The sequence below is a fragment of the Gaetbulibacter sp. M240 genome (genome assembly GCF_043876815.1).
Classification (GTDB): Bacteria; Bacteroidota; Bacteroidia; order Flavobacteriales; family Flavobacteriaceae; genus Gaetbulibacter_A.
The window spans coordinates 1,038,086-1,268,771 of record NZ_JBAWKA010000001.1 but is presented as its reverse complement, the minus strand read 5'-3'; the positions used below and the strand labels follow the sequence as shown (position 1 = coordinate 1,268,771).

At 36.6% G+C, this 230,686-nt stretch carries 179 protein-coding genes and 2 tRNA genes (2 of these 181 cut by a window edge); 69 read left to right on the top strand and 112 right to left on the bottom strand.

Annotated features, from left to right (window positions below):
- The 3 genes from V8G61_RS05470 to V8G61_RS05460 form a co-directional block, all read right to left on the bottom strand.
- On the bottom strand, nucleotides 1-1,304 hold the 5' portion of the coding sequence (locus V8G61_RS05470; RefSeq protein ID WP_394874462.1) for a gliding motility-associated C-terminal domain-containing protein. The gene continues 139 nt to the left of window position 1, outside the view; 1,304 of the gene's 1,443 nt are visible here — the first part of the coding sequence; the start codon lies at nucleotides 1,302-1,304; the stop codon falls past the left edge of the window.
- A gap of 156 nt (nucleotides 1,305-1,460) precedes the next feature.
- Nucleotides 1,461-2,798 carry a hypothetical protein gene (locus tag V8G61_RS05465; protein WP_394874461.1) on the bottom strand — a complete coding sequence of 446 codons (1,338 nt, stop codon included), beginning with the start codon at nucleotides 2,796-2,798 and terminating at the stop codon, nucleotides 1,461-1,463.
- Between the two features lie 292 nt (nucleotides 2,799-3,090).
- The gene (locus V8G61_RS05460; protein WP_394874460.1) at nucleotides 3,091-3,537 is read right to left on the bottom strand and encodes a hypothetical protein; all 447 of its coding nucleotides are present in this window, start codon (nucleotides 3,535-3,537) and stop codon (nucleotides 3,091-3,093) included.
- A gap of 286 nt (nucleotides 3,538-3,823) precedes the next feature.
- Here V8G61_RS05460 and V8G61_RS05455 point away from each other — a divergent pair, with 286 nt between their 5' ends.
- Nucleotides 3,824-4,261: a hypothetical protein gene (locus tag V8G61_RS05455; RefSeq protein ID WP_394874459.1), complete on the top strand. Its 438-nt coding sequence runs from the start codon at nucleotides 3,824-3,826 to the stop codon at nucleotides 4,259-4,261.
- Here V8G61_RS05455 and V8G61_RS05450 read toward each other — a convergent pair.
- The 6 genes from V8G61_RS05450 to tgt form a co-directional block, all read right to left on the bottom strand.
- The gene (locus tag V8G61_RS05450) at nucleotides 4,258-5,517 is read right to left on the bottom strand and encodes an asparagine synthetase B (RefSeq protein ID WP_394874458.1); all 1,260 of its coding nucleotides are present in this window, start codon (nucleotides 5,515-5,517) and stop codon (nucleotides 4,258-4,260) included. The two genes, V8G61_RS05455 and V8G61_RS05450, sit on opposite strands and share 4 nt — an antisense overlap.
- 59 nt (nucleotides 5,518-5,576) lie before the next feature.
- A complete protein-coding gene (dnaB, locus tag V8G61_RS05445) occupies nucleotides 5,577-7,118 on the bottom strand; it encodes a replicative DNA helicase (protein WP_394874457.1) in 1,542 nt (513 codons plus the stop codon).
- Nucleotides 7,119-7,286: 168 nt separating this feature from the next.
- A complete protein-coding gene (locus tag V8G61_RS05440; RefSeq protein WP_394874456.1) occupies nucleotides 7,287-8,240 on the bottom strand; it encodes an acetyl-CoA carboxylase carboxyltransferase subunit alpha in 954 nt (317 codons plus the stop codon).
- A gap of 69 nt (nucleotides 8,241-8,309) precedes the next feature.
- Complete coding sequence (locus V8G61_RS05435; RefSeq protein WP_394874455.1) at nucleotides 8,310-9,209, bottom strand: DMT family transporter; 900 nt, start codon at nucleotides 9,207-9,209, stop codon at nucleotides 8,310-8,312.
- Nucleotides 9,196-10,272, bottom strand: a complete 1,077-nt coding sequence (locus V8G61_RS05430) for an LptF/LptG family permease (RefSeq protein ID WP_394874454.1) — start codon at nucleotides 10,270-10,272, stop codon at nucleotides 9,196-9,198. Before V8G61_RS05430 ends, V8G61_RS05435 begins: the two co-directional genes overlap by 14 nt.
- A 33-nt stretch (nucleotides 10,273-10,305) precedes the next feature.
- A complete protein-coding gene (gene tgt / locus V8G61_RS05425) occupies nucleotides 10,306-11,436 on the bottom strand; it encodes a tRNA guanosine(34) transglycosylase Tgt (protein ID WP_394874453.1) in 1,131 nt (376 codons plus the stop codon).
- A gap of 189 nt (nucleotides 11,437-11,625) precedes the next feature.
- Between tgt and V8G61_RS05420 the strand changes: the two genes are divergently transcribed.
- A complete protein-coding gene (locus V8G61_RS05420) occupies nucleotides 11,626-12,261 on the top strand; it encodes a porin family protein (protein ID WP_394874452.1) in 636 nt (211 codons plus the stop codon).
- A gap of 72 nt (nucleotides 12,262-12,333) precedes the next feature.
- On the opposite strand, the gene V8G61_RS05415 is transcribed toward V8G61_RS05420, so the two are convergent.
- Nucleotides 12,334-13,305 carry an FKBP-type peptidyl-prolyl cis-trans isomerase gene (locus V8G61_RS05415; protein WP_394874451.1) on the bottom strand — a complete coding sequence of 324 codons (972 nt, stop codon included), beginning with the start codon at nucleotides 13,303-13,305 and terminating at the stop codon, nucleotides 12,334-12,336.
- Nucleotides 13,306-13,408: 103 nt separating this feature from the next.
- Between V8G61_RS05415 and V8G61_RS05410 the strand changes: the two genes are divergently transcribed.
- Both V8G61_RS05410 and V8G61_RS05405 read left to right on the top strand, forming a co-directional pair.
- The gene (locus V8G61_RS05410) at nucleotides 13,409-13,792 is read left to right on the top strand and encodes an RNA-binding S4 domain-containing protein (RefSeq protein WP_394874449.1); all 384 of its coding nucleotides are present in this window, start codon (nucleotides 13,409-13,411) and stop codon (nucleotides 13,790-13,792) included.
- A gap of 96 nt (nucleotides 13,793-13,888) precedes the next feature.
- On the top strand, nucleotides 13,889-14,392 hold the full coding sequence (locus V8G61_RS05405; RefSeq protein WP_394874448.1) for a phosphoribosyltransferase family protein: 504 nt from the start codon (nucleotides 13,889-13,891) through the stop codon (nucleotides 14,390-14,392).
- Here V8G61_RS05405 and V8G61_RS05400 read toward each other — a convergent pair.
- On the bottom strand, nucleotides 14,381-14,905 hold the full coding sequence (locus V8G61_RS05400) for a shikimate kinase (RefSeq protein ID WP_394874446.1): 525 nt from the start codon (nucleotides 14,903-14,905) through the stop codon (nucleotides 14,381-14,383). The genes V8G61_RS05405 and V8G61_RS05400 overlap by 12 nt on opposite strands.
- A gap of 134 nt (nucleotides 14,906-15,039) precedes the next feature.
- Between V8G61_RS05400 and V8G61_RS05395 the strand changes: the two genes are divergently transcribed.
- The 7 genes from V8G61_RS05395 to V8G61_RS05365 all read left to right on the top strand — a co-directional run bounded on the left by V8G61_RS05395 (nucleotide 15,040) and on the right by V8G61_RS05365 (nucleotide 20,307).
- Nucleotides 15,040-15,112: transfer RNA gene (locus tag V8G61_RS05395), tRNA-Lys, on the top strand.
- A gap of 58 nt (nucleotides 15,113-15,170) precedes the next feature.
- Nucleotides 15,171-15,256 (top strand) — tRNA-Leu (locus V8G61_RS05390).
- 181 nt (nucleotides 15,257-15,437) lie between these two features.
- Nucleotides 15,438-16,337 carry a MerR family transcriptional regulator gene (locus V8G61_RS05385; protein ID WP_394874445.1) on the top strand — a complete coding sequence of 300 codons (900 nt, stop codon included), beginning with the start codon at nucleotides 15,438-15,440 and terminating at the stop codon, nucleotides 16,335-16,337.
- 36 nt (nucleotides 16,338-16,373) lie between these two features.
- Entirely contained in the window at nucleotides 16,374-17,837 is a 1,464-nt protein-coding gene (locus V8G61_RS05380; protein ID WP_394874444.1) for a phytoene desaturase family protein, read from the top strand.
- Nucleotides 17,838-17,841: 4 nt separating this feature from the next.
- Entirely contained in the window at nucleotides 17,842-18,681 is an 840-nt protein-coding gene (locus V8G61_RS05375) for a phytoene/squalene synthase family protein (RefSeq protein ID WP_394874442.1), read from the top strand.
- Between the two features lie 9 nt (nucleotides 18,682-18,690).
- Entirely contained in the window at nucleotides 18,691-19,140 is a 450-nt protein-coding gene (locus tag V8G61_RS05370) for a sterol desaturase family protein (RefSeq protein ID WP_394874441.1), read from the top strand.
- A 15-nt stretch (nucleotides 19,141-19,155) separates the two neighbouring features.
- Nucleotides 19,156-20,307: a lycopene cyclase family protein gene (locus V8G61_RS05365; protein WP_394874440.1), complete on the top strand. Its 1,152-nt coding sequence runs from the start codon at nucleotides 19,156-19,158 to the stop codon at nucleotides 20,305-20,307.
- A 46-nt stretch (nucleotides 20,308-20,353) separates the two neighbouring features.
- Here the strand turns inward: V8G61_RS05365 and V8G61_RS05360 are convergent, their stop codons facing one another.
- The 4 genes from V8G61_RS05360 to V8G61_RS05345 all read right to left on the bottom strand — a co-directional run bounded on the left by V8G61_RS05360 (nucleotide 20,354) and on the right by V8G61_RS05345 (nucleotide 22,306).
- Nucleotides 20,354-20,782: a DUF5606 domain-containing protein gene (locus tag V8G61_RS05360; protein ID WP_394874439.1), complete on the bottom strand. Its 429-nt coding sequence runs from the start codon at nucleotides 20,780-20,782 to the stop codon at nucleotides 20,354-20,356.
- A 53-nt stretch (nucleotides 20,783-20,835) separates the two neighbouring features.
- Entirely contained in the window at nucleotides 20,836-21,426 is a 591-nt protein-coding gene (def, locus tag V8G61_RS05355; protein ID WP_394874438.1) for a peptide deformylase, read from the bottom strand.
- Between the two features lie 46 nt (nucleotides 21,427-21,472).
- The gene (gene ruvX, locus V8G61_RS05350; protein WP_394874437.1) at nucleotides 21,473-21,883 is read right to left on the bottom strand and encodes a Holliday junction resolvase RuvX; all 411 of its coding nucleotides are present in this window, start codon (nucleotides 21,881-21,883) and stop codon (nucleotides 21,473-21,475) included.
- Between the two features lie 87 nt (nucleotides 21,884-21,970).
- Nucleotides 21,971-22,306: a hypothetical protein gene (locus V8G61_RS05345; protein ID WP_394874436.1), complete on the bottom strand. Its 336-nt coding sequence runs from the start codon at nucleotides 22,304-22,306 to the stop codon at nucleotides 21,971-21,973.
- A 280-nt stretch (nucleotides 22,307-22,586) separates the two neighbouring features.
- On the opposite strand from V8G61_RS05345, the gene V8G61_RS05340 reads away from it, so the two are divergent.
- Genes V8G61_RS05340 through V8G61_RS05330 form a run of 3 tightly spaced genes read left to right on the top strand, consistent with a single transcriptional unit; the run spans nucleotide 22,587 to nucleotide 25,203 of the window.
- Complete coding sequence (locus tag V8G61_RS05340) at nucleotides 22,587-23,402, top strand: 2,3,4,5-tetrahydropyridine-2,6-dicarboxylate N-succinyltransferase (protein WP_394874435.1); 816 nt, start codon at nucleotides 22,587-22,589, stop codon at nucleotides 23,400-23,402.
- 27 nt (nucleotides 23,403-23,429) lie between these two features.
- A complete protein-coding gene (locus V8G61_RS05335) occupies nucleotides 23,430-24,455 on the top strand; it encodes a glycosyltransferase family 9 protein (RefSeq protein ID WP_394874434.1) in 1,026 nt (341 codons plus the stop codon).
- Complete coding sequence (locus V8G61_RS05330) at nucleotides 24,448-25,203, top strand: glycosyltransferase family 2 protein (RefSeq protein WP_394874433.1); 756 nt, start codon at nucleotides 24,448-24,450, stop codon at nucleotides 25,201-25,203. The genes V8G61_RS05335 and V8G61_RS05330 overlap by 8 nt, the downstream gene beginning before the upstream one ends.
- On the opposite strand, the gene V8G61_RS05325 is transcribed toward V8G61_RS05330, so the two are convergent.
- Both V8G61_RS05325 and V8G61_RS05320 read right to left on the bottom strand, forming a co-directional pair.
- Nucleotides 25,200-25,970, bottom strand: a complete 771-nt coding sequence (locus tag V8G61_RS05325) for a Kdo domain containing protein (protein ID WP_394874432.1) — start codon at nucleotides 25,968-25,970, stop codon at nucleotides 25,200-25,202. The two genes, V8G61_RS05330 and V8G61_RS05325, sit on opposite strands and share 4 nt — an antisense overlap.
- The gene (locus V8G61_RS05320) at nucleotides 25,963-26,613 is read right to left on the bottom strand and encodes a class I SAM-dependent methyltransferase (protein ID WP_394874431.1); all 651 of its coding nucleotides are present in this window, start codon (nucleotides 26,611-26,613) and stop codon (nucleotides 25,963-25,965) included. The genes V8G61_RS05325 and V8G61_RS05320 overlap by 8 nt, the downstream gene beginning before the upstream one ends.
- Nucleotides 26,614-26,701: 88 nt before the next feature.
- Here V8G61_RS05320 and V8G61_RS05315 point away from each other — a divergent pair, with 88 nt between their 5' ends.
- The 5 genes from V8G61_RS05315 (at nucleotide 26,702) to V8G61_RS05295 (ending at nucleotide 31,624) form a co-directional block, all read left to right on the top strand.
- Complete coding sequence (locus V8G61_RS05315; protein WP_394874430.1) at nucleotides 26,702-27,499, top strand: glycosyltransferase family 2 protein; 798 nt, start codon at nucleotides 26,702-26,704, stop codon at nucleotides 27,497-27,499.
- 2 nt (nucleotides 27,500-27,501) lie between these two features.
- Complete coding sequence (locus V8G61_RS05310) at nucleotides 27,502-28,455, top strand: glycosyltransferase family 2 protein (RefSeq protein ID WP_394874429.1); 954 nt, start codon at nucleotides 27,502-27,504, stop codon at nucleotides 28,453-28,455.
- Between the two features lie 179 nt (nucleotides 28,456-28,634).
- The gene (locus V8G61_RS05305) at nucleotides 28,635-30,053 is read left to right on the top strand and encodes a CCA tRNA nucleotidyltransferase (protein WP_394874428.1); all 1,419 of its coding nucleotides are present in this window, start codon (nucleotides 28,635-28,637) and stop codon (nucleotides 30,051-30,053) included.
- Between the two features lies 1 nt (nucleotide 30,054).
- Nucleotides 30,055-31,080: a heme A synthase gene (locus tag V8G61_RS05300; protein WP_394874427.1), complete on the top strand. Its 1,026-nt coding sequence runs from the start codon at nucleotides 30,055-30,057 to the stop codon at nucleotides 31,078-31,080.
- A 31-nt stretch (nucleotides 31,081-31,111) separates the two neighbouring features.
- Nucleotides 31,112-31,624 carry a hypothetical protein gene (locus V8G61_RS05295; protein ID WP_394874426.1) on the top strand — a complete coding sequence of 171 codons (513 nt, stop codon included), beginning with the start codon at nucleotides 31,112-31,114 and terminating at the stop codon, nucleotides 31,622-31,624.
- Between the two features lie 6 nt (nucleotides 31,625-31,630).
- Here the strand turns inward: V8G61_RS05295 and V8G61_RS05290 are convergent, their stop codons facing one another.
- Nucleotides 31,631-32,692 carry a hypothetical protein gene (locus tag V8G61_RS05290; RefSeq protein ID WP_394874425.1) on the bottom strand — a complete coding sequence of 354 codons (1,062 nt, stop codon included), beginning with the start codon at nucleotides 32,690-32,692 and terminating at the stop codon, nucleotides 31,631-31,633.
- Nucleotides 32,693-32,978: 286 nt separating this feature from the next.
- Here V8G61_RS05290 and V8G61_RS05285 point away from each other — a divergent pair, with 286 nt between their 5' ends.
- The 6 genes from V8G61_RS05285 to uvrB all read left to right on the top strand — a co-directional run bounded on the left by V8G61_RS05285 (nucleotide 32,979) and on the right by uvrB (nucleotide 49,829).
- Nucleotides 32,979-33,875 (top strand): ABC transporter ATP-binding protein, encoded by an 897-nt coding sequence (locus V8G61_RS05285; protein ID WP_394874424.1) that lies wholly within the window; start codon nucleotides 32,979-32,981, stop codon nucleotides 33,873-33,875.
- A gap of 20 nt (nucleotides 33,876-33,895) precedes the next feature.
- Nucleotides 33,896-34,720 (top strand): ABC transporter permease subunit, encoded by an 825-nt coding sequence (locus V8G61_RS05280; protein ID WP_394874423.1) that lies wholly within the window; start codon nucleotides 33,896-33,898, stop codon nucleotides 34,718-34,720.
- Nucleotides 34,721-34,749: 29 nt separating this feature from the next.
- Nucleotides 34,750-37,476 carry a T9SS type B sorting domain-containing protein gene (locus tag V8G61_RS05275; protein WP_394874422.1) on the top strand — a complete coding sequence of 909 codons (2,727 nt, stop codon included), beginning with the start codon at nucleotides 34,750-34,752 and terminating at the stop codon, nucleotides 37,474-37,476.
- Between the two features lie 138 nt (nucleotides 37,477-37,614).
- Complete coding sequence (locus tag V8G61_RS05270; protein WP_394874420.1) at nucleotides 37,615-42,522, top strand: choice-of-anchor L domain-containing protein; 4,908 nt, start codon at nucleotides 37,615-37,617, stop codon at nucleotides 42,520-42,522.
- A gap of 118 nt (nucleotides 42,523-42,640) precedes the next feature.
- Nucleotides 42,641-47,800: a T9SS type B sorting domain-containing protein gene (locus tag V8G61_RS05265; protein ID WP_394874419.1), complete on the top strand. Its 5,160-nt coding sequence runs from the start codon at nucleotides 42,641-42,643 to the stop codon at nucleotides 47,798-47,800.
- Between the two features lie 25 nt (nucleotides 47,801-47,825).
- Nucleotides 47,826-49,829 (top strand): excinuclease ABC subunit UvrB, encoded by a 2,004-nt coding sequence (gene uvrB / locus V8G61_RS05260; protein ID WP_394874418.1) that lies wholly within the window; start codon nucleotides 47,826-47,828, stop codon nucleotides 49,827-49,829.
- 67 nt (nucleotides 49,830-49,896) lie between these two features.
- Here uvrB and V8G61_RS05255 read toward each other — a convergent pair whose 3' ends face one another.
- Nucleotides 49,897-50,307, bottom strand: a complete 411-nt coding sequence (locus tag V8G61_RS05255; protein WP_394874417.1) for a TerB family tellurite resistance protein — start codon at nucleotides 50,305-50,307, stop codon at nucleotides 49,897-49,899.
- Between the two features lie 365 nt (nucleotides 50,308-50,672).
- On the opposite strand from V8G61_RS05255, the gene V8G61_RS05250 reads away from it, so the two are divergent.
- Nucleotides 50,673-50,939, top strand: coding sequence for a DUF1456 family protein (locus tag V8G61_RS05250; protein WP_394874415.1), 267 nt, complete (start codon nucleotides 50,673-50,675; stop codon nucleotides 50,937-50,939).
- 34 nt (nucleotides 50,940-50,973) lie between these two features.
- Here V8G61_RS05250 and sucC read toward each other — a convergent pair whose 3' ends face one another.
- Nucleotides 50,974-52,164 (bottom strand): ADP-forming succinate--CoA ligase subunit beta, encoded by a 1,191-nt coding sequence (gene sucC, locus V8G61_RS05245; RefSeq protein ID WP_394874414.1) that lies wholly within the window; start codon nucleotides 52,162-52,164, stop codon nucleotides 50,974-50,976.
- A 200-nt stretch (nucleotides 52,165-52,364) separates the two neighbouring features.
- Here sucC and lysA point away from each other — a divergent pair, with 200 nt between their 5' ends.
- The 7 genes from lysA to V8G61_RS05210 all read left to right on the top strand — a co-directional run bounded on the left by lysA (nucleotide 52,365) and on the right by V8G61_RS05210 (nucleotide 62,292).
- Complete coding sequence (lysA, locus tag V8G61_RS05240; RefSeq protein ID WP_394874412.1) at nucleotides 52,365-53,600, top strand: diaminopimelate decarboxylase; 1,236 nt, start codon at nucleotides 52,365-52,367, stop codon at nucleotides 53,598-53,600.
- Between the two features lie 319 nt (nucleotides 53,601-53,919).
- Nucleotides 53,920-54,642 carry a hypothetical protein gene (locus V8G61_RS05235; protein ID WP_394874411.1) on the top strand — a complete coding sequence of 241 codons (723 nt, stop codon included), beginning with the start codon at nucleotides 53,920-53,922 and terminating at the stop codon, nucleotides 54,640-54,642.
- A gap of 270 nt (nucleotides 54,643-54,912) precedes the next feature.
- Nucleotides 54,913-56,253, top strand: coding sequence for an MFS transporter (locus V8G61_RS05230; RefSeq protein ID WP_394874410.1), 1,341 nt, complete (start codon nucleotides 54,913-54,915; stop codon nucleotides 56,251-56,253).
- A gap of 5 nt (nucleotides 56,254-56,258) precedes the next feature.
- Nucleotides 56,259-57,302 (top strand): hypothetical protein, encoded by a 1,044-nt coding sequence (locus tag V8G61_RS05225; RefSeq protein WP_394874409.1) that lies wholly within the window; start codon nucleotides 56,259-56,261, stop codon nucleotides 57,300-57,302.
- A gap of 14 nt (nucleotides 57,303-57,316) precedes the next feature.
- Nucleotides 57,317-58,366 (top strand): hypothetical protein, encoded by a 1,050-nt coding sequence (locus V8G61_RS05220; protein WP_394874408.1) that lies wholly within the window; start codon nucleotides 57,317-57,319, stop codon nucleotides 58,364-58,366.
- Between the two features lie 52 nt (nucleotides 58,367-58,418).
- Complete coding sequence (locus tag V8G61_RS05215) at nucleotides 58,419-59,834, top strand: MBOAT family O-acyltransferase (RefSeq protein ID WP_394874407.1); 1,416 nt, start codon at nucleotides 58,419-58,421, stop codon at nucleotides 59,832-59,834.
- 16 nt (nucleotides 59,835-59,850) lie between these two features.
- Nucleotides 59,851-62,292 (top strand): TonB-dependent receptor domain-containing protein, encoded by a 2,442-nt coding sequence (locus V8G61_RS05210; protein WP_394874406.1) that lies wholly within the window; start codon nucleotides 59,851-59,853, stop codon nucleotides 62,290-62,292.
- A gap of 4 nt (nucleotides 62,293-62,296) precedes the next feature.
- Here V8G61_RS05210 and V8G61_RS05205 read toward each other — a convergent pair whose 3' ends face one another.
- The 3 genes from V8G61_RS05205 to V8G61_RS05195 are packed head-to-tail and all read right to left on the bottom strand — an operon-like array spanning nucleotide 62,297 to nucleotide 65,103.
- Entirely contained in the window at nucleotides 62,297-62,821 is a 525-nt protein-coding gene (locus V8G61_RS05205; RefSeq protein WP_394874405.1) for a hypothetical protein, read from the bottom strand.
- A 40-nt stretch (nucleotides 62,822-62,861) separates the two neighbouring features.
- Nucleotides 62,862-64,244, bottom strand: a complete 1,383-nt coding sequence (locus tag V8G61_RS05200; RefSeq protein WP_394874404.1) for a M28 family peptidase — start codon at nucleotides 64,242-64,244, stop codon at nucleotides 62,862-62,864.
- A 7-nt stretch (nucleotides 64,245-64,251) separates the two neighbouring features.
- Nucleotides 64,252-65,103: a PPK2 family polyphosphate kinase gene (locus V8G61_RS05195; protein ID WP_394874403.1), complete on the bottom strand. Its 852-nt coding sequence runs from the start codon at nucleotides 65,101-65,103 to the stop codon at nucleotides 64,252-64,254.
- Between the two features lie 274 nt (nucleotides 65,104-65,377).
- Here V8G61_RS05195 and V8G61_RS05190 point away from each other — a divergent pair, with 274 nt between their 5' ends.
- Entirely contained in the window at nucleotides 65,378-66,148 is a 771-nt protein-coding gene (locus V8G61_RS05190) for a hypothetical protein (protein WP_394874402.1), read from the top strand.
- A 53-nt stretch (nucleotides 66,149-66,201) separates the two neighbouring features.
- Here the strand turns inward: V8G61_RS05190 and V8G61_RS05185 are convergent, their stop codons facing one another.
- From V8G61_RS05185 to mnmD, 8 genes are all read right to left on the bottom strand, one after another.
- Nucleotides 66,202-67,365 carry a sigma-54-dependent transcriptional regulator gene (locus V8G61_RS05185; RefSeq protein WP_394874401.1) on the bottom strand — a complete coding sequence of 388 codons (1,164 nt, stop codon included), beginning with the start codon at nucleotides 67,363-67,365 and terminating at the stop codon, nucleotides 66,202-66,204.
- 75 nt (nucleotides 67,366-67,440) lie between these two features.
- The gene (locus V8G61_RS05180) at nucleotides 67,441-68,352 is read right to left on the bottom strand and encodes a mechanosensitive ion channel family protein (RefSeq protein ID WP_394874400.1); all 912 of its coding nucleotides are present in this window, start codon (nucleotides 68,350-68,352) and stop codon (nucleotides 67,441-67,443) included.
- 14 nt (nucleotides 68,353-68,366) lie between these two features.
- Entirely contained in the window at nucleotides 68,367-69,680 is a 1,314-nt protein-coding gene (locus V8G61_RS05175) for an ABC transporter permease (RefSeq protein ID WP_394874399.1), read from the bottom strand.
- Between the two features lie 4 nt (nucleotides 69,681-69,684).
- A complete protein-coding gene (locus V8G61_RS05170) occupies nucleotides 69,685-70,611 on the bottom strand; it encodes an ABC transporter ATP-binding protein (RefSeq protein ID WP_394874398.1) in 927 nt (308 codons plus the stop codon).
- 327 nt (nucleotides 70,612-70,938) lie between these two features.
- Entirely contained in the window at nucleotides 70,939-72,054 is a 1,116-nt protein-coding gene (dnaJ, locus tag V8G61_RS05165) for a molecular chaperone DnaJ (RefSeq protein WP_394874397.1), read from the bottom strand.
- A 9-nt stretch (nucleotides 72,055-72,063) separates the two neighbouring features.
- The gene (locus tag V8G61_RS05160) at nucleotides 72,064-72,645 is read right to left on the bottom strand and encodes a nucleotide exchange factor GrpE (protein WP_394874396.1); all 582 of its coding nucleotides are present in this window, start codon (nucleotides 72,643-72,645) and stop codon (nucleotides 72,064-72,066) included.
- Between the two features lie 300 nt (nucleotides 72,646-72,945).
- Nucleotides 72,946-73,860, bottom strand: coding sequence for a TIGR01777 family oxidoreductase (locus V8G61_RS05155; protein WP_394874395.1), 915 nt, complete (start codon nucleotides 73,858-73,860; stop codon nucleotides 72,946-72,948).
- An 88-nt stretch (nucleotides 73,861-73,948) separates the two neighbouring features.
- Nucleotides 73,949-74,635, bottom strand: a complete 687-nt coding sequence (gene mnmD / locus V8G61_RS05150) for a tRNA (5-methylaminomethyl-2-thiouridine)(34)-methyltransferase MnmD (protein ID WP_394874394.1) — start codon at nucleotides 74,633-74,635, stop codon at nucleotides 73,949-73,951.
- Between the two features lie 252 nt (nucleotides 74,636-74,887).
- Here mnmD and V8G61_RS05145 point away from each other — a divergent pair, with 252 nt between their 5' ends.
- Entirely contained in the window at nucleotides 74,888-75,955 is a 1,068-nt protein-coding gene (locus V8G61_RS05145) for a branched-chain amino acid aminotransferase (protein ID WP_394874393.1), read from the top strand.
- A 48-nt stretch (nucleotides 75,956-76,003) separates the two neighbouring features.
- Here V8G61_RS05145 and V8G61_RS05140 read toward each other — a convergent pair whose 3' ends face one another.
- A complete protein-coding gene (locus V8G61_RS05140) occupies nucleotides 76,004-76,390 on the bottom strand; it encodes a hypothetical protein (protein WP_394874392.1) in 387 nt (128 codons plus the stop codon).
- 692 nt (nucleotides 76,391-77,082) lie between these two features.
- On the opposite strand from V8G61_RS05140, the gene V8G61_RS05135 reads away from it, so the two are divergent.
- The gene (locus V8G61_RS05135; RefSeq protein ID WP_394874391.1) at nucleotides 77,083-78,099 is read left to right on the top strand and encodes a GyrI-like domain-containing protein; all 1,017 of its coding nucleotides are present in this window, start codon (nucleotides 77,083-77,085) and stop codon (nucleotides 78,097-78,099) included.
- Between the two features lies 1 nt (nucleotide 78,100).
- On the top strand, nucleotides 78,101-78,466 hold the full coding sequence (gene crcB, locus V8G61_RS05130) for a fluoride efflux transporter CrcB (RefSeq protein WP_394874390.1): 366 nt from the start codon (nucleotides 78,101-78,103) through the stop codon (nucleotides 78,464-78,466).
- Between the two features lie 18 nt (nucleotides 78,467-78,484).
- On the opposite strand, the gene V8G61_RS05125 is transcribed toward crcB, so the two are convergent.
- Entirely contained in the window at nucleotides 78,485-79,090 is a 606-nt protein-coding gene (locus tag V8G61_RS05125) for a DUF1684 domain-containing protein (RefSeq protein ID WP_394874388.1), read from the bottom strand.
- Between the two features lie 227 nt (nucleotides 79,091-79,317).
- On the opposite strand from V8G61_RS05125, the gene V8G61_RS05120 reads away from it, so the two are divergent.
- Together V8G61_RS05120 and V8G61_RS05115 are read left to right on the top strand one after the other, a co-directional pair.
- Entirely contained in the window at nucleotides 79,318-80,547 is a 1,230-nt protein-coding gene (locus V8G61_RS05120; protein ID WP_394874387.1) for an MDR family MFS transporter, read from the top strand.
- A complete protein-coding gene (locus V8G61_RS05115; protein WP_394874386.1) occupies nucleotides 80,544-81,527 on the top strand; it encodes a YpdA family putative bacillithiol disulfide reductase in 984 nt (327 codons plus the stop codon). The genes V8G61_RS05120 and V8G61_RS05115 overlap by 4 nt, the downstream gene beginning before the upstream one ends.
- Before the next feature lie 28 nt (nucleotides 81,528-81,555).
- Here V8G61_RS05115 and V8G61_RS05110 read toward each other — a convergent pair whose 3' ends face one another.
- A complete protein-coding gene (locus tag V8G61_RS05110) occupies nucleotides 81,556-81,999 on the bottom strand; it encodes an Lrp/AsnC family transcriptional regulator (protein WP_394874385.1) in 444 nt (147 codons plus the stop codon).
- 120 nt (nucleotides 82,000-82,119) lie between these two features.
- Between V8G61_RS05110 and V8G61_RS05105 the strand changes: the two genes are divergently transcribed.
- On the top strand, nucleotides 82,120-82,515 hold the full coding sequence (locus V8G61_RS05105; RefSeq protein WP_394874384.1) for a hypothetical protein: 396 nt from the start codon (nucleotides 82,120-82,122) through the stop codon (nucleotides 82,513-82,515).
- A gap of 16 nt (nucleotides 82,516-82,531) precedes the next feature.
- Here the strand turns inward: V8G61_RS05105 and V8G61_RS05100 are convergent, their stop codons facing one another.
- On the bottom strand, nucleotides 82,532-85,969 hold the full coding sequence (locus tag V8G61_RS05100; protein ID WP_394874383.1) for a methylmalonyl-CoA mutase family protein: 3,438 nt from the start codon (nucleotides 85,967-85,969) through the stop codon (nucleotides 82,532-82,534).
- Nucleotides 85,970-86,113: 144 nt separating this feature from the next.
- Between V8G61_RS05100 and purU the strand changes: the two genes are divergently transcribed.
- Both purU and V8G61_RS05090 read left to right on the top strand, forming a co-directional pair.
- Nucleotides 86,114-86,968, top strand: a complete 855-nt coding sequence (gene purU, locus V8G61_RS05095) for a formyltetrahydrofolate deformylase (RefSeq protein ID WP_394874382.1) — start codon at nucleotides 86,114-86,116, stop codon at nucleotides 86,966-86,968.
- 72 nt (nucleotides 86,969-87,040) lie between these two features.
- Nucleotides 87,041-87,745: a DUF4197 domain-containing protein gene (locus V8G61_RS05090; RefSeq protein WP_394874381.1), complete on the top strand. Its 705-nt coding sequence runs from the start codon at nucleotides 87,041-87,043 to the stop codon at nucleotides 87,743-87,745.
- 3 nt (nucleotides 87,746-87,748) lie between these two features.
- Here the strand turns inward: V8G61_RS05090 and V8G61_RS05085 are convergent, their stop codons facing one another.
- The 7 genes from V8G61_RS05085 to V8G61_RS05055 form a co-directional block, all read right to left on the bottom strand.
- The gene (locus V8G61_RS05085) at nucleotides 87,749-88,249 is read right to left on the bottom strand and encodes a hypothetical protein (protein ID WP_394874380.1); all 501 of its coding nucleotides are present in this window, start codon (nucleotides 88,247-88,249) and stop codon (nucleotides 87,749-87,751) included.
- Between the two features lie 326 nt (nucleotides 88,250-88,575).
- Nucleotides 88,576-89,406, bottom strand: a complete 831-nt coding sequence (gene pyrF, locus V8G61_RS05080) for an orotidine-5'-phosphate decarboxylase (RefSeq protein ID WP_394874379.1) — start codon at nucleotides 89,404-89,406, stop codon at nucleotides 88,576-88,578.
- Nucleotides 89,407-89,428: 22 nt separating this feature from the next.
- The gene (gene prfA, locus V8G61_RS05075; protein ID WP_394874378.1) at nucleotides 89,429-90,505 is read right to left on the bottom strand and encodes a peptide chain release factor 1; all 1,077 of its coding nucleotides are present in this window, start codon (nucleotides 90,503-90,505) and stop codon (nucleotides 89,429-89,431) included.
- Nucleotides 90,506-90,649: 144 nt separating this feature from the next.
- Complete coding sequence (locus V8G61_RS05070; RefSeq protein ID WP_394874377.1) at nucleotides 90,650-93,205, bottom strand: adenosylcobalamin-dependent ribonucleoside-diphosphate reductase; 2,556 nt, start codon at nucleotides 93,203-93,205, stop codon at nucleotides 90,650-90,652.
- A gap of 192 nt (nucleotides 93,206-93,397) precedes the next feature.
- A complete protein-coding gene (locus tag V8G61_RS05065) occupies nucleotides 93,398-94,357 on the bottom strand; it encodes a DUF3078 domain-containing protein (RefSeq protein WP_394874376.1) in 960 nt (319 codons plus the stop codon).
- A 75-nt stretch (nucleotides 94,358-94,432) separates the two neighbouring features.
- The gene (locus V8G61_RS05060; protein WP_394874374.1) at nucleotides 94,433-95,611 is read right to left on the bottom strand and encodes an AIR synthase related protein; all 1,179 of its coding nucleotides are present in this window, start codon (nucleotides 95,609-95,611) and stop codon (nucleotides 94,433-94,435) included.
- Between the two features lie 183 nt (nucleotides 95,612-95,794).
- Nucleotides 95,795-97,981 (bottom strand): glutamine synthetase III, encoded by a 2,187-nt coding sequence (locus V8G61_RS05055; protein WP_394874373.1) that lies wholly within the window; start codon nucleotides 97,979-97,981, stop codon nucleotides 95,795-95,797.
- A 267-nt stretch (nucleotides 97,982-98,248) separates the two neighbouring features.
- Here V8G61_RS05055 and V8G61_RS05050 point away from each other — a divergent pair, with 267 nt between their 5' ends.
- The gene (locus V8G61_RS05050) at nucleotides 98,249-99,271 is read left to right on the top strand and encodes a glutamine synthetase beta-grasp domain-containing protein (RefSeq protein ID WP_394874372.1); all 1,023 of its coding nucleotides are present in this window, start codon (nucleotides 98,249-98,251) and stop codon (nucleotides 99,269-99,271) included.
- 65 nt (nucleotides 99,272-99,336) lie between these two features.
- Here the strand turns inward: V8G61_RS05050 and V8G61_RS05045 are convergent, their stop codons facing one another.
- Complete coding sequence (locus V8G61_RS05045; RefSeq protein WP_394874371.1) at nucleotides 99,337-100,293, bottom strand: calcium/sodium antiporter; 957 nt, start codon at nucleotides 100,291-100,293, stop codon at nucleotides 99,337-99,339.
- A 272-nt stretch (nucleotides 100,294-100,565) separates the two neighbouring features.
- Between V8G61_RS05045 and V8G61_RS05040 the strand changes: the two genes are divergently transcribed.
- From V8G61_RS05040 to mgrA, 4 genes are all read left to right on the top strand, one after another.
- Nucleotides 100,566-100,928: a BlaI/MecI/CopY family transcriptional regulator gene (locus tag V8G61_RS05040; RefSeq protein WP_394874370.1), complete on the top strand. Its 363-nt coding sequence runs from the start codon at nucleotides 100,566-100,568 to the stop codon at nucleotides 100,926-100,928.
- On the top strand, nucleotides 100,928-102,637 hold the full coding sequence (locus V8G61_RS05035; RefSeq protein WP_394874369.1) for a M56 family metallopeptidase: 1,710 nt from the start codon (nucleotides 100,928-100,930) through the stop codon (nucleotides 102,635-102,637). The genes V8G61_RS05040 and V8G61_RS05035 overlap by 1 nt, the downstream gene beginning before the upstream one ends.
- Nucleotides 102,638-103,122: 485 nt before the next feature.
- Complete coding sequence (locus V8G61_RS05030; protein WP_394874368.1) at nucleotides 103,123-103,275, top strand: SsrA-binding protein; 153 nt, start codon at nucleotides 103,123-103,125, stop codon at nucleotides 103,273-103,275.
- A gap of 35 nt (nucleotides 103,276-103,310) precedes the next feature.
- The gene (gene mgrA, locus V8G61_RS05025) at nucleotides 103,311-104,303 is read left to right on the top strand and encodes an L-glyceraldehyde 3-phosphate reductase (RefSeq protein ID WP_394874367.1); all 993 of its coding nucleotides are present in this window, start codon (nucleotides 103,311-103,313) and stop codon (nucleotides 104,301-104,303) included.
- A 21-nt stretch (nucleotides 104,304-104,324) separates the two neighbouring features.
- On the opposite strand, the gene V8G61_RS05020 is transcribed toward mgrA, so the two are convergent.
- The 15 genes from V8G61_RS05020 to V8G61_RS04950 form a co-directional block, all read right to left on the bottom strand.
- A complete protein-coding gene (locus V8G61_RS05020; protein ID WP_394874366.1) occupies nucleotides 104,325-104,492 on the bottom strand; it encodes an adenylosuccinate synthetase in 168 nt (55 codons plus the stop codon).
- 227 nt (nucleotides 104,493-104,719) lie between these two features.
- Nucleotides 104,720-106,285, bottom strand: a complete 1,566-nt coding sequence (locus tag V8G61_RS05015; protein WP_394874365.1) for a T9SS type A sorting domain-containing protein — start codon at nucleotides 106,283-106,285, stop codon at nucleotides 104,720-104,722.
- 31 nt (nucleotides 106,286-106,316) lie between these two features.
- A complete protein-coding gene (locus V8G61_RS05010) occupies nucleotides 106,317-106,649 on the bottom strand; it encodes a hypothetical protein (protein ID WP_394874364.1) in 333 nt (110 codons plus the stop codon).
- Nucleotides 106,650-106,864: 215 nt separating this feature from the next.
- A complete protein-coding gene (locus tag V8G61_RS05005) occupies nucleotides 106,865-107,701 on the bottom strand; it encodes an alpha/beta hydrolase (protein ID WP_394874362.1) in 837 nt (278 codons plus the stop codon).
- A 68-nt stretch (nucleotides 107,702-107,769) separates the two neighbouring features.
- On the bottom strand, nucleotides 107,770-109,062 hold the full coding sequence (locus V8G61_RS05000; RefSeq protein WP_394874361.1) for a sulfatase-like hydrolase/transferase: 1,293 nt from the start codon (nucleotides 109,060-109,062) through the stop codon (nucleotides 107,770-107,772).
- A 68-nt stretch (nucleotides 109,063-109,130) separates the two neighbouring features.
- Nucleotides 109,131-110,966, bottom strand: coding sequence for a sulfatase (locus tag V8G61_RS04995; protein WP_394874360.1), 1,836 nt, complete (start codon nucleotides 110,964-110,966; stop codon nucleotides 109,131-109,133).
- Nucleotides 110,967-110,969: 3 nt separating this feature from the next.
- The gene (locus tag V8G61_RS04990; protein WP_394874359.1) at nucleotides 110,970-112,559 is read right to left on the bottom strand and encodes a RagB/SusD family nutrient uptake outer membrane protein; all 1,590 of its coding nucleotides are present in this window, start codon (nucleotides 112,557-112,559) and stop codon (nucleotides 110,970-110,972) included.
- A 12-nt stretch (nucleotides 112,560-112,571) separates the two neighbouring features.
- Nucleotides 112,572-115,784 carry a SusC/RagA family TonB-linked outer membrane protein gene (locus V8G61_RS04985; RefSeq protein WP_394874357.1) on the bottom strand — a complete coding sequence of 1,071 codons (3,213 nt, stop codon included), beginning with the start codon at nucleotides 115,782-115,784 and terminating at the stop codon, nucleotides 112,572-112,574.
- A gap of 11 nt (nucleotides 115,785-115,795) precedes the next feature.
- Complete coding sequence (locus tag V8G61_RS04980) at nucleotides 115,796-118,258, bottom strand: T9SS type A sorting domain-containing protein (RefSeq protein ID WP_394874356.1); 2,463 nt, start codon at nucleotides 118,256-118,258, stop codon at nucleotides 115,796-115,798.
- Nucleotides 118,259-118,263: 5 nt separating this feature from the next.
- A complete protein-coding gene (locus tag V8G61_RS04975; RefSeq protein ID WP_394874355.1) occupies nucleotides 118,264-119,463 on the bottom strand; it encodes a hypothetical protein in 1,200 nt (399 codons plus the stop codon).
- Nucleotides 119,464-119,472: 9 nt separating this feature from the next.
- On the bottom strand, nucleotides 119,473-120,687 hold the full coding sequence (locus V8G61_RS04970) for a hypothetical protein (protein WP_394874354.1): 1,215 nt from the start codon (nucleotides 120,685-120,687) through the stop codon (nucleotides 119,473-119,475).
- Nucleotides 120,688-120,901: 214 nt separating this feature from the next.
- Nucleotides 120,902-124,726, bottom strand: coding sequence for an ATP-binding protein (locus V8G61_RS04965; RefSeq protein WP_394874353.1), 3,825 nt, complete (start codon nucleotides 124,724-124,726; stop codon nucleotides 120,902-120,904).
- Nucleotides 124,727-124,774: 48 nt separating this feature from the next.
- On the bottom strand, nucleotides 124,775-126,280 hold the full coding sequence (locus tag V8G61_RS04960) for a sulfatase (protein ID WP_394874352.1): 1,506 nt from the start codon (nucleotides 126,278-126,280) through the stop codon (nucleotides 124,775-124,777).
- A 13-nt stretch (nucleotides 126,281-126,293) separates the two neighbouring features.
- Nucleotides 126,294-127,925, bottom strand: coding sequence for a sodium:solute symporter (locus tag V8G61_RS04955; RefSeq protein ID WP_394874351.1), 1,632 nt, complete (start codon nucleotides 127,923-127,925; stop codon nucleotides 126,294-126,296).
- Between the two features lie 17 nt (nucleotides 127,926-127,942).
- Complete coding sequence (locus V8G61_RS04950) at nucleotides 127,943-128,956, bottom strand: glycosidase (protein WP_394874350.1); 1,014 nt, start codon at nucleotides 128,954-128,956, stop codon at nucleotides 127,943-127,945.
- Between the two features lie 298 nt (nucleotides 128,957-129,254).
- Between V8G61_RS04950 and V8G61_RS04945 the strand changes: the two genes are divergently transcribed.
- Nucleotides 129,255-130,826: a sulfatase gene (locus tag V8G61_RS04945; RefSeq protein WP_394874349.1), complete on the top strand. Its 1,572-nt coding sequence runs from the start codon at nucleotides 129,255-129,257 to the stop codon at nucleotides 130,824-130,826.
- 181 nt (nucleotides 130,827-131,007) lie between these two features.
- The gene (locus V8G61_RS04940) at nucleotides 131,008-131,706 is read left to right on the top strand and encodes a hypothetical protein (protein WP_394874348.1); all 699 of its coding nucleotides are present in this window, start codon (nucleotides 131,008-131,010) and stop codon (nucleotides 131,704-131,706) included.
- Nucleotides 131,707-131,842: 136 nt separating this feature from the next.
- On the opposite strand, the gene V8G61_RS04935 is transcribed toward V8G61_RS04940, so the two are convergent.
- The 9 genes from V8G61_RS04935 to V8G61_RS04895 form a co-directional block, all read right to left on the bottom strand.
- Nucleotides 131,843-132,643, bottom strand: coding sequence for a gluconate 5-dehydrogenase (locus V8G61_RS04935; RefSeq protein ID WP_394874347.1), 801 nt, complete (start codon nucleotides 132,641-132,643; stop codon nucleotides 131,843-131,845).
- Nucleotides 132,644-132,646: 3 nt separating this feature from the next.
- On the bottom strand, nucleotides 132,647-133,486 hold the full coding sequence (kduI, locus tag V8G61_RS04930; RefSeq protein ID WP_394874346.1) for a 5-dehydro-4-deoxy-D-glucuronate isomerase: 840 nt from the start codon (nucleotides 133,484-133,486) through the stop codon (nucleotides 132,647-132,649).
- A 32-nt stretch (nucleotides 133,487-133,518) separates the two neighbouring features.
- A complete protein-coding gene (locus V8G61_RS04925) occupies nucleotides 133,519-134,664 on the bottom strand; it encodes a DUF4861 family protein (protein WP_394874345.1) in 1,146 nt (381 codons plus the stop codon).
- 38 nt (nucleotides 134,665-134,702) lie between these two features.
- Nucleotides 134,703-135,371 carry a bifunctional 4-hydroxy-2-oxoglutarate aldolase/2-dehydro-3-deoxy-phosphogluconate aldolase gene (locus tag V8G61_RS04920; RefSeq protein ID WP_394874344.1) on the bottom strand — a complete coding sequence of 223 codons (669 nt, stop codon included), beginning with the start codon at nucleotides 135,369-135,371 and terminating at the stop codon, nucleotides 134,703-134,705.
- Nucleotides 135,372-135,481: 110 nt separating this feature from the next.
- A complete protein-coding gene (locus V8G61_RS04915; RefSeq protein WP_394874343.1) occupies nucleotides 135,482-136,522 on the bottom strand; it encodes a PfkB family carbohydrate kinase in 1,041 nt (346 codons plus the stop codon).
- A gap of 38 nt (nucleotides 136,523-136,560) precedes the next feature.
- Nucleotides 136,561-137,871, bottom strand: coding sequence for an MFS transporter (locus V8G61_RS04910; protein ID WP_394874342.1), 1,311 nt, complete (start codon nucleotides 137,869-137,871; stop codon nucleotides 136,561-136,563).
- Between the two features lie 46 nt (nucleotides 137,872-137,917).
- Nucleotides 137,918-139,324: a glucuronate isomerase gene (gene uxaC / locus V8G61_RS04905; RefSeq protein WP_394874341.1), complete on the bottom strand. Its 1,407-nt coding sequence runs from the start codon at nucleotides 139,322-139,324 to the stop codon at nucleotides 137,918-137,920.
- A gap of 1 nt (nucleotide 139,325) precedes the next feature.
- Nucleotides 139,326-140,507: a mannonate dehydratase gene (gene uxuA, locus V8G61_RS04900; RefSeq protein ID WP_394874340.1), complete on the bottom strand. Its 1,182-nt coding sequence runs from the start codon at nucleotides 140,505-140,507 to the stop codon at nucleotides 139,326-139,328.
- A 21-nt stretch (nucleotides 140,508-140,528) separates the two neighbouring features.
- Nucleotides 140,529-141,356 carry an SDR family oxidoreductase gene (locus V8G61_RS04895; protein ID WP_394874339.1) on the bottom strand — a complete coding sequence of 276 codons (828 nt, stop codon included), beginning with the start codon at nucleotides 141,354-141,356 and terminating at the stop codon, nucleotides 140,529-140,531.
- Nucleotides 141,357-141,535: 179 nt separating this feature from the next.
- Between V8G61_RS04895 and V8G61_RS04890 the strand changes: the two genes are divergently transcribed.
- Nucleotides 141,536-142,621: a substrate-binding domain-containing protein gene (locus V8G61_RS04890; RefSeq protein WP_394874338.1), complete on the top strand. Its 1,086-nt coding sequence runs from the start codon at nucleotides 141,536-141,538 to the stop codon at nucleotides 142,619-142,621.
- Between the two features lie 16 nt (nucleotides 142,622-142,637).
- Here the strand turns inward: V8G61_RS04890 and V8G61_RS04885 are convergent, their stop codons facing one another.
- The 7 genes from V8G61_RS04885 to V8G61_RS04855 form a co-directional block, all read right to left on the bottom strand.
- A complete protein-coding gene (locus V8G61_RS04885; protein ID WP_394874336.1) occupies nucleotides 142,638-144,053 on the bottom strand; it encodes a sulfatase in 1,416 nt (471 codons plus the stop codon).
- Between the two features lie 75 nt (nucleotides 144,054-144,128).
- Nucleotides 144,129-144,971, bottom strand: a complete 843-nt coding sequence (locus tag V8G61_RS04880; RefSeq protein WP_394874335.1) for an alpha/beta hydrolase — start codon at nucleotides 144,969-144,971, stop codon at nucleotides 144,129-144,131.
- 72 nt (nucleotides 144,972-145,043) lie between these two features.
- Nucleotides 145,044-146,258: a Gfo/Idh/MocA family protein gene (locus V8G61_RS04875; RefSeq protein ID WP_394874334.1), complete on the bottom strand. Its 1,215-nt coding sequence runs from the start codon at nucleotides 146,256-146,258 to the stop codon at nucleotides 145,044-145,046.
- A 38-nt stretch (nucleotides 146,259-146,296) separates the two neighbouring features.
- Nucleotides 146,297-147,631 carry a Gfo/Idh/MocA family protein gene (locus V8G61_RS04870; protein WP_394874333.1) on the bottom strand — a complete coding sequence of 445 codons (1,335 nt, stop codon included), beginning with the start codon at nucleotides 147,629-147,631 and terminating at the stop codon, nucleotides 146,297-146,299.
- A gap of 2 nt (nucleotides 147,632-147,633) precedes the next feature.
- Nucleotides 147,634-149,025 carry a DUF1080 domain-containing protein gene (locus tag V8G61_RS04865; RefSeq protein ID WP_394874332.1) on the bottom strand — a complete coding sequence of 464 codons (1,392 nt, stop codon included), beginning with the start codon at nucleotides 149,023-149,025 and terminating at the stop codon, nucleotides 147,634-147,636.
- A 603-nt stretch (nucleotides 149,026-149,628) separates the two neighbouring features.
- Nucleotides 149,629-159,468: a SpvB/TcaC N-terminal domain-containing protein gene (locus V8G61_RS04860; protein WP_394874331.1), complete on the bottom strand. Its 9,840-nt coding sequence runs from the start codon at nucleotides 159,466-159,468 to the stop codon at nucleotides 149,629-149,631.
- Nucleotides 159,469-159,508: 40 nt separating this feature from the next.
- The gene (locus V8G61_RS04855) at nucleotides 159,509-161,443 is read right to left on the bottom strand and encodes a T9SS type A sorting domain-containing protein (protein ID WP_394874330.1); all 1,935 of its coding nucleotides are present in this window, start codon (nucleotides 161,441-161,443) and stop codon (nucleotides 159,509-159,511) included.
- A gap of 826 nt (nucleotides 161,444-162,269) precedes the next feature.
- Between V8G61_RS04855 and V8G61_RS04850 the strand changes: the two genes are divergently transcribed.
- Entirely contained in the window at nucleotides 162,270-162,674 is a 405-nt protein-coding gene (locus V8G61_RS04850) for a CHRD domain-containing protein (protein WP_394874329.1), read from the top strand.
- A 132-nt stretch (nucleotides 162,675-162,806) separates the two neighbouring features.
- On the opposite strand, the gene V8G61_RS04845 is transcribed toward V8G61_RS04850, so the two are convergent.
- From V8G61_RS04845 to V8G61_RS04775, 15 genes are all read right to left on the bottom strand, one after another.
- Nucleotides 162,807-164,216, bottom strand: coding sequence for a glycoside hydrolase family 27 protein (locus V8G61_RS04845; protein ID WP_394874328.1), 1,410 nt, complete (start codon nucleotides 164,214-164,216; stop codon nucleotides 162,807-162,809).
- 11 nt (nucleotides 164,217-164,227) lie between these two features.
- Nucleotides 164,228-165,847, bottom strand: a complete 1,620-nt coding sequence (locus tag V8G61_RS04840; protein ID WP_394874327.1) for a sodium:solute symporter — start codon at nucleotides 165,845-165,847, stop codon at nucleotides 164,228-164,230.
- 12 nt (nucleotides 165,848-165,859) lie between these two features.
- The gene (locus tag V8G61_RS04835; protein ID WP_394874326.1) at nucleotides 165,860-167,041 is read right to left on the bottom strand and encodes an aldose epimerase family protein; all 1,182 of its coding nucleotides are present in this window, start codon (nucleotides 167,039-167,041) and stop codon (nucleotides 165,860-165,862) included.
- 40 nt (nucleotides 167,042-167,081) lie between these two features.
- The gene (araA, locus tag V8G61_RS04830) at nucleotides 167,082-168,572 is read right to left on the bottom strand and encodes an L-arabinose isomerase (protein ID WP_394874484.1); all 1,491 of its coding nucleotides are present in this window, start codon (nucleotides 168,570-168,572) and stop codon (nucleotides 167,082-167,084) included.
- A 19-nt stretch (nucleotides 168,573-168,591) separates the two neighbouring features.
- Nucleotides 168,592-169,293 carry an L-ribulose-5-phosphate 4-epimerase gene (locus V8G61_RS04825; protein ID WP_394874325.1) on the bottom strand — a complete coding sequence of 234 codons (702 nt, stop codon included), beginning with the start codon at nucleotides 169,291-169,293 and terminating at the stop codon, nucleotides 168,592-168,594.
- On the bottom strand, nucleotides 169,277-170,968 hold the full coding sequence (locus V8G61_RS04820) for a ribulokinase (protein ID WP_394874324.1): 1,692 nt from the start codon (nucleotides 170,966-170,968) through the stop codon (nucleotides 169,277-169,279). The genes V8G61_RS04825 and V8G61_RS04820 overlap by 17 nt, the downstream gene beginning before the upstream one ends.
- A 72-nt stretch (nucleotides 170,969-171,040) precedes the next feature.
- Nucleotides 171,041-173,071 carry an alpha-L-arabinofuranosidase C-terminal domain-containing protein gene (locus tag V8G61_RS04815; RefSeq protein ID WP_394874323.1) on the bottom strand — a complete coding sequence of 677 codons (2,031 nt, stop codon included), beginning with the start codon at nucleotides 173,069-173,071 and terminating at the stop codon, nucleotides 171,041-171,043.
- Nucleotides 173,072-173,088: 17 nt separating this feature from the next.
- Nucleotides 173,089-175,053: a glycoside hydrolase family 127 protein gene (locus tag V8G61_RS04810; RefSeq protein ID WP_394874322.1), complete on the bottom strand. Its 1,965-nt coding sequence runs from the start codon at nucleotides 175,051-175,053 to the stop codon at nucleotides 173,089-173,091.
- A 3-nt stretch (nucleotides 175,054-175,056) separates the two neighbouring features.
- Nucleotides 175,057-176,043, bottom strand: a complete 987-nt coding sequence (locus V8G61_RS04805; RefSeq protein WP_394874321.1) for an arabinan endo-1,5-alpha-L-arabinosidase — start codon at nucleotides 176,041-176,043, stop codon at nucleotides 175,057-175,059.
- Nucleotides 176,044-176,048: 5 nt separating this feature from the next.
- Nucleotides 176,049-177,044 (bottom strand): glycoside hydrolase family 43 protein, encoded by a 996-nt coding sequence (locus tag V8G61_RS04800; protein WP_394874320.1) that lies wholly within the window; start codon nucleotides 177,042-177,044, stop codon nucleotides 176,049-176,051.
- A 1-nt stretch (nucleotide 177,045) separates the two neighbouring features.
- Complete coding sequence (locus tag V8G61_RS04795; protein WP_394874319.1) at nucleotides 177,046-178,584, bottom strand: arabinan endo-1,5-alpha-L-arabinosidase; 1,539 nt, start codon at nucleotides 178,582-178,584, stop codon at nucleotides 177,046-177,048.
- A gap of 12 nt (nucleotides 178,585-178,596) precedes the next feature.
- Entirely contained in the window at nucleotides 178,597-180,162 is a 1,566-nt protein-coding gene (locus V8G61_RS04790) for an alpha-N-arabinofuranosidase (protein WP_394874318.1), read from the bottom strand.
- 180 nt (nucleotides 180,163-180,342) lie between these two features.
- Nucleotides 180,343-183,843, bottom strand: a complete 3,501-nt coding sequence (locus tag V8G61_RS04785; protein ID WP_394874317.1) for a VCBS repeat-containing protein — start codon at nucleotides 183,841-183,843, stop codon at nucleotides 180,343-180,345.
- Between the two features lie 40 nt (nucleotides 183,844-183,883).
- Complete coding sequence (locus V8G61_RS04780; protein ID WP_394874316.1) at nucleotides 183,884-185,434, bottom strand: RagB/SusD family nutrient uptake outer membrane protein; 1,551 nt, start codon at nucleotides 185,432-185,434, stop codon at nucleotides 183,884-183,886.
- Between the two features lie 12 nt (nucleotides 185,435-185,446).
- Nucleotides 185,447-188,497, bottom strand: coding sequence for a SusC/RagA family TonB-linked outer membrane protein (locus tag V8G61_RS04775; RefSeq protein WP_394874315.1), 3,051 nt, complete (start codon nucleotides 188,495-188,497; stop codon nucleotides 185,447-185,449).
- A 215-nt stretch (nucleotides 188,498-188,712) separates the two neighbouring features.
- Between V8G61_RS04775 and V8G61_RS04770 the strand changes: the two genes are divergently transcribed.
- Together V8G61_RS04770 and V8G61_RS04765 are read left to right on the top strand one after the other, a co-directional pair.
- On the top strand, nucleotides 188,713-189,402 hold the full coding sequence (locus tag V8G61_RS04770) for an NUDIX domain-containing protein (RefSeq protein WP_394874313.1): 690 nt from the start codon (nucleotides 188,713-188,715) through the stop codon (nucleotides 189,400-189,402).
- A gap of 434 nt (nucleotides 189,403-189,836) precedes the next feature.
- Nucleotides 189,837-191,549 (top strand): beta-xylosidase, encoded by a 1,713-nt coding sequence (locus V8G61_RS04765; RefSeq protein ID WP_394874312.1) that lies wholly within the window; start codon nucleotides 189,837-189,839, stop codon nucleotides 191,547-191,549.
- Between the two features lie 312 nt (nucleotides 191,550-191,861).
- On the opposite strand, the gene V8G61_RS04760 is transcribed toward V8G61_RS04765, so the two are convergent.
- Complete coding sequence (locus V8G61_RS04760) at nucleotides 191,862-192,053, bottom strand: hypothetical protein (protein ID WP_394874311.1); 192 nt, start codon at nucleotides 192,051-192,053, stop codon at nucleotides 191,862-191,864.
- Between the two features lie 155 nt (nucleotides 192,054-192,208).
- On the opposite strand from V8G61_RS04760, the gene V8G61_RS04755 reads away from it, so the two are divergent.
- The 4 genes from V8G61_RS04755 to V8G61_RS04740 are packed head-to-tail and all read left to right on the top strand — an operon-like array spanning nucleotide 192,209 to nucleotide 193,825.
- Nucleotides 192,209-192,964 carry a hypothetical protein gene (locus V8G61_RS04755; RefSeq protein ID WP_394874310.1) on the top strand — a complete coding sequence of 252 codons (756 nt, stop codon included), beginning with the start codon at nucleotides 192,209-192,211 and terminating at the stop codon, nucleotides 192,962-192,964.
- A gap of 1 nt (nucleotide 192,965) precedes the next feature.
- Nucleotides 192,966-193,361, top strand: coding sequence for a DUF5675 family protein (locus V8G61_RS04750; protein ID WP_394874309.1), 396 nt, complete (start codon nucleotides 192,966-192,968; stop codon nucleotides 193,359-193,361).
- Between the two features lie 4 nt (nucleotides 193,362-193,365).
- Entirely contained in the window at nucleotides 193,366-193,614 is a 249-nt protein-coding gene (locus V8G61_RS04745) for a hypothetical protein (RefSeq protein ID WP_394874307.1), read from the top strand.
- A gap of 7 nt (nucleotides 193,615-193,621) precedes the next feature.
- Entirely contained in the window at nucleotides 193,622-193,825 is a 204-nt protein-coding gene (locus tag V8G61_RS04740) for a hypothetical protein (protein ID WP_394874306.1), read from the top strand.
- A gap of 1,135 nt (nucleotides 193,826-194,960) precedes the next feature.
- Here the strand turns inward: V8G61_RS04740 and V8G61_RS04735 are convergent.
- The 7 genes from V8G61_RS04735 to V8G61_RS04705 form a co-directional block, all read right to left on the bottom strand.
- Nucleotides 194,961-195,752 carry a nucleotidyl transferase AbiEii/AbiGii toxin family protein gene (locus tag V8G61_RS04735; RefSeq protein ID WP_394874305.1) on the bottom strand — a complete coding sequence of 264 codons (792 nt, stop codon included), beginning with the start codon at nucleotides 195,750-195,752 and terminating at the stop codon, nucleotides 194,961-194,963.
- On the bottom strand, nucleotides 195,749-196,540 hold the full coding sequence (locus V8G61_RS04730) for a type IV toxin-antitoxin system AbiEi family antitoxin (protein ID WP_394874304.1): 792 nt from the start codon (nucleotides 196,538-196,540) through the stop codon (nucleotides 195,749-195,751). Before V8G61_RS04730 ends, V8G61_RS04735 begins: the two co-directional genes overlap by 4 nt.
- 294 nt (nucleotides 196,541-196,834) lie before the next feature.
- Entirely contained in the window at nucleotides 196,835-197,143 is a 309-nt protein-coding gene (locus V8G61_RS04725; protein ID WP_394874303.1) for a hypothetical protein, read from the bottom strand.
- Nucleotide 197,144: 1 nt separating this feature from the next.
- The gene (locus V8G61_RS04720) at nucleotides 197,145-197,831 is read right to left on the bottom strand and encodes a potassium channel family protein (RefSeq protein ID WP_394874302.1); all 687 of its coding nucleotides are present in this window, start codon (nucleotides 197,829-197,831) and stop codon (nucleotides 197,145-197,147) included.
- Between the two features lie 12 nt (nucleotides 197,832-197,843).
- Entirely contained in the window at nucleotides 197,844-199,631 is a 1,788-nt protein-coding gene (locus V8G61_RS04715; RefSeq protein ID WP_394874301.1) for a TrkH family potassium uptake protein, read from the bottom strand.
- Between the two features lie 63 nt (nucleotides 199,632-199,694).
- Complete coding sequence (locus tag V8G61_RS04710; protein WP_394874300.1) at nucleotides 199,695-200,381, bottom strand: response regulator; 687 nt, start codon at nucleotides 200,379-200,381, stop codon at nucleotides 199,695-199,697.
- Entirely contained in the window at nucleotides 200,368-201,447 is a 1,080-nt protein-coding gene (locus V8G61_RS04705; protein WP_394874299.1) for an ATP-binding protein, read from the bottom strand. Before V8G61_RS04705 ends, V8G61_RS04710 begins: the two co-directional genes overlap by 14 nt.
- A gap of 161 nt (nucleotides 201,448-201,608) precedes the next feature.
- Between V8G61_RS04705 and V8G61_RS04700 the strand changes: the two genes are divergently transcribed.
- Nucleotides 201,609-202,553, top strand: coding sequence for a TerC family protein (locus tag V8G61_RS04700; RefSeq protein ID WP_394874298.1), 945 nt, complete (start codon nucleotides 201,609-201,611; stop codon nucleotides 202,551-202,553).
- A gap of 262 nt (nucleotides 202,554-202,815) precedes the next feature.
- Here the strand turns inward: V8G61_RS04700 and V8G61_RS04695 are convergent, their stop codons facing one another.
- The 7 genes from V8G61_RS04695 to V8G61_RS04665 all read right to left on the bottom strand — a co-directional run bounded on the left by V8G61_RS04695 (nucleotide 202,816) and on the right by V8G61_RS04665 (nucleotide 210,377).
- On the bottom strand, nucleotides 202,816-202,947 hold the full coding sequence (locus tag V8G61_RS04695; RefSeq protein WP_394874297.1) for a hypothetical protein: 132 nt from the start codon (nucleotides 202,945-202,947) through the stop codon (nucleotides 202,816-202,818).
- Between the two features lie 12 nt (nucleotides 202,948-202,959).
- Nucleotides 202,960-203,760, bottom strand: coding sequence for a hypothetical protein (locus V8G61_RS04690; RefSeq protein WP_394874296.1), 801 nt, complete (start codon nucleotides 203,758-203,760; stop codon nucleotides 202,960-202,962).
- 100 nt (nucleotides 203,761-203,860) lie between these two features.
- Complete coding sequence (locus V8G61_RS04685; RefSeq protein ID WP_394874295.1) at nucleotides 203,861-204,937, bottom strand: nuclease-related domain-containing protein; 1,077 nt, start codon at nucleotides 204,935-204,937, stop codon at nucleotides 203,861-203,863.
- Between the two features lie 85 nt (nucleotides 204,938-205,022).
- The gene (locus tag V8G61_RS04680; RefSeq protein ID WP_394874294.1) at nucleotides 205,023-205,202 is read right to left on the bottom strand and encodes a hypothetical protein; all 180 of its coding nucleotides are present in this window, start codon (nucleotides 205,200-205,202) and stop codon (nucleotides 205,023-205,025) included.
- Between the two features lie 93 nt (nucleotides 205,203-205,295).
- Nucleotides 205,296-206,522 (bottom strand): hypothetical protein, encoded by a 1,227-nt coding sequence (locus tag V8G61_RS04675; protein ID WP_394874293.1) that lies wholly within the window; start codon nucleotides 206,520-206,522, stop codon nucleotides 205,296-205,298.
- 8 nt (nucleotides 206,523-206,530) lie between these two features.
- Nucleotides 206,531-209,674, bottom strand: a complete 3,144-nt coding sequence (locus tag V8G61_RS04670) for an Eco57I restriction-modification methylase domain-containing protein (RefSeq protein WP_394874292.1) — start codon at nucleotides 209,672-209,674, stop codon at nucleotides 206,531-206,533.
- A gap of 85 nt (nucleotides 209,675-209,759) precedes the next feature.
- On the bottom strand, nucleotides 209,760-210,377 hold the full coding sequence (locus V8G61_RS04665; protein WP_394874291.1) for a hypothetical protein: 618 nt from the start codon (nucleotides 210,375-210,377) through the stop codon (nucleotides 209,760-209,762).
- 549 nt (nucleotides 210,378-210,926) lie between these two features.
- Here V8G61_RS04665 and V8G61_RS04660 point away from each other — a divergent pair.
- A complete protein-coding gene (locus V8G61_RS04660; protein WP_394874290.1) occupies nucleotides 210,927-211,868 on the top strand; it encodes an endonuclease/exonuclease/phosphatase family protein in 942 nt (313 codons plus the stop codon).
- A 240-nt stretch (nucleotides 211,869-212,108) separates the two neighbouring features.
- Here V8G61_RS04660 and V8G61_RS04655 read toward each other — a convergent pair whose 3' ends face one another.
- The 5 genes from V8G61_RS04655 to V8G61_RS04635 form a co-directional block, all read right to left on the bottom strand.
- A complete protein-coding gene (locus tag V8G61_RS04655; RefSeq protein WP_394874289.1) occupies nucleotides 212,109-212,828 on the bottom strand; it encodes a hypothetical protein in 720 nt (239 codons plus the stop codon).
- A gap of 118 nt (nucleotides 212,829-212,946) precedes the next feature.
- Nucleotides 212,947-213,645, bottom strand: a complete 699-nt coding sequence (locus tag V8G61_RS04650) for an ATPase (RefSeq protein WP_394874287.1) — start codon at nucleotides 213,643-213,645, stop codon at nucleotides 212,947-212,949.
- Nucleotides 213,642-214,313 (bottom strand): hypothetical protein, encoded by a 672-nt coding sequence (locus tag V8G61_RS04645; protein ID WP_394874286.1) that lies wholly within the window; start codon nucleotides 214,311-214,313, stop codon nucleotides 213,642-213,644. The genes V8G61_RS04650 and V8G61_RS04645 overlap by 4 nt, the downstream gene beginning before the upstream one ends.
- A 35-nt stretch (nucleotides 214,314-214,348) precedes the next feature.
- Complete coding sequence (locus tag V8G61_RS04640) at nucleotides 214,349-214,657, bottom strand: helix-turn-helix domain-containing protein (protein WP_394874285.1); 309 nt, start codon at nucleotides 214,655-214,657, stop codon at nucleotides 214,349-214,351.
- Nucleotides 214,658-215,034: 377 nt separating this feature from the next.
- A complete protein-coding gene (locus V8G61_RS04635; RefSeq protein WP_394874284.1) occupies nucleotides 215,035-215,874 on the bottom strand; it encodes an RteC domain-containing protein in 840 nt (279 codons plus the stop codon).
- Nucleotides 215,875-216,433: 559 nt separating this feature from the next.
- Between V8G61_RS04635 and V8G61_RS04630 the strand changes: the two genes are divergently transcribed.
- The 10 genes from V8G61_RS04630 (at nucleotide 216,434) to V8G61_RS04585 (ending at nucleotide 228,724) form a co-directional block, all read left to right on the top strand.
- Nucleotides 216,434-217,201: an AraC family transcriptional regulator gene (locus V8G61_RS04630; protein WP_394874283.1), complete on the top strand. Its 768-nt coding sequence runs from the start codon at nucleotides 216,434-216,436 to the stop codon at nucleotides 217,199-217,201.
- 27 nt (nucleotides 217,202-217,228) lie between these two features.
- Complete coding sequence (locus V8G61_RS04625; protein WP_394874282.1) at nucleotides 217,229-218,167, top strand: MBL fold metallo-hydrolase; 939 nt, start codon at nucleotides 217,229-217,231, stop codon at nucleotides 218,165-218,167.
- 17 nt (nucleotides 218,168-218,184) lie between these two features.
- Entirely contained in the window at nucleotides 218,185-218,706 is a 522-nt protein-coding gene (locus V8G61_RS04620) for a GNAT family N-acetyltransferase (protein WP_394874281.1), read from the top strand.
- A gap of 2 nt (nucleotides 218,707-218,708) precedes the next feature.
- Nucleotides 218,709-219,599 carry an alpha/beta hydrolase gene (locus tag V8G61_RS04615; protein WP_394874280.1) on the top strand — a complete coding sequence of 297 codons (891 nt, stop codon included), beginning with the start codon at nucleotides 218,709-218,711 and terminating at the stop codon, nucleotides 219,597-219,599.
- Between the two features lie 6 nt (nucleotides 219,600-219,605).
- Entirely contained in the window at nucleotides 219,606-220,907 is a 1,302-nt protein-coding gene (locus V8G61_RS04610) for an amidohydrolase family protein (RefSeq protein WP_394874279.1), read from the top strand.
- Between the two features lie 323 nt (nucleotides 220,908-221,230).
- Nucleotides 221,231-221,950, top strand: coding sequence for a hypothetical protein (locus V8G61_RS04605; RefSeq protein WP_394874278.1), 720 nt, complete (start codon nucleotides 221,231-221,233; stop codon nucleotides 221,948-221,950).
- Between the two features lie 169 nt (nucleotides 221,951-222,119).
- Nucleotides 222,120-225,602, top strand: coding sequence for an SMEK domain-containing protein (locus V8G61_RS04600; RefSeq protein WP_394874276.1), 3,483 nt, complete (start codon nucleotides 222,120-222,122; stop codon nucleotides 225,600-225,602).
- A gap of 266 nt (nucleotides 225,603-225,868) precedes the next feature.
- Nucleotides 225,869-226,558 carry an alpha/beta hydrolase gene (locus V8G61_RS04595; protein WP_394874275.1) on the top strand — a complete coding sequence of 230 codons (690 nt, stop codon included), beginning with the start codon at nucleotides 225,869-225,871 and terminating at the stop codon, nucleotides 226,556-226,558.
- A gap of 172 nt (nucleotides 226,559-226,730) precedes the next feature.
- Entirely contained in the window at nucleotides 226,731-227,669 is a 939-nt protein-coding gene (locus V8G61_RS04590; RefSeq protein WP_394874274.1) for a hypothetical protein, read from the top strand.
- A gap of 149 nt (nucleotides 227,670-227,818) precedes the next feature.
- Nucleotides 227,819-228,724 (top strand): hypothetical protein, encoded by a 906-nt coding sequence (locus V8G61_RS04585; RefSeq protein WP_394874273.1) that lies wholly within the window; start codon nucleotides 227,819-227,821, stop codon nucleotides 228,722-228,724.
- A gap of 242 nt (nucleotides 228,725-228,966) precedes the next feature.
- On the opposite strand, the gene V8G61_RS04580 is transcribed toward V8G61_RS04585, so the two are convergent.
- The 3 genes in view from V8G61_RS04580 to V8G61_RS04570 are tightly spaced (at most 32 nt apart) and all read right to left on the bottom strand, a layout consistent with a single transcriptional unit that may run on beyond the window.
- Nucleotides 228,967-229,296, bottom strand: a complete 330-nt coding sequence (locus tag V8G61_RS04580; RefSeq protein ID WP_394874272.1) for an L-rhamnose mutarotase — start codon at nucleotides 229,294-229,296, stop codon at nucleotides 228,967-228,969.
- 2 nt (nucleotides 229,297-229,298) lie between these two features.
- A complete protein-coding gene (gene fucP, locus V8G61_RS04575; RefSeq protein WP_394874270.1) occupies nucleotides 229,299-230,633 on the bottom strand; it encodes an L-fucose:H+ symporter permease in 1,335 nt (444 codons plus the stop codon).
- Between the two features lie 32 nt (nucleotides 230,634-230,665).
- A protein-coding gene (locus V8G61_RS04570; protein ID WP_394874269.1) for an SDR family oxidoreductase crosses the window boundary here: on the bottom strand, nucleotides 230,666-230,686 show its final stretch. The gene runs 762 nt beyond the window's last position; the window shows 21 of its 783 coding nt (coding positions 763-783); the start codon falls outside the window, past its right edge — the gene reads right to left on this strand; the stop codon is at nucleotides 230,666-230,668.

Here is a 230,686-nt window from a genome sequence, read left to right as displayed (position 1 = left end):
TTTCCTCTAGAATCCAAAATGGTTACCATCGTATTAGTACCACTGGTGTATATCTGGGGAATAATCCACGTATCGTTTATACCATCGCCGTTAGGACTTATAAGATTTGGAATGTCGGGAACATTAGGAAATGCTTCAATTACAGTAAAAGTAAATTCATTTGAGGCATTACATCCAGAGGTTTGGTTAATTACAACACGGTAATTACCTGTCTGCCCTATGGTAATACTATTGGAAGTTTGACCTGTAATGATGGTACCATTGCGGTACCAGGTAAATTGCGGACTCACAGCATCCGTAGTTACTGTGGCTGTGATGGTTTGCCCCTCATCCAACATATTTACATCCTGCACATTGATACTACTTGTAAAACCAGTATTCTCAAGATTAATAGAGGCACTTACAGAGCAATCTCCTAAATCGACAGTTACAGAATAACTACCTGATTCGTTGGTTTGATACATTTGATTTGTGGCACCAGAAATTGCAGCCCCATCCAAAAACCATTGGTAACTAATCCCGTTTAGGGCACTCAAGGTGGTAGGGCCATCCCCTGAACAATATGGGTTTCCGAGACTAGAACTTATTTCAAAAGATCCATTTGTGGTCGATTCACTTACAGCAACCCGATTTGAATAGGAATTAGAACTACAGGACCCATAGTCGGTTTCACAAAAATAGGTGCCTGGTTGGGATACCGAAAGGCTTTCACCTGAAGCCACAAAAACAAAGTTCGTATTACTGCTATCTAAATACCTGTACCAGTTAAAACTCAAGGATTCGTATTGAAGCGGTGAGTCGTTCCCATCAGCTCCGGGATTATCAATCGTTAGCAAATAACTACCACCAGCGCAATACACAGCTGTAGCAATTAAATTATTGATCGTAAATGGTGTATCCTGAATTTTATAATAAGCCGGAAAAGGTACTGAACCCGTGCTTGTTGCAGCCGGTGCGGTACTTTTAATCCTTATTCTGTAACCCTCTCCCGAAATAGTCTGTGGAAAGGAGAAGGAAATAGTTGTCGGGGAAGTTGTAATTGCGCCCTCTGCAGAGGTATAAATAATTTCTGCATTCGTAAAATCTCCCGTAGGATCAGAAAGCTCAATTATGAATTGGTTGTTCGCTTGAACCGAAGTACTCGGCGAGAATGAAAACGTCGCATTATAAGAGTTAAAAGACGTTCCGGCACAAGCTTGTGTAAAACCCAGAGCTGGTGTACTTATAACAATTTGAGACTGCGCTTTGTAAATTGAAAACACAACAAAGCAAAGTACTGTTAAAAGATGTTTTAAATTCCTCATGAGTAATTGTTTTCAACAACAATACGATTCATCGTTAATAGCATTCTTTGAAATAAAACCTGTTCACTGAATTAAAAGTTCAGTAAAAAGTTATATTACAAAACGATAGATTGAAGTATTTGGTTATTTGAAATTGATCCTATTTGGGTTTTTTGATTAATCGTTGTTAACACCAAGGTCTTCAGAGGCAAAGTTATCTTTTTCAGATGCAATAATTTTATTAATTCTCAATCTGAAATCAGGACGTTTTTTATTATTGATATCAATAAACGTTTCGTCATTATTACTTTTAGAATAAACATTTAAAAACGAACTATTTCCATACCAATTCTCCAGATCTTCATTGTTTGAATTATATTCTACGAATATATTCCCATTGCAGTTATTGAAATACATATCCGTAAATTTGATTCGTTCAAGATTTTCCTGATTTACAACAATACTTTCTTCGAATAAAACAGCTGGATTAAATCCTGAAATCACACTTTGATTCATATCTAACGAGGCGGTTTTTCCAACATACACTGCTTCATTCACTAAACCTCTGCTGATATCACTTTTTAGATCGTTACTATCGTTAAGTAGAGTTATGTTCTTTGCAACCACGTGAGTTAATTTTTTAGAGAAATCCACTTCTCGTTGTTCATCGTAAGAGGATACTACCAAACAACGTGCTTTATAACTACTAGATACAAAAGGAGATCTTATGGCCAAGGAATTATTTAGAACAACCTGTGAACCAAAATTAAATTTAAAGTCATTACCACTAGATTTATAGGAAACTAGCTTGTCCATATTGAGGTCACCTCCCCAAACTTGAAATGAATTTCCACCAGAGTAGCTAACCATAATGTTTTCTAGAACTGTTTTATTTCCAACACCTGCTAGCATTAAGCTACTAAAATAGCCATCCCGCATGCGCTTTCCAGCATATTCAATTCGCACATAGCGAAGAGTTCCAGAGTTACTTTTTATATTATTACCTCCAAAATTGGTTTTAGGGTAATCCATCGGGTTTAATTCGGGAAAATATGAGGCTACTGATCCGTTACCAAATTTATTGGAAGGTGCTTCTCCTAATATAATAAGTCCGCCCCAGTCACCAGCACGTTTTACATCTCTGTTGGAGGTAAATACAATGGGATCAGTAACCGTACCCTCGGCGACCAACTTTGCTCCTTTAGCTATAGTTAATGAAGCCTTTGTTTTGAAGTCACCTAGTATAACGGTTCCCGGGTCTATAGTTAAGGTCACGCTGTCAACAACGAAAACATTTCCTAATAATAAATAAACTTCTCCTTTATTAAGCCTAGTATCTTTACTGATCTTTCCGGTAAGAATTTGGGTGGGTTCGCCAGGATCCTCCTGGTTGGGGTTAAATTCCGTCCAATTCTTAAGCCAATTGTCGGTTCCTATTATACCTTTTTCCTGTTGTGCAAATGAGATTCCAAATACAAATAGAAAAAGCCATATCATTTGGGTTAAGTTTTTCATCTTGATAAAATTTGTAATTAAGGGCAAATGTTTTTTTAATTTAAGGTCAAATCTAATAAAAATAATCTATGAAATGCAATTTTTTTCGTTTAAATGCACGTTAATGACCTTTTTATGTCAAAAAATTCGATGAAATGCATCGTTACGAATTTTTATTTTAGACCTTTATTATATGTTTACGAATATTTTAAAAAGTTGGTTTTTAAAATAAATCAAAAAAGTAACATAAAATCAGATCAACTTTATGGATCAATTATATGTTACTTTTGGGTTTTAAGATTTTATTAAATTCTTAATGAAATTCACTAAACTCGTGAAGCGACTTCATCATATCTTCATAAAACAAGATGGCTGCTATGAGCTTAGAGGTATCCGAATACGGTAATATCGTTTGGTGAAATTCCCGAGTGGATTCCAAAAAATCATCAGTTGCTTCGAACTGATTTTCAAGTACTTTGTTATTTTCCTTATCGTCAGGAATTCCCAAGCTAACTAAGGTAACACCAGGTTTTGTTGCAAAAGCGATATAAGGTAATAATTTTACCAAGCTTTCAATACGTTCGGTATATAATCCTAATAACGCCCCTTTAGGTAGACGTTCTAGTTCTTCTTTATTATGGTATTTTTTAATACCTACATTTTCACGTATGATACTTTTAGGACCTTTGTTCTTTTGAGCATGGGTAATACCAAACATTAAAATGAAGCAGAAACTAAGTAAAAATATTCTTTTGTTCATGATACAGACTTTAGGGTTTATGAGGCAAATTTATGCAATTAATCGAATAAAACAAGCGTTTTATCGATTTTTTTCACTTATATAGATAATTATTTTCGCTAAATTTAAACCTCGTGGTTAACATTTTTTATGATTTTTCACTTTTTATACCTGTAAAATTCAGGTTTTAACTTTAACGCACCATTTAAGAAATTGATTTTGTGCTTGTTAGAAATTTTACCGAATTTTACGCAACTAATTGAAGTTTCACTCATCTATAATAATGATCATCTAAATTAAATTTCAAATGAAAACATACAAAACTATACTTCTTATTAGTTTAATCTTATTCCTAAATTGTTCCTTAGGAAACGACACAAGTGCAAATGATGTGCCAAAAACAAATACCACTTGGCATTTAGTACAAACAACTGGAGGTATTGAAGGGGTTAACGATCAATTTGAACTTGGTACAATAGTTTGGACTTTTTACGATAATACCGGAAATTTGATTATTGACAATCAAAATACAGATGCTAACAAAGAGGATTTTTTAGATTCCGGAACTTATACTTTTAGCCTAGCGACGATTGAAGGACAAAATTTTATCACAATTGATGGTACAGAATATGGCGAAATAACAATTGGAGCTATTGAATTCATAATTGATGAAAACACAAAGAGTACCGGAGATGGTGCTGATGGTTTTATATACACTTTTGAAAAGGTTGTAGAGGAAATCTAAGTTTTTTGCTTTTTCTTCCGTGCTGCAGGGAAAAGTACATTATTCAAAATTAATCGGTATCCCGGAGAATTGGGGTGCAATTCAAGTTCAGTTTTTGGATCGCCTACCTTGTGCTGATAATCCTCTGGATCATGACCACCGTAAAAAGTAAAAAATCCTTTCCCCTTAATACCATGAATGTATTTTGCTTCACCATTTAACTTGGTTTCACCTAAAATTAAAACATTGGCTTTTATATTGTCCGGATTAAAAGAAGTGGTTTGTCCCATAAAACCTTTAATAATTGCCGTATGATCCTGGCAAAGCATTGTTGGTACAGGATCCCATTTAGCCGAAAAATCCATTAAAGTAAAATAATCGGACGTTTTTGGGATATTTCGCTTTGTGGTCATATCAATAGACGAAAACTCATAAACTAAAGGATTTCGTTCTAAATTAAAATTACTAAATGCGAAAGCTTTGGAGTCGTCTAACTTATTTTGATAACCGGGATCACTTCCGTCACCGTCAAACATAGGCTCACAAATATCAATGCCTTCCGCAGCAAGCGCGATATCAAAACTATCTGTCGCACTACACATGGCGAACATAAAACCGCCCCCAACAACATAGTCTCTAATTTTAAGAGCTACGTCTCGCTTTTCTTCAGAAACTTTGGAATATCCTAATCGTTTTGCCAATGCCTCAGCTTCCATTTTCTCCTCAATATACCAGGAAGCTGCGCGATAAGCACCGTAAAACTTGCCGTACTGTCCTGTAAAATCTTCATGATGTAAGTGTAACCAATCGAATACTAAAAGACCATCATTTAATACCTCCTCATCATAAATAACCTCATAAGGAATTTCAGCATAAGATAATACCATCGTTACTGCGTCATCCCATGGATGGTTTCCTTTTGGTGTGTAAACGGCTATTTTTGGTGCCTTCTCAAGAACAACGGCCTCCATGTTCTGACTTGGGCTACTAATAAGTGATAATATCTCCTCGGCTTCAGTATTTGAAATCACCTCAAAACTAACCCCACGAATTAAGCATTCTCTGCGAATGTTCTCTGTATCGGGTAACAAAAACGAGCCCCCTCTATAGTTTAACAACCACTTAGCTTTTAATTGTTTATTTAAAGTCCAATAAGTTATCCCATAGGCCTTTAAATGATTTTTTTGACTCTCAGCATCCATAGGAATAAGAATATACGATGCAAAAGACTGTATGGATAGACCAAATAATAGGATAAGGAGCAGCAACTTTTTCATAACACCAAGGTAATGAAAATTTAAAGTTCTGAGATAAACATTAACAATGCTTTGAAGAATTAAAAGGGAACTTCATTCTCATCGTCGTCATTAAATGAGCTACCAAAAGCCTGATCAGGATTTGCTCTATGATCATCCGGCTTAAAGGTGTCGTCATTTGCAGCGGCATTCATTTTAGAATGAAATTCGTAAGGATAATCGAAATCATCTAAATTATCGAACTTACCGAGATGACCAATAAATTTCAAGCGGATATTATCCAAGCCACCGTTACGATGTTTGGCTACAATAAATTCAGCTTGTCCTTCTGTAGGTGAACGCTCTTCATCGTCCCATTCATCAATTTTATAATATTCCGGACGATAAATAAAACTTACAATATCGGCATCCTGCTCAATAGCACCAGATTCCCGTAAGTCTGAAAGTAATGGTCGCTTACTTCCTCCTCTGGTCTCTACGGCTCTTGATAGCTGAGATAAGGCAATAACGGGAACATTTAATTCTTTAGCTAAAGCTTTAAGGTTTCTGGAGATCATGGAGATCTCCTGCTCACGATTCCCGGTGTTACTATTCCCTCCTGTCATCAATTGTAAATAATCAATCATGATCAATTTAATCCCGTGCTGAGAAGACAATCGCCGCGCTTTAGCACGCAAGTCAAAAATGGATAACGACGGGGTATCATCAATAAAAAGCGGTGCCTTTTCAAGGCCTTTTACTTTAACATTAAGTTGTTCCCATTCGTGTTTTTCTAACTTCCCAGTACGCAATTTTTCTGACGACAAACCAGTTTCACTCGAAATTAATCTGGTGATCAACTGAACGGAGGCCATCTCTAATGAGAAAAAAGCCACCGGAATATTTTGATCTACAGCAATATTTCGCGCCATAGATAAGGTTAGGGCCGTTTTACCCATCCCCGGACGAGCAGCTACAATAATGAGATCTGAAGGTTGCCAACCGGAGGTTAATTTGTCTAGCTTATGAAATCCGGTAGGGATACCACTTAACCCTTCTTTATTTGAAATTTCTTCAATTTTCTTTTTGGCCTGAATCACCAAATCCTGAGCAGTTTCGCTGGATTTCTTAATGTTACCTTGGGTTACTTCATATAATTTAGCCTCTGCTTTGTCTAAAAGATCAAAAACATCCTTGGTTTCATCATAAGAATCTTCAATAATTTCACTGGAAATTTTAATCAAACTACGCTGTATAAATTTTTGAAGAATAATTCGCGCGTGAAACTCAATATGTGCCGAAGAGGATACTTTTTGAGTTAAAGAAATGAGATAAAAATCGCCCCCTACCATTTCAAGTTTTGCGTTTTTCTTTAGCTGCGAAGAAACGGTTAATAAGTCAACTGGCTCACTATTTTCAAACAACTGAAAAATAGCCGCAAAAATATATTGATGCGCTTCTTTGTAAAAAGCATCAGGACTTAAAATATCGATCACTTCATCGACACCCTTTTTATCGATCATCATCGCCCCTAACACAACTTCCTCTAAATCAATAGCTTGCGGAGGTATTTTACCTTTCTCTAGACTGATCAAGGTGCTTTTATCTACTTTATAGCCTTGAATTTGGTTTGGTTGTTTCATGACGACGAAAATAATTAAAAAGAAAGTTTTCTGGTCCTAAATTGGACCTCCTATTGTTAACCGGTAATTAACAATTTAACTGTTAATAACTTAATAATATTGTGAATAAGCGCAAAAAAAACTGAAGAAAAAAACTCCAGTTTTTAATTCCATATTAAAATGCTAGGATTAATCCTTAAAAACACCCATTTGCGCATATTTATCCCAGCGCTGAGCAACCAAATCTTTTGGTGATAAGTTTTTTAGATTGTCAAAAGCCTTTACAATAGCATTGCTCACTTTTGTAAATGTTTTTTCGCGATCACGATGAGCACCACCGAGTGGTTCCTTTATAATTTCATCAACCAATTTTAACTTTTTCATATCCTTAGCCGTAAGCTTTAAGGCTTCGGCAGCCTGCTCCTTGAATTCCCAGCTTCTCCAAAGAATTGAAGAACACGACTCAGGAGAAATTACGGAGTACCAAGTGTTTTCTAGCATTAATACCGTATCTCCCACACCAATTCCTAAGGCTCCACCAGAGGCACCTTCACCAATAATTACGGTTATAATAGGTACTTTTAAACGTGTCATTTCCAAAATATTTCTGGCAATCGCTTCACCTTGTCCACGTTCTTCTGCCTCTAGACCCGGATAAGCCCCTGGCGTATCTAAAATAGTCACCACAGGAATGCCGAATTTTTCAGCTGATTTCATTAGGCGTAAAGCTTTTCGATACCCTTCCGGATTAGCCATGCCAAAATTTCTATATTGTCTGGTTTTGGTATTATATCCTTTTTGTTGTCCTATAAACATAAAGCTTTGGTCGCCAATTTTCCCTAAACCACCAATCATCGCTTTGTCGTCTTTGAAATTTCGATCTCCGTGAAGTTCTAAAAAACTATCGCCACAAATGGCCTTAATATAATCTAAAGTATAAGGGCGATCCGGATGTCTTGACAATTGAACCCGTTGCCAGGGCGTTAAGTTTTTATATATCTCTTTTTGAGCAACTTGAAGCTTTTTTTCAATTTGCTCACAGGTCTCGGTAACATCAACATCACTTTCTTCGCCAATTAGCTGACATTTTTTTAGTTGTTCTTCTAAATCTTTTATTGGGAGTTCAAATTCTAAATATTCCATAAGAATTCAATGTTTTGATTCGTTAGTTTTGTTAGCTTACAAATATAAAACTTTAATTGTTTTAAGCCCTTAAGCAGGTTTCCTTTTTTTAATACGAATATTTTTTAGCATTGCATTTAATAGCACTGTTGAAATGATAATAATGGCGCCATAGTAGAATGAGGGCGACATAGCTTCTTTTTCCGGAAATAAAATCACGGCTAAAATAATACCATAAACTGGTTCTAGATTATAAGTGAGCACGACTGTATATGGACTGATCACATGCATAACATGCACAGCCGCAATAAAAGCATAAGCTGTACAAACCGAAGCGAGAATAATGAGATACCAAAAATCTGAACTGCTCAAATTGAAAAATGATGCTTGCGTGAATTCTTTCGAGAACAACAACAAATAAATAGTAATCGCTATAACGCCACTTATAAACTCATAAAATGAAATGACCGTTGAAGTATATGACTTTATAAAGCGTCCATTTAATACCGCAAATAAAGAGGATAAAAAGGCAGATAGTACCCCGAGAACGATCCCATAGATGTATTCTATTTCGCTTTTGGTAATGATAAAAACACCAAAAATAACAATGATCCCAAAAAGGATCTCGTACCAAATAATACGTCTTTTAAAAATCAATGGTTCTATTAAAGAGGCAAAAAAAGCACCGGTAGAGAACATAGCTAAAGCAATGGATACATTCGATTCTTTTATCGAACCAAAAAAAGTGATCCAGTGAAGCGCAATAATTATTCCCGCCAAACCAAGTTTTAAAACCGACCCATATCTGAGTTTTAATTTTACGCCCGCTATTTTGATATAAATGAACATAAAAATGCACGCAAAAACCATTCTAAACCACACCAAATCAACCGCGTTTATGGAAATTAATTGCCCTAAAATTGCTGTGAATCCCGCTATAAAAACGAGAACATGTAGATGAAGGTAATTTTTGAGCTTAGCGTTTTGCATGATATAACATGTAACCCGCCAGAATACCGAAAATTATATTTGGAAACCAGGTAGCGATAATCGGGTTAAAATTGGATTGCTCAGTCATTACACCAAAAATCTTATCAAAGAACACAAACACCATAGCAATACAAATACCTATAGCCAAATTTACACCCATTCCACCACGTCTTTTGATGGACGACACCGCAACAGCGATAATGGTAAGTATAAAAACAGAAACCGGTAAACTCCACTTTCGGTAAAGCACTAATTTAAATCGGCCAACATTTGAGGAGCCTCGCGCCTCCTCCTTGGCAATAAACTGTCTTAGATCCCCATACATTTTAGTCTCGGCCGCATAGATAACAGGGATGAGATCGTCTACATCAAATGAAAACAATGTATCCTTTAAAACAGAATGTTCAATTTCATCCTCATTTTCAAGAATCGTCCGCTTCGTATAATTGGTAAGGCGATAAGTAGTGTCTGTAGGATTGAATTTAATCGTAGAAGCTGTAATTTTATATTTCAATTTGTTATCCTCGATATGTTCCAAAGTAAAATTATGGCCTGTACTATTTTTTACATCGAACCTACTTACATATATAATGTCGTTATCATTAATTTGCCTAAACACATTGGTGTCATCTACAGATTTAACACCTTTCTTTAAATACTTATAGGTAAAATCATTAAATCCCTCACTAGCCTTTGGAGCCAGATATAATCCTAGTACAATAGATAAAACCGCCACAATAGTTGCTCCGATAAGATAAGGCCTTAAAAAACGGGTAAAAGAAACCCCCGAACTCAAAAAAGCAATAATTTCTGTGTTATTGGCCAATTTTGAAGTAAACCAGATCACAGACAGAAATAAGAATAAGGGGAATAGAATATGTGCAAAATAAATTGTAAAATCGTAGAAATACCATAAAACCTCAGTTAATGGCACTTCATTTTCAAGAATTTTTCCAATTTTTTCAGCTAGATGCACTGTGATTCCTATTGGAATAAACAGCAATAACATCATGAAAAATGTGAACAAGTAACGCTTTAAAATGTACCAATCGAGAATTTTCATATCATAATTTACTTCAAAAAGAAAACTTTCCTTTTACAGACGCTTATCCATTTGTTTCACCATTTTATTTTTCCAGGATCTAAAATCACCTGCTAAGATATGCTTTCTAGCTTCTCTTACCAACCATAAATAAAATCCGAGATTATGTATTGTGGCGATCTGTTTCCCCAACATTTCGTTAACCGTAAATAAGTGGCGCACATAAGCCTTAGTATATTCGGTATCAACATAAGTCATTCCCATAGGATCCAGCGGCGACAAATCCTCAGCCCACTTTAGATTTTTGATATTTATAGTTCCATGAGCCGTAAATAGCATACCATTTCTTGCATTCCTGGTAGGCATGACACAATCAAACATATCTACACCTAACGCTATATTTTCCAATATATTGATCGGTGTACCTACACCCATCAAATACCTAGGTTTTTCTTCCGGTAAAATAGAACAAACCACATCCGTCATGGCATACATTTCCTCTGCAGGTTCCCCTACCGATAAACCACCAATAGCGTTTCCAAGAGCTCCTGCATTCGCAATATATTCTGCCGATTGTTGCCTGAGATCTTTATAGGTGCTCCCCTGCACTATCGGAAAAAATGTTTGATTATAACCGTATTTCGGCGGAACTTTTTCTAGGTGAGTTTTGCAACGTTCTAACCAACGATGCGTCATGTGCATTGACCGTTTTGCATAATGATAATCGCAAGGGTAAGGTGTACATTCATCAAAAGCCATAATGATATCGGCTCCAATACTACGCTGAATTTCCATCACGTTTTCAGGTGTGAATGTGTGGTAGCTTCCATCGATATGCGATTTAAATTTCACTCCCTCCTCTTTGATCTTTCTATTGGCTGAAAGAGAATATACTTGATACCCACCCGAATCGGTCAAAATGTTACGATCCCAGTTCATGAATTTATGAAGCCCTCCTGCTTTTTCTAATATTGGAGTCTGTGGTCTTAAATATAAATGATACGTATTCCCTAGGATAATATCGGGATTAATATCGTTTTTTAATTCGCGCTGGTGCACCCCTTTAACCGATGCGACAGTACCAACAGGCATAAAAATAGGTGTTTCAATAGTACCATGATCTGTTGTAATGGTACCCGCCCGGGCTTTTGTTTGAAGATCTTTAGCTTTTAAATCGAATGTCATTTGTATCTACAATGCGTTCGCAAACCTACATATTTTTTTACTCTTAATTACGATATTTGTATATTATATGTGTTATATTTAATCGATTTCCTGAATACGAAATTCAAAAAAATAAATAAGATTTAGAAATAAATAAGATTTGGCAACGTTTTTGATTCAGTTAGTTAAACACCTTAAAAAACGAAGATTATGAGAATTTTAAAAAATCGAACAAAAACATCAAAAAACAAAACATGGTTAGTGGGTTCATTTCTGTTCGCCCTCTTTTTGGCTTTAGCCATACCAACGAACTTAAATGCACAGGCGGCTACTGGTCTTGGTATTAGAGGGGGATTAAATTATAACGGAAATGGCAAGTATTTTTCATCTATTAGCGCAAATGCAGAAAATCCTGATAAGAATGTAGGGTACCACATTGGACTTTTTGGAAAAATTGGAAATCAAATTTACTTAAAACCCGAGTTGGTATACACCAGTACCAAAAGTGATTATAACAGTGATGATTTTAAAATGCAAAAACTTGACCTACCGGTATTGGTCGGAATTAAAGTTCTTGGTCCCGTAAGTGTTTTTGGCGGACCTGCATTTCAATACATTTTAAATAGTAAATTTGGAGATGTCACTGTTAATGATGTTGAAAATGATTTTACAGTTGGATTAAATTTCGGTATTGGTTTAAATATCAACAAACTTGGCATTGACCTAAGATATGAACGTGGTTTTAGCAATAATGAAGCAACGTTTATTCAGAGTAATAATGTTGAGGTGAGTCGTTTAGACACCCGTCCGGATCAGCTAATCCTAAGTTTTTCTCTGATCTTATAAGATCTAATAATAACAAATAAAAAAACCTCGTACTAAACGAGGTTTTTTTTATGTTAATACTTCAAGCTTTAATTACTTGGAAGCAGTTTCTGTTGGGTCAAGATATTTAGGAATCCCATTTGCTCCAATATCATTGGTAGGATCTCCATCGTTGTTTGTGTCTTCATTTATTGTTAAAACGCCATCACCATCATCATCTTGATCAAAAAAGTTCGGCCTGAAGTCACCGTCTGTATCATCGTCGTCAGGATCTTCAGAATCTTCAAAATTGACAATAAACTCGCCATCACCATTTAAATCCTCTAAATAGGAAAAAACGCCATCATTATCGTGGTCCATTACAGAGGTTTCGAGTAATTCGAATTTAAAAGCTATAGGTGAATATGACGGAATTTGTCCCTGACTGGCAGAAAAATAACCCAAGCCAGATGGAAGAAACATAACACCCACTCCGGCATTCGTGTAAGACACGGTTCCGTCACCATTATCTGTAAAGGAAGCGGCCATATTGAACAAAGGCAGTACTTTACGCCAACCCGGTATCACGCCAAAAGTATTTTGACCATCACCAACTAAATAGAAGTCCGTAGGTGTAGGGGTTTCATCAAAAATTTTGTTGTCGTCAAGTGGTAAGAAACCCTCATATAAAACGCGTACTTCGTCACAGAAGTGAGGTGATTTTTCACCTCCACCTTGGTTTAAAATTAACACATAAAATTTATATTCTGTTTCGGCAAAGGTTACAGTATACGTCTCAACGGCATTGATGAGCAGGGTGTTTTGATCAGGATTAGGTAATTCACCGTTTTCCGGTAAAGCCGTAATAACCAAATCTTTTGAACTTGGATTAGGGTTCGATTCAAAATCTGAAGAATTATAGTAATAGCTACCAAGATAATCCAACAACAACGCATCATCTTCAATTTGTTGTTCCGCTCTATCACGTTCCGGTATCGGTTGTATTCTATTGTTTTCGTTTTTACTACAAGAAAGAACAATGGATGACAAGGTTAAAAAAAGTATACTGAATTTCCCTATTTTCATATAGCACTAGTAATTCTTAGTTATTGCTTATTTTTGAGGTCGCAAGATACAATATTAAAGTATTCCTGCACAAAAACATTAACGTAGTTTTTAGAATAAATATATGCGAATTGATAAATTTTTATGGTGTGTGCGGTATTATAAAACAAGGTCTTTGGCAACAACAGCTTGTAAAAAGGGACATGTTAAATTGAATAGCGACACGGTAAAACCGAGTCGCGAGGTCTATCCTCAAGACATCATTGAAGTGAGAAAAAGCCAAATCAATTACAAGTTGGTCGTGAACGACATTCCGGAAAACCGGGTTGGAGCTAAATTAGTGGATATTTACCTTACCGATAAAACACCAAAAGAACAGTTTGATGCTCAAGAAATGCTAAAATATTCCAAAGATTATTACCGAAAAAAAGGAACCGGCCGCCCCACGAAAAAGGACCGACGTGATATTGATGAATACAAAAACGACCCTCTAGAACCAGATCTTTAGAAATCCTGTTTGTGTATTTTTGATTATTCAAACAACTTCTATTTTTGAAATAAATAAATTGACTAATTTTACAAAGAAAACTAAACCCTTAATACGATGCTTGTAAAGAACAATGTGATTTTAAATGAAAAAGAAATCACCTATAAAATAAGACGCATCGCCTTTCAAATTTACGAAAGCAATGTTGAAGAAAATGAGATTATACTGGCAGGTATCGACAAGAACGGATATATTTTAGCTCAGAAACTCAAAGCTGTACTTCAAAAGATATCTCACATAAAACCAATTCTTTGCAAAGTTGTGATTGATAAAAAAAATCCGCAAGGCCCTGTGAAGACCTCCATACCTGAAACAGATTATGCCGATAAATCATTAGTACTAATTGACGACGTTTTGAATTCCGGGACTACACTTATCTATGGGGTAAAGCATTTCTTAAATGTGCCTCTGAAACAATTCAAAACAGCTGTTTTAGTGAATCGAAATCATAAAAAATATCCCATAAAAGCAGATTTTAAAGGCCTGTCTTTATCGACCTCATTACACGAGCACATTGAAATTAAGTTGGATAAAAAACCTTACGAAGCCTTATTGGTTTAGGTTTTCAAGCAAATCTTCAATTATAGTGTCAACTGTTTTAGCATCTGTTGATACCGTTATCTCTGCTTGTTCATAAAACGTTCGTCTTTCAAAAAGGTGTTTCGCAATAAATTCGGTTAATTCAGCTTCTGTAATTAAATGTGAGATCAAAGGACGTTTTTCTTTTTCATGTATCAAACGCCCCACCAAAGCTTTCAAGGATGCTCTAAGGTATACCGTTTTTACTTTTTTATGAGATAATAAAGTGGCCATATTATTTCCATAGCAAGGTGTTCCTCCTCCAAGGGATAAAACAAGACCATCCTTTTCTAATAAAAGCTCTGAAAGATATTCCGATTCTAATTTTCGAAAATAAATTTCTCCTTTCAACGCAAAGATATCTGTAATAGATTTTCCCTCCTTTTCTTCAATAAAATCATCAAGATCCTGAAAATCATAGCCCATTATTTTGGCCAACAACTTACCTGCGGTAGACTTTCCGGAAGCCATATAACCTATTAAAACTACTATCATTAAACGTTATATTTTGATAATTAAAAGCATACGAAATAGTGCTGCAAAAAAACGAAAAAATCTTTTAAAAAAGCATTGTTTTATTAATTAAACATTATATATTTGCACCCGCAAACGGCAAGTTGTCTAGCATTGACCGGGTAGCTCAGTTGGTAGAGCATCTCCCTTTTAAGGAGAGGGTCCTGGGTTCGAGCCCCAGCCCGGTCACTTAAAAGTTAAGCGTTATTGCTTAACTTTTTTTATTTTTACACTTCTTTTTATTTTAGCGCACGTGGCGGAATTGGTAGACGCGCTGGCTTGAGGGGCCAGTATCCGTTTTAGGATGTGGAAGTTCGAGTCTTCTCGTGCGCACTTTTTCATTATTTTTTTATACTTTGTTTAACGCTATTAATTCGCCCACTATTTAGGGCCAATTCCACCTGATAACAGGGCTGCAAAGGCCTCGCGAAAAAAATAAAATTATTATTGTTTCAAATTAATGTTGTTATATCAATAAATATTAGTATTTTTGTTTAAGAAAAAATGAAAATAGATGAACAATATTCAGGTTAATTTCAGTATCAAAGACCTTGAGAATTTAACAGGAATCAAGGCTCACACTATCAGGATCTGGGAGAAACGCTACAACTTATTAAGCCCTAATAGAACAGATACGAATATTCGGAATTACAATTTAGCTAGTTTTCAAAAGCTTTTAAATATTTCTTTTCTCAATAATAACGGGTTAAAGATTTCTAAAATTGCCGAATTAGGTGAAGAAGAAATTCCCATTAAAGTTCGGGAAATAGCTTCTAGAGCTAAAGTTGAAGACCACGCTATCAATGCTTTAAAAATGGCTATGATCAATTTTGATCAGGTTTTATTTTATAATACATACAAAAATTTAATAGAGACTAAAACATTTAGTGACATCTTTTACTCGGTCTTTTTGCCCTTGTTAAATGAGATTGGGCTGCTGTGGCAAACCGATACCATAACACCAGCTCATGAACACTTTTTATCTGTACACATTAAACAAAAGATCTTATTAAATATTGAGCGCATTCAAACGCTGGAACCTAAACCTAATGGCAGAACATGTATTTTGTTTTTACCGGATCATGAAATTCACGATATTGGATTACTCTTCATAAATTATCAATTGCGAAGTAAAGGCTATCACACCATTTTCCTTGGTGAAAGTATGCCTATGGAAAGCTTAACTGATTTACATGAATTTTTTGAAGATATCACGTTTATATCCTATTTTACTGTATATCCTGAAGTAGAGAAAATTCCAGAATACATCGAGGATTTTAGTAAAACTTTGATGATCAAAGACAGTACAAGATTTATGTTATTGGGGCCTAAATTAGCTGAAGTAAAAGACCTAAAACTTCCTAGTAACATTAAAACTTTCGATTCTATTGAAAAATTAGTGAAGACATTTTAATCCCCTTTTCTAATAATCCCTTTTATATTCTCCCAAATGAGTACTACTGTTAATATTATAGGTTCCGGATTTTCATCTCTTGCCGCTGCATGCTACCTCGCAAAAGCAGGTAATAAGGTGCGTGTTTTTGAAAAAAACAGCACTATTGGTGGTCGTGCAAGACAGTTTAAAAAAGATGGTTTTACCTTCGATATTGGCCCTACCTGGTATTGGATGCCCGATGTTTTTGAACGATTTTTTGGTGATTTCAATAAAAAACCTTCGGATTATTACACACTTGAAAAACTAAATCCAGCATACAGTGTATATTTTGGAAAAGAAGATTACATAACCATAGAAGATACACTCGAGAAAATTAAAAGTGCTTTCGAGAAAGAAGAAATCGGAAGTTCTGAAAAACTTCAAAAATTTATAGATGAAGCGAAAAGCAACTACGATATCGCTATAAAAGATCTGGTTTACAATCCAGGACTATCTCCATTAGAACTGGTGACCCCAGCGACCATTAAAAAACTCAATCAGTTTTTTAGTACCATAAAAAAAGATGTCAGAAAGGCTTTTAATAATGAGCGACTCGTAAAAATCCTTGAATTTCCCGTGTTATTTTTGGGAGCAAAACCCAGTGACACACCTTCTTTTTACAGTTTTATGAATTATGCTGATTTTGGTTTAGGGACGTTTCATCCAAAAAAAGGAATGTATCAGGTAATTCTAGGTATGGAAAATCTAGCAAAAGAATTGGGTGTAGAGATCGAAACAAATTCACCTATTGATCGCATCCTTGTTGAAAAAGGAAAAGCCATAGGTATTGAAATTAATGGTAAAGCCCACTTTTCAGATGTTGTATTGAGCGGTGCTGATTATCATCATACAGAAACGCTGCTCGACGCCTCGGATCGCCAATATTCAGAGCGGTATTGGAACAATAAAACTTTCGCCCCCTCTTCCCTACTCTTTTATGTAGGTTTCGATAAAACGTTAAAAAACGTTAACCATCATACTTTGTTTTTTGATGTGGATTTTGATACCCACGCTGAAGCTATTTATGACGATCCGAAGTGGCCAGAGGAACCCTTATTTTACGCAAGTTTTCCTAGTAAAACAGATCCATATTCAGCTCCTGAAGGTAAAGAAGCCGGTATTTTTTTAATACCTCTGGCCCCGGGAGTCGAGGATACTCAAGCTTTAAGAGATACCTATTTTGATAAAATAATGATGCGTTTTGAAGATTTAACATCCCAAAATGTCAAAAATCATGTTATATTTAGAGAATCATTTTGTGTGAACGACTTTATTAAAGATTATAATTCATACAAGGGAAATGCCTATGGTATGGCAAATACATTATTACAAACAGCCTTTTTACGACCAAAATTAAAAAGTAAAAAGGTGAAAAATTTGTTTTTCACTGGTCAATTAACTGTTCCTGGTCCTGGTGTACCACCGTCGTTAATTTCAGGGAAACTGGTAGCAGAATTAGTAACCAAATACCACAGTTAATTTTATGAAAGCACTTTTCGATACCGTTTCATACCAATGCAGCAAAACTGTTACAAAAAGTTACAGCACCTCATTTTCATTGGCAACCAAAATGCTTTATAAATCCATTAGAAACGATATTTATAATATATACGGTTTCGTAAGGTTCGCAGATGAGATCGTTGATTCATTTCACGGTTACGACAAAGAAGATCTTTTTAAACGTTTTACTGACGACCTGGAATTTGCTTTGAGAGACCGTATTAGCTTAAACCCTATTTTAAATTCATTTCAGCATACCTATCACAAATATAATATAGACAAACATCTGGTGGATGCCTTTATGAATAGTATGCGAATGGATTTGCATAAAACTGATTATTTAACCGAAGAAGAGTTCAAGAATTATATTTATGGCTCTGCCGATGTTGTAGGCTTAATGTGCCTTAAGGTTTTTGTGCACGGTGATAAAGAGAAATATGATGAATTGAAGTATACCGCTATGGCCCTTGGTTCGGCATTTCAGAAAGTTAATTTTCTGAGAGATTTAAAAGCTGATTTTGAAGGTTTGAACCGCACCTATTTTCCAAATACAGATCTAAGTAATTTAGATGAAAAATCTAAAGAAGAGATTATAACCGATATTGAACATGATTTTGAAATAGGTTTAAGTGGTATCAGAAAATTACCGAATGAAGCTAAGTTTGGTGTTTTTATGGCATATAGGTACTACAGTCAACTTTTGAAAAAATTAAAAAAAACACCGGCTTTCAAAATAAAAAATTCGCGCATTAGAGTTTCTAATCCCAAAAAAGTAGAACTTTTGATGCGCAGTTATGTAAAATATCAACTAAATTTAATGTAAAAGAATACTATGGATACTTTATATTGGATTCTTATTTTTTTAGGCACCTATTGCGCAATGGAATTTATGGCTTGGTTTACACATAAATACATCATGCATGGAATTTTATGGAGCTTACACAAGGATCACCATCATAAAGATCACGACAGTTGGTTTGAGCGTAATGATGCCTTTTTTATTTTTTATGCTGTGGTGAGTATAGGTTGCTTTTTGCTTTGGAAATACGAAGGTTTTTGGGCCGGTTTACCTATTGGTCTTGGTATTTTTGCATATGGCTTATCTTACTTTTTAGTGCATGACATTTTTATTCATCAGCGTTTTAAACTCTTTAGAAACGCAAATAATTGGTATGCCCGCGGGGTAAGACGAGCGCATAAAATACACCATAAACATTTGGGTAAAGATGATGGGGAATGCTTTGGAATGTTGTTTGTACCCTTCAAGTATTTTAAAAAATAGAACGTTACTTCTAACATGGCAAACTTACCCCATTTCGATTTTGCGATTATAGGAAATGGTCTTGCCGGATTACAACTTGCACTCGCCTTTTCAAAAGATCCCTTTTTTTCAGAAAAGACTATCACCCTTATTGATCCTTCGGAAAAGAACACCAACGATAAAACCTGGAGTTTTTGGGAAACCGGTTCTTCTTACTGGGGTAAAATTGCCCAACAATCCTGGAGTAAAGCAATCATTTATGCTTGTGAGGAAACCATTTCTTTAGATCTTCAGCCTTACAATTATAAATCTATTCGTTCTATTGATTTTTACAAACATTGCAAAGCAGAACTGGGAAAACATCAAAACATTCGCTTTGTTTTAGATGAAGTCACGGAAGTTATAGAAGATGCGACATCAGTAAGCATTACAGGTAAAAAAAAAATATATAGAGCCTCTCAGGTTTTTGACAGTCGACTACCGGAGGAATTTTTTCAACCGAAGAAAAACATTCCGGAAATTATTCAACATTTTAAAGGTTATATCATCAAAACGGAAACGCAACTTTTTGATGAAAATATTATGACCATGATGGATTATAGGGTAAAAGACGGCGACCAAACCACATTTACCTATGTGTTACCTTATAGTAAAACGGAGGCTTTGGTAGAATTCACTTATTTCACCAAAGACCTAGTAGAAAACGACGTTTATGACGAATTTTTAAAGCGTTATATTAAAGAATATCTACACCCTGAAAGTTATACCATCGTGGAAACCGAAACCGGTCGTATCCCAATGAGCGCCTTTCCTTTTGATCATTTCAATTCAGAAAAGATAACAAAAATAGGTACTGCGGGAGGTTGGGTAAAAGCCTCAACAGGCTACTCCTTTAAAAACACCGAAAATAAGGTGAACCAAATAATTTCCAACCTCAAACAAGGGAAACGGGCCTCTGAAAGTTTATTTAAAAGCAAATATAAATTTTACGACAAAGTTTTTTTACACGTTTTAAAAGATAACAATGAAAAAGGCGAATGGATTTTTAAACAATTTTATGGCAAGAATAAAACGAGCCATATGTTTCGTTTTTTAGATGAGGAATCTTCAATTCTTGAGGATATTCGTATCATGATATCCTTAATATCCTGGCCATTTATAAAGGCCTTTTTTAAGACCTTAAGGTAGGGAGATTCAAAAAAAAAAGCCTCTCAAGATTGAGAGGCTTACTTTTTTATTCTTCTTCGTCTGACACGGCTTCTTTTGTAACACCGACTTCTGGTTCTAGTAGTTTATGCTCAACTAGTAAATTATACCACTGAATAACCTTTTTAATATCACTGGCATACACGCGATCTTCATCGTATTCCGGCAACACGTCAAAAAAGTATTCTTCAAGTTTCAGTTTACCGTCTTTCGGATTTACTGAAGCTTTTCTTCCGTTTTCTTTCGACTGAATTTTTTTGAACACCTCTGCCAAAGGCACTTCTTCCGTTAAGGTATAAATAGCAATATCACTTAGAATACTTACATTTTGCTGGATTCCTACAGACATCCGTTTTTTGTCCACTAAAGATTCCGCTATAAAACCACCGCGTGTTTGGGTGATCAATTTATATAATCCGGGTTTTCCGGAAATCGATAACACTTTTTCTAAACTCATAAATTATTTTTTTGCCGGACAAATATCTTTTGAATATGGCGTTATTGCAAATATTATCGTTTCTTTTTTTGATTCGGAAAACGCATTTTATAATCGACGTTAATTTTACCTTTAGAAATATTATTAAGTCTACTTTTTATAAGTCGTTTTTTAAAACTCGAAAGTTTATCTGTAAATAAAACCCCTTCGATGTGATCGTACTCATGCTGTATAACTCGAGCTATAAGGCCTTCAAAAGTTTCTGTATGCGTTTCAAAATTTTGATCCTTATAAGTTATGGTAATTTTAGGTTGACGATAAACATCCTCACGAACATCAGGAATACTTAAACAACCTTCATTGAATGCCCATTCATCACCCGATTCTTCTGTAATCTGAGCATTGATAAAAACTCTTTTAAAACCTTTCAATGATTCCTTTTCTTCTTCAGTAAGTTCGTCATCTTCCGCAAAAGGCGTGGTATCTACCAAAAAAATCCGAATTGGCAATCCTATTTGAGGCGCTGCCAAACCAACCCCAAAGGCATTATACATAGTTTCGAACATATTCACGATCAAGGCGTCTAAATTCGGGTAATCCTCTGTAATATCTTTGGCCTTAACTTTTAATACAGGATCGCCATAGGCCACTATAGGTAAAATCATGGTATTACTATTTTTTGCAAAAATACAATTCTTAAAGTGATTTCTTTTATTTTGAATATAAATAACTTTGAAGGATCAAGGTTGCTGAGATCTCATCGATCAACGCTTTGTTTTTACGTTGCTTTTTTTTAAGTCCACTATCTATCATCGATTGAAATGCCATTTTTGAGGTGAACCGTTCATCCACTCGTTTTACCGGAATATTTGGAAACTTCAAATTTAGCTTTTTCAAAAATGAAGCAATATAAACTTCACTCTCTGAGGCCGTGTTGTCCATTTGCTTCGGTTCGCCTACTAAAAACATTGACACTTTTTCTTTGGCTGTATAGTCTGAAAGAAAAACCAAAAGATCTTTGGTATCTACGGTAGTCAAACCAGATGCAATCATCTGAAGTTCATCTGTTATGGCAATTCCAGTACGTTTGGTTCCGTAATCTATGGCTAATATTCGTGACATACATGGTATTTAATACAAAAATACGAATAAAAAAAGAGGCTATCGTAATGACAGCCTCAGTAAAATTATAACTTTATTGTGATTGGTTTAAGCTTTCTCGGCTTTATGGATCTTAGGAAATAACAATTTGATATTCTCAACGCGCTTAACACGAACTCTATTATAATAAACACGAATATCACTGTTAGTTCTTGCTATAGATTCCTTTAGTTCGGCAGGACTGATCAAGTCATTGCTTACAGCAGGTGCCGGATTAATTTCATTCGAAGTTAATACGATATTAGTTTCGCTTTCCGGATTTGTATTATCGTTAGATTGTGCCTGAGCGAAAGAAACACTCAGTATTAAAACGATTACGATGTAAAATTTTGTTTTCACTGCTTTAGTAATTTGAAACAAATATATATTCAAGATGATCTTCATACCTAAAAAATTAGTTATAATTAGCAAAAACCACGATAACCTGTAATCGTAGGAATAATAGGCGTTTAGAGCGTTTTTTAAAAAATTTTATCGATGAAATGCACACCGTTTAAGCCTAAATGTGATCTTCGGACAAATCGGTTTTAATAATCTCTTTAATCCGTTTAATAATTTCGATGAACAGAAACCTAAAAAAGTTGATTTTAGTACAGAATTCGTTCCACATTACTTAAATGTTTCAAGGATAGCTATTATATTTGCTCACAAAACAATATAAGCAATGACGAATTTGAAAAACACTATAGAAGAAGCTTGGGACAACCGGGAATTATTACAACAGGAAGACACCAAAAAAGCCATAAGAGAGGTGATCAACCTTCTCGATGAAGGATCCTTGCGGGTAGCTGAGCCAACCAATGACGGATGGCAGGTAAACGAATGGGTGAAAAAAGCGGTTGTTTTATATTTTCCTATTCAAAAAATGGAGACTATTGAATGTGGTCCCTTGGAATTTCATGATAAAATCCCTTTAAAAACAGGTTACGCAGCAAAAGGTATCCGGGTGGTGCCTCATGCGGTAGCCAGACATGGAGCCTATATATCATCGGGAACTATTTTAATGCCTAGTTATGTGAATATAGGTGCTTATGTAGACGAAGGAACGATGGTTGATACCTGGGCTACAGTTGGAAGTTGTGCGCAAATAGGCAAGAATGTACATTTATCAGGTGGTGTAGGTATTGGAGGTGTTCTAGAACCGCTGCAAGCCGCACCGGTTATTATTGAAGACAATGTTTTTGTTGGATCACGTTGTATCGTGGTTGAAGGCGTTCGTGTTGAAACCGAAGCTGTGTTGGGCGCAGGCGTGGTTTTAACTATGAGCACCAAGATTATTGATGTCACGGGAGACGAACCTGTTGAAATGAAAGGTATTGTTCCTGCTCGTTCAGTAGTCATCCCTGGAAGTTATTCCAAAAAATTCCCAGCCGGAGATTATAACGTACCTTGTGCCTTAATTATAGGAAAACGAAAAGAAAGTACTAACAAAAAAACATCACTAAACGAAGCGCTTCGTGAGCATGATGTAGCGGTGTAAGTGAAAATTCTAGTAATACAACAAAAAATGATTGGCGACGTGCTTACGAGCAGTATTCTGTTCGAAGTGCTTCGCCAAAAATATCCCCAAGCGGAACTTCATTACCTAATCAATTCGAATACCTATCCTGTAGTTGAAAATAATCCATTTATAGACGATTATATTTTCTTTACGGAAAAAGAGCGCCGTATTACCGCACTTTTTAAATTAGGATACGCCGTTAGAAAACAAAAATATGACATTGTTATTGATGTATACTGCAAACTCTCGAGCAATATTATTACAGCACTGTCGAAGGCAAAAACCCGGATTTCCTATTATAAGCACTACGCTACTCTATTTTATACACATAATATAAAACGAAAAACAAGCGGTACACAATTAGCTATTGTGAACCGATTACAGTTACTATCAGTTTTAGGTATTGAAGCTGAAGTCATAAAGCCTAAAATATATTTAGAATCTGAAGAAATTGAAATACAAAAAGCCTACTTAGAATCGCATAATATCGATTTAAAAAAGCCCTTGTATATGATTAGTGTTTTAGGAAGTGGTGAAAATAAAACCTATCCATTAAAATACATGGCCGAGGTAATCGATCAGGTTGTTAAAGAAACTCAGGGACAGATCCTGTTCAATTATATGCCGCATCAAAAAGAAGCAGCTAAAACCGTTTACGACTTATGTGAAAGCGCAACAAAAGCCAAGATTTATCTCGATGTTTTTGGAAAAACACTTCGGGAATTTCTGGCCATAACCAAGCATTGCAAAGCGGTAATTGGCAATGAAGGCGGGGCAATTAACATGGCAAAAGCTCTGAATATTAATACTTTTGCTATTTTTTCACCATGGATTACTAAAGAAACCTGGGGGGTTTTTGAAGATGAAACGTCCCATATTTCAGTACATTTAAAAGATTACAAGCGGGAATTATTTGAAAAAGGAGAAGGAAAAAAAAGGAAAAGTGAAGTTGATCCTTTATATGATCTTTTTAAACCTTCGAAATTTATTAACGCCCTAAAACAGTTTTTAAACGCTACCCGAAATGACTAAACTTACAGCACTGATTCCTACTGGAAATGAAATTCACAATATCGAGGCTGTTATCGATTCAGTAGCTTTCGCTGATGAGATTTTGGTTGTGGATAGTTTCAGTACGGATGGAACTTATGAAAAAGCCATGAAAAAGGCGACTCGTGTTTTACGGCGAGAATTCGATTACTTTTCAGCACAAAAAAACTGGGCGATACCACAAGCAAAATATGAATGGATCTTACTTGTTGATGCCGATGAACGCATAACACCTGAACTAAAGGCAGAAATTCAGGCCATTTTGAAAGATCCGAATCCGGATCTCGTGGCCTACTGGATTGGCAGAACCAATCATTTCATGGGGCAACAGGTGCACCATAGCGGTTGGAAAAATGATAAGGTCATTCGTTTGTTCAAGCGGGATTATTGTTCTTATGAAGATAAAAAAGTACATGAGGAAATTATTGCTGATGGTGAAATAGGGTCTTTAAAGCAAAAGCTTAATCACAACACATATTCAACCTTTGACGCCTATGTAGAAAAAATGAATCGATATGCCTGGTTACAAGCTCAGGACTATGATAAAAAAACCAAAGTTATTACACCGTATCATTTCATGATTAAACCATTTTGGGGATTTTTTAAACACTTCATCATTCAAGGAGGTTTTCGTGATGGTTTTGTGGGCTTTACTATAGGTTACATGCAGGCATACGTTGTTTTTATGCGTTACGTGAAACTATGGCTAATACGAAAAGGAAGAGCTTAGTCCAGGTTTTTCCAGAATTTTAAACGTTTCTTCAACCGCCTTTTTCTATGGTAGCGCTCTTGAAAAGCCTGGGTTTCCTGCCACATTAAGTTAAAAACCTTTTCAAAAGGTATTCCTATACATCTCGCATATTCATCACTCATAACTTCAACCATCGATTTATGAATCGTTAACTTAGCGAAGTTTTTTATTCGTGTTTCAAAATCAAGAATGCCAAAATGCATGCGATTGAGATCCACTAAAAAAAAGGCGTATTGATCTCCATTTATCTTGATCAGAGTATTTCCGGGAGAATGATCTAAAAAATGAATTTGCTTTTCATGCAATTCAAAAGTAAACCTTGTAAATGCTCTTAAAATAGCTTCGTGATTCGGGTAGTTTATGTCTTTCGTTAATTCTCTGTATGTGATATCAGCCTTTTCAAGAACACTAATATAGTAGCTATTTTTGAATAAAAACGGACTGGCAAACTCGTAAAAAGCAATGGGCTTAGGTGTTCCTACGTCTAATTCAATGAGTTTATTGGCATAAGTAAACGAACGTTCGGCTTTACTTTTCCTAAAGAATCTATATGCGATCTGATTAATGATATTAGGAACACGAAACGATTTAACAATAACAGATTCATTATTAAGTTGAAATTCCTTCAAGGTGTTTCGGTCCTGATTACCAAAGGGCTTTCCCCCCGTGGCGAAAGTTTGAATAATTTGGTCTATTTCGACTTCCAGACTTAAATACTCCTTATGAATCGTCTTAGACTTAGTCATTATTTTTTTTTACAACCGTAGCAAATTGTACAAACCGCATGTCCAGTTGGGTAAAAAGTGTTAATAAATAGAATAGGTAAGGTTTAATAGATTTACTCCTGTTGATACCTTTATGAATAAGAACTTTATAACCCAATTCTTCATACATTCGCCGGATACTCTTTTTAGTGAAAAAACGCAAATGTGTACGATCCATTACGCCGTAGTCTTCATAACGCCAGTCCTTTTGGAACAGAACACGTTTAAACGTATTGTAATGTCGCACGTTTGGTAATGAGCTAATAATCACCCCTTCTTTTTGCAGTTTTGGTTTCATCTGTTTTAAAACCTCATAGGGATCAACCAAATGTTCTAGAACATCATTAAAATATATCGCATCAAAATATCCGTCTGGGAGATCACCTATAAAGTCCTCACACTTTCCAATAAATACCTTATCTAATTGTGTTTTGGCCTCTTCTCCCGGACCTTTCATATACTCAATACCCCAAACTTCGGCTTTATTTTTTTCCTTAATAACCTTAGCAAAAGCACCATTGCCGCAACCTACATCTAAGATGTATTTAGCGTTAATTGGCAGAAACGCCAACATTTCTGAACGAATATTATCGTAATATCCCTGTGGTTTGTTTTCGTAGTCCATTTTTCAAAAATATGAAATATAAATAAGCGATTTGAAATAAAGGATCTTTTAATAAAAATATCTTATTTTGCGGTATAAAGCGATACCTATGAAACCGTTCCCTACGAGCAGTTTAGTGACACCAACATATAATTGGCCTGAGGCCTTAGAACTCTTATTACTAAGCGTAAAAAATCAATCGGTATTACCACAAGAGGTCATAGTTGCTGATGATGGGTCTCGCGAGGACACCAAGGCCCTGATTGAAAAGTTTCAGTCGGATTTCCCGGTACCCCTAATTCATATTTGGCATGAAGACCTAAAAAATAGAAAACCAGCCATTATGAACAAGGCCATTGCCAAAGCAAAATACGATTACATTATTGAAATTGATGGTGATATCATCATGCATAAGGATTTTGTTAAAGATCATTTGCGATTGGCGCAACCAAATACATTTTTATATGGAAGCCGCGTCAATATTCAGGAATCTCTACTACCCGAACTTTTCAAAAACAAACAAACGAAGTTTCATTTTTTCTCCAAGGGCATTAAGAAACGAGGCCGCACCTTACGGATCCCTTTTTTAAGTAAAATATATAAAGATGAAGACAAACGATCTTCAAAACTTCGCGGCTGTAATATGTCTTTCTGGCGTTCCGACTTTTTAAAAGTGAATGGATTTAATGAAAATCTGGTCGGCTGGGGTATTGATGATAGCGAAATGATCCAGCGCCTTTTAAATATTGGTGTGAAAGGGAAACGATTAAAATTTTCAGGACTGGCTTATCACATCTATCATAAAGAGCAAGATAAAAGTCATATCGAAATAAACGAATTGATTGAAAAGGAAACGACTAATAAGAAAGTTACCTATATCGAAAAAGGAGTTGATCAATACCTGTAATTATGACTAATGATATTTCCATTATAATTATTAATTATAACACGGCTGATTATACCATAAATTGTTTGGCATCGATTGTAAAGCATACCGCTTCTGATTTGATTTGTGAGTATATTGTTGTTGATAACGCTTCCGCACCCGCCAATTACTACCAGTTAAAAAAGTATGTTGATAGTATTTCGACGAAAGTAAACATTCAACTTGTAAGAAGTAATATTAATACCGGATTTGGAGGAGGTAATATGATTGGGGTTCAAAAGGCTACAGGTAAATACCTGGCGTTTATAAATAATGATGTACTTTTTGAAAATGATTGCATTAGTAAACTAAAGCATTTCATGGATGAAAATGAAAACGTAGGGGTTTGTGGCCCTCAGGCTTTTAAAGAAGATCATGGTATTTTACCAACCATTGACCATTTTGCATCCCCGATTCGGGAAATTTTTGGAAGACGAATTTTAGAGTTCATCGATGGAAAAACGTACCCAAAGCGTAAAAAAATATACAGCAAACCCCAACGTGGTCAGTTTGTAGCCGGAAGTTTCATGTTCTTTAGAGCTGAGGACTTTAATAAGGTTGGTGGATTCGATACAAATATTTTTCTCTATTATGAAGAAACCGACATTTGTAAACGCTTAATAAAACTTAAAAAAAAGGCTTATTTAGTGCCGGATGGCCGCTTTATTCATTTTCATGGGGCCAGTACGCCAAAATCGATTGCATTAAAAATAGAATTAAAACTGTCCTTGCTATACATTACCCGAAAGCATTACGGCCTTTTGGCGTATGCTATAATCCTATTGTTTTTGCAACTAAAATATGCTTTTAGTAGTTTGGTAAAACCCAAGCATTGGCCGCTCTTTCTAGCTTTAATTAAAGGCGCTCCATTAAGTATGTCACTCAAGCACAGGCAAAAAATTCAACCTATCCAATTGTCCAATTCAGGACAAAAATAATTCAACACATAAGTACCAAAATAAAATACGTTTCAAACTTTAAAAGGTCTATTTCATGTTGTAAATTTGCAGGACGAATTTTAATTAGGGTTGAAATAGTAACCTTATTTAAATTAGCAATAAACCAGAATTGATTTTAAATAACATTTGATGAAATAATTCTGGTGACCAGAACAAAAATGAACTACAAAAAAGCATTACAGAACCCTATTTTTGATGTCATTTCCAAGTCAGCTGCCAACTTAAAAGTTGACAGTTATGTTATTGGTGGATTTGTTAGAGATTTTCTTTTAGACCGAACACAAAAAAAAGACATAGACATCGTATGTGTTGGAGATGGGATAGCTCTGGCTAAGGAGGTTTCAAAGCATTTACCCGATCAGCCAAAAGTACAGATCTTTAAAACCTACGGTACCGCCATGCTTAAATACCAGGATTGCGATATTGAGTTTGTAGGAGCCCGGAAGGAATCCTATACTGAAGATAGCCGAAATCCTGCCGTAAATCCAGGTACACTGGAAGACGATCAGAACAGAAGGGACTTCACCATTAATGCGCTAGCATTAAGTCTAAACCCGGAAACCTATGGCGACCTCCTGGATCCCTTTAATGGTATTGAAGACCTGAAAAATAAAAGTATCCGAACACCTTTGGATCCTAAAATCACCTACAGCGATGATCCTTTACGTATGTTACGCGCCATCCGGTTTGCCTCACAATTACATTTCACAATTGAAGCAAACTCACTTAAGGCCATTGCTGAAAATGCACAGCGCATCGATATCATTACTGAAGAGCGCATTGTGGTGGAGCTTCATAAAATTCTGGAAAGTGAAAAACCCTCTGTTGGATTTTTATTGTTAGAAAAAACAGGTCTTCTAAAACGGATTCTTCCTGAATTGACAGCCCTAAAAGGCATTGATGAAATTGAAGGACAACGCCATAAAGATAATTTTTACCATACGCTCGAGGTCGTTGATAATATTAGTGAAAACACGGATAACCTATGGTTGCGTTGGGCTGCGTTACTGCACGATATCGGAAAAGCACCTACTAAAAAGTTCAATAAAAAAGTGGGATGGACCTTTCATGGCCATGAATTCGAAGGATCAAAAATGGTCTATCGCCTTTTTAAACGGTTAAAAATGCCCTTGAATGAAAAAATGAAATTCGTTCAAAAAATGGTATTAATGAGTTCGCGTCCTATTGTTTTAGCGCAGGATATCGTTACCGATTCCGCCGTTAGGCGTTTGATATTTGATGCAGGTGATTATGTGGAGGACCTCATGACCCTTTGTGAAGCAGACATCACAACCAAAAATCCTAAGCGATTTAAAAAATATCACAACAATTTTAAAATTGTGAGAGAGAAGATTGAAGAAGTTGAGGCTCGAGATCACGTTCGAAATTTCCAGCCACCCATCAGTGGTGAAGAGATCATGACGACCTTCAATTTAAAACCTTCACGAGAAATAGGAATGATAAAAGAAACCATTAAAGAGGCTATTCTGGATGGCGATATTCCTAACGAGTATGAAGCTGCTTACCAGCTCATGCTAAAAACAGGGGAAAAATTAGGATTAAGTACAAGTTCTTAAAATGAAAAAACGTTTCAGAAAAACAGTTAAGATTGCCTTGGTTTTAGTATACTTGGTTATTGTGGCAGGCGCTGTTGTGAGGATGACAGGTTCCGGTATGGGCTGTCCCGACTGGCCTAAATGTTTTGGTTATTATGTACCTCCAACAGATATTTCAGAATTACAGTTCAAACCTAATCATTTTTACAAAAAAAATGTCGTCATTATTGTAAACGAAACTTTGAAAGTGGCCAAGTCAGATTTCACCTCAAAAAGCAGCCTAGATATAGGTAACTGGGACACCTACACCAAACATGATTACGCCACTTTTAACCCTGTTCAAACCTGGGTGGAATATGTCAACAGACTTATAGGAGCCCTTTCTGGTATTCCTATTTTGATCTTTACTGTAATGTCATTTTGGTTGTGGCGCGACAAAAAACGCTATGTTATTCTGTCTTTACTTACCGTTTTCGGAATGGGTTTTCAGGCCTGGCTAGGTAAAACGGTGGTAGATTCTAATCTAGCACCTTTCAAGATCACGATTCATATGGCCATGGCCATTGTTATCGTAGGGCTTCTGCTCTATCTACTTCATATATCTAAGCAAAAAGAACATAACGACACTTACGACAAAACGTTCACAACCATTTTAATTGTTGCATTTGTACTCACCTTTGTTCAAATTATTTTAGGCACACAAGTCCGCCAATATGTCGATGAACAAATAAAAAATGTTGGTTATGTAAAAAGTCTCTGGTTACAGGATCCCACACTGCAGTTTTACCTGCACCGCTCCTTATCCATCGTGGTGCTTCTTATAAATGCTTGGCTATTTTTAAGAAACCGAAAATTAAAACTTGGCTATACAAAACTTAACTGGGTCATGTTCTGCATTTTCGCAGAAATTATAACCGGTATCGCCATGTATTATTTCGACTTCCCGGTGGCCACCCAGCCCATTCATATTGTGATTGCCACACTGCTCATCGGGTTCCAGTTTTACATCTTTTTAGAAAGTCGTAAAACAGCCGTAATCACAACATAAATTGTATCTTTGTACGCAAATTTAATTAGTAATGATTTACAGATTCAGAGTTGTTTTAGATAACGATACCGACGAAGATATTTTCCGCGATCTCGAAATCCGTGAAACCGATACCCTTGAAGATTTACACAACATCATAACCCAGTCGTTTGGTTTTGATGGTTTGGAAATGGCTTCGTTCTATATTTCGAACGATCAATGGGAACAGGGCGAAGAAATCTCCATGTTCGATGTGGGTGAAGGGCAGGAATCACCGCGCTTAATGAATGAAACTGAGCTCAGTAGTGTCGTTAATGAAGCTCAAACCAAACTTATTTATGTATACGACTTTTTAAGTATGTGGACCTTCTATGTGGAACTAGCTGAAATTGTTGAAGAAGCTGAAGGCACCAATTACCCGAACCTCATGTATGTGCATGGTCAAATCCCAGACACCGCTCCCGAAAAAACCTTTGAAGCAGAGAGTCTCGACGATCTGGATGGTTTTGATGACGATCTTTTGGGAGATTATGACGATCTGGATTTCGATGAAAACTGGAACTAAGCGGTATTACATTAAATTTTCCGGCTTCACATTTTCATAATTACGAGTTAAAAATTCTAGAGAATATTTTAGAACCTCCCCCATATTTTTAGACCGTTTAAATTTAACGTCTTGTGTATACTCGTATATTTTCATTTTCAGCATGGTAATATGTGCATCCTTCGAAATAGAATCCGTTTGCATACAGTGCAGCAATTCGTCTATCCGGTCATGAAAACTTTTTAAGCGCTTCACTAAAATAGAACGCTCCTCAATTTTATATTGATCTATAGATAAGCGCTGAAAACACTCCTGCACCAACTCCACCATTTTTAAATTCTCCTTAAAAAATTGTGGCCGGTAAATATTAAATTTACCTTCATAACTCTGCTGATCAAAATCGATCGCCCGAATCTTATAAACCACATGATCAAAATCATGCGTAGGCACGATCACGTAATTATACGATCGCATATCCCCTAAAAGCCGGATCATACAACGCTCATTAAACTTCACAAATTCCTTGGCAATTTGCATCTTTTCCGATTTATCACATTTCGGTAAAAACGATTTAATAAATTCATCACCCGGGATCCCGGCAATATGCTCCTCGATAAGCGTATTCTTATAAACCAGAAAATTCAAATTATAAGGCGACAGCATATGCTCCAATTCCAGCCCATAAACCCGCGAAGCATCCGCCGATTTCACATAGAAATAGGTGTAATTATCATTCAGAATATTCCTTATTTTAATCCGAAAAGGCTTCGAATTCCCAAACGTGCAATAATCAATCGCATCCACACTTAAAAAGGGAATTGTATTCTCATTTCCATCCGAATGCAAGATCGTATACACCTTTTTAAGCGATAATTCAATCTCCTCCCGCTCATACTCATTATAGTAAACACGCACCCAAAGCGTATCATTATCTTCCTTATCATAAACCACAACCGAACCCTGAAAACGCAACAGGTCATCATAAAAAATAGGGATCTTAATGTCCCGGTTATACTCCGATAAATAGTCGTGCAACTTATCAGTAATCGGGTAAGACGGCTTTTTCTTCGAAATTTTTAAATCATCCATATACTTTGCAGTTACTCAAAAATACTATTTTTAAAATGAATTAAGATATTAATTTTTTGGGCGTTACCACCGCCTCTGGGGCGGTCGTCGGGCTATCCGCTACAAGTCCTCGCGCCAGGCGCTGTGGGCTTTCCACTACTATCCCTAACGCAGTATCCTGCTTTCAATCAAAATCCAATTTTTAAACAAACTTCACAAAACAATGTAACAATTTTTAAAAAGCCTCGTCGTATTTTTATAAACTAACCAAGGTGTGTTTAATAATGCATCTACAAATATTCAAAGCTTGGAACCCATTTTAACGCTGGAGCATCTTACAAAAAAATTCGGCTCACTAACCGCTGTTAGCGACTTATCGTTCACAATAAATAAAGGCAACGTATATGGCATTTTAGGACCAAACGGCAGTGGTAAATCCACAACGCTTGGTGTGGTTTTAAATGTGGTCAATAAAACCTCAGGAAACTTTAAATGGTTCGATGGACATACCACAACACACGACGCCTTAAAAAAAGTAGGCGCTATCATCGAGCGTCCCAACTTCTACCCCTATATGTCGGGATTTCAAAATCTGAAATTGGTATGTAAGATAAAAGAAGTTGATCCTATCAAAATCAACGAAAAACTAGAAGTGGTCGGACTTTTAGACCGTAAACACAGCCCCTTTAAAACATACTCGCTAGGTATGAAACAACGCTTAGCTATTGCTTCTGCCCTGCTCAACGATCCTGAAATCTTAATTCTCGACGAACCCACCAACGGTTTGGACCCTCAAGGAATTCATCAAATCCGACAGATCATCAAAGATATTGCTGCAAAAGGAACAACCATCCTACTGGCATCACACTTATTGGATGAAGTTGAAAAAGTTTGCTCACATGTGGTTGTCCTAAGGAAAGGTGTTAAATTATATTCAGGCCGCGTCGATGAAATGATATCCAGTCACGGCTTTTTCGAATTAAAAACGCAACAGCAAGATGCATTGATAACTTTATTGGAAAACAATAAAGCATTCGGATCCATTAAAACTCAGGGCGATCTCATTACCGCCTTTTTAAACGAACCTATGAAGTCTGATGAGTTTAACAGTTTACTTTTCAAAAACAATATTGTACTGAGTCATTTGGTACAACGTAAAGAAAGTTTAGAAGAACAATTCCTGAAACTCACAGACAACAACTAACCAAACAAAACAATACTTTCATGGTCCGATTATTACAACTCGAATTACAAAAACTATTACTGAACAGAACCAGTAAAATACTCATTTTTGTATCCTTTATATTGCCCTTTTGTGTCATCCTTTTGTCATCCATAAAAATTAATGTTTTTGGAATATTCACTTTGGAACTCGGCGAATTAGGGGTGTTTAATTTTCCAATTATTTGGCATTTAACCACTTTTTTTGCAGCACAGTTCAAATTCTTTTTTGCCATTGTGGTAGTAAGTATGATAGGTAATGAATACAGCAATAAAACCCTGAAGCAAAACCTGATAGATGGTTTGAGCAAAAAGGAATTTATACTCTCGAAATTTTACGCGATTGGATTTTTCTCATTAGCCTCAACGGTCCTCATAGGTTTTATCACGTTGTGCATCGGACTCTATTATTCTAGTTACACGGAAATGAATATTATTTTCAGACAAACCGATTTTTTAATCGCTTATTTCGTAAAATTACTGGGCTTTTTCAGTCTTTGTTTATTCTTTGGAATGCTTATAAAACGTTCGGCTTTTGCATTAGCTTTTCTATTTATATTGTACCTACTGGAGTGGATCGTTTTTGGTATTATTACCTGGAAAGTGAATGTAGATGTAGCCGAAAAAATCCAAAATTTCTTTCCTTTAAAATCCATGTATAAACTCATCGATCAACCCTTTCAGCGTATCGCTATGACGAAGTTCCCTGAAAAAACTGCCATGGCATACGATTACGCCGTGCATTGGTATGAAATCGCTATCGTGTTGGGTTGGACAGCTTTATTTGTATTTTTATCCTATCTTTTATTAAAAAACCGAGATTTATGATATATTTGGTAGCCATTGCTGCTAAATAAATGAAAAAGATAGTTCTCCTTACGATTACCACGCTATTAGGGTTTATATCCTTTTCCCAAAAAGAAGCCACTAACTGGTATTTTGGGAATGGTGCAGGCGTAAAATTTGACCTTAATACAGCTACGGTTTCGAGTTTAAATAATGGCCAATTAAATACCATTGAAGGTTGTACATCAATATCAGATGCAAATGGTAATCTGGTTCTTTACACTGATGGCTCTCAGGTTTTTAATAGAAATCATGAAGTTATGGCCAATGGTTTTGGCTTATTAGGGGATGCTTCCAGTACTCAATCAGCCATTGTTGTTCCAAATCCGGGAGACCCAAACTTGTATTATATTTTCACCGTAGGTTCTAATTTTAACCGAACAGGATTAAACTACTCTATTGTAGATATCACTATGAACGGTGGGCTTGGAGAGGTTACAATCAAAAATCAAAACTTACTTCCGAATTGTTCCGAGAAAATTACTGCTGTACTTAAAGATTGCATTACTAAATCCATATGGGTAGTTACGTTTTCAACCAGAGATGGTGCCCCAGTATCCCGTGATGATCCCCCATCAATTTTTGACACTTTTTACGCCTATGAGGTTTCGGCTACAGGTATAGACCGGAGGCCAATTAAATCACCTTTCAACACCAATGCCCGTGATGCCAGAGGCTATTTGAAATTATCCCCGGACGGTACAAAAGTAGCCTGTGCCAACGGTCAAAGTGGTTTATTTATCTATGATTTCGATGTGGCCACCGGAATTGTATCCAACGAGACATCATTACGCATTATCTCCTCAAGTTCTAGCACGGTTCCTTATGGTGTAGAATTTTCACCGGATAGTCAATTATTGTACATCCATGCCTCAAACGACTACTTTGATCAAAGTAATCCTGAGTTGGCCAACAACCCTGGTAATCATAATTCTGTATTGGTACAATACAATTTAAATGCTCCGGATATTCAAAATTCTGAAACCATTTTAGATAGTAGAAATTTGTATCGTGGCGCGCTTCAATTAGGTCCCGACGGCAAAATTTATAGAGCATTAAGTGCCACCTATGATGAAGGTTCGGGTTATTTAGGTGTTATAGACAACCCTAACAGCCTAGGTACCTCAGCGAATTACAGACATAATGCTGTCAGTCTGTCACCAAGCCAGTCTACACAGGGTTTACCACCATTTATTGCCTCTTTTTTCAACAAGGATATCGATATCATTAAGAACGGTAAAAGCGCATCTAATTTGGCTCTTTGCAATGGTGATTTTTATACCCTGATTTCAGAAGATCTTCTTGGAGCGATTTACACATGGACCCGAGATGGTAATGAACTTCCTGAAACCAGTTATCAACTTGATGTTGATCAAGAAGGATATTATCAGGTATATATAGATCCCAATAATGGTGATTGTGCTGTAGAAGGTGAGGCTTACGTAATTTACAACGATAACCCGCAAGCCTTTGACTCCACTATACTGCAATGTGATGAAGATGGTGTAAAGGATGGATTGACTGTTTTTAATTTGAATGAAGCCATTCCGGATATTACGGGTAATAACCCTGATTTAGATGTTCTATTTTTTACTGATCCAGAGCGAACCAACCAAATTGACGGAAATGCATTCCAAAATTATGTCAATCCACAAATAATTTATTTAGACGTTATTAATAAGGAAACCACCTGCTCTAGCACAGCAGAACTTACCTTGGACGTAAGCGTTACCGATTCGCAAAACACAGAGCTCATTTTATGTGATGATAGTGTCGAGGATGGAATACAACGCTTTAATTTACGTGATGCTGATTCTAATATTGTAAACGGTTTACCCGTTGGTCTAGACATTTACTACTATGAAACCTATGAAGACGCATTGGTAGAAGACAATAAGTTACCCGATACATATGAGAACAAAACACCCTATTCGCAAACCATTTATGCGCGGGTTGAGAACCAAAATAATTGTTACGGAATCAGTGAAGTCCTTCTTACAGTAAATGAACTTCCCCCCGTTGATGGAGAGTCTTTTTATAATTATTGCTTAAATACTTACCCGGAGACCATAACAATCGACGCTGGTTTAATCAATGACGACCCTCAAAATTACAGTTACCAATGGTCCAATGGAGCTAACGATTATGCTATCGATATCAATGAAATTGGTGTATATACCGTAGTAGTGACTAACGCTAATAATTGTTCAAAAGAAAAAACAATTAACGTTACCTCTTCTAATGTTGCCACTTTTAATAATATTATTGTTAAAGATGTATCGGAAAATAATACGATTACTGTTTTAGTTTCTGGTGAAGGAGTTTATGAATTTGCCTTAAGAGATGATGCCGGTACGATTTATAAAAATTATCAGGAGAGCAATTTATTCGAAGATGTTTCTCCAGGCTTTTATACTGTTTTGGTAAACGATGTAAAAAATGATTGTGGCGTTGTTACACAAGAAGTTTCGGTCATTGGTTTTCCTAAATTTTTCACTCCAAATAATGATGGTTATAATGATACATGGCAACTTTACGGCGTATCCAGTTTATTTCAACCGGAAACAAAAATAAAAATCTTTGATCGTTATGGTAAACTTCTTAAAGAGTTAAGTCCATTGGGCCCAGGCTGGAATGGTACATTTCAGGGCAAACCACTACCCACCAATGATTATTGGTTTGTGGTTGAATTACAGGACGGTCGAGTATTTAGAAGTCATTTCACCTTAAAAAATTAAGAATTTTATTATAAAATTGCATTTCATCGGATTTATTTTGCTTTTATCGATAAAATTATCTAATTTTCCCGCATCTAAGAGCCTTAAATAAACACTGTTACAACAGAAAAACGAAACGAACAAAATTACCTAAAGCCCATGAAATTTGTTCAATACTTAACCGCCTTATTGATTTGCAGTATATCCTATTTGCAGGCCCAGCAAATTAATGTGGATAATACAGTTCCATTAGAACCCCTTATCCAAAATAATTTAGTAAGCGGCTGTGTGGACATATCTAACATTTCTTCTTCAGTTAACGGTAATGGTTTTGGCTTTCCAAGTTATGGCTATTTCGAAAGAGGTTCTTCCAATTTTCCATTTGAGAACGGTATTATCCTAAGTACTGGTGACGCTTCTAAGGCAGGAAATAGCGCTATTGGTACAACTCTAAATGACGGGTACAATACAGGTTGGGGTACGGACCCCGATATAGAGCCAGCCCTAAATGTAACAAGCACAGAAAATGCAACCTCCATTGAATTTGATCTTGTGTCTATATCAAGCCAGTTTCAATTTAATTTTTTATTCGCTTCTGAAGATTATGAAGGCGTAACGCCGTGTCAAGTCTCTGATGGTTTTGTGTTTTTAATCAGGCCAACAGGCAGTGTTGGTCCGTATCAGAATATTGCATTAGTGCCTGGAACCTCAGATGGTGTTTCTACAGGTACCGTCCATCCTGATCTTTCACCGGCTTGTGGCGCTCAGAATGCATCTACATTTGGTGGTTTTAATGTTGGAGACACCAATTATACTGGCCGCACTGATGTATTCACAGCTACGACAACCATTCAACCCAACGTATCTTATCACATTAAGTTAATCATTGCTGATCAATATGATGGCCGTGGAGATTCAGCCGTATTTATTGAAGGTAATAGTATTGATATTTTAGATCTGGGAGAGGATATCTCTACGTGTTCAGGAAATGTCGTATTAGATGCTAATATCAATAATGCGCTGGCTTCTTATGCCTGGTATTTGGATGGAGCCCTTTTGGCCGGCGAAACTAACCCAATATTGAACGCGACACAATCAGGAACCTATCGGGTGGATGTTACCGTGCCTTTAAATGGTACAGATTGCACCGAAACCGACGAAATTATTGTAGTGCTTAATAGCACTGAATATATAGAACCCATTACAGATTATCTTGTTTGCGATGATAATAACCCCGGGGACGAAAGAGAATTTTTCGATCTTTCAACCAAAAATGCCGAATTAGCTGCCAACATTACCTTTTCTAATAATTACACCTTTTCGTACCATTTCTCGGAACCAGATGCCAGAAATAATACAAATGCCATTACAACACCTATTGAAAACACCATAAACCCCCAGCCTATTTTTGTTCGTGTGGAAGATCTAGACTCCGGATGTTTTGCATATACAACCTTTGATCTTGCAGTAACACCCCTACCCGTTATAATTGCCCCTACACCTTTAGAAGTTTGTGATACCGATGATACTCCAAATGGTTTTACGGTGATCGATCTTACATTTAAAAATAATGAAATTACTAATGGCGATCCTAATTTAATGGTTTCGTATTATGCAAGCGATAACGATGCCCGTAATGGCATAAACCCGTTGCCGGAAACAAGTTACATGAATGTATTAACACCAACAGATCTTGTATACGCCAGGGTTGTTGATATACAAACTGGTTGTGCGAATATAACACCATTGGATATCAATATTACGATTAGTCCAGTTGTAAATAGAGATATTCAATATATTGATGCCTGTGACACAGACCATAATGGTAACGCTATTTTCGACCTCACTCAGGTAAGAGATAATGTGCTTCAGGGAGCAACAGGCGTTACAGTGAATTACCATGAATCCTTTGACGATGCACAAAATGGTATCAACCCTATTTCAGATCCTACTTCATATGAATACACTGATCCCAACGCTGAACCTGGTTTTGCCGTATTGTACATGAGTATTCAGGACAACACCACGGGTTGTATCTCGGTTGTTGAAATTCAAGCTCATACTAATTTACTACTAACAGCCACAAGAATTGAAGATTATGCCTTGTGCGACAGCAATGATGACCAGAATGACACTCAGGATTTCAACCTGAATACCATTCAAATGTATATATCAAATGAATTACCCTATAATATCACAGTAACATTTTTTGAAACCCAAACCGATAGAGATAACAATGTAAATGCTATAGATAAATCGATCCTTTTTGCTGCGACGAATCCAACTACACTATATATTCGAATTGATAATGGTAGTTGCTCTGAAGTGTCTCAACTAGATTTACTGGTAAACCCTATTTTATTGTTTCAACCGGCCAATCCTGTTCCATATTGCGACGACGATGCGGACGGTATTGTTGATATCGACCTACATTCTCTGGATGATCTGGTAACCGGAGGAAATACCGACTTTGTGGTTACCTACTACGGATCACAATATGATGCAGACAATGCGATTAACCCCTTACCTGATTTCTATACGAATACCGATCCGATAGAAACCATTTACGCTCGAATTGAAAATACGGATTCACAATGCCGTACGGTGAATCCTTTTGAAATAGAAATTCTTGTAGCTCCGGAGGCTACAGATCCTTCACCGATAGTTGTCTGCGATGATGATCAGGATGGTTTTTCAATTGTAAATCTTAGTGATAAAATTTCCGAAATAGTAACCGACCCTTCGATTGTAGACATTGAGTTTTTCACCACGCAAGCAAATGCTGAAGCGGCTACCAATCCTATTCCAAATAATCAATTAACGGCTTTTAATGCTCAAACACAGACCATTTTTATCCGGGTTGAAAGTAATGAAAATGATTTTGGTTGTTACAATTTAGTGACTCTCGAAGTTATTGTGAATACCTTACCCATAATTCCGGATATCAGTAATTTTCAAATTTGTTTAGATGATGGAAGTACGACCACCCAGTTTTATATGAGAGATAAAGATCTCGAAATTTTGAATGGGCAGTCCGGAAAAGAGGTGCATTACTTTGAAGATGCTGCATTAACCAGTGAAATTGATAAGGACAACCCTTACACAAATACTTCTAGCCCACAAACGATTTATGTACGGGTTGAAAATACAACAGACCCTTCTTGTAATGCTACAGGTTCATTTATTTTACAAGTTTCTGCTGATCCGATTTACAATACACCAACTGCCTATATTACCTGTGACGACAGTAGTAATGATCAGGTTGAAGAATTTGATCTGAATCAAAAACTTGATGAAATGAAAGCTGGTTTGGCAAACCCGGATGACTTAAATATCTCCTTCCATTTAAGTTATAACGATGCAGATAATAACCTGAATCCAATTTCATTAACATACAGCAACATAAGCAATCCACAAAGTATATTTGTACGTATTGAAAGCCTGGATTCACTATGTCACGTGGTTGAAGAATTTACATTAAATATTGTTCCCGCACCAGATGTTACACAGGTGAACGGACCTTTAAGCTATTGCGACAACGATTACGATGGTATTGTGACCTTTAATTTGGAAGATGCCGATTTTCAGATTTTAGATCGTATTCAGTCGAATATCATTGTCAATTATTTTGAAAATCTCAATGACATAAATCCCGATGATAGTTTAGATAACTCCAATGAGATTTCAGATCCTCTAAACTATGTGTCTGGAAATAGAACAGTTTTTATCAAAATAGCCAATACACTCACAGAATGTTATACAGTAATTCCTTTAGATCTAGTTGTTAATGTTCCGCCAAGTACGTTTGAGGTTGGTACTATCGAAATTTGTGATAACCCTACCCAAACCTTCGATCTTACTCTTGTTGACACACGTTTAGTTCCAGCATCCAGATTACCCGAAGTAAATATCGCATATTTTAATACTCAGGCTGACGCCGAAAATAATACTGCTCCCATAGGAACCACCTTTAATTATACAGCTTCAAACCAAACTTTGTATGCTCGTCTTGCAGATGCTGTTACAGGATGTCCTGTTGTAGTGCCATTTGATCTTCAGGTCAACCCCAACCCTGTTGCAAATACAGCACCAGACCTTGTGGCATGTGATGATGATTTTGACGGGACTTTAATTTTTGATTTATCAGTAAATACGGCTACAATACTTGGCTCGCAATCATCTTCGACTTATAGCGTTTCGTATTTCGGCTCACAAAGTGATGCGGATAACAATATACCCCCCCTTCCAAACGAATATCCGGCACAGAATGGAGATATGATCTTTGCACGCGTAGAAAATCTTAATACGGGCTGTTACGATACCTCGCAATTTACAACCTTTGTTAATCCTTTGCCGGTAATCCCTGTGGATGATGTGGTACCGCTTTGTATTAACAGACTACCCTTGATTATTGATGCTTATACTGGAGATCCAAATGACACCTATTTGTGGTCTACCGGAGAAACATCCTCAAGTATTCAATTAAATAGCCCGTCGGATATAGGCGATTATTTTGTGACCGTAACACGTCAAAATTCTCAAGGACCAGATTGTAGTTATACCCAAGATTTTAGTGTGATCCAGTCGGAAAATGCCACAATTAATTTTACCACAAAAGTTGATTTTGCCGATCCAAATAGTATCACGATAGATGTGAGTGGTATCGGTAATTATGTCTTTATTTTAGATGATGGGGAGCCGCAACAATCGAACGTATTTGAAAATGTTACCTATGGAATCCACCAGATAACCATTCGTGATTTAAATGGTTGTGAAGATGTGTATACGGATGTTGTGGTTATTGATGTTCCAAAGGTTGTAACGCCGAATAATGACAATTATAATGATTCTTGGCATGTAATCGGTATCGAGGAAATTCCCGGCACTATGGTATATATCTACACCCGCTATGGAAAACTTATTAAGACCCTAACTCACAACTCGATGGGTTGGGACGGAACATTCAATGGTAAACCTATGCCGGCAGATGACTATTGGTTTGTTGCCAATGTTTTACAAGACGGAAAAGCATTCGAGGTTAAGGGCCATTTTGCTCTAAAAAGGTAGACGATATTTACTACATTACATTTAAACGTATTTTTTCAACCAAAAAAATGTACCACTTAACTTTTTTCGATATAAGTTAGATTTTTTTAGCATATTTTAGAGGGTTGTTAAAAATGCTATGAATCACCAAATAAATCAGTATTTAAAAAACATTTGTTTTTTAGTTGTTATAAGTTTAGGACTTCTTGCAAATGCCCAGCTTAGCAAAACACATTACATACCGCCTTTAACGAATGCTGAACTTGGAAATGCGTATCCTAACGATCAGTTCATATATATTTCCACACCAAGTACTGCAGAAGTAAATTATACTGTAAAACCTGTTGGTTTGGGAGTATCAGGATATATTTCAGGTGTCGTTTCAAATCAACAACCCATAGAGATACCTGTAGCTACCGATTATGGTCAACTCTTTGTGCCGGCTAACCAGACTAGTCTGGTAATGAATAATAAAGGGTTTATTATTGAAGCGGATAGCCCAATATATGTTTCCATAAGAATGCTTGCAGGGGGAGGCACCAACCCACCTCAGGCAGGTGCTCTGGTTAGTAAAGGACTTGCTGCCCTGGGAACTGTGTTTCGAGCAGGCATGTACAATAATGAAAACCCGCAAAACAATTACCTGAATTTTATTTCGGTCATGGCTACTGAAGATAATACGATAGTCAATTTTAGTGATATTCCTGCTAATGTGTTGATTGACAATTATAATGGGACTAAGCCCGTTACAACTACTCTCGACAAAGGGGAGAGTTATATCGTGGCTACAACTTCCGAAAATTATATTTCTACTGATCCTGCTTTAGATAACCGTGCCGGATTAATCGGCGCCTTGGTAACTTCTGATAAGCCCATTGTAGTGAACTGCGGATCCGCTAATGGAAGTTTTCATAACGGCAATGGCCGGGATTATGGCATTGATCAAATCGTTGGTTTATCTAAGGTAGGTACCGATTATATTTTTGTTAAAGGTGATGGTGAGAATGACTGGGAAAATGTATTGATCGTAGCCCATTATGATAATACCTCTATAAATATTAATGGCATTGGACCAGTGGCCACAATAAACGCTGGAGATTTTTTTATTATTGAAGGTAATAATTTCAGCCCCGAAGGCAATATGTATGTACAGGCTTCCAACCCTGTTTTTGCTTATCAAGGTATCGGGGCAACAGCTTCAGAGGCGAATCAGGGAATGTTCTTTGTGCCGCCGCTTAGTTGTGAAACCAAGGGAAATATTGATAATATTCCCTTTATAGATAGTATCGGGTCAGCCTATTTTCCCGGTGGAGTTACTATTGTAACAAAAGTTGGTGCCACTTTAATAATTAAACAAAATGGGGTTCCTATCACTTCCAATATTCAAGGTCCTTTACAAGTCTCAGGAAATCCAGATTATGTGACCTATAAGGTTACCGGGATAGACAGTAATATCTCTGTAGAATGTGACGATGAGTTGTACTGCGCTTATTTTAATTATAATTCCGCTGCCACTTCAGGAAGTTTTTACTCGGGGTTCCCTAGTCCGCCTGAAATAAATTTTATGCCTAATTTTAATGCACTGGGCATTTGTCTTGGCAACATCACTTTGGAGGTTGCAAATGAAAATAGTTTTGATAGTTTTGAATGGTATTATGATGATGGTTCGGGATATGTTGCTACCGGAAACAAGAATTTGCAATTTCAGCCTACAGCCATTGGAAATTATAAACTAATAGGAACTATCAATTGTACGGGAACAACGCTTGAATCCTTTGAGATTCCGGTTGGACTTTGTCCTGATGATATTGATAATGATGGTATTCCCGATAATATAGATATTGATAACGATAACGACGGTATTCTAAATTGCACAGAATCTTTTGGTGATCAGAATATCGATCTAACTGATCCTTACTCCGGAACCATCGCGGTGGGATCTTATGCCTTCATTGGAAATGTAACAACCTTTGGCGGAAATGCCATTTCACCAATTTCAGGAACTTCTGATGGTACTTTTCAAAGTGATGTACCACTTAAAACAAATACAAATTCTACAAGTGTTACCTACGATTTAGCCTTCAATAAACCTTTAAATTTATTAGTAGAATACGGAAATGTAACGAGCCTTGGAAATGGAGAAATTAGTCCGGATGAATCATTCATTATTAGAGTTCCTAATACCCGCACAATAACACTTTTAGACCCGGATGATCAGCTGTTAATCGACACCAATTATGATGGTGTTTATGAAAGTGGTGTTACCATGGTTTCTGCATTCGAAATTCGGTTTAAGGTCAATGGCGGCGCACTTCCTTTAGGCTCGGGAACATTTGGCTTTTATGCTAATAATGTTGATGCCCTAACATACATACATACCAACACTTCTGATACTGAAAGTAATCAGGCGACCTTTCAACTCACTGCTAGTTGCGTGGCTCGAGATACTGATAGTGATGGGCTACAAGACGCTTTAGACCTAGATAGCGATAATGATGCCTTACCGGATTTTATTGAATTTACAGGAGTTTTACAAACGCCTTCCGGAGTAGATACTAATGGTGACGGTTTGGATGACGCCTTTGATGTTAATGCCTCAGCTGTAGACACCGATGGTGATGGTGTGGTTGATTTTTACGATCTGGATAGTGATAATGATGGTATTTTTGATTGGATCGAATCCGGAGCCTTTAATTTGGTTCAGGATGCCAATATGGATGGTATGGTTGACGGACCTTTCGGAAGCAATGGTTGGGATGATAACGCTGAAACTGCCGCTGATAGCAACCAAATTGGATATACACCAAACGATGTTGATGGTGATTCTATTTTTAGCTATCAGGATTTAGATAGTGACAACGATGGATGCAGTGATGTTATAGAGGCCGATTTCTCAGATGGTAATGGCGATAACCTTTTAGGGGATGTGCCACCAATAGTAGATCCAAAGGGTCTTGTTAACAATGCGAGCGACGGCTATACTAACCCGCATCCCGACGTTTTAATTGCAGCTCCAATAAGCATTGATGTACAACCCAGTGATATCTCAGTTTGCGAAGGGTCAGATAACAATATTTCACTTATCTCTTCAAGCTACGGCACCATTCAATGGGAAGTATCCATAGATGGCGGTGTTACTTGGAATATTATCACTGACGACGCCATTTACAGTGCCTCTCAAACCAATAGCTTGCTTATAACTAATTCGCCTTTAGCCTTTAATAGTTATTATTACCGGGCATTTTTAAATAGTTCCGGAAATGGCTGTGGGTTGTATTCTGATACCATCACCCTGACTGTAAATGCCTTACCCATTATAAATTCGCCTGTTGAATTGATACAGTGTGACGATGATGATTTAAACACCTTAGGGTTTAGTTTTTTCAACCTAACAGAAGCCAATGAAAAAATATCTTCAAATGCCGCAAATGAGACCTTTTCATTTTATACGACGCAAGCTGCAGCTATTGAAGGTGATACCACAAGTCCCGATTATATTAGCAATCCAACGACGTACGAGAACAGAATCGTTAGTAACGATGTTGTTTGGGCTCGAATTGAAAGCTTTTTCGGGTGTTCCAGTACAGCAGAACTTCAACTAAAAGTGTCTACGACATCTATTCCTTCCAGTTTTTTAATTTCATATAATGAATGTGATGACTTTTTAGACCTTAACGGAAACGATACAACGGATAATAATGACAGAGATGGTATAGCAACTTTCGATTTTAGTGCGGCCGATACAGCTATTAGAAACTTGATTCCTGCAGGCCAAAACCCTACACCTCCGCGCTATTATAGAAATGAAGCGGATGCTCTGGCGGAAGAAAATGAGATCACCAACATTTCTAACTATCGCAATATAGGATATCCAAATTCACAATTTATCTATGTCCGCATCGATAGTGAAATATCTAATGATTGTTTAGGACTCGGACCTCATATTCTACTCACTGTAGAACCTTTACCAATAGCGAACCCTGTAACGATTTTAAGACAGTGTGATGATGATAACGATGGTCTATTTCCATTTGACACCTCGACAATTGAAAGCACGGTTTTAGGAACTCAAAATCCGACCGATGTAACGGTAAGCTATACCGACCAATTTGGCGATCCGCTTCCAAGTCCGTTGCCGAACCCATTTCTTTCGGGAACCCAAACCATTACGATTCGAGTAACGAATAATACCACAGCTGATCCAAATGGCCCCTGTTATGATGAAACAACCCTCAATTTTATAGTGGATGAACAACCAGTGGCTAATCCTGTTGGTCCTTTTATAGTTTGCGATGGTGATGCAGGTGATCTGGATAATGATGGTCGTTATACTTTTGATACTGCTTCGGTAAGTAACATGGTTTTAGGAACCCAAACCAATATGGCTGTTTTTTATTCCTTTATCGATGAGAACGGTCAGCAGATCACTCAAGGAACAACATTACCTAATCCCTTAATTAGTGGTAATCAAAGCATTCAGATTGATGTGGTAAACCCTATCAATACCGCATGTATTGCTACAACAATTTTAGATTTGGTTGTAAATCCTTTACCTGAATTTTCAGTGGATAGTCCGCAAATTGTATGTACTTCAGATCCAACCTTCAATATCACTCTGGATCCAAATGAAGCCAACACTTCTGAATCTTTTGATTATGAATGGTATTTTGAAGGCAACCTGATAAGCACAAATTCTATTTTAGCAAACGTTAATACACCTGGTAGTTATACCGTAACACTGACAAAAACTGATGGTACCAATTGTTCCAGAACCAGAACAATCATAGTAGAAGCTTCTGAAATAGCTAATACAACCAGAGATGATATTACCATTGTTGATATCTCGGAGAATAATACGGTAAGCATTAATACCGATAATATTGGTCGTGGCAATTACGAGTTTGCCTTGCAAGAAGAAAACAACTCTTTTTTAAATTTCCAGTCAGAGCCAGTGTTCACAAATGTTAGAGGTGGATTTTACACTTTGGTCATCAGAGATGCCATCTGTGGAACCATTGAGATCCCTATTTCTGTAGTGGGTCACCCTAAGTATTTCACACCCAACGGGGATGGTATAAACGACTTGTGGCAGATCCGGGGTATTAGTAGTAATGTGCAGCCTAATAGTCTCATTTTTATTTATAATCGTTACGGCAAATTGCTCAAACAACTTTTGGCCACCTCGCCCGGATGGGATGGAACCTTCAATGGTCGTCCACTTCCTGGAGACGATTATTGGTTCCGGGTACAACTTCAAGATGGACGAACATTTACCGGTCATTTCGCATTAAAGCGATAAGACTTATTTTGTTTAATTTTGCATCATGAAATTCAAAATAAAATCTGAATTCGAACCTACTGGTGACCAACCCCAAGCCATCAATCAATTGGCAGGAGGTATTCAGAGCGACGAAAAATACCAAACCCTCTTAGGGGTAACGGGTTCCGGTAAAACTTTTACCGTGGCCAATGTGATCCAGGAAGTCCAGAAGCCAACTTTGGTTTTAGCACATAACAAAACTCTAGCAGCCCAGTTATATTCTGAGTTTAAACAATTTTTCCCTAATAATGCGGTAGAATATTTTGTGTCGTATTATGATTACTATCAACCGGAAGCCTATATTCCTGTTACCGGGGTTTACATTGAAAAAGACCTATCCATAAATGAAGAAATAGAAAAAATGCGTTTGAGCACCACTTCGTCCCTACTTTCAGGACGTCGTGATGTATTGGTGGTCGCCTCGGTGTCTTGTTTGTACGGTATCGGTAACCCTGTAGAATTTCAAAAAAATGTGATTACCTTAAAAAGAGATCAGGAGATCTCGAGAACTGAATTATTACACCGTTTAGTTCAGAGCTTATACTCAAGAACAGAAGCCGATTTCAATCATGGTAATTTTCGAATTAAGGGCGATACAGTAGATATTTTCCCAAGTTATGCCGATGATGCTTTTAGGATCCATTTTTTTGGAGATGAAATTGAGGATATTGAAGCTTTCGATATACAAACCAATGAGGTGATCGAGAAATATGATCGTCTTAATATTTATCCTGCCAATATGTTCGTAACCTCACCGGATGTTTTACAAAACGCTATAAAGGATATTCAGGACGATCTGGTAAAACAGTACGATTACTTTAAAGACATCGGAAAACATTTAGAGGCCAAACGATTGAAAGAACGGACAGAGTTCGATCTCGAAATGATCCGTGAATTAGGCTATTGCTCAGGGATTGAAAACTACTCCCGTTATTTGGACGGTCGGGCACCGGGAACCCGCCCCTTTTGCTTATTGGATTACTTTCCCGATGATTATTTGATGGTTGTTGATGAAAGTCATGTCACCATTTCGCAGGTACATGCCATGTACGGGGGCGATCGCAGTAGAAAGGAAAACCTGGTGGAATACGGCTTTCGTTTGCCGGCTGCTATGGACAACAGACCTTTAAAGTTTGAAGAATTTGAGGCCTTGCAAAATCAGGTGATCTATGTTAGTGCTACACCGGCCGACTATGAACTTCAAAAAACGGGGGGCGTCTATGTGGAACAAGTCATCCGACCTACCGGTTTGCTCGATCCTGTAATAGAAGTGCGCCCTAGTTTAAATCAAATTGATGACCTCATTGAAGAAATTCAACTTCGGGTTGAAAAAGATGAACGAACTTTGGTCACTACATTAACGAAGCGAATGGCTGAAGAACTTACGAAATACCTTGAAAGAATCCAGATCCGTTGCCGATATATTCACAGTGATGTGGATACTTTGGAACGCGTTGAAATTATGCAAGACCTTAGAAAAGGGCTTTTTGATGTTCTGGTGGGGGTTAATTTATTACGTGAAGGTCTGGATCTTCCCGAAGTATCCCTTGTGGCTATATTGGATGCCGATAAAGAAGGCTTTTTACGTTCTGCGCGCTCCTTAACTCAAACCGTAGGAAGAGCTGCCAGAAACCTCAATGGAAAAGCCATCATGTATGCCGATAAAATTACAAACAGCATGCAAAAGACCATCGATGAAACCAATTATCGTAGGGAAAAACAGACGGCGTATAATACTGCGCACAATATCACACCAAAAGCTTTAAACAAAACACTCGACAACGCCTTAGCTAAAAATTCCGTAAGTACTTATAAATATGAGTTGGAAGCCGCCAAAGCAGCCGAACCTGAGAGCCTGTATTTAAGCAAACCGGAGTTGGAAAAGAAAATAAAGGAAAAACGAAAATTGATGGAGGAAGCTGCGAAAGCTTTAGACTTTATTGTAGCTGCCCAACTTCGGGATGAAATAAAAGGATATAAAGAAAAACTAGAAAAGCTAAAAGTATAACTTTTAGCTTTTCTATAAAATCCCTGAAGGACTCAACACATTATTAAATTAATCTTAGCAAATATTTTTAATTGTATTGTGTTTTAAATACATCTATTAGAACATCTGGTGGTACAATTTTGTTGGGAAAACTTTCCATAAGGTAAAGCACTTTTGTAATGGCTTCATGACTTAGCCCCATTCTTAATCCAAAATTATATAGTTTTACAACACCAGACCTTTGACTTTCATAAACTCTCTGTTCAATATTCATCAATAAAACTAATCGATGGAATTGAACAATACGCTCACTATGTGATTTTAAATGCACATATGAAACTGGATTCTCAATGAGGTAATCAAAATCTTCACGTGTGATTTCTAATTGTTTTGCAACACCCAAAAGAAAATTATATTCCAGGCGTTTTATTTCTTTATCATATTTAGCAAAGGCTATCATTTCCGATAATAAGCTGAGCTTTTCTACTCGATTAACCATATTGAGGGGATTAATTAATTTACACTTTAAAGTTAAGAAGAAGTCCCTATTATTAATCGTTGATAATTTGTCACTTATCGAAAACTGAGGCGTATTTTATCGTTTAATTTATTTATTTCATCTTCCTAAAATAAAATTCGTCTAACAAATTTGCATTTTGTCATTTTTAACAACGAATAAGTAGTATGATTTTTAAAAATTCAAATAATTGATTTTCAATGTTTTAATTTTATAATTATATGATTAGTACTACAGATTTTTTATTCGCATACTTCCTGTATCTTTGCACCAGAAGTCAAAACGTCAGTTTTGCGCTCTAAGCTTACTGAAATCGATGAAATACATTCAAAAAAGAAATTACGCAAATGGCCTTATCAAATAATGATGTTCTTAAAAAATTACGCGTTGCACTGAAACTTCGTGATGATGATATTATCGAAATTTTGAAACTGGTAGATTTCAGAATTTCTAAAAGCGAACTTGGGGCTTTCTTCAGACGCGAAGATCATCCCAAATATATGGAATGTGGCGATCAGATTTTAAGAAATTTTTTAAATGGGTTGGTCATTCATTTACGTGGTCCGATGCCAGAAAAAGATAATTTAAAGAAACAAAAAAAGAGCAACGAATAAACGTTGCTCTTACAATCTTTTATGCTACACAGATCTAAGCTAGAACCTTCTGTACCTTATCAGCAGCTTCCTGGAATTGAGTAGCACTTAAAACATCCAAACCTGAATTGTCAATAAGTTCCTTAGCAATATCAGCGTTTGTTCCTTGTAAACGTACTATAATAGGTACGTTAATAGACTTCATGTTCTTGTAAGCATCAATAACGCCCTGAGCCACACGGTCACAACGTACAATACCTCCGAAAATATTAATTAGAATAGCCTTAACATTAGGATCTTGCAATATAATTTTAAAGGCAGCTTCAACACGAGCAGCATCTGCTGTTCCACCAACATCTAAAAAGTTGGCAGGCTCGCCACCCGCTTGTTTAATTAAATCCATAGTCGCCATGGCCAAACCGGCGCCATTAACCATACAACCCACATTTCCGTCAAGATCAACATAATTCAATCCAACTTCTTTCGCTTCAACTTCTATAGGATTTTCTTCTCGCAGGTCTCTTAAATTCACATAATCCTTATGTCTGTATAACGCATTATCGTCAATAGTTACCTTAGCATCAACAGCCATTATTTTATCATCACTAGTTTTTAAAACCGGATTGATCTCGAACAAGGACGAATCAGACTTCACATAGGCTGTATATAATGCCGAAACAAACTTGGTCATTTCCTTAAAAGCGGTTCCTGATAAACCCAAGTTAAAAGCGATACGTCTGGCTTGGAATGGTAATAAACCAACCGTAGGATCAATTTCCTCATTAAATATTAAATGCGGTGTTTCCTCTGCCACAGTTTCAATGTCCATACCACCTTCTGTGGAATACATGATCATATTTCGCCCAGTAGACCGGTTTAAAAGCACTGACATGTAAAATTCGTTTGGCTCACTAGCACCAGGATAATACACATCTTCAGCAATTAAAACCTGATGCACCTTTTTACCTTCAGCCGAGGTTTGAGGCGTTATCAAATTCATTCCAATGATTTGCCCGGCAATCGTTTCAACCTCTTGTATATTTTTAGCTAGCTTAACACCGCCGCCTTTACCTCGACCACCGGCATGAACCTGAGCTTTAATAACGTACCACTTGGTTCCCGTTTCAGAAGTTAATTGTTTTGCAGCTGCTACAGCCTCATGAGCATTTTGGGCTACAATGCCGCGTTGCACGCGTACGCCATAACTGCTTAATATTTCTTTACCTTGGTATTCGTGTAAATTCATAACTTGCTTAATCGTTTTTAAGAGTTGCAAAGGTAAATAATACCACTTACTTACCCTAATAAATACCACTGAAAACTTTTTCAAAATACAGCAAACACAGTTATGTTAATTATTTAACAAAATGTTTAAATTGGATAATTATTAAAGTATTTATTTTTTATTTATATGAATAAAATATCTTTGACAAAAATTTAAGATTTATGAAACCAGGTCAGTTACTCGATATCGCTAATGAATATGGCAGTCCGGTTTACGTCTATGATGCCGAGAAAATAATCTCGCAATATAATCGTCTAACGAATGCCTTTAAGCAAGTGCCTCAATTACAAATTAATTATGCCGTAAAAGCGCTATCTAATATTTCTATATTAAAACTTTTACATGGTCTTGGGGCGGGAATTGATACGGTTTCCATACAAGAAGTAAAACTGGGCTTGGAAGCCGGATACCAACCCGACCAAATCATATTCACTCCGAATGGGGTCTCGTTGAATGAAATTGAAGCCGCTGCTAAATTAGGTGTGAAAATCAATATTGATAACCTTTCAATTTTAGAACAGTTTGGAACAAAGCACCCTAATATTCCGGTTTGTATCCGGATTAACCCTCATGTTATGGCAGGCGGAAACAGTAATATTTCCGTGGGACATATCGATTCAAAATTCGGTATTTCCATACATCAGATTCCGCATATTCTGCGGATCGTGGAAAACACTAAAATGAATGTTAATGGTATCCATATGCATACCGGAAGTGATATTCTAGATATTGAAGTGTTTCTATACGCCAGCGAAATTCTTTTTGATACCGCTAAACATTTTAAAAACTTAGACTTTATAGATTTTGGTTCCGGTTTTAAAGTGCCCTACAAGCCAGGAGATATCGAAACCAATATAGAGGAACTTGGAAGTAAATTAGCCAAACGTTTTAATGCGTTCTGTAAAGAATATGGTAAGGACCTCACGCTCGCTTTTGAACCGGGTAAGTTTCTGGTTAGTGAGTCTGGGTATTTCCTTACTGCTGTAAATGCTGTAAAACAAACCACCTCAACGGTATTTGCTCAAGTAGATTCCGGTTTTAATCATCTGATTCGTCCTATGTTTTATGGGTCTTATCACGATATCACTAATATTTCAAACCCTAAAGGTAGAGAGCGTTTTTACACGGTAGTTGGATATATCTGCGAGACCGACACATTTGGCAACAACAGAAGGATTCACGAAATAAACGAAGGTGATATTTTATGTTTTAAAAATGCCGGTGCATATTGCTTTTCAATGGCGAGCAATTATAATTCCCGATTGCGCCCTGCAGAGGTTTTGTGGTACAATAATAAAGCCCATTTAATTCGAAAGAGAGAAACCTTCGAAGATATTTTGCGTAATCAAATAAAGGTGGATTTCAAGTTGAAACAAGCTCAAGTTCAACCCGGATAAACACCATATAAATTTCAAAAAAAGCTTTCATCCTTACGAAGGCTTTTTTTATTTTTAGCTATAAATTACAATATAATATATTGATTTTCATAGAATTTCATTTGTTTATTCAAAAATTTAGCTATATTTATAAACTTCCTAATACTTTCTAATAGCCATATTTAAGTGTGTTTACTACTTAAATAACACATTGTTTATGGCCTCATAATTTTTAAGGACTAACCACCCTGCTCCCAAAGATTGATTTTAATTTTAAAGTACCCGTTAGATTTTTTTCTAACAACCATTTATAAATAAACAATTAAAACCAACTAAAATTATGAGAAAATTATTTCTTTTTTTATTGCTATTACCGTTAATAGCTGTATCACAGGATGACGAATCCTATTTGTTAAACATTACCGAGATCACGGTAAAACAAGGTCACAACGCCCAATTTATGGAAGGTGTTAAAACTTGGAAAAAATGTTACAAAGACAATAAAGGTGAAAATCCCTGGAATATGTGGAGCCGTGTTCAGGGAGAAGGTTCCGTTTATGCCCTAACCAGTAGAATGGCTAATTGGGCCGAAATGGATGAAGGCGCCGATGAAGCTGCTAAAGCTTGCCGCATGCATGTTGTAAATTTAATTATGCCTAACGTGAAAAGCGCCAATTTTAACATTGCTAGCAACTTACCTAAAGTAAGCACTACCATGTCTGATGACAATACTGTTGTTTGGGTATGGAATGTAAAAGCTAAAAAGCCACGTGATTTTATGGCGGTCGTAAATGAAATATCCTCATCCTTGCAAAAGGCTGAAGGCAACAAAAGAGGCACCTGGTATAGTATGCAAGGTGGCGGTCCGGATGCAGCTGATTTTTTTGTGGCAGTACCATTTAAGAACTTCGCCGGTATGGACGTTGATCGAGATGGTGTTTGGGAAATATACGAAAAGCAAAACGGTAAAAGTAAAACTGAGGCTTTAAGAGAGAAAATGAGTGGGGCCATTGAAAGTGAATGGACATATATCTATTCCTTAAACAAGGATATGTCCTTCTAAATTATTTTAACTTACAAGATCAAGGATAACGCTTAACAAATGTTAAGCGTTATTTTTAATTTAACCGTGGTTGATGTAATTCGATCTTATTTTCTTGTTAATATTCAATATTTTAACTAATATTAAAAACTTTTCCCTAGGTCTTTTAAGTGATAGCTATAACAAAAGACTAATTTAAATGACATTTTTAAACCACTACCAGATCGTTAAAACAATGACGGTTTTTTATGTGAACCTCTCGAATATTCGTTATCTAATTACTCTTTTTAGATGAATGCGTTTAGGAGTGCTATTCAATTAGGTAGGGATGGAAAGTTATTCCTATCCGAAAATGCTGTTTTAAGGTATTTAAATTTCTCCGCATTATATTTAGCTCAGGGTGCTCCGGAGGGTATAACTTTTTATGCTATTCCGGCATGGTTAGCAATGAATGGTAAGACTCCAACAGAAATAGCTACCTATGTTGGCGTTGTTGGTATACCATGGAGTTTCAAAATTCTTATCGCGCCTGTAATGGATCGATTCACCATACTTTCCATGGGTAGAAAACGCCCTTGGGTCATTTTTGGCCAGTTATGCCTAATTATTAGTTTTTTAGTTATAGGCCTTATTCCCGACCCCTTAAATAATTTATCGGGTTTAATGATCGCCGGATTTTTCATTAGTTTTTTTGGGGCTTTTCAGGATGTTGCTACCGATGGTATGGCCGTAGAACTCGTTCCTGAGCACCAGCAAGCGCGAGCCAACGGACTCATGTGGGGTTCAAAAGTTATTGGTGTCGCCCTTACTTTAGCAGGTGGCACGGCATTAATAAACACTTTAGGGTTTTCAACCGCAATTCCTTTTATGTCTGTAGCTTTTGCCTTTTTTATCCTTATCCCCTTAGGCTTCAGGGAGCGTCCTGGGGAAAAACTATTACCCTGGACCAAAGGAAAAGCATCGCAAATTAGTAAATCCATTCAACTTAAAAGTTGGAAAAAAATATTAAAAAACCTTTTCAAGGTCTTTATTTTACCGTCAAGCTTATTTTTAGCTCCTTCCATATGCTTCAATGGTTTGCTTAATGGTTTTATGGATACCCTATTACCTATTTATACCATTCAAGAATTAGGTTGGACCAACACATCTTATTCCCAATTATATTCAGTAGTGACCGTAGTGAGTGGCCTTTTTGGAATGTTCGTTGGCGGCTATTTAGTTGATTTTTATGGGGAGAAAAAAATGTTAAGCATCTATCTTACTTCTTTTATAGCATCCCTTTTTCTAATGACCTCGTTAAGTGCCTTTTGGGGATATACAACAATTATATTCAGTTTTATTTTAATTGTAACACAACTCTCTGTATTTATTTCTATAGGGTATTTTGCTTCTGCTATGCAGTTAAGTTTTAAACGTGTTGCTGCCACTCAGTTCACCCTATATATGGCCATTAGCAATATGGGAAGAGCTTATGGAAGCGATCTTGTGGGTACCTTGAAAGAAACTTTTAGTTGGGATCAGATCTTTATGCTTATTGCGCTATCACCGGCCATAAGCCTTGTTACCATGCTATTCATAAATTTTAAAAAACATAAAGTAGCGATTTATAAACTTGACTTGATTACTAATTAGAAATTATGAATTTAAGACTTTCCCTCATACTCGCAATCTCACTCACATTCACAGGAATTTTTTGTTGGGAAATGTATTGGCGATCAAAACCAGATCTTTACAGAGCCGTTATTGAGGACGACCGAAACCTTTGGGCAGAACACCGAAAAAAAGTTGAGATGGCAACCTCGGATGATATTGTGATTTTAGGTGCTTCGCGCACCGGTTTTAATTTTAATACTCATGTTTGGGAAAAAACACAGGGTAGAAAACCTATTAACTTAGCGGCCGATGGAAAACCTCCGCGGCCCTTCTTGAAGGATATTGTGTACAATACTAATTTTAATGGCACTTTAATAATTGGAATTACACCATTAATGTGGTTTTCCGACCCAAACGATAGCTGGGCCAACGGAGCGAAACAATGGGTTGATTATTACTACAACCGCACAAATGCTCAAAAACTGGGCTATATCTTAAGTAAGCCACTGGAACGGAATTTAGTATTTTTAACTTCTTCTGAATTGGAATTTTACAATGATCTGGATTTAAAATCTTTAATAGGGCGTATATACATCCCGGGGCGGGGTAATGACGAACCTTTTGGACTCTATAATTTCAGTTATCACGATGAGGACCGAAACTTGATCATGTTACCTCCTATGCGCAGTGATCCCGCCTTTGCCAAGCGCATTACTGATGCCTGGAATAAATTTTTACCTTATTTACCGGAATATGAAACGGTAGAAAATGATATTCCTAATATCATTAATGACTACATCCGTATTATAAATGATTTTAAAGCCCGTGGCGGCAAGGTTATATTTATCAGGCACAAATCTGAAGAACCCTGGAATAAGGCTGCCATGAGATTATTACCAAAAGAAAAAGTATGGGATAAGTTCGCAGCCGTTATTGATTGTCCAACATACCATTTTAAAGATTACGAATTCATGTCTAAATATACGCTACCGGATTGGTCGCATATGTATGGTGATGACGCCAAATTATATACAAAAGACATGGTAGAAAAACTTATTGCCGATGGCCACTTAAAAGATTTCAATTAACCAAACCAACCAAAATGAAATTAAAAAATACCCTGATTTTTGCTATTGCTATAACATTAATAGCAACTGTTTGTTGGGAATTGTACTGGCGAAGTGCCGGATACTATCCCACATTAAATGATGAAAAAGCACTATGGGCCTTAGAACGCTCAAAAGTTGAAAAAGCCACAAAAGAAGATATTATTATATTGGGTTCTTCAAGAGCTTATTTTGACATTCAACAAGACGCTTTCAAAGAAGTGGCAGGACGCTATCCCATTCAGTTATCCTCAACCGGATCGTCACCACTTCCTACATTTCATGATATTGTTAATAACACTGATTTTGATGGTACCATCATTATAGGTGTCGCGCCTGGTTTACTGTTTTCAACTACCTATCCAGGGGCCTTTCCTTGGAAACGCGCTCAATCCAAGATCGATTATTATGAGGGTCAAACTTATGCACAAAAATTGAATTTTAAACTCTCTGTACCTCTTCAGAAAAATTTAGCTTTTATGTCTGCCGATGAAGAGGAATGGAGTGATGATATTGATTTAAAATCCTTATTACGTGGCATAAGTATAGGTAATCGAGCCGGTGAGCCGGATATCCCTCCCTTTTATAATTTTGGAGACGTTACCATCCCCAGAAACATGCGTATGAGTAGTAGAACGCTTACGGATACAGCTTTTGCCAATAGTATTAAAAAAGTTTGGTATTTCTTTGGTAGCGGTGCGCCACCACCGGACAAAGAGTCCACTATGGCCTTCTTTTTAAAAGATTACAACAAGTTTATTGAACGCAATGGCACTGTTGTGCTGTTGCGTTGCCCATCAAGTGGTGGAGTCCGAATGGGTGAGAATATGGTCCTACCCAGAGAAAGTTTTTGGGATGATCTTATAAAACAAACTAATGGTCCAAGTTACCATTTTGAAGATTATGATATCTTTAAGGACCTCACATGTCCTGAAGAATCACATCTAAGTGGAGAAGATGCCGATTTTTTCACCAAGACATTATTAAAGTTAATGATCGAAGATGGTGTGTTAAAATCTGAAAAACCAGAATACGCACTTAAATAGGTAAAATCAAACCACAAACAAAAAATAATCACAAACCTAACACCAACCAATCATGTTATTCAATTCATTAAGTTTTATACTTTTTTTAGTTATTGTGCTTGCCCTATACTACGCACCCATTTTAAACTGGACAGGTAAAAAAAGAATGCTTTTGCTTTCCAGTTATATTTTTTATGGCATGTGGAATCCCCCACTTGTTATTTTGCTTTGGATTTCAACTATTGTCGATTGGACAGCAGGGCAAAAGCTCGCTGTCATTGAGGATAATAGAAAACGAAAATATTGGCTACTATTAAGTATGTTCGTGAATTTAGGCTTCCTGGCCTTTTTTAAATATGGCGACTTTTTACTAGAAAATTTTGTAATACTCATGAATCTCATCGGTATTGATTTTCAGGCACTACCAATGGATATCATACTGCCTATGGGTATTTCATTTTACACCTTCCAAACCATGTCGTATACCATCGACATTTATAAACGAAAAATTCAGCCGGCTAGAACCTTTTTAGACTTTGCGCTTTACGTTACATTCTTCCCGCAATTAGTTGCAGGTCCTATAGTAAGAGCGAAAGAATTAATCGGTCAATTTTATGAAGAAAAGAAAGCTACGGCAAACCAGTTCATCTGGGGACTCTTTTTATTGACCATTGGTTTGTTTCAAAAAGTAGTTTTGGCTGATACCATATTAGCTGGTACATCTGATACCGTTTTTGGTACGGATAAAGTGCTACATGGCCTTGATGCATGGATTGGAACTCTGGCCTTTTCAGGACAAATATTTTTTGACTTTGCAGGATATTCAACCTGTGCCATAGGGATTGCCTTAATGTTGGGAATTATTTTACCAGATAACTTTAAATATCCATATGCTTCATTGGGATTCTCGGATCTATGGCGTCGGTGGCACATTTCCTTATCAAGTTGGTTGAAAGACTATCTTTATATTCCTTTAGGAGGAAACCGTCATGGTTTAACCCGGTTATATGTAGCGCTTATGTTAACCATGTTGTTAGGTGGTTTATGGCATGGTGCAGCCTGGACCTTTATGATTTGGGGAGGCTTACATGGTACATACCTGATCTTAGAGCGTCTTCAACGACGCTATATGCCATTTAAAATAACCAAATGGAATGGAATATTCCTGGCCTTCCTCACCTTTACCTGTGTGAATATCACCTGGGTATTCTTCAGAGCTCGTGGTTTTCAAAAATCCTGGGATATGATCCAATCTATGTTCTACCTGAACCCGGATGGAGAAAAAATATTAGGCTATTTTACCATTTTAAAAGTAAGTGTTTTAATAGGAATTTTATTTCTATGCCATTGGATTATGAGAAATACATCTATGAAAGAAGTATCCTTAAAAGTCTCGCCTTACGTCCTTGGTGGTGTTTGGGCCATTATGACCTTTTTGATCATCATAGCACAAGGAAGCGGGGAGCAATTCATTTATTTCCAATTTTAAATTTCAAAAATTAATAGTGAGAAAACTCTTTATAATAGCCCCAGTTCTACTTTTTTATACTTTTACCTTACCCTCAGTGTTTGGACAAACTACTGATACGGGATCCGTGTCGGGTAAATTTATTTCAGAAACAGGTGATCCCGTGGTATATGCCTCGATTGTTCTTTTTCAAAACGACTCAACTTTCGTAAAGAGTACAATAAGCACCACCGAGGGAAGTTTTAAGTTTAAGAACGTTTATCCGGGTAAGTATACCGTGATAATTAAACAATTAGAATTTGAAGACTATAAAACGTCATTGTTTGCCATTGCCCCTGGAGAAGACAAAGTTTTACCCGATATAAGGTTAAAACCGGCCAGTAATACACTTGATGAAGTGGTTATTACCCAAAAAAAATCATTGATCACGGTGAAACCGGACAAGCTAGTATTTAATGTTGCTAATAGTCCAAGCGCATCAGGAACCAATGGTCTTGATTTATTACGGCAATCGCCCGGGGTTACTTTAGACATCGATAACAGTATCTCTTTATTAGGAAAGAAAAATGTCCAAATTTACATCAATGATGTCCAGTCGCGACTTTCAGGAGATGACCTTATCTCCTTTTTACAAAGTATGAGCTCAGACAATGTCGATTCCATTGAAATTATTTCAAACCCACCGGCTAAATACGACGCCGAAGGTACCGGAGGTATTATTAATATTCGGTTAAAAAGAAATATTGCCACTGGATTTAATGGTAGTATAAGTTCGAATGGAACAAAAGGTGTAGAATATCGATACAACAACAATTTATCTCTAAATTTTGGTTCAGAAAAAATAAAAACCAACTTGGATCTTTCACAATCCTCTTTAAATTATTTAGAACGATTTGATGACGACAAATACCAAAACAATTATTTCCTTCAATTAAGTTCAAGAGAGCCAAAAATAACCAACGCTCTCAATGTAGGATTCGGAATTCAGGCTGAACTTTCTAAAAATCAACGCCTTACTTTTGATGGAAGAGCTGTGTACAATAAAACTGATAATCAACTTAATAGCATCACCAACATTTATCAGGATGTGCCTAGGGAGTTTCAGGAAATATTGAAATCTCAATCTTTTAGAACAGGTAATTCTAGTAATTATATCTTTAATTTAAATCATTTTTGGAACATTGGAGAATCATCCAGCCTCACCACTAATTTTAGTGCAGGGACCTATGAAAGTGATAGAAATACGTTTCAGCCAAATACCTATTTCGAACCAGACGGAACTACTGTTATCTCTCAAGAGGATACAAGTTTTGATTCCGATAACACAATAAATTTATGGTCCGGAAAAATGGACTTCGAAAAATCATGGGATAAAACAACCTTCACCATAGGCGTTAAATATGCCCATATTTTAACCCAAAATGGTTTTTATTTTTATAATTATCAAAACAATAATCCTGTTTTGGACCCAGCCAGGAGTAATGATTTCGAATACACTGAAAACGTGGCTGCGGCTTATGCCAACCTGAATTTTAAAATTAGCAACTCCTTTACCCTCAATACCGGACTTCGTGTTGAAAACACATACTCGCGTGGCTTATTAACAAGTGAAGTTGCTGTAGAGAATAAGGATGTTAAAAGAAATTATACCAATTTTTTCCCAAACATTGGAATTTCTTTTGATAATCAAAAAGACCATAACTTTAGTTTCAATATTGGAAGACGGATCACAAGACCCAACTATCAATCTTTAAACCCATTTGAAACCCCGACGAGTCAATTGGTGGTGTGGAAGGGTAATCCTTTTTTAAGACCGAACTATATTATGAATTATCAATTATCCTATAGTTTGAAACAAAAGCTTATTACAACTTTTGCATTCAGTAAAACCAAGGATTTTTTCTCTAACATTGTAGAGGTATTGAATGAGAATAAAACTCAGATCATACCAAGAAACGTACAAAAATCGAATAATTATGCCATGTCCTTGACTTATCCATTAACCTTAGCTGATTTTTGGGAGGTATTGATTTTTGGAAACCTTTATTATGAAACCTTTGAAGGTAATGTTAACAACAATGTTATCGATATTGAAAATACAGGATGGAATTACAGACTTCAGAATATGATCACCATTCCAAAAGATATATTATTAGAACTCACCTTTAATCACAATAGCCGCTGGATATGGCGAGGTTCTAGTTACATAAAAGGAAATTACGGCTTAAATTTTGGAATACGTAAAGACTTTTTAAACAAAAATCTCCAATTACGTATTACAGGCAATGATATTTTTAGAACCAAAAGTGAATACCCTTATTATTTAAATTATGGTGGTATCGACCTAGAAGGGGTTTACACCATGGACAATCAGCGATTCGGTTTAGGAATAACCTATAAATTTGGAAATCAAAATGCTAAAAATAAAATAAAATCCGAAGGTGGTTTAGATGAGGAATTGAACAGAATTAGTGAATAATAACCTATTCTCTCAGTTTGCCTGAAAAAACACTTGCCTTTGAATTATAGGGGTTTCCTGAGGCACGACGCAACAAAATAATTTGACCACAATGCCAAATAGCATCAGAGATGGGACCATTGATGATATTCCAAAATGGGAAACGCTCATTATCAAATTTTATGAGGTCTTTGGTGTTCCGTAAAATCTCTGAAGCTACTTGAAAATTTAATAAGGTTTGTTTTCGCATAGCATTAAAACCCAGATTTTTTATATCCTTTTGAGACTCTACTTCTCCTCCCAAAGAATTCAGGATAAATTGGGATAATCCTAAAATATGGTCTACCGTTTCTTCTGAACTGCGTCCGGATTCGCTAGGTTTGTATTCTAAGTCTTCTGCCCTCAAGCCCTCCGTAGCCCAATAATACCGAAAGCCTAAACCGTCAATCATACGTGAGGCTACACTTCCTGCCGTATAGCTTTCTGCTTGTTCAGGAATTTCCCTAAATGGTAATATATTATCATTTTGAGCCATACAAACTGATGTCATTATAATACAAATTACTAAAAAAATAGACCTCATCTTAAAATTAGTTTGTTCCGTACTTATCTATTAAATATATCATGGAGGCCATAGTTGCGGCACCCAGCTCTAATTCCCGTTTATTTATGGCATCAAAGGTGTCGTTTTCAGCATGATGATAGTCAAAATAACGCTGTGAGTCTGGTCTTAAACCCGCCAAAACCGTAGTCCCATTTTTTAATTTTCCAACATCAGCACCGCTTCCGCCCTGTTCAAAATAATGGATCAAATATGGTTTAAATAAAGTCTTCCATCCTGATATTTTGTTGAACTGTGCCTCTGAACAATCGAAGCTAAAACCTCTCGGCGTAAATCCACCTGAATCACTTTCTAGGGCAAAAATGTGATTTTCATTGTTCTGTTTCGCTAAATCTGCATATTTTGAGGCTCCTCTCATACCATTCTCCTCATTCATGTAGAGAACAACGCGAATACTGCGCTTTGGCTTTATTCCAGTTATTTTCAAAAGACGTAACACGTCCATGGATTGCATACAACCGGCACCATCATCATGCGATCCATCGGCTAAATCCCAGGAATCTAAATGCCCACCTACAACAATGTATTCATCTGGATATTCGCTGCCTGTAATTTGTCCAATTACATTATAGGACAGCACATCATCAAGCTGTTTACAATTTTGCTTAAAATAAAATTTAAGATCTTCGTCCAAAGACAACATCGTACTTAAAAGTTCGGCGTCATTTGTACTAATGGCTGCTGCTGGAATTTTTTGACTATTAGGTAAATCGCCGTAAGACATGTTACCTGTATGCGGAAAATCATCTAAACGCAAATTCAACGAACGAACAATAACACCAACAGCTCCGTATTTTGAGGCCTCCATAGCACCTTTAGTGCGCTGATCATTAGCGTCGCTGTAGGCGTTAGAGGTGAGAATAAAATCCGGTCGCATCGGGCGATTGAAAAATACAATTTTCCCTCGGATACTATCGCTCCCCATTTTCGCCAGGTCTTCAAAGGTCTTAACTTCAACAACAGGAGCTTTGACACCAAAAGACGGGGTAGCCAGAGAACTTCCCAAGGCACAAATGTTAACAGTTGTTGACTTACCAGAAGCTGATTCAATATAAGCATATTCTTTACCACCACGTACCCATTTCGGCACCATTACTGGCTGTAACCACACTTTGTCAAGTCCTAATTTATCTAACTCCTCTTTAGTCCATTTAACAGCTCTTTCTGCATTCAAGGATCCTGAGAGTCGCCCGCCTATTTGATTAGACAAATAATTGAGCCAATCATAACTTTTCCCTTGTGTCAGTGAATTATTATAAAGCGATTTTATAACAGCCTCATCACTTTGAGCACGCGAGGTGTTAAAAATAAAAAATGTAATACAAAAGGTTGCTATTAGTAGTTTCTTCATAGGGTAATTATTCATTGTTTAATTTTGATTTATAGGCTTCTAGATTCGCCTTGATCTCGTCATCCAGCTCAGGTTCTGTAATATCAGTATATTTCGTTAAGGTATCATACAAAATTTTAGCCACTAAGTAACGTGCCGTTGGTTTGTCATCCGCAGGAATCGTGTACCAGGGCGCATGTGAATTTGAAGTTCTGTTTATCGCTTCCTGATAACACTCCTGATAACGATCCCAAAGTTCACGTTCCTTTAAGTCTCCAGGTGAAAATTTCCAGTTTTTCTCTTGTTTCCGGAGACGACGCAGTAACCGGTTTTTCTGTTCCTCCTTGGAAAGATGTAAAAAGAATTTAAAAATCAAAGTCCCATTCTCGGCCAAATGCTTTTCAAATTGATTGATCTGATCAAATCGTTTATCCCAGAAAGCTTCATTCACATCTTCGATACTTTCCACTCCAGGAAGCCGCTCACCCAAAATGTATTCAGGGTGCACTCGAGTAACTAATACATTTTCGTAATGCGTACGATTAAAGACCCCAAAATGACCGCGTTCCGGTAGTGCTATATAATGGCGCCATAAAAAATCATGATCCAATTCCAATTCCGTGGGAACTTTAAAACTGGTAACATCAACAGCACGCGCATTAAAATCTTTAAAAACCTCGCGAATCAAACTGTCCTTACCGGAAGTATCCATACCCTGCAAACAAACCAATACAGAATATTTATTGTGAGCGTACATGGTATTCTGCCAATCACCAAGGGCACGTCTCACTTTTTTTAATTTTTTTGTGGCTTTTTTGATTATAACTTTAGTATCGCGTTTATGGAGGATGATATTGGAAGTAACTTTATAATCGTTCATACAGGCTATTTTAAGCTTTAAAGATATAAAATGCAATTCATTCCCTTGTCATATTTAAAAGGAACTAATCACCTGATCAAAAATATCGGTAAAAACACCCCAAATAATCACCTTATATACTGATTTCAAGCTAATTAAAATTGATACAACCATTGGAAGGTAGTCGTTACAACCTTAAAAACCCGATAAAACCCGTAAAAAAATCGATAAACTACGTTTATTCTGAAATTTTTAGTACATTCGCAGTCCCTATTTATGTTAAAACTACCTACAAATGAAAAAAATCTACCACCTAATTTTCTTTCTTTTTAGTGTTTCTGTTATTGGTCAAACGGCCTGCGACGATGCTAATTATTACATTGTAAGTTCCTATTCACATGTTAAGGACTCATATGAATCGAATAACGTCGACCATGTGAAATATTACGCAGATCGAGCTGTAAAATCATTGCGTTCCTACATGGATAAAAAAGATGCCTGCGATTGTGTTAAAGCACAATCTCTCGCTCAAAAAAGTTATGATATGCTTGCCAAAGTAGATTACCAGGAAACTTATGAAGATGCCCGATTCTTTGTAAAACGTGCACGCGATAGCATCAAAGCTAGTGTTATTGAAGATGATAAATGCTCTTCAGCACGAGCGGGAAATAAAGTATACGTTGCAGATGAAGTTACAACGGAAATAGCCGTTAATACAGATAACCTATCTGAATTAGAACAAGAACAACTGAAACTCAAGGCGCAACAAGAAGCATTAAAAAGGAAAGAGCAGGAAATTAAAGCAAAGCTCGCCGCTCAAAAGGAAAAAGAAGAAATATTGGAAAAACGACAATTGATAAATCAATATCAAAATGTCTTGAAATCCAATATAGAAACATATAATAAAACCTTAAAAGCATACGGTTCTGATCAAGGTAAATTCAACAACCCTAAAAACACTGAAGGTTTAGAAAACAAATCAGTCGCTGAGATAAAGAACCACTTTAAGCGTGAAATTAAAGCCGTGACTACTGAGTTTTTAAATGCCTTGAATACGAGTAATTAAGGAGTGAAAGAAAAAGAAAAATATCATCCCTGCAACGTCTTGTTGCGGGGTTTTTATTTACTGGCAAATAGTTTTACATCCGTTTCACTAACCTCTTTACCTCCGAGGATGATTAGCCGTTCTACTACATTCCGTAACTCCCGGATGTTACCGGTCCAATCGTAATCCTGAAGTAATTTAATAGCACTGTCTGAAAACGTTTTTTGAGCTGTACCTTGTTCTGATGCAATCTTGGCAGCAAAGTGATTTACTAGTAACGGAATATCCTCTCGGCGTTCATTAAGAGATGGAACATTGATAAGTATAACAGCAAGTCGGTGATATAGATCTTCACGAAATTTACCTTCCTCAATTTCTTTACTGAGATTCTTGTTGGTTGCAGCAATAACCCGCACATCAACTTTTATATCCTTATCGCTACCCACACGTTGAATTTTACTTTCCTGTAAGGCCCGAAGTACCTTGGCTTGCGCGGATAAACTCATATCGCCTATCTCATCCAAAAAAATGGTTCCTCCATTAGCGGCCTCAAATTTTCCTGCCCGATCCTTATTAGCATTGGTAAAAGAGCCTTTTACATGTCCGAACAATTCACTTTCAATTAATTCGCTTGGAATCGCTGCGCAGTTCACCTCAATTAAGTTGCCCTTACTTCGATGGCTTTTTTCATGAAGCCAATGTGCTACTAATTCTTTTCCTGTACCATTAGGACCCGTTATTAAAACACGGGCATCGGTTTGAGCAACTTTATCTATGATGTCTTTAATCTTAGAAATAGCCTCACTATCACCCACCATTTCGTATTTTTTACTGACCTTTTTCTTTAGGATTTTATTTTCAACAACCAGCTCTTTACGGTCTACAGCATTTCGAACAGTATTTAAAAGTCGGTTTAAATCCGGTGGTTTTGAAATGTAATCAAAAGCACCTAAACGCATGGTATTCACAGCGGTATCCAGGTCACCATGTCCGGAGATCATGACTACAGGAATTTCAGGTTTTATTTTTTTAACAGCTTCCAATACCTCAACACCATCCATTTTAGGCATTTTAATATCACATAAAATAAGATCGTAATCCTCATTCTTTATCTTTTCAACACCCGCCAGACCATCTTCAGCTTCCTCAAGTTGATAGGCATCATTTTCTTCAGAAAGAATTTTTACCAATACACGTCGGATCGCTGCTTCGTCTTCTATTACTAATATTTTTGCCATGCTTTAAATGCTGTATTATATTTAGTTATTGGTTCGAAAACTGCAAATAACTTGCCAAACCATTTTATTTTCAAATTAAGCCTTATTTTGATTTTGAATAATATGAATATCGCGCTGCGGAAATGGAATTGTAATATTATTTTCACGGAACAAGCGATCTATCTCAAAGCGCAATTCACTCTGAGGAATAGCGGCCATAAATGAATCGTCAATAGTAAAAATGAGTTTAAAGTTTAATGAGCTATCACCAAAATCAGTGAACAAAACCAATGGTGGAGGATCTTCTAAAACACTTTTATGATCGTTTGCTGCTTGAAGTAACAATTTTTTAACCAATTGTACATCACTGCCGTAAGCAACCCCTACGGTAACCGATTCCCTGGTTATATTGTTATTCTGCGTCCAGTTAAACAAACTGTTTTCCAGGTACATATGGTTGGGAATGATCAATACTTTATTGTCTATGGTTACCGCTCGGGTAGTTCGAAGTTTAATTTCTTCAACACGGCCAACCTTACCGTTTATTTCTATAATATCTCCTACATGCGCCGATTGATCGATTAAAATAAAAATTCCAGAAATTATATCCTGAAATAGAGTCTGCAAAGCTAATCCAACACCGATCAATAAGGCAGCGGAAGCCGCAAAAACCGCTGTAACATTTATACCTATCGAATCAAATACAATAAGAATTACAATAATATAAATGATCCATCGTCCAAAAGAAAATACGGTATTGAATTTCACCTTATCCTCCCGAGGCATTTTCCGTGTTACCCAGCGATTTACCAATCGTAAAAGATAGGTTGTAAATATCATTACTAGGGCTACAAGTAACACATATTTCACTTTAAGGACAATATCATGTGCGTCTTGCCCAGTTCCGTAGGTGAAATCAATAAGCCTAAAATCCAGAAACTCGACAAACTTGTCCCATAATGAGCTTTCCTTAATCCTATCCTCTATTTCTTTTATATTCTGATTCATACTATACTAATGCTTCAATACCTAACCCATTTAATGATTTCTTTCCAACTAGGTTTTTTACCGTACATTAAAATACCTACACGGTAAATTTTGGCAGCAAACCATACAATAAGCATAAAAGTACCTAATAAAATTAAAAGAGACACTATTTGATGCCAAATTGGAACACCAAACGGAATTCGCATGAGCATCACGATAGGTGAAGTAAACGGTATGAAAGAAAATACGGTTGATACCGTTCCGTGAGGATCTTCAATAACCGTGAAAAAACCAATATATACTGCAAGCATAAGAGGCATTATAATAGGTAGCATAAATTGCTGTGTATCCGTTTCGTTATCTACTGCAGCCCCGATAGCGGCATACAGCGAACTGTACAATAAATATCCGGCAATGAAGAACAAGACAAACGCTATAATGAGATTGAGCAATGGTAAATGATAAAATGCTGTTATAAAGTTTTCAACCTGAGCATTAAAATCCGGACTGGCAACCATCTGGTCTACCATAGCTTTCTGAGGGGTTTCAATTTCCGAAAGATCGATATTAAAAATGACTGAGGTTACCGTTATTAAAATTCCTCCAAATAAGAGCCAAATAGCAAATTGGGTAATACCGGCCAGGGAGGTTCCAATAATTTTTCCAAGCATCAACTGTAAAGGTTTTACCGAAGAAATAATCACCTCAATAATTCGGCTGGTTTTTTCCTCAATAACACTTCTCATGATCATGTTTCCATAAATAATAATGAACATGAACAGGAGATATCCTGCTGCACCACCAAAAATAAGTTTCACCAAACTATCTATTTTAGATGTTTTTTCGCCATCAAAACTTTCTTGATGAATTGTGACTCTTACCTTGGAATTTTCAATTGATTGAATATTGATACCTGCACTCTCTAGTTTTAAATCAGTTAAAGTTTTATCTAATTTGTTCTCCAGATCATTTATGATATTGAGTGATGGGGATTCATCTGAAAAAAATTTTATGCGCTTGGAAATATCTTCCGCATCACCGGAATCCTCTACATATAACAAACCAAATGTTTCCGTTCTTTTCGAGAGTTCCTTGGCTTCATCCAATGACATATTTCCTAAAACGGCATATCTGGTATTTTCAGAACTTTCAAAGGTGTTTTGCACTACACCACTAGGATCGAGAATATTAATAACGCGTACTTTATCTTTATTAAGTTGGGTTAAATAAGCGATTACCGCTACCAAGGCGACAAAAATAAGCGGACTCAAAACAGTCATTACAATAAAGGACCTGTTTCTAACCTTGGTTAAATATTCACGTTTTATAATTAATGGTAAATGATTCATAACTCTAGTTATTGCGCTTTACAGTTTGAATAAAAATATCATTGACACTCGGGATAAGCTCAACAAAATGAGATACTTCTCCATGCCTTGTTAGAAATGACAAGAGATCGTTTGGGCTATCCTCCTCTTTGATTTTGATGTTTAATTTAAGTTCATCCTCCAACGTTTTAAAACGAGCTTGAGAGGTTTCAAATTTATCAGTAATTAATTGTGTTAATTGCGAATGATCACCCCGAATACCTACCTCATAGGTATTGCTTTTATATTGTCGTTTTATATCGATGAGCTTCCCATCTAGAATTTTATTTGATTTATTAATCAGGGCAATATCATCGCAAAGTTCTTCCACTGATTCCATGCGGTGGGTTGAAAAAATAATTGTTGCGCCTTCACTCCGCAAACGCAATATCTCGTCTTTGATCAGGTTCGCATTTATGGGGTCGAATCCCGAAAAGGGTTCATCAAAAATCAATAGTTTAGGTTCATGTAGAACCGTCACGATAAATTGTATTTTTTGGGCCATTCCTTTGGATAGCTCTTGGATCTTTTTGTTCCACCAATCACCAATTTCCAATCGGTCGAACCAAAAATTTAAGCGTTTTTTAGCCTCGGATTTACTTAGTCCTTTCAACTGAGCCAAGTATAGCGCCTGCTCCCCTACTTTCATCGACTTATACAATCCGCGCTCTTCAGGTAAATAACCAATATCTTTAACATGATTTTCCTCAAGAAAGCTACCATCTAATAAAACAGTTCCGGAATCTGGAGCCGTAATTTGGTTAATAATGCGAATTAGTGTGGTTTTGCCAGCGCCATTTGGACCTAAAAGGCCAAAAATACTTCCTTTTGGTACCTGAATGGAAACGCTGTTCAATGCGGTATAGTTGCCGAATTTTTTGGAGACCTGATCGACCTCTAATAAGTGAGCCATTAAATATGTCTTTTTTTGGTAAATATATTAAATGTTAACAGAGTTGCTGTGTTCTTAACTTAATATTTAAGGGGCATTTAAAATAAGTGAAAACGTTAAAAAGAATAACTTCAAAAAGTCCTAAAAACAAAACCCACCCTTAATAGAAATTAAGGATGGGAAAAAAATTGCTATGAAAAAGAAAAATTACCACTAAAATTATTAGTGATAGATCAAATATAGTTTTTTTTTTACAACTAGAAGAAAAACTAACAAATAAACTGAGTTCAAAACAAAAAAAATTCCGTTTCTAAACGGAATTTTTATTTTGATTACATTATTCTCAATTTAAGAAAACATATCCTTAACTTTTTCGAAAAATGATTTATCCGAGCTTTCTGGTTTAGGCTCAAAGTGTTCATCATTACGCATGGATTCAAAAAATTCTTTCTGTTCCTTATTAAGGGTTTTAGGTGTCCATACATTAACATGAACCAACAAATCCCCTTTTCCGTAACCATTAATACTCGGTATACCTTTTCCGCGTAAGCGCAAAATTTTACCGGATTGAACGCCTTCTTCTATTTTGATGCGAACCTTCCCGGTCACAGTATCAATTTCCTTAGAAGTTCCTAGTACAGCATCCGGATAACTTACATACAGATCATAATGCAAATTATCGCCTTCACGTTGCAACCTTTCATGTGGAACTTCCTCAATTGCCACTAATAAATCTCCGGAATATCCATTCCCTGGTGCTTCATTTCCTTTACCCGAAACTTTTAATTGCATACCATCTACAACACCAGCGGGTATTTTAATAGATACGGTTTCCTCGGAAACTTTTAATCCCTGCGCATCAGCATCGTTTGGTTTTTTATCGATAACTTCTCCTGCGCCACCACAAGCATTACAGGGCGAGGACGTTTGCATTCTCCCCAAAATGGTATTTGCTATACGGGTTACTTGCCCGGTTCCATTACAGTTTGAGCAGGTTTTATAGGTAGTGCCGGGTGCCTGCACTTTTCGTTTTACTTTAATTTTCTTTTCAACGCCATTAGCAATTTCATCCAAAGTCAATTTCACACGGATACGCAGATTACTACCTTTTGTACGGCGCTGACCGCCACCGGCAAAACCAGAAAAACCACCACCACCAAATGCGCCACCAAAAATATCTCCAAACTGACTGAATATGTCATCCATATTCATATTTCCGCCGCCAAAACCACCGCCGCCTTCGAAGGCTTGATGACCAAACTGATCGTATCTGGCTTTTTTATCAGGATTACTCAAAACCTCGTAAGCCTCTGCTGCTTCCTTAAATTTGGCCTCTGCCTCCTTGTCATCCGGATTTTTATCAGGATGAAATTGAATAGCCTTTTTTCTGTAAGCCTTCTTTATTTCAGCTGCACTCGCGCTTTTACTTACTCCTAATACTTCGTAGTAGTCTCTTTTTGCCATATTTTAAATTTATTGTCCAATTACAACTTTTGGGAAACGAATGATCTTATCTCCCAGCTTGTAACCTTTTTCAATAACATCTATAATTTTGCCTTTTAAATCATCACTCGGTGCCGGAATTTGGGTCACCGCTTCGTGTTTATCAGCATCAAAAGGATCTCCATTTTCTATTTCGATAGATTTCAATCCCTTTTGCTCTAAAGTTTTTAAAAGTTTTTGATAAATCAGATCCACACCTTTATTTAATTCGTCTGCACCTTCATGTCCTTTCAGGTGTGTCAGGGCACGCTCAAAATCGTCTACAACCGGCAAAAGGGTCTTCATAACATCCTCACTAGCAGTAGCAAATAATTCAATGCGTTCTTTCGCTGTGCGTCGCTTGTAATTTTCAAATTCCGCAAACAAGCGCAAAAACTTATCTTTTTCCTGCTTCAATTCCGCTTCTATTCTGTCTTGAGCATCTTCTTCAATATTATCCTTTTTTTTAGAAGATGCCTTAGTATTTTCCTCAGAAGGATCAACCGTCTGCGTTTCAGAAGATTCAACCTGCTCCTGAGCTTGGTCTTGTTTGTTGTCTTTATTTTTACTCATCGCTTTTTGTCAATTTATGCTCTACGGCAAAGAATTGGCAAAAGTACTGCCATTATTATCAAAATGCCATAATGTCATAAAAATTTTTTATTATATTTTTGTTTAACTTTTTTTTGTTTTTATTAAACATTTTTATTATCTTTGAGACAGAGAATAAAATTGCTGTGAAAAAGAAATGATTCTCCTTAAACTAATTATGTTAGTTTAAATTAATAGCTTTAAAATGAAGGTGACTACGGCTGATAAGAGCCTTTCATTTTTAAAAAAGTCTCAAGTATTTGAGACTTTTTTATTTTTATATTATTGAGGTAATAAAAGATTTTCCAAGGCAGGTTTTAAACGGTGGTATTTAAACTGAAACCCTTCTTCTTGGATTTTTTTTGAACTCACACGTTGGCTTTCAAATAATATAGTGTGCATTTCTCCAAGTAGTACATGCATCACGAATTTAGGAATGTTTGGCAGTACCAATGGTTTATTAAGGACTTTAGCTGCCATTGTTACCAGATCATTATTAGTCACAGGATTTGGAGCCACTCCATTAAAGACCCCTGTTAATTCATCCTCTAAAACGGTAAGAAACATTTTAGATAAATCATGGATATGGATCCAGGATTGCCATTGCTTCCCACTTCCAAAAGCAGCTCCAATACCATACTTTATGGGTTTAACAAGGGTAGGTAATGCTCCACCATCTTCCGCTAATACCAGACCTATCCTAATTTTTGAAACAGAAATGCCTAATTCCTTGAAATCATCAACCGCTGCTTCCCATTTATTCACGACAAGCGGGAGAAAGGAATCTGCATTAAAATCGGTAAAATTCTCATCGTAATAATGCACTAATGAATCTGGATAAATACCGATGGCACTTGCAGAAACGATTTGCTTTATCGTATGTTCTTCACCAATTAATGATTGTATCAATAAATGGGTTGATTTAATCCGACTATCCAGAATTTCTTTTTTGTACGCCGATGTCCAACGCTTGGAAACGCTGGCTCCTGCTAGATGGATAATCGCATCAACACCTTCAAAACAAGCCTTGTCAATTGCTGCGGTATCCGTATTCCAATAAAAACCTTTGTAGTCATTCGAATTTTTAATTTTAGCTTTACTGGTGGTCAGATAATGTACTTGAATATTATTCTCTTTACAACGAGCCACAACATGGCTTCCAATAAGTCCTGTAGCTCCTGTTATTAAAACGCGCATTTTCTTTTTTATGTAAAGATACGAAATCAAAAAGGCTAAGTGGGCTCTTTTAGAATAGCTTTAACACCTTTAAAATCCTGTTAGATCATTATAGCAATTTAGTAGCTCTCAGCATCTCTCGTTTCCCCGGCGGACCAGGAAGCCGTTCTACAGTAAAACCTACCTCTTGCATAGCCCTGCGAACACTTCCCTTGGCGGCATAGGTAACTAAAACACCTTTTTCTTTTAAAGCCTCAAACATCCGTTTAAAAATAGCAACCTCCCATAATTCAGGCTGAACACGCGCTCCAAAAGCATCAAAATAAATGAGATCAAAACGAGATTGATCCTTAATATCCTCAAAGAACTTCTGTTGTTTTTCTAATTTAAAGGTCTCGGAAATGTTGTGAACCTCATCCCAGGAGATCTCATGAAATTGCTCAAAAACATTTTTAAGGTTTGGCACATCAAGTTTATTGGTATAATTTAAACGACGGATATCTTCCAACGCTACTGGATAGGCTTCAACACCCGTGTAGCGCACTGAACAATTTAATTTTAAAGCCTCCAATAGTGTTATAAAAGCATTTAACCCTGTGCCAAAGCCTATTTCTAAAATAGTGATATCCAAATCTTTGTCAGCCATTTTTTGACCAACAAAATGATGTAAACCATGCTTGATAAAAACATGATAGGCTTCCTGAATAGCGCCATGTTTGGAATGATACTGCTCGTTCCAGTCTGGTAAATGAATAGTGGCAGAGCCATCAGCTGTTATAATTATTTCTCGTTTCAATGAATCTTAAATAGTTACAGGTCATGAATATCATCAAAAGTACTAATTTGATTTTTAGTTGATTTCAGTTTTCTTCAAAAGAAGTTCAATACATCTCAATAAAATTTCAGCAATTGATTTAACACTTTTAACCTATTTTTACCAGTGTTTTTGAAAACAACATACAAAACTTTTAATTTTAAACGAATTAGCTACACATTACATATTTTTTAAGTTGCTTTTACTTAAATTTGCATCACTAAATAAGAAACCATGAGTGTACTTATAAATGACATAGAAGTTATAAAAGCAGAAACTTCTAAAATAAATGAAATCGATTTTGATCATTTAAAATTTGGGCAGGTATATTCAGACCATATGTTGGTTTGTGATTACGAAAACGGCAAGTGGAATGCGCCTAAAGTAATGCCATACCAGCCCATAAGCCTCGAACCTTCCGCTAAAATTTTCCATTATGGACAATCTGTTTTTGAAGGCATGAAGTCGTACAAGGATCGAGACGGCGGTGTATGGTTATTCAGACCTCTAGAGAATTTTAAACGCTTGAATATTTCATCGAAGCGATTAGCCATACCGGAACTACCGGAGTCTTATTTTATGGATGGTTTAAAAACTTTGTTGGAAGTAGATCAGGATTGGATTCCTCAGAAAGAAGGAAGCTCTCTGTATATTCGCCCGTTTGTTTTTGCATCTGGGACAGGGCTGCATGCATCTCCTGCCGATGCCTATAAATTTATAATTTGTACAGCACCATCAGGATCGTACTTTTCTGGTAAGGTTAAAGTTTTGATCGAAGAAAAATATTCACGATCTGCTAACGGTGGTGTGGGATATGCAAAAGCCGGCGGTAACTATGCTGGTCAATTTTATCCAACACAACTTGCTATTGATAAAGGCTACCAGCAAGTTATTTGGACTGATGACACATCGCATGAATATATAGAAGAAGCAGGGGCAATGAATGTTTTCATTCGTATTAATGATACATTAATTACCAGTCCGACAAGCGATCGTATTTTAGATGGTATTACCAGAAAAAGTATCATTGAATTAGCAAAATCGAAAGGTATTAATGTTGAAGTTAGAAAAATTACCGTTACGGAATTAGTTGAAGCTGCCAAGAACGGATCACTAAAAGAACTTTTTGGTGCCGGTACTGCTGCAGTAATTTCACCTATTTCAGGTTTTGGGTATAAAGGTGAAGATTTTGATTTACCGGAACTTGAAGAACCATATGCTCACTCTTTAAAGAAAGCTATTACAGATATTCAAACCAATAAAGCCGAGGATCCATTTGGTTGGCGTTATAAGGTTTTATAATATAGACTGTTTTTTATAATAGAAAAGGAAGCCCAAGGCTTCCTTTTCTTATTTACTTAAAATAGCATCAATATTGGGTTTAAAATAATTTGGGCCCTTAAGTACTTTACCATCCTCCCGATAAATGGGTTCTCCATTTTCGCCTAACTTACTCATATTACTGCGTTGAATTTCATCAAAAACTTCCTCGATCTTGTATTGCAATCCATGTTCTATAATGGTGCCACACAAAATATATAAGAGGTCTCCTAGAGCATCTGCCACCTCAACCAGATCGTTGTTATTTGCCGCTTCTAAATATTCTTCATTTTCTTCACGCATCAATTTATAACGAAGGAGATTTTTAGCCATTCCAAGATCGGCTTTTGGTGTTTCACGAAATCCTAATTTAAAGGCAGCGTGAAATTCTTTTACAGCATTTATTTTGTTTTCCATGTAGTTCGTTTTGGTTAAATTTGCATAAAAATAGGTATATGTTCAGTAACGGTCAAAAGATTTTCGCGCTTTTATTTATTATTGTTTTTGCAATCATAATAGGCTATACGTATCGTAAAGACCTTAAGCTTCACAAGCGTTTTTATGCGGGTAGCATATGGATTCTCATAGCGTTTATAGCTTTCATTTTACTGATCTCAGCTATAAAATTCTTCTTTAAATAGTCTTTTATTTTTTTATTGAAAAAAAATTAAAAAAGTCACGCAACCTTTTTAAAAGCCCCACATCTACAAGGTAGCTATTAAATCAGATGAAATGACCTTACTATTAATTATTGCAACCCTGATAGTTGTCAATTTAATCTTGTTAGCTTTCAGCGTTAATAAAAAAACAGATCCATGAGAGAGGATCTGTTTTTTTTTGAAACCCTTGAATTAACTAATTGATTTAGGGTAAAAAATTATAGTACTTGCTATAGCTTAGCATTTGTGCTGGAAAACTTTCAGGTTGTTCTATTTTAATATCAATTATGTCCCCGGCATCATTGGTTACAGGAACTAAAACAGGGTTAACATAACCGTTATAAGGCGATTAACCATGTTAATTTTAGACTGAAGCCTTTGAAATTTGCGAATTTATTATTCCAAATTTAAAATTGATTATCTTTGGTAATAACTAACCCTATTATTATAATGAAGGCCTTAAAGTATCTACTTTTTCTACTCTTAATTGCCGTTATTGGCTTCTCCGTTTACGTCGCCCTGCAGCCTAGCGAATATAAAATAACTGTCACTAAAAACATGGATGTGCCAATACCCGTGGCGTATAATATCGTGAACGATTTTAATAATTGGGACCCATGGTTATCACTAACCGAAAAACAACCCGATCTCGTAGTTACAATTTCAGGTTCAGGAGTTGGTCCCGAAAGCAGTTTGTCTTGGGAATTGGATAAGCATTCGGGGATGGTTGAAACGGAAAGCGTTAACCCGGAAAAATTAATTCAGCAAAAGATCCAGTACGAAAACTTCCCTCCTATGAATGGTCTCTGGAGTTTTAGTACATCTGAAAATACCACGAATATTGCTTTTACCTTGGTATTGGAGGATCTCTCTTTTAGGTTTAAAGCAAAATCTATTATAAGTGGTGGTATTGAAAATAGAATAAAATCACAATTGGAGGATGGTTTAAAAAAATTAGACAGTTTCATAACTGCTCAAATGAGTATGTACACCATAACTGTAGATGGAATCACCAATCATAGTGGTGGTTTTTATTTATACACCAGTACTTCTTGTAAGATGGATGTCTTTCCTAAGAAAATGGAAGAATCATTGTCATACCTAAAACAATTTGTAAGGTCTAACCAGATAACGACGGCCGGATCACCATTTGTATTGTTCCATAAATGGGATCGTGATAATAATGCGGTGTTATTTTCAAGTTGTATCCCAACAACAGAAAAAGTAATAACCACGAGTCCAGATATTTTAACGGGACAACTTGAGTCTTTTAAAGCCTTAAAGACAACTTTAAAGGGTGATTATTCCAACTTAAACGAAGCCTGGGAAAAGGCCAATAATTATATCAGTCAATACAATTTAAAAGCCAGTGATGATGGGCCAATGATCGAACTTTATGTTACCGATCCAAAAACAACACCTAACCCCGCTGATTGGATTACTGAAATTTTCATAGCGCTCGAATAATATGAAAAATTTGCTTCTTGTATTCATCGGTGGCGGATTTGGGAGTGTTCTACGTTTCCTTATCGGAAAATATTTAAACAGTTCAGCCTCAGGTATCCCGTACGGCACATTTGCAGTCAATTTTATAGGTAGTTTACTGATAGGCGTCATTTTTGGGATCGTCTCGAAAAACAATACCCTCTCACATGGACAAATTTTACTTTTAGCAACGGGATTTTGTGGTGGCTTTACTACCTTCTCGACATTCGCTTATGAAAACCATTTGTTTTTAAGATCAGGTGATTTTACCAGCTTCGCTATTTATACTATAGCGAGTTTTGTTTTGGGATTCCTGGCTGTATTTTGGGGCATGTATCTCGTAAAATAAAATCCAGAACTTTTAAAATTAGTACTTCTTAAAGTTTTTAACCCCCGCTTCAATCCTTGTTTTCAAGTAATTAATACGCGGCACAATAGGGCAGGAATATTTATCGTTGTAAGCGCAATAAGGATTATAAGCATTATTAAAATCGATCGTTAAACTATTCCCCTCCGGAATTCTTAGATCTAGGTATCGTCCACCACCATAACTTTCCAATCCATTGGTTTCGTCTAAAAAAGGCAAAAACAAATAATCTTCATAACCTTCTTCTTTCATCAATTTTTCATTTTGGTAAACGTTTAAATTGAAGGATTTCCCATTCAGTTCAAAATTCACCTCACCATATTTGGTGTAAATGGGCAATCTATCTGTTGTAGTCTTCATTTTGAAAGGCTTCTCGTCTGGAGTTCGAACAAATTTTGCATTCACCACAAAATTGGAATCGACATTGAAAAACTCCAGACCATTAAAAGTTTTCAAATCCTTTTCTTTTAAAGGTGAGGTTGTGGCATCTTTAAACTCTGCATTCAAGTTTTTCTGAAATTCTGTCTCTCCTGGAAGTGGCTTTTTTTTTTGTGAACAACTACTAATGAAAAATAATAATGTCAGAACGCTTAAAATGTATTTCATGGAATTAATTATAAAGGAAAATACCAAGTTAAAAATATTTTATATACATTTGACTTATAGAAAAATAAAAAATGACACAAATCGTCGCAATAACCTGTAAATCATATGCTTCTTTTGATATTAAAAGAAGTCGGACTTATTGTATATTGTGATGTTATAACCCTATTATATTAACAATTTCTGAAAGTCCGACGCCCAAGTCGGACTTTTTTATTTTTAAGCAACTCATGAAAACGCTATTTAAAAGTTACATAAATACCTTTAAAGGACTATCCCGAGAGGTTTGGTTTTTGGCACTAATAACCCTGATAAACCGTGCCGGAACCATGGTGATTCCTTTTTTGTCGCTTTACCTAACAGAGAAACTTGAGTTTTCTCTGGAGGATGTAGGTTGGATCATGAGTGCCTTCGGCTTAGGTTCTGTAGCCGGATCGTGGTTAGGCGGTAAGCTTACAGATGCCATCGGATATTATAAGGTTATGGTTTATAGTCTTATAGGTACCGGAATATTTTTTATTTTACTTCAATTCTTTGAAACCTTCGCCGGTTTTTGTTTGGGTATTTTTGTTGTAATGCTGGTAGCTGATGCTTTCCGGCCTGCCTTATTTGTTGCTCTTAGCGCCTACAGTAAGCCTGAAAACAAAACACGATCTGTTACCCTAATCAGACTCGCCATTAATTTGGGGTTTTCGGCCGGCCCGGCTATTGGCGGATTAATTATAACCACAGTAAGTTATGCAGGGTTATTTTGGATTGATGGTATCACTTGCATTTTAGCAGCTTGGATGCTCATCGTAACCTTGAATCCTAAAAAAGCTAAGATCCAGGACGACGTTAAAAATGTAAACCCGGAATCGGCCTACAAGGATAAAGCATTTTTAATATTTTTAGCTGCTATGGTGTTATTCGGTATTGTATTTCTACAGTACTTTTCAACCATGCCTTTATATTATAAAGAGTCACATCAACTTTCCGAACTGCAAATTGGTATGTTACTCGGTAGCAATGGGTTTTTAATATTCATCTTTGAAATGCCACTTATAAAATGGCTGGAGACATCGCGTATTACTAAAACCGGACTCATGCTTTTCGGGGCTGTTTTAACAGGTTTGAGTTTTATTATTTTGAATATGACCCTGTGGTCGGGCGTTCTGATCGTTGGTATGCTGCTCATGACCTTTGGAGAAATGATCGCTTTTCCATTTTCGAATGCCTTCGCACTAGACCGGGCAAAAAAAGGAAATCAAGGGGAGTATATGGCCTTATATTCTATTTCATTTTCTATAGCGCATATATTTGGTCATAACGTCGGAATGCGATTAGTATCCCGATTAGGTTTTAATAATACCTGGTATATCGTAACTTTGCTATCTGTAATGTGCATTCTCTTATTGATTGCCTTAAAACATTATTTGAATTCAAAAAAACGCTTAAAGGAAAAAGAATTATCATTTTGAAAACCATAAAAAAAGATATTGTTATTGTAGGTGGAGGCCCTATAGGTATTGCCTGTGCTTTAGAATGCAAGAAAAGAGACTGGGATTATGTTATCATAGAAAAGGGAGCCTTAACAAATTCTATTTTTAATTACCCTAGAAACATGACATTCTTTTCATCTTCGGAAAAATTAGAAATAGATGAAATCCCTTTTATAAGTAACAAATCTAAACCCAACCGGGATGAAGCCTTGGAATATTACAGACGGGTGACCACCTCAAACAATTTAAATATCCATCTCTTTGAGAGGGTCAACCAGATTGAAAAACAAACGGATCATTTTAAAACCAAAACGGATAAGGCTATTTACACATCTAATCAAGTCATTATTTGTACTGGGTTTTATGATATTCCAAAACTTTTGAATGTTCCTGGAGAGGATTTGGATAAGGTAACCCATTATTACAAAGAAGCACATAACTACACCTTACAGGACGTCGTAGTGGTAGGTGCCAGTAACTCTGCCGTTGATGCCGCTTTAGAAATTTGGCGCAAAGGGGGACGTGTAACTATGGTGGTACGTGGTGAAGATATTGGCAAACGGGTAAAATATTGGGTACGGCCGGATATTATTAATCGTATCGAAGAAGGTAGTATTACGGCATATTTTAATTCCGAGATCAAAGCGATCAAAGAAAATTCGGTTAAAATCCAAACCCCGGAAGGTATTATTTCATTAGACAACGATTATGTTGTAGCCCTTACAGGTTATTTACCAAATTTTAATTTGTTAGAAAAAAGCGGAATTACAATGTCGGACGATGAGAAGCATATTCCTAACTACGATTCTGAAACTATGGAATCAAATGTGGAAGGTTTGTATTTGGCCGGTGTGATTTGTGGTGGTATGGAAACCCATAAATGGTTTATTGAAAACTCTAGAATTCACGCTAAATTAATCGCTGAAGCCATTGCTAAGAAACAAAATATAACGGCATAATCAGATTACATTTACCATTTTCAGAATCCTAATTTACCGGTTTCAAGCTGCGCTGCTTAATAACACCTGACAGTACTATTTGCGTTTTACTTTCCCCGTAAACAATAAGTTGATCGATAAAGGTTTCGAGATGCTTATGATTTTTTAAAACGACTTCCATAACAATGTTCTCGTCGCCTGTAATTCTGTAGCAATTAATCACCTCATCCAATGATTTTACTTTTTCTAAAAACGGCTTTAATTTACCCATAAAAGCGCGTAAAGTTATAATCGCCTTTAATTGATAGCCCACATCAAAAGGCGACACAATCGCTTTATACCCCTCAATTATACCCAAGTCTTCCATACGCTTTATACGTTCAGAAACCGCTGGGGAGCTGACACCTACCTGCCTTCCAATTTCGGCATTAGACATGCGTGCATTTTCCTGTAAACATCTCAATATCTTCCAATTAAGTTGATCTAAGCCCATTCAAAAGAATTTAATCATTAAAACATTAAAATTTAAAGTAAATATACGATTTTACTTTAATATCTAAAGAAGAATATAAAAACTTGTGAGTAATTTTGGGTAAATTGCTGAAAAAAAAAGATGCTGTATAATACACCTACAAATCTTTCGGACTTACCGATATACAAAAAAGCCATTGATATTTTTGCGCTTTCACAAAGTATATCCTCCTATTTAAACCAGGATCTTTCCGGTTTAAAAGAAGATGGGACTGAAGACAACAACATTTATTTCTCTGGAGATATTGTGCAACAATCGGTGTCTTTAGCTCCTGAAATTGCTAATGCCGAACTGCAACGACATTCCGATAGAAAATACAAGCACTTAGCGTCCCTAAAACGATTAACTAATATGCTTTACAAGAATTCCTATCGTTTGGAAAAATCAAACAGCAACGGTAAAGACTTTTTGCCTATTTTACGTAGTGAATTACGCAAATTCAAAAAATTACAACGTCACTGGATGTTAACGCTTTAAAACATCTTTTTCCTTTTTACATATTCCGTCGGTATTGACCGCCAACCTCGAACAAGGCTTGTGTGATCTGACCTAAGGAGCATACTTTACAAACATTCATTAATGCTTCAAAAATATTTTCATTATTTACAGCCTTTTCTTGTAAGTCCTTTAAAACCTTATCTGCATTTTGGAAGTCATGGAGATTTTCCAGGGTTTTAATTTGGTTTTCCTTTTCTTCTTCAGTAGCTCTAATCACTTCAGCAGGCAAAACGGTTGGCGACCCTTTACTACTTAAAAAGGTATTCACCCCGATAATAGGATAATCCCCATTATGTTTCAAAGTCTCATAATACAAGCTCTCTTCCTGTATCTTACTGCGTTGATACATCGTTTCCATCGCACCTAAAACACCACCGCGTTCTGTAATTCTATCGAATTCTATGAGCACAGCTTCCTCTACTAGTTCTGTGAGTTCCTCAATGATAAAAGCGCCCTGAATGGGATTTTCATTCTTGGCCAATCCTAATTCCTTATTAATGATCAATTGAATAGCCATGGCACGACGTACCGATTCTTCAGTTGGTGTTGTGATCGCCTCATCATAAGCATTGGTATGCAAAGAATTACAATTGTCATAAATAGCATATAAGGCTTGCAGTGTGGTACGAATATCATTGAAGTCAATTTCCTGAGCATGTAAGCTTCTTCCGGACGTTTGAATGTGATATTTTAACATTTGCGCCCTTGGGTCTGCCCCGTACTTCATTTTCATTGCCTTCGACCAAATTTTACGTGCCACACGACCGATCACAGCATATTCTGGATCGATACCATTCGAAAAGAAAAAAGATAGGTTTGGACCAAATTTATTGATATCCATACCACGACTTAAATAATACTCCACATACGTAAATCCGTTTGAAAGTGTTAGTGCTAATTGCGTGATCGGGTTTGCCCCTGCTTCAGCAATATGATAACCCGAGATCGAAACCGAATAAAAATTACGTACCTTATGGTCTATAAAATACTCCTGGACATCACCCATCAAACGAAGAGCAAATTCTGTAGAAAAAATACAGGTGTTTTGCGCCTGATCCTCTTTTAGGATATCAGCCTGAACCGTACCGCGAACCTGCGACATCGTTCTTGCTTTTATTTCTTCGTAAACAGCTTTCGGCAGGACCTGATCGCCGGTAACGCCTAAAAGCATTAATCCTAAACCATTATTCCCTTTTGGTAGTTTACCGTAATATTTTGGACGCTCCTTACCCTTGTAGATTTTGGCAATTTTAGCTTCCACCTCGGCCTCCAAACCATTTTCTTTAATGTAGATTTCACATTGCTGATCAATGGCTGCATTCATAAAAAATCCAAGCAACATTGGCGCAGGACCGTTTATGGTCATACTCACCGAAGTTAACTTATCGGCCAGATTAAAGCCTGAGTATAATTTTTTAGCATCATCCAAACAGCAAATTGAAACACCGGCATTTCCTATTTTACCATAAATATCAGGACGATAATCCGGATCGTTACCATAAAGAGTTACACTGTCAAATGCCGTCGATAAGCGCTTGGCGGGCAGACCTTCACTAACATAATGGAAACGCTTATTGGTACGTTCAGGGCTACCTTCTCCAGCAAACATCCGCGCTGGATCTTCATTGGTGCGTTTGAACGGATATAAGCCTGAAGTATATGGAAATTCTCCCGGTACATTTTCTTGTAAACACCAATTTAAAATATCACCCCAAGCCTGATATTTTGGTAAAGCTACCTTAGGAATCTGTAAATGTGAAAGCGATTCGGTATGAGTCTCAATTTTAATTTCCTTACCGCGAACTGAATAGGAATAAACGGGCTCTTTATAACGATTCACTTTAGCCTCCCATCCCATTAAAATTTCCCAATTATAGGGATCCAAATTCAATTTCTCCCGATCGAATTCAGCAAAAAGTAACTCAAGTAATTGTTTACTCCTTTCATCGGTCAAAGGACTCATTAAAGCCTCTTGATTGATACCTGTTTTTGTCAGAAAATCGGATTCTTTTTCTTTAGAAATCTTAGCTACATTACAAATAGTTTTATAAATACCATACAACTTCTGAGCTACTTCTACCTGTTCCTTAACCGTTTGATCATACGAACGATTGTTTTCAGCAATCTCGGATAAATAACGTGTACGCTTCGGCGGAATGATAAATATCTTTTCGCTCATTTCTGATGAAATCTTTAGATTAGATTTCAATTCAGTTTCCGTACGATCATGAAGTGTATCCATAACCGCTTTGTACAAAGCATTCATTCCGGGATCATTAAACTGTGAAGCTATAGTGCCGTAAATTGGCAATTCATCTTGCGGTGTATCCCATAGATTATGGTTCCGCATGTATTGTTTTTTCACATCACGAAGCGCATCCAAAGCACCTCGCTTATCAAATTTGTTTATAGCTACCAAATCTGCAAAATCGAGCATGTCAATTTTTTCCAATTGCGTTGCCGCACCAAACTCAGGTGTCATGACATAAAGAGACACATCACTATGTTCAATAATTTCTGTATCTGACTGACCTATTCCGGATGTTTCCAAAATGATCAGATCAAATTTAGCTGCTTTTAAGACCTCTACCGCCTCGTTCACATATTTCGATAAAGCCAGATTCGACTGCCGAGTCGCTAGACTTCGCATATAAACCCGGTCGTTGTTGATCGCGTTCATGCGAATCCGGTCGCCTAACAAGGCACCTCCCGTTTTCCGTTTCGAAGGATCAACCGAAACAATTCCTATGGTCTTTTCGGGAAAATCTATCAAGAAGCGGCGCACCAGTTCGTCCACCAAGCTGGATTTCCCTGCTCCTCCGGTACCAGTGATACCTAAAACCGGCGTTTTTGAAGTTTTATTTTTCTTATGAATAGTTTCTAGTAGAGGACGTGCCACCTCTGGATAATTTTCCGAAGCCGAAATAACACGCGCAATACCCCCTTTATTTCTGTTGGATAGATCTTCAATCTTAATATCCAAGGTATCTCCTATAGCAAAATCCGACTTTTCCACCAGATCATTGATCATCCCTTGCAAGCCCATTTCTCGACCGTCATCAGGGGAATATATTCGTGTGATCCCATAATCCATGAGATCCTTAATTTCAGCCGGCAAAATAACACCACCGCCACCGCCAAATATTTTAATATGATCAGCACCACCTTCCTGTAACAAGTCGTACATGTATTTAAAATACTCATTATGGCCTCCTTGATAGGAGGTTAAACAAATGGCATTTACATCTTCCTGAATTGCAGTATTCACAACCTCTTCAACACTTCTATCATGTCCTAAATGAATAACCTCTACCCCGGTGGCCTGAATGATGCGTCTCATTATATTAATAGAAGCATCATGACCGTCAAATAGGGATGCCGCTGTAACCATACGTACTTTATGCTTGGGCTTATAAGGAGAAATTTGTTTCATCAATAAAATATTATCAAAATTGGTTCTGCAATTTACGAAATATTCAAAAATTATTAAGGTTTGCCTATTATTTTATAAAATTATTATGAAAATACTTTTTACATATATTTTCAATTAATTTAGCCCCTTAAACCAGCTCGGTTCATGAAGAAAATTACACTTTTAATACATTGTAAAGATCGATCTAATATCATTGCGCGTGTCACTAATTTTATAGCTGACCAAGGCGGTAATATTGTTTATTTAGATCAGCATGTCGATCGTGAACAGAATATTTTTTTCATGCGTTTAGAAGCTGAATTTCAAAATTCTGACTTTTCTACTGAGAACTTTAAGGAGATCTTTAATTCTAAGCTTGCAGAGGATTTTAAAATGAAGTGGCGGGTGTATTCATCGGAAAGCCAAACTAAAATGGCTTTATTCGTTTCAAAATACGACCATTGTTTATACGATTTGCTGGGGCGTTATCATTCTGGTGAACTCCCTCTGGAAATACCTTTCATAATAAGTAATCATAAAGATCTAAAAAGCATTGCAGACCGCTTTAGCATTCCGTTTTATCATATCCCAGTTACAAAAGACAATAAAGTTCAAGCCGAGGAGAGACAACTGGAATTGCTTAAAAAGTACCGTATTGATTTTATCGTTCTGGCGCGTTACATGCAAATTGTAACGTCCAAAATTATTTCTGAATATCCTAATAAGATCATAAACATCCACCATTCCTTTTTACCCGCCTTCGTGGGGGCCAAACCCTACCATTCTGCATTTAAACGTGGTGTGAAAATTATTGGCGCGACGAGTCACTATGTTACCGAAGATCTGGATGCCGGCCCAATAATTGAGCAAGATGTCGCCCATGTATCACATACACACACGATACAAGATTTGATAGCTAAAGGGCGTGATCTGGAAAAAATAGTACTTTCAAATGCGGTAAAATTGCATGCAAACCGAAAAGTGATGGTTTACAATAATAAAACGGTTATTTTCTCTTAATCGATCTAGATTTCCTGTTTCATAAGTAATTTAAATTTAAAACCTATATTTACAGGATTAAAACCCAATCTCATGACCAAAAAAATTATAGCACTTTGTTTCTTACTTAACCTTATGGCTTGCGCCGAACTTCAACAAGTTGTGAACCAGTTACCACAAGGCGGCACTTTAAGTAATGCTGATATTGCTGCCGGACTGCGCCAGGCTTTAGACTTTGGTATAGAAAAACAAGTAACCAAACTTACCCAAACAGACGGATTTTATAAAAATGATTTGGTAAAAATCCTACTACCCTCAGAGCTTCAAAAAGTAGATAAAACACTAAGAGATATCGGTTTGAGCAGTTTAGCTGATGAAGGCCTTAAACTTCTGAATCGGGCAGCCGAAGATGCTGTAAAAGAAGCTACGCCCATTTTTGTGAATGCCGTAAAGGAGATCACATTTGATGATGCTAAAAATATTTTACTAGGTAATGACAACGCCGCAACGACGTATTTAAAAGTAAAAACAGAATCACCGTTATACGCTAAATTTAATCCGGTTATTAAAAGTTCTTTTGACGAGGTTGGTGCCAGTGAAATCTGGTCGTCTCTAATTAATAAATATAACGCCTTACCACTAACAGCTGATGTTAACCCAGATCTCACGGATTATGTGACAAGAGAAGCTCTTAACGGCGTGTATACCATGATCGCTTTAGAAGAAAAGGATATCCGAAACAATTTTGCATCACGAACCACTACCCTATTGAAAAAGGTATTTGCTCTGCAAGATTAAAGTTTATTCAGATTTTTTATATAGCCCATCAAAGGCAACTAGGGTATCTTTATCTTTAAAGGTCTCCCAATATTGTCTTACTGTACCATTGGGGGATTTTGTCCATGTGATTTGATGAAAGAAGGGCATGCCGTCTTTTCCTTTAAGTGTATCACTTTTTAATATCATTTGATCTCCAACCCGATTCCCTTTCAAATGCAAACTACCTCCCTGGTTATCGATCCAGATCTGTTCCCATTTTCCGGTTTGGGTATTATAAAAATTACTACTCGTCCCGGTGTAGTTGCCTTTAGCACTTTTCCAGTTCTCCCGGAGCACACAATTATTTTGAATTTTTTCAATGGTGTTTGCACCAGCCAGTGATCCGTCAAGTTTAAAAACGGTCCACTCACCTAGCCAAAAATCAAAAGCTTGATGATTTTCGGTACAACATTTGCATACTGCGTTTTGAGCATTGATAATACAGGATATCCCTATTAAAAAAAGGTATACTAGGTTTTTCATTAGTTTGTGATTAATTGATTGATGTTTAAAGTTATATAGAAACTCGTGGTAGAAATCATTAATTAACAAAATATTAAAAAAATAACACGCTAATAAATTGAAAACAAAAAAGATAATGTTTTAATATTTAGCTTTTATTTAACCTTTTGTTTACAACCAAAACATCTGAATTAACGTATTTTAAAATAAAAAAAAGATGACACTTCAATTTTGCAAAGTAGGAAGAATAACTCCAAATTTAGAGAAAGTACTAAATCTTAAAGCCTTCCAAATTCTAGCCATGAGTTTGGTAGATGATTTCGAGAAACTTGAATTCCCCGAACAATTCAATCTACCGTCTCGGCTTGATCAAGAATAGTGGCCATAGCACTTTGAAGTTCGCTAGCCTTACTGGCTGCTGCTTCGGCAAAATCTGCATTCTTTGATGCATAAATGATGCCTCTTGAGGAATTAATAAGTAGGCCAACACTACTATTCATACCATACTTACAAACTGCCTCAAGATCTCCACCTTGAGCGCCAACACCTGGCACCAACAGGAAACTTTTCGGAATAATTTTACGAATATTAGCTAAATATTCTGCTTTTGTAGCACCTACCACGTACATTAGTTGATTGGAGTTTTCCCAAGTTTTCGAGGTTTCAAGAACCTCTTTATATAATTCTTTACCAGTATTTACTTTCGTTTGAAAATCAAAGGCACCTACATTCGAGGTCAAAGCCAGTAAAATGGTGTACTTATTTTTAAAAGCTAAAAAAGGCTCTACAGAATCTTTACCCATGTAAGGCGCAACCGTCACAGAGTCAAAGGCCAGATCTTCAAAAAAAGCTTTAGCATACATGGCACTGGTGTTACCAATATCGCCACGTTTTGCATCTGCAATGGTGAAAACCTCCGGATAATTTTTATTTAAATAAGCTATCGTTTTTTCAAGAGCCTTCCAGCCTTTCAAACCATAGGCCTCATAAAAAGCCGTATTAGGTTTGTAAGCCACACACAAATGGTGTGTGGCATCGATAATGGCTTTGTTGAAGGCAAAAATAGGATCTTCTTCCTTCAATAAAAACTCAGGAATTTTATCCAAATCCACATCCAAACCGATACAAAGAAAGGTTTTCTTGATCTTTATTTGCTGTATAAGCTGTTCTTGTGTCATCGCATTAAAGCAGGCTCAGGGATCAAATCAACTCATCAGTTGCTTTCAACTTTTCAGTATTTTCAGCCAATTGTAATTCGTCAATTATTTTTTGAATATCCCCATTTATAATATTTTGCAAATCGTATAATGTTAGACCAATACGATGGTCTGTAACACGACCTTGCGGATAATTGTATGTTCTGATCTTAGCACTACGGTCCCCGGAAGATACCATACTACCACGTTTTGCAGCATCTGCTTCCTGTTTTTTAGCTAATTCTATATCGTACAATCTGGAGCGTAAAACTTTAAACGCCTTCTCTTTATTCTTATGCTGTGATTTTTGATCCTGACATTGAGCTACCAAACCTGTCGGCTCGTGGGTTAGCCTTACGGCGGAATAGGTTGTATTTACCGACTGACCGCCCGGACCAGAAGAACAGAAATAATCAATGCGTACATCTTTCGGATCGATCTCAATATCAAATTCTTCAGCTTCTGGGAAAACCATACAGGTGGCTGCACTGGTATGCACCCGGCCTTGGGTTTCGGTTTGCGGAACCCGCTGTACACGGTGCACACCCGCTTCAAATTTCAAGGTACCGTAAACGTCTTCACCAGATACTTCAAACTGAATTTCCTTAAAACCACCATTGGTACCTTCACTAAAATCTACGACATCAACCTTCCAGCCTTTACTTTCACAATATTTGGAATACATACGAAACAGGTCTCCAGCGAAAATACTCGCTTCGTCACCTCCGGTACCGGCACGTAATTCAACCACAGCATTTTTAGAATCTTCCGGATCTTTCGGTATCAATAGAAATTTAATGTCATCTTCCAACTTAGGAATACGCTCTTTAGCCTCTTCATACTGCATCTTGGCCATTTCAATCATTTCAACATCCGAACTTTCCGAGATCAATTGCTCAGCTTCCTTCAGGTTTTCAGTGGCTTCAATATAAGCCTCTCGCTTATCCATTAAAATCCTTAGGTCCTTATATTCCTTATTGAGTTGTATGTACCGTTTTTGATCGGACATGATATCCGGTTGAATGATAAGGTCACTCACTTCATCAAAACGTTGTTTTACTATTTGTAACTTCTCTAACATCTGCCTTTGTAATTGTGGTTCAAAAATACGATAAATAATGAATTTGCCATGCTAATGCTGCCCCTAAAATATAGCATTTTCAAAATTCTAAAACCCTCAAGAAATATTTAATTACGAGACCAAACCGAAATTACAAACCAAATTTTAACCACATTTTGAAGAACCACAATCCTGGCAGGTCAAACAACCTTCCTGATACACTAAATTTTCCGAGTTACAATTGCTACACCGTTGACCTTTTGCTTTAGTGCCATTTTCAACATAATGCTTTAAGGCACGAACAACACCATTTTTCCAGGTATTTATAGACGCACTATCCAACTGTAAACTGTTGATAAGGTCTACTATTTTATCTATAGGCATACCGTGACGCAAAGTTCCGGAAATTAATTTAGCATAATTCCAATACTCCGGATTGAACATATGAGACAAGCCCTCAATGGTCGTTTTGTAACCACGCTTATTCATGAATTGAAAATCGTAACGTGATATCCCATTCTCATCCCGATTCTTAATGATCAAACCATCATTGACCCATCGGGGCAATAAAATACCATCTTCATCATCTGCCAGTCCCGTAAATATCTCGTAAGGTTTATGATCAATAAGGCCAATGAAAGCGATCCATTTTTCTTTATTATTTTGAAAGCGCACTACGTCGGCCTCCAAAACTGGAGGTCGTTTAATAGGAAACGCCGTAAGGGTGTTTTTAGATCCTTTATCCTCCTTTTCCTGTGTTGACAGTAAAACTCCCGCGCGTGAACCATCGCGATATACCGTGACGCCTTTACAACCTACTTCCCAGGCCTTCATATACAGATCGCCTACCAAATCTTCAGTAACATCATGAGGTAAATTGATCGTAACACTTATGGAATGATCCACCCATTTTTGAATCGCTCCCTGCATACGCACCTTGCTTAACCAGTCCACATCGTTTGAGGTCGCTTTATAATAGGGCGATTTTTTAATTAAAGCATCGATGGCATCCTGAGATAAATTTTCTGAAGTATCAAAACCATTAGTTGTCATCCACTGTTTAAATCGATGGTGAAATACAATATATTCTTCCCAAGAATCGCCTACCTCATCAACAAAATCGACCCGAACATTCTTATCATTGGGATTTACTTTACGCCGACGTTTATAAACGGGCATAAATACAGGCTCAATTCCTGAAGTAGTTTGTGTCATTAAGCTTGTGGTTCCCGTAGGTGCAATCGTTAAAAGCGCGATATTTCGTCGACCATATTCCAACATCTCATAGTACAATTGGTTATCCGCCTCTTTTAAACGCTGGATGAACGGATTATTTTTTTCGCGTTCAGCATCAAAAATAGGAAAAGCTCCCCGATCTTTTGCCAGATGAACCGATGCTCTATAAGCCTCCAAAGCAATTGTTTTATGAACCTTCAAAGAAAAGGCATTTCCTTCCTTACTACCATACCGGATGCCAAGTGCAGCCAACATATCTCCTTCGGCTGTAATACCTACTCCGGTGCGACGTCCCTCCTGCGCTTTTCGCTTGATATTGAACCATAAATTTCGCTCTGTTGCTTTGAGCTCATCTGATTCAGGATCGGCATCGATCTTATTTAAAATAGTGTCGATCTTTTCAAGTTCAAGATCAATGATGTCATCCATGATGCGTTGGGCATAACCAACATGTTCTTTAAACAGATTGAAATTGAATGCCGCCTTTTTAGTGAACGGTTGATCCACGTATGAAAACAAATTGATCGCCAACAATCGACAAGAATCATATGGGCAAAGTGGAATTTCACCACAAGGATTTGTAGATACCGTTTCATAACCTAAATCAGCATAACAATCTGGAACAGATTCTCTGATGATAGTATCCCAAAATAAAATACCGGGCTCGGCAGATTTCCATGCATTATGCACGATCTTTTTCCATAAAGCTAAAGCATCCACAGATTTTGAAACCTTTGGATTATTACTATAAACAGGAAACTTTTGAGTATATGAGGTTTCATCTTTTACAGCTTTCATGAAGGCATCATCGATACGCACAGAAACATTAGCGCCCGTAACTTTACCTTGCTCTAATTTCGCATCAATAAAATCTTCAGAATCCGGATGATTTATTGAAACAGAAAGCATTAAAGCACCACGGCGACCATCCTGAGCCACTTCCCTGGTTGAGTTGGAATAGCGTTCCATAAAAGGCACCAGACCGGTAGAACTTAATGCGGAATTCTTTACGGGAGAGCCTTTTGGACGAATATGTGACAAATCGTGTCCAACACCGCCACGTCGTTTCATAAGCTGCACCTGTTCTTCATCAATTTTCATGATGCCACCATAGGAATCTGATCGCCCCACATGACCTATTACGAAACAATTGGAAAGTGATGCTATTTGAAACGGGTTTCCGATACCGGCCATGGGGCTACCCTGCGGCACGATATATTTAAACTTTTTTATCAAATCGAAAACCTTTTCTTCAGAAAGCGGATTCGGGTATTTCAATTCAATTCGTGCAATTTCATGTGCGATACGCCTATGCATGTCATCCGGTGTTTTCTCATAAAGGTTTCCGTTAGAATCTTTTAAGGCATACTTATTAAGCCACACTCTGGCAGCCAGATCATCCTTGTCGAAATACAACAATGAGGCTTCAAAAGCCTCATTTTGGTCATATGTTTTTGTTGGTAATTGGGTTAGATTTAAATCCATTTGTAACCTGTTTTTTTAAACTCGTTAGAATATTGCATAATGGAATTAAAATTACATATCCTGTGAGATTGAACTATGACATTTGTCATATCCTTTCTCTTTAAAAAACATAAGTTACTGTAAGTAAGGTATTTAATTATTTATTAACAGATAAAAGTTAACAAATTATTGAAGTATTATTTTTTTCGAAGTTTAAAAGTCGACTGCAAAACCCAACCCTAAGTATTGTTTCCATTGTACTTTCGGACCGGCCTCTAAAAATTCACCTTCCACGTCGGTAGCGATTTGTGTTTTTACATCGTCATCGTATCGCAAATGGGAGCCCAGAGTGGCGTTAATAAAACTATTAACTTTAAAATTAAAATCGACACTCCAATCGACATCCACATTCCCGAATCTATTTAGGTAATCTGTGTACAAGCTAACACGATGAATAAGATCGACATTTTCAATCACCTCCATTTCATAACTATTTGTTATTAGTATACCAAACTCGCGCCGTACCTGATTTCCCGCTCTGATAAGGTTACCCTCGGTATCATACACAGCCGGTTCAACACCAAAAGATCCGGCATTGGCTAAAGCTTCATCTAACACAAATGTTGCTTTAAGTGTGAGGGGAGATAAGTAGAAAGAAAGACGTTCTATATTTTTGCCATATTCCATACCACCACCGAAAAATAAATAGCCCGGTGCCATGAACCTTGAAATCGGGTTGTCCGTATTGGGATATTTGAAACCATCTGAAATTTGCGTCCGAAAGTTAAATTTCATAGTGTAGAACCAATTTGAAATACTATCCGGCTGAAACCCTAAATTAGAGTTTAATTCGATCAAATCATCTGTTTTCCGAAGTTCTCGTTCTGCCTGTTTATTGACCCCATAACGAAAATCGGCGTTATTTCTCCAGGTAAAATACCGGTCTTTATAATTGGCTTCTGTTCTGGCACCTAATAAACCTGCAATCGAATTAGATCCACCGGAATTCCAATTCACAAAAGAGACTTGATTTAAATTGAGAGAAACGTTGTTTTTACGGGTCCACACCGGACCATCGTACTTTTTGGGTGGAAGTTTTAAAAATAAAGAGTCAGGTTGTGCTTGAAGATTTAGTGTAATTATAAAAAGAATACTAAATAAAATGTACTTCATTGGTTTGTTGTTACGCTTAATAAAATCTCTATTTTATCAACAATTGTTCCAATCTACTTTTTGAACAGATAAAATTTAGTATCTAAACTCTCCAAAAGGGGATTTTATTGTAAGCTTTTTTGATTTTGACGCCTCTACCCTACCAATAATCTGAGCATCAACATTAAAGCTTTTTGAGATTGAAATAATATCTTCCGCTATTACCGGATTTACATATAACTCCATACGGTGACCGCAATTGAACACTTGATACATCTCTTTCCAGTCTGTTTTACTCTGTTCCTGAATGAGTTTAAACAGCGGCGGTACCGGAAATAAATTATCCTTGATCACATGGCCTTCATCAATAAAATGTAAAATCTTGGTTTGAGCACCACCGGAGCAATGAACCATGCCATGAATAGAAGTACTATCAAATTTTGAAAGTATTTTTTTAATGATCGGCGCATAAGTACGGGTTGGCGATAACACCAATTTCCCGGCATCCAGAGGGGTATCATCGACAGCATCCGTAAGTTTTATATTCCCTGAGTAAACGAGATCCTCAGGTACTGAGGCGTCAAAGCTTTCGGGATATTTTTTAGCTAAATACTTATGAAATACATCGTGACGTGCGGACGTTAGACCATTACTTCCCATACCACCATTATATTCTTTTTCATAGGAAGCCTGCCCAAAACTTTCCAGACCAACAATCACATCGCCGGGTTGAATGTTCGCATTATCAATAACATCAGAACGTTTCATGCGGGCGGTTACGGTAGAATCGACAATTATGGTGCGTACCAAGTCGCCAACATCAGCTGTTTCTCCACCGGTAGAATGGATAGTAACGCCAAAAGTTCTTAATTCATTAATAAGTTCTTCAGTTCCGTTAATAATTGCTGATATGACTTCGCCTGGAATTAAATTTTTATTTCTTCCAATTGTTGAGGATAAGATGATGTTATCTGTAGCACCAACACAGAGTAAATCGTCAATATTCATAATCAAAGCATCCTGAGCAATGCCTTTCCAAACTGAAATATCGCCTGTTTCTTTCCAATACATATAGGCTAGGGACGATTTTGTTCCGGCACCATCAGCATGCATCACCAAACAATAGGCATCATCCTGGATTAAATAATCGGGAACGATCTTGCAAAAGGCTTTTGGAAATAAGCCTTTGTCGATATTTTTTATGGCATTGTGAACATCCTCTTTTGATGCAGAAACGCCCCGTTGGGCATAGCGTTTTGAAACTTCTTGACTCATATGTTTGGATTGTGATGCAAAAGTAATGGATTATTTTAAAAATTGGCAGCCTTAGAAAGGATAAATACAAATCGTATTCCCTCACCTGCGTTAGGGATTGAGCGGCCTGTTGGAGCGCCTTGCAAAGCGCGACTAGCGAAAGCCCGACGGCCACACCCTTTTGTGTGGCCGTAACGCCCAAATTTATCGTGTAAAAAGTAGTTCACGATACTTGGTTAGAGGCCAAATCTCGTCGTCTACCAAAAGCTCAAGTTTATCACAGTGATAGCGGATATCGTCGAAAAGTGGTTTAACCTTGTGGCAGTAAGCCAATGCTTTTTCTTCGGGATTTTCAATGGAATTGGCTTTCTTTCGTGCTGCAATCATTTTAGTAACGTTGGTATTGATGCCCTCGATATGTTTGGAAATGGATTCGATAAGACCAATTTGCTCACTGGCTATATTTTTGAAATTGCCCTCGAAAATCGTTTTGAGTCCTTTTACATTTTCGATAAGAACATTCTGGTATTTTACTGCCGTAGGAACGATGTGATTTCGAGCAATATCGCCAAGCACCCGACCTTCAATTTGAATGTGCATACTGTAGGCCTCGATCTCGATCTCGTATCGTGCTTTTGTTTCAATGGCACTCATAACCTCCATCTCTTCAAATAGGGCTATGGTCTTTTCCGAAATCTTAGCTTTCAGAGCTTCCGGAGTGGTTTTATTGTTACTTAAACCGCGCTTCTTTGCCTCTTTTTCCCAGGCCTCACTGTAACCGTTTCCTTCAAAAAGAATATTTTTTGAGGCTTTAATATACTCGCGGAGTACATTAAAAATAGCCTCGTCCTTTTTAAGGTCTTTCTTATCGATGAGTTTATCCACCTCAATTTTAAAATCTTTAAGTTGTTTTGCAACGATAGTATTTAAAACTGTCATGGGGTTGCCACAGTTAGCCATAGAACCTACAGCGCGAAATTCGAATTTGTTTCCTGTAAATGCAAACGGCGAGGTACGATTACGATCGGTATTATCCAGCAAAACATCTGGAATCTTACCGATGACGTTAAGTTTTAATTCGGTTTTCTCTTCCGGTGATAATTTACCCTTTGTAACCCCTTCAAGTTCCTCCAATACCTTGGTAAGTTGAGAACCGATAAACACCGAAAGGATGGCCGGCGGGGCTTCGTTGGCACCCAAACGATGGTCGTTACTCGCCGAGGCAATAGCAGCCCTTAAAAGTTCTTCATGTTCATGAACAGCTTTGATGGTATTTATAAAAAAGGTTAAAAACTGTAGATTGCTCATGGGTGTTTTTCCAGGCTTAAGCAGGTTGACACCGCTATCGGTGGATAGTGACCAGTTGTTGTGTTTTCCCGAACCGTTGATCCCGGCAAATGGTTTTTCGTGCAGTAAAACCTTAAAGTGATGTTTTGAAGCTACACGACCCATGATATCCATTAATAAGGAATTATGATCTACCGCAAGATTAGCTTCCTCAAAAATTGGTGCTAATTCAAACTGATTAGGAGCCACTTCGTTATGACGCGTTTTAACAGGAATCCCGAGTAACATACATTCATCTTCCAAATCGCGCATAAAATTAAGGGCGCGGTTTGGAATCGATCCAAAATAATGATCATCCAACTGCTGACCTTTTGCCGGTGCATGACCCAACATGGTTCGCCCGGTAAGAATAATATCGGGACGACTAGCTGCTAAGGATTTATCAATTAAAAAATACTCCTGTTCCCATCCTAAAGAGGACGTTACTTTTTTAATATTCTTGTCGAAATATTTACATACATCCGTTGCTGCCTTGTCTACAGCATTTAAGGCGCGAAGTAAAGGGGTTTTATAATCTAATGCCTCACCGGTGTAAGCCACAAAAATAGTAGGTATACATAAGGTTGTCCCATATATAAATGCCGGTGAACTGGGGTCCCAGGCGGTATAACCACGGGCCTCGAAGGTATTTCGAATGCCGCCGCTTGGAAAGCTGGAAGCATCGGGTTCTTGCTGTACCAATTGATTCCCATCAAACTTTTCGATGGACATGCCGTCGCCTAAAGTTTCAAAAAATGCATCATGTTTTTCAGCCGTTGCACCGGTTAGTGGTTGAAACCAATGGGTATAATGTGTTACGCCCTTGGTTAATGCCCAATCTTTCATGGACGAAGCTACCTGATCAGCCACAGATCGATCTATTTTTCTACCGTTTTTAATCGCATTGGTGACATTCTTAAAAGCATCCTTGGTGAGGTGTTGCCGCATCATATTTTCATTAAAAACATGAGCTCCAAAAATATCAGAACGACGTCCTTTTGGGGATACAGAAATAGGAATATAGGACATGGATTTTTTTACAGCGTGGAATCTTAGTGTAGCCATTGTGGTGAATTTTAATTTATAAAATATAGGTACTACAAAAATAGGTAGTTGAACGCTGAAAAATTAAAAATATGAAAAAAATATTTTTATTAATTTTTCAAAAAATAAATGAATAAATAGTCTTTTTTTAATAGATCCCCTAAAAAAATGGGGTTTAAATAAAAATTGGTAAACCTTTTATGAAATAACCCCTTATAATTTATAGTGTGTATAGAATCTTTTATATTTGTGACTTATCAAAAATATCTTATTTATAAAATAGACATTATGGCAAAAATTAAATTAGAATACCTTTGGTTAGATGGTTACTATCCAACTCAGAATTTAAGGAGTAAGACTAAGGTTGAAGATCACGAAAATTTTAAAGGAACGTTAGAAGAAATCGGAAACTGGTCTTTTGATGGTTCATCAACAAAACAGGCTGAAGGCGGATCCTCTGACTGTATTTTAGTCCCTGTTGCTATTTATCCTGATCCGGAGCGTATAAATGGTTATTTAGTTATGACTGAAGTTATGAATCCTGATGGTACGCCTCACGTTTCTAACGGTCGTGCTACTATTGATGACGAAGATGATGATTTCTGGTTTGGTTTTGAACAAGAGTATTTCATAATGGATACCGAAACGCAATTACCTTTAGGATTCCCTATTGGTGGTTATCCTGCTCCTCAAGGAATGTATTACTGCTCCGTAGGTGGTAAAAATACTCATGGTAGAAATTTGGTTGAAGAGCACGCTGATTTGTGTATCGAAGCCGGATTGAACTTTGAAGGTATTAACCAAGAGGTTGCTTGTGGACAGTGGGAATTCCAGTTGTTTGCAAAAGGTGCTAAAAAAGCCGGAGATGAAATCTGGGTAGCACGTTACTTATTACAAAGATTAACTGAAAAATACGGTTACTATATAGAATATCACCCAAAACCACTTGGAAAAGATATGGACTGGAATGGTTCTGGTATGCATGCTAACTTCTCTAACTCATTATTAAGAGAATGTGGAGACAAAGAAGTTTACGCTAAAGTATGTGAGGCTTTCAGACCTGTAGTAGATGAGCACATTGCTGTTTACGGTGAGTTTAACGACCAACGTTTAACGGGTTTACATGAAACTGCTGCTATCACTGACTTCTCATGGGGTGTATCAGATAGAGGTGCTTCTATTCGTATTCCTATTGCTACTGTAGAAAAAGGTTACAAAGGATGGTTAGAAGATAGAAGGCCAGCATCAAACGGTGATCCTTATAAAATTGCTGCAAGAATTATTAAAACCGTTAAATCCGCGAAGGTTTAATAATTTCAGCAAGACGTTTTGTTCTAAAAAGTGCTTACTCTGTAAGCACTTTTTTTATGCTTTAATTAAAGTTTTACACCTTCGGAGGTGAACAGGAAGTACATAAAAATACCGTAGGCTAAAAATAATATAAAGCCCTTGATTCGACCAATTTCAAGACGTTTAGGAATAAGAATAAGAGGAATGAGTATAGCAGAGAAACCGAGCATCCAAAAAATATCACTCGATAAAATTTCAGGAGATGAAACTGGAATAGGTTTTATAATGGCCGTTAAACCAAGAACAGAACCAATATTAAAGATATTAGATCCAATTAAATTCCCCAGAGAAATAGCTTTTTCTTGTTTGGCTGCTGCAATAATTGAGGCTGCCAATTCGGGAACACTTGTTCCTACAGCGATTAAAGACACCCCAATAGCAGCTTCGCTAACCCCTAATGACGAGGCAATACCTTTCGCGCCATCAACAAGCACATCACTTCCAAAATATAGCGTAACGGCACCAATAAGCAACCAAATACCAATTCGGAAATTAGAAACCACGGCTAAGGTATCATCGACCTCCTCAGCTACCTTAATTTTGTTTGAGTGTTTAATAAGAACAAAAAGAAAGGCTATGAGCCCTAAAAATAAAATAATGCCTTCTACCTGTGATAAAAGACCGTCATTTTTTAAAAAGTAATAGGCGGCTATGGAAAATAACATCATTCCTGGCCAATTAATTTTATAAAATGATTTATCAACAGATATGGATCCAACAAGAGCTGTAAGACCTAATACCAATCCAATATTTGCAATATTGGAACCTACAACATTATTGATAGCAATATCGGGTGACCCTGAAATTGCGGCCTGTAAACTAACTAAGAGTTCCGGTGCTGAAGTAGCAAAAGATACTACAGTCATACCGATAACCATGCGGGAAATATTGAACTTAAAGGATAAAGCTACTGAGGATCGCACTAAATATTCTCCTCCAATAACGAGAAGAACAAATCCTAAAACTACCCAAAAGATATCCATAAAAACTTTTATGCGAATATAAATGTTAAATAGGGAATCCTAAAAAATTTTAAAGACTAGTTTTATAATGTTTCACTAAAAAAACTAAAAATTTAGTTAAATAACTATATATATAGTTGTATAACTATAAAAATAGTTATACATTTGATTTCGCGTTAGGAATAGTAGTGAAAATCCTTTTTGTGATTTACAAAAAGATTGAAACGGATAGCCCGACACTCTCGCCTATAGCGTGAGTTTAACGCCCAAATAAGGACTAAAAGGTATCACATATGGAAAAATTAACGAACAAAGAGGAAGAAATAATGCACATTATATGGACACTTGAGAAGGCTTTTGTAAAGGATGTTTTGGCAGAAATAAAGGACGATAAGCCACATTATAATACACTATCGACCATTATTAGGAATTTGGAAGATAAGGGCTATGTGGCGCACCAAGCTTTTGGGAAAACCCATCAGTACTACCCTATTGTGAGTAAGGAGGATTACAAAAAAAGGTTTATGAAAACGGCGATCCATAACTACTTTAATAATTCGTACAAAAATGTTGTGTCCTTTTTTGCTGAAGAGGAAAATATTAGTGTTGATGAACTCAAGGAGATTATAAATCTTATTGAAAAAAATAATAAATAATGGAATATTTACTTAAAGCAAGTGTAGTTACTGGCATTTTTTATTTGTGCTACAAAGTATTTTTGCAACGAGAGACCTTTTTTGAAAAAACACGTTGGTTCTTATTAATCGGACTGCTTTCATCTTTTCTGTTTCCGTTTTTGGTTATTCCTAATTACGTTGAAACAGCACCACTTCAAATACAGGGAGTCGATTTGAATTACACTTCTCAAGTCGAAAATTCAGGTCAGGAATCTTTTTCTTATTTCAACTATGTTCTAGGTGCGTATGGTATTGGCGTTTTGTTTTTCCTGAGTAGATTTATATTTCAAGTAAGTACTTTAAGCCGCCTTATATGGAACCATAAAAAAGAGCATCAGGGATCGTTTACGATGGTGAAAACCACAAAAAAAATAGCCCCGTTCTCATTTTTTAATTGGATTGTTTATAATCCTGAGCAGTTTGACAGCTCTGAACTCGAGCAAATCATGACGCACGAAAAAGTTCATGTAAGAGAAAATCATTCTTTTGATATTCTACTGGGTCAGTTAAGCAGTATCATTCTTTGGTTCAATCCTTTTATTTGGTTTTACAACAAGGCGCTCAAACAGAATTTAGAGTTTATAGCCGATAAAAAAGCCTTTCAAAAATCACCTTGCAAAAAAAGTTATCAATATACACTACTTAAAACAAGTTTTCCAAGTTATCAGTTTGCTTTAAGTAGTCCTTTTTATAATTCATTAATCAAAAAACGAATCATCATGTTACAACAATCAAAATCAAAAAAAATCAATCAATTGAAGTTTGCACTTGTCATTCCTGTACTTACTTTTTTCCTAATGAGTTTTAATACCAAAACCATTTATGTTGAAAAGGCTCAGCCTAAAATGACGAAAACAATTCCGGTTAAACCTCTGTCCGAGCCTCAGGAACAATCTGTCAAAAACGAAAAACCACAACCTGTGGCATCCGAGTTTCCCGCTACAAAACCTATTAAAAATCAGAATCCATCGACCTACGTAATACAGAAAAACACTTCAGATTCTGAATTGGACGACATGGCGAAAAAGGCTCAGGATAAAGGTGTAAAATTGACCTTTAAGGGTGTTAAAAGGAATTCGAGTGGCGAGATCATAGCCATCAAAATTGACGCAAAATCAGATCACGCAAATGCCAATTATAATTATAATTCGGATACACCTATCGACCTTATTAAAGTCGCCTTCGGTAAAGATGGAAAAAATATATCCATAGGAAATTCAACTGCCATGGCTTATACGATCAAGGAAAAAGAAAAAAAGACCACCTACGTCATCTCGAATACTAAAGCTCAGGATGTTCATGAAAATGAGGATGAAGATCAAAAAATTGTTTTGAGAAAAGTGAAGACCACAAAGGCCAACGATAAGGCGGTAACGGTAACGGGATATGGAAATAAAAAGAACTCGGATGACAATGTTCGTGAGATAATTATAATTTCTGAGAACGATGCTCCCGAAGATGTTGTTGTTAGACGAATGAAGAACGACACAACAAAAAGCTGGACCGTTGTTAATACTAAAGACCCGGAACCGATGTACGTTTTAGATGGTAAAGTGATAGAAAGGGAGACCCTAAATGATATATTACCAAACGATATTGAAAAAATAAATGTTTTAAAAGGGGAATCAGCGATTAAAAAATATGGCGAAAAAGGCAAAGACGGGGTTATAGAGATTACAACTAAATGACCTTAATGACATACAAAATAAACCTTGTGATAAGACACCGTTATGGGTGTCTTTTTTTTATCCAAAAAGATGAGATGAATCAAATGGGCACGTTTTTCTCAAAAAATTATCTACGATTTTAAAAATAGCCTAAAAATCACCCTATAATTATTACACATTTTAATTTTAATGTGGTCTTTTATTTTAAATAAAAACTTTATTGAAGAAAATATGTTATTATTTTAAACATAAATCATTTTTTTAATTACAACTCATCAAGCAACTTCATTAATATTTATGTATTCCTTTGGAAATTATATATGCCCTGATATATCTTCAAAATATCGATTGGAAAAACCAATATTTAATTAACCTTTAAACATTAAATCATGATCATTTTAACCCAAATTATTATTCTTCTAATAACCTCGTTTCTGTAAAAAATAACTTTTAAAAATAAAGTCTCCATTAAGATTTAGTATTTTTACCTACAGAAACTATTTTAAATGAAAAAGCACCTTTTCAAGTTCCTGGCGAAACTTAATAAAGTGATATTACCAAGTTACTCAAAACGTGACCTCGACCTTTCAAAAGCCTCTAAAATTCAAATGGCTATTATTGGTTGGCGTTGGTTTGTCACAAAAAATGCTTTGGACTAAATCGTGCTTTAATCTCTGTAATAAATTAAACTTTTATGAACTATATTCCTAAAGCCGATCGCTATAATCAAATGACTTATAATCGTTGTGGTAAAAGTGGTATTCAATTACCCTTGGTATCCCTTGGCCTATGGCACAACTTTGGCGGTGTTGATGTTTTTGAAAATGGTAAGGCCATAGTCTTACGAGCTTTCGATCTGGGAATCACACATTTTGATCTGGCGAATAACTACGGCCCACCGCCGGGTTCCGCCGAAGAAACTTTCGGTAAGATCTTGAACACTGACCTAAAGCCCTATCGCGATGAACTTATTATTACATCCAAAGCTGGTTACGGCATGTGGAACGGACCGTATGGGGATCATGGCTCAAGAAAATACCTGATAGCAAGTTGCGATCAGAGTTTAAAAAGGATGGGCTTAGATTATGTTGATGTTTTTTACCATCACCGTCCAGATCCGAATACTCCCTTAGAAGAAACGATGCAAGCCTTAGATTATATCGTACGCTCCGGGAGAGCTTTGTATGTGGGCATTTCCAATTATGGTCCTGCCGAAGCCAAACGCGCCTTTGAGATCCTAAATGATCTTGGCACGCCATGTTTAGTGCACCAACCCTCCTACAACATGTTTAACCGCTGGATAGAAGATGGCTTATTGGACACTTTGGAAGAATACGGCGTTGGTTCTGTAGTTTTTAGTCCGCTGTTTCAGGGCTTGCTTACGGATAAATACTTAAAAGGCATACCGGAAGACTCCAGAGCTTCGAAACCAACCGGATTTTTGCAGACCTCACAAGTTAACGAGGAAAACATTCGTAAGGTTAAGGCTCTTAATACTATCGCAGAAAATCGGGGTCAGAAAATGGCACAAATGGCATTGGCCTGGGTGTTACGTGACAAACGTGTAACCTCGGTTATTATAGGGGCCAGTAAAGTATCGCATGTTGAGGATGCTGTTGGTATTCAGAAAAATCTGAACTTTTCTTCAGAAGAATTGGAAGCTATAGAAACCATTTTAAAGTCATAATAGCGGGTCATCCCCAAGCTATTATTCCTTTTCCTTCTTTTTCTTTTTTCGCCAAAGCATATAGAAAACCACAATGAGAATGGGCAGAATAATATAAACCAAAACCTCTATAGGGTTGGAAAAATCAATAGGTGTATTATCTCCCGGGTTTCGTGTTCCGGGTGGCAGTTGAAATAGAAAATTTAACATAGGTTCGTTTTAAAAGTGTTTCTCTTAATATACGAAATTAGTAGGACTTTACCATTCGTAAACACCTCCATTAAGCACCTTAACTCTATATCCTTACTATTGAAAATTAAGGTTTAGAAATTTCCCATTAATATCTTGAAATAAAAAAGCTTTCAGTTTTCTGAAAGCTTTTTTAAAAATTGGTACGTATAGTTTTTTCTTTTCTATACGGTCACAACAAACCAAACTTAATAAACTATGAGTCTTCGTGTACTTCTACTACTGTCATCAGCTTCAATACTCAGTAAATGTACTCCTTTAGAGAGCCCTGAAATATTCAACTCATTTTGATCATAAAATGTGTTTTCAAGAACTCCTAGGATTGAATATACCTTGACTTGCTTAATTTTCTTCAAACTAGAAATAGTTACAAATTCTCTAGCAGGATTCGGAAATAATTTTAAGCCGTTATCAAATTCGTTATCAGCAATACTTAGGGTTGTTGCCCCATATTCATAAGCACCGGCATCATTGGTGCCATCAGTTCTTCCATACCCTCTCTGATCGATGGTTGGAATAGTTTCTCCAGTAGCTACTGTACAATAGTCAACTGCCATACTACTCATGGCTAGAGGAATGACTTGTGTACTTCCACCGTCACTGGTAAGGGTTCCGGTTAAACCTGCATCTGTAGCAGATGAGCCTATTTGGTTATTATTTCCTGCATCACCAACTATTGCTGGGGCGGCGTTCACAGTACCTAAAATACAATTAATAACATTTGTGGTGTTAGAATTTGCAAAATCCAAAGCTCCTCTGGTTGTATCATCAAAAGCAACAATAATGGAGTTAAAAGCACTAAAACTGGTTGCAGTACCTGTAAATCTGACACCACTTCTTACCAAAGTACCAGTATGGATATTATTAAAAATTGTGTTATGTATTAATTTCAGAGTTACATTCCCGGAAGATCCATCACCACCGGCATTGGTTGTCCAGGTAGCACCTTTGGTCCAAATTGCGCCACCACCGGCACCGAATTGGCCACTGGTGGCAGAGTTATTAGATATAGTGCTATTCTCGATATTTACATCAATGGTATAATCATCCCCGAAATCAGGATTTCCATTAATATAAATTCCACCACCACTTACACCAGTATTACTATCGATTAAAGATTGTTTAAAATTTATAGTGGAATTTATTCCAGCCCCATTATTCGGGGCTAAAATTATACCACCACCACTCTTTGCACAGGAATTATTTCGAATTGTACACTCAATAATATCGGCATTACTTCCGGCGATACTTAACCCACCACCCAGTTCTGCAGTATAGTTATCCTCAATAATAAGGTTTTTTAAAGTCAATAAACCTGTTATTTTATCCGCATCGATACCACCACCATTGTGATTTTCATTTGCGACACTTGGTTCGTTACCATATCTGACACCTAAATTTTCTATTGTAACATTTAAAACAGGAAGAGGATCAGGATCAACAGAAGAGGCCAATATAGAAATAACTCTTTGACCTGACCCGTCAGATGCTGCTGAATTTGCAGCCTGAATAATATCCGTTGTTGGATCAGAACCCCTAAGAGTAATACTTTTATTAAAAATAGTAATTGGCTCAGTATGAATTCCGTCAATCAAAATCACATCACCATCATTAGATGCGTCAATCGCAGCTGTAATTGATGCATACGGATTTCCTCCATAAGGATCTCCCTCGATATTTACTGTTTGTGCAGAGACTGAAACAGTGAGCAGCGCGAAGATTAAATAAATAAGAAATGTAGTTTTTTGTTTCATGAGAGTTGATATTAAAAATTAGTTGTCCTTTTTATTTTCTATTATTTTTTCGATACTCCGCCCATTGCTTCATACGTTCTTTGCCTAAATAGTCTTTCATCTTATTATAGGTTTGATTTCCAAGCATTTTCAGCTTTTCATTTTTCTCTTCAGACTCATTGCCATATTTTTTGTTAATAGCCTGAGCTTCCTTAAAACGCTCTAGCTGAATGTTATAAACAGCTTTACTATCCGTTTCATTCAGGGATAATGCTTCCGTGATTTTATCTGTTAATTTCTGGGCTTTTTTCTCAGGACTTGGCTGAGCATAAATAGCAGCACTTAAAAAAACAGTTAAAAGCGATATTAAAATTCTTTTTTTCATAATTAATTTGAATTATTAGGTTTTAGTTTCATCTAAATTACAAACGATGTACAAAAACATGGTCTTTCTACAATTCAAAAGAGTTTAAATCCTATTCAACAGAACTATTTAAGCGCTTTCAGACCTCCCTCTTATAATATTTAATAACTTTTAGGATCGTCTTGAGAGATTTACAACTTGTAAGTAAACTGAGCATCGAAGTTTTGACTTACTCTTTATTTAATCATGATAACAGGTTCCTGATCTAAATAACCTAGTGATTGTAAAAACAGATCGGTTTCAGATACCGTCTTTTTATAATTTTCAAATTTATTGTAGTTAAAGAATCCATGTTTCTTTCCTTCAAATAAATGTAAATCACATCTGCTAGAAACTTTTTGCATCACCAATTGATAATATTTGATGGTTTCTACAGGAATAAGATAATCATCCGTTCCCTGAAAAATTATGGTTGGTGGAGCTCCTTTTTTAATATTATGAAGCGGTGAAAATTCCTTGAATTGATCTCCAACCCGTTCATAACCCACCCCTCCTGGGCCATTATCTAACACAGGATTGAATAGCACCAAAGCATTTGGCTTACAACTCACAGAGAGATTATCTGTATCCTCATTAAATTCCTCTGCTAATGCCGCCGCTGCCGCCAATTGTCCTCCGGCAGAACCGCCGGACGCTATTATTTTTGAAGTATCAATATGATATTCCTCAGCGTGCTCTCTTATAAAACGAATCGCTGATTTAGCATCTTTCAACGATTCAATAGGTGTTGATTGATGTCTGTTCTTAACCCGATAATCAACGAGAAAACAAACTAATCCCCTTTGAGAAAAATACTTAGCATGTGGCTCAAATTGTTTGATGCTCCCCTTATTCCAACCACCACCAAAAAAGAAAACCATAGCTGGATTTTTTTTCGAAGTATCCTTAGGTTTAAAGACCTCCATAACCAATTCTGTGGTGTCAACACGTTTGTATATTATTTTCTCATTTTGAGCGTAACAAGAAATAACTATTAGTACTGTAATAAGTGAAAAAATGTATGTTCTAGACATGCTTAGGAGATGATTTTTAAAGTTTTTTATTTTCAAATAATTTCATTTGTCCTGAAGGAAAACCTAAATTATTGCCAAGGAATCTTACCGGAGCTTTGAATATGCTCGGTGAGTGCTTTCATTAATTTATTTTCTATTTCAGGATTATTAATTGGGTAGTTTTCATAAGGGTCCTCGAGCATATCAAAAAGCTTATAATCCGAAAATGGGTCATTCCGAAGCAGTTTATAACGACCATCAGAGATCGCATAATAAATTCCTCCCCCAAACCTATGCCCTTCGCGGCGCATCCAAATAGTGTTATTTCTTAACTTGGCTCCTTCAAACGTCGTGAGATCCTTTATTCTAATTGAAGGTAAGTTTTGGTCTATCTCACCCCGTGCAAATGAAATTAAAGTTGGATAAAAATCCATTAAAACAAAAGGTGAATCACTTTCTTGAGCAGTTGTTTGGTTTGGAAGTTTCACCAAGCAAGGCACTCGGATACCGCCTTCGAGCATATCTCCCTTTCCTCCAGAAAATGGTTGGTTACTAGCCCCATATTGAAGGGCTCCGCCATTATCTGAAGTGAATATAATCATGGTGTTTTCATCTAATTGAGATGCTTTTAGATAGTTCAATATCCGACCTACATTATGATCAAGATGCTCTATTAAAGCCATTAATTTTTGCCTTTTAAGGGGCGTGTTGGGTTGTCTTTTTTGAATTTTCTTCAGCCAGGAACTCGGGGGTTGAATGGGGCTGTGAGGTGCATTATAAGTTAAAAATAAAAAAAATGGATTCTGGACTTCTTTTTGTTGCTCTAAATAATCAAGGGTCCAATCTGTGAACAAATCTGTAGCATGTCCCTCCGGATTAATTTCCTGATTATTTTCACGCATCCAATTGACGCCGGAACGCAGATGCGTATAATAATCATCCATCATATCCCCTAAAAACCCTTTAAAAAAGTCAAAACCTCGTGCATTTGGGACATCCGGTGATGTGTAGCCTAAATGCCATTTCCCTATCAATGCTGTACTGTAATTCTGTTTTTTTAAGGCTTCCGGCAAGCTTACAAAATCGTCTTTGAGATTCCCCCAAGTATTGTGAGGTATATCGCGGATAACACCCGGAACACCAACCATATCAGGATAATTCCCGGAAAGGATTGCGGCCCTGCTCGGAGAACATACAGTACTGTTCGCATAGGCTCTAGTAAATTTAAATCCGGAATTGGCGAGCTTATCAATAAAAGGCGTCTGAATGTCTTTAGCGCCGTAGCAACTCAAATCTCCATAACCTAAATCGTCAGCTAAAATAAAAATGATATTGGGTTTTACTTGAGCATCACTATGCTTAACAAGCATAGTAATACTCAAGAATAAAAGTGCTATTAATCTCTTAACCCGTATAATTTGATTCCAATTTTAAAATAGTTTATAAAAACTTAATTTATAATTTGAACAGGATCTGATACCGGTAATGTATAACTATACGTATCCACCGCTACAGGTACCTGTTCTCCATAAAATTTTGAGGTTTTCACCAATTTTGGATGTGCCAAAAGCCAGTAAAACCCCTTATTATTTCCCTTAAAGGTATAATCCGTTATATTTTCGGCGATTATCTCAGCATCAGCTATGTTTTTCGTTTTGGAAAAATATAAGTCGTAGCTCTTAAAATCATCGGATATTGGCCACGTAATATCATTATTTTCCAAAGTGATTTTTATAGGAGAATATTGCTGAAAACGCCATTCTGCCAGAGTTTCAAAATACATATCCTGATAAATGGCCTTATGCTTTTCATCAAAAATTAAATTATTAAACTCATTTGGATCTTCTTTAACATTGTACAATTGATCAATAATACCATGCGTATAGATGAACTTATAGTCGCCATGACGCATCATTCTAGACGGGAGATTTTTGATATCTGGTACAAGCTGGTAATTCGTGCCTCTAAATTCGGTATACACCTTTCGGTCGCCACCTATTTCACTACCATTTTTTAAAACATCAACTAAAGAAACCCCTTGTGCTGTCTCGGGCGTTTTTTCACCAATAAGTTCGGCTAAGGTTGGCATAATATCAATAAAACTCACTAATGAATTATTTACTACATTTTGTTTAAAAAGCTTCGGATAAGAAATAATAAACGGCACATTAACAGCATCTTCATACATACAATGCTTTCCTCTTAAGCCGTGTTCAAACATATGTTCTCCATGATCAGTTGTATAAATAATGATCGTATTTTCATATAGTCCTTGATCCTTCAAACTTTGGATCACCCGACCCACCATGTCATCCATTTCAGTAGTGCAGGCATGATAGGCAGCCATAACGCGTTGTGCTTTTTCAAGGTCTCTGGGAATACCTGAATGCACCCAATCCGGAACCCAAGGATATTTCCCTTTGTTATACCAATCGTCATAGGTATCCGGCAAGGTAAAATCATTTGGATCATACATATCCAAATACTTTTGCGTTGTCGTTAATGGCGGATGTGGTTTTTCAAATCCTACATGAAGAAAAAATGGTTTGTTATCCTCTCCTCTCTTGTTGATAAATTCTACCGATTTTTTGGCCACTACCATATCAAAGTTATCCTCATCATTTTTTACAAGCGTTGGCACATACTCCTCATTTAAATGACCGGCACCTCGCCTGTAAACATCACTGTACTTTTTAAATTGACGGTAGCGCATATAGGCGTCCTCACCTACCTCGTCCTCATAATGCCCGCCCGGAAAATAGGTGTAGTAACGCACGCTGGCTTCATCAAATCCCAAGTTGTTACCATCTTTGTGGTCTTCATCCACATTTTTTTGAAGTTCCCCATGCACATGCATTTTTCCTGGAGCTGCGGTACTATAACCTTGTCCTTTGAATATGTCACCTAGAGTTTTTATCCCTTCATGATAGCCAGTTTCGCGTAAATAGCCACTTCCAATATTTTTCACTTTGCCATTAGGCATTGTAATTGGAGCTTTATGATATACGGCACCATTGGCATAAGGATACATTCCTGTTACCAGAGCTGCCCGAGCGGGCGCACATACAGGAGCCGGCGTATAACAATTGGTGAAGGTCACACCGGTTTTAGCCAAGGCATCGATATTAGGCGTAATAGCAATTTTACTACCATACGCCCCTGAAGCATCTAATTTATGCTGATCAGAGATAATAAAAACAACGTTGGGCTTACCATTAGTATTTTCTTGTGAAAATGAAAATGGCATATACAGTAAGCATACTAAAAGAGCAAGTTTATAATTCATTTTTTAGTCTATATTATCGTTTGCAGAACTTTCTATTAATGGAATAGGCCAAGTATAATCTTCAGCATCTCTTGCTCCTACATTATTTCCATAAGTTCTTCTACAGTATTCATCGTAAACACCCATTCTGGTTAAGTCAAACCAACGATGTCCTTCCATATACAATTCTACACCTCTTTCACTTAATAATTCTTCTCTAAATTGATCCATAGTTAACCCTGTTCCATCAAATAGATTCGTCATTCCCACACGTGCTCTTAGCATATTTATATCGGCATTTGCCTGCGTAGGATCTTGGTTTAATTCGGCTAAAGCTTCGGCGCGGAGTAAATACACATCGGCCAATCGGATGACGTGCCAATTTTGTTGACTGGTATACTCGGTAGTAGCATCTGTATCGATATATTTTTTTGTAAAGACTCTGGATAAATTGCCGGCAGGCGCACCTGTTGCGGTAACCGTTCTAATATAACCTGTTAAACCAGGGCCTAATTCATAAGTATTTGTTTCATCCTGATAAAAATCGATTATTGAATTTAAATATCGAGGGTCATTCTTATTAATACTTTGATTGATGTACTGTGGTTGTAATCTATTTACACCTCCAAAACCACCACCGGCTAAACCAGAGTTTTGTGGGCTGAATAAGTTTGAAACTGCGGTTCCTTCACCTGCAATGGAAGCGCCTTGTATGTCGAAAAGCATCTCAAAATTATTACCATTTTTAGCATCAAAAATAGTTTCATATTCACTTAAATCAGTTACTAATCTGTAAAAGGGTTGTTGGAGCGCTATATCCGCTTGTTCAATCGCTTTTTGATAATAAAAATTAGGCGATTCCGTAAGGGTAAGGTAAATCTCGTTACCCGCTTGTCCATCCTGAGCTGTCCTTAACGAAGAAGCCATCTGTACGTATACCTTAGCTAGCATGGCATGGGCTGCAGCTTTGGTTACTCTACCTATATTATTCGTACCTCCATTTCGTGTTTCGTTATAGCCCCAGCAGTTTTGTCCCGCATACTCTAAATCCTCAATAATAACATTGTAGATATCTTCTACCGGTGACAGTGGTAAGCCTTTTTCGCCGGGTTTTACAGGTGTGGTTCTTAAGGGAACTTCACCATAGCATCTTACCAAATTAAAATAGTGAAGTGCTCTTAAAAATCGAGCTTCACCTAAAATTCTCAAACGCAATTCTTCATCTATTTCCGGAACTTCAGGTACTCTGGCAATAACATTGTTAGCATCTTTAATTGCTGTATATACATCTATCCAGGTTCTTTCTATTAATGGTTCGCTATTGGTTATGGTTCCAAATCTAAAATCACGGTGATTAAAACTACTTTGACCTTGATCTGAGGAGGCGTATAAGTTTGATAAAAACTGTTGTCTGTAATAACCATTGCCGCTTTTTAATTGTGCATAAGCACCGGTTAAGCCTGCTAGAGCGTCAGATTCATTTTGATAAAAACTGTTTATGTCAACTTGATTTAAAGGATCTTCTTCAAGGAAACTTTCACAACTTGTAACTACTATTGATGAAAAAAGTAGTAGGCCAATGAATTTTATTTTATTTATATCTATAGTTTTCATTTTCGGTATATTTTAATAAGTGAAATTTAAGCCAACAGAATAGGTTTGTACACCTGGATATCCACCAAAATCTACACCTCTACGTTGAGGATCTTTGTTAAAGGTTGAAACCTCAGGATCAAAACCGGGATAATCGGTAATCGTAATTAGGTTTTGGGCTGTCGCATAAAGTCTCAAACTTCCTGTTCTTTTAAAATTAATGGTATACCCTAGGTTGATGTTCTTTAACCTGATAAAAGAACCATCATACACATTTCTATCTGATGAAATTACTCTTGGTCCATTAGAATCAATCAATGCTGCTGGATATCCAACGCCTGAGGTTCTTGCCAGTGAAGGATCATAAAATACCTGTCCACCTGAATCTACACCAAGTGGAGCCTGCCAAGAATCGGCAAAAGCAGATGTTAAACCATTTCTTGAGTTTGAGTTACCGGTAATTGGCCAAGAATCTACCCAAAAAAGATCACCCCCTTTTTGTCCCGTAACAAGTATACTTAAATCCCAATTTTTATAGTTAAGATTATTAGTAATAGCGACATTAAAATCTGGATTAGGATCTCCTATTTGAACATAATCATCAAAGTTGATCACTTGATTGCCGTTGCCATCTACTGTATTAGTATCCTTATTTACATATTTAATTTCACCTGGTGCCGCACCAACTATACCACTGGCATTAGCTTCTTCCCAAGATTCATATATTCCATCGGTTTGTGCGCCCCAAAAAATACCTAAAGGACTACCCACTTGAAATAAAATGGGGTTTTCTTGTGCGAAACCAACATTAGGTCCTAGTTGAAAATCTAAATTTGAGTTTAAACTTTTAAGGTTATTTCTATTCAAAGTAAAGTTACCGCCAAAATTCCATTGAAAATCTGAGGTGTTAATAATATTGGTGTTAAGTGCAATTTCTAATCCATAATTTTCTACTTCTCCAAAATTATCGAGTATTCGGACAAAACCATTAGAGGCAGGTAAAATTACATTTTGCAATAAATCGCTAGTCAATTTATAATAAGTATCTACCGTAAGATTTATTTTATCTTCATTAAGACCTAAATCCATACCAAAGTTAAACTGGTCTGTAAGCTCCCATTTTAAATTTGGGTTTGGTAGATTGGTTTCAATAACACCTGTAGAAATTTGGCCATTAAAATTATACCTAATAGCTTCTCCTAAGGATAAAGATTGAAAAGGAGGTATCGCGTCGTTACCAACACGACCATAAGATAATCTAAATTTAAGGTTAGAAATGGCATTCGATTTTTTTAGGAAACGTTCTTCTGATGCTGCCCAAGCTAAGGCCATCGACGGAAAAAAGTTGGCTTTATTTCCATCTGCTAATTTTGATGAGGCATCCACTCTGGCATTAACATCTAAAAAATATTTTCTTTTATAGTTATATCCAACTCTTACAATACCTGAAGCTAATTTAAACGATGGATAATTCGTTACCGGTGGTAAAATATCAGTCGCTGCTCCTAAGTTATAATATTGTAATACATCGTTTCCAAATCCAAAAGCTCGGTTAAAGCTGGTTCTTATTTCAACATCTTCAATGGTTCCAACAGCAACAGCATCTATGCGGTGTTGTCCAAAACGATTTCTGTATCTTAAATTAAATTCACCATATAATTTTCTGTATTGACGGTTGGCTTGAGAAGCCTCTCCATTATTCCTTCTACCTCGCGTTGTATTGGTTGGGTAATAAATATCTCTATTACTCATTTGAAGATTGAAGGCGCCTCTAACGATAGCGGTTAAATTTGGAGTTATTTTACTGGTGATACTTACATTTTGAAGAAAGTTATAGCTTTCTTTTAAATCGGTTACATCATTAGCTAATGTATAGGGATTTGAAATAATATTACCTTCATTTAATCCTGCATAAACATCATCATCTTGTCCGGGTTCTAATAATCCGAAAATAGGTTGGAATTGAAGCGTTTGTGAGGTCACACTTCTATTTAAAAGTAAATCGCCATTTCCAATTGATGCAGCATTACCTTTATTGTAAGCAATATTTGTTTTAGAGAAAATATCTATTTTATCATTAAACGCTTTTTTTCTTCCATTTACATTTAATGTTACGCGTCTGTTGCTGGTATTAATAATGACACCTTCGTTATCTAATAAACCTAAACTTACCAACAAATTACTTTGGGGTGTACCCCCTCGATAAGAGATATTATACGATTTTGATATGGCCTGACGAAATACTTCCTCTTGCCAATCTGTATTTACCCCCGAACTGGTTAAGTAAGGTATAGAAAAAGCATCTAGCTCCGGATAATTCACAGAGGTTAAAGCTTGGCTACCATCAAATGGGCCGCCCGGGCCACCGTAGTTAGGGTTAGAGATGTTTAAGTAAAGTTGATTGATGGACCTTCTGTTCATGTAATCTTCAAAAGTTGGGCCATCCAAAACATCTATTTTATTGGTGACATTGGTTATAAATGTATCGACAGTAACATCTATATTGTCTTTTCCTTGCTCTTGTCCTCCTGTCTTTGTAGTTATCAATATAACACCGTTAGCTCCTCTAGCACCATACACCGCCGTAGCCGCAGCATCTTTTAATACTTCAATTTTGTCAATATCGTTAGGATTTAAAAAACTTAAGGAATTTTGAGCTGATCCGGCTCCTCCATTTCCTTGAGCATCCTGAAGAGGGTCTACAGGCAAGCCATCTACTATATATAAAGGCTGTGTACCTCCCAAGAATGAATTGGTACCTCTGATAGAAACGGCTATACCTCCACCGGGTTCTCCGTTTTCTGTAACAGTAACACCAGCGACTTGACCTTGTAATAGTTTTTCAACGGATTGTGCCCTTTGTTTTTCTAAGGTTTCAGATTTTACTTGAGTTATCGAACCTGATAAATCCTTTTTATTTACATCAAAGTACCCGACACTTACCACAACCTCATCTAATTGAGCTACATCGGCTTGAAGGTAAACTTCCATGATCGCGTTCTGTATTATAACCACTTGGGTTTTCATACCAATGTATGAAAATACTAACTGATCGCCTTTTTTGGCTTCTATTTCAAACTTTCCATCAAAATCAGTTACTGCTCCATTATTAGTGCCTTGCAGGACTACTGAAACACCGGGTAGAGGTTGTTTCAATTCTTCGTCCATTACTGTACCCTTTACCGTAATTTCCTGACCCAAAAAAGTGAGTGGCCATAATAATAGAAATAAGAGTATATTCTTCATTAGTTTCGTATTTAGTTGATAATTAGTTTTTTGTTTTCTATGTAGTTGTTTTCAGTTTGTATTCTAACGATATATGTTCCACTTTTAAAATTTGAAACATCTATTTCTTGATTTTTGTTATAAACCATTCTTCCTATCGCTCTTCCATTCATATCAAATATTGTAACCAAGGCATTGGGCTGTAACATGCTTAAGCGAATGGTTTCCGACGCAGGGTTAGGGTATAATCCTATTTTATTAATTTCATTTTGAAAGTTATCATTCGAAAGCGTATTCGCCCATTGCTCCATTAAATATGAGGCTGCGATACCCCAGGTACCATCAGGTTCAATAAGCCATTTGCCATTCATGTTTTCGTATAAGAATGTTTCGTCATATTCTTCCCCTTTTTGCCAGGTAAAGCCATTTGGGCCTTGCTGATCGGTGCAATATAAATTCCACAAATAAAAATTTGGAATGTTTAACCCGAGAGCCACACCAATATAACGGCCGTAGCGATCACGTATCGTCGTTTCGTCATTGGATCCGTTGTAAGGTGGGTTTTCGTTAATTCCGAATTCTCCGATTTGAACCGGAAACGTTGTTCCCATCGCTTTCGTTTCCGTAGTGAAATAACGGGCAATTTCAAGGCCTTTCCACATCGAATGACCTTCTGGATTGTCCGTGTTGGTATAGCTGCTGTCATAGGCCGAATAGGACGACAGGTCTAGTCTTGTTTTAGGAATCACATCGGCAATCACACAAGGAGTGCCATTATCCATCATGGTAATGCGATTTCCACCACTAGTCATCCATAATTTATTGAACTCGATGGCATGGAATACTTTAGAAGTCGTCGTTGTATACTCATTACGCGCCCGCTCCGTTCCTCGCTGTCTGGCGCGAAACATACGTGCCATCCCTTCAATTTGCCAGTCAACATCGTCGGGAATCAGTGAGGGGTCATTTTCCCAAAGCAAACCTTGTTGACCACGAAGCATCCAATCGCCTTCCCAGTTTTGATATACGAAGGTTTTACCCATATCGCCATAGGTGTCCAATAGGTGCTTGGTCAGGTCATAGAATTGTTGTTCCTCATTGAGGTAACTGGCATGATCGAAATCTGGTCCATTTTTGTAATCGCCTTTATTTTTTGTAGTGGTCCAAAAGGCATGTGTTTTTATATGGGTACGCTTGAACAATGAATCAATATATTCATGCTGAGCCACCTCTTTTATGGTCTGGAAGGTTGGCCAGGTATGATTAAATGGATAGGCCTCATACATTTTACCATTAATGGCTGAAACTACCGTTTTAAGCACTGTAGACCCAAAGGTCTTGTAATAATCCAAGCCTTCCAAGAGAAAGGGTCGCGTTGTAAAATTGTACCAACCGGCAATGTGTGAAGACCCAAAAACATCCTTAATCTCACTCACATCCACACCTAAGTTAGGATCGTATTGATCTATATTGCTGGTAATTGCTGCCTTAGTTGGCATGGTTTCCGAATAATGTTTTCGTATTTCACCATTATTGGTTAACACGAAATTCGGGTTATTTGTAGTCAAATTTTCAAAATTAACACCTTCTCCCAATCGCCATAAGCCACCCGCTTCTATCGTGAAGTTAAATCCGGCAGCTTCAGCCTTACGGTCCAAAAATGCTTTATTAACCTTAAATGAATACAAACTTCCCTGGTTCGTAATGGTAAGGTAGGTGGTTTCCCCAACCGTCTGATTCTTCGTAAAGAGACTCACATCTCCTGCCACAACAATTCCCTCTATAGTTAAATTAGATTTTGCCGTTGGAGCACTAAACTGATAGTCACTTCCTGTTAAACCCAATATACCTTTAACATCGACATAAGCATATTTGGAAATGGTTACGTTCACATTATTATTGGATTTGATCGCGAAATTTTCATCTAAAACCATAGTGTACAAATCAATAGTTAGATCGTAATCACTAAAATCGCTTGATATACTCAAAGCTTTAGCGTTGAAAAATCCAGAACCTGAAATAAAAGTATTGTTTTGAGTCACGTTCATAAAAATGCGACTGTTGTAGGCAAAAATTGAGCCATCACCACTTGCGCCAGGTTGATTTCTTCCAGAAGAAAAAGTTCCATGACACAAAATACTCCCGTTAATTCTCAGGTCTTTAGCGAAACTCGGTGTATCATGACCAATTTGCAGGACAGCTGTCGAATTCACTTGTAGGTTACGGCATAAATCAACAATTTCCCCGGAAACACTACCTTCAACATCGACATAAATGGTGTGACCATCACTTATAATTACATCCGTATTAGCATCCGGAACAACACCACCACTCCAAATGGAAGGATTACTCCAATTACCACTTGACACCGTTTGAATTGCCGTTGAAAAATCAATATTCTGATTACTCAACAAGGGTAATTGTGCCTGTAATGCTGTAAAACCAGTACTCAGCAACAATAACATTGTAATAATGATGTAATTTCCCTTTTTCATAGTGGTTATATACTTTTTAAAACAGATAGGGCCTTCGTATTAAACTCAGTTTGATCGGGGTAGTTGCCATGCTCCGATTTATAAGTCTTCAAATAATTATTCATGTGCTGATAATATTGCTTATGAAAGTAATATAACGGCCTTTTTTCTCCTTGTTCATTTATAAGAGACATTTCCTTGGAACCCCCATTCTTGTCATATTCGTTGTTATACATTTGCCAATGCAAGGCAAAAGGTAAATTCAATTTCAAAGAGATCTCCATGATATCCTTTGTCAGTTTTCGTTGTTTTTTAAAGGTCTCTGGTTTTTCAATATTCGCATGATAGCCATATTCGCCAATAAATACCCGGCGAGAAAATGGAAGCCCTTCTTTAGGTTGTAGTTGCTTTTCCAGATACTTAAAAACCGAGTCCAAGGTATCGTAAACCTCATCATAACTTCGGTTCTTTATCGCTTCATAACTGGAGTACGACACTAGATCTACAGGTACGTTTGGAAGCACACTTTCGGCGATACATTTTTCACCTTCCATACCTTTTAATACGAGATTAAGTTCAATGTAGTGGAATAAAGAAACGTTATTATGTGGCGTTTTTAATTTAGCGGCATCGATAGCCTTTTGTCTTATCTGAAACCATTTGGTCATGTTTCTAATAATTTCAGGTCCAGGCGTACTTTCACGTCCATTTCCATTATGCAACAACCAATCGCCTTCCCAATTACCTATTAAAAAGGTTTTACCTGAATTGTTATAAGATTTTAGAAGATAAGAGGCCAATTCATACATTTCATTGTACAATAGTTTTTCTTGTTGTACCGTGATCCCTTTTTTCCAGTTAACTCCGGTGCAGGTATGAACCCAAGCAAAAATGTATTTAAAATCCATGTCGAAAGCCTGTTTAAAATCAGGAGACGATTTAAACAGATCCAGGGTTGTATTGGTTTTTGCATTTCTTAATCCATAACCCTTTAAAGCATTTTTTCCCAGCGAGATCTTTAAAATATTCGACCCCATGCCTCGAATATGCTTCGCTTGCTCTAGAAGAGCAGATTCATTACTAAATTTATACTTACCTCCAATGCCTTGGGTACCCAATACAAAATTATAATCCTCCAATGGAGTAATGGTATCATAACTTACTTCCTGAGCTGAAGTAAAGCCGAAGACCAATAAGACTAATATGATGCTAATAATGTTTTTCATGTTACGCTGTTAAGGATTTAAACTTTTGAATTTTAAAGCTTTCTTTCTGAAGGTATCGAAGCTTGGGAGTTTATTATTTTTCTCCGCATAATTCCGCACAAAACTCTTTGACTCTTTATAAAATTCATGATGTGTATACCAGATGGGCTGCTTTTTACCTTTATCGTCAATCAACCAATAACCAACTTGCTCTCCGGTATCCGACTTAATTTCGTTATTATACATTTCCCAATACAGAATAAAAGGTGTTCCCCATTCCAAAGCCGCCTTTATCGTCCAGATAGAACGTTTATTTTGTTCTTCATCATTGTAAATAGCACTGGGATTTCCATACTCACCAATCCAAACCCGCTTTCCTTCTGGTAAGCCGGCCTTCGGCTTCAATTGCGATTCCAAGAAGCTCAAAGAATGTTGCAAATTCTTTTTTAGGGTGTTTTCCGTTTTATAAGGATTTGTGGCATCATACGATGAGTACGATACATAATCAGGATTCACTTCATTAACAATACTATTCGCAACAACCTTAGCATCGGGATTATTAATGGCTTTTCGTACCAGATTAACTTCGATATAATGATATACCTGGACATTTTTATGCGCGGTTGCTTTTTTAGCGTCATCTATAGCTTGTTGTCTGGTTTTTGCCCATTGCGTCATGCCCGCCAGGGTTTTCATGTTTACGGGTTTATCCCGGTCATAATCCGACCGCAAATGCCAATCACCTTCCCAGTTGCCCAGGTAAAATACTTTACCTGTATCATTGTATGTTTTCAATAAATATGATGTGAATTCAAATATTTCCTTGTAGAGCGCTTCCTGATATTCTTTTGGAAATCCATCTATGAATTTGATTTGTGCCGTATCGTCTTTTTCACCAAGGGGTTCAGGCGTGTACTGAGAAAAACCATAGGTCCAAATATGATAGAATTTAAAATCCATATCTAGAACTTCTTTAACAGAAGGTTCCAGGGAAGCCAATTTTGTTAGGGACGTGATATTGTCATTTTTTGGCAAACCATAATTTTCGGTACAATACCTAGGATGCATGGAAAACTTCAATAGGTTAGATCCCATATTTTTAATTTCGATAGCCGTTTCAACCAACATGGTTTTTTCAGAAAACTTATACTTGGAACCCACGGTTTGAGTACCAATGGCATAGTTATAAGAATTAACCAAGGAATCCCAATCGTTAACCTGAGGATTGGATTTAAATATCTTCATGCTGTTCAACGCGAAAAAAACGAGGATAACAGCCGTCAGTTTTAAAAGGTTTTTGAGTGTAAAAGATTTTGTCATGTGTTAAATCAAAAAAATTACGTTACTGCAAATTCCAAAAAACCCTCTCAAAAAGGGTTTAGATGCAAATCAAAAACGTTTAAAATGTAATCAGGAATAGCCTTGAACTAATAATACAGTTAAAGAACACTCATTATACTTACTGTTCAGCCATAAATTCTTTTGGCGTCTTACCGTAGTGTTTTTTAAACAGTGTACTGAAGTATTTTGGATCATGAAAACCTGAAGCATAAGCGATATCAGATATCCTTGAGTATTTTTTCGCCTTCATGAGTTCTTCCGCCTCATTTAATTTAATTTTAATAATAAGATCGGAAGGAGCCATTTGGATGAGGCCTTTTAATTTTCGGAATAGATTCGAACGACTTAAGCCTACAAGGTCACAGAGTTTCTCTATGGAAAAATCGTTTTCTGTTATATTGGCTTTGATGGTTTCGATTACCTCAGATAAAAATACTTCATCGGGGGTAAGCGACTTCTCTTTTTTAGTATTATTATCACCAAGTAATCGTTTAATATTTTCGCGAGATTTAATTAGATTATTAATGGTTACTTTTAATATTTCAACATTAAATGGTTTTTCAACATAAGCGTCAGCCCCGGTTTCAAGTCCGCTTAATCGGTCGTCTACATCAGCTAAAGCTGTTAGCATAATTACAGGAATATGACTGGTTTTAAAATTCGACTTCAATAAATTACACAGTTCTTTGCCATTCATTTTAGGCATCATAACATCGGTAATCACTAGGTCAGGGCTTTTTGATAGCGCGATTAACAGGCCTTCTTTACCATTTTCGGCCTCCATGACCGTGTAATTTTTGTCTAGTTCGCTTTTTATGGCCTTTCGAAGCTCTTCATTATCTTCAACTAAAAGAATTTGTTTGTTTTCATGAATCAAGTCATCAACATTTGAGGTTTTTTCTTGATGATCCTCTTCGGCAATAAATTCATTATTATTAAAATGACCTGTTCCATAAGGCAATACAATCGTAAATTTAGATCCAACATTTTCTTTACTTTCCAATAGGATTTTACCGCCGTGTAATTCAACTATTTTTTTAGAAAGCATTAAACCTATCCCTGTGCCGGGAATCCCTTTATTGGATACATTGGTACCTCGCGTAAAGCGCTTGAATATTAATTCTTGCTGTTTTTCAGGAATACCAATACCATTATCCTCAAAATCGATTTTCAAAGTTTCTTTATCAAGTTTTGCCCGAATTATAATTTCACCACCCTCATTACTATATTTTACCGCATTTGAAAATAGGTTGTAAAAAATTCGGTTCATTTTCGCACGGTCGAACCACGCATAAACCTGATTCACCTGAAGATCCACATCAATGGATTTCTCTTGAAGTATTGGAGTGAAGTCATCAATAATTCTCCCCAAACATTCTTTAAGATCAACCTTTGAAACCGAAAGCTTAAGCTGGTTTCTATCTATTTTTTGAAAATCTAAAAGTTGGGTCACATATTCATTGAGGTTTTGCGTATTTCTTTGAATAAGTTCTATCGATTTTTCAGTATTTTCCTGACTTGATAATTGTTTTACCAAGATCTGAATTAAGGACACCGGTGTTCTAATATCATGAGCCACATCAATAAAAAACTTGATACGATTATCGTCCAACTTCTTCCTAATATTAGCCTTGGTAATCCTGTAAATCATATAAACAACGAGAGCACCACCAAGCAGATAGAAAAATATAGCCCAATTCGATCTCCAGAAAGGTTTGTTAACTTTAATGCTCAGGACATAATCATTATCCCCTTTAACGCCGTCAGCATTAAATCCTTGAACCTTCAATTGGTAAGTTCCCCAATCTAAATTCGAATAAATAACCTTTTGGTTCCCGGAATTCATACGATAATCTTCATCATACCCCTCTAATTTCCATCTAAAAATATTCCGGTTCGATCCGTGAAATTTAATGGTCTCGAAATTAAAGGAAAGCGTGTTTTGATCGTACTTTAAATCTAATTCATTGATATAATTAATGTCTTTAGACAAAGTAAGACTATCTGGTTTTCTTCCATTGATTTGAAAATCAGTCAGAAAAATATCAGATATTGGAGTATCTTCAGCCAAATCCACAGGATTAAAAATTATAGCTCCTTTTGGGCCTCCAAAGGCTATGCGTCCATCTCGCAATTTAGCCGTTGCACCAATTCCGAATTCGTTTACCTTCAGACCATCAGGCTCGCCATATTTTCTAAAAATTTGATTTTTGATAGCATATTTCCATAGACCGGTGTTAGATGCTAGAAACAAATTTTGCATGTTATCCCTTTGGATGGAATATACCGTCCCTAATTCCCAATTATTCTCACGGCTTAAAACCTCCAATGTTTCGGAACTTAAATTATATTTGTAGAGGCCTTTTTTACTCCCGATCCAAATACAATTGTTACGTTGATCTAAATTTAAACTATAGATTTCATTAAAGGAGTTAAATGTATTAGCTTCGATCATACGTAAGCTTCCATTCCGAACATTGACTTCAAAAAATCCGTTAATAGATCCTACATAATTAATTTTATCATAGCCCTGAATGATCGTTCGTGGCAAGCCTACCTTATAAGTACTTACCAGATTTTTTTCATAAAAATGTGAAAGCGGCCCGTCGTTACCTCCAACCCACAAATCCTTATCAAATACACTAATTTTAAAAATGAGTTTTAGTGGTAGTTTTTGATTTAATTTGAATTCAGATACGGAACCTGTGTTTTTTGATATCTTTAAAAGTCCTTCCCCATAGGTTCCTAAAAGAATGTCATCTTCATAAGCATTTACAGTTAATACAGCCGTATTAAATAATTTGGTATCACTATTAAAATTATACCATGTATTTCCATTCGCAAAGCGACTTACACCATTTTCAGTTCCAAACCAAATATCCCCTTCTTTAGATTCAAAAATAGAACGCACATAATTATTTTGAATACTATTTGGTTCGTTTTGAATATGAAATATATTATGAAATACAGCATTTTTTTTCTCAATAATATTTAAACCACCTTCACGAGCCCCCAACCAATAAGCATTCGCTTCATCAACATAAATATCATAAATACTGTTTTGCGTAATGGAATTTTTATTATCCGGATCGTGGGTGTATTGGTTGATTACTTTGAACTCTTCATCCAAAATGAACAAACCCAATCGATCAATGGCTATAAGCGCATTATTGTTTTTATCGAATTCAATTTTCCGAATGGCATAGGTTTTCTCTGAAATTTGACTGATCGGAATGTGTTGAATGTTCTGCTCCTCAATAACAAATAATCCATCAACTTCGGTTCCAGCCCATAACCTATTTCTATGATCGAAGGAGATATCGATGACATCCTCTCCTTCCAGAAATGTTTTCTCATAAGAAAGTTTTTCAGATGTTTTCTCGTAATTAAAAACAAAAACGCCTCGCGATGTTGCTGAATATATTTTGTTGTTTTTTAAATATAAGGCCCGGTTATTAATGACTTCCGGCTGAAGGGTTTTGGAAAAATAATTCTCTTTGATATTATATATCACAAAGCCGGCAGAAAGTCCAATTAAAAGGTGATTTGTATCTATTGCAGTTACTGAAAAAAAGCGTTTATCGTTTAAAGCATTTAAACGCTTAATTTTATCGAAAGCATATCGGTATTTAAAAAGAGACCCATTGGTACCGATTAGATATAACTCATTTTCTAAATTGATAATGTCTGCAATCCCCTCTCCGGAAGATTCCTGGTATAACTCTAGATTGTAGTTTTTGAAGTTGTTACCAGAATATTTACTGACACCCTGATCTGTACCAATCCAAATATAGCCCAAACTATCTTTAGCAAAAGCGCTGATAGCACCACTCACTAAACCATCATTGGTGTTGAGTTGTTTAATTTGCTGTGCTCCAGCTTCGGCATAGATAATCAAGAAGAAAGAAACCAGATAACCAGTTATTTTTATCACCCTATCCATACACCTAAAGTATTAAAAACTTTGCTTTCGAAATAATAAATCTTTAAACTAGTGATCAGAATTATTAGAAGTAGCCTTCTTAGGTATCTGAGTTCTTAACCACCAATCCCTATCCGGGTTGTATTTGTACTGTTCTTTAAGATTTTCCAATTTTAATCGAAGTTCTTCCTCGATACTATCATATTCAGGATCGTTAATCAGGTTATGCATTTCACCGGGATCGTTCTCCAGATCGTAAAGTTCATCAATATCATCAGCTAGAAAATCATCCACCAGTTTATATTTATCCGTTCTTACAGCTAACATATTTGGTCCTGCATACGGATACGCATCATCTACAAAGTACTCGAACATAAAAGCTTGTCGCCACTCATGGTCTTCATTAGTTGATGCTAATAATGGAACCATTGATTTACCTTGCATGTAATCTGGTTTTTCAATGCCTGCCAGTTCCAAAATTGTTGGAGCTAAATCAATATTCAAAGCGAGATTATCAACTTTTGTTTCAGGTTTTATAAGTTTTGGATAGCGGATAATCATAGGAATACGCATAGAATTCTCGTAGGCTATACGCTTATCCCAGTATCCGTGTTCTCCCATAAAATAACCATTGTCACTAGAATAAATAACAACCGTATTTTCAAGTTCACCCATTTCTTCGAGGGTGGCTAAAACGCGCCCTAAAGACTCATCCACGGCATTTAAACATTCCAATAATTTTTTGAATTTATAGCCTTTAATTGGCCAAGGTTTTGGTTCAAGCGTATCTGAAGGCACATATTCCTTCCACTTTGAATCCCAGGCTTTAATGCGCTGCCATTCTGGCTTTCCTTCAAAATTATCCAAATGGGTATCATAAGGTGGTACTGGAAGAGAGTCGTTTTTATATATTCCCTTGTGTCTGGGTGCCGGAGAGTGATCCTCATGTACTGCCTTATGCCATAAATTTAAACTAAAGGGTTTGTTTGGATCTCTTTTATTTTCTAGCCAATTTACAGCTTGTTCGGTTAAAATATCGGTAATATACCCCTTCTCTTGGTACTCCTTACCATTATCGTTCACCATAGGATCAAAATATTCACCCTGACCAATAAAGCTATACCAAAAATCAAAACCAGGGCGAATATGTTTTTCGCCATGATAATGTGCCATATGAATTTTACCAACGTGTGCCGTTTGATAACCGGCTTGCTGCAAATGAGAATTATACGGTTTGTAAGTATTCCAATCTGGATCTACATGTCTGTTATTTTGATTCACACCATGAATGTGAGGATATACCCCTGTTAAAAAACTCGCTCTCGAAGGTGAACAAATGGATTGTGTTACAAAGTAGTTCTGAAAAGTTGCACCTTCATCCTGTAAACGTTGCATGTTTGGCGTTTTTAAAAAAGGATAGCGCTGGCTTGATTCTAAAGCATCATAAGGCTGATCATCAATTAAAACAAAGAGAAAATTTGGCTTTTTAACAACCTCCTTTTCTTTACAAGAACTTAACAAACCGATAAACACAAATCCTAATAATACAGCTTTATACATCTTAAATATTTTCATTACTTCAAATTTTTTACCAGAATAGAATTAATATTATCACACTAAACCCGAGTAAAAGATATGACCAAAATCGATAGCTTTTCACTCTTGGAAGACTCTTTAAGCGCAGTGTTTCTTCCCTAAATTCTGTGATATCAAACGTTAGTTGATCTGTTTTTTCAAGTGGTGGTTTCTTGGTAGCGAAACTTACTACCACCATTACCAAGGAACTCCAAATAAAATAAAATGGCACCGTAATTAAAAAGTGCATGTCTCCGAATAATGATTCTCCCCGATATACAACACTCACAATATTAGCACCTCCAAGTAAAATTCCAGCTATTAATCCCGAGAACGCCCCGGAAGCATTGATTCTTTTCCAGAAGATCCCCAAAATAAAAGCCGCAACAATAGGCGGGGCCATCATAGACAACATTTCTTGATAGTATTTTAATAATGTTCCAAATTGTTTACCAATTTGTGGTGCCCACATTACGGCTATAATTAATACCGTAATTGAGGCCATTTTACCAACTCTTACTTTAGTTTTTGAAGAACTGTTTGGATTAAATTTCGTGTAAAAATCCATGGTAAAGAGGGTAGCAACTGAATTCAATAAACCACTCAACGAGGAAGTTAAGGCTGCAACCATCGCTGCGATCATAAATCCAATGAGAATGTTTGGCAATAAATTCATGATCAAATGCGGGTATACCATATCTGGTTTAGGTAATTCAGGGTACAATTTAATCGCCATAACGCCAGGTATAATAATCAAGAACAAGGTTAACATGGTTAAAAAACCAACAAGCAACACCCCTTTTCTACCTTCATCTATAGATTTTGCCGTAAGAACGCGTTGTACCAATTGTTGGTTGTTTCCCCAAAAAAATAAACCTAAAATAGGAATACCAAGAACCATCCCTAACCAGGGCACAGAAGTATCTGTGTTAGAACGAACAAGTTTCATAAGCACGTCACCGTCTAATAACAATTGCTTCACGTACTCTGCCCCACCATTATAGGTTGCATAAAAAGTTAACACTATGGATCCTACTAGAAGGAAGATCCCTTGCATAAGATCTACCCGTATTGCTGCTGATAGACCACCAGGAATTGTATATGCAGCAACAACAAAAGCGAAAATTATTGAAAGCGTTAAAATTGACGCTTCCGGAAACACTAATTTCATAACCATGGCAGCTGCATAAAGCGAACCTGCGGCATCTAAAAAGATGTTTACTATAATCGTAATGGCCGAAAAATAATAACGCGAAGCTGCATTAAATCGTTTTTCTAAAAACTCAGGAATAGTAAATATTTTGGATTTAATATAGAACGGCAATATAAACCAGGCAAAAAACACCATGACCACAACAGAGATCAGGTTATAATTAAATACGGCTATACCCGTACTATAAGCATCGCCGGCCTGACCTATTAATGTTGAACTCGAGATACTGGCGGCGAACAAAGAAAATCCAATAACCGGCCAGGTAATGCCTCGCCCCGCTAAAAAATAAGATTTCTCATCCTTACTTTTACTGTATTTGACACCGAGGTAGACAATAAAAATAAAATAGATAAAAATTATAAAAATATCAGCCCAGGATAACCCATTAACCCAAGACGGTCCGTCAGTAATAATATTCAATGCTTTTACCATGGTTAATTAAATTAAGATTATGAATTAAGTGTGAATTCGATCAACTCATTAACATCACAGGTAGCCAATCCAATATATTTATCAGCCCCACCGTAGTATACATACAAAGTATCATCTATAATCATATTTCCTGTAGGGAAAACACATCCATTATAGTAACCTTCAATTTCATAATCAAATTCAGGCTCCATAATATAATCTTTGGTACGGCCTAATACTTTGGTCGGATCCTCAAGATCAAGCATCACGGCACCTACACGGTAATATCCCAAACCACCTTGCTCTACACCATGATAAATAACCAACCAACCTTTATCAGTTTTTAAAGGAGGTGTGCTTCCGCCAACTTTTTCTTCCCAACCGCCTTGTATACCACCAATAATCATGGTACTTGGTTCGTTCCATACCAATAGATCGTCACTAAAACGAATCCAAACGGCTGGTTTTGTAACACCATAATCCTCACCGATCCATTCCTTTGGTCGGTGTAGCATCGCGTATTTACCATTTATTTTTTCAGGAAACAGTATAACGTCTCTGTCGTCAAGATTTGAATCCGTTATACGCCCTAATTTGATCCATTCTTTAAAATCCTTTGTCATGGCCAAGGCAGAATTAGCCATATTATTTTTTATGAAGTGTGGGGCATGTTCACCATGATCTGAAGTTAAAACCTCATCATGTCCAAATTTCCAATATTGGCCCGGTGGAAATGGTCTGAAAGCATAGGTTACATAAAAATAATCATCTAACTTAATTATACGGGCATCTTCAATACAACCCATATCCGGACCCTGAGGACTTGGACCTAATACGGGTTCATCTGAAACCCGTTCAAAATTATAACCGTCTTCACTTACCGCCAGACCAAAACGTATAATATGGTCTTCATCATCTCCAGCTGCTCTGTATAGCATATAAAATTTACCATCGTCATAATAAACACCGGGATTACACACTACCAAATTCTCCCAGTCATTTTCTGGATTTGGTTTTAAAATAGGATTGCCTTCAAATTTTTTTAGTTTCATATGTCACGAAATATTAGTTCATATTATTTAACTGTACAATGATAATTCCTTAACAAAAAATTAAGGTTTTATAATCGGTCAATGTCTTTGAAAATATGGTCAGACCTTCTAATGAAACCATATTTTTTGATATATTTAGACTGAATGAGAGTGTGAATCACGCCTCTTCAAATTGTAATTTCGTATTACTAAATCAAAATGATAATGGTCAATCTTTTGACATCTTTGCACAAAGGATATACCCTTGGTTAGTATTAAAAAACTACTTTTGAGAATCTGTAATATTTATTATATTCTTATGAAAACCATTTTGACTTCTGTCTTTTTCTTCATGTCGGTTCTGTTATTTGCTCAAGAAAAGAAACAGGCGAATAGCAAACCAAACATCATATTTATTCTATCTGATGATCATGCTACTGATGCCATCACTGCATACAGCGACCGGTTCAAAGACATCGCACCTACTCCCAATATCGATAGAATTGCGGAAGAGGGCGCTATTTTAAATAACATGTTTAGTACAAATGCCATTTGTGGGCCCAGTAGAGCGTCTATTATAACGGGAAAATATAGTCATAATAATGGTTATTATAAGAATTATAAAGGGGGATATTTTGATAATACGCAATGGACCTACCCTAAGGCTTTACAAAAATCCGGATATCAAACCGCTATGGTTGGGAAATGGCATTTAGCATCAGAGCCAACTGGTTTTGATTATTTTAAATATCATATTGACCACGGCGAGCAAGGCGTATACTGGGATCCTACCTACATTGAAAATGGCAAACCTGTAAAGGAAGAAGGTTACGCCACCAATATTACTACCGATTTTGCTCTGAATTGGCTCAACCAAAGAGATAACGACAAACCTTTTTGTCTCCTACTCCAATATAAAGCTCCTCATCGGGAATGGGCTCCTGATACTAAGTATAAAGAATTATGGAAAAATGAGGATCTTCCAATACCTTCAACATTTACAGATCAGTATGAGGGGCGTGAAAAAACAGCCGGTAACACCCATATGACCATGGATTTTTTAAATCGAAGAGATTTAAAACTAGAGATTCCCGATTCCTTATCAAAAAAAGAATTAGGAAAATGGCTGGATTTTGGAAACAAACCAGATCAATTAGTCTCTGTAGATAATCTACAAGGAAAAGCCCTAAAAGAATGGAAATACCAAAGATTTATCAAAGATTATTTAGCTACAATTAAATCTGTGGATGATAATATAGGTCGTGTTTTAGCTTATTTAAAGGAAAATAGCCTTGAGGACAATACCATAATAGTTTATGCATCCGATCAGGGGTTTTTCCTAGGAGACCATGGTTGGTTCGACAAACGTTTTATGTATGAAGAAGCCCTAAGAATGCCTTTCGTTATTCGCTATCCAAAATTGATTAAGCCAGGAACGGTTGTAAATGATGTGATTTCAAATATTGATATAGCTCCCACGATTTTAGATTTAACTAATGCCAAAATCCCTGCTGAGATTCAGGGCAGAAGTTTTGCTCAGAACCTTGAGGAAAATACACCTGAAAACTGGCGTCAATCAATGTATTATCATTATTACGAATATCCTTTATGGCACCATGTACAACCCCATTACGGCATTAGAACTGATCGTTATAAACTGATTCATTTTTATTACGATATCGATGTTTGGGAGTTATACGATCTCCATAATGATCCCATGGAATTACATAATTTAATAAGTTCTAAAAAGCATAAGCCTCTGGTAAAAAAGCTTAAAAAAGAATTAAACCATTTGAAAAGCTTTTACGGAAACAACATGACCTTCGCTGAATTAAGAGCCATCACCGATAAAGATTATGGTGGCCTAGAATCAGGAAAAGATGAAAATTAATTATAGTAAACTTTGAAAATTTAAAAACCTAATGATCGTTTCATTAGGTTTTTTTATATCTGATCTTTACTCATAGAAATTGAAATCTTTTAATTCAAAAATTACCGAGACTGATCAATATCATTATTTAAGATTATGGCTATTATTACTTTAAATGGCTATTAATTTTAAGTATAAGAAAATGAAAAAAATACATTTAATCCTTGGACTAATCCTGGTCTTCTTAATGACGATATCTTGTGAAACAGAACAGTTTTCTGAAACAGAAAATTTAACACCATTAAAAGAGACCTTACTTAAAAGCATCAATAAAAATAAAAAAACAGGCTTTGACCAATGGGGCTATAACTGGAATGCACACCAATTTAATGGCTATTTAATAAATGCCTATTTTGGAGACGAAATGAATGAAAATGCTCCATGGTATAAAAAGGAACCACCATTTGACGGAAATGTCTCCGAATATGCACAGGAACATCCTGAAGTGTTAGACTACCCATTTTGGATTTACGGAGACATGAAACTTGTAATGCATTGGAACGAATCATCAATTTCCAGTGATGGCGTTTACCAAGACCCCATTGTAGATACAGATGCATGGATAACGTTCCATTACAGTATGGGAGAAGGGGAAACCAGTTGGTCACAATTTCAAAAATATGTAGCTGTAGATTCTACGGATGAACTAGTTGTATATTATGAAGAAAACGGTATTCCTATTTATGGTGAATGGTTTTCCGACGATGGCCAATCCGTTGGCTTATTTTATTTATGGAAAGATAGAGCTTTGATACAGGTTGTAAATACTGGTAATGTACCAGAAGGTATATTGGGAACCTATAAAGGGCTGATAGGTCCTGGATTGGGAAAATACAAATAAATGAGAGCGATCATTAAGAAAACTTATTAATTGAAGTCCTAATCAGATACAGTGAACAGTAAATAAAAAGCTATAATTAAAAAACGCTCAAGTAACAATTGAGCGTTTTTTAAAATAGTATTTAAATAGAAACTCCTTAAACCTCGTTAGAAGGTTTTCCAATGGTTGCCAGGATTCCGCCATCCACATATAAAATATGCCCATTTACAAAATCACTAGCCTTAGATGCCAGAAATATTGCGGCTCCGGCCAAATCATCCGGATCTCCCCATTTTGCAGCAGGGGTGCGATTTAAAATAAATTCATTGAAAGGATGACCGGCAACACGGATAGGTTCGGTTTGACTAGTAGCAAAATAGCCCGGACCGATACCATTTACCTGAATATCGTATTTTGCCCATTCGGTAGCCATATTCCGGGTTAACATTTTTAAACCACCTTTTGCTGCCGCATAAGCACCAACACTATTGCGACCCAACTCGCTCATCATAGAACAAATATTTATAATTTTTCCACGTTTTCTTTCGATCATATATTTCACAACCTGTTTCGAAACAATAAAAGGGCTTACCAAATCGATGTCTACAACCTTTCTGAAATCTGCCACGTCCATATCGATTAATGGAGTGCGTTTTATAATACCTGCATTGTTAACCAGAATATCTATAGGGCCTATTTCTTTTTCAATTTTTGAAACGGCATTAGCCACTTCTGTTTCATCAGAAACATCGAATTTAAATCCGTAAGCTCTAATCCCCTCTTGTTCATAAATTTTGATCGCGGTGTCGATTCTTTCCTGAGAGGAGTTACCATTCACAATAATAATGGCTCCGGCATGTCCCAAGCCCTTTGCCATGGCCATACCCAAACCATGCGTACTACCCGTTACGAGAGCTACTTTATCTTTTAAACTAAATAATTTTGAAGCTTTATCCATACCTTATCTTAAATCGGTGATATTCGCCTTATCCATATCGTTATAGTCCAGATTTTCTCCGGCCATACCCCAAATAAAGGTATAATTGCTGGTTCCCGAACCCGCGTGAATAGACCAAGGTGGTGAAATAACTGCCTGATGATTTTGCATCCAAATATGTCGGGTTTCCTGAGGTTCTCCCATAAAATGACACACCGCCTGATCTTCAGGAACATCTAAATAAAAATAAACCTCCATACGCCTGTCGTGCACATGGGCAGGCATCGTGTTCCAAACACTCCCGGTTCGCAATTCAGTCATACCCATTTGTAATTGGCAGGTTTCTACAATACCACCAATAATCATTTGGTTTACGGTTCTGTGATTGGCTGTTTCCAAAGACCCTAATTCTATTTTGTTAGCCTCAGTAATACCAACCTTTTTTATTGGGTAAGTTTTGTGAGCAGGAGCAGAATTCAAATAAAACTTCGCCGGATTATTAGGATCATTACTTATAAAAACAACCTCTTTATTGCCTTTCCCGATATACAAGGCATCTTTGAAACCCATTGAATAAACGTCGCCATTAACCACAACGCTACCGGAGCCTCCTACATTAATGATCCCCAATTCTCTTCGTTCCAAAAAATAATCTGATTTCAATGGATCAATAGATTCCAGAGTTAAGGAGTTCAAAGGAACAGCAGAACCCGCAATATAACGATCGTAATGAGAATAGGTAAAAACTATTTTATCTTCCTGCATCAAATTATCAATCAAAAATTCTGTTCTCAACTGCGTGGTATCGTAATGTTTAACGGCCTCAGGATTTGAGGCATACCGTGTATCATAGATAGTTTCCATAAATTCTTTTAAATCATATTATATTAAATATACTAATAGCGTACAATAATATTATTGTGCTGTATGTGTTCGCGTTGGGCCTTTAAATAATTAAACCATTGGTTATGATTGGTGATCTTTCCTGCTTTATCCCAGGCAGCACCAGTGAAATAAACAAAAGGTTCATTCAAGGGAATAGTTTTAATCGCAAGGAATTGGCCATCCTCTAATTTCATATCATCTGCTTTCGAGGCAAAAATAATACCCACGCCCGTAGTTCCGTCTTCTCCGTGAGTAGGTTCCCAGTATCCTAAAATCCCCTGCTCTTCATCCATCAATTCAAAACTTTCCTGTGGTCGTTTCACAATTCCGACAGCCAGTGCGATGTTTCCGGAACTCTTATTTCGGTCACTGTATTTCACTGTAATTTTATTTAACTGTGACCCTGCATCCAGACTTATAGTTTTTGAAGCTTTAAGTTCTATACCATCAACATTCCAGTAATCATATGTCAGCGTGAAAGTTGTTCGTAAAGGACCATTATCGAGAAGTTTCCAGTCTGTATAATTTTTTGAATACCAAATACTATCATTCACATAAGGTGCACAATTCCCGGCCCCAAGTGTTAAGCCAACTTTATAATAATCTAGTCCATCACCGTGCTCTTGATGATACTTTCCACGTGCGTAACGTTTATCAATAATCAAAGTATCGGTACGCTTCACCCAAACATCAAAACCATTAGCATTTTGGTTTGGTACTTTTTCTAAAGCTTTACCGAAAGTTCTGAAACCAATTTTATCATTCTCCCAAGCAAAATCGTCATAACGCTCCGGAACATAACGACCATAGGTTCTTATTTTAAAGGGTCCGTGAGGTTCATTCAGAAACCGTAATTCCATCATTTCACCAGCTTTTAGCGACACCTGAACCAAAAGATTTTCAGGAGTTTCCCCTCCTAACTTTTCTATTTGATATGGAATCTCCTGATTTGTTTTTGAGTTGATGATTTTAAAATTTTCAACAGTAATGTCCTGCAAATGCGGAAGTACCTGATCCCATTTTAATGAAACGACTTTTTCCAGATAATTGGAGGTTCCGGTATTCTCAACAATTATTTTGTTTTTAGTTTCCTGCCCACATGAATAGATAGACATAAAAATCAGTAGAAACCAACTATTAAGGACTTTAAATCTCATAATATTTAATTTAATATAATTTATAGTGATATAATAATTTAACCTCTCACTTTTTTAATTATGTCTAATGCCTCTTTTACTTTTACTTCTAATTCGGAATAAGCTTTATTAGAAATAATATCCTTGGAGATCAATTGTGATCCCATACCCACGCAGGTCACTCCGGCATCAAACCAAGCTTTTAAATTATCTTCCGTTGGCGAAACTCCACCTGTTGGCATAATGCTCGTCCAAGGTTGTGGTCCTTTTATACCTTTCACAAACTTTGGCCCATAGATATCTCCCGGAAATAATTTTACAATTTCACAGCCCAATTCTTCGGCTCTGGCAATTTCGGTGAGGCTTCCGCAACCTGAAGACCATAATACTTTTCTTCGGTTACAAACCGTTGCGATATCTTCCCGAAGTACTGGGGTGACCACAAAATTGGCCCCCAAAGCCATATACATACTGGCCTGAGCAGCATCAGTTACCGAGCCAACGCCCATGATCATTCCAGGTAATTCTTTAATAGCGTATTTATTAAGTGCTCCAAAAACCTCATGAGCAAAATCGCCCCGAGCTGTAAATTCTAATAAGCGTGCGCCACCATTATAGCACGCTTTTAAAATATTTTTACCTAATTCTATATCCGGATGAAAAAACAAAGGAACCATTCCGGTTTCTTGCATCACTGTTGCAACTTCTAAACGTGTATACTGTGCCATTTTTTTAATAATTAACTTTTTTGGTACTGCGGACCGGCCAGTTTAGCACGGTCCAAGTACCAAAGTAATTAAACTCAAACAATTACTATTATAAACTTGCTATTAATCATTTATCTTGCTACTCTACCGGAAGCATCGCCTCCCATAAGTTTTTCAACTTCTGATACAGTTACCAGGTTCGCATCACCCTTAATCGTGTGTTTTAAACATGAGGCCGCTACGGCAAAGTTTAGTGCATTTTGATCATCATTTGGGTAGGTAAGTAATCCATAAATCAAACCTCCCATAAAACTGTCACCACCACCTACGCGATCTACAATATCTGTAATTTGATACTGTGGTGATTCATACATGATTTTACCATCATACAGGACACCAGCCCAGGTATTATGTGAGGCCGAAATAGATCCTCTTAAGGTGGTAATAACTTTCTTGGCTTTTGGAAACTTTTTCATCATTTGCTGACAAACCGACAAAAAAGCTTCCGCCTTTACATTGTGGCCTTCGGTTTGTACCGAGATTCCTTCAGGTTTAATTCCAAAATGCATTTCTGCATCCTCTTCATTACCAAGAATAATATCACAATATGAGGTGAGTTCAGTCATAATAGCCTCTCTGTCACCACCATACTTCCATAGCTTCGCTCTATAATTCAAATCCGTTGAAATGGTAATACCCATGTCACTCGCCATTTTTACAGCCTCCAAACAAGCATCAGCAGCTCCTTGAGATATCGCTGGGGTAATGCCTGTCCAATGAAACCATTCTACACCGTCAAAAACGCTTTTCCAATCGACCATTCCTGGTTTTATTTCTGCCATTGCAGAATGTGCTCTATCGTAAACTACTTTACTACCGCGGCTCACCGCACCAGTTTCAAGAAAATAGATCCCTAAACGGTCGCCTCCCCAAACAATCTTATCAACACCTACACCACGTTTGCGCATCTCCATCATGGCACATTCACCAATATCATTTTTCGGCAAGCGTGTTATAAAATCCACTGGAATACCATAATTAGCTAGGGATACGGCCACATTCGATTCACCGCCACCATACACTACATCAAAACTATTCGCCTGCGAAAACCTTAAAAAACCTTCCGGTGCCAGTCTCAGCATGATCTCTCCAAAAGTTACTACTCTACTCATAATTTTTATAAATAAGTTTTATTGATTTATAGTTTGTTTTAAGATTTAACGGGATTTAAATTTTCATCCAACGGTGTCATTTTCGGCATCATTAAATGAACTAATCCCAATATTACCAGATATAAAGACCCTGCAATTAAAAAGGCCCAGAAATACGCGAGATTTCCTTCTGCGGAATCTAGAACAGTACCCAACGCTTTATCAGCAATTATACCGGCAATAACACCAGTAACACCACCTAGACCAACCACCGAAGCCGTTGCTTTTTTAGGAAATACATCTGATACCAAAGTGAAAATATTTGCAGACCAGGCCTGGTGACCTGCAGCTGCAATACCAATTAAAAACACGGCCAACCATTTACTCTCGGTTATAGCCACATAACTCACGGGAAGTATGATCAGAGCGCAGATCAATAAGGTCATTTTTCGTGCCTTATTTAGGCTCCATCCACGTCGCATAAAACTACCGGACAACCAACCGCCAAAGATACTTCCGCCATCAGCCAGAACGTACATAATAAAAAACGGAATCCCAATATTTTTAACATCGACCTGAAATACGTCGGATAAAAATTTAGCACCCCAGAATAAATAAAAATACCAAACAGCATCTGTTACCTTAGCAAGAGCAAAAGCCCATGCTTGTCTTTTACCAATAATCGCTTTCCAAGCCAGCTTTTCATCATTTTCAACGTCGGAATCACTATTAATATAGGCCAATTCCTCAGGACTTACTTTAGGGTGAAGCTCTGGTTTTTTGTAAGTTCTAAACCACATGAAAACCCAAATACTACTTAATACCCCTGTTATAAGGAATGGAATTTGCCAATTCACAAGTTTATCGCCAGACCAATATACAATACCTCCAACTACGAAGGGAGCCGCTATGGCTCCAACACTGGTAGCCGCATTAAAGATTCCTGTAGCAAAGGCCCGGTCTTTTTTAGGAAACCACTCGGCCGTAGCCTTGATGGCCGCCGGAAAATTTCCTGATTCACCATATCCCAGACCTATTCTTGCACCAACAAAACCCCAAAAACTAAAAAATGGTCGAATTACTGCATGTAACATCCCTGAAATACTCCAAATGGCTATCGAGAGGGAATATCCTTTTTTAATTCCTATTTTATCAATAATACTTCCCATGGTAAGGAATCCTACACCGTAGGCCACTTTAAATGCAACATTTATATTCGCATAATCAGTGTTTGTCCAGCCAAAATAGCGAATTAAATCAGGTGCCATGGCCCCCATAAGGCTTCGGTCAAAATAATTTATGGTCGTTGCAAATGCTAAAAGCGCCAGAATACGGTAGCGATAATTGCCTATTTTTTGTTTGTCCTTCATATGATTGTCTTATTTAAGATTTAGTTTATGGTTATTGGTATCTTTCTTATCTAAATTTAAAATAGTTTTTCGCATTATTATAACAAATATCTTGAACCATTTGACCTATAAAGTCAACATCATCAGGAAGTAGTCCTTTATTGATGTCTTCGGCTAATTCATTACATAAAATACGTCTGAAATACTCATGCCTTGGAAAGGATAAAAAGCTGCGGCTGTCAGTTAACATTCCAACAAATCGACTTAAAAGCCCCATATTTGAGAGCGTATTTAACTGCTTCTCAATACCATCCTTTTGATCAAGGAACCACCAACTGGAACCCCATTGCATCTTCCCGGGAATACCTCCTGTTTGGAAATTTCCCATCATGGTTGCAAATAATTCATTATCGGCGGGATTCAAATTATAGGTGATTGTTTTTGCCAGTTGATTTGTACTATCGAGAGTATTGAATAACTTGGACATAAATTCTGCCATCGGAAAATCACCAATGGAATCACACCCCACATCGGACCCCACTTCAGTTTTCAATCGGCTGTTGTTATCGCGAATGGGACCCAAATGATATTGTTGTACCCAATTATATTGATGATAAAGTTTTCCTAAATAAAGAAATAAAGCAGATCGGAACTTATTAATGTCCTTTTTACTCAATGCTTTTTCCTCTAACCCTTTAGTGAAAATAACATTTATCTCATCCTCGGTAAAATCTTCCATAACCAAAGCATCACCAACCCCAAAATCAGAAAGCCTGCAACCGTTTTGATGAAAGTATTCGACCCGTTTTGCGAGGATGTCTTTTAATTGGTTGTAACTATTTATTTCTGTGTTTTCTGATGCGCCTAACTGTTCCAAATATTTTGGAAAGGATGGCTTTCCTATAAAAAATAAATTATCAGGTCTGAAGGTTGGATATACCTTTGTAAAAAAACCTTTAGAAGCAATTTCTTGATGGTATTTTAAATCGTCTGAAGGATCATCCGTAGTGCAAACCACCTCAACATTCATCATTTCAAGCAGCTGTGCAGGTGTTTTGTTTTCCAGAACAGCGTTCGCTTCATTATATATGATTTCAGCCGTTTCGGACTGTAAAATAGTATCTATATCAAAATAGCGCTTGAGTTCCAATTGTGTCCAATGAAACAAGGGATTACGAAGGGTGTATGGAACCGTTTCGGCCCATTTTTCAAAACGATTAAATAGAGAAGCATCTCCCGTAATATAATGTTCCTCAATACCATTGGCACGCATCCCACGCCATTTATAGTGATCACCATCCAACCAAACTTTAGTAATATTCTTAACAGGTTTATTTTCTGCTATTTGTTGCGGGGATAAATGATTATGATAATCAATAATCGGCATAGCCTTGGCATAATCATGATACAAGGTTTTTGCAATATTTGATTGCAACAAAAAATCATCTGTTATGAACTTTTTTGAATTTATCATATTATCTGTTTAAACTTTTTGAAATGGCAAATTCCAGACCTCTTAACTCGGCAAGACCACGTAAACGCCCAATACCTGAATAGCCAGGATTTGTTTTTTTATGTAAATCATCCAGCATTTGATGGCCGTGATCAGGACGCATTGGAATTTCTGCATCCCATTGTTTTCCTTTGTTTCTACGACCTTCCTCAAGCACAACCTCCTTGATGACACTAAACATATCAACATCACCTTCCAGATGGTTAGCCTCATAAAAATTACCTTGATCATCACGTTTGGTACTGCGCAAGTGTAAAAAATGAACCCGATCTGCAAAGCGCTTAAAAATTTGAACTAAATTATTGTCTGCACGAACACCTAAAGAGCCTGTACAGAATGTAATCCCATTAGATCGGTCAGGCACGGCATCAAATAAATAAGCGTAGTCTTCTTCAGTGCTTACAACTCTGGGTAAACCCAAAATAGGATACGGTGGATCGTCCGGGTGTATACACATTAAAACACCATTTTCAGATGCGACCGGGATGATCTCCTTGAGGAAGGCAACTAGGTTTTCCTGTAATTTTTTAGCGTTGATATCTTTATACGTATCTAAAATAAATTGAAACTGCTCTAAAGTATACCCCTCCTCAGCACCGGGAAGTCCTGCAATAATATTATTTACAAGTTGTACTTGATCTTCCTTGGATAGGTTTTCCAGATATTTTTTAGCCTCATTTCTCTGAGATTCGGAATAGGTAGTCTCTGCTCCAGGGCGCTTTAATAAATACAGTTCAAAAGCCGCAAAAGCTGTTTTATCAAAACGTAAAGCCTTTGATCCATCTTCAACGGTATATCCTAAATCGGTTCGTGTCCAATCCAAAACAGGCATGAAGTTGTAACATACAATACGAATGCCGCAGGAAGCTAGATTTTTAATACTTGCCTTATAATTATTGATATAGTGCTGAAAATTCCCTGACCGTGTTTTTATATTTTCATGCACGGGAATACTTTCAACAACGTCCCAAATAAGTCCGGTATTTTCAATGGTTTCTTTTCGATTGTTAATTTCATCTACAGTCCAAACCTCACCGTTCGGAATATGATGTAACGCCGAAACAATACCTGTAGCACCAGCTTGTTTTACATCAGAAAGAGATACCGGGTCATTAGGTCCATACCATCGCCATGTTTGTTTCATTATTTCTAAAATAAATAGTTATTACACACCACTATAAGCTGAAAACCCACCATCAATCGGAATAACAACTCCGGTTACAAACGATGAATTCTCGTCACACAAAAACAGTGTTGTACTTATCAAATCTTCAGGTTCACCATATCTTCCCATAGGTGTTTGGTCTATAATTTGCTGCCCACGCTGCGTTAGGCTTCCGTCGGAATTAGTTAACAACGTTCTATTTTGATCCGTTAAGAAAAATCCCGGAGCCAATGCATTAACACGTATTCCTACTTTTGAAAAATGTACTGCCAACCACTGCGTAAAATTGGATACAGCAGCCTTAGCACCGCTATATGCTGGTATTTTAGTTAAAGGTGTAAAAGCATTCATTGAAGATATATTAAGAATACTACAACCATCTTTACCAACCATATCCTCTGCAAATATTTGCGTAGGTAGAAGCGTGCCGATAAAATTCAAATTGAAAACAAATTTTATACCTTCAGGATCGAGGTCGAAAAAGGTTTTAAATCCTTCGGTAGTATCTTTTAAGTCGCTCTCAAATAAAAATGGTTTCGAGGTTGTGCCAAGAGGATGATTCCCTCCTGCGCCATTTATCAAAATATCACAACTTCCTAGTTTTTTATGTATTTCCGTCCTAGCTTTTTCTAAAGAGGCTTTATCCAAAACGTTTGCTTCGAAAGCATGAGCTTCATCACCTGAAGATCTTATATCTTTTGCTACTATTTCAGCTGCCTCAAATTTTAGATCCAACACAGCTATTTTGTGCCCTAATTTAGCTAATGCTTTTGCAAGTGTACTACAAAGAACGCCACCAGCTCCTGTAATTACTATTACTTTACTCATTTAGTTTTAGTTGGTTTATAATTTTTTTAATGCTACCACCACGATATTTTCGTGGGCGTACACGCAAATATAATCAATTTTTTGTGTGCGCACACATTTTATTGAATAAAATTATTAACTTGCAATTGTTTAATCATCATTAAATTTGCCCAGCATAATAAAATACCATTACCAATATAATGATCCGTATAAAAGACATAGCCATAGAAGCCAATGTTTCTGAAGGCACAGTAGACCGTGTCATTCACAATCGCGGTGGTGTTTCCAAGAAAACTGAAGAAAAAATTAAAAAAATTCTTAAAAAGAGGAATTTCACTTTAAATCCTGTAGCCAGTGCTTTGGCAATGCAAAAAAAATACAAGGTAGCTGTATTAATTCCGGATTTTAATGATCGTGATATCTTTTGGAAATCTCCTTATTTAGGAATTTTAAGAGCGCTTGAAGACATCGAAAGTCTGGGTATTCAAGCCGAGATCTTCCATTTTAACCAGTACGATCGCAAATCATACAAAAAAGCCTTTGATGCCCTTTTGAAAACAAATCCCTCGGCGGTGATATTCGTTCCCATGTTCTTGAAGGAAACATCAATAATTGTAAATGAATTAAAACATTTAAATATCAAATTTATGTTCTTAAATATTGATTTGGATTCATTTGAAAACAGCATATATATTGGTCAGGATTCATACAAGGCAGGGTTTATTGCTGGTAAATTAATGCATTTATGTATTCTAAATAAACCCAAGGTGCTGATTGTCCAATCCGAAAACAATGTTGGCGATAACAATGCTATTGCTAAACGTATTGAAGGGTTTGATACTTTTTTTAGTAGTATCAACAATCCCGTTGATATCGTTTACCTAAATCTTGAAAACCTAAATGATGTTAAAAGTTGCCATCAAAAATTAAATCAATTCTTAAAAGAAAACACAGACGTTAATGGTCTTTTTATTCCTTCCAGTAGGACCGCCAATATTATGGAATGCTTATCAAAAGAACAAATTAACCATTTAAAAATAGTGGGGTTCGATAATACTCCTCAAAATATTGAGTGCCTAAAGAATGGCGATGTTTCTTTTCTAATTTCTCAAAAACCTTTCGACCAGGGTTATGAGGCTATTCGGATAATGAAAGATTTTTTACTAAAGAATAAAGAACCGGAAAAGAAAATTTATTTACCCATCGATATATTACTCAAAGAGAATATCATGGAAAACGAAATCGACCAATGGATGGAGGATCATGAGAAATTGTATGTAAACTAATCAGGGTTTTGATTGATTACCTATTATGCTGCAATTTAGCATTAATTTCCTGCGTTAGTTCCTTTACCAAATCTGGATGTTGTTCTGCGATATTCTTTGTTTCACTACCATCTATTATATGATCATATAATTCTACAAAACCATTGTTGTGAATGACTAAACGATGGGTTCCAGTTCTTATCGTTTTTGCTTTAGTGGTATACGCAATACTCGATTGGTTAATTGAATCATTCGCAAATGAAATATCCTTTAAGGAAATTCCTTCAGTGAACTCTGGCATTTCAACGCCAGTAAGATCACAAAGCGTTGGAAAAATATCTAAGGTCTGAACAATCCCATCAACCTCATTTTTATTTTTAGTCTTTGTTGGGTCATAGATAATAAGTGGTGAATGCAAGGACTCCTCAAACAAACTATGTTTTCCCCAAATAGCATGTTCACCAAGATGCCAACCGTGGTCGCCCCATAATACTACAATAGTATTTTTATCTGCTCCGGTCCGTTTTAATTCGGTAATTATTTTTCCAATTTGTGCATCGGCATAACTCACACAGGCGGCATAATGTCTGCGCACCAAATCTGCAAACTCTTGATTTTCATTGGGATCCTTGTCCCAGTGATTATATTTCATAAATTCCTGCGAACTGTGCCAGGTAGATACCCCTTGAGGTTTTTCAGGGTGTTTTATAGGAGGAAGATCAATGCCATTATACAATTCGTAAAACGATTGAGGTGCGCCAAAAGGTAAATGTGGTTTAATGAGACCGACAGCTAAAAAGAAAGGTTTATCATTCTTACCTGTAAGCTCCTGTAATTGTTGGAGGGATTCAGCCGTTATTAAATCGTCCGGATAACTTACATCAGAACCGCCAGCAGATTGATATACATCCATATCTCCGGTATTTTTTCGAATCTCGCCATTTGCCAAACCATGCATAGCACCCCTCGGATGCATCCAAGGTCCGACAGGCATTAAGCTTTTATCCCAGGCATTTGGCATTTCAATCAGTGTGCTATCATTCCAATCCTTTCCACCACGACCTCCGGGATGATGCGACACCTTACCTACAGAGACAGTTTTATAGCCATGAGATCGAAACCACTCGGGCATACTTGGGTGTATCCCCTTTTTTCCTTCTCTGACTTTTTGGGCTCTTAAAAAAAGTGCATTATTATTAGGAGGACCATAAATTCCAGTGAGTAAAGTATAGCGCGAAGGGCCACAACTAGGCGCGTTTACAAAATGTTTTTTAAAGGAGACGCCTTTTCTAGCTAAACTATCTATGTTAGGCGAATAAATATAGGACGCGCCAAAAGAATTTAGTTCCGGACGTAAGTCATCAACACAAAGCAATAAAATATTGGGTGTTTGTTTAATTTCTTGTTTTTTTTCACAACCAAATTGATTGCTACCAACAACTAAAATAAGCAACCATTTGACCCTACATTTTCGGCTAAAAAATAATTTAAAATTTTTGTTCAGCATTATTATTTTGAACTTAAGGTCCTATTCTATTTTAACTTTTGGTTCTTCACCAAGAAAACCTAAAGACACCAAAAACCTATCAGCTTCCAAAACAGTTTCTTGATAATTTTTAAAATTTTTATAGTTGAAAAAGCCATGACGTTGATTTTCAAACAATTTAAGCTCGCAGCGACTCCCCATTTTTTCCATGACTATCTGATAGTATTCAGCGGTTTCAACGGGAACCAAATGATCTTTGGTTCCCAAAAGGATAAGCGTTGGCGGGGCACCTTCCCTTAGGTTATGAAGCGGGGAAAAATTCTTATAGGCATCTCCAATTCTGCCATAACCATAACCACCGGGACCATTATCAAAAACCGGATTAAATAATACAAGGGCATTAGGAATAGCGCTTATAGAAAGATCATCATCTGGGTCATTATAATCTTTAATCAAGGCTGAAGCCGCTGCTAAATGACCACCGGCTGAACCCCCGGAAGCTATAAGTTTTGTGGGATCTAATTGAAACTTATCAGCGTGCCCACGGATGAAACGAATCGCCGATTTGGCGTCCTTTACGGACTCAAAAGGTGTCGTATGCTGTCTTTTTTCTACCCGATAATCTACAAGAAAACAAATTAACCCCCTTTTGGAAAAATATTCAGCATGTGGTTTAAATTGATCAGTACTTCCATTTTTCCAACCACCTCCAAAAAAGAATACCATTCCTGGATATTTTTTATCTGTTTGAAAGTCTTTAGGCATAAAAACCTCCATGTATAACTCCGTTGTGTCGATGGTTTTATAAAGCAATTCCTCTTGGGCAGAACCCAAGTAGCAAGCTAATAATCCAATGATTAAAAATGTATGTTTGAATAATGTCATAATACTCAATTATTGAAAAGTCTATAATAGGAAGGAACTAATTTTTTTTCAATTTCCTAATTGAATTCCGTTTTAGCTCAATTTCATTTTAGGATAATCTTTCCAGAATTTTTCTTCTTCAGAATGAAGTGCATCTAATATAATATCTACAGATTTTGAAGCAACAGCACCGGTTTTTACGTTTGATATTGGTTGCTGGTTCGTAAATATAGCTTCAACAAAATCATTCAAGGCATACATCGTAGAATCTTGCCCATCAGCATCTATTGGCCAACCTTCAGCGGATTCCCAGGCCTGAGTTGCCCCGGATACACCGTCTACAAGACCTTGCTTTTTAGCCCTAGAATTTTCAGAATAAATATGACCTTTTTCCCGACTCAAAACAATGGTGCCTTTTCTACCTAAAATGCGGATCTCATAACCACCATAAGCATTCGCTGTTGTTGAAGATAATGACAATGTTACACCATTTTCATATTTACAATTAACATGAACATTGTCGAAGGTTTCTCTGCCATCCTTATAAAAATCTATACCACCTATTCCGGTAATTTTCGTTAACTGACTATTTGTATACCAGTTGGCGATATCAATCTGATGGGATAATAATTCGGCTACCAAGCCTCCTGAATATTCGCGATACATGCGCCAGTTGATCATCCGCTCCCACTTCTGATCGGATACCACACGCCTCCAGTCATTATTTCTATTCCATTGACAATTGATCTCTACAAGATCACCAATGTAACCGGAATCTATAATATTTTTGACTTTTTGATATAAAGGACTGCTTCGATGTTGGTGCCCAGTCATGAAAATAAGGTTCCCACTATTCACTTTATCCAATACTTTCTGAGTCTCAGTGTAACCACGAATCATGGTTTTTTCACAAAACACATGTTTTCCGGCGTTTAATGTGTCCAAAGCCATTTTCCCGTGCATACTGTAGGGTGTGGCTATAATAACGGCATCAACATTTTTATCATCAAGTAAATCCCTGTAGTCTTTGTATCCCTTGGCATCTGGTGCTAACTTCATAGCACTTTCTAAACGAAACGGGATGACATCACAATAGGCAACCACTTTTAGAGCATCGATCTTCTTAATAAGTCGCATATGACCTGAGCCTCTGTCTCCGACACCAACAACACCTACCCTAATTACCTTTCCTGTTTTCTCGTCTAGGTTTTTATTTTCACCATGTAGCAGATACTGGGATAATAAAACACCTCCTACGGCAAGGGAGGTATTTTTCAAAAATTTACGTCGTTCATTTTTTAATTTCATATTCAATTTTTGTTAGGGACTTTGCTTACAACACATCATTATAACTCCCAGCCCGGTTCGTATGTTCTACTCCATAGTTCCATGGCTGATCGATCATAAATCTGACCAGTAGTTTCATTAACATCAAAACCATGTTTGACTCTATAAGCCATATTGGCATAATGAACCATCGCCATACTTATACTGGCGTCGTCAATTGGTGCTGTTAAAGCAGACTTTCCTCGAATGGTTTCGAATAAATTTTGAACATGTTTTGTAGACGTATCACCGCCGCCTCCAAGTGCTGTTCCTGCTTCATTATTACTTGAGTTATATTCTTTGACAAGCTTTCCTCTGCGGTCGAAATGTTTATATATGTTTCGATTTACTAAAACAGAACCCTCGGTACCATAAATTATTGTGCCGCGCCCTGCGCCATAGGTACTATATCCGTTTCTAGATTTTCCATCCCATTTAATGACCTTATTATCCTTGAAATTGAAGGTGGCTACCATATCATCATACATATCCCAGCCATCCTCTAAAAAATGACGCTTCTCGGCCTCTACAGAAACATGCTTCGGGAAATCGACCTGAAGTGCCCAGCGCGCAACATCCATTTCATGAGTCCCGTTATTCCCGGCCTCGGCCGTACCATAATCCCAGCCATACCAATGCCAATTATAGTCCCAGGTTTCAGAAGTATAATCACGTCTTGGAGCAGGACCTTGCCACAAGTCCCAATCCAGACCTTGCGGAATCGCTGCCTTTTTCTGAACAGGAACCGAACCACGGTCATTGCAATAAAAAGCAACTGCCATATACGGATTGCCTATCAACCCATTGTGAATTTTATTAATTATTTCTATGGTGTGAACCGAAGAACGCTGCTGATTTCCCATCTGAACAATCTTATTATATTGTTTCGCTGCACTAACCAACTGTTCATTTTCATACATATTATGACTACAAGGCTTTTCTACATAAACATGCTTACCTGCTTTCATAGCCATGATAGACCCTGGCGCATGCCAATGATCTGGGGTTGCGTTAATTAAAATATCGACATCTTTATCCTCCAAAACCTTGCGAATATCGTTTTCTAATTCCGGTTTATAGTTAATATGATTACTAATTTCCTTTGAGGCTTTTAGCCTTTGACTTTCCATGACATCGCATAAATACAATAACTTTACATTACTTTCTTTAGCTCCAATAGGCTCGTAAAATGCTTTAACACGCCTGCCCAAACCAGCAATTGCAACATTTAATCGTTCATTAGATCCTATAATATTATTATAACTTTTGGCACTCATAGCCATAGCTGAACTACCAATGGTAATTGCTGTTCCTGCCAATGTGGTCTTTTTAATAAAACTTCTTCTTGTTGTCATTTCTAAAATTCTCTGATTTTTATACTTCTAAAACTTACAGTGTTCCCGTGGTCCTGCAATAATATGGTACCTTCCGGCCAACGCCCGAAATTCTCCCATTTTTGATATTTGCTATAATTCACCAAAGCCTCGAACATCTGTGAAAAACGATCGTATTCTACAACTTTTTCATTATTCAACCAGTGCTCAATTTTACCACCTTTAGAAACAATTCTCGCTTTATTCCAGTTACCAATACCATTAAAAGTTTTGGATCTTCCTTGAGTTGATAGATTTTTAGCTGTAATTAAATCATAAAGAGACCCCACAGTTCTATTGCCTAAAACCCCTAATTTAGCATCCGGGTGCAGTTTATCATCTAAAATTTGAAACTCACATCCAATTGCAGAACCGGTACCTTTGTTAAGACTGGGATCTACAAAATATTTAATCCCACTATTGGCGCCTTCAGTCATTTTAAACTCCAGTTCCAATTCAAAATCACTATACATTTTGGTTGTTACAATATCGCCGGGTCCCACAGCTTCGCCTCCTCCAGTTTCCAATATCGTAAGTTCACCATCTTTAATAACCCAACCTGAATCAGGAAATTCATCCAACTTAGCACCTTGCCAGCCCTTGGTGGTTTCACCATCCCAAAGTAACCTAAACCCGTGATCTTTTTCCCAATCCGTAAGTTCATTTTTTAAATAACTTACCTGCGGAACATCCGGGTCTGGAGCAGTAATATGATTGGCAACATCTTCTGTTAAAATGCGAATATTCTTCCACATCACTTTTCTGCCCACTTGATCTTCAGATCCAACGTTGTGTACTTGTAAACCTATAAAACCGCTGGAAGTCATATCATCCACCATGCGCGTCGCCAGTTGACCATTAACAAAAGTATTGATCTCATTCCCAATGGCCTCTATTCGAATTGTATTCCATGTTGCCATTTTGAAGGCATCCTGAGCTTTGGGATTTCGAGATAAAGGGTACATCCATTTTCGGCGCCCTTCATCATACAACCCACCGGACCATTTTCGTGGTGAAGGGTCTACCTCACATTGATATCCGAATACACGTGTTCCGTTCTTTTCTTCTCTTGTATTACTTCGAAACTGAACTCCAGAATTCAAAAGATTTGGTAGGTAAACATCCACCTCGAATATAAAATCCGAATAATTTTTTTCAGTACAAAGAAAGGTGTTCAGCTTATCCATTTTACTGGAGCCGATAATCATGCCGTCTTTTACTTCAAAATTTGCTGTACCGCCAATGGGCTTCCATCCATCTAGATTTTTACCATTAAAAAGAATTTCCCAGTTCTGCCCAAAGCTGTAAGTTCCAAAAAGTAAAAAAGCAAAAAGAAGGATAGTTCTGAAAGTGGTTTTTTGGTTTTGTGAATTCATTTTATTTTTAGTCTTTAATTATTAGTTGGTTTTGTATTTCTCACTGGTATTTATAATTATCCGAATGCTATTTATCGCTTAAACGATTTATTTTTCATTTTTTGCCTTTTTCACTGAGTCTCTACATTCGCGCAATAGTGTAAAAATATACTTTTCGTGTGCGCAAACGTAAATATAATGAATTAAACTAAAAATAATATTTTTTATTGTACTAATTGCACAAAGCAAAGCTTAGATATAATTATAATCGGCGTAAACAATGGGCACATCTATTTCTTTTCAAGCGAGATAATTCCCAGAAGAGTTTTAAAATAATTGGGGATTACAATGTTGGCTTCATTTTATATTGATCTGAACTTAGTCTATTTATTATTTTTCAGCTAGATCTGTTTATTATTTTTTTGATTTCAGAAGGAAAATACTCTTGCAATTATAACAAGGCTAAAGCACAAATGCCGCTGAAGAGGCATCTCGAGGCCCGTTAAGAATGTTAGGAGCATCTTAACCCTAATTTGGATACCATTTTACGGTAACTGGATTTTTATATAGGCTCCAATTTTTTTGGCCTGAATTAATTTTATAATTTTATTATTACGTATGGATTTAAGGTTTTCCGGTGCCTTTCTTTTTCCTAACCCTGAACTCTAAATATCCCTTTTGATTCACCCTCATCACGATGCCCCTTTCTTGAGTTTCCCAAACATTGCCTTTTCTTAGTTGTTCGCCCAAAAACACCTTGACATTACCTGTTGCACCCGATGCAAAAGCTTTCGAATGCTGTACCCACAATTTTAGCATAACATCGGAACTAAGTAAGTTAAGGCTACCCAATTTTTCAAGTCGCCGGCCCTCATTGGTCATTTCCAAGGTAAATGCGCCCTCTGCTAAAGCCGCCCTTAAAGCCGCATTTTTTGGTTCTGGGCCACCAGACCAGAAATACCGATTCTTGATTTTATCAAAAGAATACGATTTATTATTACCAGATTCTCTTTCAAAATAATCTGTTAAAACACCAACAATACCACTTCCTTCGTAAATAGATTTTTCAGCAATTTCATTTCCTTCAAAATCAGTATACCTTATTGGATTTTGACCAGTAAAACTATAAACCGCTAAATTAATAGGGTTGAAAACCCCTTTATGAGGTTGGGTATTCAAATAATCACTATCAATCAAAGGATCAACTGAATTCCAGGTACTGGTTGCGGGATTATAGTATCGAGCTCCGTAATAATACAAGCCTGTTTCCTCATCTAGCTCTTTTCCATTGTATAGGTAAGGCGTTCGTTCTGTATTACTATGCTCCTCAATAAAGGTTTCTCCAAAAGGAATAAACGTCACATACTGGGAAACGTCACCGTTAGCATCCGTAATATATAATGTATTTCCAACCTGATCTGGATGGTAATAATATATAAAACCTCCTTTAGTATTAGAATTTACTTTTGAGGGGGTTTGTTCAGTATTCATATCTGTTTTTTCAGACATTGAGGAATCTGAGGTTGATTTTTCACTTTCCCAATCTTCTACTTCAATACCAAGTTTTGAATATGCTCTAGCAAATCCTGCCTTAAGTTGTCCTTGCTTTACCTGATAGTTAATGGGTGATGATTTACCTTCTCCGGCACTTGTTTGAAGATGGCCTTCATTGCTTTCTACGAGTTTTGTAGCGATACGTTGACCGTTCACATAATAGTGTTTGGTTACCATGCTATTGCGAACTACAGCATAGGGATTTACGTAAACCGTATAATTACCGATACTACCCTTTCCTGCTTTAACATCGCCGTTTATAGCCACCATTTGCCCTCCGCCATTGCTTTTAAGAACCCGTTGATTTTCAGCATCATAAACATAACTAAAAATAGCGCCATTATCAGCAATGGCCATAATTCGATTTTCTTCGTCCCAAACCAGCTTCCGTTCCCGGCCACTTTGATCCTGAGTAACCCCTGTTAGATTACCGTTGAGATCATAAGTAAGGGTCTGTTCTCCAATATGAATTGGCGCATGAGGTTGGTTTTCATCATATTCATATTTATAGTCATAGGTCATTTTCTTGCGAGTACCCCAATCCTTTTGCTTTTGATTTTTGAATCGCTGAATTTGATTTTTTGAGATAATATTATGAATACTATTATAGGACATTTCAAGTTCAAACTGATTTTCCTGAGAGGCTTTTTTCTGGATTCCGGTAGCCGAAGTAAGGCGATATAAATCATCATATTTGAGGTTATAATCGCTCTCGCCTCCCATAACATTACTTCGCTTATTGGTCGCTTTGTTTTGAATTGCTAAAATATTGTCAGCATCATCATAAGTGTAATGATTATTCATCAAGGTTCGATGGTCTGGAGTATTAGCTTCCATAGACTGCAATAAGCCAAAATCATTCGTAAAATAATGATAATCCATTTCAGTGCCATTTCCGTAACCTAAATACACCACCTGCTCAAACTTATTGTAACCCAAACGTTTCAAATAATCGCTTTTACCACCATCTTTATCTCCTCCCATAGAAGCCAGATTACCTCCTAAATTATAGCTGTATGTAACCTGTTCTTTATCAGGGTATGTCATTTTAAGTACTCTTCCCCAAGTATCGTACTCCCAGTGGGTTTCGTAGGTAAGTGGTCTTTTATCAGGAACAATTATCGTACGAATATTCTTGGTAAGAGAACCTATGGGATTATAGTAAAACTCCTGAGCCCCTGTAGCATCCTCCTGAAGGACCACACGGCCGGCACCATGACCTTCAGTTTGGGCTTTTCCATAGGTGTATTTCACATTATTCTGTGGGTTTTCGGGATATGATATTTGGGTTAATCTTTCAAATTCATATCCATAGGTAATGGCATTTCCCGTTTTTTTAAGATTAGATGATATTTTTTTAACAAGATTATTATTAAGGTCAAAAACATAACTGGTGGTTCCTAAATCCGGATGTGTGATTTCGGTGCGTCTCCCCAACCAATCATAATTAATAGTCATATGGTTTTCCTGATCATCTATAACATCTATCAGGGAATTCACAGGACTATATTTGTAACTAGTCCAAACGTCGTTACCCTGACTATACTGTTCTTTAACCGAGGTTGTTAGCTGCCTTACATTTCTAAACTCTTCCTTTATCACACCGTTTCCATCAGTAAACTTGGTGGTGAATTGAATATGACCTTCGCGATCTGCCCCAAACCCATAATCCTGTCTGGAAATCGTTCCGTCGGGATCTTTTATTTCAGTAACTCTATCTAAAACATCATAACTGAAAGTTGCCGGAGGCACTTGATCATGTTGCTCAGTTATTTGTGATTCATTGCCTTTAGGTTCAGTGAGTGGATAATAGGTTTCAATATCACGGCCAAATGCGTCGTATTTCGAAATTCCTGAAACAATCATTTGTTCCTCATCCTGAGTAGATTTATCAGAAAATAAAGAGGCATCCTTTTTTATTTGAATCGTTCGTTTCAATCCATCAATAAAGGTGATAATTTCCATGTCATTATCCGTATGCTGCGGATCATAATGTTTCGTTCGTGCCCAGGGAACCTCACTGTCAATATTATATTCCACGGCCATAGTATAGGGTTTGCCCTGAGCCAATTCCATTGGTCCGGTTATCCTTTGTATTCTACCCACCTCATCCAATTCATATTTAACTGGCTGGTTATTGATATCAGTATTCAGAAGTATTTTACCAAATCGATAGTCGTAATCCGTTTTAGAAGTATAGCCGTAGGCATCTGTTATGGAGGTAATATAAGTTGAAACTTCAGGGTCATATTGGTATTTATAAAAAAATCGGTCACCATCGATATTCTCAGGATTTTTAATTTCAGTTAGATTGCCAAATGCATCGTAAGTCATATCAGAATCTGCCTTATCACCATTTTCTAAATATTTACTTAGTTTGGTGATTTTCCCAGTATTCTGATCTATTTCTGAACTGCGTTTCCTATAGGTTTTTCCATTGCTTTTAACTTCAATCAAGGAAGGAATATCTAATATGTTAGCCGAGGGAATATGGTGATAACTTATAAATGTAGTATAATCATCTTCGGTATCCTCGTCCCCAAAATCAGTATATTTGATCAGATTTCCGATAGCATCATAGCTATATTCCTGACTGGAAATCTTCTCCGGTTCAGATTGTCCTTCGTAGTAGCGTGTTTGAGTTTTTTCCAAAGCGGGAAAAAATACACCGTCATCTGAATTAGTATTTGATGCGGTCTCCCCTGAGTAAATATCCTTTAAAGCATAGTTATTCACTGTCTCGGTAAATTTATTGCCTTCGGCGTCCTGAATAACCACTGAGGACAATAGACCTTTGGTATAGTAATTCTCAGTGTTATAGTTTTCAACCACCGATCTGTAAATACTTCGGTTACTTTGGATATCTAGATTATTGGTAATGACTTTGCTGAAACCATAAAACTCGCGTTCATTACGATTATACTTGCCATGTTTATATTCGAAGGTATTCACTAAAGTATCTGCCCCATCACCTTTAAATCCATCAAAAATTTCAACCTGAGAGAGGGTCCAACGACTTTGTGGGAGATCATAGGTATTACCAAGGGCTTGATAATTGAAGGTAAACTTGGCGCCAAGAGGCCTTATAACTTCTTTTAAAAGGTTTGTTCTACCTATAGCGGACTTGTTGACCTGCATATGATTTTGACTGTTTGAAGCTAATAGGTCGGGAAATCCATCACCGTCAAAATCAGATATTCTAAAGGTACTTTTACTGAATCCTCTACTGACGTCGGCATCAGGATTAAAACACACTTTAGCTACAGGGATTCCTGGGGGCACTAAGATGGGAATACAAGCGGTAAAGGCCGCATTCACGGAAGAACCTAATGTCTTTTCTTTCCCTATCTTTTTTGCATTTTTCCATGGTATCCGATCTGAAAATCCATTTCCGGTGTTTATTCGGACCATGATATCTTCTTTCAAAACAAGAGAATCAAGAGGGGTTTCAATACTATTAAAAATATCAGGATCCAATTCCTTAACTAAATCAAGATCCATGGGAAGTTTAACTTCGTCATCAAGAATCCAATCCAACAATCCATCACCATTGATATCCTGCAAATTTAAACGAGGAATATTCCAGCTTCTGCTTAAGCCTAAACCGGCCTCAATACTCCCATAACTAATATTTACAGCTAAGCCGGCCCCAATACTTATGGTTTGTCCTTCATTAATTCCAAGAAAATCCCACTTTTCATAATCACTAAATTTATAACCTAAATTTAAAGCTACATTTCCATCCGCCTTAACTTTATCCGGCAAACCATCATTATTAATATCTATAAATGAGAATGCGACCAAGTCACCATTAATACTACCGTTTATTCCAAAAGTACCTTGCGCCGCTGCAGTTTTCCCGGCTTTACCAGCTTTATTTCCACTTTTTGCTTTGGTAAATCTATTTGAATTTATCATTTCTCCACCACCATTGACACCAAGAGAACCATGGAGTGTAATATCGGAGCCATTCAAATCATCGTTAAGATCTAAGGCTTTTTTCTGTAAGCCTCCTGTAGGTAAAGTATATTGAATTTTTAGAAAAGAAACAATGTCGGGGTACCCATCACCATTCATATCCATGTAATTATAGCTTTGATTTGTGGTCCCTAAACTAACGTTTCCCACCACTTGTCTGAAGCCACCCTGAATACTTCGATTGTACGTTACATTAACTATTCTAATGGCCTTTGCCCCTGTGCCTCCACTTGGACCATCGTCGCTAATGGGTGAAATCTGGTTGATATCGTCCATTCCCAATCGGGATGAACTTACACTATCCCTTTTCACATAAGTTAGATCATCATATCCTAAATAGGAAAGCTTTCGAACATCAGGAGTCATATAAATAAATACCGTTTTGGAAGGGTCATTACCCCCGGAGTTCTCGAGGCTACTTATAATTTCTTCTTGTGATTCCGTGCCATCAATTTCCGAATTGTCATTATAATAGGAATCATCAAATTTCAGATCCTTTTCATTGATAGGATTCTCGCCCCTGGCTCGATTACCGTTGTACGCAAATTGTCCCCAACCTCTATACATACTACCAAAAATAGGGTCTTCTGCCCTGATCGTATGAATTCCTGCAGAGATTAGGGTTGTTTCATCGGATATCGATAATTCAACCTGAGAAAGCACTAAACTAAGAGCCACTTTGGTGTTTTTTAAGTAGAAATCGAAAAAATATTCTTCATTATCATCAACTATCAATTCTTGTGAAGAAAAATTGTCTGGTAACTCAACCCTGTACACATCTAATCCGCTGAATGGCTCTGGAACAAAGACAACTTCCCTTTCTTCCTTATGAACCAATTCATTTGCCTTTTTGATCGTAAAGATGATCTTGTTTTCATTATCATCAACGGTAATATCATCAGATTGGATTATAATATTATTAGGTAATTTTGGTAAAACACTAATGGTATCCTTTTGTTCAGGTTTCCAGGAACCTGTGGGAGTAATACTCTTATTATAAATGCTGTGATCTACCACTGGAAAATATTCCAAAAGAGGATTATCTTCATCATCAGTTACGTCCGTAAAATCAGGATCGGATGAAGCCGTGTAGTAAACTCTGGGATGCCACTCTATCGCAGGCCATGGAATGTCGGTATCTGATAGTAACCTGAAAAATAGCTCATCATCCTTTTCCACTGTAACATTTTCTAAAGTAATATCCGTATTCATCTCGACATCGTTCCATTGCAGATCTAGATGCTTGAATACTCTGCGATCACCGTCCTCACCTTGTACCGTTGTTTTCGCCTCCGCCTTCATACTTGGAGCTCTAAATGGATCGAACTGTAAATCAATTTCACTTCTGGGATAATCCGAAGTAATCGTGATCACATTTTCTGAAACTGTAGACCGGTATCCCGTAATTTTATTGATTTCCTTATTAAGTTCAGTGGCTAACTCATTCTCAGATCCCCGTATTGTAGAAAGTGTATGTTCGGTACCATTCAGGATTATTTTACATTTCCGTGCAAGCAGGGGTGCTTTGGTAATTGTTAAGGTACTTACTTCAGCAGTGCCCTTCCCCTCCTTAACAATTTCCAAAATCATATTGTCTGAAGTCAGAGGTTTTGTTAAGTGACCCTCTATGGTTATGGTTCCATCAATAGGCATCCCAATAGACATAGGTGCCGACAATAAAAAATCCTTATAAGAATTGAATTGAAATACTGGTAATTCATTGGCATCCATCCGTTGCGAACCAAAATTCAGATAGGTAATAATGGGTTTCCATATCACCTGATCATTCGTGCCATTCTCAATAGATTGCACCCTGAAATAAATTCGGTCACCGGCATTTATAGAAACTTCAGCAACACTAGCAGGAAGATGTTGACTAAAATCCTCAGGGTCTATAATTTTACTCCAAAGTTCTGTGCCACCACGTTGAATTGCAACACGAACACCATCCTCAGCACCTACTATGGCTGGATCATCAGGTTTTAAAAGAGAAACGGGAGCATAGATATTTACGATTCCTTTATAGGGTGCTTCCCATACCCGAATGACGTCATGTAAAGGGTTATCATCAATTCTTTGCTGTTTTTCTTCCTCTGTTTCTGGTTGTACAATATCACCATCTATGGCATTATTCGCAAATATTGGGCTCGGTGTACCGGCACTTGTTGTTGAAAACGTTGGTACTCCATCAATCAAACGGTTAAAATACACAGTACCTCTTTTTACAATATCCATTAACTTATCGCCATTTACATCAGCAAAGTAAGTATTAGTAACATTCGTAGTAATCGCATTATCTTTGGCAGCACGAACTATAAAATTCGATTCAACACCCCAATTCACACTACTGTTCCAACCTACTTCAAAATCCGAAATCCCTGTAATTTCTATAGGATCACCAAAAAGGATGTTTCCTTGTTTATCAGATAAATTTGGACGAAAATAAAGACCCGATGTCGAATTAGATTTAAATACCTTATCGTCCAGCCCATCCCCATTAATATCGATAAAAGCAATCAACCCATTAAATCTTGAAAGGTTAGCACCTACATTAGCCCCTGCGGTATTATCCTTAGTAAAAAGCAGACCGTCAAACGGCCCCACTGTAACAGCCATTCCAAAACCTCCCCCTGCCGAATTTGATCCACCCAACATAGAGGATTTATCCAAAAAGTTGTTTCCGGAAATATCATCATCAGGCCCCTCCCAATAAGCATCAGGCATATAGGGTTCATATCCATTTTCTGAATCGACATCGTCATAATAGGAAAACTCATGATGATTAAATACCATATCTGAGGCATCCAATTGAGTAATTCGACTTAATAAGGTTTTGAAAAAGGCCCCTTCGATGTAGTTGAGCTCGTAACTACGAATCTTATTCCCTTTAAAGGAAACCTCTATTTTCCTCAGTAAATCATTACTTACTTTTTTAAAGCCAAACAAAGCGTCTATGGATACATCTTTTCTCAGTTCCTCGCCTAGTTCACGATCTCTTATAAAATCTATCACATAACTTCCCACTGAAGAACCATGCCCAGTGTACACTATTTTTTTTGGATAATTATTATATCCCGGAACGGTACCCCCGGAAATACCTGGATCCTGAACCTTACTGTATTCATATTTGCAAAAATTTCCATTTAAATCCCGCATCTCTACCAATCCCCATTTCGCAATGTTGTTGTTTGCGTCTCTTAATACCGCATTTTCATCGATGGTACCTAAGTTGGAAGAACCCCCATATGAATAACGAACCCCTGATTTATTAGTAACTTCCCACCAATAATTTGTAGGGTTATTGCCATGCCGAATTATTTTGGTAAAATCACCTTCAATACGTTTATAAAATCGTTTTTCGGGCGTTCTTTCAACCAATTCGTTTCGGTGGGCAACCGGCCAAAGTTGCTCTCCTTCCAGTAAATAGGTCTCCGATTCCTTATCATGCAAATAACGTGGGACACCCCAACGGGTTTCTATAGTTATGCTCCCTAACTGTAAATCCCAACCTAAACCTAGCCAATCACTACCTCCATCACTATTATATTGAATATTAATTTCTGGCTGGATCCCTTGTCGTCCTGCAGGAATTTCAATGGGATACGACAGCGTTGCAGTTCCCATGGAATTAGACTGAGGAGGTTCTATGGTATTGACTCCCACGGAAGGGTTGGCTACCTTCATGTTCTGCATAGTTGTAGGGATAAATCCTAAAGTCTCGGGTGCATTTGGAACCATTAGTACCCCATTGATCAAATCAGTAAATTGATTAATTTCAGAAATGATCTGCTGATTCTCTTTGTCCAAGCGTACTTTCCTGAGAACCATCCACTTTTTTAATTCATTATTAAAATAAAATGTTCGTATATCATTCTCTGTATAACCATCCGGAATTTTTTCCTTTTGATACTCTAAAGAAACCATAGCATTTTCCTCCATCGATATTCCATAAGGTAAAAACCGATAACCGTCATGGGTGTTTGTAACATTAATAATATTGGCATTCAAAGAGGGTAAATCCACAACCCTTAAGGCATTCAATGAAATGGTTTTAGAATTCTTAAAGGCATGAGGACCTAGAGACACTTTCGCCCCTGCCAACAGAATATCGAAGCTTTTCCCGGGTACAAACTGATTGGTCTCAATTTCTAAAGATCGAGGAGAAACACTATTTACTAAAAAAGTTTTCGCGTAAGGCTGGAACGAGACCCTTTTTTGAATTATCTCACCATCGGGAAATATCGCTTTAATGGTTTTATTATTATCCTGATCTATCCTCGATATGTTCAATATAGCCTCAAATCCCGACCCAACTAAGGAAATGGGCTCATCATCAATAAATACTTTAGCCTGATTACCGTTGCTACCGGTAATAAAACCTTTAAGATAGGCTTGATTATTAGTATATAGACGATTAAAGGGTTTATTGATTACTATACCACGATCCTCAGAACCTACTGCCCTCATTTTTACACCCAGATTTCGGATCTTATAATTGTATTTTGAATTTTTTGGCAGGGTAAATCGGATAAGATTTTTGCCGGGTTTTAACCACTCCTTTTTTATACGCTCTTTTTGGGGATGCCAGCCCGATGAAATAATTGCAAATATACCTCCAGTGGAAAGCTGATCATTTATACTATAAGAAATTCCCGTATAATCAGCGACGCCATATAGCTCGTAGCTTAACCAAACCTCAACAGGTCCCTTAGGTAGATCTTTTATAGTAATAGTAAATACATTATCCGAGGGATTGTCGAGAGGTAAATCTTCAAATACACCTATAGAACCTTCAAGCTCTTCAGAAGGATAATACCATTCCAGTGGCGGATTAGATCCAGAAGGGCGAATATTATCAATAGAGAACACCTTTTGAACCCCAATAGAAAATATCAAAACAAAAGCCAAGAAATTAAAGTACTTTTTCTTCATTGTCCAAAATCTTTCTCAAATTCTATTTCCATTATCCAACTCATTCAACAACTAATTTTTTGTTTGTCTTTAAATTTTTGGATTGAACCATAACATTATAAACGCCGGAAGCAGAAATGAATTCCTTAATTTCATAATAGGACTTGCCGGAATAATTAAATGTTGAAATTTTTCTTCCTAACATATCAAACACGTGAACCGAGACATTTTGCGGTTCTTTTAGTCTCATTTTTATATGAAAATAGCCGTCCTTTGACTGATTAGGAAATATTTTTAATGCGGTAATATCACTTTCGGTTAACTTAATGGAATCCGAAGCTTTGCAGCCCCGGCTAGAGGTTAGCATTACAGTATATATTCCCGGTTCACTTACAGTTATACTTGGTCGATTGCTATGGAATCCATTATCGGAGGTCCAGTTATAAGTAATATAGTCCTCTGATATAAAGGTGGCATCAAGGCTAATTTCATTAGAATCCCACGAGAATTGTTTATCGGGTCCCAAATCGATATTTATCGGTACTGGAGCTTCTAAATCATAGCTGGTTTCAATTTGATTGTCGTCCTTATCGGTAACCTTTAATATATACACTCCCTCGGAGAGATCTTCTAATACATTTTCCGGGAAATTTTCCTGTAAACTGCTCCAACTGGCTTTTACCTCATTCGATTCCACCAACTGATATTCATAAGGAGGCAAACCACCTGAAGTGCTAAATATTAATTTTCCTTTTCCTGTTTCACAGCTAATGGCCTCAAATGAATCCAAGGAAGCTATTAATGGCTTTTTCAGACCAAAAGTAAACACATCACTACCGGAACCATCGGTATCCCATTTCAAATTCTTAAAGGAAATAGTTTCGTTAGTTGATTCACTGGCCTCAAAATATTCTGTGTTTTCCGAAAGAAATGTTGCCTCACCACTGCGGTCAATAACCAATAAATATTGGCTCTCATAATTTTCATTTACATTATTGAAAAGGGAAAGATTTAGTTCCAATGTCGAATTTAACTCTGAAACCAGTTCTCCGGTAGCCTGAATATTCCAAACGCGATCCATAGTTGGTACGGATGACATGTACTCCGAAGTCTCTTCAATTTTAGAATCTAGGTTATTGTCTCCCCAAACCAAATAATTCCCATCAGCGAATTCTTCAACATTATCCTTATTCGAGCCGGCCAAAGCTCCTATCGCAATGGTAATTATCGATGAACCTTCTGAGCTGTGCGATTGCTTTTGATACAAACCCGTTGCATCATCCCGTCCAATTCCTGCAATTCTATTTATATAATTTGGATTGTTGTCTATATCATAAATTTCTTTTTTCTTCGACGAAATATAATCCATTCCATTATTTAGGGTAATACCATATTTAATCCCTAAATATGTTTCAATGAGTTGCCTGTCGTCACCACTTAACAGACGGTTAAATAACAATATTTCAGCCAAATCTCCCTGAAAGATCTTATTACTATTTCCAGAAAAAGAACCAATTTTTACATGGGGTTTACCTGTTCCCACACTATCAATTATTTTGCTATACGACTGAACATAAGTGTTTAAAACGGGTACATTAATAGCTCCCTCTTCAAAACTTATTTTTTTATCGCCGTAGGTAATGTCTTTTGTTGTTAATGTAATTTTAGATTCCTGATTGTAAATACCCCATAACTCTGAGCTTTCCATAGCGTTTTTAGATTGGTACACTGTAAAAATGGTAACCTGAACTAATTCACCAACATCTTTTAAAATCTGAAAATTAGTATTCGGATTAATTAAAGAAATAACGGGATTAAAGTTTATTAAGACTTCACTTGAAGTTGTATCCTTTTTTGTTGAATCTTGTTCTTTTTGATCTAAATCCAAAGACAGCAAGCGTTCTTTAGTCAGGTGAAATTTAAGCTGATTATCTGATTGCCCGTGACACCAAAGTGTCAGCAGCAAAATGAAATAGATACAAAATTGTAATTTCATGGTATTCCAGATTAATCCAAATTCAGGACAATTAATTTTAGAAATTGCCCAATAATAAATTATAAGTAGGAAGAGCTAAAAAATCTGAAAATCAAGTGATTTGTAAACACAAAAACTACCATTGATTTGTAGATAAGGGCAAGAAAATGAGCTTATTAAAATAATTAAATTAGTAAATATTTAGCTTTACACTATGTGATGGAACACTTAATCGATAAAGCGGACCATTTAATTGTTAAAAGGGGAGTGAAATCATTTTATTTAAATAATAATTTAAAAATCCTGTTGTAAGAAGACAAAAGGATCATTCATTATTACATTAAGCTTTATATATTCAAACTATAATGAAGATGAAAACTTCATTTTCGAAATGGTAGACCCATAAAAACACTCATTCAACCACTGTTTTATTCAATCTTGTATTTTTTACAACAAGGATTCATGAGGCGTTAAAACCTTAACAACTTCAACATTTTTCGAATTAGAAGTTTATGACAAAAATCTTGAACTGATTTCTTTCTCTATTCTAGCATTTCGTCGGATTTATTTTATCGTTGTGCGGAATAATCAATTTACTATATATTTATTTGTATATTCAAGATAAGAATCTACCAATCAACACTTTCCATTTCTTCTGTTAAGAAAACAGCTTTATTAATTAAATATCAAAAATACTATGAAAACACGCATTAACATTACAAGAGGTATTTTAATAGTGGCAGTATTTTGTCTGTCATTTTACACATGCTCCACTGAGTCAATTAATATTCAAGAGGCAGCATTGAGCAATGACGCGCTATCTTCCAAAATTTCCACTGATAAGGAGATGCCAGCAAAAGCCATAGTTTTTAAAACAGAACTTTCTGGAGACAATGAAGTCCCTATGAGAGAAACTGATGCATCAGGACACGCCATTGTGCGCATTAGCCAGGACGAGAGTACGGTTCATTACGTTGTAATCGTTGAAAATATTGAAAACACTAGGGCTTCTCATTTTCACAAGGCAGCAGCTGGAGAAAATGGTGGCGTTGTGATTGGAATTTTTGGTGGACCTAAAATTGAGGGGGTTTTTACGGGTCAGCTTACTACTGGTAAAATTACATCAGAAACTATGGGAGAAGATGGAGAAAATAAACTTGCTATGTTTATTCAAGATATTAAAGATGGCAATATCTATATAAATGTTCATACCGATCAATATCCGGGAGGCGAACTTAGAGGCCAATTATAACAAACAAAAAAGAGGGCTTTGAGCCCTCTTTTTTGTTTTAATACCCCGAGAGTTAAAAGTTCAAACCTATTGGGGGATATTAAGTTGATCCTTTTGTTGAACAAAATTTAAAAGAATTTCTCTTCTCGAAATTTATTTGATTAAATCATGGATTTTGTACAAAATTGAAGCGTGAGGAGCTAATATTTTTTCAACTGTGCCATTTTCCAAGACAGATGTTTTATTATTCCACATATTAGTAATGTTAACCTTATTAGGTAAGCTGAGATCTTTTAAATCTACTGAAATGTTCAAACTATCCTTATCACCTATATTAAACAAAGCCAAATATGTAACATCTTCCTTTTTGTTCTTAGAGGTTATCGCAAGCTTTCCATCGTTCATGAAGACTTGACGAACCTCTGATCCTTCAGAATGCATTTTCAGAACCTCCTTATTTGTTAAAAGAGCATTTGTAAAGGCATCATTACTAGGCAAATCACCACCAAAAAACAAGGGTGATTTAAATATGGTAAAAAAGGTCATTAAAGTGTATTGTTCATCTTTGGTAAGTTGTGTCATACGGTCATCTCCGCGTTCTCCTCGAATAGATAATCTTCCCAAAGGAATCATATCACAATCCGGCCATGTACCATTTTTGTTATAACCATACCAACTCTGACTTACCTCCATCAAATGACGAATATGCCACCAACTATCCCAAACATCGTTCACCATACGCCACATATTGGCATGCTCATTAACGTGGACTGCATCGGCAACGGGCGTTTCTCCGGGAGAGGTACTTAAAACTATTTTCCTACCACATTGATCTATGGCTTTCCTTATAAGTTCTATTTCATTTTTGTGATACATGGGTGCCGAGAGATCATCTATTTTTACAAAATCAACTCCCCAGGCTGCATACATATCGAAAAGCGAATTATAATATTCCTGTGCGCCTGGTTTATTAGCATCAATCGTATAATTGTCTTTTAGCCATTTACATTGATTGTCTTCTGAATAAATTTGATCGGCTGTTATACCTGAAGTTCCTTTAATAGGTAATTTATGTTCTACAGCATATTTTGGAATTCCCCTCATAAGGTGTATTCCAAACTTCAATCCCATGTTGTGTATTTTATCGGCTAAAGCTTTAAACCCTTTACCCTTTTCCGCTGAAGGAAATCGTTTTATCGCAGGCAAATAGCGTCCATACGCATCAATGACATAAACAGGATTTGTTTGATTATAGCCATGAGATTTTGTGTTTTCAACGTACCAGCGAATATCAACAACCACATATTCCCAGCCAAAATCCTTCAAATTATCTGCCATATATCGGGCATTGTCTAGTACCTCATTTTCCTTAACGGTAGGCCCATAACAGTCCCAGCTGTTCCATCCCATAGGAGGTGTTTTGGCCCATTCCTTGAAATTATTAGAAATATTTAATGTCTCCGCCCCCGATTCACCCTGTGTTTTTTTACATGATTGAAAAGCCAGAATAATTACAAAAGCAATTGTTAGAACCAGCCCCTTTTGCGGTTTATAATGAATCATATGGGGACGAGTTATTTTCCATTAAAGAACCACATCACCCCAAGCACAAGCGCAATGATCAATATAGAAATAGCGATGTCAACCCAACCGTAACTGGTTTTATTATTTTGTTTTTCCTCTTCTGAAATGGTACCGAAAGTAAGATTTTCAACTTTTTCGTCTGACGGTGATTTAGTTAATAAACTCACAATAATGATTAAACCAATACAGAATAAGAAGAACCATGCCCCGAAGGTTAAAAAGTTAATATCGCCGAGTTTGAACAATATGCCATCTGGATCCAAAGAACCTTTTACAAGCTCTAGGACAATTCTAAGTGCTGCTGCCAAAAACCCAACAACCAAAGTAATATAGGCTCCCTGAGCATTGATTCTTTTGTGGAATATACCTAAAAGAAAAACTGCAGTGATCGGTGGCGCAATGTAGGATTGTACCTTTTGTAAATACTCGTAAAGCACGCCAGAAATATTAGCCATAATTGGAATCCAAATGATACCAATAATCACAACAACCACAGTAGCAATCTGTCCCGTTTTTACAAGTTTCTTCTCAGGTGTATTTGGCTTTAATTTCTTGTAAATATCAACAGTAAATAACGTTGAAACTGAATTGAATACCGAAGCCAAAGAACTCATTAGGGCCGCCAATAATCCGGCTGCCACCAAACCTCGTACACCCGAGGGCAATAAGTTACTCATCAAAACCGGGAAGGCCTCATCAGGTGAATCCCAATGTAATTCACCCCGCATTTTCATAGTTAGTGCTATCACACCGGGAATTAAGAATAAAAACACTGGAAATAATTTTAATAAAGCTCCGAATATGGTACCGCGTCTTCCCTCTTTGATATTTTTAGCTGTTAAAGCTCTTTGAACTATATATTGATCCGTACACCAATACCAAACTCCTACAATCGAACTGGTAATTAATAGTGGTAACCATGGAAACTCAGGGTCAGTCATCGGACGCCACATATTCAAATATTCAGGTGTAATTGTTTCTTTCATACTTTGCCAACCACCAACATGATCAAGACCTATAAAAGTCAATGTAGCCGCTCCAAGAATCAATACAACCGTTTGAACGGCTTCAGTATACACTACCGCCCTCATGCCTCCCAACACTGTGTAAACACCCGTTAGAACAACAGTAGCAATGGCTCCTGTCCAGAAATCGATTCCCAATAAAGCCGAAACCACAACACCACCGGCATAAATCGTAACCGAAATCTTCGTTAATACATAAGCTGCTATCGAAAAAATAGATAGAATCCATCGTGATCGGGCATCAAAACGTTTTTCAAGGAACTCCGGCATTGTAAACACACCGCTACGCGCATAAAAAGGTAAAAACACCCAACCGAGTATTAAAACAACCCAAGCCTGTATTTCATAAATTAGCATAGGTAGTTTATCTCCCGCCCCTGCTCCGGCTAAGCCTACAACATGCTCAGATCCAATATTTGAAGCAAAAATGGAAGCTCCAACTACGAACCAACCTACATTTCTACCGGCTAAAAAATAATCTTCGGTATTTGCTTGCTTTTTTCTAATTACCCAAACGGCTATACCTAACAGGACTATAAAATATAATGCAATGGCTACCCAGTCGTATAAATCTAATGTTTTCATGGTTTGGTTCCTTTATTTAGTTGAAAATTTAAATATGGTCTTTGTATCGTATGTTTCTCCCGGGTTTAAAACCACTGATGGAAAGTCTTGTTGATTTGGAGAATCCGGATAATGTTCGGTCTCTAAGCAAAAACCTGTTCTGAATTCGTATGTACCACCTTGTTTACTTGGCAAGGTTCCATTCAAGAAATTTCCAGTATATAATTGAATTCCTGGTTCATCCGTATATACTTCAAGTAACCTACCACTTTGTGGATCGTAAGCAGAGGCTGCAAATCGAATACCTTCGCCCTGTTCATTCAAAACCCAACAGTGATCGTATCCTAAACCTCTTTTTAATTGTTCATTATCTGCTTCAATATCCTGACCAATTGGCTTTGCTTTTCTAAAATCGAAAGGTGTTCCGGAAACATCCTTTAATTCACCTGTAGGTATCAATGTTTCATCTACCGGAACGAATTTATCTGCATTAATTTCAATCTGCTCATCTAAGATAGTTTTTGAAAAATCGCCTGATAAATTAAAATATGAATGTTGCGTCAGATTTATTATGGTAGGTTTGTCTGTTTTAGCCCTGTAATGTACTTCAAGTGCGTTATCATCGGTAAGAGTATAGCTTACCGTAGATTTTAAATTACCTGGATATCCTTCTTCCATATCTTTACTGAGATAAGATAACACCACAGATACTGAGGAACTATCGATCTCCTTGCTGACAACCTGCCAAACGACTTTATCAAATCCTTTCAGGCCACCATGAAGATGATTTTCACCATCATTTTGAGCCAGAGTATATTCTTTACCTTCAAGAGTAAATTTACCATTGGCAATTCTATTACCATAGCGCCCTATCAGTGCTCCAAAATAGGGTGCTCCCTTTTCATACTGGGCAAGAGATTCAAATCCCAAAACTACATCCTCTGAAACATTACTTTTATTGGGGACTTTTAGTGAGGTAATGATACCACCGTAGGTCATGAAGGTCACTTCCATACCTTTATTATTCTTAAGCGTAAATTTTTCAACGGGAATGCTATCGGTGGTCATTCCAAATGCTTCGCTGGAAATCTCTACCGGTTTTTGTTCATCGACCATAACATCAGAGGTCTCTTGCTTATTATCCTTGCACTGCACATTTAAAACGGCAAGACTCCATAAAAAGAGCAATGACAAACTTTTCATAATTAACTTCATAATCTTATCTTAGTTTAGTTTTTTACTGCTGAAATTCCCATTATCTATAATAGGCTTCATTGGTATGAATGGTATTTTTAAAGTTTCTAATGGTGGTGTCTTCATCAATAACCAAAGATTCTATGCCGGCAATTTCAGCAAAATCTTCCAATTGTTCTACAGAAACATTTTCACTATAACAAGTATGGTGTGCTCCGCCAGCTAAAATCCAAGCGGTACATGCCGTTTCAAAATCAGGTAGAGGATTCCACATAATTCTTGCTACAGGAAGTTTTGGTAAATCTTCCTTGATTTCTTCACCAATCGTTTTATTAATCAATAATCGGAATCTATTTCCAAAATCCATTAATGCAGCATTCAAAGACTCACCGGCGCGACCATTAAATACTAAACGTACAGGGTCATCCTTACCACCAATTCCTAAAGAATGTACTTCACATGAAGGTTTATGAGCGGCTAAAACAGGATCAACTTCCAACATATGTGAGCCTAAAATTCTAGGGGCAGCAGGATCTAAATGATAGGTGTAATCTTCCATAAAGGCATTACCGCCATCTAATCCTGAACCCATAACTTTCATGGCGCGCACCAAAGCAGCTGTTTTCCAATCACCTTCACCGGCAAATCCGTAACCTTTTTGCATTAAACGTTGCACCGCAATACCGGGCAATTGTTTCAGGCCATGTAAATCTTCAAAGGTGTCTGTAAAGCCTTTAAAACCTCCATCCACTAAAAATTTCTCTAATCCCAACTCAATTCTGGCAGCTTCTATCAAGGATTGTCTATTCTTTCCTCCTTTCAACAAGGATTCATCCATGTTATAGGAAGCTTCGTATTCCTGGATCAGCGCTTCAATGGCTTTATCAGAAATGGCATTATTTATAGCAACCAGATCTCCTATACCATAAGTGTTTACTGAAAATCCAAACTTGGTTTCTGCTTCCACTTTGTCACCATCGGTTACCGCTACAAATCGCATATTATCTCCAAACCGCACAAATTTTGCACCTTGCCAATCATCCCAACCAGCTGCAACCCGAGTCCATTTTCCGATTTTTTCCTGAACATTATCCGAAGCCCAATGCCCTACTACTACTTTACGATTTTTACGTAATCGGCTCACCATAAAACCAAATTCACGATCACCGTGAGCGGATTGATTTAGGTTCATAAAATCCATATCAATAGAATCCCAGGGAATATCACGATTAAACTGGGTATGCAGATGAAGCATAGGTTTTTGAAGTGCTGTTAATCCTCTGATCCACATTTTTGCTGGTGAAAAGGTATGCATCCAGGTAATAATACCGATACAATTTTCAGCCTGATTAGCTTCCGTTAAGGTGTCGTAAATTTCTTCCGTTGTTTTTACGGTCGGTTTAAAAATAACCTTAACCGGAATATGCTTTGAATCGTTTAATGATTTAGCAATTACGGTAGAATTTTCAGCAACCTGTTTCAATGTTTCAGGGCCGTATAAATGCTGACTTCCGGTGATGAACCAAACTTCTTTTTGAGATATATCAATCATGTTCTTATTCGTTTGTTTGTTATTGTCCGTAATAGGCATTTTTACCATGTTTACGCTCGTAATGTTTATTAATCAATGAATCTTTTAATCGTGGTGCGTTCGGATTAATTTGACGGGTGAGATAGGCCATTTCTGCAATTACTTCAAGGACCTTACTATTGTACACTGCCTTAGCCGCATCCTTTCCCCAGGCAAAGGGCCCGTGATTTCCAATTAATACCATTTCCACCTCTTTATAAGATAAATTCTTGTCCTTAAAACAATCTAGGATCTGAATCCCGGTATTATGCTCATAATTTCCCTTAATAAGGTCGTCGCTCATAGGTGGAGCGCAAGGAATATCAGCCGTTAAATGATCGGCATGTGTAGTGCCAAAAATTGGAATATCCATTTGGGCCTGTGCCCAGGCAACCGAGTAGGTAGCGTGTGTGTGTGCTATGCCGCCAATCTCCTCCCAATTCTTATATAAAAAGGCATGTGTTTTAGTGTCTGAGGAAGGCCTAAGTTTCCCTTCAACGATATTGTTTTCAAAATCCAGAATTACGATGTCTTCAGGTTTTAGAACCTCATAGGGCACCCCACTGGGTTTAATTGCGAAAAGACCTTCGTCTCGCTTCACCGCACTAACATTACCAAAGGTATACACGACCAAATTCAATGCATTTAGTTGCATATTAGCTTCGTAACATTCTTCTTTAAGTGATTTATAACTGGAACTCATGATTCTTTTCTTTTAAAGTATTTTCAACAAATTCAGCTAATTCCATATAGGCTTCCATTAAAGGAATATATGCTTTTACATCATCCGCTTTCGGGAAATATTCGGCTTCAAAATCACTACCCATAATTTTACTGGCTTCAATAACATTATCATAAACTCCGGCAGCAACTGCAGCATAAATTGCGGCGCCTAAGGCTGGAGCCTGATCAGATTCGGCCACTTTTATAGGCATATTCAGTACGTTTGCTAAAGTTTGCATAATGAAAGGTGATTTTCGAGCTACACCACCAATACCTATAACAGATTCTATTTTCACACCTTCACTTTCAAAGCGATCCACGATCATTTTTGAACCAAAACAAATGGCATTTACTAAAGCCTTGAAAATATGAGGTGCTTTTGTTCCTAATGAAATACCTGTGAAGGCACTTTTTAATTCCTGATTCGCATCAGGGGTTCGTCGTCCGTTCACCCAATCCAATGCCATAGGAAGGGCTTCGGAATGTTGGATCTTTTCTGCCTGTTCTGCCAAAGTTCTGATAAACTTGGCATCTAATTCTTTTTGTAATTCTTGCTTTTGTTCATCGGATAAAACATTGGATTTCATAACCAAATTTTCAATTGGCCAGGATAGAATGTTTTTAAACCAGGCAAGAACATCACCAAAGGCCGATTGCCCGGCTTCTAATCCGATCAGCCCGGGAATAACAGAACCGTTTACCTGTCCGCAAATACCGCGAACGGTTTTATCTCCAATAACCTCTTCAGGTGACACCATAATATCACATGTTGATGTCCCCATGACGCGGACAAGTGCATTATTATCGATCTTGGCTCCTACGGCACCAGAGTGAGCATCGAAGGTTCCAACGGCTATAACTGTTTTAGTTGTTAATCCCAGTTTCTTTGCCCAGACTTCGTTTAAATACCCGGCAATTTCATCAGAGGTAAAAGTTTCTTCATAGAGGTCATCACGCAATTCCGCTAAATACGGATCCAATTGACCTAAGAAGGCTTTATCCGGTAGTCCACCCCAGCTCTCATGCCACATGGCTTTATGACCTGCCGCGCAGCGACTTCTTTTAAATGCTTTTAAATCTTTATGGTCAGCTAACAGATAGGTGACGAAATCGCAATGTTCCATCCAGGTATAGGTAGCGTCTTTAACCGCTTTATCTTCCCTAGCGACATGTAAAATTTTAGCCCAAAACCACTCAGAAGAATAAATCCCACCTTCATATTTTGTGTAATCTTCACCACCCCAACTTCTGGCTAGATCATTAATTTCATTAGCCTCTTTAACAGCCGTATGATCTTTCCATAAAATCATCATGGCATTAGGGTTTTCCTTGAAGCCATCAACAAGTGCTAAGGGCGTACCATCATTAGTTATTGGCATAGGTGATGACCCTGTAGTATCAATACAAATACCAACTACGGTTTCCGGATTAACATCGCTCTGCTTCATTACTGAAGTGATGGTATGCTCTAACCCCTCAATATGATCCAAAGGATGCTGGCGAAATTGATTTTTGGCCGGCACACAATATTTTTGTGCTTTCCAACGCGGATACCAGAAAACTTCAGAAGCTAGTTCTGCTCCATTCTGTGTATCGATCAAAACAGCTCTTACTGAATCAGAACCATAATCTAATCCGATGACGTAATTTTTCATTTAAAATCGGTTTTGTAAAAAACAAATATAATATTTTTATTTCTACAAGTGTAAAAAAAACACTTATATTTTTTAGTTTAATTCTAAACTTAAAATCGTAAAGGATTGAGCTGCTAAATTCAATTGTGCTTGATGACCTTCCGAATTAAATTCAGCCTCTACGGGACTAATATTATCAGGTTTTTCAAATGAATTAACATCCGACAACTCAGGACTAGTTAAAGTCAATGTTTTCCCCTTTGATTTAACATCTCCTCCTGATAGATCAATAGAAACATTTTGTGCCTTATCTGAGGTATTCACCAATTTGATAATGAGCTTATTTTTGTTACTATCCTTAACTACTGTGGCATAAAGATTTTCTTGTCCGGTAAGGGCTTTACCATCTTTGGTAATTTTTAGTAGATCGGTACCCGGATTAGTTGAATACATTTTTTGAACATGATAATTAGGAGTCCCATACGAAGTCAAATTATTAAACCAAATGAGATCGGGTGTCCATTGCCAACCCTCCTCATGCGCCATTAAGGGTGCGTAGGATGATAAATGAACCACCTCAGCATTACGCTCCAGCCCCGTCATAAAGGCGGCTTCCGATAGCGCACATTCCCAATTGTTCTTATTATCCGGACTTGCAATTGCCACACTTTGGGCAGCATATTCACCTGCAAATATTTTCGGTCCACTTCTATCGTACTCATCATAACGCGTTGCATTATCTCTAAACCATTGTGGTGGCTTATAATAGTGCTCATCAACGATCTCAGCATCAAGCTTTTTCAATTCTTCCCAGCCGTAATCAAAATAATCTCCTTCCGGGAAAGGTCCACTACCCGAAACAATAATCATGTCAGGGTATTTCGACTTAATAGCTTTAGCAAATACCTTGTAACGTTCAATATAAGCTGGTCCCCACTGCTCATTACCTACACCAATATATTTCATATTAAAAGGTTCAGGGTGTCCCATATCGCTACGTACTCTTCCCCACGGGGTATCTACAGCACCATTTGCAAACTCAATAAGGTCCAGAGCATCCTGAACATAAGGGTCGAGTTCCTCCATTGGAACCAATTCTCCGGTATTAAATTGGCAAGCAATTCCGCAACTTAATATAGGAAGTGGCTCAGCTCCAAGATCTTCAGATAACTGGAAGTACTCAAAAAATCCTAAGCCAAAACTTTGATAATAATCCGGTGTTGGTCTATGATCAAATTCTGTGTTCCATCTGTTCACTAATATTTCACGATCTTCCATAGGTCCAACCGTTTTTTTCCATTGATATCGTCTGGCCAGGGTTCTTCCTTCTACGATACAACCACCCGGAAATCTTAAAAACCCGGGATTTAAATCAGCCAATAATTGAACAAGGTCTTTCCGTAAACCATTTTTTCTACCTTTCCAGGTGTCTTCCGGGAATAAAGAGATCATATCCAGGTCTATGACTCCGGTTCCCTTGAACATGATTTTTAATTTTGCCTTTTTTTCAGTTTTACTCGCCGTTATTTGCGAGGTGAAGGTGTTCCATTCGGTTCCCTTGGGTTCAATCATCGTTTCTCCAATAGCTTCTCCATTAGAATCTACCAGTTGAAAATGAATTTCCTGAATATTTCCGGATTGTTTTGCGGCTTTCACAGATATATTATATTTCGCATCCTGTTTTACTCCCATACCACGGAAGCCCTCATTTTCCAAAACATAGCCTTGATCATTTTTAACTTCAACACGCGCATAATTATGGTTTCCTGTGGTGCCTTTCCGTTTAATAACAGTCATAAAACCAGAATTTGTATTCAGGTTGTGCCTATCACTATTTGGCTCCAACCAACCCATTTTAGGCAGGGTAAATTCAAAAGAACGGTTCTTAACCATTTCCGCATATAATCCGCCATCAGCAGCAAAATTGATATCTTCAAAGAAAACGCCATACATCGTAGGTTGAATTTTGATTCCGGTATCTTTAAAATCTACTTTAAGATCCGTAGTACTTCCTGCGCTATACTCTGTATCGGTATTTTCATTTGTTGAAGTGTCCTTACATCCAGACACACTTCCGGCTATTACTATTGTCCACAGGACAAATTTTAAAACTGACTTGACCATTTTTTCTTCGTTTTTATTTAATTTTTATTTTCAGGCAACCAAACCTTCATTTTATTCACGCCTCTGTTCGACCATGAATAATATGGGATCGCCTTGAAATTATTCCAGCTAATAGTGTTTATTCCATTTAGCATATTTTCATATTGAACATAAAACTCATCCTTAGGAGATACTGTAAGCGTATCAAAATCCGGATTATCAATACTTTCTACTACGTAAACCAAGGGGCCATATTCCAAGGAAATTTTATCCTGATCTTCGACTACTTTCGGATTGGCCCTTACTGTCCTTACAGCCATTGGTAATTGAATTATAACCGTATCATCTTCCTTCCATTCGCGAGTAATTTCAAAATAACCATTCTTAATCTCAGTATTTAATTCCTTCCCATTCAAGATCAGCGAGGGCTGGAGTTCCAAAGGCCTGGAATATTCGTAAAGATCACCTGGCAATACTTCATTTCTACTCCAACCGGGAATTCTAAGTTTTAGGGTGAACGTTGTTTTTGTTTTAGGTGAAATACTAAGGCTTATATTGCCGTCCCAAGGATAGTTTGTACTTTGAGAAATTTCTATATTGTTTCCATTAAAATCGATATCGGCCTGACTTGAGGCATATAAGTTTACATAAATATCCTTCTCTGATTTTGAATAAATCAAACCTGGTATGGATGGTATGAATCGAATTAAATTTGTTGGACAACACGAACAATCGAACCAAGATTTTCGCGTACAGGCTCCTTGATTAAATTTATAAACTCCATCAGATTCCAGAGCATTCGGATAGAAAAAATTTGTTCCATCTAGGGATAATCCAGAAATTAAACCATTGTACATGGTACGCTCAATGACATCAAAATACTTAACATCACCATATAAATTAAATAGCCTATGATTCCAATAAACATCACCTATAGCAGCACACGTCTCATTATAGGCTGTTAAATTTGGTAATTCGTAATTTTCACCAAAAGCTTCCCCGTCATGCTTAGCTCCTATACCACCGGTTACATACATCTTCTTGTAAACCATATTATGCCATAAATTATTTACGGCCTCTGCATAAAGACTATCATGTTCCAAGGCCGCTATATCCGTCATGGCAGCATACATGTAAACCGCTCTTACAGCATGGCCTACCACCTCATCTTGGAGAATAACCGGAACATGATCTTGAGAATAAGCGCCGAATAATTTATGGTTTTCAGCATTACCACGGTTGTCTAAAAAGTACTTGGCCAGATCTATATATGCCTTTTTACCTGTAATTTGATAAAGCTTTATCAAACCTGATTCAATAATCTGATGACCCGGAACGGCCTTTATCTGTCCTTCACCATCACCAAATGTTTTGACCATCAGGTCGGCATTTTTTAAAGCGATGTTCAGGAAGTTTCGTTTACCTGTCGCTTTGTAATGAACCGAGGCCGCTTCGTATAAATGGCCGGCATTGTATAACTCATGACTCATAAACAGACCATCCCATCGTTTGCCTTCTTCCACCGGCACCCATGGCGCTGGTGGTTTGGCTCGATTTATGGTTCTCCAGGTAGTAAGGTAACCATCCTTTTCCTGACCAATTTTAACGATCCCGATCAAAGAATCTAATAAAGTTTCAAGTTTTTTATTTGGTGCACTTATAAGCGAATTGGAAGCCCCTTCTATAATTTTATAGACATCAGTATCATCAAAAGGCATAGCCCCTTTAACGCTCCCTGCTATTTTTCCTCCGGCAATTAAAAAATTATCCAAACGACCTTCTTCTTCACATTTTCCAATAGCATAGGCGATCGTTTTTTCCTGAACCCGCTTTATAATGGGTAACCAAAATGAATCTGTAACTCTAACATGCTGAATATCTACAGGGTTTATAATATATCCCGTATTCACAGATTTTGATTCCGGTTGTTTTTCACTGTTTTGACAGGAAAAAATTAAGACCGGAAATAAAAAAAGGATATAATATAAAGACTTTGTTAGCATTCTTTAATTATTAGGTATTAAGACAGGCCAACCATCAACCCATTCAACTTGTTTCACGATCAATTTTGGTTTAGCACCATCTTTAGCATCATAACCATGACTGAAAAAATAATCCACACCATCAAAAGTGTAAACACTATTATGTCCTATGCCATACCAATATTTATTACCTTCAATAACTAAGGTTCCACCACCTTCATTAAGTTCTTTTCCAGATTTATCGACATAAGGACCGATAACATTTTTAGAACGTCCTACAACAACCTTATAGGTGCTTTCAGGTCCTCGGCAACATAAGTCCCAGGACAAAAACAAGTAATAGTAACCCTCTTTTTCAAAAATAAAAGGGGCTTCTAAAGCCGCATCGCCGGGATCTTTATCATCAATTCCGAAGCTTCGTTCTCTTTTAGCAATTGTGTACCATTCCTGAGGTTGAGCGATAGACAATAAATCCTTATTGAGTTTTACTATTTTTAAACCTTCCCAAAAAGAACCAAAGGATAACCAAGGCGTTCCGTTAGCATCAAAAATTAAATTTGGATCGATCGCATTCCACATGTCGCGGTTCGGGATCGATTCAATCACTATTCCGTGATCTACCCAGTTATAATTTTCATCTTCAGGATCGATGGTTTTATTGGTAACTACGCCAATGGCGGAAGTATTCTTCGCGAAAGCTGAAATTGAATAATACACAAAATATTGCCCATTATGATAAGATACATCTGGAGCCCAGATATGATTTTTAAAATCAGAAACAATGGCATCCGTCCATTCCGGTTTTGTATCAAAAATAGCCGGCATTTTGGTCCAGGATTTTAAATCCTTTGAACTATATGAACCAATACCTCTTCCGGTACAAAACAAGTAAAAGGTATCACCCTGTTTCGCTACAACAGGATCATGAACCACAGGACTTTCGGTTTGAGCCGATGCAACTATTGTGAAGATCATGATACTTGCCGCAATAAAATTATTAAGTTTTTCCATAGTCCTTATTTTTGAATTCCTTCCGAAGTCATAACCACCCTTTGTAGGGTACCATCTTCATTAGAGTGCAGTGGATCGATACACACCGAGCGCCTGAAACTCCCTCCATTTGGCTGAATACCTCCGTTATGATAAATAAAATAATCTTGTTCCTTAAAGGAAATAATAGCCTGATGATTTGTGTTACTGTTCCCAGCTACTTCATTCAGAATACCTTTATATTCCCAGGGTCCTTCAATGGATCTGCTCATGGCATAGGCTGTTTTTTCAGGAAACTCATAGGCATAGGATAAATAATACCAATCTCCCTTTTTGTGAACCCACGGAGCTTCAGTAAAATTTGGAAGTTCAATTGTTTTGATTTCACCATCCAATTCAATCATATTATCCTTTAGTTTAGCATAATAACAAACTGTGTTTCCCCAAAATAAATAGGCCTGACCATTATCATCAATAATTACAGAAGGGTCAATATCATCCCATCGGATATCAGTGTCCTTGGTCATATCATTAGTAATCAATGCTTTGCCTAAAGCGTCTTTAAACGGACCTATTGGACTATCTGCTACGGCGACTCCAATAGCTTTTCCGAAATTGGATTCATCATGCTCTATAGATATATACCAGTAAAATTTTCCGCCCTTCTCGATCACCTGCCCGGCCCATGCATCGCCAATGGCCCATTTAAAATCTGTAACTTTCAGAGGTACGGGGTGTGATTTCCAATCGACCATATTTTCTGATGAAAATACGAGCCAATCATTCATTTTATAGAAATGAAAATCGTTTGGAGCTTCATCGTGACCTGTATACAGGTAGACAGAATCCTTGTAAACCAAGGCGGCAGGATCAGCTGTAAAAACATCCTTAATAATGGGATTATTTATAGCTTTAGCCTCACTAGGTGATTTACTTGATTCACTGACAATGACCGAGTCATTTACCTCATTCTTACAGGTAAAAAAACACAGAATACAACATATACCTATTACATATTTCATCTTATTGAATTTTCTTAGCCCAAACAGCTGTTCCCTCATTATTCAGTCCTGAAAACAAAATTGTAGATTCAACTCTATTTTCCCAGTCTCTACCACGTTCTACATACAACTTATCCGTAAATCCATTAGCCCAATTCAATGTTAACCAAGGTGAAGTATACGTCCAAGTATTATTTGAATCACCGTTTATAGTGCCATCCGATGCTAATTCCAAGCTAATTGACGTCTGAAAATCAGGCGAGATTTGCTCGTTGGCGTAACCCGGAGTAACTGAGTAACCCATTACAATTTGTTCATAGGTTCCTGCAAGATCTGAATCAGAGATTGTGGCTTGTCCAACATTAGCATAACGTTCCGGTGACACTATAGGCCAACCGTCCTCAGTCCAGTGTATTTTTCGAATGTGTAAATTCATGAAAAAGCTGTTAATACCAGGTCGACCCTGGTGCGCCATGTAATATTGCCCAGCCCCATCATTAAAAACAGCGGGATGCGAAACCCCTTGCCAACCGGAATGACCATTAAATTGGTAAGGTGCTAATATCATTGGCACATTATCGACGTCCGTATTGATATCTAATCCATTGAAATCATAAAAAGGTCCATCTGGGTTTTCACTTCGGCCTACCCGAACATTGTATTTGGTTTGGAGCCAATCATAAGAAATGAACATGTAATACATACCCAAGTCTGAATTATAGATGACCTCAGGACCTTCAATATTTCCATTGATGAATCCGCCTGTAAATCCACGTTGCGCTATGCGAAGACCCTTATTTCCATTTACCATGGCCAAGCCGGTATCCGGATTTAATTTAAGCTTGTAAATACCGTCCCAGGCAGAGCCGTAATAGAACCAATGTTCTCCCGAAGGCGTAACTACAACAGTTGGATCGATAGCATTGGTCTGAACAGTTCCATCAGCTTCTGAGGTAACGACCAAACCTTTTTCTAACCACGGGCCTTCCGGGCTATCCGACGTAGCTAAACCTATGACACTTAAACGACCGACAGAGGACGACAGAGAATAATACAATCGATATTCATCTCCCACTTTCATAACGTAAGGTGCCCACAAGGAATTGAATGGCTCTGTACCTTTACTACGAATAAAATTAGCCCCTAAAGAAGGTAACCCATTAAAAGCCCAGCCAACCCAGGTCCAGTTAATTAAATTTTGAGATTTTCTGATCTGAATTCCTGGTCGTACCGCCGAACCAAAAGAAACATCGGTATTGTAGCAATAATATGTATCACCATCTTTTATTATGGACGGGTCATGCACATTATAAGGCCCCCAATCGACCACATTTTCAACTCCGGCCACATCATAATAAGTATCTTCAATATTATCAACGGTGTAAACTTTTGCCGTTGGCTGTGGTGTTGGTTCAGGATCAGGTGTAGGGTCCGGCTGACCTCCAGGTTCTACCGGATTATCCTTCGAACAACTGCTCATAACCAGAGTTAAACCAAGCAAGAGCTTTAAAACAATTTTAATATTTAAACTTTTAAAATTAGAACTTTTGAACTTTTTCATTGCAATTATTTATTATTTTCCTTCCAGCATAACCACTGAAAAAGGAGGTATTGTTATTGAAATTTCACCTTTTTTAAATTTGAAATTTTTGTAAGATTGAATTTGTATTTTATCGGAATCATCAAATGAGTTATAATCTTGAAGCTTATCAGAAGTGATGATTGTTGCCGTAAAATCCTTTATTCCTAAATCATTACAGTTGATAGTTACCGAATTATCTTTATTGGCATCGATGTTTACAATAGACATGTGAACCGTACCATCCTGATCCTTGGATGCTGAGGCCGAAATAGCCGGCAGGGACTCCCCGTTGTAAGTGTACTTTGGAGATTCAAAATCAAGCAGTAATAATTTTGCATCCTGATGCACAGCATACATTTTCATAACGTAATAGGTTGGTGTTAGTATGAGTTTTTCGCCCTTAGTAAGAATAACAGCCTGAAGAACGTTTACGGTTTGCGCGAGGTTAGCCATTTTTACGCGGTCCGCATGGTTATTAAAAATATTCAGAGTAGCTCCTGCAATCATGGCATCACGCATAGTGTTCTGTTGATATAAAAACCCAGGATTTGTACCTTCTTGGACATCATACCATCCACCCCATTCATCTACGACCATATCAACGCGATGATCTGGATCATATTTATCCATAATGGCCGCATGCTCGGTTACTAATTCCTCCATCCATAAAGCAGAACGCATGGTTTTAAAATATTGCTCCTCATTATAATCTACCGCATCACCCTTATTACTCCATTGAACAGTAGCGTAATGATGTAGAGCAATGCCACCTAACATATGATGCGGAATATTCTTCATTAAGGTTTCAGTCCAGTGGTAATCATCATTATTGGCGCCGGAAGCGATTCTAACTAACCCACCGGTGTTCTCCCAATCGGCCAAAAAGGTGGCATATTTACGGTATTCATTAGCATAGTATTCAGCAGTCATATGGCCACCACAACCCCAAGCTTCATTACCAATACCCCAGTATTTTACTTTCCAAGGTTCAATTCTTCCATTCTCTTTTCTGAGATCACTCATTGGGCTGATCCCACCAAAATTGGTGTATTGTACCCAATCTGCTAATTCTTGCACGGTGCCACTTCCAACATTCCCTGATAAATATGGCTCCGTTTCAAGCACTTCACACAGGTTTAAAAAATCATGAGTCCCAAAACTGTTATCTTCGGTAACTCCACCCCACCATTTATTCACTATGGTAGGTCTGTCTTCTTTTGGACCAATCCCGTCTTTCCAATGATAGGTATCAGCAAAACAGCCACCAGGCCATCTTAAATTTGGAATTTCTAAAGCTTTTAAAGCAGAAATAATATCCTTTCTAACGCCGGCGATGTTGGGAATTTTAGAGGTGTCACCAACATAAATACCATCATAGATACAGCGTCCTAAATGCTCGGCGAAATGACCGTATATGTTTTTATTAATGATTGGCGCCTGATCAGTGTCCTGAATAGAAATAATTACATTATTATCCTGACCAAAACTACTTATAGTTGAAAAAAATAAAGCTATAGCAACTTTAAATAGATTCGTTTTTAAATGTGATAGTATCATTGTTTTAGTTTAAATTATGTCTTTTCGGTTCGGTTTTTCTAGTTGGTTTAAAGGATGTATTATTGATAAAATATACACAAGTGTAATTTATACACTTACAAATTAATTAAAAAGATTTAATATCACCAAATAAAAAAGTTAGTATTTGTAACTCTAACGGTTTTGTAATCATTTTCCTATTCAATTAAATTCAATCTTTCTTGTAATCTTATGGAATCGATTATAAAATGTTACACTCTCCATATTCTCTGTTATTTCAATACCTGTTGAGGATTGCGATAAATAACCCCCTCCTAAGGCCCACTCGTGTTTCCTTATTTGGCCATTTTTCAGTTTTATTCTGGCGAAGATTTCCTCAGATTTAGGTGAAACCAATGGACTTTTTTTAGTATCAATGATCAACCTTGATGTGGTAGCATTATTCATTCCGACTAAAATCATAGATTTCTCGGGAGAGTCTATTTTAACCAGACTACGTGCATCACCAATAATTGAGAATCCAGTTTCCTTATTATTCATGGCCACAAAAGATTTACCATCACTATTCTTTAAAACATGACCGATAGAAGCATCGTAGCGCCCTACGGCAACCTCCGTACCGTAATTATTACCAACCAATAAGAGATCTAAATAGCCATCTTTATCAACGTCATAGGGTAATATCCCATGAACCGGTGCTATTTGAGTTTCTATAGGCAGTGGTGTCGCTACAAAATTCCCATCACCTAAATTCTCAATGTATGAGGTTCTCAATTCGCCCGCTTTTAGAGTCTTTCGTTCGTTTGCATCAAATAAATCCAAAATGGCGTCAGTATTTGATTTTGCAAACGTGTTATAAAACAGAAATTTCTTTTTAATTAATGGCAGCTGATTTATGAGCTGATCCAGAGTAGCTACGGGGTAATAGCCATTATTTTCATATTTTGAAAAAATAGGATCGACCGACCCATTATTATCAAAATCAGCATAATCTAATCTCACAGGATGACCGTCTACTACTTTTAAAATGGAATTTTCTCCCAGATTCCCTGCAACAAAATCTATATCCCCATCATTATCAAAGTCGCCTGATTGAATGCTGTTCCAAAGTCCAGATGTATTTGCAAGTCCGGAACTTTTGGTAAGGTTCTTCAAAAGCTTCCCGTCGCCCTTTAAAATTGTTATCGGCATGAATTCTCCAACAACTAATAAATCCAAATAAGAATCATTATCAACATCAGACCAAATAGCCGAAGTTACCATACCGGCATGTTCAAGAAACGGACAAACTCGTGCTGTCACATCTTTAAACTTTCCCTCTTGATTCTCTAAAATATAGCTTCGAGGTGCTGTTGGATATTTTCCCGGAACCAAACGACCACCAACGAACAGGTCTATATCACCATCGTTATCAAAATCACCTCCGACTACAGCTGAAGTGCTTGTTCGCATTTCCGGTAATATTCCCTGGGTTAATTCATTATTACGATTAAAATAAATTCTGTCTTGGTAGGCTTTATGTCCGGCATAGCGCTCTGATCCGCCACTAGCCAAATACAAATCGTTCTTTCCATCTCCATCAGCATCAAAAATCAAAGCACCCATATCTTCATAAATGGCTGAATCAGGCAGTTCTTTTTTATCAAATTTACCATTGGTGTTTTGGTAGAAAACAAGGGAATTAAACCCATAACTACCTCCTACAAATACATCATCCAGACCATCTCCATTAAGATCTCCCACTGCCATACCTGGGCCTAAATTTGAATACTTATTTAAAAGCAGCGCTTGTACGGCAAAATCATTATAATTATTTTCTTTATGGAAAAAGTCGACTAAAGAATCCTGAGTAAAATAATGGTGCTCAATAGATTCATTTTTAGAGTTTGATCCATAACTGGCGTTACTATACGCCAGGGTTATGACCTGATTTGGTTTTACATTCGAAAGCTTGTTTATCTTGCCATCGGGCCACATCACCTTCAGACTATCTACTTCAGCCTTGTCCTTCAAACCAAAATGAAGCTTGGTTCCTACTGAACTTTGAAATCCCCGAACCGGCTGATTATACCTTGTATTTTGACTGGAACCATAAAAAATAGTCACCTTGGCCCCAATTCCTTTTTTGTTCTGAGCTGGTCCTTCTAATGCTACTTTTATGTAGTTTGAATGTAGACTGTCTTTTTCCCGAAGGTTATTTTTATACACAAATGGAGGCTGATCAATGTTGTTCACCACGAGATCAAGATCACCATCATTATCCAGATCAGCATAGGCCGCACCGTTTGAGAGGGAGGGTTCATTAAAACCCCAGGCCTCAGTTTCTTTTTGAAAGGTTAGGTCGCCATTATTTTTGTAGGCGTAATTTGGAACTTTTATAGTTGGGCGATAATACAGGCAATCAATTAGTGATTTTTGTAATTCTTCAACGGTCTTAAAAGCGGTAGCTTTACTTTCACGATATTTCACAAAATCCATATCAGTGATATCCTTACCAAAACCATTGGTTACATAAATATCATTTAAACCATCATTATCAAAATCGGCCATTAGGGGTGCCCAGCTCCAATCTGTTTTATCTATACCAGATAATAGTCCGATCTCACTAAAGGTTTTATTACCATTATTTACATGAAGCATGTTCCGCATGTACTGATGCCCGTAACCAAATTGAAGTTCAATATTAAAGATGTCCTGGGAGTGCTCTCCTGACATCAACTTTCTTCGTTTGACATCTTCAGGAAGCATATCAACGGTAATCAAATCCATTAAGCCATCATTGTTAATGTCGGCTACATCATTCCCCATAGAAAAATGACTGGTATGTCCGAAATATTCCTCAGAACCTTCCTTAAAGGTTCCATCTTGCTGATTGATATACAAATAATCTCTGGAGAGATAATCGTTTGATATATACAAATCCGGCCAGTTGTCGTTATTAGAATCAAATACGGAAACGCCTAAGCCAAAACCTTCCAGGTTTATTCCTGCCTCGCGAGACACATCTGTAAATACCGGATGACCGAGTTCTTCATTAAAATCATTTCTGTAAAGGTGGTCGGTGTTTCTGCTTTCACCCTCTTTTAAAATAGGTCTGATCCGTATGGCTGATTTTTCAAAACCACCACCGGTAAGCAAATACATATCTAAATCACCATCGCGGTCGTAATCAAAGAAAAGGGCTTGAATAGATTCTCCTTTATCGGCGACCCCATAGGCCTCAGCTGATTCGGTAAAAGTGAGATCACCGTTATTTATGTAGAGGAGATTAGGGAATTTACTTTGGTTTCCCATGCCACCCCTATTAATGTAAATATCATCGTAACCATCCTGGTTAATATCAATAATACTTACTCCGGCACACCATTTCCCTTCCGTATTAAAGCCAGAGCTTTCGGTTATATCTTCAAAGGTAAAATCACCTGAATTTATATAAACCCTGCTCTTAACCATATTACCTGAAAGAACAATATCCGGTAAATTGTCGTTGTTAAAATCTCCAACTCCTACACCACCTCCATTGTATAGGTATTCATACTTTAGAATATTGATAGAGTCGTTTGTAGTGATTTTATTTTCAAAATTGATGCCTGAATAGTCAGCGCCAATACGTTCAAAAAGTTTATTTTCCGCATCGTTTTTGGCACACCCAACCGCTAACCCCGCGATCAGTAAAACAATTATAATGTTTTTGACATCCATGCATCAATTTTAAAAAACTAACTAACTCAAATAAATTTTATTAATCATTAGCAGAATTACCTACTAAATTTGGGTTACGATCTAATTCTCCTTGAACTATCGGTTGATATTTGCGGTTTGGTACAAACGTATTAAACTCAGGGTCGTGTGCTTTAAGCTCATTCAATTTAGAAGCATCATCTAACCAGCCCCAACGTTTTATATCATAATATCTCAAGCCTTCAATAGCAAGTTCCGTAACACGTTCATGTGCAAGTTGTGTCATAAATTGACTCAATGAATATCCTGCAAACTCGGCTTCTCTATCTGGTAGATTAGCTCTGTCGCGAACACGTTGTACCTGAGCTGCTGCCAATGGAATATTTCCTGTATTAGCCAAACTCTCGGCATACATTAACAATACATCTGCAAAACGGATAATATGGTAGTTAATACCGCAGGTAAATGGATCGCCACCTGAATTTGCCAAGGTATACTTAGCTATGTAAAAGAGGTTTGGATCTAAGAAATACGGTGCGCCATACGCCTGTGTTAGCCCTTCTGCAGGCTGATAAGATAATATGGTAGCAGGAAAACGAGGATCGATTTTATCATCTATTGTTCTTTCCTGTGTTAATTCATCAAACAAGAATTGTGTCGGGAAATAATCATAAAAATCTGCTCCGGAATACGTTGGTGCAATTGCACTAAACTGTCTCCAGTTAACACTAGGATCTCCTCCCCAGTTCAAAATAGCATTTTGACTTTGAGTAAATTCAGCCCAAAATATTCTTCCAGGATTTGCAGCTTCTACTGCTGGATCTTGAGAAAATAATCCTGCATAATTAGGTGACAAATCATATTCTTGAGAGTCAACAACGGCCTTGAAAAATGGTAATGCCCCGGCATAATCCCCTTGATACAATTTAAGTTTTCCCATGAGTGATTGAGCTGCTCCTTTTGTAGCTCGTCCCACCTGACCGTTATCCGGACCACTAACACCATTATAATTTACGGGAAGTTTTGCTATGGCTTCATTCAAATCGGCTTCTACTTGTGCATAAATAATAGCTTGTGTGATATCCTTATTTGAAGGGTTAAAATCATCAGCTGATTTAGGCACTGACAGAACTAAAGGCACATTATCAAAAATATTGGTTAAATTGAAGTTTGCCAAAGCTCTTAAAAAGTAAGCCTGCCCCAGTAATCGGTCTCTTAATGCTGAATCAACATCAGGTACATTAGGCACATTTTCAAGGGCCTGATTTGCACGATTAACTAAAATATAGTAACCTTCATAGCACCAACCTACGGCACCATCTGTCGCCGGAACTGTAAAATTAGCTGTTTGTGATAAAAAAGGCCATGGGCTTCTTGATCGAATTTCGTCACTTCTACTATCTCCAATAGCTGGAGTCATTCTTTGATACGTACCATCAATAATTAGAGCATTATATATAGCATCAACTGAAGCTATTGCCTGATCTTGATTTGTATAATATGCTTCTGCTGCTAATCTATTGGGGTTAACAATTTCTAACTCCTTTTCACACCCATAAAATATAGCTGTTGTAATAGTTAATAAAACTATTTTGATTGTGTATTTTTTCATTTTTCTTAACATTTAAAATTTAAATTGGGCTCCTAACATAGATGTCATTGGTCTAGGGAAAGTTCCATAATCCCATCCTGGATTTAAAATTCCTGCTTGAAAATCTGGATTATATCCTTTGTATTTCGAGAATACGGCAACATTTTGTAAGGTCCCATATAATCTTACAGAAGACATACCTAATTTAGAAATAACACTATCCGGTAAGGTATAACCCAGTGAAATAGTATTAATTCTAAAGTAATCACCTTTCTGTAACCATCCTGGTCTGTTCGAATCTCTACCATTATTGTTAGGATCTAAAAATATAACACGAGGAACATCTGTGTTGGTATTTGTTGGTGTCCAATGGTTAAGAATATCCTCATGCCAGTTGGTATAACCTGAAGTAGGCATTAACCCTCTATATAAATTACTGTTTATTAAATTACCTCCACTACCTTGACCAAATATGGTAAAATCAAAGTTTTTGTAATTAGCGGTAATATTCAAACCATAATAAAATGTTGGTAAACCACTTCCTAAATAATCACGATCATCGTCATTAATGATATTATCCCCATTTAAGTCTTTAAACTTAACATCTCCAGGTGCAGTACCCGGGGTCTGAAATGGTGAATTCACAACTTCCTGATCGTTCTGGAAAATACCATCGTAAACCCAACCATAATGCTCTCCTATAGATCTTCCTACTTCGGTTCTAGATCCGGCACCAGATAATATACCTGTACCTCCAATTTCTAAAACTTCGTTTTTTACAGTATAAAAATTAGGAGCAACTTCTAAACTGAAATCTCCAAATTGCTTTCTAATAACCGCAGATAACTCAATTCCTGAGTTCTTAATAGAGCCTGCATTTGTAAATATTTCAGCAGGAATAGAACCATTTGAAAGAGCAATTGGCACAGTAGTAAGAAGGTCATTAGAGGTATTAGAATAATATTCTGCGGTGAAATCTAATTGTCCATTCCACAAGCTAGCATCAATACCAACACTTCTAGTGACACGGGTTTCCCATTTAATATCCTTGTCGATAACTTGTGAAACTGCAGCACCAATAGCACGACCTCCATAAGCAAAAGAATATGGTATACCTCTATTGATAGTACCTTGATATCTAAAATCTCCAATTTCTTGGTTACCTACTTCACCCCAGCCACCTCTTAGCTTAAGCTCATTTATAAAATCAGGAAGTTCAAATTCATTATGTATTTTCCATCCTAAACCTACAGAAGGGAAATATTCAAAGCGTAATTCTTTTCTGAATTTAGAAGAACCATCACGTCTAATATTTGCAGTTAACAGATATTTATCATCGAAGGTGTAGTTAATTCTTCCTAACAGGGAAGTAATAGCCGAAGGAACTATAATATCAGTTACACTGAACGTTGTTGCATTCTCTAAGTTATATATATAAGGTTCTGTAAGTCCCGCACCAATAACTCTAGTTTCTCTAAAATTATTTTTTTGATAGGTTTGACCAACTAAAACGTTCAAGTCATGCTTATCAAACTGCTTCTGCCAGTTTATCGTATTTTCAATCAAAAACGAACTAATATTCCTGTTACCGGTAGATAAAGAAGCTACAGGTCCTGGGAAGAAATATCCTAAATCATATTGTGGCACAAATAATTGATCCTGAATACTGGAATTGTCATATTGTAAACTTGTCTTTAAAGTTAACCCGTCAACAATTTCATACCCTGCATAAAAATTAGCAAGTACTCTTGTTACCTTAGTTTCGTTATCAATTAAAGAGTTAATCCCTGGAACATTTAAGGTAATAGATTGGTGAATAGTAGAATCTGCTCCTCCATAACCGCCTAAACGATTGGGATCAAATACAGGAATGGTTGGAGCCGCTTGCAATAAGTCATTAACCAATGATGGACGACCACCCGGTAAGCCTATAGAAGTTGTGAAAAACAATGGGTTTTCATCTGAATGCACCAAATACAAATTTTCACCAAAATTGAATTTACCCACTTTGGTATCTGTATTTACTCTAAAAGAATATCTTTTATAATCCGGGCCTGACCCAACAAGCGTCCCTTCGTTATCTAAAAAGTCTAAAGAAACATAATAACTAGTTTTCTCAGATCCTCCGGAAACATTTAAGTTATGGTTTTGGATGTAGCCATCTTTATATCCTGCATCTTGCCAATCAGTATCAACATCATCAATATAAAGTGACGAATTCGGATCATTTCCAGGAACAATTGGTTGTCCGGCATTGGTTAACAACTCGGCATTGATAGTCTGGTACCCAACCCTATCTAAAACCGGAATTTTTTGTGTGATATTTTGAAGACCGTAATATGAATTCAATTCCACAGCAAATTTTTTGCCTTTCTTACCGCTTTTGGTCGTAATAATAACAACACCATTCGCAGCTCTATTTCCATAAATGGCTCCGGCAGTAGCATCTTTCAATACTTGAATGGACTCAATATCATTGGGGTTTAAATCGCGAATACCACCCGTAATAGTAAAACCATCTACAACGAATAAAGGTTCTGCACTGGCACCCAATCCAAATGTAGCGACACCTCTAATTCGAATGTTAGGGCTTGCTCCCGGCTGGCCATCTGAGGTTATGGAAACCCCGGCAACACGACCTTGCATCATTTGAGCAACATCGTTACTGGCCTGCTTTTGCATTTCTTTGGTGTCTACGACACTCACGGCGCCGGTTAAATCTGATTTTTTCTGAGTACCATACCCTACAACAACCACTTCATTTAAAGAAGTAGCGTCTTCCTGCATGGCTACATTAATTGTTGTTTGGTTACCAACTTGAATTTCCTGTGTTTTAAATCCAATATAAGAAAATACAAGAACGTCGTCTGATGTTGCATTAATCGAATATTTTCCATTGAAATCTGAAACAACTCCGTTGGAGGTTCCTTTAACGAAAACATTAACACCCGGAAGTGGGGATTGAACGTCTTCAGAAGTAATAAGTCCTGTAATTTCTCGCTCCTGCTGAGCAAATGAATTACTAATGGTTAATAACATAATCACTAGAGCCAAATACCACTGCTTTCGTAGTAAATGCGTCATGTGATTATGCAAAAAAAGTCTTGCTGTAATCATGTTAGTTTAAGTTTAATTTAGTTTTACCTGTTTTACAAGTGTAATTAACACATTTGTAAAATAATAACAAATATTTCATATATCCTAATATTTTCTTAAATAAATGTGATTTTAACACTTGTTGTCTCGATTTTCATTTTCTTTGAAGTTAAATTGCTATATTAGCTCAAAAAATAATTTTAATGGTAAAAGGTTACAACCCCGAGGATAAAGTTTTTCTTGCTTTAGACTGTATCATTTTTGGTTTTGATGATGAAGATTTAAAAGTGCTGCTCATACGTAGGGATTTTGAACCGGAGATAGGAAAGTGGTCACTTATGGGTGGCTTTATGAAGAATGATGAAACATTAAATGATGCGGCTGCTCGAATCTTACATCGGTTAACCGGGATGCACGATATATATATGGAACAACTTTACACTTTTAGTGAAGTTGATCGTGATCCGGTAACTCGAACTGTTTCTACAGCCTATTATGCTATTGTAAATATCGAAAAATACAACGAAGAACTCATTGAGAACTTTAATGGTGAATGGTTCAGCCTTAAAAAAGCTCCAAAATTAATTTTTGATCATAATGAAATGGTTGAAAAAGCGGTTAAACGCCTGCGCCGTCGTACATCTATTTCCCCTATTGGATTTGAGCTTCTACCTGAAAAATTTACCATGCGTCAGCTTCAAAAACTATACGAAGCTATTTTAGGGAAGAAAATAGATAAACGAAACTTTACTAATAAAATTAAATCCATGGACATCCTCATAAAATTAGATGAAAAGGATATGTCCTCCTCCACAAAAGGTTCCTACCTGCATATGTTCGATCAGGAAAAATACAAATCCAAACAGGAAAACAATTTTTATTTGAAACTTTAATTACAGCGCCATTATCCTTAAATAGGTTAACAACTTCACTTAAAAAATATAAATAGCTTCACTTTTAATTCAACCTTTTAAATATTCTAACGAAGGTATAGGACAACCATTTATTGTTTTTTGTCCACTTGTTTATAGCACTCCTTATCAGTTTTTGGATTTCTCTCTAAAATCTAGTCAGTTTAAGTGCGAATAGCATTTCTGGAAGTAAACATCTAATTCAAACTTAAAGACCCTTTAATTGATAAGGCCTTGATTTAATGTAATAGCATCCTTGAGAATAAAAACAATTCATAAAAAGCATACAATTACCAGGAGCTCCTTAGGTAGTCATAAAAAATTAGGATATATGAAATATTTGTTCTTATTTTACAAGTGTAATTAACACATTTGTAAAACAATAACTGAAACTAACATGATTAAATTGAAATAAAATGAAAATAACAAGGTGTAGAATTACGAGCTTTTTAATGCTAAATTTATTTTTCGCGCTAATTTGTTTTGGGCAGGAAACTAATAATATATATGACACCATTTCAGTGGAAGTAGATTTCTCTGAGGAAAAGGGTCCTATGAAACCTATATGGGCCTGGTGGGGTTATGACGAACCCAATTACACATATATGAAAGATGGTAAAAAACTGTTGTCAGAAATTGCAGATCTGAGTTCCGTGCCCGTATACGTGCGAGCACACAGTTTAATGGTTACTGATGATGGCCCGCGCGCTGCCCTAAAATGGGGCTCAACAAACATGTATACGGAAGACAAAAATGGAAACCCTATTTATAGTTGGACCATTGTTGATAAAATATTTGACACCTATATTCAACGCGGCCTGAAGCCCATGGCACAAATAGGTTTTATGCCCAAGGCATTATCCAGTAGCCCGGAGCCTTATCGCCACCATTGGAAACCGGGAGCCGCCTATGAAGATATTTATTTAGGTTGGGCCTACCCTCCGAACGATTATGAAAAATGGGCAGAATTGGTTTTTCAATGGGTAAAACACTCCGTTGAAAGATATGGCAAAGAAGAAGTTGAGAGTTGGTATTGGGAATTGTGGAACGAACCTAATATTGGATATTGGAGAGGAACTACCGAAGAATACATAAAACTATATGATTATACCGCTGATGCTGTGAAAAGAGCTTTACCAACTGCAAAAATTGGTGGTCCTGAAGTTACAGGTCCTGAATGGGATGTGTCTAAAAAATTCTTTCGTACGTTTTTAGATCACGTCGTTGCCGGTAAAAATTATGTTACGGGACATGTGGGTTCTCCCCTAGATTTTATCACCTTTCATGCTAAGGGAGACCCAAAACTTGTCGATGGTATTGTCCGCATGGATATGGGATCTCAACTTAGAGATCTTGATCAAGGTTTTGAAATTATCGCTTCTTACCCAAGCCTAAAGCATTTACCAATTATCATTGGAGAATCAGATCCGGAAGGTTGCGCAGCCTGTTCAGAAGCCGATTACCCGCACAATGCCTACAGGAATGGTACCATGTACTCCAGTTATACTGCGGCCTCTTTCGCACGAAAATATGAATTGGCAGATCACCATGGTGTTAATTTACTCGGGGCTGTAACCTGGGGATTTGAATTTGAAGATCAACCGTGGTATGCCGGCTTTCGGGATATGGCAACTAACGGCGTTGATAAACCTGTTTTGAATGTATTTAGAATGTTTGGGATGATGAAGGGAAATAGAGTTGAAGTCACAGGTAATTTCGACTATGATTTTAAAAGTATACGAGACGAGAGTGTTAGAGGTACCAAGCCAGATATCAATGCTATTGCGGCTAAAGATGAGAATACAGCAACGGTTATGTTATGGCATTATCATGACGACAATATTGAAGGGACTTCTGCCGCTATAAAAACGACTTTAAAAGGGCTGCCTGATGGCCATGTGCTTCTAAATCATTACAGAATAGATAAGAATAACAGCAATTCTTATGAACTTTGGAAGAAAATGGGATCACCACAGAATCCAACAGCTGAACAAATTGCTCAGCTTGAAAAAGCGGGACAATTGCAATTACTGACATCGCCAAAATGGTTAAGAATTAAAGACGGGCAAGTTGAAGTACCTATTGATCTACCAAGACAAGGTGTATCATTATTACAATTAATTTGGTAGAAAATTAAATAACCGTAGTTAGTTCTATATTCTCTCCTGTTCCGGTTATGTCAGTGGAATTGAGAGAAACAAAAAACGCTCAAGGTTAAGTTGAGCGTTTTTTTTAAATTAAGTATTTATTTGTGACCACGCCAGGATTATACCCTCAGCTTGAAATCGTATGATATTGTTGGTTTTACAAAGACAGCTCCTTGAGAACTGACTTATAACTACCATTTTATTTGAATTCTTTTGTTGGATTTTACCCTTCTCAAGACTAGTTAAATATACGAAACATTTGGTATTAAATTAATGCAAATTGTATTAAATCAGCTATAAATATTCTTCGACTATCCTTTCGTCGATGCCGGTGTATTCTGCGAATTCTTCAATGGTTATGAATTGATGTGGGGCTTTGTCGTAGTGGGCTTTTATTTCATTCAATAGTTTACGACCATAGCGTTCACTTCGGCCGGTTATCCGTTGGATGTCTTTGGGGTATATGCAGGCTCGTTCTACTTTCATTTTTAGAATACTATATCCATACTTAAAACTTGATTTATCTATGTTTAAAAGTACTAAATAGGCTTTATTAATCCTATTCGGAATATTTGGTCTGTGTTTTTTGAAAAACAACGTATCTGGGTATTGCTTTGTTGGAAATCTAAAAACCTACAATTATGGCAAGACAAACTGGTATTATCAAATTAAAAGGGACTATTGGAGATATTTCCTTTTACAAATCAAGTGATGGTCATTTGGCCCGCATCAAAGGCGGTCCGGATGCCAACAGAATTGCTAATGACCCTGCATTTCAAAGAACTCGGGAGAACGGCTCAGAGTTCGGAAGGGCCGGAAAAGGTGGAAAGATCCTTCGAAATGCCATTCGGGTTCTTCTCCAAAATGCAAAAGACAAAAGAGTGGTTAGTCGGTTGACTAAAGTTTTGGTGGCGATCACTAAAACGGACACGACTAACGATCGTGGTGATCGTACGCTTCAGGACGGGGATTTGAGCTTATTGAACAACTTTGAGTTCAACATCAACGGTAAACTGGGGACTACCTTGTATGCTCCTTTTGTTGCTGCTTTTGATCGGGTTAGCGGTGAGGCTACTCTTGCCTTAGCAGCCTTTGCCCCTACCTTGCGTATTGCAGCTCCTGCAGGTACCACGCATTTCAAATTGGTGACCGGAGTTGCTGAACTGGATTTTCCAAATGAGGCTTCCTCCTTTGAAAGCGATGAAACCGCTATCCTTCCTTACGACAGTAATGATACTGCCGCCATTGCTTTATCGGCAAGCATTACAGCGAATAGCGCGCTTCCGGTTATTCAGGTTGTTGGTGTGGAGTTCTACCAGGAGGTGAACGGACAAATGTATCCGCTTAAAAACGGTGCTTACAACGCCTTGAGCGTTGCAAAAGTCGATACGGTTTAACATGGACCTAGTTCTCCATAGAACCTATTTTAAAGAGGGTACCAACGGTGCCCTCTTTATCAATTATCATTTCTTTTGTTTCACCATCGAATTACCCTGGTTGGAAAATGAAAAAAAAGTGTCGTGTATTCCGGAAGGCACTTACGAGGTTGTTCCGAGGTTTTCGGAGCATTTTAAACATCATTTACTAATCAAAAAGGTACCGAACAGGCAGCTTATTTTGATCCATGGTGGTAATGACGCCCATCGGGATCTGGAGGGCTGTATTGCCCCTGTGAGCTATCTGTCAGGGCTTGGAAAAGGTCTGCAGTCACAAGCGAAGCTAAAAGCATTGGTTTCACTGTGTTACCAGAGTTTTGACCTCAACGACCCTATTCTTTTAACTATAAAATCTTAACATCATGAATCTTATTCAACGTTATAAATCCCCTACCCCCAAATTCTTCAAAAGACTTCGAAATATTGGTATTGCTTTGGCTACAGCCGGTGGTGCCATTTTAGCGGCTCCCATTGCCCTACCTGCCATCGTTACCACGATTGCTGTCTATGTAAGTTTAGCCGGTACGGTGGCTACGGCTGTAAGTCAGGCTGTCGTTTCGGATGCACCCGAACCAAGTACTACGGAGAAAACCGGGGATTCTAAAAACTAAGCTTGTAATGTCGCATCCGGTGGTCCATTCAAAATATCCGATATTAGGTGGGGTAATCTTTTCCGCCTTAGCGAATCTTGGTTCTGAAGATTTCTTGAAAACGGGTATTATGGCTGTTTTTGGGACTTTTGTGAGTTATCTGGCTTCTCTACTTTTTAAAAGGCTTTATGCCTGGGCTAATTCGCGTAGCAATTCAAAAAAGGGGAAATAGCCATAGGGCGTGCCTTCTTTCTTTCTCATTTTTTCAAAGGAAAATAAAAAGCTATGCGGCTGGTTTGTGGTGGGGCAAAACTGTCAAGGTTTTTGGAAAAAATAGTCACCTTAAACATGAACAGGAAGTATGACTATTTTTTTCAAAATCCGGAGGACCTGACCTTTACAGTTTTAAAGCGTGGGGAGAGGAAACCACATATCTTTGCGTGGCCTTTTATTTTAATGTTCCTTGATATTGCATATGCCTTTTCTGTCTGAAAGCACACAGCTTGAATACAAGTACAATATATTATAAAGGAGTTATGATTTTAGGATGCTTATATAATAACATTCAGATTAATTTTTAGTCAAGGCCATACAATGGAGTTCGCGAGCCGCCCGCGAGCGGAGCAAGGGTGATGTGGCAAGGGGCTTGAAATTATATGGAAAGCTGCCACAGCAACGTGAAACGCAGGGCTGGCGGAATTTTTGATTTCGGATGGGTAAAGATACAGGTTGTGGAAGGCCGGAGGGTTGCCGGCCCGGTATTCTAGTTGCATGATCAAGAGAATCAATTAATACTCATGTATGCATAGCGGTATAAGGGTTGGAGGTTTTAGGGCCAGGCAAGCCGGACGGCTTTCGCTACTTGTATGCGCGGCGCCGGAAGGGGCTGGAGATTTGGCGTGAGGCACGAGCGCAAATTGAAGCTCCTGGACGTTGTGGGTTCAAAAATTGTGACAGCCCGATCAGCCCGCAGCGACCCGCAGGCGAGCCAAATTATGAAGGCGCGGCAGCACCCAATTAAAATAACGTGAGCGCAGCGAACACCTTATTGGGTTTGGGTGATGGTGGAGCGCCGGGTGAGCAAGTTGCGGCGTGTGTGAAATAAAGCAAACGGAGCGCGCTAACGAGGACGTGTCGCCGCAGTTGTGCGCGTAGTGCTATATGCAAGTAAAGCTAAAGATTATTGAAACCTGGAATATTGATTGGAGTAACAAACTCGTTAAGCGCTTAAAATAACTTGCATATATGCTTTATGGAACGAAACAGAGCGACTTGGGAACACCGCTTTACCTGCGTTTGCAGGAAGTTCCATTTTTTTTAACTATTGAATAGAATTAATCGGTCGCAATAAGCGCATTTTTAACAAATCATATTTTTGAGATCACCTCTGATTTGAGCCAGTTAAATGCTTCATCTTGGTCGTAATTAATTTCTGGTCTTAAAAGGGCCTCCATGTCCCCTTTAAAGTTTGGATCCTTTTCTTTTGCCTCCATATTCAGTAGAAATTCCTTTTCGGAAGGCGGCTTATTGCCGGTAGAAAATTCAATGTAATACCGGAAACATTTTAATACTTCATCTACATTAATTGCCATGTTACGCCTGGCGTAATCCAAATCGAATAAGTCACGTCCTTTGCTACGTTGGTATAAGGCTCTCAACTTTGTTCCCAGTAATTCATTTATGTTATATGTTCTTATGTCACATTTTCCCTGAAACCATCCATTTGTCACTTCAAAAGGAACAGCTTTATAATCCATAACATTATCATGTTCTCTGCAATTAATTTCGATCTTTAAACGCATTCTAATTTCTTCATATTCTGAAGTAAAGCGATAGAGTGCTTTAATACCATGCCCTCTATTGTCCGTTCTTCGAGCCTCTTCGAAGAAGGTAATAACTTCTCCCAGTCGCTTCATAATCGGTTTGATAGGCCCGGGCTTAATCTGCACCAAATCGATATCTTCTGAATAGCGTGGCGCCGGATCTAAATACAACTTGTGTAAAGCCGTACCTCCCCTGAAGGCCAGGTTTTCTTTTAAAAAGTCATCCGAGAAAATTTGTATTAGGGTTCGGCTGATTATTAAGTCCTGCTCTACCTGAGCAAACTCTTTCCAGGGTACGTGATCTTGCCAACTGGCGATATTAGGTTTGGGAATCATAGATCGGTTTCCAATTTTAAATTGATATCTATTTTCCAACGATTATTGACACTTCCCGGCTTTTGTTTTGATTTTGGACTGAGTAGAATAGGATAAAAGGCTTGCTGCTCCAATTTGTTAAAAATTAAGTCCGCAAAGCTATTTGGACCTATGAGTTCCTCTAATAAAAAGCCCGTTCTTTGTAGGGTGCTTTTATTGTTGTACCAGCTTAATAAGGTCCGGATATCCTCTTCCTGAAGTTCTTCAGTAAGTTCTTCCAAGACTGCTAACATACGGTTTAATCCTCCTATTTTGGTATGGTGATTAATCAGATCGACGAAGGTTAGTGCCGGTGAAGAGATCTTGTATATTCCTGCATCCGCTCTTTTGGACTCGATATTATTTTTTGGCCAATTACCGGTGGTATAAAACTGAATGTCAAAATTCTTTTTCTTAATAGCATCCAACTTAGGTCTTTCAATAATCAGGTAATCCCGTTGGACTTGTTGGTGACTTGCACCATGTATTTTAGCCGCTGTAAATAAGCCCAGGTAATAGTTTCGATCCATGTATTTGAACAATTTTTCTACATAGAGTTGTAGCGGTAATTTACGAGCATTAGCATAGCGTGGCGGAATGATCAAATAAAAGCCTTTTCGGAGGTTAATAATTTCTTTTTTCTCTACCAAGCGGTTTAGTTCTCGTCTAACTGCCGTGGCTTCTTTAGAGGATTCCTCCAATACTTCTTCCAGAGAGAATGCGTATTCCTCATAGGAAAGTAATTGCATGATATATTCTGCGACTGTCAACTTTAGAAAATTTTAGAGAAAAGTACGGTTTTTCGGTGTAAATCTCTAAATTTTTCTAAAATAATAGGGTTTAACTCTAAATTTTTATGTTGTGCCGGGAGGGTTTCCATTGGAGGGATTCCTACCGAAGGCAGGCAGGTCCAGGTCAGCAAGCTACTCGACATGACAATTCTTTATTTATGAGATGACTAAAACGTCCTAAGACAATTGTTAGCGTTGATTTTTATTGGTGACGTTTCAAATTGAAATTTTGGTGGTTTTAATTTAGTTATTTGAGCTCAAAAAACTATTGCATTAATCCGAAGTAACAAACTTAGGAGATCGTGTATTATGGATTGGATTACTACAATTTCCTTTATGAGCCATAAACCCCATTGCTTTGTTGTTTGATGGTTGTTCTTTGTAAATAAGATATTCACAACCTTCAAAAGTAATTACCTCAAAATGATTATTTTCAATTTTTGATGTAATGCCTTCAGGCGTTTTGCTAATACTGTCTTGTTCTTTTTTCTGTTCTTCAAGTATTTGATCGTGTAATTTGTCTTTACAAGAAAAAGAAATTAGACTGATAACAATCATTAAATACTTTAATATTTTTTTCAAATTAATCATCTTTTAGAAATTTTTTAATGTCTTTATTTGCTCCATACACAACGAGAATATCATCTTTGTTAAGCACATTATTTGGGCTTGCCACACCTTTAACTTTGGTGACATTTCTGGTTTTACCAACAATACTTTTTATCTCTGTATTAGCAATGGTTGTCAACACCAAAAGGTTGTATATTTCTCTGATATTGATTTCTTTAATAGTTTTGCCATCAAACCTAGCAGGTACATTGACTTCTACAATACTATAATCATCACTTAATTCAAATGAATCCACTACGCCTTTTAGACATAGTTTTTTTGCCCAACGTTCGGCAGATTCTTCTTCTGGGTGTACGATTTCATCAACTCCTATGGCATGTAATACTTTTTCGTGCAAATCATCTATAGCCCTACTTATTAAGCGTTTCACTTGAAAGTTTTTGAACAAAGCTGTTGTCATTACATTGGCTCCTTTATCTTCACCAATTGCCACTATTACCATATCGGTATCATTTAACGGAAGACCTGATACCGTAAACTCATCCGTGGCATCCATACAAATCGTGTGGGTGATTCTTTCTTTGTAAGTATCCACTTTATTCATACTGGTATCAATTGCTATCACCTCATTACCTTGTTCTGTTAATTTTTCGGCCAATGATGCTCCAAAGCTTCCTAAACCTACCACTATATATTTCATATGCCTTATCTTTTAATTTATTGTTAATTCTTCAACGGGATATTTGTAATTTTTATGTTTGATTTTCTTAAAGAATGCGATTAGTAAGGTTAACATACTGACCCTACCAATAAACATTACTGCAATAATGGTTAACTTACTCATTGAACTTAATGAGGATGTGATTCCTAAACTTAAACCTACAGTACTATATGCTGAAAAACATTCAAAAGCTATGTCGAGTAAGTTTTTATCACTATCGAATATGGAAATTAAAATAATGCCTGTTCCTATTACCAATAATGACAACGAAATAACAGCAAAGGCTCTCCTAACTGAAATTTGAGCTATCTCTCTTCTAAATACTTCAATTTTTGATTTGCCTCTTGCTAAACTCAAAAAGTTAAGAGTAGCAATAGCAAATGTGTTTGTTTTAATACCGCCACCTGTAGATGCTGGTGACGCACCAATCCACATTAATAGAAACAACATCATTACTGTTGAAAAGTTTAGTGCTGTCATATCGACCGTGTTAAAGCCTGCGGTACGTGGTGTAGCTGCTCCAAACAATGCCGTTATAAATTTCCCTAAACCTTGATGCTCTGCCAAAGTATTATCATATTCATTAATATAAAACAATATTGTACCTACAACCGTTAAAACCGATGTTGTTACCAATGTGATACGACTGTTAAGGTTGAGGACCCAAGGCTTGTGGGATTGCTTTTTACCAGTGAAATAAAATACTTTCTTTGTGATAAAATATTTTAGAAATTTTATAATATTAACTACAATGGGAAATCCTAGACCGCCCAAAACAAAGGCAGCAACGATAATGCCTTGTAGCATATAATTATATCTAAACCCTGATTCGTATAAACTGTTAGGCAATGTTGAAAATCCTGCATTACAAAAAGCTGACACCGCATGAAATACCGAGAAAAACAGTTTTTCAAAAAAAGATCCCAACAAATTTTTATCAAGGCTTAAGTAGATTAAGATTGCAGCCAAAAGCTCTATAGAAAATGTTATAGTTAAAATACGTTTTAGGGTTGAAAACACTTCACCCAATTTATTAGCTCCTGTCATGTCTCCTAATGTCAATTGGTTTTCATAGGTTGCTCCACCCTTAAAAAAATACGAGAAATAACTTGCTATGGTAAGAATGCCTATACCACCTGCTTGGATTAGGCATAAAATTATGGACTGTCCAAATATTGTAAAATAACTACCTGTATCAACTACAATCAACCCCGTAACGCATACGGCACTTGTGGCTGTAAACAAAGCATCTAAAAACGATATGTCTCGATAGGTTGCATTCGGCAACATTAACAACAAAGCCCCTAAAAAAATAATGCCTAAAAAACTTACAATAAAAAGCTGTGCCGGATTTAATCTTGTGTTTTTATAATTGATGTTTTGCTCTGAAAACTCTCGTATAAACGTTAGTATAATAGCAAACTTTACCCAGTTATCATTATAGAGAAATGATATGTGCCTATGTGCGTCTTCACCTAGAAAATGGGCAAATAAAATAAATAGGGTAACAAGGATTGTAACGACATCAAAAATAATTACAGACCGTTTAATCTTTTTTAGTCTTTCAAGGTATCGAAGTATTGTGGCAATAATACCAAGAGCAATAACAATAAAATAGTAGGTATTAAAAAGTTTTTGGATGTATTCTGATTTATTGAACCCAAAATCGGCTATAAACAGAAACATTCCTATTACGCTAGTTATAAAAGCAGCCTTAAACAATATTTCGGCATCCTTTTTACGGTAAAACAAGAATCCTTCTTTATCAAAAGTTGGCATACATTTTTTTGTCTGTTAAACACCAACAAAGTTAAAGGTTACCCTATAAAGATTTTATAAAGATTATTGAAACCTATAGCCTACTCCACTTTCGGTAATTATATGTTCTGGGTGATTTGGATGGTCTTCAATTTTTTTTCTTAAAGTGCCTACAAACACTCTTAAATATTGTGTTTCGGTCTGGTAACCATACCCCCAAATTTCCTTTAAAATATATTGATGAGTCAATACTTTACCTTCGTTTTTGGCAAATAATGTCAATAGATTATATTCTGTAGAGGTAAGTTTTATAATGTCACCCTGTTTTTTTACTGTTCTTGCTACCAAATCAATTTCAAGACCATTACTAGAAACTACCACCTCGTTGGGTTCAATATTTTGGCTTCTCCTAATTGCTGAACGTAAGCGTGCCAATAGTTCTCCAGTACGGAAGGGTTTTGTTAAATAATCTGTTGCGCCATTATCCAATGCCTTAACAATGTCTTCTTCATTATCAATTACCGATAAAATAATTACGGGTTTGTTATACCACGTTTTAAGTTCTTTAAGTAATTCGTGACCGCTTTTGTCCGGTAAACCTATATCTAATAACACTGCATCTGGTAAATGGCTTGCGGACAAAGCCAAACCCTCTTTGGCATTACTGGCTTGAATGACCTTATAATCGTTACTTTCCAAATTAATTTGAAGCAGTTTTCTTATTTGAGGTTCATCATCAACGACTAATATTTGTGCTTTATTGGTTTCCATAGCCCTCAATTGTTGTGGATTCAGCAGGTATTCTAACAGTAAATTTTGCTCCACCTTTTTTTATATTCTCTAAATGAACGGTTCCATTCATTGCTTCTGTAAGGCCCTTAACAATAGATAGCCCTAAACCAGTACCTCCAATACTGTTGTTGAGACGATAAAATTTATTAAAAACAGTATTTATTTTATCACTAGGAAAACCATTCCCATTATCAGTAATGTTAATCTGGCAAAAATTGGCAACATTTTCAACTTTAATTTTTATTATAGAGTCTTGGGGTGTGTGTAATAAAGCATTATGCACAATGTTGTGAATGACCTGTTCCAATAGACCAATATCCAGTTTAAACAAAGGTAATGTTTCATCAGGTGTAAAGACTATAGTATGATTCAAGAGATCTTCCTTATTACTATTTATAGCTGTAAAAATCAACTCATTTATATCACACCAGTCCTTTTTTGGTTTAATGAATCCAGCTTCCAATCTACTCATACTTAAAAGGTTTTCAACTTGTCTATTCAAACGCGTACCTGCCGTTTCAATCTCTGAATACAACTCTTTTTTATTGATATCCGTTAATTTATTACCATTATCATTTATGGTATCAATAGCACCAATAATGGTTGCGATGGGTGTTCTTAACTCGTGGGACAAAGAATTCAACAAGGTATTATAGAGTTTAATGGCATTTGCTCTTTCCTCTTCATCGCGTTGTCTTTTATCATATTCCCTAATTTTATAAGTAAGTACCGCATTAATTGAAGCAATGACAAAGTACATTAAAAACATAAGCGCATCTTCAGGTGAGCCTATATGAAAATTTAATGTAGGCGGTATAAAAAAGAAGTTCCAAATCAACGCGCTCAATAATGCAGAAACCATTACTGGATAGATATTAAACAAAATAGCATTAAGTGATACTACCAAAAGCAAAATAAGTGCAACTGCCCTAAAACCGATAATATCTACGGATAGAAAACATAAGATCGCTGTTACCAAAACAAGTGATACACTTATTATGTACTGCTTTTTTTTACTAAAATGTCTCGTCTTAAGAATTTCCAAATTCTTTACTTAATAATTATAACTTTATGTACAAAGGTACTTTTTACAACATAAAGATTTTATATAAACTTAAGTTGAATCGTCATATTTAAGAAATTATATTTTTTAAATACCCACTCAAGGTTTATTTTCGGGGGATTAATTAAAGAGATGTTTTTTATATGATTGTTTGGGGATTGTTCCTATTGGGAATACTTGTTTTTTTAGCTCTGGATTTAGGTGTTTTTAATAAAAACCCACATATTATTAGTGTAAAGGAAGCTTCTATCTGGACCAGTGTTTGGGTAACTATGTCCTTTTTGTTTTCGGGTGTTATTTACTGGCTTTACAGTACAGGTAAAATAGATAATGTTGTTGCCTTAACCCCTACGGATGCTACTGTTAAGTATATAACCGGTTATTTAATTGAGCTATCCCTTAGCATTGATAATATATTTGTAATCGCTGTTATTTTTAGTTCGTTTCACATTCCGCAGAAATATCAACATCGGGTCTTATTTTGGGGGATTTTAGGCGCTATTGTCTTTAGGGCTTTAATGATATTTTTTGGTGTTGTGTTGATAAAAAAATTTAGTTTCACCACCTATATTTTTGGGGCTTTTTTGCTTTTTACAGCCTTTAGAATGTTGGTTTCCAAAGAGGAAAAATTTAATCCCAAGAAATCCTTTGTTTATAGAAATTTGAGAAGGGTAATGCCCATAACCAGCCATATGCAGGGTCAAAAATTCTTTGTGAAAATGCGCCATATTACTGCTGCCACTCCTCTATTTATAGCATTGGTTGTGATAGAATTTACTGATATTTTATTTGCGTTGGATAGTGTGCCTGCCATACTAGCCATAACCTCTGACCCCTTTTTAGTTTTTAGTTCTAATATTTTTGCCATTTTAGGGTTACGGTCTATGTACTTTTTCTTGGCTAATATGTTAGACCGTTTTAAGCACTTAAAATACAGTTTGGTTGCAATATTATGTTTTGTTGGTATTAAACTGATTTTGGTACATCATTACAAGTTTCCTGAATGGGTGTCTTTGGGCTTTATAGCCTTATCTCTTGCTATCGGAGTGATTGCATCTTTAAACAAGAAGACTGAAAAAAAAGATTGAGTATTTAATGCTTTTCATGGCAGGTAACCCCGCCAACCAATTATAAAAGGTTTAGGAATGCTAGATCTGTTTCTAAATTTTTATAATTTGCTGGGAGGGTTTCCATTGGAGGGATTCCTACCGAAGGCAGGCAGGGCGAGGTCGGCAAGCTCCTCGGCATGACAATTCTTTATTTAAGAGATGACTAAAACGTCTTGAGGCCAATCGTCGTCGTTGATATTCATAGGTTAAGAGTTTAGATTAAAATTTGGGGTGGTTTTAATTAATCCCCTTTTTTGTGTTTATGTGGTTTTAAAGAGGGCGTATTTTTAGGTGTTTCTTTGTTGTCTCTTTGTCGCCGATCTGGTTTACCGGTTGACTTGGCTATTCTTTTTGGACCTGGTTTAATTCCCATAATATTCAAAATTTAATTTATTAAAATTTTACTTCTGTTTATGCTAAATGATTTAACACCAATTTTATTTAATAATGAGTTAAATTGTTCTTTATATTTCTCGTCAGTTTTTGGACCCAACAATATTTCTATGCCTTCAAGACTCTGTTTTTTAAATTGAATATCAATATATTTTGTTGATAAGTTCAAATCTATTAATCCATTTAATACATTTCTATGCGCTTGAATTAAAATACCATTATTAAAAAATAGACGATACCTATATTCTTTTTCAAATGCCCAAAAATCGATTTTACGTTGACCAATAATATTCAAATGAACGGTTAAGGCTTCCTCCTTACCTTCTTCCGATGTTAAAACACCCTTTCTTAAGTCATTTTCAGTTGGAACATATTCAACTTTCGTTGGTCCGTATACTCTATCAATAAAGTGGTTCTGAACCGGACTATCGCTTGCAAAAGGTATTATCATATTTAGTGATAATTCATACTGTTTTTCTAGGTCAGAACCCAGTTGAAAATTTGTATCACTAAGCTTTCTTAAAACCATTACTGATTTGGAAAATAAATCAATTGGCATTTTAAATCTGACACCCTTTAAATCAGTATACATTCTCCACATTGGCAATTCGTCTCGATATTCAGAAGTCCAAGAGGATGATAGAACAAAATTTCTAACTAGAGAATTTTCATCGTAAATACCCTCTAGTGGGTCATTTAATGAATCTAATCTAGTAAACCTAATTGTTTGGCTTTCGAGAATAAGTTTTAAAGTCTCACACTCCGTATAGTGGTATAAATGACTAGGGATCATATGTTAAAGCATAATATATCTTTTAAAATTAAGTAAATTCTTAATAAGTAAGTTGAATTTTATTCAAAATGGATTAACATCTTAATGTTAATAAATCCGATTAGGTATTTATGTTATTTAGGTAATCGGTTATTTTGTTGAGTTCGGTGTCGTGTAATGTAGGTTCGAAGTAGTTGATGTAGCTATTGAGTTCTTTTAACGTTAGAATCTTGACATAGTTAAATTCCTGTTTTGGTTTATGGTTTATTAAAACTACGATATTTCTTATTGGTATTCTTTTTTGACCCCAGTGGTGATCTTTTATAAGGTTTGGGTGGTCGTCGTTGGCACTATTCAATAAGGAGAAAAGGGCGTAATTTGACCTTTGGATCTGTTTCACCGGAGAAAAGAGATCTTTATTCTGAATTGAATTTTTACTCCAGTTTTTAGTCTCAATAACAAATAAACCCGCGTGTGTTAACACCAGATGATCGATCTGAACACTGTAGATGTATTGATCGTCTTTTTTCTGGTATAGTGGTTTTTCGAATTCAAGTTTAAAATCGTTGAACAAAACAACGTTTTCCGGAAGTTTAAGGAGCTCCTTTTCTACCAAACTTTCGCCTATGGCTCCGGCTATCATGGGTAACAAGGAGCAGGCTACTCTATTTTCATGTTCCAGGGTTTTAAACTTTGGGTCGCAGTTTTGAGAAATGAGATCTTTTCGATTATTTGATAAATGATTTAGCTTTTTTAAGTTTGAATTTAAGCGCTCATAACTACTTTTCGTTTGAAGCCTTATTACATAGCGGTGATTTTTTACAATGAGATATTTGAGTACTCTGGTATACTTAAGCTTAAACCAACAAATTGCTTTTTTAAGTGGTTTTTCAGGCATTTTGGACTTCAGGGCTTTCTGCTTCCAAACCAGTTCCTTTTTTCTATTGTTTAGTACCGTTATTACTGCGCGTTTTAAGTTGTCATGCTCTTTTTGAAGATCGTAGGTTTTAGCTTGTAGCAGGTCTATTTCAAGATCAAAATCACGCTCGGCTGTAAAGAACATCTCTTCTTTGATATCTTCGAAGTTTTTTAGGAAGGATTTGATCTCCCGAATGGAATTGAATCGGTTTACTCCCTGTTCATCAAGGATTTTTCGAATTTCTGTTAGGGATCCTATTTTGCCGAAGACTTTTGGCATTGGTGGTTGTTTGTTGTTATTTAGTAATATTCCTAAAAGCTATCATAAATCCGAATTTACAAAATTCGGACAGTATTTTACAAGGCTATTGCCATAATGGTTCATTTTCCCAATCAGGCTTCATTCCAAGTGCGTTTGGATCTACATTAGGATAATTCTTAAATAAATCCATTAGGCGCGTTGTAAAATCGTTATTAGGGTGTATGGTGTTTAAGAATAAAAAGGTATATAAAGCAAAAGACACACCCTGGGACGCTGTTCTCATGGGTAGCGTGGTGTGTACTGTTACAGCGAAAATACGAACTTTAGACCATATTTAAATATTTATTTCCATATTTTTTGTTACAATACCCCCTTATTAGTTCTTTAAAAAGTCTTTATTCAATAATTCATTTACTGACTGCATATTTTGATAAGTTGATTTTGCTCTTGAAATTATCTTTTCTATTACTTTTTCTGAAGCTTCCATTTTGCCCATTAGCTCAATACCAACCAAATAATCCAATAAAAAGGAAATATAAAGCAACTCAAATTGAGAAAAAATTTTATTCTTTACCTTATTCCGATGAGTTAGGTAATCCCTATGTCTTACAATTTTGGAAACATATCCTTTAATTTTATTTTCAGGAATGGAAGTTATAATATTTATCAGCTTATTATGATCTAATAAATATTTTTCTACTGTTGGGTTTTTATGTGTTTTTCCGAATTTAAAACTGTAGGCTTCGAAAGCAGAGTAAGAATTTGTAAATCGTCTACTGTGACTAGTTTTTACCGATAATAAATTTTCAATTATAATATCCGCACAATAAGTTATGTCAGGATTGATGAACCAATGTTTTATTAATTTCGATAAATCCTTATTAATTGTATCATAATCAAGTGTAATAAAACCTGAAATATTCTCTTTATTGAGATCATCCTTATAATATAATGAAGCCCACTTACCACAACTTAAACATTTGAAATTAAAAGACTTAAACTGAGCAGATTTACCGTAAATAAAATGAAATAATTTTTGAAATGAATTGTAAAGCTCAATGCTCTCAGGTATACTTAAATTCGTTTCTGACTTGAATTCCACATAGCCCAGATTATCTATCCTTAAAAATTCGTGATTGGAAGTTAATGACGTAGATTTTGTTATTGTTAACCTTAATTCTTCTGAAATAACTGTTTGGTGCTTTATATCTTCTTGTTTTTCAATCTTATTTTCGATTGAATTAAACCAGTTCATTTTTCTTACCCACTCGACAATTGCCACATTGTCAATTTGAAATTCATTTATTTTAAGATTTATTGGGTCAATTATATGATAGGAACAAATAAAAGTATATTTAGGTCTATAAACTTTCGTTTCAATAATTCCCATACTACTATGTTGAATATTACAATTAACAAAGGTTACATAGCCTAAACTATTAAACATTCCGTAAATTACGTCTATTTGTAATGACTCATTTTTGGTCATAAGGTTTGTAGTAATAAATATTTCCTCCTTTATTAATTCAAGAACACAAAAGCATTTAATGGCTTCTGAATCCTTAAACCATACTTCGCCGAAATATTTATTTTCTTTGAACATATAACCTTTTAACTATTTTCAACAATTTCTCGTTCTTTTTGTGTTAAGCCATATAAATCATAGACCATTTGGTCGATTTCCTTTTCTGTTTGTTGGATTTGGGTTTGTAGTTCTTGGGCTTTTTTCTTGTTGTCCTCAAAGAGTTCCAGCCACTCAAACTCATCTTTTTTGGTAAGTGGTGTACCTCCAGCTTTTTTAATGGCTTTGTTGAGTTCTTTTATAAAGTCTGTAAAGTTTAATTCGTGCCAATGCTCAAATGTTCTTGTTACTTTAGTGATAGAGTATTTACTTGTTATATATTTTAAAAAGGATTCTTTCATTTTAAATAAATCAGTATTTAAAAGAATTACCTTATTCACTAACACCGAAAAATCAAATTTTTCATTATAACAAAATGGGAATTCCAAAACATAAACACCTTTAAATTGCGCAAATGCTTTATTCTCTGCGCTTGTTTTGGATTTATGATAAAATGCTAAAAGTTTTGAATTTAACTGCGCAAGTAAAGAATCTATTTTTTCTACACTATCAGGTATTATTAAATAAGAGTTCTTTAATACCATCATATTATGAACATCTTTTGCAGCTATGATTGAAGAACCTGTTCTACGCATTAATATTTTCTCCCTTAAATACATATCAAGATTAGCATTACTCTTCATCTCTTTTTGAATAAAATTCACATAGCTTCCAGAATAATCAATAAAATATCGGTTAACATCTCTCCCTAAAAGTATTGGTAAGTGGTTTTTAGATTCTTTTTTCTCCGTTAGCCAAACTTTATTGTTTCGTGTTTCCAAACCACGATACACAATTGCATGCTCTTTTATTTTACTGTAGTTCCCTTCTAATTTTTCTAATAAAGGGTTGTTAGTAGTAATAAATGGATTATACCCTTGAATGAATTTGGAAGAATCAAAATCTTTTAGTTCAAAATCTTCTTTCAGTATATTCTTCGTGAGTTTTATTTTCTCTTGTTTAGCGGTATGCTTTCTTATATGTAACACAACCGTTTCTACAACCTCATCAAATGCAGAATCCTTTAAATACACAATCTCTTCAACTTGATTTATGTAAACATTCCTTCTCATTTTTGAAAAATACTGGCCATCTAACCAACTATTTGGAATAATGAATCCCAAATAACCATTCTCTTTTATCAAATGATTAATTGCTAAATCTGTAAAGAGTGCATATGTATTAGGGTTGTATTCAGCATAACTAAATCGATTATTCACATAAGACAGTGTATTTTCCCCAAAAACAGATTTTATATACACTACATAAGGTGGATTCCCAATCACTACATCAAAGCCCTGTTTTGTTTCGGCAGATTGCTTCGTGCGTTCCTCACTCGCAATGACGGTTTCATTGTGAGATTGCTTCGTTATGCCTTCTCGCCATGCCGGGTTGAAAATTTGAGGAAATTCTTGTTGCCAATTAAAGGCTTTATCCCCCGCTACCGCTTTGCTATCAATTAATGAGTTACCGCATTTTATGTTGTTGCTTAAATCGTTGAGTTTACGGCGTGGCTGGGCGGTACGTAACCATAAGGATAGTTTGGCAATTTCAACAGACTCTTCGTTGAGGTCTACCCCATAAATATTGTTTTCTAAAATGGTGTTTTCTATATCACTCAGTATGAGGCTTCCACCTAAGACTTTTGCTTTGAGTTCATCGATGTAGCGGTGTTCTTTAATAAGAAAATCCAGTGCCTGGTTTAAAAATGCTCCGGAACCACAGGCCGGGTCACAAATGGTGATCTGTAATAACCATTCGCGGTACTTATCCAGGACCTCTAATAAGTATTTTTTGGTGTTTTGGTGTGTTCCTTTTTTTACCTCAAAATAGGCTTCTTCCTTAAAGCCCAGTGCTTCCTTTTTCTCCCGGCAGAGTTTACCTACCGTATTTTCCACGATGTATTTGGTAATGTATTTGGGCGTGTAGAATACACCGTCCTTTTTTCGCTTGCTTTTTTGTTTATCGAACTCACCGCCTTCAATTTCGGCATTGACACTTTCAATTTCATTCAGGGAGTTTTCAAAAATGTGTCCTAAAATGTTGACATCCACCTGGCTGCTAAAATCGTATTTAGCCAATTTATAGGTGTGTTTGTAAAGCAGTTCATCGTCTATGTCTAGATCATCGAGAATGGGATCCGGTTTAAATAAACCTCCATTGTAGGCATAGATCTCCGCTCTTGAGCTTGTACCCTTTCTACCCTGGTCTAAAAAGTGAAAGTATTGCTTAAATAAACCATATACCGGACGTTCATCACCGAAGTCAATATCCGCTTTCCATTTGTCCAAAATTTGAATGGTTGAATTCGGTGGTAACAGGTCTCTATCTTCTGCAAAGAAGATAAATAGAAATCGGTCTATGAGCTTTTGCGATTTTTTGAAAAGCGATAGTTTGACGTTCTTTTCCAGGGCTTTGAGTTCCTCGTTTTCGTCATGAGATGGCCCTGCTACGCTCGTTATGACGTTTTGCTTCAGACGTTTTGCGTTTCTTTTTACAAGGTCTCTAAAGAGCTCGCGTTTAAAAAGCGAATAATCGTTGTAGAACTGCTTGGTAATTTTGTCTTCCTCAACCAAGGAGGCCTCTTTAATGGTTAGTGGAAGATTATTCAGAATATTGTCCTTTTGAAGACAGAGGTACATTAGGTTAAATTCTCCCGGGGCTAATTGGAATAGATTAAATTCCAAAAACTCTGTAGCATCATTGATGTAAAAGCGTAACTTTTCGAAATTGGAGGTAAGCACATAAACACAGCCTTTTTGGTTGGCCTTGTAATCGAAGGCTTGTTTCCGGATGCTTTCTAAATCTTTGGTGTTGGTCCCTTTTAATTCAATAACCCCAATGGCTTTGGTTTCGCTTAAAATAGCGCCATCTGCTTTGCCTGCTCCTTTTTGATTTTTGAATTCGGTAGTGATGTTAAAATCAGGTTTGGGATTTAGGGTGTAGCCCAAAACATTGACGAACAATTCGTCTAAAAACTTGGCCTGGTATTGCTCTTCCTTGGAATTTTTAATGTTTTCCTGAATGGTGGCATTGTGAAAATACTTGGTGTACTTTTTATAGGCCCGGTCTACCGCCGCGCTGTCTTGTTGTGCCAGATATGTTTTTAGGACTGATGTTTGGAATAAGGGCATTTAATTGCAACTTGTTGTTTGGTTTAAATTTTTGAAGTTATAATATTCCTCTAACTTGATAAATTTATCATAACAATACTGTATTTTATCTCCAATTTACTTTCATTTGCTTCAGTTGATTAGATTCTATTATTTGAGCAATATCTGTAATATTTCCGATAGCTAGTTTTAAATCTTTACCACTCGAGTTTTCAACAAAAATCCGAAACTCGCTTTCATATTTAAAATCTTTTGATTTATGAAAAATTGATATATCCTTCACTATTTTATCAATCGGATTATAATAGTCCATAAGACCCCAGAAAATGTTGTAACCTAAGGATTTCGCTTGTTTGTTTATCCTTATTAGAAATTCTTTGTAATCCGTTATTATAACTGCATGAGTTCCATATTCCAACATTCTGGTATCAAGTTGAATTTCCTGCTCAGCATCTGATGATTGATTGATGGAATAAAGAGAATATATATTACCTACTTTACTGATATTTTGCCTGAACTGTCCATTGGTCATTTTAATTTTAATTTCCCGTTGATGTTCTGGAAAAGGAAAAATTGTTAAAGTGACACTATCTTTTTGATCGTAGTTTATGATTTCTGTTACACCTTCAAGAATATCGCCACCGGACTTTCTTTCCTTTGCTCGTTTTCTAAACCCTTCAATTGGTCTACAAAATACTATTCCATTTTCGATTAATTGTCTCATGTATTTTTTAGAGCCAAATTTTATGAAGAATCTAGAAAGCATTAATTACAACCATTTTGATTAACACAATTTTTATCATAAAATTATTATACTAAATATAGAATTCTTATTTGATCTAAATATAGAAAAATTCTTATGAAATAATTTTGTCTCAAGACGTCGCTTGATATTTTCCTATAATTTATGGCACTAATTATACATTAAAGTTCCGAGGTTACTGAAAAATAAAATAATAACGAAGTATATTATTGGAAGAGCAACTAGCCAGCCAACAAGAATATACGTGTTATATCGAATCTTTTCCAATTTTTCTATTTGGAGGCTTTGAGCAAAAAGAATTTCTCTTAACATTTCTGTGTTCTCAAGGTCTCCATAAATTTCAAGGAATTCCTTTCTTTTTTTGGTTAATGGTATTTTATCTCGGTTCATATTTTAATGTATCAGATTTTACATTTTAAATATAGAAAAATTCTTATAAAATTGGTTATATTTATTTGTAAGTCTCCCCTTGAGCTGCTTGTTTGATAGTTAATTTTATATTTTTAGACCATGCCTGCATTTGAAAAACCGAAGTTCATTTTTAATTTTGATGTTGCTGATGAGGTGCAGCATTTGAAAAATCATAAGGTCGTCAGGGGTGTTCCGGATAAGTCGGCTGATAAGCTTTTGATTGCTTCCTGGAACATTGCGAACCTTGGTTTACAAATTCGGTGGCGAGAACATTATCAGCTTATCGCCGAAATCCTGAGTTGGTTTGATGTTGTGGCCATACAGGAGATCCATGATGATTTGGAGGGTTTGCGGGCTGTTGAGTCGGAGCTTCCCTCCTATTACAGTTTGATCTTTTCGGATAAGGGTGGTAATAATGAGCGGTCCGGATTTATTTATGATAACCGCATCATTAAACAATTGGAACTGGTTGGGGAAATTGGCATTCCTCCTAAGGATCATAAATACATCAAACTTGAAGGCGTTAACCAAGCTTTTACCGGTTTTGATCGTAATCCTTATTTGTGTTCTTTCCAATGGCAGAATACCATGTTTATTTTGATCACCGTGCATTCCTTTTCCGGCGGGGTGTCTTCGCGTGATCTGGAGCGTCGTGCCCTAGAGGCTTATGCTATTGGTCGGTACGCTGACCTAAGAAATAAATCGTCAAATGCTTTTTCAAAAAATATTATTGCTTTAGGGGATTTTAATATCCCGATGATCGAAAAGGGTGATGTGGTTTATGAGGCTTTGGTAAAACGAGGTTTGAAACTTCCGGAGCATTCTACTAAAGTGTATTCAAATATTGTGAATGATAAAATGTACGACCAAATCGCTTTCTTGCCTTCTATTAAATCTAAAATTGAGGACCATGGTGTTTTTGATTTTGATAGTGCTATTTTCCCGGAGCTTTGGCAAAATCATATGCCTGGGGAGTTCAGGGCCTATTTGCGGTATTATATTTCGGATCACCGCCCTTTGTGGATGCAGTTGCGGTTTTGATGAATTGTGCACTTGACAGTGGCCCTTGTTTATAGCTATTTAACATAGGGAATTCTATTTAAGAGATTCCTACTGAAGGTAGGCAGGGCCACTTCGCAAGCTCCTCGCAATGGCATCTTTTTTTCGTGAGATTACTACCGAAGCTAGGTAGGGCCATGTCGCAAACTTCTCGCAATGGCAGATTTTGTTGCGGGGTATTACTATTCTTGATTAAGAACATCTGAAAAATTATTTCCTATATCACTTTTTATCCATAACGGATGTTTTGAATTCTACACTAAATTTAATAATCGAGTCTAATAGAATAATATTATCTGGTTTCGACAACAGGTCGGTACTCAATTTTTTAAACTCACAATATTCTAGGAATAAATCTTTATAATTAAAAGGAATTTTAATGTTATCGTTAAACAAATTACTGTTGTTAAACAGTGAGTCATATTGACTAAATGAGATATATTCTTTCTCTGATTTTTTTTTGAATAGTTTATTCAATTTTATCAATTTAATTATTTCAATAAAGTTAAAACCATTGGCATAATATGATTTTGGTTTATATAAATAGGGATTATTTTTAATATCCTCTTTCATTGAAAAACCTGTTTCAAAAGAATAAATTTTAGGATTGAATGGTTTGTTTTTTAAATCTTGAAAAATTTCTACTTTTTCTAATTTATTTGTCTTTTTATCTAATTCAATTACATTAATCCTATCATAAAATTCTTTTTTCACTCTTAAAACCATTGAATTATGGAATAATGTACCAATAGCTATAGAGTCATCTACCGACGCAGAAATTGTAAACTCTCCTTTATAATCCGATAAAATAGTTTCATTTCTATTCAGATTCATGATAACTGCTCCTTGTACAGGTGAATCTTCATCGTATAAAACTCCCTTAATACTTTGAGAATATGTTATCAATGGAAGTATAAAAAAAATAAGATTGAAATGTTTCATAAACCCACGAAATAAAATTAATTTTTATTCTGAAAATATTTTTTTAGTGTTCAATACCTCCAACTATCTTGTGAATTTAGAGTAATAAATACAATTAAATTTTAAGTTTTCGTTAAAATTATTTTCGTTTATCCGTCGCATTTTTATCAAAAGCAAATAGATTGAACATGGCGCGCATGCGGGAGCGGACGCGCTCTCCGTATTTTTCTTCGAGTTCCTGGGCGTTGAGGTTTGTGGTGATGTGGGTTTTTGGATGTTTTTGAAAGGTATCGGGTATGTTAGTTAACTCATAACGGGACAACAAAATCTCGCCCATGACGTTGCAGTCGGTTCCGAAATGGCGACCGGTGGGTTCCACGCCAAGGTCGTCAAAGCAATAGGCTTGATCGTCGGAATAGTCTTCGATTATTTTAAAACCGATGTTATTAAAGCCAAACACGATGTTTCGCGCCGGTATTAGTTTGAAGGACTTTTTGTAGGGTGTGATGTGTGGTAGCAATTTCATGAGGGTGGTTTTGCCGCAACCTACCGGCCCGGATAATAGGATGCCTTTTTTGGGATCGATGCCCAAATGCTTGCAGTAGGCTTCGTCCTGAATGTAGTAAGTGACTAATTTTAACAGAACGTCGTGATCATCCTCATGAATCTTAAAATGTTTACCGAAAAGTAGTTTCCCCTTTGCCTCCAGGTAAATTAACACCTTTTTAAAATCGTAGCTTATGACATTTCCCTTGAGATCTCCCAACTGGAACGATACGGCTCCCTCCGTGATAATGTGGGGCTTTTTTGGATCGAAATGTGAAGTAAACTTGATCATAGCGGTTGATTGTAGTTTTTATTTCGTTTGGTGTGGAGGTTGCCGTTTTGGCCCAAAACATTTGAGATCTCATTTTTTGAAGAATAATCTTTAGCATTCAGGATCCAGCTTTGGGCCGCTGCTTTCCAATTTAGGATCTTCGAATTCCCTTTTTTCCAACCCAGAGCTTCATAGTGATTGAAAAATTTCAAGGCCTGGTCTTCTTTACATCCTTCTTCCTGAAAAAAATGGATTACTTCAATTTTATTTTTTGGTTTAGAAATGTTTACTCTTTTTTTAAGTTTATTACTGTTTGTATTACGCCCCGGTACTTGTTCAGGACTTGTCTCTTTTTTGGTATTGTAGTGTTCCATAACTTGTTCGGTACTTGTACCTATTTTGGACATCTTAACAGTACTGCCCCGGTGTGGGTTCTTTGAAGGGATGTAAACAATGTATTTCCATTGGTTTAAATCATTGATGCATTTGTGATAGGTTCCCTTAGATCCTATTTTTGACTGCTGCATCACTTCATTTCGATTGATAAAAAACTGTTCTGCAAAGCGCGCTAAATTCCAGAAATGGAATAGTGCGAAATACAAACTGACATGTGTTGTGTTAAGTCTGGTATCTTCTAAGAAGGCTTGAAAAACCCGGTTGAGGTGACTGATGTAATTAACTTGTTTCATTACAACATTCTTGATCGTGGATTGAAAACATGATATTAATCACGGCCGGACATTTCACGATCATATAACTTTCTCGGTTTTGTATGATTTCGCTCCAGGATATTATTGATGAGGTCGGCATCGTAATAGATGACATTTCCAAACTTGGTATAGGGTAAGGTACCATTGATGCGCATGTTTTGAAGTGTTCCGGGGGAAATACCCAGTAGTTTTCGAACTTCGGAGGACTTGATCCACTTTTTTTGCTTAACGGCTTGGCGCTTTTCCATAAGCGTTTTAATGTCGGAAAGTAACTCTGTTTTGAATGCGTTAAGATCGTCTAGGGTTAGGATTTTAATGCTCATAAGTAGGTTTAGATTAGGGGAAATCCACAAGGTCTTCTGAAGGAAGACCCCGTTGGATTCCATTGTGTTGATTTGACTTTCAATCACAAATTTGCAAAGGCTTTTTGAAAAAAATTAACAAGGTTAAACAAGTTGGGAATTTCTTCTCCCTTTAATTCGAAATAGGTATTTTTAAATAAACAACATCAAATTATATGTTGATTTTCAGAATGATATAATCACAAAAACCTTAATAAGGTTTACCCAAGTTGGTATTTATTGGGTAGGATTTAGGCGCCAGTGTACCTGGGAATTACCAAACAAATACATTTCAATTTAAAGTATATAAGGAAACCCTAATCGGGCCGTTTTTAATTCAATTTTAATTAAAAAAACGATCAATGTTCCAGATTTTTGTCGATCTTAATTTCCAAAGATTCCTTTAAATAATCTAAAAACTTGGTTTTATGATTACGTGCCTGAAGGTCATAAAACACCCTAGAGTAATCCTCGATCTTTACATCGAAGGCCTCATTGAATAACAGCATCAGATCTTTGAGGGTGGCATTACCGTTGTTGACCGCATTACTGGCTTGTAAAGCATAGATGAGCTCTACCAGATCACTTTTATGTGCCGTCCATTCAAAATGGGGCACCCCGGGATTTTTGCTTCTGAAGTTATGCCTTTCTATGCCTCTAACTTTTCGCCTGAGATACAAAATAATATCATCGAAAGCCATAAGTGTGGCCAAAATTGTGTCGTGACTCGTTGAGAATTCCGTATCGGTACAAAAATAAGCTGCATCCGGATTAAGCATCAGGTCGATCTCCGATCGGGTAAAATAGTGCATGTCGTAACGGGAAGAACTGGTTCGGTAATAGTTGTAGAATTCTATATTTGAATCGATATATTCCTGGAGCTTGCCCATGATCCTGCAGTAATATTTTTTCACCACCTTGTCGGCGGCATTGGGTTTTCGGATCTCGATATTGTGGAGTTTCGCAAAGATGACCACTTTGCTTAAAACCATAGGCTTGACCGTTTTGAAAAAGTTGATCTCATCATTTATGTCAGGCCATTTGGAATTTTTGAATATTGTTTTTATTTGAAGCAGGGCCTGAAGTGATACCTTATAGCTACTATGTATTTTTTTAAGGTTTTCTGAATCGGATTCGTCAATGGATTTCAGTTTTTCTTTTAGAGCAATAAGAATCTCATTGCATTGGTCTAATGGCATCGTTTCAAGTAGGTTAAGGATTTTAAGCACTAAAAGTAAAAACTATATTATATTATAACACTATAAATTGCATTATTGTTAATTAAATCCCTTTTGTGAGGTTTAAGCGAACGGATAAAGATCACCAAAAGTTCCTCTTATCCGGGGAATGAGCTCCAAAAAGGTGTATATTGGTGCACATATAACGAGTTAAGCGCTCATTTAATGGCAAAATTTTTTTTGAATTTTTAAGGCTTAAAATAAGGTCGATTTTTAAAGCTAATTTCCTTTTTATCATTCCCTTCTTGCCAAATTATTTTCTTAATTCAATGTCAAAAAAGTAATCGCGGATTTAAAATTCAATCTGTGCGCAAGCAGAACGTAGTAGTATTACTTTTTTGTGGTTTATTTGTGAGGTTATCGATTTAAAAAAAACGGGCGCTAACAGCGTATAAAATTTATTGCTTGGTTCTCGCTCATCGGAAAATCCTGCGGATTTTCCTACGGTTCGGTTTTATTTGCTAAATTAGTTACCTAATCACGCAACAAACCTTATACGAAACGTTAGCGAGCATTAAAAATGAATCAACTAATTATATGTAAAGACCTTCGACTCTTTTTTGGGAGCTACCCGCGGACCATTACTGAGCATAGTCATCCCGTGATTCAATTAATTGTGGCGGTTGAAGGATGCTTTCTTTCAAAAGACGATTCGGGCAATTGGTTGAGTAAAAACGGTTTATTGATCGGACCTAACCATACGCATGAGTGTGATGCCAGAGATGTGCCAATCATTAGTGTGGACATCGATCCAGAGTCTAGTCTGGGTGAATGGGTTTTGACCAATCAATTGAAGAGCCAGCCTATCCTCGATTATCCGCACAGCGATATTAATCCTATTGATATCAAAGCGTTTTCTGACTGCGTTGAGAATCAGGACTGGCGAGCACTGAGGTCGATGATTGAGAACACTTTTTTCTTTAGAAAGAGCAACATAGAAATCGAAAAGGACGAACGCATTCGAGACGTTTTGAACTTTATCTCAGAACACATCCACGAAAACATCACCACCGAAAGGCTTATGGATGTAAGTCATTTGAGCGAAAGTCGACTCATTCACCTGTTCAAAAAAGAAATGGGGCTACCCATACGCAACTACATTCTTTGGACCAGGCTTCAAATCGTTTTCGAATCGATTCTAAGAGGCGAGTCACTCACTGCTGCATCCTATGAAGCGGGATTTTCCGATCAGGCTCACATGACGAGGACATTCACTAAAATGATTGGAGTTCCTCCTTCCTCGGTGATAAAGAATAGCAAATTCGTTCAAGTTTCCTTTCCCGAATAGGTTCACCTTTGCTCAAAATTTAAAGACATGAGCAAAAAGAAGAAAACTGCACTCGTGGTGCTACTCCTTTCCTTATTGGTTATCGGTATCAACGTTTCTTTTATTTTGAGTGGATCAGAAAGTCCCAAAAGAACCTCTTATGACCTTCCTGCTACAGAACTCAACAATCAGTCTTGGGAAGAAATATTTCAAAGCAATGAGGCGATTGATCAGTTCAAAATTCTCAATACGGGTTCTGTCAAAGTACCTCTTAGCGGAATGTTGAATGCTGAAAAGCTTGAAGCAAACCACCAACTTGATGAATTCTTGTGGGTAGATGTATTTGTGTTTCTTTTTCATCATAGCGAAAAAGGTTGGTTTATGATCGATGCGGGCTTAGACAGTACATTTCAGCGAGACGGAAACATAAAAGGACTCTTGGCAAGCAATTACATCATCGAGTCGCGGCAGGAAAAGAATCAAAATATAGCGGCTCAGCTCGAAGAGGAAAACAAGGACATTCAAGGGATCTTCTTTACCCATTTACACGGAGATCATACAGCGGGCCTACCTGAGTTACCCCACTCCATTCCAAAGTATGCTGGAAAAGGAGATGAATACTTGGATATCCCATTGGTGTACAACCCAAATCACCTAACGTCAGATTCGGAAATTATCGAGATCGATTGGTCGGAAGGTATCGCGAAAGCCCCTTTCCATCGTGTCGTTGACATCTTTGGAGATGGATCCTTCTTGGGAATACATACGCCAGGACATTCAAAAAGCCACCTGTCGTATCTGTTAATGACTTCAGAAGGGCCAAAACTTCTAACGGGGGATGTTAGCCACACCAAGTATGGATTTGTCAATAACATAGAGCCTGGATGGTTACATGATCAGGAGTCTGCCGAAAGGAGTCTTGCACAATTGGTGGAGTTCCATAGCATGTTTCCAACTATTGAGGTGATCTATGGACACCAGCGATAAATAAGCCAAAGAAAACAGTGTACACCAACATAGAGACCGAACGACTCCTCCTACGCCCCATCTATCCAAAGGATGCTGGATTCATCTTTGAATTGGTCAACTCAGAAGGCTGGCTGGAATTTATTGGAGACAGGAATATTGTAGACGAGTTAGCCGCCGAAGAATACATTCTCAAATTGTTAGAACGCGACAATTCCTATTACAACGTCTTTGAGCTGAAAGAAAGCAACCAGGCCATCGGGATAATTACATTTCTTCGTCGAAACGATGAGCAATTTCCCGACATTGGATTCGCCTTATTACCTGATTTTGAAAACAATGGTTATACCATCGAAGCAGCCAGAGCCTACCTAAATAAGATTGACAGATCTGGAACGTTTGGAAATGTTATTGCCCTCACAATGCCTACCAATACCAGATCAATCAGGGTGATTGAAAAACTCGGATTGTCGTATCAGTTTGACTTTGTCAAGGATACCACAAGACTGTCCTATTTCAGCCGAAAGAGATTAGTCAAACGATCCATTGATAATAACTAACAATGCTTTCACTATCTTTACATGATCGCGCAAAAGAGCGCAGGGTAACCAAGAAAACAACAATGAGAAATCAAATATTGATCAGCGTATTAGTGCTCCTCGCTAACGTGCTAAACGGGCAAGAGCTGCCAGAAAAAATCAGTGAGACCGACTTTTCAATTGGTAAAGCCATCGGCATTCAGTCGTTGACATTAAACGAAAAACGAGAACTCAATATTTACCTACCCGCCAGTTATGCCGCTGATACGTCCAAGAGGTATCCCGTTATATATTTGCTAGATGGCTCAAAAGATGAAGACTTCGTTCACATTTCGGGAATCATTCAATTTGGTGCTTTTAAATGGATCAATATGAATCCAGAGTGCATTGTGGTGGGAATAGAAAATGTGGACAGAAAAAGAGATTTCACCTACCCATCTCAGAATAAACTTGACCAGGAAGAGTTTCCAACGTCGGGAAAATCAGCAAGGTTTATTCGATTCCTGGCGAATGAATTGCAACCATTTGTTGATGCAAATTTCAGAACCACCGCTAACAAAACCATCATAGGACAGTCTCTAGGAGGTCTTGTAGCAACGGAGGTACTTCTTGAAATGCCCGATCTCTTTGACAACTATATCATCGTAAGCCCCAGCTTGTGGTGGAATGATGAAAGTTTACTGAGTAGGCAACCAGAGCCTTTCGACTCAATTAAATCAATCTACATTGCAGTAGGAAAAGAAGGGGAAACAATGGAACGTCTGGCAAAAGAACTATTCCGAAAACTAAGTGACCAGAATAGCCAAAACACTGAATTGCACTACGAGTTCTTAGAGGATAAAACCCACGGAGATGCATTGCATATCGCTGTGTACAATGCGCTTGGTAAGATATTTAGATCAAAAAATGAATAGGGCCATATGAATAAAACATTGATTCTTACAGTAACTGCTCTGATCTGCTTTCTGATCAAATCGAATGCGCAGCAAGAAAGTACATACCTGAAAGCGGGAACTTTTTACGACAGCAAAAACAATGTGCTTCTCAAGAATAAGCTTATTCACATTGAAGGTGCAAAAATCGTCAGCGTTGGTGATTTTAGCTCACTACCAAAAAATGCGCAGGCAATAGATTTAACCGATTACACGGTTCTACCAGGGCTGATAGATGCCCATACACACGTGCTTTTTTCCCAAGAGGCCAATGAAGATTTTGCTGAATGCAGCATTCATACGCTTACCATGGAGAGTGATGCCTTGCGAGCGTTGCGCGGATCCGAAAGAGCTAAAAGTTACTTGTTGAATGGAATCACGAGCATCAGAGACCTCGGAAACTCGGGATTATATCTGGATGTAGCGCTTCGGGATGCCATTAATGAAGGTACAATTGAAGGTCCGCGAATCATGGCGTCAGGCCCCATTTTGGCCGCCCAGGGTGGACAGATTTACAATGTTACCCCCGAGCATCAGGATCTCATTGAAGGCGAATATCGAATTATAACGGGCCCTGAAGATGCCAAAAATGCGGTAAGGGAACACGTCAACCAGAATGTGGACTTGATTAAGATTTGTGCAGATAACCTACCAAACAAGACCTATCTGACCATTGAAGAAATAAAGTCAATCGTCAAAACGGCGCATGAATACAATTTAAAAGTTACGGCTCACTGCGTCACCAATCAGTCTGCACGAAATGCCATTGAAGGCGGTGTGGATGGCATTGAGCATGGATTCAATCTGAGCGATAGCACTATTGGTTTGATGGTAGAGAGGGGAGTTTACCTGGTACCGACCGAGAACAGCAGAGATTACATGAATACTTACGTAAAGCTGGCTGATTACGATGAAAATGAGGTAGACTGGATCGATTTTTACATGAATAATATGACCAGCAGGTTGAATAAGGCTATCAAAGCGGGTGTGCCTATCGTAGCTGGCTCTGACAATTATACTGACATTGAAGTGTCCCAAGGAGAATCCTCCTTTGACATGTTTCGGTATTATTTTGAAGCTGGAATGAAGCCGTTGGATATTTTACAATCAAGCACCTACACATCGGCACTCCACCTGAACAAGGAAAATAAAATTGGTTGTCTTCAACCTGACGCCTATGCTGATATCATAGCAGTAAAGGGAGACTTATTACTGGATTTTATCGCCACCATGGAAAGCGTTGTATTCATTATGAAAGATGGTGAGATTTATAAAAATGACGTTGACTAGCCTCTACACGAAGCTCCTTATAAACTTATTGAAGCTAAGACTAAACGAATCTGCTCGGAGCTAATAAAAACGGTTTCACGGCCAGAATTATCATTAGAATAATAGTGAAAAATAGACCAAACCGATACACCAATAATTGTGGATTTATCAGATTGTTGTGAACCAAAAAAAATAAATAAAAACGCTCGCTAACAATGGCTATAAGTAATTGCTTGTTCTCGCCTACTTCTGAAAATCCTCGCGGATTTTCAGCTTTTTGTATACTTGTAATGTTAAATACTAAAACACGCAACTACTCATAGCCGAGACCGTTGGCCCACATAATGACTGAAAAGGAAATAACAGAAAAATCTGTTTTTGAAAAATTCAAAAAATCATATGTTAATTTTCCTTCTGGCGAAATTGAACATATTGATAAACCTGATTTCATAATTCATAGTAAGGAAAAAATTGGAATAGAAATTACTCAAATATTTAAAGACGACTTTAAATCTGAAAAAGGTTCAGTTTTAAAATCATTTGAAGAAACAACAAAAAGGGTCTCTAGAGAGCTCTTAAATTTGCTAATCGAAAAACAGATTCCTAAATGTTGTATTAACATTCATTTGAATGTAAAAGAATTTCCAATTAAAAAAAGTCCCAAAGAAATTGCAAAAATTTTTCTCACTGATATTTTAAAAAATATAATATTAGACAATAAAAATTATATCTTAGAAATCACTAACAATGGACATCTCCCGAATGTAATTGACTCTTATGATATTATATTTAATGAAAAAATAAAAAGTCATGAATACATAGAATCTTATTCTGCCATTGGAGGTATAATTGATAATTTAAAAATTCAAAATATACTAGATAAAAAAGAAGATTCTAAAAAAAGTTTTAGTAAATGTGATAAATTTTGGCTAGTCATAAAATCAGGTGAATTATCATCGGACTATTTCCCAACTATCCAAATTGATAAAGAAAAATTAAATACAACATTTGATAAGATTTTCATTTTGAAATTCTTAGAAAACGAAATTATTGAAATAAAATAATAACGTGGGCTAACACTATGTATAGTTCATTGCTTAGGTTCTCGCTTTTCGGAAAATCCTGCGGATTTTCCTACGGTTCGTTTTTATTTGCTAAATTGGTTACCTAAAATCGCAACAAACCATACACGAAACGTTACCTGCAAGCTGAAAAAACCAACAGCATAATAAAATGATAGACACCTCAATTGAACATAATCTTCGTGAATACGTCAGGAAAATTGATGACGAAGGAGTATTCAATAAGCAGGATGAAAAGTTAAAGGCAGAAGACTTTTTTATGCGTCTTTTTGAATTGATTTATGGTTATAAGAGCTTAACGAACCTAAACTATACAGAAAGAAATACACCAGGAATTGACTTATACGATTTTCAAAAAGGAATCGCCATTCAAATTACAGCTATCCAAAGTGCTGAAAGAAAAAAAATAGAAAACGATACAGTTGACAACATAATAAAACACCATAGTTCAAAAAAAATCAATGAAATCATTTGCTTCTTCATAAGGGACAATAAAGCCCTAAAAGATATTAGCGAAGAAGAATTGAGAGAGAAATATGGTAAAAAAATCACTTTAAAGACGACAACAGAACTAATTGGCGACTTCCAAAAAATAACTTCTCCAGAAAAAAGACTGAGAATTGAAGAAATTGTAAGACAAGAACTTTCTCCCCAATTTAGCGGAATAAGCTCTGTTTATCATTTTGTCGAATTCAGTAACAGAATAAAAACTCAGGAATATATCACTCCTGATGAATCTATATATTTTTCGTTTTTTGAGAAGAAGAAGATTAAACAAATAGCTTCACTCTTCAATAAAAACAAAACAAAGGAGTACGCAATACTTGGAAATCCGTGTAGTGGTAAAACAACATTTGCAGAAGCTATCTACAAGAACTTTATTCCTCACTTTCGAAATAGGACATTTTACCTTGACCTTTCAGACCCAGATATCAGCGGAAATGATACACTAAAAGAAATAGAGAAGTTATCTTTTTATCGTTCCACATTGATAATCGATAACATTCACGATAACGTAAATTTATTTATCAAAATTCGTCAAAGAATCAAATCATTTGAATGGATTAAAACCATATACCTATCAAGATATTACAACTCCTTTCGAGAAGAAGACAAAGACTCAATTCTAAACGTTTTTAAAGACATTAAACAATTTAGATATAACCCAAACCTTGATTTTGAAAACAAAGTTTCAGGAATTATAGATAACAGGATTTATCATTTAAAAAATGATTTTCCAGATTTCAATTGGTACAAAGGAGATTTTAAGATAATCTTAAAAAACACGGATAGTAATTTATTAAAACTAAATATCGCTCTTGAAACTTGGATTTCATCAACTAAAAAAGGTAACTCATTAAAATTTGACCAAGTTAATAATGACAGAATTTATGAGCATTTCTATAAACATCACGGCTTAAAACAATTTGACGAAGAACTATTATTTCTATACTCCTATCTTTTCAGTTATGACATTTCATTCTTAAGAATGAAATCTAAGAATGAAGAATTCGGAAAATTAAAGGAAAAAGGAATTGTATTAAACTACTCAACTAGTGATTACTATTATTTTCCTCACAAAGATTATGCTTACCTAATAAACCAAACCTTAATTAAAGAAAAAGGATTAGGTACAGACCATTTAATAGAATTACTCAACAACTACATTGATAATTACAGAACTGAATCAGAACTAAATATTACGGAGTTAATAGTCAAATTATCTATTTCAGAACAATTTGAAATTACCAGACAGTTACTGAATAATGCAAAGGTACTTGACCTATTTTCGGATAAATTCAAAAGTAATATTCGCCCGTATGAAGTGTTTCAATTACAAAAAATATTTTTTCAGTCATTTGATTATTTGAACAGCGAAAATCAATTATTGTATTATAACCTCTTTATAGAATACTATTTGAATAATAAGCTTGAGCTATACATCTATAAAGATTATTCCGTGTATAGTAATTTGCTTCAAATTGCTAATCAATTAAATTTAGAGCTAGGAGACATCATAAAAACACTCCGAATTAATGAGCAGGCCAATACTAATTCCATTACAGAATTAACAATGAGAATTAGTAAAAAGAAAGCCACACCAGAAACGGTTAGTAGAATTTTAAATTCATTTGATTTCTCCGAGTGGTTAACAATGATTGAAAAATTGCCCACTCTTTCAAGAATCACAAATTCACTGTCAGAATTAAATACTTCTCCTCTATCTAAGAAATTATTGTTCGGGATAATAAAGAATCTGAACATAGATCAACTTGCTCGAAAAAGTAAAAACCTAAAAGCTGTTCAAATTGGAAAATCAATAAGAGAACTAGAAAAAATTGATATATCTCTAGGAACAAATATTGCTAAAAATCTACTTAATAAATTATCGAGTGGCTTAAACCTATCGCAATCGAATCTATCAGATTTTGCAAAGAGCTTATCAGATTTGTCGTCAATTGCACCTGATTTGATTATAATAGAACTTGAAAAAAGTTTTGAAAATAGAACATTGCACAAACTACTTGAAAATGAAGATAGTTTAAGTAATATCTCGGCTCGAATACTAGAGTTAAATACCATAATCAAGGATAACAAAGAGCCTTTTTTAAAGATAACAAATGAATTTTTGGCTTCTGAAAAATTCAAGACTTTAATCCAAAATGAAAGTAACATTAATAGCCTGCTAATATTCTTTGAAATAGTCAAAAAAGAACAAATTCAAATTGCTCAAGATATATCCAATGAACTTTTGAGTATTACAAAGCAACAGGTTTTAAACTGTGATTTCGATATTACGGTTTTATCTAACCCCAAAGCCCTGAATCTGCCTGAACTCAAGAGTAAAATCAAAAATGAAATATCAGCTGAACTTCTAAATAAGGTTATCAATGGTTCAAAATTTACTGTCATTGAATCACTATTTCTTGTTTTAACTAGAGTAGATAAAGAAAAAACGGTAAATGCATTAAATAAGTCAGATATTAATATCTTTTGTACATCAATGTGTCATAAGGAGCTTAATATCAGTCAATCTACCGAAGTTCTAAATAAAACAAAGAACAAAACCTTTGTTAGTGATAGCTTGAATGCAAATAAGTTTTGTGCTAATCTTTTAGACAATTATTTAACAGTACAACGTGCAGACATATACCAATACAATAGATTGAACTTTGGGGATTTTCTAAAAGCTTTTGACTTTTCATTAAAAATTGATTTTGATACAGCCATAAAGCATTTTGAAAGTGACTTTCTCAAAAAATTAAAAGTATCGAATAACAAGAATTTGACTATTTCTTCTCTATTTCAATCTCTGCGGAGAATAGAAGAATTAACAGAAAGTAAATACAAAACGGAAATTAGTGAGTTCTTGAAGCTGTATAAGCCAAAGTTCTTAAACGGTATAAAGAATGAAAACTTAGCCAAAACAACGTCAGGACTAGTTGAATTAAACAAATGTGACTTAAAGGATTATGCAGATGAGTTGCTTTATGATGCCAGAAATGTTGTTTTAAATAAAATAAGGCAATTGAATGGAGATAAAATATTGAAGGCAAAAATATTTCCCGACATTGAAAAGATTGCGATTGGAAAAGCGAAAATAATATTGACCGAAATAAAAGCCAGCAGGTAACAATGTATATAAAAAATAGGCGGAATAGTAGTAAAATCAAGGAGTTTCGCTCGTATCGAACTTTGTGCTTAGCCGAAAGTTTCGTGCTTCGAAATCGCCTACTTTTCATATACTAAACGTTGGCAAACATTAGAACCCAAGAGTTGAATTTTAATAACTGCATAATGACACGACTAAAACCAGCATTTTATTTATTAATTCTATCATTTTTATCCGTAGTCAACTTTGCACAAGCACAAAATGACTCAATTAAAGACCCTTCAACTGTGTGGAGTAAAATAGAGGCTTACACACCTACTAAAATAGCCCTTCCAGACAACTACGATTCTACTAAAAAGTATACTCTTATTATTGGACTTCATGGTTATGGTAGTACTGCAGAAAGTTTCTTAGGACTGAGCAAACCCTTCACTAATGCTGGATTTATTTTCGCAGCTCCGGAAGCTCCTTACCCAGTACTTCTTGATAATGGAAAACTCGTTTATGAGTGGTTCCTATATGATATTTCATCCTTTATTATGCTTGAAAGACCTGCCTCTGATTTAGAAAAGATTGCTATGCGTACGACCACGGAAAATCAGATGGGACAAGTCATTAGTGATTTAAAAAACAAGTATATGATAGACAAAATCTTCTTTACAGGCTTCTCTCAAGGTGGAATTATCACCTATTTGACAGGCATCCATCATCACGATAAAATTGATGGTATGATTATTTTTAGTTCGGTGGTAGATGAAGATTGGTTGGGAAATGACAACATCGAGGATGGGAAAGATGTCAGAACATTAATCATCCAGGGAGAACAGGACAAGTTGGTGCCAATAGAATTAGCCGAAAATGGTCGTGATCTATTGATTGAAAACGGATATAATGTAACCTATAAAAAGTTTGAGGGAAGGCACACCGTACCAATGCATCTTATGGACTTTGTAATTGATTGGATTAACAAAAAATGAAAAGTAATAACGTTTGCCAACAATGTATAACCACAATTATGGCGGATTCGACTACGTCCGAATCCACTCGAAATTGCTAAAGTCTGTATCAAACCGAAAATTAACGCATATTAACCCGTAACTGACAGTTATACGAGTCCGTTGGCAAACATTAGAGCAAAACCCTGAATAAATGATAGAATATGAATATGATATAGCTTTTTCTTTTCTTCAACAAGACGAAGAATTAGCAATAACGCTATATGATTTACTAAAAGAACGTCAAAAGTGTTTCATTTATACAGAAAGTCAAAAAAAACTAGCTGGAACAGATGGAGAAGAAGCATTTAATCGTGTTTTTTCAGTAGAATCTAGAATTGTGGTAATTCTATATAGAAATGAATGGGGAACTTCAAAATGGACACGAATTGAGGAAACTGCAATTAGAAATAGAGGTTTTGAGGAAGGTTACGATTTCACAATCTTAATACCATTGGAAAATAGTGTTGAACCGCCAAAATGGTTACCTAAAAACAGGTTGTGGATAGGATTAAAAAGATGGGGAATTGAAAGTGCTGCTTCAGTAATAGAAGCAAGAGCACAAGAAATGGGAAGTTCTATAAAATCTTCTAATTTGGCTGATAAAATTTCCGTTTTCGAAAATGAGGTTTTAAAGGAAGAGAAAACAAAACGATTATTAGAGAGTCAGGAAGGTCGGACAATTGCCTCGACAGAATTTGAAGAAATTATTAGTGTTTTCAGAAAACTGACAGACGAAATATTATCAAAAACTGAAAATTGGAATTTGATTCTTCGTGAAAATAGACAGAATGGAATGGACATTTTAAGTTATGGCTATCAGCTTTCTATTCAATTTTATCCAAATCAATTTAAACCTTACCTTTTTATAGCACTATTTAAAGGATATTTTAATGCAAATGGACAAGCGGACTCGTTTAATCCACCACAAAGAATTTCAGATAAACGTTATAATGTTAACATAAATAAATTTGACCAAAAAGGTTGGTCGAATCAAGAGGGAAAACAAAATTTCCAACCATCATATAAATTGAGTGAATATTGGATTGATGAATTAACAAAATATGCTATGAAAAGCCGGACGAAAAAATAACGATTTGCCAACACCGTGTGTAATTAATTGCTTTGGCAAGTGCTTATTAAGAAAATTCCTTCGGAATTTTATCGCGTTCGTTTTTGTTTACTAAATTAGTTGCTGAAACACGCAACTAGCCATACACAAACACGTTGCCAGTAATTTGAATGAACCGAACGATATTAATCATATTTGTCTTTTTCTCAACTAATTTATTCAGTCAAGAATTAACTGAAAAAGTTGGAGAAATTGAAGTACAATTAATTTATCATTACTTCAAGAGGGATTCAGACAGCAAACCAACCCAGAAAAAAACGAATAGAAAAAATAGACCTCACGAAATATTATATTTTGATTCAAACGGGACTCTTTTAAAGAAAATCGGTTACGGAAAACAACATAATTCTGACTTAAAACTAATAGATTATATTGAAATTTATAGTTATGACGATAATAAATTAACTCGATCGATTAAATACGAATCTGATTATCAAAAACATATTTATCCTTATTTAAAAACGGAATTTATTTACAATGAAAAAGGGCAACTAATTGACGATTCAATTTTCCTTTATCATACAGGTTCTCTTTTTCAAAAGACAACATACGAATATGACTTAAACTCAAATAAAACTAAATCAATGTTCAATTCAACTTATTTTTATCAAAGAGAATTTGACTCAATAAATAGATTAACTTCTCTAAAACAGATTTATGATAGCAAGTTAAGATGGGAATGGAATTACACATATTCTGACAATCAACGAATTGGAATTTTCCAAACTCACTATGACGACGGAAAAGATTACTCTCAAAAAGAAATTCAGACTTTTAATGAAATTGGATTTCTAATTGAAACAGAGGTAAAGCATATTTCAAAAAGCGAACTTAACCAAAAAGTGAAATTTTTCTATTCCAAAAATGGAATAATATCCAAAATTGAGCAATATGAAACATCCGGAATTGATGATGTATATGAATTTGTTTCTTTTACCCAAATTGAAGTTAATTCAAAATCAAAAATTAATTCTATAATTGCGGAAAAGATAAACGACGAAATTGGAACTGAATAAAAACTACTGCCAACAAAGAACTGAGTGATCCCCCGTCCTGAATAATTCTTGCATCACATATTGTATTTCTTTCCTTCCAATGTTTTGGACAACACTATTCTGAAGACGCAATTGACAGAAATGGATTTGATTCGGTTTTTCAAGATCTTGATTCAGGAATTTTTAGTAGAACTGTAACCGGATGGCTATTTGGTATTAAAATTAGGTTTCATATTTTTTTATGTTTTATGGCGTAATACGGTTTACAACTTAAAAATGCACTCCATTAATTTCCATTTTTCTCCTGGCTTTGATTTTGGTAATGCTTGTTGATAATTCCACATTAGAGTTTCCCATTTTTGAACAATCTCATTTTTAGAGTCCATGTGTGATTTTTTCAGTAAAGAGAAACTTTCGTTGCCTTCAATTATCATAAACAATCTATTCTGAATCAAATAGATTTCGGAATTTAAAATTCCGGAAGCCTTCATGCTTTCAAGAATTTCCGGCCAAACTGCTTTATGATAATTCACATATTCTCTTATGAGTTTATGATCATTTTTAAGGTCTAATGCGAAACAATATCGTACCACTACTAACTTATTTTTTCAAGGGTATCGTTTTTCATTTCTTCTCGTCTAAAAATCATGAATCCGTACCAAGCAATATAAATGAAGCATAACATTGGGAGTATAAACGAAAAATTAACTTCAGAGACACCCATGATTTGAGTATCCGACACTCCGTTGCCTCCAAAATCAATTATGATACCTTGTAATTTAGGCATCAAAGCCCCCCCTACAATGGCCATAACTAAACCGGCTGAACCTAGTTTTGATTGTTCTTCGGTTAAATCTCCCAAGGCTATTCCATAAATTGTGGGAAACATTAAAGACATACAAAATGAAACTCCAACTAAAGATAATAACCCAAAAAAACCTTGAATATAAATAGTTCCTAATGTGAAGGTTACAGCTAAAAGTGCAAAAGAGGCCAATAATTTTCCTGAACTCATATATCTGAGCAAATAAGTCCCTATAGCTCTTCCAAAGGTAAAAAGTATAAACGCTATCATTTGGTAATAACCTGCTGTAACGCTATCCATACCAATACCTTCAGCATACTGATAAATATACGTCCAACACATTATTTGCGCACCAACATATAGAATTTGAGCAAGTACCCCTAAATAATACTTTTTATTCTTAGCTAATTCTAAAAAAGTCTCCTTTAAACTAGGCATTCCATTTTCGTCCTTGGATTGAGGCATTTTTGTTACCAGAAATAATACAAAAACACAAGAGATTATTAATCCTAGGACAACATATGGGTCACGGATAACCATCAAATCAGAGGTTCTAATGAGTACCTTGGAAGCTTCATCTAAAACACTATAATTTTCAATGTCATCTGATTTAAGATTTTTTAAAACAAACTGTTGTGCCACAAATAATCCTAGTATCAATCCAATAGGATTAAAAGCTTGAGCCAGATTTAACCGTTGTGTAGCGGTATCTTTACTACCCATAGATAATATATATGGATTCGCTGCGGTTTCTAAAAAAGCCAAACCAAAAGTTAAAATGTACAAGCCCAAGCAAAAAAACCAGAATTTTTCAGTTATCGCGGCAGGATAAAACAATAAGGCTCCAATAGCGTACAATCCTAAACCAATGAGAATGCCAACCTTGTAGGAGTATTTACGCATAAATAACGCGGCAGGTAAAGCCATACAAAAATAACCACCATAAAATGCCATTTGTACCCAGGCTGCTTGTGAATTAGATAGTTCTAAAATTTTTTTAAAAGCTTGTACCATGGGATCGGTGACAGCATTGGCGAAACCCCAAAATGCAAACAAAGAGGTTACTAAAATAAAAGGCACCAATATTTGTTTTGAGACCACCGGAGACTTATGAATATTCTTCATTTTAATTTCTATATTTCAGTTAATATTTTTAGTTATTTTATGGCGCGATCTAA

Coding starts and splice junctions, on each gene's coding strand:
- V8G61_RS05465 (WP_394874461.1), bottom strand. CDS start 2,798: ATGAAAAACTTAACCCAAATGATATGGCTTTTTCTATTTGTATTTGGA.
- V8G61_RS05460 (WP_394874460.1), bottom strand. CDS start 3,537: ATGAACAAAAGAATATTTTTACTTAGTTTCTGCTTCATTTTAATGTTT.
- V8G61_RS05455 (WP_394874459.1), top strand. CDS start 3,824: ATGAAAACATACAAAACTATACTTCTTATTAGTTTAATCTTATTCCTA.
- V8G61_RS05450 (WP_394874458.1), bottom strand. CDS start 5,517: ATGAAAAAGTTGCTGCTCCTTATCCTATTATTTGGTCTATCCATACAG.
- dnaB (WP_394874457.1), bottom strand. CDS start 7,118: ATGAAACAACCAAACCAAATTCAAGGCTATAAAGTAGATAAAAGCACC.
- V8G61_RS05440 (WP_394874456.1), bottom strand. CDS start 8,240: ATGGAATATTTAGAATTTGAACTCCCAATAAAAGATTTAGAAGAACAA.
- V8G61_RS05435 (WP_394874455.1), bottom strand. CDS start 9,209: ATGCAAAACGCTAAGCTCAAAAATTACCTTCATCTACATGTTCTCGTT.
- V8G61_RS05430 (WP_394874454.1), bottom strand. CDS start 10,272: ATGAAAATTCTCGATTGGTACATTTTAAAGCGTTACTTGTTCACATTT.
- tgt (WP_394874453.1), bottom strand. CDS start 11,436: ATGACATTCGATTTAAAAGCTAAAGATCTTCAAACAAAAGCCCGGGCG.
- V8G61_RS05420 (WP_394874452.1), top strand. CDS start 11,626: ATGAGAATTTTAAAAAATCGAACAAAAACATCAAAAAACAAAACATGG.
- V8G61_RS05415 (WP_394874451.1), bottom strand. CDS start 13,305: ATGAAAATAGGGAAATTCAGTATACTTTTTTTAACCTTGTCATCCATT.
- V8G61_RS05410 (WP_394874449.1), top strand. CDS start 13,409: ATGCGAATTGATAAATTTTTATGGTGTGTGCGGTATTATAAAACAAGG.
- V8G61_RS05405 (WP_394874448.1), top strand. CDS start 13,889: ATGCTTGTAAAGAACAATGTGATTTTAAATGAAAAAGAAATCACCTAT.
- V8G61_RS05400 (WP_394874446.1), bottom strand. CDS start 14,905: ATGATAGTAGTTTTAATAGGTTATATGGCTTCCGGAAAGTCTACCGCA.
- V8G61_RS05385 (WP_394874445.1), top strand. CDS start 15,438: ATGAACAATATTCAGGTTAATTTCAGTATCAAAGACCTTGAGAATTTA.
- V8G61_RS05380 (WP_394874444.1), top strand. CDS start 16,374: ATGAGTACTACTGTTAATATTATAGGTTCCGGATTTTCATCTCTTGCC.
- V8G61_RS05375 (WP_394874442.1), top strand. CDS start 17,842: ATGAAAGCACTTTTCGATACCGTTTCATACCAATGCAGCAAAACTGTT.
- V8G61_RS05370 (WP_394874441.1), top strand. CDS start 18,691: ATGGATACTTTATATTGGATTCTTATTTTTTTAGGCACCTATTGCGCA.
- V8G61_RS05365 (WP_394874440.1), top strand. CDS start 19,156: ATGGCAAACTTACCCCATTTCGATTTTGCGATTATAGGAAATGGTCTT.
- V8G61_RS05360 (WP_394874439.1), bottom strand. CDS start 20,782: ATGAGTTTAGAAAAAGTGTTATCGATTTCCGGAAAACCCGGATTATAT.
- def (WP_394874438.1), bottom strand. CDS start 21,426: ATGATTTTACCTATAGTGGCCTATGGCGATCCTGTATTAAAAGTTAAG.
- ruvX (WP_394874437.1), bottom strand. CDS start 21,883: ATGTCACGAATATTAGCCATAGATTACGGAACCAAACGTACTGGAATT.
- V8G61_RS05345 (WP_394874436.1), bottom strand. CDS start 22,306: ATGAAGATCATCTTGAATATATATTTGTTTCAAATTACTAAAGCAGTG.
- V8G61_RS05340 (WP_394874435.1), top strand. CDS start 22,587: ATGACGAATTTGAAAAACACTATAGAAGAAGCTTGGGACAACCGGGAA.
- V8G61_RS05335 (WP_394874434.1), top strand. CDS start 23,430: ATGATTGGCGACGTGCTTACGAGCAGTATTCTGTTCGAAGTGCTTCGC.
- V8G61_RS05330 (WP_394874433.1), top strand. CDS start 24,448: ATGACTAAACTTACAGCACTGATTCCTACTGGAAATGAAATTCACAAT.
- V8G61_RS05325 (WP_394874432.1), bottom strand. CDS start 25,970: ATGACTAAGTCTAAGACGATTCATAAGGAGTATTTAAGTCTGGAAGTC.
- V8G61_RS05320 (WP_394874431.1), bottom strand. CDS start 26,613: ATGGACTACGAAAACAAACCACAGGGATATTACGATAATATTCGTTCA.
- V8G61_RS05315 (WP_394874430.1), top strand. CDS start 26,702: ATGAAACCGTTCCCTACGAGCAGTTTAGTGACACCAACATATAATTGG.
- V8G61_RS05310 (WP_394874429.1), top strand. CDS start 27,502: ATGACTAATGATATTTCCATTATAATTATTAATTATAACACGGCTGAT.
- V8G61_RS05305 (WP_394874428.1), top strand. CDS start 28,635: ATGAACTACAAAAAAGCATTACAGAACCCTATTTTTGATGTCATTTCC.
- V8G61_RS05300 (WP_394874427.1), top strand. CDS start 30,055: ATGAAAAAACGTTTCAGAAAAACAGTTAAGATTGCCTTGGTTTTAGTA.
- V8G61_RS05295 (WP_394874426.1), top strand. CDS start 31,112: ATGATTTACAGATTCAGAGTTGTTTTAGATAACGATACCGACGAAGAT.
- V8G61_RS05290 (WP_394874425.1), bottom strand. CDS start 32,692: ATGGATGATTTAAAAATTTCGAAGAAAAAGCCGTCTTACCCGATTACT.
- V8G61_RS05280 (WP_394874423.1), top strand. CDS start 33,896: ATGGTCCGATTATTACAACTCGAATTACAAAAACTATTACTGAACAGA.
- V8G61_RS05275 (WP_394874422.1), top strand. CDS start 34,750: ATGAAAAAGATAGTTCTCCTTACGATTACCACGCTATTAGGGTTTATA.
- V8G61_RS05270 (WP_394874420.1), top strand. CDS start 37,615: ATGAAATTTGTTCAATACTTAACCGCCTTATTGATTTGCAGTATATCC.
- V8G61_RS05265 (WP_394874419.1), top strand. CDS start 42,641: ATGAATCACCAAATAAATCAGTATTTAAAAAACATTTGTTTTTTAGTT.
- uvrB (WP_394874418.1), top strand. CDS start 47,826: ATGAAATTCAAAATAAAATCTGAATTCGAACCTACTGGTGACCAACCC.
- V8G61_RS05255 (WP_394874417.1), bottom strand. CDS start 50,307: ATGGTTAATCGAGTAGAAAAGCTCAGCTTATTATCGGAAATGATAGCC.
- V8G61_RS05250 (WP_394874415.1), top strand. CDS start 50,673: ATGGCCTTATCAAATAATGATGTTCTTAAAAAATTACGCGTTGCACTG.
- sucC (WP_394874414.1), bottom strand. CDS start 52,164: ATGAATTTACACGAATACCAAGGTAAAGAAATATTAAGCAGTTATGGC.
- lysA (WP_394874412.1), top strand. CDS start 52,365: ATGAAACCAGGTCAGTTACTCGATATCGCTAATGAATATGGCAGTCCG.
- V8G61_RS05235 (WP_394874411.1), top strand. CDS start 53,920: ATGAGAAAATTATTTCTTTTTTTATTGCTATTACCGTTAATAGCTGTA.
- V8G61_RS05230 (WP_394874410.1), top strand. CDS start 54,913: ATGAATGCGTTTAGGAGTGCTATTCAATTAGGTAGGGATGGAAAGTTA.
- V8G61_RS05225 (WP_394874409.1), top strand. CDS start 56,259: ATGAATTTAAGACTTTCCCTCATACTCGCAATCTCACTCACATTCACA.
- V8G61_RS05220 (WP_394874408.1), top strand. CDS start 57,317: ATGAAATTAAAAAATACCCTGATTTTTGCTATTGCTATAACATTAATA.
- V8G61_RS05215 (WP_394874407.1), top strand. CDS start 58,419: ATGTTATTCAATTCATTAAGTTTTATACTTTTTTTAGTTATTGTGCTT.
- V8G61_RS05205 (WP_394874405.1), bottom strand. CDS start 62,821: ATGACATCAGTTTGTATGGCTCAAAATGATAATATATTACCATTTAGG.
- V8G61_RS05200 (WP_394874404.1), bottom strand. CDS start 64,244: ATGAAGAAACTACTAATAGCAACCTTTTGTATTACATTTTTTATTTTT.
- V8G61_RS05195 (WP_394874403.1), bottom strand. CDS start 65,103: ATGAACGATTATAAAGTTACTTCCAATATCATCCTCCATAAACGCGAT.
- V8G61_RS05190 (WP_394874402.1), top strand. CDS start 65,378: ATGAAAAAAATCTACCACCTAATTTTCTTTCTTTTTAGTGTTTCTGTT.
- V8G61_RS05185 (WP_394874401.1), bottom strand. CDS start 67,365: ATGGCAAAAATATTAGTAATAGAAGACGAAGCAGCGATCCGACGTGTA.
- V8G61_RS05180 (WP_394874400.1), bottom strand. CDS start 68,352: ATGAATCAGAATATAAAAGAAATAGAGGATAGGATTAAGGAAAGCTCA.
- V8G61_RS05175 (WP_394874399.1), bottom strand. CDS start 69,680: ATGAATCATTTACCATTAATTATAAAACGTGAATATTTAACCAAGGTT.
- V8G61_RS05170 (WP_394874398.1), bottom strand. CDS start 70,611: ATGGCTCACTTATTAGAGGTCGATCAGGTCTCCAAAAAATTCGGCAAC.
- dnaJ (WP_394874397.1), bottom strand. CDS start 72,054: ATGGCAAAAAGAGACTACTACGAAGTATTAGGAGTAAGTAAAAGCGCG.
- V8G61_RS05160 (WP_394874396.1), bottom strand. CDS start 72,645: ATGAGTAAAAATAAAGACAACAAACAAGACCAAGCTCAGGAGCAGGTT.
- V8G61_RS05155 (WP_394874395.1), bottom strand. CDS start 73,860: ATGCGCGTTTTAATAACAGGAGCTACAGGACTTATTGGAAGCCATGTT.
- V8G61_RS05145 (WP_394874393.1), top strand. CDS start 74,888: ATGAGTGTACTTATAAATGACATAGAAGTTATAAAAGCAGAAACTTCT.
- V8G61_RS05140 (WP_394874392.1), bottom strand. CDS start 76,390: ATGGAAAACAAAATAAATGCTGTAAAAGAATTTCACGCTGCCTTTAAA.
- V8G61_RS05135 (WP_394874391.1), top strand. CDS start 77,083: ATGAAGGCCTTAAAGTATCTACTTTTTCTACTCTTAATTGCCGTTATT.
- crcB (WP_394874390.1), top strand. CDS start 78,101: ATGAAAAATTTGCTTCTTGTATTCATCGGTGGCGGATTTGGGAGTGTT.
- V8G61_RS05125 (WP_394874388.1), bottom strand. CDS start 79,090: ATGAAATACATTTTAAGCGTTCTGACATTATTATTTTTCATTAGTAGT.
- V8G61_RS05120 (WP_394874387.1), top strand. CDS start 79,318: ATGAAAACGCTATTTAAAAGTTACATAAATACCTTTAAAGGACTATCC.
- V8G61_RS05110 (WP_394874385.1), bottom strand. CDS start 81,999: ATGGGCTTAGATCAACTTAATTGGAAGATATTGAGATGTTTACAGGAA.
- V8G61_RS05105 (WP_394874384.1), top strand. CDS start 82,120: ATGCTGTATAATACACCTACAAATCTTTCGGACTTACCGATATACAAA.
- V8G61_RS05100 (WP_394874383.1), bottom strand. CDS start 85,969: ATGAAACAAATTTCTCCTTATAAGCCCAAGCATAAAGTACGTATGGTT.
- purU (WP_394874382.1), top strand. CDS start 86,114: ATGAAGAAAATTACACTTTTAATACATTGTAAAGATCGATCTAATATC.
- V8G61_RS05090 (WP_394874381.1), top strand. CDS start 87,041: ATGACCAAAAAAATTATAGCACTTTGTTTCTTACTTAACCTTATGGCT.
- V8G61_RS05085 (WP_394874380.1), bottom strand. CDS start 88,249: ATGAAAAACCTAGTATACCTTTTTTTAATAGGGATATCCTGTATTATC.
- pyrF (WP_394874379.1), bottom strand. CDS start 89,406: ATGACACAAGAACAGCTTATACAGCAAATAAAGATCAAGAAAACCTTT.
- prfA (WP_394874378.1), bottom strand. CDS start 90,505: ATGTTAGAGAAGTTACAAATAGTAAAACAACGTTTTGATGAAGTGAGT.
- V8G61_RS05070 (WP_394874377.1), bottom strand. CDS start 93,205: ATGGATTTAAATCTAACCCAATTACCAACAAAAACATATGACCAAAAT.
- V8G61_RS05065 (WP_394874376.1), bottom strand. CDS start 94,357: ATGAAGTACATTTTATTTAGTATTCTTTTTATAATTACACTAAATCTT.
- V8G61_RS05060 (WP_394874374.1), bottom strand. CDS start 95,611: ATGAGTCAAGAAGTTTCAAAACGCTATGCCCAACGGGGCGTTTCTGCA.
- V8G61_RS05055 (WP_394874373.1), bottom strand. CDS start 97,981: ATGGCTACACTAAGATTCCACGCTGTAAAAAAATCCATGTCCTATATT.
- V8G61_RS05050 (WP_394874372.1), top strand. CDS start 98,249: ATGGCAAAAATTAAATTAGAATACCTTTGGTTAGATGGTTACTATCCA.
- V8G61_RS05045 (WP_394874371.1), bottom strand. CDS start 100,293: ATGGATATCTTTTGGGTAGTTTTAGGATTTGTTCTTCTCGTTATTGGA.
- V8G61_RS05040 (WP_394874370.1), top strand. CDS start 100,566: ATGGAAAAATTAACGAACAAAGAGGAAGAAATAATGCACATTATATGG.
- V8G61_RS05035 (WP_394874369.1), top strand. CDS start 100,928: ATGGAATATTTACTTAAAGCAAGTGTAGTTACTGGCATTTTTTATTTG.
- V8G61_RS05030 (WP_394874368.1), top strand. CDS start 103,123: ATGAAAAAGCACCTTTTCAAGTTCCTGGCGAAACTTAATAAAGTGATA.
- mgrA (WP_394874367.1), top strand. CDS start 103,311: ATGAACTATATTCCTAAAGCCGATCGCTATAATCAAATGACTTATAAT.
- V8G61_RS05020 (WP_394874366.1), bottom strand. CDS start 104,492: ATGTTAAATTTTCTATTTCAACTGCCACCCGGAACACGAAACCCGGGA.
- V8G61_RS05015 (WP_394874365.1), bottom strand. CDS start 106,285: ATGAAACAAAAAACTACATTTCTTATTTATTTAATCTTCGCGCTGCTC.
- V8G61_RS05010 (WP_394874364.1), bottom strand. CDS start 106,649: ATGAAAAAAAGAATTTTAATATCGCTTTTAACTGTTTTTTTAAGTGCT.
- V8G61_RS05005 (WP_394874362.1), bottom strand. CDS start 107,701: ATGTCTAGAACATACATTTTTTCACTTATTACAGTACTAATAGTTATT.
- V8G61_RS04995 (WP_394874360.1), bottom strand. CDS start 110,966: ATGAATTATAAACTTGCTCTTTTAGTATGCTTACTGTATATGCCATTT.
- V8G61_RS04990 (WP_394874359.1), bottom strand. CDS start 112,559: ATGAAAACTATAGATATAAATAAAATAAAATTCATTGGCCTACTACTT.
- V8G61_RS04985 (WP_394874357.1), bottom strand. CDS start 115,784: ATGAAGAATATACTCTTATTTCTATTATTATGGCCACTCACTTTTTTG.
- V8G61_RS04980 (WP_394874356.1), bottom strand. CDS start 118,258: ATGAAAAAGGGAAATTACATCATTATTACAATGTTATTGTTGCTGAGT.
- V8G61_RS04975 (WP_394874355.1), bottom strand. CDS start 119,463: ATGAAAAACATTATTAGCATCATATTAGTCTTATTGGTCTTCGGCTTT.
- V8G61_RS04970 (WP_394874354.1), bottom strand. CDS start 120,687: ATGAAGATATTTAAATCCAATCCTCAGGTTAACGATTGGGATTCCTTG.
- V8G61_RS04965 (WP_394874353.1), bottom strand. CDS start 124,726: ATGGATAGGGTGATAAAAATAACTGGTTATCTGGTTTCTTTCTTCTTG.
- V8G61_RS04960 (WP_394874352.1), bottom strand. CDS start 126,280: ATGAAAATATTTAAGATGTATAAAGCTGTATTATTAGGATTTGTGTTT.
- V8G61_RS04955 (WP_394874351.1), bottom strand. CDS start 127,925: ATGGTAAAAGCATTGAATATTATTACTGACGGACCGTCTTGGGTTAAT.
- V8G61_RS04950 (WP_394874350.1), bottom strand. CDS start 128,956: ATGAAACTAAAAAAATTTGAAGGCAATCCTATTTTAAAACCAAATCCA.
- V8G61_RS04945 (WP_394874349.1), top strand. CDS start 129,255: ATGAAAACCATTTTGACTTCTGTCTTTTTCTTCATGTCGGTTCTGTTA.
- V8G61_RS04940 (WP_394874348.1), top strand. CDS start 131,008: ATGAAAAAAATACATTTAATCCTTGGACTAATCCTGGTCTTCTTAATG.
- V8G61_RS04935 (WP_394874347.1), bottom strand. CDS start 132,643: ATGGATAAAGCTTCAAAATTATTTAGTTTAAAAGATAAAGTAGCTCTC.
- kduI (WP_394874346.1), bottom strand. CDS start 133,486: ATGGAAACTATCTATGATACACGGTATGCCTCAAATCCTGAGGCCGTT.
- V8G61_RS04925 (WP_394874345.1), bottom strand. CDS start 134,664: ATGAGATTTAAAGTCCTTAATAGTTGGTTTCTACTGATTTTTATGTCT.
- V8G61_RS04920 (WP_394874344.1), bottom strand. CDS start 135,371: ATGGCACAGTATACACGTTTAGAAGTTGCAACAGTGATGCAAGAAACC.
- V8G61_RS04915 (WP_394874343.1), bottom strand. CDS start 136,522: ATGAGTAGAGTAGTAACTTTTGGAGAGATCATGCTGAGACTGGCACCG.
- V8G61_RS04910 (WP_394874342.1), bottom strand. CDS start 137,871: ATGAAGGACAAACAAAAAATAGGCAATTATCGCTACCGTATTCTGGCG.
- uxaC (WP_394874341.1), bottom strand. CDS start 139,324: ATGATAAATTCAAAAAAGTTCATAACAGATGATTTTTTGTTGCAATCA.
- uxuA (WP_394874340.1), bottom strand. CDS start 140,507: ATGAAACAAACATGGCGATGGTATGGACCTAATGACCCGGTATCTCTT.
- V8G61_RS04895 (WP_394874339.1), bottom strand. CDS start 141,356: ATGAGTAAAGTAATAGTAATTACAGGAGCTGGTGGCGTTCTTTGTAGT.
- V8G61_RS04890 (WP_394874338.1), top strand. CDS start 141,536: ATGATCCGTATAAAAGACATAGCCATAGAAGCCAATGTTTCTGAAGGC.
- V8G61_RS04880 (WP_394874335.1), bottom strand. CDS start 144,971: ATGACATTATTCAAACATACATTTTTAATCATTGGATTATTAGCTTGC.
- V8G61_RS04875 (WP_394874334.1), bottom strand. CDS start 146,258: ATGAAATTAAAAAATGAACGACGTAAATTTTTGAAAAATACCTCCCTT.
- V8G61_RS04870 (WP_394874333.1), bottom strand. CDS start 147,631: ATGACAACAAGAAGAAGTTTTATTAAAAAGACCACATTGGCAGGAACA.
- V8G61_RS04865 (WP_394874332.1), bottom strand. CDS start 149,025: ATGAATTCACAAAACCAAAAAACCACTTTCAGAACTATCCTTCTTTTT.
- V8G61_RS04860 (WP_394874331.1), bottom strand. CDS start 159,468: ATGAAGAAAAAGTACTTTAATTTCTTGGCTTTTGTTTTGATATTTTCT.
- V8G61_RS04855 (WP_394874330.1), bottom strand. CDS start 161,443: ATGAAATTACAATTTTGTATCTATTTCATTTTGCTGCTGACACTTTGG.
- V8G61_RS04850 (WP_394874329.1), top strand. CDS start 162,270: ATGCCAGCAAAAGCCATAGTTTTTAAAACAGAACTTTCTGGAGACAAT.
- V8G61_RS04845 (WP_394874328.1), bottom strand. CDS start 164,216: ATGATTCATTATAAACCGCAAAAGGGGCTGGTTCTAACAATTGCTTTT.
- V8G61_RS04840 (WP_394874327.1), bottom strand. CDS start 165,847: ATGAAAACATTAGATTTATACGACTGGGTAGCCATTGCATTATATTTT.
- V8G61_RS04835 (WP_394874326.1), bottom strand. CDS start 167,041: ATGAAGTTAATTATGAAAAGTTTGTCATTGCTCTTTTTATGGAGTCTT.
- araA (WP_394874484.1), bottom strand. CDS start 168,572: ATGATTGATATATCTCAAAAAGAAGTTTGGTTCATCACCGGAAGTCAG.
- V8G61_RS04825 (WP_394874325.1), bottom strand. CDS start 169,293: ATGAGTTCCAGTTATAAATCACTTAAAGAAGAATGTTACGAAGCTAAT.
- V8G61_RS04820 (WP_394874324.1), bottom strand. CDS start 170,968: ATGAAAAATTACGTCATCGGATTAGATTATGGTTCTGATTCAGTAAGA.
- V8G61_RS04815 (WP_394874323.1), bottom strand. CDS start 173,071: ATGGTCAAGTCAGTTTTAAAATTTGTCCTGTGGACAATAGTAATAGCC.
- V8G61_RS04810 (WP_394874322.1), bottom strand. CDS start 175,053: ATGCTAACAAAGTCTTTATATTATATCCTTTTTTTATTTCCGGTCTTA.
- V8G61_RS04805 (WP_394874321.1), bottom strand. CDS start 176,043: ATGGAAAAACTTAATAATTTTATTGCGGCAAGTATCATGATCTTCACA.
- V8G61_RS04800 (WP_394874320.1), bottom strand. CDS start 177,044: ATGAAATATGTAATAGGTATATGTTGTATTCTGTGTTTTTTTACCTGT.
- V8G61_RS04795 (WP_394874319.1), bottom strand. CDS start 178,584: ATGAAAAAGTTCAAAAGTTCTAATTTTAAAAGTTTAAATATTAAAATT.
- V8G61_RS04790 (WP_394874318.1), bottom strand. CDS start 180,162: ATGATACTATCACATTTAAAAACGAATCTATTTAAAGTTGCTATAGCT.
- V8G61_RS04785 (WP_394874317.1), bottom strand. CDS start 183,843: ATGGATGTCAAAAACATTATAATTGTTTTACTGATCGCGGGGTTAGCG.
- V8G61_RS04780 (WP_394874316.1), bottom strand. CDS start 185,434: ATGAAAAAATACACAATCAAAATAGTTTTATTAACTATTACAACAGCT.
- V8G61_RS04775 (WP_394874315.1), bottom strand. CDS start 188,497: ATGACGCATTTACTACGAAAGCAGTGGTATTTGGCTCTAGTGATTATG.
- V8G61_RS04770 (WP_394874313.1), top strand. CDS start 188,713: ATGGTAAAAGGTTACAACCCCGAGGATAAAGTTTTTCTTGCTTTAGAC.
- V8G61_RS04765 (WP_394874312.1), top strand. CDS start 189,837: ATGAAAATAACAAGGTGTAGAATTACGAGCTTTTTAATGCTAAATTTA.
- V8G61_RS04760 (WP_394874311.1), bottom strand. CDS start 192,053: ATGAAAGTAGAACGAGCCTGCATATACCCCAAAGACATCCAACGGATA.
- V8G61_RS04755 (WP_394874310.1), top strand. CDS start 192,209: ATGGCAAGACAAACTGGTATTATCAAATTAAAAGGGACTATTGGAGAT.
- V8G61_RS04750 (WP_394874309.1), top strand. CDS start 192,966: ATGGACCTAGTTCTCCATAGAACCTATTTTAAAGAGGGTACCAACGGT.
- V8G61_RS04745 (WP_394874307.1), top strand. CDS start 193,366: ATGAATCTTATTCAACGTTATAAATCCCCTACCCCCAAATTCTTCAAA.
- V8G61_RS04740 (WP_394874306.1), top strand. CDS start 193,622: ATGTCGCATCCGGTGGTCCATTCAAAATATCCGATATTAGGTGGGGTA.
- V8G61_RS04735 (WP_394874305.1), bottom strand. CDS start 195,752: ATGATTCCCAAACCTAATATCGCCAGTTGGCAAGATCACGTACCCTGG.
- V8G61_RS04720 (WP_394874302.1), bottom strand. CDS start 197,831: ATGAAATATATAGTGGTAGGTTTAGGAAGCTTTGGAGCATCATTGGCC.
- V8G61_RS04715 (WP_394874301.1), bottom strand. CDS start 199,631: ATGCCAACTTTTGATAAAGAAGGATTCTTGTTTTACCGTAAAAAGGAT.
- V8G61_RS04710 (WP_394874300.1), bottom strand. CDS start 200,381: ATGGAAACCAATAAAGCACAAATATTAGTCGTTGATGATGAACCTCAA.
- V8G61_RS04700 (WP_394874298.1), top strand. CDS start 201,609: ATGATTGTTTGGGGATTGTTCCTATTGGGAATACTTGTTTTTTTAGCT.
- V8G61_RS04695 (WP_394874297.1), bottom strand. CDS start 202,947: ATGGGAATTAAACCAGGTCCAAAAAGAATAGCCAAGTCAACCGGTAAA.
- V8G61_RS04690 (WP_394874296.1), bottom strand. CDS start 203,760: ATGATCCCTAGTCATTTATACCACTATACGGAGTGTGAGACTTTAAAA.
- V8G61_RS04685 (WP_394874295.1), bottom strand. CDS start 204,937: ATGCCAAAAGTCTTCGGCAAAATAGGATCCCTAACAGAAATTCGAAAA.
- V8G61_RS04680 (WP_394874294.1), bottom strand. CDS start 205,202: ATGAGAACAGCGTCCCAGGGTGTGTCTTTTGCTTTATATACCTTTTTA.
- V8G61_RS04675 (WP_394874293.1), bottom strand. CDS start 206,522: ATGTTCAAAGAAAATAAATATTTCGGCGAAGTATGGTTTAAGGATTCA.
- V8G61_RS04670 (WP_394874292.1), bottom strand. CDS start 209,674: ATGCCCTTATTCCAAACATCAGTCCTAAAAACATATCTGGCACAACAA.
- V8G61_RS04665 (WP_394874291.1), bottom strand. CDS start 210,377: ATGAGACAATTAATCGAAAATGGAATAGTATTTTGTAGACCAATTGAA.
- V8G61_RS04660 (WP_394874290.1), top strand. CDS start 210,927: ATGCCTGCATTTGAAAAACCGAAGTTCATTTTTAATTTTGATGTTGCT.
- V8G61_RS04655 (WP_394874289.1), bottom strand. CDS start 212,828: ATGAAACATTTCAATCTTATTTTTTTTATACTTCCATTGATAACATAT.
- V8G61_RS04650 (WP_394874287.1), bottom strand. CDS start 213,645: ATGATCAAGTTTACTTCACATTTCGATCCAAAAAAGCCCCACATTATC.
- V8G61_RS04645 (WP_394874286.1), bottom strand. CDS start 214,313: ATGAAACAAGTTAATTACATCAGTCACCTCAACCGGGTTTTTCAAGCC.
- V8G61_RS04640 (WP_394874285.1), bottom strand. CDS start 214,657: ATGAGCATTAAAATCCTAACCCTAGACGATCTTAACGCATTCAAAACA.
- V8G61_RS04635 (WP_394874284.1), bottom strand. CDS start 215,874: ATGCCATTAGACCAATGCAATGAGATTCTTATTGCTCTAAAAGAAAAA.
- V8G61_RS04630 (WP_394874283.1), top strand. CDS start 216,434: ATGAATCAACTAATTATATGTAAAGACCTTCGACTCTTTTTTGGGAGC.
- V8G61_RS04625 (WP_394874282.1), top strand. CDS start 217,229: ATGAGCAAAAAGAAGAAAACTGCACTCGTGGTGCTACTCCTTTCCTTA.
- V8G61_RS04615 (WP_394874280.1), top strand. CDS start 218,709: ATGCTTTCACTATCTTTACATGATCGCGCAAAAGAGCGCAGGGTAACC.
- V8G61_RS04610 (WP_394874279.1), top strand. CDS start 219,606: ATGAATAAAACATTGATTCTTACAGTAACTGCTCTGATCTGCTTTCTG.
- V8G61_RS04605 (WP_394874278.1), top strand. CDS start 221,231: ATGACTGAAAAGGAAATAACAGAAAAATCTGTTTTTGAAAAATTCAAA.
- V8G61_RS04600 (WP_394874276.1), top strand. CDS start 222,120: ATGATAGACACCTCAATTGAACATAATCTTCGTGAATACGTCAGGAAA.
- V8G61_RS04590 (WP_394874274.1), top strand. CDS start 226,731: ATGATAGAATATGAATATGATATAGCTTTTTCTTTTCTTCAACAAGAC.
- V8G61_RS04585 (WP_394874273.1), top strand. CDS start 227,819: ATGAACCGAACGATATTAATCATATTTGTCTTTTTCTCAACTAATTTA.
- fucP (WP_394874270.1), bottom strand. CDS start 230,633: ATGAAGAATATTCATAAGTCTCCGGTGGTCTCAAAACAAATATTGGTG.